The organism is Streptomyces sp. CB02366 (assembly GCF_001905905.1).
Classification (GTDB): Bacteria; Actinomycetota; Actinomycetes; order Streptomycetales; family Streptomycetaceae; genus Streptomyces.
Window position 1 is genome coordinate 114,054 of record NZ_LIVT01000001.1, and the last position, 226,904, is coordinate 340,957.

General features: G+C 72.8%; 197 protein-coding genes, 3 tRNA genes and 1 riboswitch (2 of these 201 cut by a window edge). Of the genes, 79 read left to right on the forward strand and 121 right to left on the reverse strand.

Features of this window, described 5'->3' with window-relative positions:
- The 26 genes from AMK24_RS00445 to AMK24_RS00570 form a co-directional block, all read right to left on the reverse strand.
- Positions 1–363 carry the 5' portion of a DUF2550 domain-containing protein gene (locus AMK24_RS00445; protein ID WP_073765551.1) on the reverse strand. The gene continues 84 nt to the left of window position 1, outside the view, so the window shows 363 of its 447 coding nt (coding positions 1–363); it begins with the start codon at positions 361–363; its stop codon lies off the left edge, out of view.
- Between the two features lie 131 nt (positions 364–494).
- Entirely contained in the window at positions 495–869 is a 375-nt protein-coding gene (locus tag AMK24_RS00450) for a F0F1 ATP synthase subunit epsilon (protein ID WP_073763772.1), read from the reverse strand.
- Between the two features lie 109 nt (positions 870–978).
- Positions 979–2,421, reverse strand: coding sequence for a F0F1 ATP synthase subunit beta (gene atpD / locus AMK24_RS00455; RefSeq protein WP_073763774.1), 1,443 nt, complete (start codon positions 2,419–2,421; stop codon positions 979–981).
- Complete coding sequence (locus AMK24_RS00460; protein WP_073763776.1) at positions 2,421–3,338, reverse strand: F0F1 ATP synthase subunit gamma; 918 nt, start codon at positions 3,336–3,338, stop codon at positions 2,421–2,423. The genes atpD and AMK24_RS00460 overlap by 1 nt, the downstream gene beginning before the upstream one ends.
- A gap of 3 nt (positions 3,339–3,341) precedes the next feature.
- Positions 3,342–4,913 (reverse strand): F0F1 ATP synthase subunit alpha, encoded by a 1,572-nt coding sequence (gene atpA, locus AMK24_RS00465; protein ID WP_073763778.1) that lies wholly within the window; start codon positions 4,911–4,913, stop codon positions 3,342–3,344.
- A 135-nt stretch (positions 4,914–5,048) separates the two neighbouring features.
- On the reverse strand, positions 5,049–5,864 hold the full coding sequence (locus AMK24_RS00470) for a F0F1 ATP synthase subunit delta (protein ID WP_073763780.1): 816 nt from the start codon (positions 5,862–5,864) through the stop codon (positions 5,049–5,051).
- Positions 5,861–6,397 (reverse strand): F0F1 ATP synthase subunit B, encoded by a 537-nt coding sequence (locus AMK24_RS00475; RefSeq protein WP_006127589.1) that lies wholly within the window; start codon positions 6,395–6,397, stop codon positions 5,861–5,863. Before AMK24_RS00475 ends, AMK24_RS00470 begins: the two co-directional genes overlap by 4 nt.
- A 41-nt stretch (positions 6,398–6,438) precedes the next feature.
- Positions 6,439–6,669, reverse strand: coding sequence for an ATP synthase F0 subunit C (gene atpE, locus AMK24_RS00480; RefSeq protein WP_006127588.1), 231 nt, complete (start codon positions 6,667–6,669; stop codon positions 6,439–6,441).
- A gap of 88 nt (positions 6,670–6,757) precedes the next feature.
- A complete protein-coding gene (gene atpB, locus AMK24_RS00485) occupies positions 6,758–7,591 on the reverse strand; it encodes a F0F1 ATP synthase subunit A (protein WP_073763782.1) in 834 nt (277 codons plus the stop codon).
- 200 nt (positions 7,592–7,791) lie between these two features.
- Complete coding sequence (locus AMK24_RS00490; RefSeq protein WP_073763784.1) at positions 7,792–8,232, reverse strand: hypothetical protein; 441 nt, start codon at positions 8,230–8,232, stop codon at positions 7,792–7,794.
- A gap of 267 nt (positions 8,233–8,499) precedes the next feature.
- Positions 8,500–9,888: an MraY family glycosyltransferase gene (locus AMK24_RS00495; RefSeq protein ID WP_199876340.1), complete on the reverse strand. Its 1,389-nt coding sequence runs from the start codon at positions 9,886–9,888 to the stop codon at positions 8,500–8,502.
- A gap of 130 nt (positions 9,889–10,018) precedes the next feature.
- On the reverse strand, positions 10,019–11,308 hold the full coding sequence (gene glyA, locus AMK24_RS00500; RefSeq protein WP_073763787.1) for a serine hydroxymethyltransferase: 1,290 nt from the start codon (positions 11,306–11,308) through the stop codon (positions 10,019–10,021).
- A 150-nt stretch (positions 11,309–11,458) separates the two neighbouring features.
- On the reverse strand, positions 11,459–12,100 hold the full coding sequence (locus AMK24_RS00505; protein ID WP_073763789.1) for an arsenate reductase/protein-tyrosine-phosphatase family protein: 642 nt from the start codon (positions 12,098–12,100) through the stop codon (positions 11,459–11,461).
- On the reverse strand, positions 12,097–12,744 hold the full coding sequence (locus tag AMK24_RS00510) for an L-threonylcarbamoyladenylate synthase (RefSeq protein WP_073763791.1): 648 nt from the start codon (positions 12,742–12,744) through the stop codon (positions 12,097–12,099). Before AMK24_RS00510 ends, AMK24_RS00505 begins: the two co-directional genes overlap by 4 nt.
- A gap of 52 nt (positions 12,745–12,796) precedes the next feature.
- Positions 12,797–13,642 carry a peptide chain release factor N(5)-glutamine methyltransferase gene (gene prmC / locus AMK24_RS00515; protein ID WP_073763793.1) on the reverse strand — a complete coding sequence of 282 codons (846 nt, stop codon included), beginning with the start codon at positions 13,640–13,642 and terminating at the stop codon, positions 12,797–12,799.
- Positions 13,643–13,688: 46 nt separating this feature from the next.
- Positions 13,689–14,765 carry a peptide chain release factor 1 gene (gene prfA / locus AMK24_RS00520; RefSeq protein ID WP_073763795.1) on the reverse strand — a complete coding sequence of 359 codons (1,077 nt, stop codon included), beginning with the start codon at positions 14,763–14,765 and terminating at the stop codon, positions 13,689–13,691.
- Positions 14,766–14,921: 156 nt separating this feature from the next.
- A complete protein-coding gene (gene rpmE, locus AMK24_RS00525) occupies positions 14,922–15,146 on the reverse strand; it encodes a 50S ribosomal protein L31 (protein ID WP_003966263.1) in 225 nt (74 codons plus the stop codon).
- A 223-nt stretch (positions 15,147–15,369) separates the two neighbouring features.
- A complete protein-coding gene (locus tag AMK24_RS00530; RefSeq protein WP_073763797.1) occupies positions 15,370–16,473 on the reverse strand; it encodes an LCP family protein in 1,104 nt (367 codons plus the stop codon).
- Between the two features lie 265 nt (positions 16,474–16,738).
- Positions 16,739–18,514, reverse strand: a complete 1,776-nt coding sequence (locus tag AMK24_RS00535; protein ID WP_073763799.1) for a trypsin-like serine protease — start codon at positions 18,512–18,514, stop codon at positions 16,739–16,741.
- 315 nt (positions 18,515–18,829) lie between these two features.
- Positions 18,830–20,905 (reverse strand): transcription termination factor Rho, encoded by a 2,076-nt coding sequence (rho, locus tag AMK24_RS00540; RefSeq protein ID WP_073763801.1) that lies wholly within the window; start codon positions 20,903–20,905, stop codon positions 18,830–18,832.
- Between the two features lie 389 nt (positions 20,906–21,294).
- Positions 21,295–22,212, reverse strand: a complete 918-nt coding sequence (thrB, locus tag AMK24_RS00545; RefSeq protein WP_073763803.1) for a homoserine kinase — start codon at positions 22,210–22,212, stop codon at positions 21,295–21,297.
- A gap of 357 nt (positions 22,213–22,569) precedes the next feature.
- Positions 22,570–23,640, reverse strand: a complete 1,071-nt coding sequence (thrC, locus tag AMK24_RS00550; protein ID WP_073763805.1) for a threonine synthase — start codon at positions 23,638–23,640, stop codon at positions 22,570–22,572.
- Between the two features lie 7 nt (positions 23,641–23,647).
- Positions 23,648–24,937: a homoserine dehydrogenase gene (locus AMK24_RS00555; protein WP_073765553.1), complete on the reverse strand. Its 1,290-nt coding sequence runs from the start codon at positions 24,935–24,937 to the stop codon at positions 23,648–23,650.
- A gap of 98 nt (positions 24,938–25,035) precedes the next feature.
- Entirely contained in the window at positions 25,036–26,427 is a 1,392-nt protein-coding gene (gene lysA, locus AMK24_RS00560) for a diaminopimelate decarboxylase (protein ID WP_073763807.1), read from the reverse strand.
- A gap of 32 nt (positions 26,428–26,459) precedes the next feature.
- Positions 26,460–27,671, reverse strand: coding sequence for an ArgS-related anticodon-binding protein NrtL (gene nrtL, locus AMK24_RS00565; protein ID WP_073763809.1), 1,212 nt, complete (start codon positions 27,669–27,671; stop codon positions 26,460–26,462).
- 161 nt (positions 27,672–27,832) lie between these two features.
- Complete coding sequence (locus tag AMK24_RS00570; RefSeq protein ID WP_079190381.1) at positions 27,833–28,246, reverse strand: response regulator; 414 nt, start codon at positions 28,244–28,246, stop codon at positions 27,833–27,835.
- A gap of 211 nt (positions 28,247–28,457) precedes the next feature.
- Between AMK24_RS00570 and AMK24_RS00575 the strand changes: the two genes are divergently transcribed.
- Positions 28,458–28,529 (forward strand) — tRNA-Arg (locus AMK24_RS00575).
- A 123-nt stretch (positions 28,530–28,652) separates the two neighbouring features.
- On the opposite strand, the gene AMK24_RS00580 is transcribed toward AMK24_RS00575, so the two are convergent.
- From AMK24_RS00580 to AMK24_RS00590, 3 genes are all read right to left on the reverse strand, one after another.
- Positions 28,653–29,720, reverse strand: coding sequence for a C40 family peptidase (locus AMK24_RS00580; protein ID WP_242434873.1), 1,068 nt, complete (start codon positions 29,718–29,720; stop codon positions 28,653–28,655).
- 149 nt (positions 29,721–29,869) lie between these two features.
- Positions 29,870–32,758: an AfsR/SARP family transcriptional regulator gene (locus tag AMK24_RS00585; RefSeq protein ID WP_073763813.1), complete on the reverse strand. Its 2,889-nt coding sequence runs from the start codon at positions 32,756–32,758 to the stop codon at positions 29,870–29,872.
- A 221-nt stretch (positions 32,759–32,979) separates the two neighbouring features.
- Positions 32,980–33,825 (reverse strand): hypothetical protein, encoded by an 846-nt coding sequence (locus AMK24_RS00590; protein WP_073763815.1) that lies wholly within the window; start codon positions 33,823–33,825, stop codon positions 32,980–32,982.
- A gap of 213 nt (positions 33,826–34,038) precedes the next feature.
- Between AMK24_RS00590 and AMK24_RS33880 the strand changes: the two genes are divergently transcribed.
- Both AMK24_RS33880 and AMK24_RS00595 read left to right on the forward strand, forming a co-directional pair.
- Positions 34,039–34,545, forward strand: a complete 507-nt coding sequence (locus AMK24_RS33880) for a hypothetical protein (protein ID WP_079190383.1) — start codon at positions 34,039–34,041, stop codon at positions 34,543–34,545.
- Positions 34,546–34,553: 8 nt separating this feature from the next.
- Positions 34,554–35,750, forward strand: a complete 1,197-nt coding sequence (locus AMK24_RS00595; protein ID WP_107427327.1) for a DUF418 domain-containing protein — start codon at positions 34,554–34,556, stop codon at positions 35,748–35,750.
- On the opposite strand, the gene AMK24_RS00600 is transcribed toward AMK24_RS00595, so the two are convergent.
- Positions 35,738–36,145 carry a DUF4913 domain-containing protein gene (locus AMK24_RS00600; RefSeq protein ID WP_073763817.1) on the reverse strand — a complete coding sequence of 136 codons (408 nt, stop codon included), beginning with the start codon at positions 36,143–36,145 and terminating at the stop codon, positions 35,738–35,740. The two genes, AMK24_RS00595 and AMK24_RS00600, sit on opposite strands and share 13 nt — an antisense overlap.
- Before the next feature lie 268 nt (positions 36,146–36,413).
- On the opposite strand from AMK24_RS00600, the gene AMK24_RS00605 reads away from it, so the two are divergent.
- Positions 36,414–37,445, forward strand: coding sequence for a hypothetical protein (locus AMK24_RS00605; protein WP_073763819.1), 1,032 nt, complete (start codon positions 36,414–36,416; stop codon positions 37,443–37,445).
- Positions 37,446–37,523: 78 nt separating this feature from the next.
- On the opposite strand, the gene AMK24_RS00610 is transcribed toward AMK24_RS00605, so the two are convergent.
- The 8 genes from AMK24_RS00610 to AMK24_RS00645 all read right to left on the reverse strand — a co-directional run bounded on the left by AMK24_RS00610 (position 37,524) and on the right by AMK24_RS00645 (position 46,157).
- A complete protein-coding gene (locus AMK24_RS00610; protein WP_073763821.1) occupies positions 37,524–39,320 on the reverse strand; it encodes a type IV secretory system conjugative DNA transfer family protein in 1,797 nt (598 codons plus the stop codon).
- Positions 39,317–40,894, reverse strand: a complete 1,578-nt coding sequence (locus tag AMK24_RS00615) for an ATP/GTP-binding protein (RefSeq protein ID WP_242434922.1) — start codon at positions 40,892–40,894, stop codon at positions 39,317–39,319. Before AMK24_RS00615 ends, AMK24_RS00610 begins: the two co-directional genes overlap by 4 nt.
- Positions 40,895–41,169: 275 nt before the next feature.
- Positions 41,170–42,663 carry an SCO6880 family protein gene (locus AMK24_RS00620; protein WP_073763823.1) on the reverse strand — a complete coding sequence of 498 codons (1,494 nt, stop codon included), beginning with the start codon at positions 42,661–42,663 and terminating at the stop codon, positions 41,170–41,172.
- Between the two features lie 129 nt (positions 42,664–42,792).
- Positions 42,793–44,091: a hypothetical protein gene (locus AMK24_RS00625; protein WP_073763825.1), complete on the reverse strand. Its 1,299-nt coding sequence runs from the start codon at positions 44,089–44,091 to the stop codon at positions 42,793–42,795.
- A gap of 1 nt (position 44,092) precedes the next feature.
- The gene (locus tag AMK24_RS00630) at positions 44,093–44,872 is read right to left on the reverse strand and encodes a hypothetical protein (RefSeq protein WP_073763827.1); all 780 of its coding nucleotides are present in this window, start codon (positions 44,870–44,872) and stop codon (positions 44,093–44,095) included.
- A 22-nt stretch (positions 44,873–44,894) separates the two neighbouring features.
- Positions 44,895–45,179 carry a hypothetical protein gene (locus AMK24_RS00635; protein ID WP_073763830.1) on the reverse strand — a complete coding sequence of 95 codons (285 nt, stop codon included), beginning with the start codon at positions 45,177–45,179 and terminating at the stop codon, positions 44,895–44,897.
- Positions 45,180–45,330: 151 nt separating this feature from the next.
- Positions 45,331–45,606 carry a hypothetical protein gene (locus AMK24_RS00640; RefSeq protein WP_073763833.1) on the reverse strand — a complete coding sequence of 92 codons (276 nt, stop codon included), beginning with the start codon at positions 45,604–45,606 and terminating at the stop codon, positions 45,331–45,333.
- Complete coding sequence (locus AMK24_RS00645) at positions 45,603–46,157, reverse strand: DUF6668 family protein (protein ID WP_199876341.1); 555 nt, start codon at positions 46,155–46,157, stop codon at positions 45,603–45,605. The genes AMK24_RS00640 and AMK24_RS00645 overlap by 4 nt, the downstream gene beginning before the upstream one ends.
- A gap of 295 nt (positions 46,158–46,452) precedes the next feature.
- Here AMK24_RS00645 and AMK24_RS00650 point away from each other — a divergent pair, with 295 nt between their 5' ends.
- The 3 genes from AMK24_RS00650 (at position 46,453) to AMK24_RS00660 (ending at position 48,715) form a co-directional block, all read left to right on the forward strand.
- A complete protein-coding gene (locus tag AMK24_RS00650; RefSeq protein ID WP_073763836.1) occupies positions 46,453–47,265 on the forward strand; it encodes a lytic transglycosylase domain-containing protein in 813 nt (270 codons plus the stop codon).
- A gap of 111 nt (positions 47,266–47,376) precedes the next feature.
- Positions 47,377–47,964: a sigma-70 family RNA polymerase sigma factor gene (locus AMK24_RS00655; RefSeq protein ID WP_073763838.1), complete on the forward strand. Its 588-nt coding sequence runs from the start codon at positions 47,377–47,379 to the stop codon at positions 47,962–47,964.
- A gap of 205 nt (positions 47,965–48,169) precedes the next feature.
- Complete coding sequence (locus AMK24_RS00660) at positions 48,170–48,715, forward strand: hypothetical protein (RefSeq protein ID WP_143203682.1); 546 nt, start codon at positions 48,170–48,172, stop codon at positions 48,713–48,715.
- Positions 48,716–49,055: 340 nt separating this feature from the next.
- On the opposite strand, the gene AMK24_RS00665 is transcribed toward AMK24_RS00660, so the two are convergent.
- Both AMK24_RS00665 and AMK24_RS00670 read right to left on the reverse strand, forming a co-directional pair.
- Positions 49,056–49,637: a hypothetical protein gene (locus tag AMK24_RS00665; protein WP_073763842.1), complete on the reverse strand. Its 582-nt coding sequence runs from the start codon at positions 49,635–49,637 to the stop codon at positions 49,056–49,058.
- 242 nt (positions 49,638–49,879) lie between these two features.
- A complete protein-coding gene (locus AMK24_RS00670) occupies positions 49,880–50,197 on the reverse strand; it encodes a hypothetical protein (protein ID WP_073763844.1) in 318 nt (105 codons plus the stop codon).
- Between the two features lie 347 nt (positions 50,198–50,544).
- On the opposite strand from AMK24_RS00670, the gene AMK24_RS00675 reads away from it, so the two are divergent.
- Entirely contained in the window at positions 50,545–52,185 is a 1,641-nt protein-coding gene (locus AMK24_RS00675) for a hypothetical protein (RefSeq protein ID WP_242434874.1), read from the forward strand.
- On the opposite strand, the gene AMK24_RS00680 is transcribed toward AMK24_RS00675, so the two are convergent.
- Positions 52,154–54,097: a serine/threonine-protein kinase gene (locus AMK24_RS00680; RefSeq protein WP_073763846.1), complete on the reverse strand. Its 1,944-nt coding sequence runs from the start codon at positions 54,095–54,097 to the stop codon at positions 52,154–52,156. The genes AMK24_RS00675 and AMK24_RS00680 overlap by 32 nt on opposite strands.
- 700 nt (positions 54,098–54,797) lie before the next feature.
- Between AMK24_RS00680 and AMK24_RS00685 the strand changes: the two genes are divergently transcribed.
- The 8 genes from AMK24_RS00685 (at position 54,798) to AMK24_RS00720 (ending at position 64,505) form a co-directional block, all read left to right on the forward strand.
- Entirely contained in the window at positions 54,798–57,104 is a 2,307-nt protein-coding gene (locus tag AMK24_RS00685; RefSeq protein WP_073763848.1) for a HEAT repeat domain-containing protein, read from the forward strand.
- A complete protein-coding gene (locus tag AMK24_RS00690; protein ID WP_073763850.1) occupies positions 57,101–57,418 on the forward strand; it encodes a zinc-ribbon domain-containing protein in 318 nt (105 codons plus the stop codon). The genes AMK24_RS00685 and AMK24_RS00690 overlap by 4 nt, the downstream gene beginning before the upstream one ends.
- A gap of 134 nt (positions 57,419–57,552) precedes the next feature.
- Positions 57,553–58,311 (forward strand): hypothetical protein, encoded by a 759-nt coding sequence (locus tag AMK24_RS00695; RefSeq protein WP_073763852.1) that lies wholly within the window; start codon positions 57,553–57,555, stop codon positions 58,309–58,311.
- Positions 58,308–59,678 (forward strand): sensor histidine kinase, encoded by a 1,371-nt coding sequence (locus tag AMK24_RS00700; protein WP_073763854.1) that lies wholly within the window; start codon positions 58,308–58,310, stop codon positions 59,676–59,678. The genes AMK24_RS00695 and AMK24_RS00700 overlap by 4 nt, the downstream gene beginning before the upstream one ends.
- Positions 59,679–59,772: 94 nt before the next feature.
- A complete protein-coding gene (locus tag AMK24_RS00705; RefSeq protein ID WP_073763857.1) occupies positions 59,773–60,273 on the forward strand; it encodes an SH3 domain-containing protein in 501 nt (166 codons plus the stop codon).
- Between the two features lie 159 nt (positions 60,274–60,432).
- Positions 60,433–61,812 carry an FtsW/RodA/SpoVE family cell cycle protein gene (locus AMK24_RS00710; protein WP_073763859.1) on the forward strand — a complete coding sequence of 460 codons (1,380 nt, stop codon included), beginning with the start codon at positions 60,433–60,435 and terminating at the stop codon, positions 61,810–61,812.
- Positions 61,809–63,311, forward strand: coding sequence for a penicillin-binding transpeptidase domain-containing protein (locus AMK24_RS00715; protein WP_073763861.1), 1,503 nt, complete (start codon positions 61,809–61,811; stop codon positions 63,309–63,311). The genes AMK24_RS00710 and AMK24_RS00715 overlap by 4 nt, the downstream gene beginning before the upstream one ends.
- 48 nt (positions 63,312–63,359) lie before the next feature.
- Positions 63,360–64,505, forward strand: a complete 1,146-nt coding sequence (locus AMK24_RS00720) for an amidase family protein (protein WP_073763863.1) — start codon at positions 63,360–63,362, stop codon at positions 64,503–64,505.
- A 34-nt stretch (positions 64,506–64,539) separates the two neighbouring features.
- Here AMK24_RS00720 and AMK24_RS00725 read toward each other — a convergent pair whose 3' ends face one another.
- Both AMK24_RS00725 and AMK24_RS00730 read right to left on the reverse strand, forming a co-directional pair.
- Complete coding sequence (locus tag AMK24_RS00725; protein ID WP_073763865.1) at positions 64,540–65,391, reverse strand: hypothetical protein; 852 nt, start codon at positions 65,389–65,391, stop codon at positions 64,540–64,542.
- 148 nt (positions 65,392–65,539) lie between these two features.
- A complete protein-coding gene (locus AMK24_RS00730) occupies positions 65,540–66,652 on the reverse strand; it encodes a ferritin-like domain-containing protein (protein ID WP_073763867.1) in 1,113 nt (370 codons plus the stop codon).
- A gap of 237 nt (positions 66,653–66,889) precedes the next feature.
- Here AMK24_RS00730 and AMK24_RS00735 point away from each other — a divergent pair, with 237 nt between their 5' ends.
- The 5 genes from AMK24_RS00735 (at position 66,890) to AMK24_RS00755 (ending at position 73,046) form a co-directional block, all read left to right on the forward strand.
- The gene (locus AMK24_RS00735) at positions 66,890–67,828 is read left to right on the forward strand and encodes an AurF N-oxygenase family protein (protein WP_073763869.1); all 939 of its coding nucleotides are present in this window, start codon (positions 66,890–66,892) and stop codon (positions 67,826–67,828) included.
- Between the two features lie 50 nt (positions 67,829–67,878).
- Positions 67,879–68,655 (forward strand): TetR/AcrR family transcriptional regulator, encoded by a 777-nt coding sequence (locus AMK24_RS00740; protein WP_073763871.1) that lies wholly within the window; start codon positions 67,879–67,881, stop codon positions 68,653–68,655.
- A 4-nt stretch (positions 68,656–68,659) separates the two neighbouring features.
- Positions 68,660–68,935 (forward strand): hypothetical protein, encoded by a 276-nt coding sequence (locus tag AMK24_RS00745; protein WP_073763873.1) that lies wholly within the window; start codon positions 68,660–68,662, stop codon positions 68,933–68,935.
- A gap of 105 nt (positions 68,936–69,040) precedes the next feature.
- On the forward strand, positions 69,041–71,584 hold the full coding sequence (locus tag AMK24_RS00750) for an outer membrane protein assembly factor BamB family protein (RefSeq protein ID WP_073763875.1): 2,544 nt from the start codon (positions 69,041–69,043) through the stop codon (positions 71,582–71,584).
- 160 nt (positions 71,585–71,744) lie between these two features.
- Positions 71,745–73,046, forward strand: coding sequence for a C40 family peptidase (locus tag AMK24_RS00755; protein WP_073763877.1), 1,302 nt, complete (start codon positions 71,745–71,747; stop codon positions 73,044–73,046).
- A 151-nt stretch (positions 73,047–73,197) separates the two neighbouring features.
- Here the strand turns inward: AMK24_RS00755 and AMK24_RS00760 are convergent, their stop codons facing one another.
- From AMK24_RS00760 to AMK24_RS00780, 5 genes are read right to left on the reverse strand one after another with little or no spacing between them, the layout of a single operon-like run.
- The gene (locus AMK24_RS00760; RefSeq protein WP_073763879.1) at positions 73,198–74,436 is read right to left on the reverse strand and encodes a styrene monooxygenase/indole monooxygenase family protein; all 1,239 of its coding nucleotides are present in this window, start codon (positions 74,434–74,436) and stop codon (positions 73,198–73,200) included.
- Positions 74,437–74,468: 32 nt separating this feature from the next.
- The gene (locus tag AMK24_RS00765; RefSeq protein WP_073763881.1) at positions 74,469–75,119 is read right to left on the reverse strand and encodes a GTP-binding protein; all 651 of its coding nucleotides are present in this window, start codon (positions 75,117–75,119) and stop codon (positions 74,469–74,471) included.
- Positions 75,100–75,516, reverse strand: a complete 417-nt coding sequence (locus tag AMK24_RS00770) for a DUF742 domain-containing protein (RefSeq protein ID WP_073763883.1) — start codon at positions 75,514–75,516, stop codon at positions 75,100–75,102. The genes AMK24_RS00765 and AMK24_RS00770 overlap by 20 nt, the downstream gene beginning before the upstream one ends.
- Positions 75,513–75,992: a roadblock/LC7 domain-containing protein gene (locus AMK24_RS00775; RefSeq protein ID WP_073763885.1), complete on the reverse strand. Its 480-nt coding sequence runs from the start codon at positions 75,990–75,992 to the stop codon at positions 75,513–75,515. Before AMK24_RS00775 ends, AMK24_RS00770 begins: the two co-directional genes overlap by 4 nt.
- On the reverse strand, positions 75,989–79,228 hold the full coding sequence (locus AMK24_RS00780; protein ID WP_073763887.1) for a sensor histidine kinase: 3,240 nt from the start codon (positions 79,226–79,228) through the stop codon (positions 75,989–75,991). Before AMK24_RS00780 ends, AMK24_RS00775 begins: the two co-directional genes overlap by 4 nt.
- Before the next feature lie 363 nt (positions 79,229–79,591).
- On the opposite strand from AMK24_RS00780, the gene AMK24_RS00785 reads away from it, so the two are divergent.
- Positions 79,592–80,386: a hypothetical protein gene (locus AMK24_RS00785; protein WP_073763889.1), complete on the forward strand. Its 795-nt coding sequence runs from the start codon at positions 79,592–79,594 to the stop codon at positions 80,384–80,386.
- Between the two features lie 140 nt (positions 80,387–80,526).
- Here the strand turns inward: AMK24_RS00785 and AMK24_RS00790 are convergent, their stop codons facing one another.
- The gene (locus AMK24_RS00790) at positions 80,527–81,009 is read right to left on the reverse strand and encodes a MarR family winged helix-turn-helix transcriptional regulator (RefSeq protein ID WP_073763891.1); all 483 of its coding nucleotides are present in this window, start codon (positions 81,007–81,009) and stop codon (positions 80,527–80,529) included.
- A 368-nt stretch (positions 81,010–81,377) separates the two neighbouring features.
- On the opposite strand from AMK24_RS00790, the gene AMK24_RS00795 reads away from it, so the two are divergent.
- Positions 81,378–82,130, forward strand: coding sequence for a polysaccharide deacetylase family protein (locus AMK24_RS00795; RefSeq protein WP_384578524.1), 753 nt, complete (start codon positions 81,378–81,380; stop codon positions 82,128–82,130).
- A gap of 89 nt (positions 82,131–82,219) precedes the next feature.
- On the opposite strand, the gene lon is transcribed toward AMK24_RS00795, so the two are convergent.
- Positions 82,220–84,640: an endopeptidase La gene (gene lon / locus AMK24_RS00800; protein WP_073763899.1), complete on the reverse strand. Its 2,421-nt coding sequence runs from the start codon at positions 84,638–84,640 to the stop codon at positions 82,220–82,222.
- 392 nt (positions 84,641–85,032) lie between these two features.
- Here lon and AMK24_RS00805 point away from each other — a divergent pair, with 392 nt between their 5' ends.
- From AMK24_RS00805 to AMK24_RS00830, 5 genes are all read left to right on the forward strand, one after another.
- Positions 85,033–85,731, forward strand: coding sequence for a spermidine synthase (locus tag AMK24_RS00805; RefSeq protein ID WP_073765563.1), 699 nt, complete (start codon positions 85,033–85,035; stop codon positions 85,729–85,731).
- Positions 85,732–85,962: 231 nt separating this feature from the next.
- A complete protein-coding gene (locus AMK24_RS00810; protein ID WP_073763901.1) occupies positions 85,963–86,700 on the forward strand; it encodes a response regulator transcription factor in 738 nt (245 codons plus the stop codon).
- Positions 86,697–87,773 carry a HAMP domain-containing sensor histidine kinase gene (locus AMK24_RS00815; RefSeq protein WP_073763903.1) on the forward strand — a complete coding sequence of 359 codons (1,077 nt, stop codon included), beginning with the start codon at positions 86,697–86,699 and terminating at the stop codon, positions 87,771–87,773. Before AMK24_RS00810 ends, AMK24_RS00815 begins: the two co-directional genes overlap by 4 nt.
- A gap of 283 nt (positions 87,774–88,056) precedes the next feature.
- On the forward strand, positions 88,057–91,854 hold the full coding sequence (locus AMK24_RS00825) for a multifunctional oxoglutarate decarboxylase/oxoglutarate dehydrogenase thiamine pyrophosphate-binding subunit/dihydrolipoyllysine-residue succinyltransferase subunit (RefSeq protein WP_073763907.1): 3,798 nt from the start codon (positions 88,057–88,059) through the stop codon (positions 91,852–91,854).
- Positions 91,855–91,991: 137 nt separating this feature from the next.
- Entirely contained in the window at positions 91,992–92,177 is a 186-nt protein-coding gene (locus AMK24_RS00830; protein ID WP_003966321.1) for a DUF6104 family protein, read from the forward strand.
- Positions 92,178–92,265: 88 nt separating this feature from the next.
- On the opposite strand, the gene AMK24_RS00835 is transcribed toward AMK24_RS00830, so the two are convergent.
- Positions 92,266–93,096, reverse strand: a complete 831-nt coding sequence (locus AMK24_RS00835) for a hypothetical protein (protein WP_073763909.1) — start codon at positions 93,094–93,096, stop codon at positions 92,266–92,268.
- 210 nt (positions 93,097–93,306) lie between these two features.
- Between AMK24_RS00835 and AMK24_RS00840 the strand changes: the two genes are divergently transcribed.
- Both AMK24_RS00840 and AMK24_RS00845 read left to right on the forward strand, forming a co-directional pair.
- Positions 93,307–94,164, forward strand: coding sequence for a DUF4097 family beta strand repeat-containing protein (locus tag AMK24_RS00840; RefSeq protein ID WP_073763911.1), 858 nt, complete (start codon positions 93,307–93,309; stop codon positions 94,162–94,164).
- A 1-nt stretch (position 94,165) separates the two neighbouring features.
- On the forward strand, positions 94,166–95,248 hold the full coding sequence (locus AMK24_RS00845; RefSeq protein ID WP_073763913.1) for a PadR family transcriptional regulator: 1,083 nt from the start codon (positions 94,166–94,168) through the stop codon (positions 95,246–95,248).
- Positions 95,249–95,453: 205 nt separating this feature from the next.
- Here AMK24_RS00845 and AMK24_RS00850 read toward each other — a convergent pair whose 3' ends face one another.
- From AMK24_RS00850 to AMK24_RS00875, 6 genes are all read right to left on the reverse strand, one after another.
- Positions 95,454–96,029 carry a Clp protease N-terminal domain-containing protein gene (locus tag AMK24_RS00850; protein WP_073763915.1) on the reverse strand — a complete coding sequence of 192 codons (576 nt, stop codon included), beginning with the start codon at positions 96,027–96,029 and terminating at the stop codon, positions 95,454–95,456.
- Positions 96,029–96,238, reverse strand: a complete 210-nt coding sequence (locus tag AMK24_RS00855) for a sigma factor-like helix-turn-helix DNA-binding protein (RefSeq protein ID WP_006127526.1) — start codon at positions 96,236–96,238, stop codon at positions 96,029–96,031. The genes AMK24_RS00850 and AMK24_RS00855 overlap by 1 nt, the downstream gene beginning before the upstream one ends.
- Before the next feature lie 31 nt (positions 96,239–96,269).
- Entirely contained in the window at positions 96,270–96,809 is a 540-nt protein-coding gene (locus AMK24_RS00860; RefSeq protein ID WP_073763916.1) for a GNAT family N-acetyltransferase, read from the reverse strand.
- Positions 96,787–98,229: a cellulase family glycosylhydrolase gene (locus AMK24_RS00865; protein ID WP_073763918.1), complete on the reverse strand. Its 1,443-nt coding sequence runs from the start codon at positions 98,227–98,229 to the stop codon at positions 96,787–96,789. Before AMK24_RS00865 ends, AMK24_RS00860 begins: the two co-directional genes overlap by 23 nt.
- 98 nt (positions 98,230–98,327) lie before the next feature.
- On the reverse strand, positions 98,328–99,296 hold the full coding sequence (locus tag AMK24_RS00870; protein ID WP_073763920.1) for a zinc-binding dehydrogenase: 969 nt from the start codon (positions 99,294–99,296) through the stop codon (positions 98,328–98,330).
- Between the two features lie 177 nt (positions 99,297–99,473).
- Positions 99,474–100,727 (reverse strand): NAD(P)-dependent malic enzyme, encoded by a 1,254-nt coding sequence (locus AMK24_RS00875; RefSeq protein ID WP_073763921.1) that lies wholly within the window; start codon positions 100,725–100,727, stop codon positions 99,474–99,476.
- Between the two features lie 525 nt (positions 100,728–101,252).
- Here AMK24_RS00875 and AMK24_RS00880 point away from each other — a divergent pair.
- Genes AMK24_RS00880 through AMK24_RS00890 form a run of 3 tightly spaced genes read left to right on the forward strand, consistent with a single transcriptional unit; the run spans position 101,253 to position 103,973 of the window.
- Positions 101,253–102,215 carry an ABC transporter substrate-binding protein gene (locus tag AMK24_RS00880; protein ID WP_073763923.1) on the forward strand — a complete coding sequence of 321 codons (963 nt, stop codon included), beginning with the start codon at positions 101,253–101,255 and terminating at the stop codon, positions 102,213–102,215.
- Between the two features lie 28 nt (positions 102,216–102,243).
- Positions 102,244–103,212, forward strand: a complete 969-nt coding sequence (locus AMK24_RS00885; protein ID WP_073763925.1) for an amino acid ABC transporter permease — start codon at positions 102,244–102,246, stop codon at positions 103,210–103,212.
- Entirely contained in the window at positions 103,209–103,973 is a 765-nt protein-coding gene (locus AMK24_RS00890; RefSeq protein ID WP_073763927.1) for an amino acid ABC transporter ATP-binding protein, read from the forward strand. Before AMK24_RS00885 ends, AMK24_RS00890 begins: the two co-directional genes overlap by 4 nt.
- A gap of 107 nt (positions 103,974–104,080) precedes the next feature.
- On the opposite strand, the gene AMK24_RS00895 is transcribed toward AMK24_RS00890, so the two are convergent.
- Complete coding sequence (locus AMK24_RS00895) at positions 104,081–104,842, reverse strand: class I SAM-dependent methyltransferase (protein ID WP_073763929.1); 762 nt, start codon at positions 104,840–104,842, stop codon at positions 104,081–104,083.
- Between the two features lie 88 nt (positions 104,843–104,930).
- Between AMK24_RS00895 and AMK24_RS00900 the strand changes: the two genes are divergently transcribed.
- A complete protein-coding gene (locus tag AMK24_RS00900; RefSeq protein WP_073763931.1) occupies positions 104,931–105,551 on the forward strand; it encodes a CGNR zinc finger domain-containing protein in 621 nt (206 codons plus the stop codon).
- Here the strand turns inward: AMK24_RS00900 and sodX are convergent.
- Positions 105,464–105,892, reverse strand: a complete 429-nt coding sequence (sodX, locus tag AMK24_RS00905; protein WP_073765565.1) for a nickel-type superoxide dismutase maturation protease — start codon at positions 105,890–105,892, stop codon at positions 105,464–105,466. The two genes, AMK24_RS00900 and sodX, sit on opposite strands and share 88 nt — an antisense overlap.
- A gap of 188 nt (positions 105,893–106,080) precedes the next feature.
- Between sodX and sodN the strand changes: the two genes are divergently transcribed.
- The 5 genes from sodN (at position 106,081) to AMK24_RS00930 (ending at position 111,942) form a co-directional block, all read left to right on the forward strand.
- Complete coding sequence (sodN, locus tag AMK24_RS00910; RefSeq protein ID WP_073763933.1) at positions 106,081–106,476, forward strand: superoxide dismutase, Ni; 396 nt, start codon at positions 106,081–106,083, stop codon at positions 106,474–106,476.
- 457 nt (positions 106,477–106,933) lie between these two features.
- Positions 106,934–107,779, forward strand: coding sequence for a hypothetical protein (locus AMK24_RS00915; protein ID WP_073763935.1), 846 nt, complete (start codon positions 106,934–106,936; stop codon positions 107,777–107,779).
- 5 nt (positions 107,780–107,784) lie between these two features.
- Positions 107,785–109,119, forward strand: a complete 1,335-nt coding sequence (locus AMK24_RS00920; protein ID WP_073763937.1) for a ParB N-terminal domain-containing protein — start codon at positions 107,785–107,787, stop codon at positions 109,117–109,119.
- Positions 109,116–110,996: a DEAD/DEAH box helicase gene (locus AMK24_RS00925; protein ID WP_073763939.1), complete on the forward strand. Its 1,881-nt coding sequence runs from the start codon at positions 109,116–109,118 to the stop codon at positions 110,994–110,996. The genes AMK24_RS00920 and AMK24_RS00925 overlap by 4 nt, the downstream gene beginning before the upstream one ends.
- A gap of 10 nt (positions 110,997–111,006) precedes the next feature.
- Positions 111,007–111,942 carry a protein NO VEIN domain-containing protein gene (locus AMK24_RS00930; RefSeq protein ID WP_073763941.1) on the forward strand — a complete coding sequence of 312 codons (936 nt, stop codon included), beginning with the start codon at positions 111,007–111,009 and terminating at the stop codon, positions 111,940–111,942.
- Between the two features lie 31 nt (positions 111,943–111,973).
- Here the strand turns inward: AMK24_RS00930 and AMK24_RS00935 are convergent, their stop codons facing one another.
- Entirely contained in the window at positions 111,974–113,164 is a 1,191-nt protein-coding gene (locus AMK24_RS00935; protein ID WP_242434875.1) for a DNA cytosine methyltransferase, read from the reverse strand.
- Between the two features lie 414 nt (positions 113,165–113,578).
- Here AMK24_RS00935 and AMK24_RS00940 point away from each other — a divergent pair, with 414 nt between their 5' ends.
- The gene (locus AMK24_RS00940) at positions 113,579–113,962 is read left to right on the forward strand and encodes a very short patch repair endonuclease (RefSeq protein WP_073763943.1); all 384 of its coding nucleotides are present in this window, start codon (positions 113,579–113,581) and stop codon (positions 113,960–113,962) included.
- Positions 113,963–113,975: 13 nt separating this feature from the next.
- On the opposite strand, the gene AMK24_RS00945 is transcribed toward AMK24_RS00940, so the two are convergent.
- Positions 113,976–114,752 carry a GIY-YIG nuclease family protein gene (locus AMK24_RS00945; RefSeq protein ID WP_107427328.1) on the reverse strand — a complete coding sequence of 259 codons (777 nt, stop codon included), beginning with the start codon at positions 114,750–114,752 and terminating at the stop codon, positions 113,976–113,978.
- Between the two features lie 304 nt (positions 114,753–115,056).
- On the opposite strand from AMK24_RS00945, the gene AMK24_RS00950 reads away from it, so the two are divergent.
- The 7 genes from AMK24_RS00950 (at position 115,057) to AMK24_RS00980 (ending at position 123,271) form a co-directional block, all read left to right on the forward strand.
- Entirely contained in the window at positions 115,057–115,929 is an 873-nt protein-coding gene (locus AMK24_RS00950; protein ID WP_073765571.1) for an alpha/beta fold hydrolase, read from the forward strand.
- Between the two features lie 376 nt (positions 115,930–116,305).
- Entirely contained in the window at positions 116,306–117,271 is a 966-nt protein-coding gene (locus AMK24_RS00955) for an alpha/beta hydrolase (RefSeq protein WP_073763945.1), read from the forward strand.
- Between the two features lie 197 nt (positions 117,272–117,468).
- Positions 117,469–118,641 (forward strand): acyltransferase family protein, encoded by a 1,173-nt coding sequence (locus AMK24_RS00960; protein WP_107427329.1) that lies wholly within the window; start codon positions 117,469–117,471, stop codon positions 118,639–118,641.
- Positions 118,634–120,097 (forward strand): sensor histidine kinase, encoded by a 1,464-nt coding sequence (locus AMK24_RS00965; protein ID WP_384578506.1) that lies wholly within the window; start codon positions 118,634–118,636, stop codon positions 120,095–120,097. Before AMK24_RS00960 ends, AMK24_RS00965 begins: the two co-directional genes overlap by 8 nt.
- The gene (locus AMK24_RS00970; RefSeq protein WP_073763951.1) at positions 120,094–120,768 is read left to right on the forward strand and encodes a response regulator; all 675 of its coding nucleotides are present in this window, start codon (positions 120,094–120,096) and stop codon (positions 120,766–120,768) included. Before AMK24_RS00965 ends, AMK24_RS00970 begins: the two co-directional genes overlap by 4 nt.
- A gap of 41 nt (positions 120,769–120,809) precedes the next feature.
- Complete coding sequence (locus tag AMK24_RS00975) at positions 120,810–122,072, forward strand: DUF1266 domain-containing protein (RefSeq protein WP_242434876.1); 1,263 nt, start codon at positions 120,810–120,812, stop codon at positions 122,070–122,072.
- Positions 122,069–123,271: a DUF1266 domain-containing protein gene (locus AMK24_RS00980; RefSeq protein ID WP_073763953.1), complete on the forward strand. Its 1,203-nt coding sequence runs from the start codon at positions 122,069–122,071 to the stop codon at positions 123,269–123,271. Before AMK24_RS00975 ends, AMK24_RS00980 begins: the two co-directional genes overlap by 4 nt.
- A 97-nt stretch (positions 123,272–123,368) precedes the next feature.
- On the opposite strand, the gene AMK24_RS00985 is transcribed toward AMK24_RS00980, so the two are convergent.
- From AMK24_RS00985 to AMK24_RS01005, 5 genes are all read right to left on the reverse strand, one after another.
- Positions 123,369–124,250 (reverse strand): SDR family oxidoreductase, encoded by an 882-nt coding sequence (locus tag AMK24_RS00985; protein WP_073763955.1) that lies wholly within the window; start codon positions 124,248–124,250, stop codon positions 123,369–123,371.
- Positions 124,247–124,618, reverse strand: a complete 372-nt coding sequence (locus AMK24_RS00990) for a DUF952 domain-containing protein (protein WP_073763957.1) — start codon at positions 124,616–124,618, stop codon at positions 124,247–124,249. Before AMK24_RS00990 ends, AMK24_RS00985 begins: the two co-directional genes overlap by 4 nt.
- A 91-nt stretch (positions 124,619–124,709) precedes the next feature.
- On the reverse strand, positions 124,710–126,170 hold the full coding sequence (locus AMK24_RS00995; RefSeq protein WP_199876342.1) for a choice-of-anchor A family protein: 1,461 nt from the start codon (positions 126,168–126,170) through the stop codon (positions 124,710–124,712).
- A 142-nt stretch (positions 126,171–126,312) separates the two neighbouring features.
- Positions 126,313–127,311 carry an NAD-dependent epimerase/dehydratase family protein gene (locus tag AMK24_RS01000; RefSeq protein WP_242434877.1) on the reverse strand — a complete coding sequence of 333 codons (999 nt, stop codon included), beginning with the start codon at positions 127,309–127,311 and terminating at the stop codon, positions 126,313–126,315.
- Between the two features lie 101 nt (positions 127,312–127,412).
- Positions 127,413–128,366 (reverse strand): LysR family transcriptional regulator, encoded by a 954-nt coding sequence (locus AMK24_RS01005; protein ID WP_073763961.1) that lies wholly within the window; start codon positions 128,364–128,366, stop codon positions 127,413–127,415.
- A gap of 397 nt (positions 128,367–128,763) precedes the next feature.
- On the opposite strand from AMK24_RS01005, the gene snpA reads away from it, so the two are divergent.
- Positions 128,764–129,420 carry a snapalysin gene (snpA, locus tag AMK24_RS01010; protein WP_073763963.1) on the forward strand — a complete coding sequence of 219 codons (657 nt, stop codon included), beginning with the start codon at positions 128,764–128,766 and terminating at the stop codon, positions 129,418–129,420.
- A 184-nt stretch (positions 129,421–129,604) separates the two neighbouring features.
- Here snpA and AMK24_RS01015 read toward each other — a convergent pair whose 3' ends face one another.
- From AMK24_RS01015 to AMK24_RS01040, 6 genes are all read right to left on the reverse strand, one after another.
- Positions 129,605–129,961, reverse strand: a complete 357-nt coding sequence (locus tag AMK24_RS01015; protein WP_073763965.1) for a GntR family transcriptional regulator — start codon at positions 129,959–129,961, stop codon at positions 129,605–129,607.
- A gap of 2 nt (positions 129,962–129,963) precedes the next feature.
- Positions 129,964–130,932 carry a DUF1648 domain-containing protein gene (locus AMK24_RS01020; protein WP_073763967.1) on the reverse strand — a complete coding sequence of 323 codons (969 nt, stop codon included), beginning with the start codon at positions 130,930–130,932 and terminating at the stop codon, positions 129,964–129,966.
- A gap of 158 nt (positions 130,933–131,090) precedes the next feature.
- Entirely contained in the window at positions 131,091–131,762 is a 672-nt protein-coding gene (locus tag AMK24_RS01025) for a DUF6304 family protein (protein WP_073763969.1), read from the reverse strand.
- Positions 131,763–131,862: 100 nt separating this feature from the next.
- On the reverse strand, positions 131,863–132,459 hold the full coding sequence (locus AMK24_RS01030) for a GNAT family N-acetyltransferase (RefSeq protein WP_073763971.1): 597 nt from the start codon (positions 132,457–132,459) through the stop codon (positions 131,863–131,865).
- 151 nt (positions 132,460–132,610) lie between these two features.
- The gene (locus AMK24_RS01035) at positions 132,611–133,654 is read right to left on the reverse strand and encodes a family 2 encapsulin nanocompartment cargo protein polyprenyl transferase (RefSeq protein ID WP_073763973.1); all 1,044 of its coding nucleotides are present in this window, start codon (positions 133,652–133,654) and stop codon (positions 132,611–132,613) included.
- An 89-nt stretch (positions 133,655–133,743) separates the two neighbouring features.
- On the reverse strand, positions 133,744–135,150 hold the full coding sequence (locus tag AMK24_RS01040; protein WP_073763975.1) for a family 2B encapsulin nanocompartment shell protein: 1,407 nt from the start codon (positions 135,148–135,150) through the stop codon (positions 133,744–133,746).
- 175 nt (positions 135,151–135,325) lie between these two features.
- On the opposite strand from AMK24_RS01040, the gene AMK24_RS01045 reads away from it, so the two are divergent.
- The 3 genes from AMK24_RS01045 (at position 135,326) to AMK24_RS01055 (ending at position 138,063) form a co-directional block, all read left to right on the forward strand.
- Complete coding sequence (locus AMK24_RS01045; RefSeq protein WP_073763976.1) at positions 135,326–135,781, forward strand: RrF2 family transcriptional regulator; 456 nt, start codon at positions 135,326–135,328, stop codon at positions 135,779–135,781.
- Positions 135,782–135,880: 99 nt separating this feature from the next.
- Positions 135,881–137,077, forward strand: coding sequence for a globin domain-containing protein (locus AMK24_RS01050; protein ID WP_073763978.1), 1,197 nt, complete (start codon positions 135,881–135,883; stop codon positions 137,075–137,077).
- Between the two features lie 59 nt (positions 137,078–137,136).
- On the forward strand, positions 137,137–138,063 hold the full coding sequence (locus tag AMK24_RS01055) for a 1-aminocyclopropane-1-carboxylate deaminase/D-cysteine desulfhydrase (RefSeq protein ID WP_073763980.1): 927 nt from the start codon (positions 137,137–137,139) through the stop codon (positions 138,061–138,063).
- Here AMK24_RS01055 and AMK24_RS01060 read toward each other — a convergent pair.
- Positions 138,039–139,640 (reverse strand): Na+/H+ antiporter, encoded by a 1,602-nt coding sequence (locus AMK24_RS01060; RefSeq protein WP_073763982.1) that lies wholly within the window; start codon positions 139,638–139,640, stop codon positions 138,039–138,041. The genes AMK24_RS01055 and AMK24_RS01060 overlap by 25 nt on opposite strands.
- Before the next feature lie 35 nt (positions 139,641–139,675).
- Here AMK24_RS01060 and AMK24_RS01065 point away from each other — a divergent pair, with 35 nt between their 5' ends.
- The 3 genes from AMK24_RS01065 to AMK24_RS01075 all read left to right on the forward strand — a co-directional run bounded on the left by AMK24_RS01065 (position 139,676) and on the right by AMK24_RS01075 (position 141,520).
- Complete coding sequence (locus AMK24_RS01065; protein ID WP_073763984.1) at positions 139,676–139,936, forward strand: UBP-type zinc finger domain-containing protein; 261 nt, start codon at positions 139,676–139,678, stop codon at positions 139,934–139,936.
- 229 nt (positions 139,937–140,165) lie between these two features.
- Positions 140,166–140,579: an anti-sigma regulatory factor gene (locus AMK24_RS01070; RefSeq protein ID WP_030113604.1), complete on the forward strand. Its 414-nt coding sequence runs from the start codon at positions 140,166–140,168 to the stop codon at positions 140,577–140,579.
- Positions 140,576–141,520 (forward strand): RNA polymerase sigma factor SigF, encoded by a 945-nt coding sequence (locus tag AMK24_RS01075; RefSeq protein ID WP_384580026.1) that lies wholly within the window; start codon positions 140,576–140,578, stop codon positions 141,518–141,520. The genes AMK24_RS01070 and AMK24_RS01075 overlap by 4 nt, the downstream gene beginning before the upstream one ends.
- Positions 141,521–141,543: 23 nt before the next feature.
- Here AMK24_RS01075 and AMK24_RS01080 read toward each other — a convergent pair whose 3' ends face one another.
- Entirely contained in the window at positions 141,544–141,993 is a 450-nt protein-coding gene (locus AMK24_RS01080) for a hypothetical protein (RefSeq protein WP_073763988.1), read from the reverse strand.
- Between the two features lie 161 nt (positions 141,994–142,154).
- On the opposite strand from AMK24_RS01080, the gene AMK24_RS01085 reads away from it, so the two are divergent.
- Positions 142,155–143,123 carry a diacylglycerol/lipid kinase family protein gene (locus tag AMK24_RS01085; protein ID WP_073763990.1) on the forward strand — a complete coding sequence of 323 codons (969 nt, stop codon included), beginning with the start codon at positions 142,155–142,157 and terminating at the stop codon, positions 143,121–143,123.
- A gap of 321 nt (positions 143,124–143,444) precedes the next feature.
- Positions 143,445–143,702, forward strand: coding sequence for a WhiB family transcriptional regulator (locus AMK24_RS01090; RefSeq protein ID WP_003953983.1), 258 nt, complete (start codon positions 143,445–143,447; stop codon positions 143,700–143,702).
- A 187-nt stretch (positions 143,703–143,889) separates the two neighbouring features.
- On the opposite strand, the gene AMK24_RS01095 is transcribed toward AMK24_RS01090, so the two are convergent.
- Together AMK24_RS01095 and AMK24_RS01100 are read right to left on the reverse strand one after the other, a co-directional pair.
- Positions 143,890–145,356 (reverse strand): sensor histidine kinase, encoded by a 1,467-nt coding sequence (locus AMK24_RS01095; protein ID WP_073763992.1) that lies wholly within the window; start codon positions 145,354–145,356, stop codon positions 143,890–143,892.
- A 416-nt stretch (positions 145,357–145,772) separates the two neighbouring features.
- Positions 145,773–146,846: an SIS domain-containing protein gene (locus AMK24_RS01100; protein WP_073763994.1), complete on the reverse strand. Its 1,074-nt coding sequence runs from the start codon at positions 146,844–146,846 to the stop codon at positions 145,773–145,775.
- 235 nt (positions 146,847–147,081) lie between these two features.
- Between AMK24_RS01100 and nagB the strand changes: the two genes are divergently transcribed.
- Positions 147,082–147,867: a glucosamine-6-phosphate deaminase gene (gene nagB, locus AMK24_RS01105; protein WP_073763997.1), complete on the forward strand. Its 786-nt coding sequence runs from the start codon at positions 147,082–147,084 to the stop codon at positions 147,865–147,867.
- A 161-nt stretch (positions 147,868–148,028) separates the two neighbouring features.
- Here nagB and AMK24_RS01110 read toward each other — a convergent pair whose 3' ends face one another.
- From AMK24_RS01110 to AMK24_RS01125, 4 genes are all read right to left on the reverse strand, one after another.
- Complete coding sequence (locus AMK24_RS01110) at positions 148,029–149,558, reverse strand: glycoside hydrolase family 3 protein (RefSeq protein WP_073764000.1); 1,530 nt, start codon at positions 149,556–149,558, stop codon at positions 148,029–148,031.
- 9 nt (positions 149,559–149,567) lie between these two features.
- Complete coding sequence (locus tag AMK24_RS01115; RefSeq protein WP_069737557.1) at positions 149,568–150,431, reverse strand: carbohydrate ABC transporter permease; 864 nt, start codon at positions 150,429–150,431, stop codon at positions 149,568–149,570.
- On the reverse strand, positions 150,428–151,435 hold the full coding sequence (locus AMK24_RS01120) for a carbohydrate ABC transporter permease (RefSeq protein ID WP_073764003.1): 1,008 nt from the start codon (positions 151,433–151,435) through the stop codon (positions 150,428–150,430). The genes AMK24_RS01115 and AMK24_RS01120 overlap by 4 nt, the downstream gene beginning before the upstream one ends.
- A gap of 116 nt (positions 151,436–151,551) precedes the next feature.
- The gene (locus tag AMK24_RS01125; protein ID WP_073764005.1) at positions 151,552–152,850 is read right to left on the reverse strand and encodes a sugar ABC transporter substrate-binding protein; all 1,299 of its coding nucleotides are present in this window, start codon (positions 152,848–152,850) and stop codon (positions 151,552–151,554) included.
- A gap of 279 nt (positions 152,851–153,129) precedes the next feature.
- Between AMK24_RS01125 and AMK24_RS01130 the strand changes: the two genes are divergently transcribed.
- Positions 153,130–153,894 carry a GntR family transcriptional regulator gene (locus tag AMK24_RS01130; protein ID WP_073764007.1) on the forward strand — a complete coding sequence of 255 codons (765 nt, stop codon included), beginning with the start codon at positions 153,130–153,132 and terminating at the stop codon, positions 153,892–153,894.
- An 80-nt stretch (positions 153,895–153,974) separates the two neighbouring features.
- Here the strand turns inward: AMK24_RS01130 and AMK24_RS01135 are convergent, their stop codons facing one another.
- The 11 genes from AMK24_RS01135 to AMK24_RS01185 are packed head-to-tail and all read right to left on the reverse strand — an operon-like array spanning position 153,975 to position 165,644.
- Positions 153,975–154,985: an aldo/keto reductase gene (locus AMK24_RS01135; protein ID WP_073764009.1), complete on the reverse strand. Its 1,011-nt coding sequence runs from the start codon at positions 154,983–154,985 to the stop codon at positions 153,975–153,977.
- The gene (locus tag AMK24_RS01140; protein WP_242434878.1) at positions 154,942–156,087 is read right to left on the reverse strand and encodes an endonuclease/exonuclease/phosphatase family protein; all 1,146 of its coding nucleotides are present in this window, start codon (positions 156,085–156,087) and stop codon (positions 154,942–154,944) included. Before AMK24_RS01140 ends, AMK24_RS01135 begins: the two co-directional genes overlap by 44 nt.
- Entirely contained in the window at positions 156,084–157,250 is a 1,167-nt protein-coding gene (locus AMK24_RS01145) for a glycosyltransferase family 4 protein (RefSeq protein ID WP_073764011.1), read from the reverse strand. Before AMK24_RS01145 ends, AMK24_RS01140 begins: the two co-directional genes overlap by 4 nt.
- Positions 157,247–158,416: an endonuclease/exonuclease/phosphatase family protein gene (locus tag AMK24_RS01150; protein WP_073764013.1), complete on the reverse strand. Its 1,170-nt coding sequence runs from the start codon at positions 158,414–158,416 to the stop codon at positions 157,247–157,249. The genes AMK24_RS01145 and AMK24_RS01150 overlap by 4 nt, the downstream gene beginning before the upstream one ends.
- A complete protein-coding gene (locus AMK24_RS01155; RefSeq protein ID WP_073764015.1) occupies positions 158,413–159,444 on the reverse strand; it encodes a glycosyltransferase family 2 protein in 1,032 nt (343 codons plus the stop codon). The genes AMK24_RS01150 and AMK24_RS01155 overlap by 4 nt, the downstream gene beginning before the upstream one ends.
- A 52-nt stretch (positions 159,445–159,496) precedes the next feature.
- Positions 159,497–160,606: a UbiA prenyltransferase family protein gene (locus AMK24_RS01160; RefSeq protein WP_073764017.1), complete on the reverse strand. Its 1,110-nt coding sequence runs from the start codon at positions 160,604–160,606 to the stop codon at positions 159,497–159,499.
- Between the two features lie 17 nt (positions 160,607–160,623).
- Positions 160,624–161,670 (reverse strand): NAD-dependent epimerase/dehydratase family protein, encoded by a 1,047-nt coding sequence (locus tag AMK24_RS01165; protein ID WP_073764019.1) that lies wholly within the window; start codon positions 161,668–161,670, stop codon positions 160,624–160,626.
- On the reverse strand, positions 161,658–163,106 hold the full coding sequence (locus AMK24_RS01170) for an aspartate aminotransferase family protein (protein WP_073764021.1): 1,449 nt from the start codon (positions 163,104–163,106) through the stop codon (positions 161,658–161,660). The genes AMK24_RS01165 and AMK24_RS01170 overlap by 13 nt, the downstream gene beginning before the upstream one ends.
- Positions 163,103–164,269, reverse strand: a complete 1,167-nt coding sequence (locus AMK24_RS01175; RefSeq protein WP_073764023.1) for a lysylphosphatidylglycerol synthase domain-containing protein — start codon at positions 164,267–164,269, stop codon at positions 163,103–163,105. Before AMK24_RS01175 ends, AMK24_RS01170 begins: the two co-directional genes overlap by 4 nt.
- Positions 164,266–165,267 carry a glycosyltransferase family 2 protein gene (locus AMK24_RS01180; protein ID WP_073764025.1) on the reverse strand — a complete coding sequence of 334 codons (1,002 nt, stop codon included), beginning with the start codon at positions 165,265–165,267 and terminating at the stop codon, positions 164,266–164,268. The genes AMK24_RS01175 and AMK24_RS01180 overlap by 4 nt, the downstream gene beginning before the upstream one ends.
- Positions 165,264–165,644 (reverse strand): hypothetical protein, encoded by a 381-nt coding sequence (locus AMK24_RS01185; RefSeq protein ID WP_073764027.1) that lies wholly within the window; start codon positions 165,642–165,644, stop codon positions 165,264–165,266. Before AMK24_RS01185 ends, AMK24_RS01180 begins: the two co-directional genes overlap by 4 nt.
- Positions 165,645–166,174: 530 nt before the next feature.
- On the opposite strand from AMK24_RS01185, the gene AMK24_RS01190 reads away from it, so the two are divergent.
- The 6 genes from AMK24_RS01190 to AMK24_RS01215 all read left to right on the forward strand — a co-directional run bounded on the left by AMK24_RS01190 (position 166,175) and on the right by AMK24_RS01215 (position 174,518).
- Positions 166,175–167,170, forward strand: coding sequence for a helix-turn-helix transcriptional regulator (locus tag AMK24_RS01190; protein WP_073764030.1), 996 nt, complete (start codon positions 166,175–166,177; stop codon positions 167,168–167,170).
- Between the two features lie 248 nt (positions 167,171–167,418).
- A complete protein-coding gene (locus tag AMK24_RS01195) occupies positions 167,419–169,644 on the forward strand; it encodes a carbon starvation CstA family protein (protein WP_079190389.1) in 2,226 nt (741 codons plus the stop codon).
- Positions 169,641–169,844: a YbdD/YjiX family protein gene (locus tag AMK24_RS01200; RefSeq protein WP_073764032.1), complete on the forward strand. Its 204-nt coding sequence runs from the start codon at positions 169,641–169,643 to the stop codon at positions 169,842–169,844. Before AMK24_RS01195 ends, AMK24_RS01200 begins: the two co-directional genes overlap by 4 nt.
- 161 nt (positions 169,845–170,005) lie before the next feature.
- Positions 170,006–170,692, forward strand: coding sequence for a hypothetical protein (locus tag AMK24_RS01205; RefSeq protein WP_073764034.1), 687 nt, complete (start codon positions 170,006–170,008; stop codon positions 170,690–170,692).
- A 133-nt stretch (positions 170,693–170,825) separates the two neighbouring features.
- Positions 170,826–170,949: riboswitch (cobalamin riboswitch) on the forward strand.
- Between the two features lie 135 nt (positions 170,950–171,084).
- Positions 171,085–173,499 carry a ribonucleoside-diphosphate reductase subunit alpha gene (locus AMK24_RS01210; RefSeq protein WP_073764036.1) on the forward strand — a complete coding sequence of 805 codons (2,415 nt, stop codon included), beginning with the start codon at positions 171,085–171,087 and terminating at the stop codon, positions 173,497–173,499.
- Positions 173,499–174,518, forward strand: a complete 1,020-nt coding sequence (locus AMK24_RS01215; RefSeq protein WP_073764038.1) for a ribonucleotide-diphosphate reductase subunit beta — start codon at positions 173,499–173,501, stop codon at positions 174,516–174,518. The genes AMK24_RS01210 and AMK24_RS01215 overlap by 1 nt, the downstream gene beginning before the upstream one ends.
- Before the next feature lie 13 nt (positions 174,519–174,531).
- On the opposite strand, the gene AMK24_RS01220 is transcribed toward AMK24_RS01215, so the two are convergent.
- Positions 174,532–174,747: a hypothetical protein gene (locus AMK24_RS01220; protein ID WP_073764040.1), complete on the reverse strand. Its 216-nt coding sequence runs from the start codon at positions 174,745–174,747 to the stop codon at positions 174,532–174,534.
- Between the two features lie 81 nt (positions 174,748–174,828).
- Between AMK24_RS01220 and AMK24_RS01225 the strand changes: the two genes are divergently transcribed.
- Complete coding sequence (locus AMK24_RS01225) at positions 174,829–175,809, forward strand: GlxA family transcriptional regulator (protein ID WP_073764042.1); 981 nt, start codon at positions 174,829–174,831, stop codon at positions 175,807–175,809.
- 65 nt (positions 175,810–175,874) lie between these two features.
- Here the strand turns inward: AMK24_RS01225 and def are convergent, their stop codons facing one another.
- The 6 genes from def to AMK24_RS01255 form a co-directional block, all read right to left on the reverse strand.
- A complete protein-coding gene (gene def / locus AMK24_RS01230; RefSeq protein WP_073764044.1) occupies positions 175,875–176,513 on the reverse strand; it encodes a peptide deformylase in 639 nt (212 codons plus the stop codon).
- Between the two features lie 120 nt (positions 176,514–176,633).
- Entirely contained in the window at positions 176,634–177,629 is a 996-nt protein-coding gene (locus AMK24_RS01235; protein WP_073764046.1) for a tetratricopeptide repeat protein, read from the reverse strand.
- A gap of 1,002 nt (positions 177,630–178,631) precedes the next feature.
- Complete coding sequence (gene rsrA, locus AMK24_RS01240; protein ID WP_073764048.1) at positions 178,632–178,952, reverse strand: mycothiol system anti-sigma-R factor; 321 nt, start codon at positions 178,950–178,952, stop codon at positions 178,632–178,634.
- Entirely contained in the window at positions 178,949–179,605 is a 657-nt protein-coding gene (locus tag AMK24_RS01245) for a sigma-70 family RNA polymerase sigma factor (protein ID WP_010061546.1), read from the reverse strand. The genes rsrA and AMK24_RS01245 overlap by 4 nt, the downstream gene beginning before the upstream one ends.
- A gap of 302 nt (positions 179,606–179,907) precedes the next feature.
- Positions 179,908–180,555, reverse strand: coding sequence for an alpha/beta hydrolase family protein (locus AMK24_RS01250; RefSeq protein ID WP_073764052.1), 648 nt, complete (start codon positions 180,553–180,555; stop codon positions 179,908–179,910).
- 64 nt (positions 180,556–180,619) lie between these two features.
- On the reverse strand, positions 180,620–181,435 hold the full coding sequence (locus tag AMK24_RS01255) for an SOS response-associated peptidase (protein WP_073764054.1): 816 nt from the start codon (positions 181,433–181,435) through the stop codon (positions 180,620–180,622).
- A gap of 53 nt (positions 181,436–181,488) precedes the next feature.
- Here AMK24_RS01255 and AMK24_RS01260 point away from each other — a divergent pair, with 53 nt between their 5' ends.
- The 4 genes from AMK24_RS01260 (at position 181,489) to AMK24_RS01275 (ending at position 185,176) form a co-directional block, all read left to right on the forward strand.
- Positions 181,489–182,202 (forward strand): M50 family metallopeptidase, encoded by a 714-nt coding sequence (locus tag AMK24_RS01260; protein ID WP_073764056.1) that lies wholly within the window; start codon positions 181,489–181,491, stop codon positions 182,200–182,202.
- 103 nt (positions 182,203–182,305) lie between these two features.
- Positions 182,306–183,658 (forward strand): 3-phosphoshikimate 1-carboxyvinyltransferase, encoded by a 1,353-nt coding sequence (aroA, locus tag AMK24_RS01265; protein WP_073764058.1) that lies wholly within the window; start codon positions 182,306–182,308, stop codon positions 183,656–183,658.
- Between the two features lie 4 nt (positions 183,659–183,662).
- On the forward strand, positions 183,663–184,679 hold the full coding sequence (gene rsgA, locus AMK24_RS01270) for a ribosome small subunit-dependent GTPase A (protein ID WP_073764060.1): 1,017 nt from the start codon (positions 183,663–183,665) through the stop codon (positions 184,677–184,679).
- A 173-nt stretch (positions 184,680–184,852) separates the two neighbouring features.
- Positions 184,853–185,176 (forward strand): DMT family transporter, encoded by a 324-nt coding sequence (locus tag AMK24_RS01275; RefSeq protein ID WP_073764062.1) that lies wholly within the window; start codon positions 184,853–184,855, stop codon positions 185,174–185,176.
- 76 nt (positions 185,177–185,252) lie between these two features.
- Here the strand turns inward: AMK24_RS01275 and AMK24_RS01280 are convergent, their stop codons facing one another.
- Positions 185,253–185,837 carry a TetR/AcrR family transcriptional regulator gene (locus AMK24_RS01280; RefSeq protein ID WP_073764064.1) on the reverse strand — a complete coding sequence of 195 codons (585 nt, stop codon included), beginning with the start codon at positions 185,835–185,837 and terminating at the stop codon, positions 185,253–185,255.
- 134 nt (positions 185,838–185,971) lie between these two features.
- Here AMK24_RS01280 and hisN point away from each other — a divergent pair, with 134 nt between their 5' ends.
- Positions 185,972–186,775: a histidinol-phosphatase gene (gene hisN / locus AMK24_RS01285; RefSeq protein WP_073764066.1), complete on the forward strand. Its 804-nt coding sequence runs from the start codon at positions 185,972–185,974 to the stop codon at positions 186,773–186,775.
- A gap of 296 nt (positions 186,776–187,071) precedes the next feature.
- Positions 187,072–187,476 carry a CBS domain-containing protein gene (locus tag AMK24_RS01290; RefSeq protein ID WP_073764068.1) on the forward strand — a complete coding sequence of 135 codons (405 nt, stop codon included), beginning with the start codon at positions 187,072–187,074 and terminating at the stop codon, positions 187,474–187,476.
- A gap of 284 nt (positions 187,477–187,760) precedes the next feature.
- On the opposite strand, the gene AMK24_RS01295 is transcribed toward AMK24_RS01290, so the two are convergent.
- Positions 187,761–189,230, reverse strand: a complete 1,470-nt coding sequence (locus AMK24_RS01295) for a catalase (protein WP_073765581.1) — start codon at positions 189,228–189,230, stop codon at positions 187,761–187,763.
- A 238-nt stretch (positions 189,231–189,468) separates the two neighbouring features.
- Between AMK24_RS01295 and AMK24_RS01300 the strand changes: the two genes are divergently transcribed.
- A complete protein-coding gene (locus tag AMK24_RS01300; RefSeq protein ID WP_073764070.1) occupies positions 189,469–189,888 on the forward strand; it encodes a Fur family transcriptional regulator in 420 nt (139 codons plus the stop codon).
- 148 nt (positions 189,889–190,036) lie between these two features.
- Here the strand turns inward: AMK24_RS01300 and AMK24_RS01305 are convergent.
- The 4 genes from AMK24_RS01305 to AMK24_RS01320 form a co-directional block, all read right to left on the reverse strand.
- Positions 190,037–190,110: transfer RNA gene (locus tag AMK24_RS01305), tRNA-Met, on the reverse strand.
- A 108-nt stretch (positions 190,111–190,218) separates the two neighbouring features.
- The gene (locus AMK24_RS01310; RefSeq protein ID WP_073764072.1) at positions 190,219–192,327 is read right to left on the reverse strand and encodes a tetratricopeptide repeat protein; all 2,109 of its coding nucleotides are present in this window, start codon (positions 192,325–192,327) and stop codon (positions 190,219–190,221) included.
- Positions 192,328–192,552: 225 nt separating this feature from the next.
- Positions 192,553–192,626, reverse strand: a tRNA-Met gene (locus tag AMK24_RS01315).
- Between the two features lie 42 nt (positions 192,627–192,668).
- Positions 192,669–195,677 (reverse strand): UPF0182 family protein, encoded by a 3,009-nt coding sequence (locus AMK24_RS01320; RefSeq protein ID WP_073764074.1) that lies wholly within the window; start codon positions 195,675–195,677, stop codon positions 192,669–192,671.
- 136 nt (positions 195,678–195,813) lie between these two features.
- Here AMK24_RS01320 and AMK24_RS01325 point away from each other — a divergent pair, with 136 nt between their 5' ends.
- On the forward strand, positions 195,814–196,374 hold the full coding sequence (locus AMK24_RS01325) for a PPA1309 family protein (RefSeq protein ID WP_242434879.1): 561 nt from the start codon (positions 195,814–195,816) through the stop codon (positions 196,372–196,374).
- A gap of 47 nt (positions 196,375–196,421) precedes the next feature.
- Here the strand turns inward: AMK24_RS01325 and AMK24_RS01330 are convergent, their stop codons facing one another.
- The 4 genes from AMK24_RS01330 to AMK24_RS01345 all read right to left on the reverse strand — a co-directional run bounded on the left by AMK24_RS01330 (position 196,422) and on the right by AMK24_RS01345 (position 199,657).
- Entirely contained in the window at positions 196,422–197,534 is a 1,113-nt protein-coding gene (locus AMK24_RS01330; RefSeq protein ID WP_073764078.1) for a YlbL family protein, read from the reverse strand.
- Between the two features lie 101 nt (positions 197,535–197,635).
- Positions 197,636–197,806: a hypothetical protein gene (locus AMK24_RS34125; protein ID WP_199876344.1), complete on the reverse strand. Its 171-nt coding sequence runs from the start codon at positions 197,804–197,806 to the stop codon at positions 197,636–197,638.
- A gap of 126 nt (positions 197,807–197,932) precedes the next feature.
- Positions 197,933–198,394: a molybdenum cofactor biosynthesis protein MoaE gene (locus AMK24_RS01340; RefSeq protein WP_073764082.1), complete on the reverse strand. Its 462-nt coding sequence runs from the start codon at positions 198,392–198,394 to the stop codon at positions 197,933–197,935.
- Between the two features lie 111 nt (positions 198,395–198,505).
- Positions 198,506–199,657: an SDR family oxidoreductase gene (locus AMK24_RS01345; protein WP_073764084.1), complete on the reverse strand. Its 1,152-nt coding sequence runs from the start codon at positions 199,655–199,657 to the stop codon at positions 198,506–198,508.
- A gap of 191 nt (positions 199,658–199,848) precedes the next feature.
- Between AMK24_RS01345 and AMK24_RS01350 the strand changes: the two genes are divergently transcribed.
- A complete protein-coding gene (locus AMK24_RS01350) occupies positions 199,849–201,297 on the forward strand; it encodes a zinc-dependent metalloprotease (protein WP_073764086.1) in 1,449 nt (482 codons plus the stop codon).
- The gene (locus AMK24_RS01355) at positions 201,294–201,833 is read left to right on the forward strand and encodes an NUDIX hydrolase (protein WP_073764088.1); all 540 of its coding nucleotides are present in this window, start codon (positions 201,294–201,296) and stop codon (positions 201,831–201,833) included. The genes AMK24_RS01350 and AMK24_RS01355 overlap by 4 nt, the downstream gene beginning before the upstream one ends.
- Positions 201,834–201,908: 75 nt before the next feature.
- On the opposite strand, the gene AMK24_RS01360 is transcribed toward AMK24_RS01355, so the two are convergent.
- The 4 genes from AMK24_RS01360 to AMK24_RS01375 all read right to left on the reverse strand — a co-directional run bounded on the left by AMK24_RS01360 (position 201,909) and on the right by AMK24_RS01375 (position 205,836).
- Positions 201,909–202,664, reverse strand: coding sequence for an AIM24 family protein (locus AMK24_RS01360; RefSeq protein WP_073764090.1), 756 nt, complete (start codon positions 202,662–202,664; stop codon positions 201,909–201,911).
- A gap of 19 nt (positions 202,665–202,683) precedes the next feature.
- Positions 202,684–203,364 (reverse strand): AIM24 family protein, encoded by a 681-nt coding sequence (locus tag AMK24_RS01365; RefSeq protein ID WP_073764092.1) that lies wholly within the window; start codon positions 203,362–203,364, stop codon positions 202,684–202,686.
- An 11-nt stretch (positions 203,365–203,375) separates the two neighbouring features.
- Complete coding sequence (locus AMK24_RS01370) at positions 203,376–205,022, reverse strand: TerD family protein (RefSeq protein ID WP_073764094.1); 1,647 nt, start codon at positions 205,020–205,022, stop codon at positions 203,376–203,378.
- Between the two features lie 196 nt (positions 205,023–205,218).
- Positions 205,219–205,836: a M48 metallopeptidase family protein gene (locus AMK24_RS01375; protein ID WP_073764096.1), complete on the reverse strand. Its 618-nt coding sequence runs from the start codon at positions 205,834–205,836 to the stop codon at positions 205,219–205,221.
- Positions 205,837–206,154: 318 nt separating this feature from the next.
- Between AMK24_RS01375 and AMK24_RS01380 the strand changes: the two genes are divergently transcribed.
- Both AMK24_RS01380 and AMK24_RS01385 read left to right on the forward strand, forming a co-directional pair.
- Positions 206,155–207,432 (forward strand): ThiF family adenylyltransferase, encoded by a 1,278-nt coding sequence (locus tag AMK24_RS01380; RefSeq protein ID WP_073764098.1) that lies wholly within the window; start codon positions 206,155–206,157, stop codon positions 207,430–207,432.
- A 64-nt stretch (positions 207,433–207,496) separates the two neighbouring features.
- Positions 207,497–208,915, forward strand: coding sequence for an ABC1 kinase family protein (locus AMK24_RS01385; protein ID WP_073764100.1), 1,419 nt, complete (start codon positions 207,497–207,499; stop codon positions 208,913–208,915).
- Between the two features lie 630 nt (positions 208,916–209,545).
- Here AMK24_RS01385 and AMK24_RS01395 read toward each other — a convergent pair.
- From AMK24_RS01395 to AMK24_RS01410, 4 genes are all read right to left on the reverse strand, one after another.
- Positions 209,546–209,905, reverse strand: a complete 360-nt coding sequence (locus AMK24_RS01395; protein ID WP_073764105.1) for a hypothetical protein — start codon at positions 209,903–209,905, stop codon at positions 209,546–209,548.
- Positions 209,902–210,270: a WhiB family transcriptional regulator gene (locus tag AMK24_RS01400; RefSeq protein WP_073764107.1), complete on the reverse strand. Its 369-nt coding sequence runs from the start codon at positions 210,268–210,270 to the stop codon at positions 209,902–209,904. Before AMK24_RS01400 ends, AMK24_RS01395 begins: the two co-directional genes overlap by 4 nt.
- A 176-nt stretch (positions 210,271–210,446) precedes the next feature.
- Complete coding sequence (locus tag AMK24_RS01405) at positions 210,447–210,776, reverse strand: hypothetical protein (protein WP_073764109.1); 330 nt, start codon at positions 210,774–210,776, stop codon at positions 210,447–210,449.
- A 176-nt stretch (positions 210,777–210,952) separates the two neighbouring features.
- Positions 210,953–213,229 carry an ATP-dependent DNA helicase UvrD2 gene (locus AMK24_RS01410; protein WP_079190390.1) on the reverse strand — a complete coding sequence of 759 codons (2,277 nt, stop codon included), beginning with the start codon at positions 213,227–213,229 and terminating at the stop codon, positions 210,953–210,955.
- A 420-nt stretch (positions 213,230–213,649) separates the two neighbouring features.
- On the opposite strand from AMK24_RS01410, the gene AMK24_RS01415 reads away from it, so the two are divergent.
- The gene (locus AMK24_RS01415) at positions 213,650–213,904 is read left to right on the forward strand and encodes a glutaredoxin domain-containing protein (RefSeq protein WP_030113660.1); all 255 of its coding nucleotides are present in this window, start codon (positions 213,650–213,652) and stop codon (positions 213,902–213,904) included.
- Positions 213,905–214,045: 141 nt separating this feature from the next.
- Here the strand turns inward: AMK24_RS01415 and nudC are convergent, their stop codons facing one another.
- The 5 genes from nudC to AMK24_RS01440 form a co-directional block, all read right to left on the reverse strand.
- The gene (nudC, locus tag AMK24_RS01420; protein WP_073764113.1) at positions 214,046–215,002 is read right to left on the reverse strand and encodes an NAD(+) diphosphatase; all 957 of its coding nucleotides are present in this window, start codon (positions 215,000–215,002) and stop codon (positions 214,046–214,048) included.
- Between the two features lie 65 nt (positions 215,003–215,067).
- Entirely contained in the window at positions 215,068–216,462 is a 1,395-nt protein-coding gene (locus AMK24_RS01425) for a dipeptidase (protein ID WP_073764115.1), read from the reverse strand.
- Between the two features lie 10 nt (positions 216,463–216,472).
- Positions 216,473–220,054, reverse strand: a complete 3,582-nt coding sequence (locus AMK24_RS01430) for an ATP-dependent DNA helicase (RefSeq protein ID WP_073764117.1) — start codon at positions 220,052–220,054, stop codon at positions 216,473–216,475.
- An 80-nt stretch (positions 220,055–220,134) separates the two neighbouring features.
- The gene (locus AMK24_RS01435) at positions 220,135–223,881 is read right to left on the reverse strand and encodes an ATP-dependent helicase (RefSeq protein ID WP_073764119.1); all 3,747 of its coding nucleotides are present in this window, start codon (positions 223,879–223,881) and stop codon (positions 220,135–220,137) included.
- A 258-nt stretch (positions 223,882–224,139) separates the two neighbouring features.
- Entirely contained in the window at positions 224,140–224,580 is a 441-nt protein-coding gene (locus AMK24_RS01440) for an MGMT family protein (RefSeq protein ID WP_338012679.1), read from the reverse strand.
- A 221-nt stretch (positions 224,581–224,801) separates the two neighbouring features.
- On the opposite strand from AMK24_RS01440, the gene AMK24_RS01445 reads away from it, so the two are divergent.
- Positions 224,802–226,904 carry the 5' portion of a lysylphosphatidylglycerol synthase domain-containing protein gene (locus AMK24_RS01445; protein WP_073764121.1) on the forward strand. It continues 801 nt past the right edge of the window, so 2,103 of the gene's 2,904 nt are visible here — the first part of the coding sequence; it begins with the start codon at positions 224,802–224,804; the stop codon falls past the right edge of the window.

Consider the following 226,904-nt stretch of genomic DNA (forward strand, 5'->3'; position numbering starts at 1 on the left):
CTCCAGGCGCGTGCCGCGGTGGAGGCAGACGAGCACGACGGAGTCGGACAGGAGCGCCAGCTCCTCCTCGCCCTCGGGAAGCCGGCGGCCGACCACCTCGACAGCAGAACGCTCCAGGCCCCGGCGGGGGCGAGGAGCGTAGGAGAAGACGCGGAACCAGTCGACGCGGTCACCGCTGTAGCGCGCGACCCCGTACACCCAGCCTTTGCCGAGGGCGTCCGGTTCCTCGGACACGTCCCAGCGCAGACTGCAGTCGAAGGTTCCTCCGGACCGCTGGATCAGCCGTCGGCGCAGGCCGAAGACGAACAGCCCCAGCAGGATCAGGACCACGACGGACAAGCCCACCCACAACGCGAGGACCATCTCCACCGACCTCCTCGCATCGTCGAGTAACGAACACCGCAACCGTATGGCACCTGCATCGCCTCAGCCGCGACTCGGCTGGATCGCTCCAGCTCGGGCCGCGGCTGAGTAAAGACATCTGTCGGGGGGTGCTAGCGCACCGCCACCGCACGCAGTCGCACGTCGGCGCGCCGCTGGGCGGCGGCGTCCGCGTCCGACTTCGCGAGTTCCAGCGCACGCTGGGCCCGCTCGACGTCGATCTCGTCGGCCAGCTCGGCGATCTCGGCCAGCAGCGACAGCTTGTCGTCCGCGAACGAGATGAATCCACCGTGCACGGCGGCGATGACGGTGCCGCCCTCGCTCGTACGGATCGTCACCGGGCCCGATTCCAGCACACCCAGAAGCGGCTGGTGACCGGGCATGACGCCGATGTCGCCGGACGTGGTGCGCGCGACGACCAGGGTGGCCTCGCCGGACCAGACACTTCGGTCCGCGGCGACCAGCTCGACATGCAGCTCAGCAGCCAAGGGTGGCTCCTCGGGTCACCACCCGGCCGACCGGCCGGGTGTTGGGTCAATTCTACGGGGCGTGGTGAGGGGGGCGGGACACACCCACCCCCCTCGGTGAGCCGGAGGCTCAGGAGACGCCGAGCTCCTTGGCCTTGGCCTTGAGGTCGTCCAGGCCACCGCACATGAAGAACGCCTGCTCGGGGAAGTGGTCGTAGTCCCCGTCGCAGATCGCGTTGAACGCGGCGATCGACTCGTCGAGCGGAACGTCCGACCCGTCCAGGCCGGTGAACTGCTTGGCGGCGTGGGTGTTCTGCGACAGGAAGCGCTCGACGCGGCGGGCACGGTGGACGACGAGCTTGTCCTCCTCGCCCAGTTCGTCGATACCGAGGATCGCGATGATGTCCTGGAGGTCCTTGTACTTCTGCAGGATCCCCTTGACGCGGCTGGCCGCGGCGTAGTGGTCCTGGGAGATGTAGCGCGGGTCCAGGATGCGGGACGTGGAGTCCAGCGGGTCCACGGCCGGGTAGATGCCCTTCTCCGAGATCGGACGGGAGAGCACCGTCGTCGCGTCGAGGTGGGCGAACGTGGTGGCCGGGGCCGGGTCGGTCAGGTCGTCCGCGGGGACGTAGATCGCCTGCATCGAGGTGATCGAGTGACCGCGCGTCGAGGTGATGCGCTCCTGGAGCACACCCATCTCGTCGGCCAGGGTCGGCTGGTAACCCACCGCGGACGGCATGCGGCCGAGCAGCGTGGAGACCTCGGAGCCGGCCTGCGTGAAGCGGAAGATGTTGTCGATGAAGAGCAGCACGTCCTGCTTCTGCACATCGCGGAAGTACTCCGCCATGGTCAGGGCGGACAGGGCCACGCGCAGACGCGTCCCCGGCGGCTCGTCCATCTGGCCGAAGACGAGCGCGGTCTTGTCCAGAACGCCCGACTCGGTCATCTCGTCGATGAGGTCGTTGCCCTCACGGGTGCGCTCGCCGACACCGGCGAACACCGACACACCGTCGTGCAGCTTCGCCACACGCATGATCATTTCCTGGATGAGGACCGTCTTGCCGACGCCCGCACCACCGAACAGACCGATCTTGCCGCCCTTGACGTACGGGGTCAGCAGGTCGACGACCTTCAGGCCGGTCTCGAACATCTCGGTCTTCGACTCGAGCTGGTCGAAGGCCGGGGCCTTGCGGTGGATCGGCCAGCGCTCGGTGATCTGCGCCTCGGCCGCCGGCTCGTTCAGGATCTGACCGAGGGTGTTGAACACCTTGCCCTTGGTGATGTCACCGACGGGGACGGTGATGCCCGCGCCCGTGTCGGTCACCGCGGCCTGGCGGACCAGGCCGTCGGTGGGCTGCATCGAGATCGCGCGGACCACGCCGTCGCCCAGGTGCTGGGCCACTTCCAGGGTCAGCGTCTTGCGGGCGCCGTCCTCGGCCGGGTCGGCGACCTCGACGTGGAGGGCGTTGTAGATCTCCGGCATCGCGTCGACGGGGAACTCCACGTCGACGACCGGGCCGATGACCCGGGCGACGCGGCCCGTGGCAGCGGCCGTCTCAACTGTCGTCGTCATTACTTGTCACTCCCCGCGGTCGCGTCGGCCAGAGCACTGGCACCGCCGACGATCTCGCTGATTTCCTGGGTGATTTCGGCCTGGCGGGCCGCGTTGGCAAGCCGGGACAGGCTCTTGATGAGGTCCCCGGCGTTGTCGGTGGCCGACTTCATCGCACGGCGGCGGGCGGCGTGCTCGGAAGCGGCGGCCTGCAGCAGTGCGTTGTAGATACGGCTCTCGACGTAGCGCGGCAGAAGGGCGTCGAGGACGTCCTCGGCCGACGGCTCGAAGTCGAACAGCGGAAGGATCTCACCCTTGCGGGTGCTCTCCTCGGCCACCTCGTCGAGCGAGAGCGGCAGCATCCGGGCGTCGACCGCGTTCTGCGTCATCATCGACACGAACTCCGTGAAGACGATGTGCAGCTCGTCGACGCCGCCTTCGGCCGCGTCCTTCTGGATGGCCTCGATCAACGGGGCGGCGATGCGCTTGGCATCGGAGTACGCCGGGTTGTCGGTGAAGCCGGTCCAGGACTCGGCGACCTTGCGCTCGCGGAAGCCGTAGTACGCGACACCCTTGCGGCCGACGATGTACGTGTCGACCTCCTTGCCCTCGGAGGCAAGGCGCTCCCGGAGTCGCTCCGCGGCCTTGATGGCGTTGGAGGAGTAGCCGCCGGCCAGACCGCGGTCGCTCGTGACGAGCAGGACCGCGGCCCGGGTCGGGTTCTCGACCTCGGTGGTGAGCGGGTGGTTGGCGTCGGATCCCGTCGCGACCGCGGTCACCGCGCGGGTGAGCTCGGTCGCGTACGGCTGGGACGCCGCCACCTTGCGCTGCGCCTTGACGATGCGCGAGGCGGCGATCATCTCCATCGCCTTGGTGATCTTCTTGGTCGCGGTGACGGCTTGGATGCGGCGCTTGTAAACGCGAAGCTGAGCGCCCATCGATCAGCCCTCGCCCAGGAGCTTGCCGTCCGAGGTCTCGAACTGCTGCTTGAAGGCGGCGATCGCGTCGGCGATCGACTGCAGCGTGTCGTCGGACATCTTGCCGCCCTCGGCGATGCTGGTCAGCAGGTCCTTGCGCTCGCGGCGCAGGAACTCCAGCAGCTCGCTCTCGAAGCGACGGATGTCCTCGACCGGGACGTCGTCCATCTTGCCCGTGGTGCCGGCCCAGACCGAGACGACCTGCTCCTCCATCGGGAACGGGGCGTACTGCGGCTGCTTCAGCAGCTCGACCATGCGCTTGCCGCGCTCCAGCGACGCCTTCGAGGCCGCGTCCAGGTCGGAACCGAAGGCGGCGAACGCCTCCAGCTCGCGGTACTGGGCGAGGTCCACGCGAAGCCGGCCGGAGACCTGCTTCATGGCCTTGTGCTGGGCGGAGCCACCGACGCGGGAGACCGAGATACCGACGTTGAGCGCCGGACGCTGACCCGCGTTGAACAGGTCGGACTCCAGGAAGCACTGGCCGTCGGTGATGGAGATGACGTTGGTCGGGATGAACGCCGACACGTCGTTCGCCTTGGTCTCGACGATCGGGAGGCCCGTCATCGAACCGGCGCCCATCTCGTCGGAGAGCTTGGCGCAGCGCTCCAGCAGACGCGAGTGCAGGTAGAAGACGTCGCCCGGGTAGGCCTCACGGCCCGGCGGACGGCGCAGCAGCAGGGACACGGCGCGGTAGGCGTCGGCCTGCTTCGAGAGGTCGTCGAAGATGATCAGGACGTGCTTGCCCTGGTACATCCAGTGCTGACCGATGGCCGAACCGGTGTACGGCGCCAGGTACTTGAAGCCGGCCGGGTCGGACGCCGGGGCGGCGACGATGGTCGTGTACTCCAGCGCACCGGCCTCTTCGAGCGCACCACGCACGGAGGCGATGGTGGAACCCTTCTGACCGATGGCGACGTAGATGCAGCGCACCTGCTTGTTCACGTCGCCCGAGCGCCAGTTGTCGCGCTGGTTGATGATCGTGTCGACGGCCAGCGCGGTCTTACCCGTCTGACGGTCGCCGATGATCAGCTGACGCTGGCCGCGGCCGATCGGCACCATGGCGTCGACGGCCTTGTAGCCGGTCTGCATCGGCTCGTGCACCGACTTGCGGACCATGACGCCAGGGGCCTGCAGCTCGAGGGCGCGGCGGCTGTCGGTCGCGATCTCGCCGAGACCGTCGATCGGGTTGCCGAGCGGGTCGACGACGCGGCCGAGGTAGCCCTCGCCGACGCCGACGGAGAGCACCTCACCGGTGCGCTGCACCGGCTGGCCCTCCTCGATACCGCTGAACTCGCCGAGGACGATCGCACCGATCTCGCGCTCCTCGAGGTTGAGGGCGAGACCGAGGGTGCCGTCCTCGAACTTCAGCAGCTCGTTCGCCATGGCGGAGGGCAGGCCCTCCACCTTCGCGATGCCGTCGCCGGCAACGCTGACCGTACCGACCTCCTCGCGCGAGGCCGCGTCCGGCTGGTACGACTGGACAAAGTTATCCAGTGCGTCCCGGATCTCCTCCGGCCGGATCGTGAGCTCCGCCATCTGGGTTCCCTGCTCTCCTTGTTGGGCCCGAAGTTTCTTAAGGGGGTCTGGGGGCCGACCCCCAGGAATCTTCTGCAGTTTCTGCACGGCCCAACCGGGCCGCTGGTCTTGCTTGTTCTTCTGCGCCGCGCTGGGTCAGCCGGCCATGCGCCGGGTCGCCTCTTCGAGACGCTCGGCGACGGTGCCGTTGATGACCTCGTCCCCGACGCGCACCGAGACCCCGCCGAGGACCGAGGGGTCCACGTCCAGGTTCAGGTGCATCTCCCGGCCGTACAGCTTCGCCAGGGCGGCGCCGAGGCGCTGCTTCTGCCGGTCGCTGAGCGGCACCGCCGAGGTGACGACGGCGACCGTGCGGCCCCGGCGCTCCGCGGCGAGCTTGGACAGCGAGTCCAGCCCTGCCTCCAGGCTACGTCCACGCGGCTGGGTCACGAGGCGGACGATGATCCGCTCGGTGACCGGCTGCGCCTTGCCGCCGAGCAGGCCGCGCAGCAGCCCGCTCTTGGCCGAGGCCGTGGCCGTACGGCTGGTCAGCGCGGAGCGCAGCTCCGTGTCGGAGCCGACGATCCGGGCGAACCGGAACAGCTCGTCCTCGACGTCGTCGAGGCGCCCGCCGCGCTGGGCCGCGGTGAGGTCGGCGGTGTCCGCCAGCTCCTCGATCGAGTCCACCAGGTCGCGCGAGCGCGACCAGCGGGACCGGACGAGTCCGGAGACCAGGTCGACGGTCTCGCCGCCGACCTGTCCGCCGAGCAGCCGCGCGGCCAGCTCGGCCTTGCTCTCGCCGCTCTGGGCCGGGTCGGTGAGAACCCGGCGCAGGGATACTTCGCGGTCGAGCAGCGCGGTGACCGACGCCAGCTCCTCGGCGAGCTTCGCCGCGTCGACCGACGTGTTGTCGGTCAGCGCGTCGAGACGCTCGCGTGCGGCGGCCAGCGCTTCGCGGCTCGCGCCGTTCATCGGGCCGCCTCGGCCTTCGCCTCGAGCTCGTCGAGGAACCGGTCGACGGTGCCGCTCTGCCGGGCGTGGTCCTGGAGGGACTCGCCGACGAGCTTGCCGGCCAGGTCGGTGGCGAGCTTGCCCACGTCCTGACGCAGCGCCGAGGCGGCGGCCTTGCGGTCGGCCTCGATCTGGGTGTGGCCCGCGGCGATGATCTCCTCGCGCTGCCGCTGACCCTCCGCCTTCATCTCCTGGATGATGACGGCACCCTGCTCCTGCGCCTCCTGACGCAGACGGGCGGCCTCGTGGCGGGCTTCCGCCAGCTGGGCCTTGTACTGCTCAAGAACGCTCTGCGCCTCGGTCTGAGCCGCTTCCGCCTTCTCGATACCGCCTTCGATCGCCTCGCGACGCTCGTCCAGGGCCTTGTTGATGGCCGGGAGGAGCTTCTTGTAGAAGACGAAGAAGACAATGCTGAAGCAGATCAGGCCGATGACAATCTCGGGCCAGACCGGCAGCAGCGGTGACTGCGGCTCCTCAGCTGCCAAGTGCAACATGGTGGACCTTTCGTCGAAAACGTATCGTCAGGTCGCCTGGACTACTTCGGGTAGATGAAGGGGGCGACGAAGCCGATCAGGGCCAGGGCCTCGATGACCGCGAAGCCGAGAAGCATGTTCTGACGGATCAGGCCGGCCGCCTCGGGCTGACGGGCGATGGCCTGCACACCGTTACCGAAGATGATGCCGATACCGACGCCGGGGCCGATCGCCGCGAGGCCGTAACCGATGGTGCCGACGTTGCCCACAACGGCTGCGAGAGTCTCAGACATGGATCTGTGATTCCTTCTCTTGATTGGCCGGTGGAGATTGCGTCCACCGGACGTTCTAGGGGGTGTCCGGGTGGTGGCCCGGGTGTCCTCAGTGCGCTTCTTCGAGCGCCTGGGACAAGTACGTGGCGGTCAGCACGGTGAACACGTAGGCCTGGAGCGCCTGGATGAACATCTCGAAGACGGTCAGGGCCAGCGTCACGGCGAACGACGCGGTGGCGTAGACGGTGCCGAGCACGGTGCCGAGCATGTACCAGGTCGCGATCGTGAAGACCAGGATCAGGATGTGACCGGCGAACATGTTCGCGAAGAGCCGGACCGCCAGCGTGAAGGGGCGCACGAAGATGTTCGAGACGAACTCGATCGGCGTCAGGATCACGTAGATCGGCTTGGGCAGGCCGCTCGGTACGCACAGGTTGCGGATGCCGCCGACGAAGCCGTTGCTGCGGAAGGTCACCGTCATGTAGACGGCCCAGACGAGCAGGGCCAGTCCGACCGGGTACGCGATGAGCGAGCTCACCGGGAACTGCGCGATCGGGATGATCGCCCAGAGGTTCAGCATCCAGACGAAGAAGAACAGCGACACCAGCAGCGGGACGAAGGGCTCGCCCTTCTTGCCGATGATCTCCTTGGCGATGCCCCGGTGGACGAAGTCGTAGAGCGTCTCGGCGATCATCTGCAGCTTGCCGGGAACGACCTTGGGCTTGGAGAAGCCGGCCCAGAACAGCGCCAGGATGGCGAACGTCCCGATGATCGCGAGCAGCATCGGCTTGTTGAACTCGACCGGACCGATCGAGAAGATCGGGTCGAAGATGAACGACCACGCGCTCGGGGCTGGGAATCCGCACGAGCCCTGGAACAGGTGGCAGTCAACCTCGAAGGCGAGCGTCTGGGCGTCAGCAGTCACCAGGAGCTCCTTCTGCATGGCGCATGGATACGGCTACCTCGTTGTATCGGAGCGGCTGGCAGCCGCAGGTCGGCACCGGACTGGTTCTTACGGTGAGGAGGCGGCGGCCGGGCCCGAAGCCTCGCGATGTATCAGGCGACAGCCGTGTTGTCCGCGCCCGCAGTACCGCAACCGAGACCGGACGATAGCAGCATGTCGAACAGGGCTTTATCCCGGCCCTACTGGTCATGCTTCCCCTCGGTTCCGCGCGGGGCGTCTGCGCCGTCCGCCTCGGGATCGACGTACAGGGTCTTGCTCCTGGCGTGCAGCACGGTCTGCGTGACGATCCATGCGATCACCGAGACGACCAGCGTGAGGGCGAAGACCTGGAGATCGAAGAGGGTGGTGTCCCTGATGGCCATGATGAGGCCGAGCAGGACCACCAGTTGGACCGAGTAGACCAGCAGCCCCATGCCCTGGAAGAGATGCGGCATCGACTTGGCGACCCACTGCAGCGCGAGCTGCCCGAGGGCCATGAAGAGGATGACCACCACGCAGCCCACGACGGCGCCGATCGCCCCCTTGCCGCCGACGACGAGCCCGCCGACGAGCGTGGCGAGGGCTCCCACCGCGGCGGGGGGTGTGGCGATGCGCAGTACTTCGCGCATGTCGGACTGCATGGCGGCAGCTCCACTGGTCTGAGGGGAGGAATGGGGCGTCGTCATGGACGAGCGTAGGCCCGGTCCGCGAGGCGGTTTACCAGGCCAATGGACCGTCTTACCAGGGTCCTTCGGCTCCGTCACCGGGTCTCGTGAACGGTATCACAAACTATTTGATGAGGTCTTTACCTCAAAGGTGTGCCAACTGTCACACATGAGAGTTAACCCGCGCGTGTGTGCACGACACCTCGGCGCAATGTCTGGTAAAGCACCTGTACTTCCGAAACATCAAGGGGAGGAGTCGAGGGAACGTCGATCGGAGAGGCGCGAACGGGGGCCGATCGCGGTAGCGCCGTTGACGCCGGACACGCCGACCGCCACCGGGGCCCGTTCGGCGCCCTCCTCGCCCGTCCGGGCGTCCTGGGAACGCGGTTGGACCCCGGAGCCCCCGGCCGGCTGCTCCTCCTCGTAGGCGGGATCAGGGGCCTCCTCCTGCGGCCGGCGGTAGCGCGGCGGCACGAAGCGGTTGGCCCAGTGCGGGGCCTGCGGGGTGAACCGCGGCATCAGCAGCAGGACCAGGCCCGCCGCGCTCGCCGCCACGATGGCGAACACGATCCACGAGGAGGCCGCGTGCACCGAGTAGCCGACGGTTCCGAAGGCGATCAGGGCCGACCAGAAGTACATGATCAGCACGGAACGGCTGTGCGAGTGGCCGATCTCCAGCAGCCGGTGGTGCAGGTGGCCCCGGTCCGCGGCGAACGGCGACTGGCCGTTCCAGGTGCGCCGGACGATGGCGAGCACCAGGTCGGCCGCCGGAATCGCGATGATCGTCAGCGGCAGCACCAGCGGGATGAAGACCGGGAACATCGCGTGGGTCGCCCCGCGCTCGCTGCCCTCGAAGAAGATCTTCAGGTTGTCCGGGTCGACCTGGCCGGTGATCGAGATCGCGCCCGCCGCCAGCACCAAGCCGATCAGCATCGAGCCCGAGTCGCCCATGAAGATCCGCGCGGGGTGCATGTTGTGCGGCAGGAAGCCCAGGCACATGCCCATCAGGATCGCCGCGAACAGCGTGGCCGGAGCGGCCGCCTCGATGCCGTAGCCGTACCAGAGGCGGTAGGCGTACAGGAAGAACGCGGCCGAGGCGATGCACACCATGCCCGCCGCGAGCCCGTCCAGGCCGTCGACGAAGTTGACCGCGTTGATGGTGATGACGACCAGCGCCACGGTGAGCAGCGTGCCCTGCCACTGGGTGAGGGCGACCGTGCCGACGCCCGGGATCGGCAGCCACAGGATCGTGAGCCCCTGGATCACCATGACGGCGGCGGCGATCATCTGGCCGCCGAGCTTGATCAGGGCGTCGATCTCGAACTTGTCGTCGAGGACCCCGATCAGCCAGATCAGGGCGGCGCCGGAGAGCAACGCCCGTGGCTCGTCGGAGAGTTCGAAGACGCTCTTCAGGTTGAAGAGGTGGTCCGCGACGATCAGCCCCGCGCACAGCCCGCCGAACATCGCGATGCCGCCGAGCCGGGGCGTCGGCTCCCGGTGGACGTCGCGCGCGCGGATCGCGGGCATCGCCCCGACCGCGATGGCGAACTTGCGCACCGGACCGGTCAGAAGATAGGTCACGGCCGCCGTGACACAGAGCGTCAGCAGGTAATCACGCACAGGCTGCCCCACAGAACTCGCCGGCCATCCACAACCCACACCCTAGTCTCTGAACAAGGACTCCCCGTCACGGGTGATGGTTGCACAGCCTTCGTCCGCCCCCGGCCACGGCGGATTCACCCGCTCCGGGGGCGCCGGGCCGCTACCCCGGGTAGGGCGGATGGCGGGCGGCCAGCTCCCGGACCTCCGCCGCGATCGTCTCCGCGTCGCCGGACCGCCGCACGGCCGCCCCGAAGAGGGCCGCGATCCGGGCCATGTCCCCCTCGTCCATCCCCTGCGTGGTGACGGCCGCCGTGCCCAGCCGGACCCCCCGGCCCTCCCCGTACGGCAGGGCGCAGGTGTCCAGGACCACACCGGCCGCCGCCAGCCGCTCCCGCGCGGTGCGGCCGTCGACGCCGAGCGGGGCCGGGTCCGCGACGACGATGTGGGTGTCCGTGCCGCCGGTGGCCACCGCGAACCCCTCCGCCTCCAGGCCGGCGGCCAGCACCCGGGCGTGCGCGACGACCCGGTGGGCGTAGCGCGTGTAGGCGGGGGTGGCCGCCTCCCCGAACGCGACCGCCTTCGCCGCCACCGTGTGCATCTGCGCGCCGCTCTGGGTGAAGGGGAACACCGCCCGGTCGATCCGCTCGGCCAGCTCCGCGCCGCACAGGATCATGCCGCCGCGCGGTCCGCGCAGCACCTTGTGCGTGGTGGCGCAGACCACGTCGGCGTACGGGACCGGGTTCGGCGCCGCTCCCCCGGCGATGAGTCCCATCGGGTGGGCCGCGTCCGCGATCAGATACGCCCCGACCTCGTCGGCGATCTCCCGGAACAGCGCGTAGTCGAGGTGGCGGGGGTAGGAGATGGAGCCGCAGACGATGGCCTTGGGGCGGCGGGCGCGGGCCAGCGCGCGCAGCCGGGTGTAGTCGACGAGCCCGGTGTCCGGATCGACCCCGTAGCCGGCGAAGTCGAACCAGCGGCCGGAGAAGTTGCCCGGCGCCCCGTGGGTGAGGTGTCCCCCGTACGGCAGTCCCATCGCGAGCACGGTGTCGCCGGGGCGCAGCAGCGCGGCGTAGGCGGCGAGGACGGCGGAGGAGCCGGAGTGCGGCTGGACGTTGGCGTGTTCGGCGCCGAAGAGGGCGGTGGCCCGGCGCACGGCGACGCGTTCGGCCGCGTCCGCGTGTTCGCAGCCGCCGTGGTGGCGGGTGCCCGGGTAGCCCTCTGCGTACTTGTTGACGAGCGGGGAGCCGAGGGCCGCGAGGACGGCGGGCGAGGCGAAGTTCTCGGCGGCGATCAGCTGGAGGGCGCCCGCCTGCCGGTCCCGCTCCGCGAGCAACACCCCGGCGATCTCCGGGTCCTCGCGGAGCAGGGCGGCGAAGTCCTGGGGCAGCGCGTCGGGGCGGCCGGGCGCGGGCGGCACGGCGGCGGGGGCGGCGGGAGAGGTGACCGGCATGGTGCGGCTCCGGGCCTGGAGACGGGTGCGCCGGGGAGGGGGCCGGCTCAGCTCCAATGTAGGCCGGGGCGGGGCGGCGTGCCCGCTGTGGCGGCGTTCCGTACGCCGGTCGGCGCACCGGCGCGCACGCGGGCCCGGCGCGTACGCCGGTCAGTGCGGGGCGTGCACACCGGTGAGCGCCGTGACGACCGGGTCGAGCGCCTGGTTGATCTCGTCGCCGATGGAGCGGAAGAAGGTGATGGGGGCGCCGTAGGGGTCGTAGACCTCGTCCGCCTCGGCGGTCGGGGCCAGCAGCCAGCCGCGCAGCGCGGCGGCGGCGCGCACCAGGGCGCGGGCGCGCTCGACGACGCCCTCGTCGCGGGGGTCGGGCAGGGTGGCCGGGTCTATCGCCCGTACCAGCCGGGTGAACTCCTTGAGCGTGAAGGTGCGCAGGCCCGCGGAGTGGCCCATGGAGATGACCTGGGCGCGGTGGTCGCGGGTGGCGGTGAGGACCAGGTCGGCGCGGATGACGTGCTCGTCCAGCAGCTCCCGGCCGACGAAGCCGGTGGCGTCCGCGCCGAAGTCGGCGAGGACGACCTCGGCGTTGGCCTCCATGGGGGCGCCCTCGTGGCCCCAGGTGCCCGCGCTCTCCACGATGAGGCCGCCGCTGAGGGGGTCGCCGAGGCGGTCCACCAGGGCGTGGCGGGTCAGCCGCTCGGTGATGGGCGAGCGGCAGACGTTGCCGGTGCTGACGTGGAGGATGCGGAAGGTGTCGGTCCGCCCCGCTATGCCACGCCCCTCGGGGGCGGTCAATTGGCCACCTCGAGGTCGGGGACCACCTTGCGCAGCTCCTCCGCGGAGAGGGCGCCCGCGCGCAGCAGGACCGGGACGGCGCCGGTGACGTCGACGATCGAGGACGGCACGATGCCGGGTGTAGGGCCGCCGTCGAGGTAGACGGAGACGGAGTCGCCGAGCATGCCCTGGGCGGCGTCGCAGTCCTCCGGCGCCGGGTGTCCGGTGAGGTTGGCGCTGGAGACGGCCATCGGGCCGACCTCGGTCAGCAGTTCGATGGCGACCGGGTGCAGCGGCATCCGGATCGCGACGGTGCCCCGGGTGTCGCCGAGGTCCCACTGGAGGGAGGGCTGGTGCCGGGCCACGAGGGTGAGGGCGCCGGGCCAGAAGGCGTCGACCAGCTCCCACGCCTCCTCGGAGAAGTCGGTGACCAGGCCGTGCAGGGTGTTCGGGGAGCCGATGAGGACGGGGGTGGGCATGTTGCGGCCCCGCCCCTTGGCGTCCAGCAGGTCCGCGACGGCCTCCGGGGTGAAGGCGTCCGCACCGATCCCGTAGACGGTGTCGGTGGGCAGCACGACCAGTTCGCCCCTGCGGACGGCCGACGCGGCTTCGCGCAGCCCCGTGGTCCGGTCGGTGGCGTCGTTGCAGTCGTATCGCCGAGCCATCAGCCGGCCTCCTGGAGCGGGTGCGGGTACGGGTGGTGGTGCCGGGGGCCGGTCACGGCATGGCCTTGCGGGCGGTGGCGAACCGGGGGCGGTTGTTCAGGTCGGGGTGGTCGGCGGCGTCCGCCCAGCCCCGTTCCTCGGTGAAGATCCACGGGACCTGGCCGCCCTGGGTGTCGGCGTGCTCGATGACGACGAGGCCGCCGGGCCGCAGCAGGCGGTGGGCGGTGCGTTCGATCCCGCGGATGGTGTCGAGGCCGTCCTCGCCGGAGAAGAGGGCCATCTCCGGGTCGTGGTCGCGGGCCTCGGGGGCGACGTACTCCCATTCGGTGAGCGGGATGTACGGCGGGTTGGAGATGACCAGGTCGACCTGGCCGTCGAGCTCGGGGAGGGCGCTCAGGGCGTCTCCCCTGTGGACGGTGACCCTGGACCCCTCGGCGTTCTTCCGCGTCCACCTGAGGGCGTCCTCGGACAGCTCCACCGCGTGCACCCGGGAGCGGGGGACCTCCTGCGCCATGGCGAGCGCGATGGCGCCCGATCCGGTGCACAGGTCGACGACGACGGGCTCGACCACGTCCATCGCGCGTACCGCGTCTATGGCCCAGCCGACGACCGACTCGGTCTCGGGGCGGGGCACGAAGACGCCGGGTCCGACCTGGAGCTCCAGGTAGCGGAAGAAGGCGCGGCCGGTGATGTGCTGGAGGGGCTCGCGGGCCTCGCGGCGGGCGATCGTCTCCCAGTACCGGGCGTCGAAGTCGGAGTCGGGCACCGTGTGCAGCGCGCCCCGCTTCACTCCGTGGACGAAGGCCGCGAGCTCCTCGGCGTCGAATCGCGGTGAGGGGACACCGGCGTCGGCCAGCCGCTGGGTGGCCTGGGCCACCTCGGCGAGCAGCAGGTTCATCGCGGTTCTCCGTACGGTTACCGGGTGTGCGGGGCGGGCGGGTCGCTTACGCGTTGGCGAGCTTGGCGGCGGAGTCGGCGTCGACGCACGCCTGGATGACGGCGTCGAGGTCTCCGTCGAGCACCTGGTCCAAGTTGTACGCCTTGAAGCCGGTGCGGTGGTCCGAGATGCGGTTCTCCGGGTAGTTGTACGTCCGGATCTTCTCGGAGCGGTCGACGGTACGGACCTGGCTGCGGCGGACGTCGGACGCCTCCTGCTCCGCGGCCTCCTGGGCGGCGGCCAGCAGCCGGGAGCGCAGGATGCGCATGGCCTGCTCCTTGTTCTGGAGCTGGCTCTTCTCGTTCTGGCAGGAGGCGACCACGCCGGTCGGCAGGTGCGTGATGCGGACGGCGGAGTCGGTCGTGTTCACGGACTGGCCGCCGGGCCCGGAGGAGCGGTAGACGTCGATGCGCAGGTCGTTGGCGTGGATCTCGACGTCGACCTCCTCGGCCTCGGGGGTGACGAGCACGCCCGCGGCGGAGGTGTGGATGCGGCCCTGGGACTCGGTGGAGGGCACGCGCTGCACGCGGTGCACGCCGCCCTCGTACTTCATCCGGGCCCAGACGCCCTGGCCGGGCTCGGTGGCGCCGTTGCCGCCCTTGGTCTTCACGGCGACCTGGACGTCCTTGTAGCCGCCGAGCTCGGACTCGGTGGAGTCGATGATCTCGGTCTTCCAGCCGACGCGCTCGGCGTAGCGCAGGTACATGCGCAGCAGGTCGCCCGCGAACAGGGCGGACTCGTCGCCGCCGGCGCCCGCCTTGATCTCCAGGAGCACGTCCTTGTCGTCGCTGGGATCGCGCGGGACGAGGAGGAGGCGGAGCTTCTCCGTGATCTCCTCGCGCTGCTTCTCCAGCACCTTGACCTCGGCGGCGAAGTCGGGGTCGTCCGCGGCGAACTCGCGCGCGGTCACGATGTCCTCGCCCGTCTGCTTCCAGGTCCGGTACGTGGAGACGATCGGGGTCAGCTCCGCGTAGCGCTTGTTCAGCTTGCGCGCGTTGGCCTGGTCGGCGTGGACCGACGGGTCGGCGAGCTTCTTCTCGAGATCGGCGTGCTCACCGATCAGTTCCTCGACCGCCTCGAACATGCGGGGACTCCTGGTTGGTTTCGCGGCTGCGGGCCTGCTGGAGGTCGTACGGCCCGGTGGGGCGTCCCGGCAGGGTTCCCCTGGGCTCCCGACCGGCAAAAACGCCGGTTCCGGCGCCCTCGGGAAGAGGGCGTCGGGAACCGGCGCAGTGGCTCGCTACTTGCTGGCGGAGCCGGCAGCCTTGCCGAAGCGGGCCTCGAAGCGGGCCACGCGGCCGCCGGTGTCGAGGATCTTCTGCTTGCCCGTGTAGAACGGGTGGCACTCGGAGCAGACGTCGGCACGGATGGTGCCGTTGTCGATGGTGCTCCGGGTGGTGAACGACGCACCGCAGGTGCAGCTGACCTGCGTCTCGACGTACTCGGGGTGGATGTCGCGCTTCAAGGTGTCTCCTAGTTTCGGGAGGGCGCCGGGTCGTCCGCGCGGATTGCGCGGCCGTGAACCGGGGCCGACGTACCAGTCTGCCAGGACCGGCCGTATCTCCCAAAACCGGGGACGGGCCGCGGCTATTCCCCGGACCCTTCCGGCTACGGTCCGTGCCCCCCGCGCTACGGGAGGACCGCCGCTCGCCCGGCGCCGGCCGGCGGTCGGCGCCGGGCGAGCGGCGCTACTGGACGATCTTCGAGGCGTCGCCCTTGTCGCCGGCGGACTCCTCGGTGGCGGACGCCGGGATCGGCCGGTCCCGCTTGAGCGCGGCCCAGACCTGCCGGCCCGCCTCCTCCTGCGGCAGCACCCGGTTCGGGTCGGCCGGGTCGTACTCGACGGGCAGCGTCACCATGTGGACGTTCTTCGCGTTCAGCCCCTTGAGGCCGTTCGCGAAGCCGGTGAGCTTCTTGACCGAGCCGAGTCCGGAGTCGGTGGTGAGGGCCTTGGTGGCGGCGTTCGCGAGGCCGTAGAGCTTCTTGGGGCTGGAGAGCACCCCGACGCTCTTCGTCCGGTCCATCAGCGCCTTGACGAACGCCTGTTGGAGCTGGATGCGCCCCAGGTCGCTGCCGTCCCCGACGCTCTTGCGGGTCCGCACGAGGCCGAGGGACTCCTCGCCGTTGAGGGTGTGAGTACCGGGCTCCAGGTCCAGGTGGCTCTTGGGGTCGTCGATCGAGGTCTTCGTGGTGATCTCGACGCCGCCGAGTCGGTCGACGAGCTCCTTGAAGCCGGTGAAGTCGACTTCCAGGTAGTGGTCCATGCGGATGCCGGACATCGACTCGACGGTCTTCACCGCGCAGGCGGGCCCGCCGACCTCGTACGCGGTGTTGAACATCGCCCGGTGCGCGGCGGGCGCCCGGCCGCCGGTGGTGTCGCTCGCGCAGGCGGGGCGCTCTATCAGGGTGTCGCGCGGTATCGAGACGACGCTCGCGGACGTGTGGCCCTTGGCGAGGTGCACGACCATCGCCGTGTCCGAGCGGGCCGCGCCCTCGTCCCGGCCGTACTCCCCGTTGTCGCCGGAGCGCGAGTCGGAGCCCAGCACCAGGATGTCCTGCGAGCCGTCGTCCACGTCGTCGGGGCGGTCGGCGCCCAGCTCGGCGTCGATGTCGATGCTGGAGAGGTTGCCGTCGAGCGCGAAGTACGCGTATCCGAGCCCGGCGCCGCCGGCCACCACGACCCCGGCCGCAGCCCAGGCCGCGACGACCTTGGCGCGGTGCCGTCGGGACGGCTTCCTGCGTCGGGTGCCGGTACCGCGTATGCGGCCCGTGCTCCTGTTCTGCTCGCTCACGCGTCTCCCTCGTCACTGCTGCTGTGCCCGTCCGCCCCCTGCCGTGGTGGTCCACGCGCGGTCGGCCCTTCCCCGGGGGGTGGCCGAAGCACCAAGAAGGGTTGCACACGCGCCTGTGGCCCCCGGCGGGTGCCGGAGGCCACGGGTCTTACGGGCGTACGAGCCGCGAGACGGCTTTCACCTGGGGTTTCGTGCCCGGTGCGGCGAAGGGGCGGGCGGGCCCGGGGCCGCGGCCGGTGTGGTCAAGGTCTCGGGCCGGCCGAGGTCAGCCGAAGAGGTTGTAGTTGTTGGCTCCGGTGCCCAGCTGCTTGCGGGCGCCGAAGACGCCGCTGCCCGACTTGCCGGTGCCCGGGTAGAGGTACAGCTCTCCGCTCTTCACCCGGACGATGATGTCGGCGTGGCCGTCGCCGGTGAAGTCACCGGTGGTGACCAGGGCCGTGGCCACGTCCCAGGTCCGGACGAGGACCTTGGGCGCGAACGGGGCGCTCGCCTTGCCGGTGCCCTTGAAGAGGTACATCTTGCCGCCGCTGCCGCGGGCGATGATGTCGGCCTTGCCGTCGTTGGTGAAGTCACCGCTGCCGCGCACCATGCTGTAGCCCAGGCCGCCGCCGCCGATCCTGACCCGGGCGGCGAAGGCGCCGTCGCCCTTGCCCGGGTACAGCCAGAAGCCGCCGGAGGAGTCGGTCGAGAGGATGTCGGGGTGGCCGTCGCTCGTCAGGTCGCCGGGGGCCAGGATCTGCTTGCGGCTGCCCCAGCCGGTGGCCAGCCGCGTGGTCTGCCACGCGTCGGCCGCGATGCTGTACCACTTCCAGTACAGGCTGCCGTCCGAGGCGCGCACCAGCAGGTCCTGGTTGTCGTCCCGGTTCAGGTCCGTCTGGAGCAGGAGGTCGATGTCGCCCCAGCCGCCGCTGTACGTGTCCTTCTTCATGCCGGCGCCGGTCGACTCGAACCGGTACAGCGCCTTGTTGGACGCGTTGCGGGCCATCAGGTCCGCGCGGTGGTCCCACGTCATGTTGGTGTCGTAGGCCCGCGCCTTGATGGCGGGCACATAGGTGGTCACCTTCGCGAAGACGCTGTACGCGCCCTCTCCGACGCAGTCCTCGATACCCCAGGAGACGATGCCGGCCAGCTTGCCGCCGATGACCAGCGGGCCGCCGGAGTCGCCGTTGCACGCCCCGACGGTCTCCGCGTCGCTCGCGCCGGTCTTGCCCGCGCAGACCATGTGGCCCGCGACGAAGTAACCGCCGTACGCGCCGCGGCACGCCGCGTCCGAGACGATCGGGAGGGTCGCCGAGCGCAGGGTGGTGGAGATGTCGTCGCTGGTGGAGCTGGTACGGCCCCATCCGTAGACCTTGGCCTGGGTGCCCGCGGCGTAGAGGCCGGTGTCCGTGTTGGCCGCCATCGGAAGGGGCTTGGCCGCGACCGGCTCGCCGAGGGTGAGGACCGCGACGTCGTTGTCGGCCGCTCCCTGCACGTCCTTGTAGACCGGGCTGTTCCACTGGCGGTAGGGCCAGGACACGGTGCCGCTGCTGTTCGGCTCGGTGGAGGTGCTGCCGGTGACGACCGCGCCGTTCCGTTTCCAGTCGTGGCCCTTGACGCAGTGGGCGGCCGTGGCGATCTTCGTGGGCGCGATGACGACGCCGCCGCAGAAGAAGCCGGTGTCGTCGCTCTCGTCGGCCGGGGTGCCCCGGTCGTCGTAGTACCAGAGCTGCGCCATCCACGGGGCGTTGGCGATCGAGGTCTGCGTCCCGCCGATGACCATCGGGGCGACGGCGCCCGGGCCGTCCCCGGCGAACTCGGCCGGCGGGAGCACCGCGCGGTCCGCCGCCGCCGCTCCGGCCACCCGCTCGCGCAGCTCCGACTCCCCCGGGGCGACAGGCCGTTCGGGCACCGCCATCGGCCACGAGGCCGCAGGCTCCTCGGCCTGGGACGGGGACATCGTCAGCGCGGTGCCGACGAGGGCGAGGACGGTGGCGGCCGCCGCGGGAACGGCGAGGCCGAGCCGGCGCGCGTGCCGGCCCCCCGTGGTGCGTATGTGCACGCGTGATCCTTCGATTAGGAACCGGCAGCACGAAAGGGCTCCGCCGGTCAGGAGACGGCGGGGGGGCGTGAACGGTCCGCAGCGCGGGGCGGATCGCCGCAGGGCTCATTCCTCTGCCGCTCCGCCTCGATGGCCCCCCACCTCGACTGGCCCAGATATTACGGGAGTAACGATGGAAGGAGAATGTGCGGAGAAAGAAAAGAAGAGGAAAAGGGAACGGCGGCGACGGAAAAGGGCTCCGCCCCCTCACCGAAGTGAGGGGGCGGAGCCCGTGAATACCGGCGGGCCCGGAGGACGGGCCGCCCCGACGACCGGTCAGTCGTTGCCGTTTCCGCTGCCGGGCGTCGTCTTCTGGATCTGGAGCAGGAACTCCGCGTTGGACTGGGTCTTCTTCATCCGGTCCAGGAGGAGCTCGATCGCCTGCTGCTGGTCGAGTGCGTGCAGCACCCGGCGCAGCTTCCACACGACCGCCAGCTCGTCGGCGCCCAGCAGGATCTCTTCCTTACGGGTGGAGGACGCGTCGACGTCCACCGCCGGGAAGATGCGCTTGTCCGAGAGCTTCCGGTCGAGCTTGAGCTCCATGTTGCCGGTGCCCTTGAACTCCTCGAAGATCACCTCGTCCATGCGCGAGCCGGTCTCGACGAGCGCGGTGGCCAGGATGGTCAGCGAGCCGCCGTCCTCGATGTTGCGCGCGGCGCCGAAGAAGCGCTTCGGGGGGTAGAGCGCGGTCGAGTCGACACCACCGGAGAGGATGCGGCCGGAGGCCGGCGCCGCGAGGTTGTACGCGCGGCCCAGGCGGGTGATCGAGTCGAGCAGGACGACCACGTCGTGACCCAGCTCGACGAGGCGCTTGGCGCGCTCGATGGCCAGCTCGGCGACGGTGGTGTGGTCCTCGGCGGGACGGTCGAAGGTCGAGGAGATGACCTCGCCCTTCACCGACCGCTGCATGTCGGTGACCTCTTCCGGACGCTCGTCGACCAGGACGACCATCAGGTGGCACTCGGGGCTGTTGACCGTGATCGCGTTGGCGATGGCCTGGAGGATCATGGTCTTGCCGGTCTTCGGCGGAGCCACGATGAGCCCGCGCTGGCCCTTGCCGATGGGGGCGACCAGGTCGATGATCCGCGTGGTCAGGATGTTGGAGTCGGTCTCCAGGCGGAGCCGGTCCTGCGGGTAGAGCGGGGTCAGCTTCTGGAACTCGGGGCGGCCCCGGCCCGACTCGGGGGCCATGCCGTTGACCGAGTCGAGGCGGACCAGCGCGTTGAACTTCTCGCGCCGCTCGCCGTCCTTGGGCTGGCGCACCGCGCCGGTGACGTGGTCGCCCTTGCGCAGGCCGTTCTTGCGGACCTGGGCGAGCGAGACGTACACGTCGTTCGGACCGGGCAGGTAGCCGGAGGTCCGGATGAACGCGTAGTTGTCGAGGATGTCCAGGATGCCCGCGACGGGGATCAGGACGTCGTCGTCGGCCACCTGCACGTCGCCGGCGAAGTCGTCGCGCCCGCGACGGCCGCGGCGGTCGCGGTAGCGGCCACGACGGCCGCGACGGCCGCCCGCCTCGTCGTCGAAGTCGTCCTGCGGACCGTGGTCACGGTTCTGCTGCCCCTGCCCCTGCCCCTGGCCCTGGTTCTGACCCTGACCCTGGCCCTGGCGCTGCGGGCGCTGCCCGCCGCCGCCCTGCTGGCCCTGGTCGTCGCCCTTGCCGCGGCGGTCGCGCTGACGCTCCCGGCGGCCCTCGCGCTCGCCCCGGTCCCGGCCCTCGCGGTCGCCGCGGTCCCGGCCCTGGCGGTCTCCGCGACGGCCCTCGGCCGTGTCCGCGGCGGCTTCGGCCCTGGCCTCGCCCTTCGGCTCGGCGCGCTCCTCGGACTTCTGCTCGGTCCGGGGCTCCGCCTCCGTCTTGACCTCGGTCTTCACGTCGGTCTTGGTGTCGGGGCTGCCCGCCTGGGCCGTCGCGCGGCGGCGACGGCGCTCGCCCGCGGGCTGGTCGTCGCTGGCCGGCTGACCGGGGATGTCGATCTGCTGCTGACCCGCGTCCTTCTCGGCGGGCGCCTCTTCCCCGGTGCGCGCCTTCGAGGTCGCACGGCGCTTGGGCTTGGACTCCGCCTCGGCGGGGGTCTCGGCGGCCTTGGAGGGGGCGGCCTTGGGGGCGGCGGATCCGCCACCCGCCTGCGCCTCCTTGATGACCTCGATCAGCTGGCTCTTGCGCATGCGCGCGGTGCCCCTGATGCCGAGGCCGGACGCGACCTGCTGCAGCTCGGCCAGGACCATGCCGTCGAGGCCGGTGCCGGAGCGGCGGCGCCGTGCGGTGGTGCCAGAGGCAGCACCTTCGGCGGGCGCGGCGCTGTCGACGTTCTTGTCGGCAGTGACGCCCATCAGATCGGTGGTGTCGCTCACGAAGGGTCCTTCCCTGGAGCGGACGTCGGCCTTCTGGCTCGGCGACCGGTTGTGCTGTCCGACTGCGGTCTGTCGATCTTGCTGGATCGCGGACCGTGCCGGGGCGGTGGTCCGCCGGGTACGGCGGAGAGATGAACGTGCGGGGTCCGGCGCGAGATCCCCCTGCTCGGCCCACTCCTGGACGAGCGAGGGGTGTCGTGCCGGTTCCGGAGCGTGCTCGAAACTGCTCAGGCAGGCTGCTCAGGCAGTTGGGGAGGCTCCCGGAAGAATGGTGGTCCCGGAGGGGGACACGAAGCAACGCGCCTTGAAGACGTCGGTTGCAGACTTGAGGTTAACACTACCGGCTCCAACAAACATTCCCCCTCTCGCTCACCGGTAATCACATGCGTTTACGCGGCCAGCGGCAGCACACTGGCGCCCGTCGCGTCGAGGGCCAGCCGGTTGGCCGCCCAGCCCTCCCCCGCCAGTCGGGCGACCTTGTCGGCCGCGCCGTCCTCCGTCAGCGCGAGGACCGTGGGCCCCGCGCCGGAGATGACGGCGGGCACGCCCTCGGCGCGCAGCCGGTGCACCAGCTCCACGCTCTCGGGCATCGCCGGGCCCCGGTACTCCTGGTGGATCCGGTCCTCGGTGGCCGCGAGCAGCAGCTCGGGGCGGCGGGTCAGGGCCTCGACGAGGAGGGCCGCGCGGCCGGCGTTGAGGGCCGCGTCGACGTGCGGGACGGTGCGCGGGAGCAGGCCGCGCGCCGTCTCGGTGAGCACCGGGCGCCCGGGGACGAAGACGACGGGGACGACGGACGCGGCGGGGTCCATCCGGATCGCCCGCGCCGCGCCGCCGTCCATCCAGGCGAGGGTGAATCCGCCGAGCAGGCAGGCCGCGACGTTGTCGGGGTGCCCCTCGATCTCGGTCGCCAGCTCCAGCAGGGCCTCGTCGTCGAGACGGGCGTCGCCGCCGGTCGTCACGGCGCGGGCGGCGACGATCCCGGCGCAGATGGCGGCCGAGGAGGAGCCGAGGCCCCGGCCGTGCGGGATGCGGTTGGCGCAGACGATCTCCAGGCCGCGGGGCTGGCCGCCGAGCAGGTCGAACGCGGTGCGCAGGGAGCGTACGAGCAGGTGGCTCTCGTCACGGGGCAGCGTCTCGCCGCCCTCGCCCGCGATGTCGATGTGCAGCCCGGAGTCGGCGACCCGGACGACGACGTCGTCGTACAGACCCAGCGAGAGGCCGAGGGCGTCGAAGCCCGGGCCCAGATTGGCGCTGGTGGCGGGGACGCGCACCCTGACGGCTGCGGCTCGGAACGCGGGACCGGCCATCGGTCGGACCACTCCTTGTAAGGCGGCGGGGATGCAGTGCGGTGGATCTGCGGCGGGGTCGGCTGGGGCGGGGGGCGGTGCACCGTGCGCACCGGGGCGGACGGGGATCCGGTGGCCCGCCCCGTGTTCGCCCACGACGGCTGCCGTACCGCAGCGGGCCGTCGGGCGGGTGTCGGGCGGATGGGGTACAGCTTATCGAAGGAAGGTTCTGTCGCGACATAGGGCGCACAGGAGGCGCACGATGCGTGTCGCCCGCCTCCTATGCGCTCTCCGCCCCGGAAAGAGGGCGGTTGAGCAGGGTTGTCGCGGTTGCCCCGGTAGGCCGCGGCGGGCGCCGCGGCCTACCGGGGGCCGGGATCAGACGAGCCCGAGCCGTTCGGCCGCGGTGGCCGCGTCGACGGGGACGGTGACCGGCTGCGGGGCGCCCGCGACGGCCCAGTCGGGGTCCTTGAGGCCGTTGCCGGTGACCGTGCAGACGATGCGCTGGCCGGGGTCGACCCTGCCCTCCTCGGCGGCCTTGAGCAGGCCGGCGACGGAGGCGGCCGACGCGGGCTCCACGAAGACGCCCTCCTGGGAGGCCAGCAGGCGGTACGCGGACAGGATCTGCCGGTCCGTCACCTCGTCGATGAAGCCGCCCGACTCGTCGCGCGCGGCGAGCGCGTAGCTCCAGGAGGCCGGGTTCCCGATGCGGATCGCGGTGGCGATGGTGGACGGGTCCTTGACGACCTCGCCGCGCACGATGGGCGCGGAACCGGACGCCTGGAAGCCCCACATGCGCGGGGAGCGGGTCGAGACGCCGTCGCGGGCGTACTCGGTGTACCCCTTCCAGTACGCGGTGATGTTGCCCGCGTTGCCCACCGGCAGGACGTGGATGTCGGGAGCATCGCCCAGCGCGTCGACGATCTCGAACGCGGCGGTCTTCTGGCCCTCGATACGGACCGGGTTGACCGAATTGACCAGCGCCACCGGGTAGTTGTCCGAGAGCGAGCGCGCCAGGGTGAGGCAGTCGTCGAAGTTGCCGTCGACCTGGAGGATCTTGGCGCCGTGCACGAGCGCCTGGCCCATCTTGCCGAGCGCGATCTTGCCCTGGGGGACGAGGACGGCGCAGACCATCCCCGCGCGCACGGCGTACGCGGCGGCGGAGGCCGAGGTGTTGCCGGTGGAGGCGCAGATGACGGCCTTCGCGCCCTCCTCCTTGGCCCGGGTGATGGCCATGGTCATGCCGCGGTCCTTGAACGAACCGGTGGGGTTGGCGCCCTCGACCTTGAGGTGCACCTCGCAGCCCGTGCGCTCGGAGAGGACCTGCGCCGGTACGAGCGGCGTGCCGCCCTCACGGAGCGTGACGACCGGCGTCGTCGCCGTGACCGGAAGGCGGTCCCGGTACTCCTCGATGATGCCGCGCCACTGGTGGGTGCCCTTGCTGGTCATGGGTCCTTTACTCCCCTTCAACACGCATGATGCTGGCGACACCGCGCACGGTGTCGAGCTTGCGCAGCGCTTCGACGGTCCCGGAGAGGGCGGCGTCGGGCGCGCGGTGGGTGACGACGACGAGCGATGCCTCGCCGTCCTTTCCCTGCTGGCGCACCGTATCGATGGATACGCCCTGCTCGGCGAAGACCGTCGCGACCTGGGCGAGTACGCCCGGCTTGTCGGCCACGTCGAGGCTGATGTGGTAGCGCGTGACGACCTCGCCCATGGGGCTGACCGGCAGGCGCGTGTAGGCGGACTCGCCGGGTCCGGTGGCCCCGCCCAGTTTGTTGCGGCAGACCGCGACGAGGTCGCCCAGGACGGCGGAGGCGGTCGGGGAGCCGCCGGCGCCGGGGCCGTAGAACATGAGCTGTCCGGCGGCCTCGGCCTCGACGAACACCGCGTTGTACGCCTCGCGGACCGAGGCCAGCGGGTGGCTGAGCGGGATCATCGCGGGGTGCACGCGGGCGGTGACGGAGGCCCCGTCGGCGGCGCGCTCGCAGATGGCGAGCAGCTTGACGGTGCAGCCCATCCGGCGGGCGGAGGCGATGTCGGCGGCGGTGACCTCCGTGATGCCCTCGCGGTGCACGTCGCCGATCCTCACGCGGGTGTGGAAGGCGATCCCGGCGAGGATCGCGGCCTTCGCGGCGGCGTCGAAGCCCTCGACGTCGGCGGTCGGGTCGGCCTCGGCGTACCCGAGGGCGGTGGCCTCGTCGAGCGCCTCGGAGTAGCCGGCGCCGCTGGTGTCCATCTTGTCGAGGATGAAGTTGGTGGTGCCGTTGACGATGCCGAGCACCCGGTTGACCTTGTCCCCGGCGAGCGACTCGCGCAGCGGCCTCACCAGCGGGATGGCCCCGGCGACGGCGGCCTCGTAGTAGAGGTCGCGGCCGTACTTCTCGGCGGCGGCGTGCAGGGCGGCGCCGTCCTCGGCGAGCAGCGCCTTGTTGGCGGAGACGACGCTCGCGCCGTTCTCGAAGGCGGTGGTGATGAGCGTCCGGGCGGGTTCGATGCCGCCGATGACCTCGACGACGACGTCGATGTCGCCGCGCCGCACCAGGGCGGTCGCGTCGGTGGTGATCAGGCCGGGGTCGATGCCCTCGCGCACCTTCGAGGGCCGGCGGACGGCCACGCCGGCGAGCTCGACGGGCGCGCCGATGCGCGCCGCGAGGTCGTCGGCGTGCGTCGTCATGATGCGCGCCACCTCTGAGCCGACCACACCACAGCCCAGCAGCGCCACTTTCAGCGGACGCGTACGCATCATCCGACCTCGTTTCTCATACATGCTCATCGGGGACCAGTCTCACTCACCGGACGGGGGTTTCTGACCCCCGTCCGGATCCTGAGACGACTATTTCATCAGCCGACATCGAGACGCAGGAGATCCTCCTCCGTCTCGCGTCGGACGATGACGCGCGCCTCTCCGTCGCGGACCGCGACGACGGGCGGACGCAGGGCGTGGTTGTAGTTGCTCGCCATGGAGCGGCAGTACGCGCCGGTGGCGGGGACGGCGATCAGGTCGCCGGGGGCCAGGTCGGCGGGGAGGAACGCGTCCTTGACCACGATGTCGCCGCTCTCGCAGTGCTTGCCGACGACCCGGACGAGCATCGGCTCGGCGTCCGAGGTGCGGGAGACGAGGGCGACGCTGTACTCGGCGTCGTACAGCGCGGTACGGATGTTGTCCGACATGCCGCCGTCGACGCTGACGTACGTCCGCAGCCCCTCCAGGGGCTTGATCGTGCCCACTTCGTACAGCGTGAAGGCGGTGGGTCCGACGATGGCGCGGCCGGGCTCGACGGAGATGCGCGGGGTGCGCAGCTTCGCGGCTTCGCACTCGCGGGTGACGATGTCGCTGAGCGCCTTGGCGATCTCGTGCGGCTCGCGGGGATCGTCGTCGGAGGTGTAGGCGATGCCGAGGCCGCCGCCGAGGTCGATCTCGGGCAGTTCGACGCCGTGCTCGTCGCGGATCTCGGCGAGGAGCTGCACGACGCGCCGGGCGGAGACCTCGAAGCCGGCCATGTCGAAGATCTGCGAGCCGATGTGCGAGTGGACGCCGATGAGGTCGAGCCCGTCGAGGGAGAGGGCCCGGCGCACGGCCTCGGCGGCCTGTCCGCCGGCGAGCGCGATGCCGAACTTCTGGTCCTCGTGCGCGGTGGCGATGAACTCGTGGGTGTGGGCCTCGACGCCGACGGTGACGCGGATCTGCACCCGCTGGCGGATGCCGTGGCGCTGGGCGATGTGGGCGACGCGCACGATCTCCTGGAAGGAGTCGAGCACGATCCGTCCGACCCCGGCCTCGACGGCCCGCTCGATCTCGGCGACGGTCTTGTTGTTGCCGTGGAAGGCGATGCGCTCGGCGGGCATGCCCGCGTCGAGGGCGGTGGCCAGTTCGCCTCCGGAGCAGACGTCGAGGTTCAGCCCCTCCTCCTCCAGCCAGCGCACGACGGCGCGGGAGAGGAACGCCTTCCCGGCGTAGAAGACGTCGGCGTCCGGTCCGAAGGCGTCGGCCCAGGCCCGGCAGCGGGCCCGGAAGTCGCTCTCGTCCAGGAAGTAGGCGGGGGTGCCGAACTCCTCCGCGAGCCGGGCGACGGTGATCCCGCCGACGGTGAGGGCGCCGTCCGCGTCGCGGACGACGGTACGGGACCAGACCTTCTCGTCGAGCGCGTTGAGGTCGGCGGCGGGCGCGGAGTAGTGGCCCTCGGGGAGGACGTCGGCGTGGCGGGGGCCTGCGGGGTGTGCGGAGCGGCTCATCGTGGTGTTCTCTCGGGTCTGTTCTGATCTCGTCAGAGATGTTCGGGCGCGCGGATGCCGAGCAGGGACAGGCCGCCTGCCAGCACCGTCCCGGCGGCTTCGGCGAGGGCCAGCCGGGCGCGGTGGGCGGCCGAGGGTTTCTCGTCACCGGCGGGCAGGGGCGGGCAGGAGTCGTGGAAGTCGAAGAAGGCGTGCGCGACGGCTTCCAGCTGCCGGGCGACCCGGTCGGGCGCGCGGTGACGGGCCCCGGCGAGCAGGACACCGGGGTGGTCGGCGATGAGGTCGAGGAGGGGCCGGGCGGCGGCGTCGTGCCCGAGGTGCGCGGCGTGCCCGGCGTGCGTGGCCCTCCGGTCGTGCGCCCCGGACCCCGCGGGCCCGGAGGCGAAGCCGAGGAGGACGGCCCCCCGGGTGAGGGCGCGGGTCCTGGCGTGGGCGTAACGGACCAGGAAGAGCGGGTTGGCCTCCCCCTGGACGAGGAGTTCGGGGCCGAGGGCGGCGCGATCGTGCCCGGCGGCCCGCAGCAGCCCCCAGCGGGCGGCGTCGGGCCCGAGCCGCTCCAGCAGCTCCCCCGCGGTGGCCCCGGCGGGGACGGGCCGGATCTCGGTGGCCGGTAGGGGGCGCGGGGCGTGCGGCCCGCGCACGCTGTGCGGCCGGTCGCCGAGGGGGCCGGCCGGGCCGGGGGCGGGCGGCGCGTCGGCGGTACGGGCCGGGCCCGGGGCGGGCGGCGCGTCGAGGGCGACGCCGAGGCGGGGCCAGTCCGGGTCGGGCGGCTCCGGGCTGCTGACCCGCACCCGGGCGCCCTGGGCGGTGAGGAGTCGGCGCACGGCGTCGGCGGTGACGGCGGCGCGCGTCCCCCCCGCGTGGCAGAGGTGCGGGGCCTCGCCCCGGAGCGCGTCCCCGTGCCCGTACGCAGGCCCCTGTTCCCGTACGGCGGCGAGCACGGCCCGGTCCCCCTCGGCGGGGGCGGCCACGGTGAAGCTCAGGAAGCCGGGGCCGGTGATCTCGACCCGTCCGACGCCGGGTTCGGCAGCGACGCGGTCCCGCAGGATGCGGGCGACCTCCAGGGCGGGCAGCGCGGCGGGCCCGGCGAGCTGGAGCGCGACGGCGCAGGCGTAGTCGCCGCTCCCCCCGGGCCGGGTCCGTTCCACCCGCACGTGCGCGGGCACGGGCGCGTGCAGCGCTTCCTCGTCGACCGCGCGGCGCACGGCGCGCAGCACGGTCCGGGAGAGGTCGGCGGGGGTCACGGGTCAAGCGTAGGGGAGAGAGGGGGGCGCTCCGCGACCCGGTTTCGCCATGCGGTCGGCCGGCCCGCGTCCGGCTCCCGTCGGCCCGGTCCCCCCGCGGCCGTCCACCGGCGGAGCCGCCCCCGCGCGCTCGACCGGAGCACCGGGTCCGCCGCCCCCGCTCAGCCGGTGGCGCTGCCCGCGCGCCCGGCCTCGCGCCGCCCGCCGGGCGAGGGACCTTCCTCGCCGGTCGCCAGCCGGCGCACGATCCGCACCAGCTCGCTGGGCTCGAACGGCTTCGCCAGGAACGCGTCGACCCCCGCCGCGACGCCCGCGTCGACCTCGTAGGGCGTGCAGCCGCTGACGACGGCGATGGGAAGACAGCTGGTGCGGGGGTCCGAACGCAGCCGGGTGGCGGTCTGCAGGCCGTCCAGCCGGGGCATCGCGACGTCGAGGGTGATCACGTCGGGGCGGACTCTTCCGACCAGGTCCAGGCATTCGACACCATCGGCCGCGGTCACGACCTCGAAGCCCTCCAGCTCGAGGTTGACCCTGATCAGCTGCCGGATGACCTTGTTGTCGTCGACAACAAGCACGCGGCCGTACGCCCCTGACACCCTTCGAGAGTAGGTCCGCCGAAGGGGCGGCGTCCGGGTTTCGTCCACTTCCGCCCCGGACGGGTCCTCCCCTCCGGCCGGGCCGCCCGGCGGGGAGGACCCGGCACGCGGGCCCGTGCGGAATACCTGTTCACGGACACCCTGTGGGAGCTGGTAGTGTTTCACCCGTCGCAGAGCAACACCGCGATACGCCCCCGTAGCTCAGGGGATAGAGCATCGGCCTCCGGAGCCGGGTGCGCAGGTTCGAATCCTGCCGGGGGCACTTCCGGATCAAGGCGCTGACCAGCAGAAATGCAGGTCAGCGCCTTTTTTGTTCATGCCGGTACGGAGCGCGCGGGGCGGACCGCCGGCGGCCGGGCGGGCGCGGTGGGCCGCCGGCCGCCGTTCAGGGGCGCTGGTCCGGGCGCACGACTCCGAGGACGAACATCGAGCCCGCGTCGGCGACGGTGATGTTCCGTCCCGGACGCGGGGCGTGGATGATCGATCCGTTCCCGATGTACATCCCGACGTGGCTGGCGTCCTCGTGGTAGATGATCAGGTCTCCGGGGCGCATGTCCTTCAGTCCGACGCGCGGCAGCTGACGCCACTGCTCCTGGGACGTACGGGGAATGATCCGCTTCGCCGCGGCCCACGCCTGGGAGGTGAGGCCGGAGCAGTCGTAGGTGTCGGGGCCCTCCGCCGCCCACTCGTAGGGTTTGCCGAGCTGCTCGGTCACGAAGGCGACGGCGATGGCGCCCTCTTCGCTCGCCCCTCCCCCGACCCCCTTGAGCTTGCCGGACTTCAGGAAGTCCGCGTGCGCCTCGTCGGCCGACTCCTTCTGCATCTCCAGCAGACGTCTGCGCTCCTTCTCCTCCAGCCGTGTTTCGAGTGTCCTGGCCGCGGCGATGCGCTTCTCGATGCGGCTGCGGGCGTCCGCTCCGGCCTTCCGGCTGCCCTGGAGCTTCTTCAACTGGGCGGCGGCCGCCTCGGACTTCGCGCGCAGCTCCTTCTGGACCCGGGTCTGCTCGCGCAGCAGTGCGTCGACGCCGTGCTGGGCCTGGCGCGCCCGGCCGACCTCGTCGAGGACGTCGTCGGGGTCCGTGCTCAACAGCAGCCGGACGTCGAGGGGCAGGCCGCCGCTGCGGTACTGGGCGCGGGCCGCCGCCCCCATGCGGAAGGTCAGCCGCTTCAGCGCGGCCTTGCCCGACGCCATCTCCTCGGCGAGCGCGGCCACCCGGGCGGACTGCCCGGCGGCCCGTTCCTCCGCGGCGTTGTAGGTGTCCGTGGCGACTTCGGCGTCGTGGTACAGCCGGTCCAGTTCCTCGCGCACCTCGGTCAGGCTCGTCGGCCGGGCGGGGTCGGGCGCCGGAGAGGGCGCGGCCGCCGCCGGCCCCTGTGCCGACGCGGTGACGGCACAGAGCGCGACGACCGCCACCGCCGCCCGACCGCCCCTGCCGATCGCATTCCGTATCACTTCGATGACGCTCCGTCAGGGCTCGTGGGTGGGGGCGTCGTGCCGCTGTGGGGCACGACGTACCGAACGGGGCGGGACGCCGCCCGCTCGCCCCTACAACGTCACCGTGAGCGGCAGCGGTTCACGAGGGCCGGCGGTGGGGCGCCGGGTCAGGGAGTGTCGGCCGGCTGCGACTCCAGCCGTCCACGGATGTACGTGGCCTCCTCGGCCATGCCGAGCCTCAGGCAGACGGCGAGCGACCGCTCCCAGCAGGCCCGGGCCCACGAGGCGTGCCCGGCCAGGTCGAGGGCGTCGCCGAGTGTCTGGGTGGCGTGGGCCTCGCCCCGCTCGAAGTCCATCTCCCGGGCGAGGACGATCGCCCGCTCGGCATAGCGGGCGGCCGACTGGGGCTCGCCGAGGCTCAGGTACGACTCGGCGCACCTGAGCAGGGCCGCGCAGCGCACGAAGGAGTGGCCATTCGGGCCGAGGCGCTCCAGACACTCCTCGAACCGGCTCAACGCCTCCTTCGGCCGCTCCAGCCCCCGCAGCACCTGGCCGATGCGGTAGTGCGCGTAGGCCCGGCCGTGGTGGTCGCCCAGGGCCTCGTACAGGTCCAGTTGCCGAAGGGCCGTCTCGAGGAGCAGTTCGTTGACCTGCCCGAGGCGTACGCACTCCAGGATGACGTTGCCGAGAGCGAGCGCCTCCACGGATCTGTCCTGCGCCGCGCGCGCCTCGGCGACGGCGCGCAGCCCGAGGTCCAGCCCGCCCCCCTCGACGTCCCGCTTCATGGCCAGGAGCCCCGCCACGTTCAGCACCATCGCGTGCACGGTGTGGTCGTCGATCCCCTCCGAGAGTTCCATCGCGCGGCTCGTCACCTCGTGGGCGCTCTGCAACTCCTCCACCTGCATCAGCGCGCCTCCGAGCATGTAGCAGATCCGCTGCTCCGCCCGCCGGTCGCCCGCGCGGCGCGCGGCGGCGACCACCGTGCGGGCGACGGGGATCAGCTCGCTCCAGCGGTGCTCGGCCATGAACAGGGGGTCGAGCGCCAGCACCAGATCGGCGGCGCCGGCGGGGGCCGTCGGGGCGATCTGGGCCACGAACTCCAGGGCCGGGGCGAGCCGTCCGGTCCCCCAGGCACAGGCCTCCTCCTCGTCGGCGAACCGCACCCCCGGGTGCTCGGTGGGGAGCAGGGACCGGAGAACCCCGTGTCCCGGCCTGAGCAGTCCGTAGGCGTTGCGCGCGGTGGCCAGCAGCAGATCCAGCAGACCGGCCAGAGCTCCCTGACGCGCGTCGGCCGACTCCTCCTCCTGGGCGCGCTGGCGGGCGAACAGCCGCAGCAGATCGTGGAAGCGGTAGCACCGGCGGCCCGTGGACTCCAGCATGCCGACGTCGACGAGCGATTCGAGCAGCGACTCGGCGGCCTCCTGGGGCCGCCCGAGCACGGCCGCCGCCTCCACCAGGGTGAGGGGGCTGGGCGCGGGCAGCGACAGCAGGCGGAAGGCGCGCGCCTGCTCCGTGCCGAGTTCCCCGTAGCCGAGCCGGAAGCACGCCTCGACGCCCAGTCCCTGGATGCGCAGTTCGCCGATGCGCCGGCGTTCGTCCTTGAGCTGGTCGACGGTGTCCGTCACCGTCCAGTCCGGGCGGACCGCGAGGCGGCTGGCGACGATGCGCACGGCCAGCGGATGCCCGCCGCAGAGGTCGGCCACCCGCAGGATCGCGAGGCGTTCGTGTCCGGCGCGGGGGTCGCCGAGGATGCGGGTGAAGAGTGCCGCCGCCACCTGGGGCCGGAGCACGTCGACCACGACGCGCGTCACGCCGGAAAGGGCGGCGAGCGCGGAACGGCTCGTCACGACGGCGGCGCACCCGCCGGAGCCGGGCAGGAGGGGCCGCACCTGGTCCGCGTCGCGGGCGTTGTCGAGCACGACCAGCACCCGGCGCCCGGCCAGGGCCGAGCGGTAGAGCGCCGCGCGTTCCTCCAGACTGTCGGGCATGCCCTGGTCCTTCTCGCCCAGGGCCCGGAGGAATCCGGCGAGTACGGCGGAGGGGTCGGCGGGCGAGCCGTCCGCTCCGCGCAGGTCCACGTAGAGCTGCCCGTCGGGAAACCGCCCGCTCACGGTATGGGCCGCGTGCACGGCCAGCACCGTCTTGCCCGCCCCGCCCATGCCGGTGAGGACGGCGACCGGTACGGCCGTCCCCGCCGCCCCCGAGAGCGCCGCGGTCACGCGTGCGGTCTCCGTCTCGCGCCCGGTGAAGTCGCTCAGGTCGCCGGGGAGTTGGGCCGGGCGCACGGTGGCGCCCCGGGACTCGTCGGCCTTGGGGGGAGCGGCGAGCGCGGGGTCGGCCGTCAGGAGCCGGCGGTGCAGGTCGCGGACGGCCGGGCCCGGTTCGATGCCGAGTTCCGCGATCAGGACGCGCCGGGTGTCGTGGTAGACGGCCAGCGCCTCGGCCTGCCGGTCGGACCGGTACAGCGACAGCATCAGCAGCAGCCGCAGCCGTTCGCGCAGCGGATGGGCCGCGGCCAGCGCGATGAGTTCGGGTACGGCGTCGCTGTGGCCGCCCAGCTCCACGTCCAGCTCGATGCGGATCTCGGTCGCGCCGAGCCGCAGTTCGGTGAGCCGGGTCCGCTCCGCTTCGGCGAAGGCGCCGGGGACTCCGGCCAGCGGCGTCCCGTTCCAGGCGTCGAGCGCGCAGCGCAGCAGGTCTCTGGCCCGCTGGTGGTCGCCCTGGGCGCGCAACCTCCTGGCCTCGTGCACCCGTGACTCGAAGAGGGTGAGGTCGAGGGCTCCCTCGGGGGCGTGGAGGGCGTAACCCCCGGCGACCGAGGCCAGGACAGCGGGTGGCTGGTTCTTCGGCCGCCCCGGTTCGAGGACGGCGCGCAGACGGGAGACATAGGTCCGCAGCACGGAGACGGCGCCCGGAGGCGGCTCCTGGTCCCACACGGCGTCGACGAGTTCATCGACGGAGGCCGGCCTGCCCTGTTTGAGCAGCAGCAGGGCCAGTACGGCCCTCTGCTGCGGCGAGCCGAGCGTTATCGGCTGCTCGCCACGCCACGCCTGCAACGGCCCCAGAACCGTGAACCGGAGGCCGGTAACGCCCGTTGTGCCCATTGGTGCTCGCGCCCCCCACAGAAGCGGTCTTCTGGGGGGACGTTAGCGCTCCGGCGAACCGCTGCGAGGGGGACGTCTTCAGCAGGTTCGCCGCCGCGTGGGCGCAGAATGCTCCTTCGCTCGCCTATGTAGCCATATTCCCTGCGCCGTGTCACACCTGGTTGAGGTGTTCATCACAGGGCGTACGTGTCCTGCGGCACCGCCGTTCCCCTTCCCTCGTGCACGCGCGTCCCGGCCGCGGGGGGCGTGAAGTGCTGTCTGACCAGGTGCATGGCCTCGGCGTGCGCGGGGCCGAGGCGACGCTTTTCGGCCACGTGCGTCCACAGGTGCAGCAGTTCGCGGCCGTGCGCCGAAGCCGCCCGCTCGTCGAGCAGCCGCTCCCAGGCGGCTGTCGCGCGCAGTACGTCGTCGGCGGCCCGCTCGTCCCCGAGCCCGCAGCGAATCCGGGCGACCCCGATGGCCAGCGAGGTGGCCAGGGGGTGGTCGCCCGCGAGGTGGGCGACGTAGGCCTCCATCGCCCGCGCCTCGAGTGCCTGGGGGTGCCCGGCGCCGTGGTCGCCGGCGAGCCGCTCGCGCAGCGCGGCGGCCAGGAGGCCCGCGTGCTCCGTGTCACCGCCGTCGACGGCTTCCCTGATGTGCTGTACGTGCTCGGCGACGGCGGCCGGCGCCGGCTCGCGGTGGTCCTCGCGCCCGTTCCCCTCCGCCGGCGGGGCCGCGCTCCGGCTTTCCTCCTCGTCGGGGCCGGGGATGCGGCTGGAGCCGTCCGGCGCCACTTCGATGCACACGGTGCGGCCGTCCAGGCGGTCGGAGACCGTGGCGCGCACGGGGCCCCGGCGGTCACGGGCGTGCTGCTGGAGGAGATCGAGGATCGCCTCGTGGACGGACTGCCCGTCAGCGACGTCGACGCGCTCCCCGTCGAGGAGGGCCTCGTGCTCGTCGGAGACGAGCACGTCGAAGTGCGGGGGCGGGAGTGCGGGCGCCGACGGGCCGGAGCGGTCGAGGGCGGTGAGCTCTGGCATGCGGGAATCCCTTCGGCGGATGGAGCGGGGGCTGGAGCGCGCCTTTCACGCTCATCGACGGATCTGCGGAGCCACCGGTTCAACGGGACCTCGACGAGTTCGCGGAGCCCCCGACGCGGACCGTACGCGGCGTTGAACCGGCTGCCGTGCGGGATGCGTGGTGGCTGTCCACAGCGGCCGTACGGCCCGGACACCGAGACGTGGAGGCAAGTCGTGGCCGATCCGGAACAGCACGAGAACCGTCCTTACGAGCGGGGCGCCCCGGGATTCGTCCCCCGGCCGGCGACCCTGGTGTTCCTGACCCCTCTGGCCCTGGCCGCCGTCTGGCTGGGCGGCAGCCTGGGCGTCGCGCTCGTCGGCGGCGGCTGGAACCCGCCGCCGATCGCCCTGGATTCCCTGTACGCCCTGGCGCAGGGCGGTACACACGCCCTGTGGCCGGGGACTCCGACGGGTGCGGTGGTGGCCGGGATCGCGGCCCTGGCGGGCGTCCTGTCCGGCGTGGCCGCTCTGGGCTTCTTCGCCGCGGACCCGGTGCTCGCGTCCGTCTCCAGCCGCAGGGCGGCACGGGCCGCCGCGCCCGTGGAGGGCGCCGAGGGCCCTCGTCGGCCGGTTCCCGGCGGCGGGCCGCACGAGGCGTTCCGGCCGGCCGAGCAGGCGGCACGGGTTCCCGGACCAGAGCGGGCGCCCGGCAGCCGGTCCCCGGTCGCGTCGGTCTCCTGAGCCCGCAGGTGTCCGCACCCCGCACGGCCCCCGCCGCCCCGCCGGTGGCCAGGATCGGCGACATCGACGTGCTGCGCGGGGCCGCCCTGCTCGGCATCCTGCTGGTCAACGCCCCGTTCATGGCCGGCCCCGCCGCCGCCCTCGGCGGCGGGGCCGGCGCCGGCCTCGCGGACCGGGGCGCGGCCTGGGCGACGACGGCCCTGGTCACCGGGAAGTTCTCCCTGCTCTTCTCGTTCCTCTCCGGCTACGGCTTCACCGTGCAGCGGCGTTCCGCCGAGCGGGCGGGGGTCGCGTTCGCCCCCCGCCATCTGCGCCGGACCGCCGCGCTGTTCCTGCTCGGTCTGGTCCACGCGGTCCTGCTGTTCCCGGGGGACATCCTGATGACGTACGCGGCCCTGGGACTGATCCTGTTCGCCCTGCGCGACGTGCGGCCACGGCGGCTGCTGCGGATCGCGGCCGTGCTCCTCGCCTCGCTCGCCGCGCTGTTCCTGGCCTACGGTCTGCTCGCCCTCGTGCTGGAGGGGACGCAGGGCCCCGGCGCCGTGGCGGCGGACCCGGGGGCGGCGTACCGCGAGGGCCCCGGCTCCGTCGTGCGCACGAACATCGAACTGCTGCCGGGCTTCCTCGGCGCGAACGTGCTCTACTCCGCCGAGCTGCTGGCCGCCTTCCTCGCCGGACTCGCCGCCGGAGGACTGCGGGTCCTGGCGGGCCCCGGGCCCCGGCCTGTCCTGCTACGGCGTGTCGTGGCCCTGGGGCTGCCCCTCGGTCTGGCGGGCGGGGCCTTCGTGGCGGTGTGCACCCACGGCCCGCTGGACGGCGGCTGGTTCTTCGTCGGCCAGGCGGTCGGAATCGTGACGGCTCCGGCCCTCACCGCGGCGTACGCCTGCGGGCTCCTGCTCCTCGTCCGCACCCCGGCCGGGCGCGGGATCGGGGCGGCGCTCGCCCCGGCCGGGCGGATGTCGCTCACCCACTACCTGGCGCAGTCGCTCGTCCTGGCCCTGGTCTTCACCGGATACGGTCTCGGCCTGTACGGCCGGGTGGGCGCCGCGACGGTGCTGGGGGGCTGCCTGTTCCTGTACGCCGCCCAACTCGCGCTCAGCGCGCTGCTGTCACGGCGCCGCCGGAGCGGCCCCGCGGAATTCCTGCTGCGGGCGGCGACCCGGGGCGGCTTCCCCCGAGGACTATCCCGGGCTCATCCCGCGTAGAGGTCCGTGACCGGCACGTCCTTGGGGCGGTGCGCACCGGGCTTGCAGCCGGCGAACGGCCCGGACGGGTCGCGCAGGGCGGCCATGACGTGCGTCAGGTAGTCCCGGTGCCAGATCGCGGGACCGGTCAGCCCGGCCGCCGGGCCGGTCAGTTCCTGCCAGGCCATCCAGAGCCCGTAGAGCTGCGCCACCGCCTCCTGGTGCTCCCACCACCTGGCGCACCAGGGGGCGGACGAGGTGGTCTCCCTGCCGTAGACCGGCATCAGGAGGTGCTTCACCCACAGGCTCAGCATCTCCAGCGCCTCGGCGTGCGCCGGGCCGTCCAGATACACGATGAACCGGGGGCCCTGCTGAGTGCTCCCGGCCGGTTCGGCACTTTCGACGGCACTGGTCATCCGGGGTCGCCTCCCACGGGTCGATAAGCGGATCGGGCTTCGATACCGGCACTACGGACGGAGTGCGCGGACGGTTCAGCCGGTCCCCCTGCCGGGCCGGTCGGGGCCGTTGAACCGGAACATCCCGGTGCCCGTCGTGTGAGGGCACACCCGGCGCACGGCCCCGGACGGAGGGACGCGTGCCGGTTGTCACACGGCTGTCGTCACCGCCCCGGCGACGGCGGACACGCCTTCGCCTCCAGCCGACCCGACAGAAAGGGACACGGTCATGCCGCCCGAGAAGCAGGGGGCCGAAGCGCCCGACCCCGCGAAGACAGCGATAGCCGCACTCCTCCAGGACCTGCTGGACCTCCAGGAGGTCCTGGAGCGCCAGAAGCGCCGGAGCCGTCAGGAGTCACGCGAACCGGTCAGGCCCGGGCCACTCGGCCAGGGGCAGGAGCAGGGACGGGGGCAGGGGCAGGAAGCCACCGCCCCCGGTAGGCGGGACGCCTCGACGTCCACCGATACCGAGAAGCTGATCGCCTACCTCATCCAGAAACTCCTGGAGAGACTCACGCCTCCGGGGCAGCAGCCCGCGCAGCAGCCGGCACCGGTTCAGCAGCAGCCGGGGCTCCAGCAGTCCCCCGCCCCTGCCCAGGATCGCTTCGACCAGCCTTCCAGGGACGGGCGCCAGGACACCGCGCGGAGCGTGGCGGAGGCCGTCGAGAAGATCCTGGGCGACCACCCCGAGCTGGTCGAGATGTTCCATGACGGCCGACTGCCCAGGACCAAGCAGCTCTTCGACGAAGCGCAACGGGTCACGAGCGCGCAGGGGGCGATCGCACAGGCGGCCGCGCTGGGTCTGCCGGCTCAGGGCCAGGGGGCGAGTTCCGTCGCCGGGGTCGAGGCAGAGGACGAGACCGAGCTCCAGTTCCTGGTGTTGCACCACGCGCAGGACACACCGCGTCAGGAAACCTCGATCGAGGAATCCGTCGAGGACGAGGTCTACCACGATGCGCGCGACGACCTCGACAACCTCGAACCCACCATCGAGAACGAGGTCTACCACGACGCACACGACGACCTCGAAACCACCGTCGAGAACGAGATCTACCACGACGCACACGACGACCTCGACAACCTCGAACCCACCGTCGAGAGCAATGCGGGCCGGGGCCGTCCATCGAGCAGTACCGTGGCCGCCCTCCCCCTCCCCGGGCTCAAGCCGGAAAGCCTCCTTAATACGCCGACCCATACCGCGGCCGCGGGCTCGCCCTCCGTAACGGCGCCGAGCGTCCAGGCCACGCACCGTGGCCGGTGAGCATGCGGACGGGCGGGCACACCCTCCGGGGCCTCCCGCCCATCCGCACGTGCGCGTGCCCGTCCGGCCACGCCCCTCTCAGGCCGTCTCCAGCCCGCTTTCCGCCTTCGTCAGGTCCGGCTTCGACCAGGAGCGGGCGGCCCGGTCCGTGATGGCCGCCACCTCCGCCTTCGCCGCTGCCGAGATGTGACCGGCGTCCGGCTCCTTGTACCAGGGGCGGAGCCGGATCAGGGCCGGTCTCACGCCGGTCGCGAGCAGGAGTGCCGTGCCCTTCGGCAGCGCCCGGATGCGGTCGGGGGGCAGCACCTGCTCCTGGCGGTAGGAGGTGGAACGGGACGAGCCGTCCCTGCTCCTGGAGACGCTGACCGTGCTCACGTCGTGCTGGCCCACCAGCTTGGAGATCTTCTCCACGAAATCCGCGTCGTCCAGCCCCGCACCGAGCAGTTTCACCGTGGCCGCGCTCCACAGCGCGTCCATGCCGGCGTCACCCCACACGCGGGCGCCCTGGCGGTAACTCTGCAACAGGGTCACGACGTTGATCCCCCGCGAACCGAAGTGGCTGTACAGGTCGGGGAGGTCGGCGATGCGGCAGACGTTCGCCGCCTCGTCGAGCACCGCCGTCATCGGCGGGTCCAGCCGGCCTCCCATCCGCTCGGCGGCGACGACCCCCGCCCGCATGGTGGCGTCGGCGAGACCGGCGATCACTCCCGCCGCCGAACCGCCCCCGTCCTTGGACAGCAGATAGAGCGTGTCGCGCCCCAGCACGTGCTCTTCCGGCCGGAACTGCCGCACGTCGGGGTCGCGCGTCACCCACGCCAGGATGCCCGGGTCCAGAAGGCAGGAGACGCACTGCCGGGCCGTCTCGTAGATTCCGTCCCGGGTCTCCACCGCGCCGCGCACCGTGCCCTGCAACTGCTCGGCCATGGCGGCGAGCCCGGCCTCCCGCAACAGGTCGACCGGTGTGCGGTCGGCGGGGTCGGCGAGCCAGCCGAGCAGATCGGTCACCGGCGCCCGGCCGCGTGCCGCCGCCAGGAACAGGGCGGTCAGCGTGTTCTGGGCCGCCGAGATCCAGAAGTCCTTCTGCGAGGCGTCGTCGTTGACCGAGGCCACGAAGTGACCCGCCAGCCGGCGTGATCCCTCGATGGTGACGCATTCGGCGAGCATGTCCCACCACATCTCGCGCGGAGTGTGGGCGATGCCCTGCGGGTCGAACGTCCAGACGGTGCCGGTCTTCTCGCGCTCGGCCCGGGTGACGGCGTACACGTCCGACTTGTTCGAGGTGAGGAGCACGGCCCCACGGGCGCGCAGCACCCGGGGGATGGCGATCCCGGTGGATTTCCCGGCGCGCGGGGCCATCAGGTCCAGCTCCACGTCCTCGTAGGAGGAGCGCAGTTCGGGTCCGGAGGGTTCCAGGTCGCCGAGGAGGTTGCCGGTCTCGTCGGGGTGGAGCTCCTTCATCCCCTTGAGGGTCGGGCGCAGTTCGCGGGCGCGCGCCGCGATGCCCTTGGGGCACATCGAGGCGAGTTCCTTCCGGCCGGCGAGGCCGGCGGAGTGCGCACCCGCGCCGCGTCCCCGCAGGACGAGCCGGACGACCGGCACGGTCAGCGCGGCGAGCACCAGGAGAAGGGCGACGACGCCCGCGTAGACCGCGTACGGCGAAGCGCCCGGCCAGAGCCGGCCCGGGCCCTCGGTGACGAGTGCGCCGAACGTCGACAGGACGAAGGGCGGCGGATGCCAGCCCGCTCCCGTCACCGCGGCGCCCAGGGTGCCGCCCAGCCAGGCCACCCCGAAGAGGACCAGGGCCATACCCGCGACGCCCACGATCGCCCAGGGGGCGAACTCGCTTCCCGGCCGGCCGCCGGGGCGCCCGCTCATGCGGGCCGGCCCGGGGCCGGAGCGGACAGATCGGGCACCGGACGCGACAGGTCGACGGCGGGGCCGAGTTCCGCGAGGGCGCGGCCGGGGCCTTCGGCGAGGACCGCGGCTTGCGCCGCGGCCCGCTCGGCGGCCCGTGCCTCGGCGTAACCGTTCGAGGCCCAGCGGGTGTTGGTGTCGTGCAGTCCCCGCTCGGTGTCGGTGATCGCCACCTTGATGGGGATGCCGGGGCGTCCGCCCACCTTGATCAGGAACCGGCCTCGGCCCGGTGGTTCCTCATCGGCTCCGGTGCTCGCCCAGCCGGGCGGCGAGGACCAGGAGGAGACCAGCTCGATCTCCCGCCGGGAGAGGCCGACCACCCTGCCGAGGTCCTCCATCTCCGCTCGCGGCAGTCCGGCCACGACGACCATGCCCGCGCGTTCGACGAAACCACGGGCCTTGGCCCGGTCGGAGTCGGTACCCAGCGCCTCGGCGTCCTTGAGGGTGTGGGTGATCTTGGCGTCGCCCAGGCCGAGTGAGCGGTTGAGCCGGGTCAGCGCGTCGATACGGTCGACGATCCCGGACGCCGCGCGCAGCGGACGCCACAGCTCGTCCAGGACGGTGAAGAACCAGCGCCGCGGGGCGAGCCCCGCGTCGGCGAGGGCGTGGGAAGCGGCGACCGTGCCGAGCCCGTCCGACCAGGCGGCGAGCATCGCCGCCGCCGTCAGCTGGGTGTCGGCCTCGCCGATGCGGGAGATGTCGATGCACACCGCGGTGGCGTCCGGGTTGATGTGGGTGGAGGTCTCCGAGGCGAAGGTGTCGCCCAGCGGCCCGTCCAGAATGCCGAGCAGCGAGCGGTGCAGGGGATCGACCGCGTCGCGGTACCGGGAGTCGTCCCCCCGGTCCAGCGTGACCGCGCGCACCCGGGCGGGCCCCTCGTCGAGCACCTTGAGCAGCTCCGGCAGGAGCAGGGTGTGGCCCCGCGGCGTGCGTTCCCGCAGGTGGTGCAGGCATACGGAGAGCACCGACTGCTCGTGGTCGTCCATGGGCCGGCCGCGCACGATCGTGATCAGCGCGGCCACCATGTTGAGGACCCGGCCATGGGTCTCGGCGGCGAGGGCCTGCCCCGCCTCCCCGCCGATGCGGTCGGCGGCGGCGCCCATCGCGCCCGGGTCCAGGACGTTGATGCCGCCGACGCCCCGCCCGATGGAGATCACCTGGCCGCCGAGGGCCCGCACCGTGTCGGCGTAGTCCGGCTTGAGGTCGCCCAGCACCAGCGGAACGACGCCTGTCGCGGCCAGCCCGATGAGCATCCGGTTGATCAGCGTCGACTTCCCCAGGCCCGGCATCCCGAGCATGAACAGCGAGGGGTTGGAGATGTACCGGGCGCGGGTGAACCAGGACAGCGGGTCCCCGCACACGGTCGCCCCGGTGAACATGTGCTGCCCGAGGGGCACCCCGCTCATGGGCGCCCCGGAACCGGCGGCGAACGGCCAGAGGCCGCACGCCTGCACGCTGGTGGCGCGCCACATGGTGGGCGGGTCCAGGTAACCGACCCTTCCGCCGCCGGGGCCGGGCCACCCCCGGGAGGGTATGTACGGCTCGCGGGCGGGACGGGCGGAGCCGCCCCGGCCCCCGGCCTTCCCCTTCCCGGAGCCCTTCCCCGGGTTCTTCCCGGACTTCGCGGCCCTCGCGGAGGGTGCGGCGGCCGTTCCGTCGCCGCTGCCGCCGCCCCGGGGCACGGTCTCGTCCGGCCCGGCGGCGTCCGCGTCCGCGAACGAGATCCGGCTGAGCGCGGTGTCGTCGCCCGACGACCCGGCCGGCCAGTCGGCCCCCAGGTCGAGGACGCGTACCGAGGTGGGGATGCCGCTCACAGTGCCTCCTGCAGCTCGTGCGGGATCAACGTCTGCTCCCACGGGAGGATGCCGACGGGCAGGGTGCAGCTGAACGCGGCTGCCTGCATCCGGTCGGCGGGGCGCATGGAGATGCGGGACGACGCCAGGAGGTTGCGTACGGTGACGTCGGCTTCCTCCAGCTGGTCGGGTGAGTCGACGGTGGCGGTGAACATCAGCGAGAACTCCACCAGGCCCGCGCCGGACGCCTCCTCCGCGGCCGTCTGCTCGGCCGCCCGCACCTCGGACGCGGCTCGCGCCTGCACCATCCCGCGTCCGGACGTGGCCATGAACTGGGCGCTGCGGCGGTCCGCCTCGACGATCCGCGCGGAGGTCGCCGGATCGATGGGGCGGTACAGCAGCGCGACCCGCTTGCGCCGGGTTCCCGGCGCCGCCTCCAGCATGTTGCGCAGCACGCCCGAGCGCACCGTGCCGCGCGGGGCGAGGGTGAGGAGCCAGCTGCGCGAGTAACCGGAGTCGTGCTGATAGGACTTGACCGACTCGACGCAGGCGGACGGACCGGCGTCGTCCCACTCCAGTCCCGTACCGCCGTGCTCAGCGCGGGCGCTGAGCACGTCGGCCGCGACGGCGGGGTCGTAGGCGACCCGTACGACCTCGGCGATCCGCTCGGCGGAGAGCGCGTACGCCGCGCCTCCGCCCGCCCCGACGAGTCCGCTGAGCAGGCCGGGGAGGCGGATGGCGAGGTCGTTGACGACGTCCTCGTGCTTGCGCTTCTGTCCCGGGGGGACGCCGTAGGTGAGGGTGATGTAGGTGTGCATCTCGGACGAGGCGGACGGGTAGCGCCGCACGACCTCCTCCATCACCGCACGCGCGGCCGGCGGCGCGTCCTCGGCGATGCGGGGCAGCACCTCGGCGGCCAGCCGGGTACCCGGGTCGGGGGCGGTCTCCACGATGACCGAGGCGCCTCGCAGCCCCGGCTCGTGCGAGAGCCTGGCCAGCCACTCGCCCCACATGGCCACCCACACGTCGATCTGGTCCGGGTCGACCAGGGAGCCCCCGTCCGGCTCGCAGCCGAGCACGATGGAGTAGAGATTGCGCGAGCGGTGGTGCAGCACCCCGAAGGGGCGGTCGTAGGCGTCCCGGCCCTCACTGGCGCTTACCCGGTTCAGCAGCCCGGGCGGCCTGAACCGGCCGCCCGGGCGCTGCGACAGCGGTCCGGACACGTAGATGTGCGCGCCCTTGGACTTGCGGCGGAGCCAGCCGATGCGCAGGGTGAGCAACTGGTAGAGGTTGCGGCCGTCCTGGGTGCGCAGAGCCAGCGGTGTGAGGACGAGGACCAGCGGGACGAGCACCACCACGGCGGCGAACAGCGAGATCAGCGACGAGAGCAGCACCACGACGAGTCCGCCGAAGACGCCGACCGTACCGACCAGGCCGAGTGGGCCGAGGCCCGGCCGCCGGGGGCGGCGCCAATTCCCGTAGGTGGGATGCGTAACGGCTTCCGTAGCCATGGTTCTGCTTCCTTTCTCAGTAGCCCGGCCGGGTCGATGCCCGAGGCCGCGTCAGGTGTCAGGGGTCAGGGGCGGCGTTCGCCGGCGGGGTGCCGGACCGGGCCCGCCCGCCCGGTCCGACGACCGGCCCTAGCGGTTGTGGCCCGCGTCCCCGTCGGCGCCGTCCAGGGCGCCGCTGGCGATCCGCCCCACGCCTTGCGCCGCGGACATCGCGGCGCTCAGAGCGAGTCCCGCCGGACCCGCGGCGGCGGCCGCACCCGTGCCACCCGCCGTCCCGGCACCGGTCGCACCCGCCCCGGCACCGGTCGAACCCGCCCCGGCACCGGTCGAACCCGTCCCTGCGCCGGCCGCGCCCGTACCGCCGGGCGGGCCCCCCGCGGGCGGCCGGCCCGCCGAGCCGGAGTCGCCTGCGGCGCTCTGCCCGCCGGGGGCCCCCGCCCCGCCCTCGCTCCCGGCCGCACCGGCTCCGCCGGAGGCGGCCGGTGCTCCCGAAGGCCCGGCCTTCCCCGCCGATCCGCCCCCGCTGCCGCCGCTCCCCGAGGCGACGGACTTCGCTCCGGAGGCGACCGCGCCGCCCGCGGCCGTCACGCCGTCCCCGACGCCGTTGCCGCCGCCGAGCCCCGCGGTCGCGGGCACGATGAGCTTCAGCAGGGCGGGCAGCGCGACCGCGGAGAGGAGCATCACGCCGATACCGGCGATGCGTTCCTGGACGCCGTTCTGCTGGTCGTTCGAGATCATGGCGGCGCCCGCGTACATGACCAGTGCCGCCGCGGGTTTGTACAGCAGCCAGGCGATCATCCAGCCGATGTGCTTGCGCCACCAGCCGTTGCCCCAGTCCGTCATGGAGGCCGCGGCGGCCAGCGGGAGCGTGCCCAGCAGCACGAGCATCACGCCGAGGCGGATGTAGAGCAGGATCGTGTGCAGGATGGCGGCGATCAGCAGCAGGAAGGCGAGGATGAGCAGCAGGAACGCCTCGATGCCGTCGGAGTTCTGGCAGCCGATGTTGTCCTGGAGCGTCTCGCTCGCCGCCTGCGTGAAGAGGTGGTCGGCGTACCGGTCGGAGAGTTTCGCCATCGCCGTCACCACGGTGGTCGCCGCTCCGGCCACGAGTATCACCCGCAGCAGGCCCTTGAGCGCGGTCGTCCCGGCCTCCCCCCGGCGTTCGAAGGCCATCCGGATCGCGGCGAAGAGCAGCGATCCGACCGCGAGGTAGACCACCACCCATTGCGTCTGGCCGTTGACCTGCTGAGGGGTGGTGGAGGTCGTGGACAGCGTGGGGATGGACATGGTCAGCTCACCGAAGGCCGAGACGGCGGCGGCGAGAATGGCATGGGCGATGCCCGACACGATGGTGCCGATCGGGTCGTCCAGGAAGTCGAAGAAGCCGCTGATCGCGTCGATCAGCGGGTCGCCCGTGGGGCAGGCCACGTCACACCCCCCACATGGTGAATCCGTTGTTGCCCGCCACGGTCGTCAACGAGGAGTACAGCGTCCCGTTGGAGTTGGCCCGCACCTTCCAGTCACCGCCGTCCCAGGTCACGGTGACGAAGGTCGTCCCGTAACCGCCCGAACCGTTCTTGATGAGGAGTTGCACGACGGCGCTCTCCTCGGAGTACGAACTCAGGGCGAACCCGGCGTACGAGCCGGCCGCGCGTCCGTTGGCGGCCGACGGGGGGACGGTGCTCCGCTGCGCGACGAACAGGTCCCGCCCCCGTCCGGCGACCACCTGCTGATCGGTGACCGTCTGCCAGTCCTCGCCGCTCATCCGGGCGGGAATCACGTGGGCGGCCAGCACCGCGCCCAGGGGGGTGCGGGCGAAGCACCACATCACCGCGCCGCTGGTGCGCACCGGGCCCGCCGAGGGCGACACGGGAACCTTGGTCAGGCCCAGCGCCCGCCACCGCAGGTCCCGGGGCGACACGGACGGAGGAGACTGGTCGCTGTCGTCCGTCAGGCAGTCGCCGGGCCGTGCGGCGGCGGCTCCGTCCTCCCCCGCGTCGGGCCGCCCCTCCTTCGGCGCGGCCGAGGACAACGGTCCCCTGCTCACGGGGTTCCCCTGCCGGGCGGCTGCGGCGTCGTCGTCCGTCGACAGCCAGGCGATCCCGGAAGCGACGAGAGCGATGACGAGGAAGGCCGCGGAGAAGAGCCACCCCCGCTGGTTCCAGAACGGCTGGTCCGTCCCGGCCTCTCGCTGGTTGCGTCCGAACATGATGTCCGCCCCCCTTCCCGTTCTAGGCGAAGACGAAGGTGACGATCGGGCCCGCGGTGGCCACCAGCACACAGCCGCCCAGCACCATGCCGAGACGGCTCATGTGCTCGGAACTCTCGCCCCGCTTCATGGAGATGGCCATCATCGTGCCGGTGATCAGAACACCCGCCACCCCTGCCGCGGTGCCCGCCCAGGCGGCGATGCCGAGCACCACGTCGACCTTGCTGGTGAGCGCCGCCGGAGCGCTGCGGGACGGAGTGGGCACCTTCGCGGCGGCGTGGAAGAGGGAGGGGATCTGCGATTTCATGACTGTCTCCTGTGAAGTCGTGCGCCACCGTGCGGTGGCGGTGAAAGGGGGTGGCCGAGCGGGCGTCCGGTGCGTCGGCTGAAAGGAATGGCCAGGGGGGCGCCCGGTGCGTCGGGCGGATGCGCGGGGGCCTCGGCGGACGGCCGTCCGGTCAGAGCGCGAGCGACCCGAGGGCGGCCACGAGGGGACCGGCCGTGGAGGCGAGGACGCTGGCGAGCATGACGAAGAAGAGGCCGCGGAAGTGCTCGCCGCCCCTTCCGGCCTCGCCGCTGCGCAACTGGAGCGCCATCAGCGTGCCCACCGTGATGACGCCGCCCACTCCGGCGGCCGAGGCGCACCAGGCGAGCAGGCCGAGGAGCTGGCCGGCCTCCGGACCGGGCGAGAAGGTGGCGGCGGCCAGGACGGCCGCCGGGTGGAGAGCGGTCATCGGGGCTCCCCCGCCCCGTCGGGACGGGTACCGGCCAGCTCGCCCAGCCGGAACAGCTGTTTGGGAAGCCTTCTCGTCTCCTTGCCCATCCGCCAGGCGGCGATCCACGGGAGCCGCCGCACCGGGACGGCGGACCTCAGGATCCGGACCCGGTTGGCGAGTACGAGAGGGAGGCGGCCGGGTGCGTCGGCGACGAGCACCAGCGCCACCAGTTCCATTCCGGCGGGGTGCCGGCCTTCGCGAAGGGCGTTGAGGGCCCGGGACGCCGCCCGCATGCCGTCCGCGTGGGTGCGGGCGACCAGCATGACCCGGGCGGGTTCTCCCCGGGCCGGGTCGGGCCACGCACACCCGAGGTCGGTGCCGCCGAGCACCCGGGCCAGGGTGCTCGCACCGGCCCCGCCGTGTGCGCCGACCCAGCCGAGCCCTTCGGCGGACAGCGCCCCCCGCTGCTCCCTGCGCGGCCGTTGGGGCCGCCCGCTCCCACCGGCGGTGCTCGTGGCCCCCCGCGCGGCGGCCGGCCGCGGGGCCGTGGCCACGGCCTGCGAAGCCACCGGCTCCCCGGCGGGCTGTTGCCGCGTAGGCCCCCGCACCCACATCTGCGGACCGGCGGGCTCCGCTGAAGGGACAGTCATGCGTGCCCCACCCTCTCTTCCGGCTCTTCCGGCGATTGATTCCTGCGCATTTGAACTGGTTCCGCCCAGAACCCGTTCTGATCCTTCGAGACCGTCGAGCTCCGTCAGACAGCCACAACGCGAGCCCCGCGGCACCGGTTCAAGGCTCCGACGACTCATTTCGAACAGACGGCCGCAGCGGTCGCGAGCGACAGGGAGACAGCGTGATCAGCTCATGAGTTCCGAGGGCCCCGGCAACTCCGCGAAGATCGCCATGGGCGCGGTGGGCGGCCTCGGCTGCCTGGCCTCGCCGGCCGTACTCCTCGGCACGGTGGTCGTCGTGATCATCCTCGGCGGGCTCGGCGTGCTCCTGTATCCGCTCATCGTCCTCATCCAGCTGTTCGGAGGCGGCGGCACGGAACCGGCCATCGAGGCCAAGAAGGTCGTGGAGGTGCTCCAGGGGGACGGGAAGGGCGAACTCGACCCCGCTCAGGTGCCCGCCGACCTGCTGGAGTCCATCAAGGCGGCGGGCGCGCTCTGCGAGGCGATCGGCCCGGTGGTGGTCGCCGCCCAGCTGGATCGCGAGTCCGGCTTCGATCCGAACAAGGTCGGTCCCGAGGGGGAGGAGGGGATCTCGCAGCTCGCCCCGGCGGTGTTCACGCAGTTCGGCGAGGACGACGACGACAACGGCAAGGTCTCCGCGTTCGACGCGGCCGACTCGATCATGGCGCAGGGCCGCCACCTCTGCGCGCTGGCCGGGGAAGTCCAGGGCCTCGTCGACAGCGGTCAGGCCATCGGCACCGTGCTGGACCTGACGCTCGCGGCCTACAACACGAACGTGGAAGCCGTACGCCAGGCCGGCGGCATCCCCGCCGTCAACCGGACCACGGGCTACGTCGTGTCCATCCGGGCGATGTTCGCGAAGTACGAGGGAATCGGCGCCCCGCCCCCGTCCTTCCCCCCCACCACCCCTCCAGCGACCCCGACGCCGACGCCGACGGCACCGTCCTCGCCGGATCCGACGCCCTCGCCGAACGCTTCCCCGTGACCACCGCCGTGGCCGATGTACGAGCCGTCAATCGACCGTCAACGCCCCGTGGACACCGCCCCGTGAGGCTCCCGGCACGGAGAACAGCGGTGCCGACTCGGGGAGTACACGATGCAATGGTCTTTGATGGGGTCGAGCGAGTCACGGGACGCCGGGGGGCGTACTCTGCGCGTCCTGTACGAGCAGCAGGCCGGACCGCTCTACACCTACGTGCTGCGCCTGGTGGGCGGCGACCGCCACCGGGCCGAGGACGTCATCCAGGAGACGCTGCTGCGCTGCTGGAGCAAGCAGGACCTGAGCCTGGACGCGGCGACGCTGCGGCCGTGGCTCTTCAGGGTGGCCCGCAACCTGGTCATCGACGGCCACCGCCGCCGCCTCGCCCGCCCGTGCGAGATCGACGGCAGCAACTGGCTGCGGGAGATGTCGGCGGACGCGGACGAGATCGAGAACGTCCTCCAATCGGTCGTGGTCGGCGAGGCGTTCAAGGCCCTGTCCCAGCCACACCGCGACGTGCTCTACGAGACGTACTTCGTCGGCAGGACCACCCAGGAGGCGGCCGAGGCCCTGGGCATCCCCCACGGCACGGTCAAGTCCCGCGCCTACTACGCCCTGCGCTGCCTGCGCCTGGCCCTGGAGGAGCGCGGCGTCGTCACGGCGGCCGTGTCACAGCCGGCCGCCTCGTCCGCGGCGAGCGTCTGACCCGAACGTGCGACGGCCCTTCCTGACCGGACGGGTGCGGCCATCGCCCCCGGACGCCTGGCGCCTGCCGGCGCCCCGGGCAGGGCCGGATTCCCTGGGCCGGTGATCCCGCTGCTCCGCCGGCCCCCCGGTTGAACCTCTGTGCCGACTCCGTGCGTTGTACCGGACACAGACATCCAGCCGGACCTTCGGAAAGAGGCCCCTAGTGCAAGCTATCCAGGCTCTCATCAACTTGAGAAAAGCACCGGAACAGCCGGGCGTGAACGACCGCGCGGGTCTCATCGAGGACATGAACACCCGTTACGGCGACGAGCAAACGCTCGGCAAAGTCGTCGCGAAATCCGCCGAGGCCCTCCAGCTCGCGTTCGGAGAAAGAGGCTCCGAGGGGATCAGGGAGTTCTTCCGGAAGGAGGAAATCATAGAGCTCTGCAATGTCCCTCTGGACAGTCCGGGTTACGACAAGGCGTGCACGGATCTCGCCGAGAAAGAGTACCAACACTGGGCGGCCCTGAAAGAAGCGAACCCGGACGCCCCGGGGCCGGAAGCTGGTGCAGCATTCGGCCCGAACAGCCGCTACTACATACAAAAAACACTCTCTTTCGTAGTGCAGGCGCAAGGGGCAGGTCAAAGCGTCACCAGCGCCGTCGCCAACCTGAATGCGTTCTCCGGACCGAAGCCCCCCGCGGCTGCCGGCCAGGGTTCCACTCCCCCGCCCCCGCCCTCGAAGCCGGAGGCGGGCCGCACCCTGTGACACCACACCACCGCCCCGTCCCGCATCCGGGGGGCGGGGCGGTGGTCCCTTGTCCGTGGTGGCGTACAGGCCCACCCCGGGCCGGGCCGGGGGCACCCCCTCGCCCTTCGCGTTGAACGCCCGCAGCCCCGGTGCCCCTTTACCAAGGAGCGTCACCGGGTGGCAGCGGAAGCCGGGGGCGAATGATCTCGGGGGCACGCACGGGGATCTCACCGAGCGGGGCGGCGAACAGGAAAGGACCGGACCGGCAGAAGCCGGTCCGGTCCTTTCCTGTTCGCCGCCCCTGCCGACCCGTGCGGGCGAGGGGAGCACGGTCCGGCCCGCCCCCGGGGGCGGTCGCTCAGAACTTCCCGTCGACCGGAAGCCAGCCCGACCACGCCTCGGGCTGGTAGAACTTGCCGGTGTCGCCGTCGTAGCGCAGGACGCGCAGGCGTACGTTGCCGCTCTCGCGGTAGTCCTTGTTGCAGGTCGCCCAGGTGTTCATGCCGAGCCTGTTGACGCAGACCTCTGCCGCGCGCCCGTAGTCGGTGTAGACCCCGACCGCCGCGGACATGCCGTCCTTCTCGGTGTCGCCGGCCCAGACGATGTCGCCGTTGTGCTGGAAGCACCCCTTCGCACCGTAGGCGGCGACACCCCCGAGGCAGGTGTTCGACGGCGGAGCGGCCCGGGCGGACACCACCGCGTCCGCCTTGTGGGCCGTTCCCGTCTCGTCCTCGTCCGCCGGGGAGGGCGCGTCCGCGCCCGGTTCGGCGCCGGGCGCCGTGGCGACGCCTTCGACGATGCCGATGCCCGCGGGCATCGACACCTCCACGGGGGCCTGGGCGGCGTCACGGGCGAGCGCCGGGGTCGCGGTCGCCGCCGAGAGGGCGAGTGCCGACGCTCCGGCGAGAACGCTCAACTTCGAGCGCCGGTTTCCACGCATGCTCCACTACCCCCGCGCCTGACCCCGAGGTCGAGGCCATTCTTCATCACATGTGAACAGAGTGTGAGACTAAGAGATCGCTGTGACGGATGGAAGGGGCTTCTGTGACGTGTGTGCTTCACGATGCGCCTGGTACGCCGCCGGTTTCCCCTGGTGACGGGGGCCGTACGCACGGAGAGGGGGCGGGCACACGACCGTGTGCCCGCCCCCTCTCCGTGCTGCTCGTGACGTCCCCGGACCGGTCAGGGCAGGGACGGCGGCCCGTCCGCCCGCTCCCCCTCGGTGACGTCGGCGAAGGTGAGGGCGAGGGCGCAGTCCGCCGGGATCTCGGCGGCGGACGTGGCGCACTTCGCGGGTCCGGACACCCTCTGTTCGTTCAACTCGGGCGCACTCGTCGCCCGTTCGCCCGCCTCGATCTTCCCCTCCAGCCCCTTCGGGGGAGCTTCCGCGGCAGGCGCGGCCGGTCGGTCGGGGGCGGCCTGCGGGGACGAACAGGCCGACGCGCCGGTCGCGGCCCCCAGCACGAGTGCGACCGAGGCCGCGGCGGTACGAAGTCGCATCAAGGTCCCCCTCAGCGGATGCCCGGGCGCCCGGGCCACCAGTCGATCCACGGTGCCACAAAGGGCGGTCGGGAAGGCGGAGAACATGTGAAAGGGCCGGGGTCGTGCGGAAGGCGCGGGGGCCCTTCCCCTCTGCGACGGCGCCGGACCGCCGGGCCTCCGTCCTCCCGGGCGGGTAAGCGGAGACGTACGCCGGTCCGGCTCCCCGGGAAGGGCCGGCGCCGTGGCCGGCCGCCGCTTCGTCCACCGCGGTCCGCCGGGGGAAGACGCATACCCCGTCGCGCGTGAGGCGCCGCGCCGCCGGGCAGATTCCCGGTGACTTTTCGGCTTGACGGCGGGGGGACCGTATGGAGTCCGGTGATCGTTACGGGGTTTCGGGGTACGGGGGCGACGCGGCCGTGCCGCCGCCTCCGCCCTCCCACGCACCGTCCGTCGGGCCGCCACCGCCCGGGGCGGCCCTGCGCTCGGCCGGGGCGGCGCTGCTCAACCTGACCGGGCTCGGGCTCGGGTACGCCCTGCTGGGGCGCTGGGGGCGGGCAGCGGTGTGCTGGGCGGCGTCGGGGCTGTTGGCGTGGGCGGCTCTGCCCGCCGATCCGGACGGGGTGCCCGGCGGTGTTCTCGTCGGGTATCTGCTGGTGCTGGTGGCCGCCGCCGCCGACGGGGCCCGGATCGCCCGGCGTTCGGCGCTGGGCGGGGCATGGCGGCCGGTGCTGGCGGTCGGCCTCGGGGTGGTGCTGCTGGCCGTGCCGGCGGGCGGGGCGGCGGTGTACGGCTCCGCCCGCGACGAGGCGCGGGAGCAGATGCTGCTGGAGAGACTGGCGGGCGGGGACGAGCGGGTCGCCGCGGCCGCCCGGCAGCCGTACGGTTCGGTGGAGGGCGAGTACGCACGGGCGCTCGGCGTCTACCGCGCGCTCGCCCGGGACCACCCCGGTTCCCGCGCCGCGAAGCTCGTGCCGGACCGGCTGAAGGCGTACTACGACGCGGTCTCCACCCCGTACACGGAGAAGCAGCACTGCGCGGCCGTCGCACCGTTGACCCATCTGCGGACGCTGCCGGACTCGGTGGGCCGGAAGCTGCTGGGCGACCTGGCCGCCTGGCCCGACGAGCCGCTCGCCGAGTCGCTGTACGGGTGCGGGGTGTCGCGCCTGGGCGGAGTGGGCGGCGGTGGCGCGGAGTTGGGCGAGCTGTTGCGCACGTTCCCCGATTCCGCCTCCGCGCGGCAGGTCGGGCCCGCGATCGAGGAGCGGATCAGGGCCCAGGCGGCGGCGGTGAAGGGGGCCGAGCCGTGTGCGGCCACCGAGGTCCTGCGCGGCCTCGGCGCCACCGTGTCCCAGCTTCCCGACGACGGTGTGAAGAAGCTGCGCGCCGCTGCCGACAAGGGCGTCGTGGACGGGGTGTACGCGTGCGGGGTCGACCAGTTCGAGGACGGGAAGTTCGACGCCGCCCGCACCACGCTGACCGGTTTCGCGCGGACGTACAAGGGCGACGGCCGGGCGCGGCAGGCGCGGAACATCGCGATAGCCGCCGAGATAGCCGAGGACCGGCCGGCCGCGGGCAAGCGGCTGCCGCCGTCGAAGCGGCCCGGCGGGCCCCGGATGGAGCTGGTCATCAGCAACGACGCGCCCAACACGGTCGAGGTGCTCTACACCGGCCCGGTCACCGGCACCGTCAGCCTCACGACGTGCGCCGGCTGCGAGCGGTACAGCGCCTCCGAGGGCTCGCGGCGGGCCTGCCGGGCGAGCGGCCGGAACTACCCGAAGGCCCGCCTCCGGCTCCCCGCCGGGGACTACCACTTCCTCTACAAGCACGGCACGGGCGCGACCGCCCGCGTGGACAGCTACTCCTCCGGGACGAAGGTCCAGCCGGGCTACACGTACACCAGTTGCACGTACGTCATCGAGCGGAACCCGTTCGATCTGGACCTGCCGCAGCTCCCGGACCCGATCCGGCCGGCGTTCAGCCCTGGGGGCGCGGGCTCTTCTCGATGACCCGGCCGTCCAGTCCGGCGGTGAGGAAGGCGCCGCCGTGCGAGTCGGAGACGTGCACGCGCAGCACCGGGCGGTCGCCGTGGAAGGGCGAGGAGGGGTCCACGATCACGTAACGGCTCTCCGGTTCGTCGACGTTGAGCGTCTTCTCCGCCGTCCTCAGCAGGGCCGGCAGCGCGTCCCAGTCGACGGAGTCCAGGTCGATCGTCGTGGACCCGGACATCAGGGTGCCGCCCATGTCGTCGTTCTTCGCCCGGCCGTCGCGGTAGCTGAAGCGGTCGTACAGCGCGGCGTTGGACTTCAGCGGCGCCTGGGCGGAGGCGTGGTGTTCGTAGAGGGTGAAGTCGGTGACCTTCGTCCCGCCCATGAGCGGCTCCAACGCCTTGATCGCGGCCCGCGCCCCGCGGGGGGTCAGCAGGTCCGCGGTCTCCGGCACGTCCTCACCCCCGGGGTCTCCGGCGACACCGGTGTCTTCGGGGACACCGGTGTCTTCGGCGTTCCCGGTGTCCCCGGCGCTTCCGGCCGCCGGGGCCGGCGCGGGAGCGGAGGTCCGCGGGGCGCTCGCCCGGTCGCGGGGGCGGTCGTCGCCGTCGGAGCCGCGGGAGGAGAACGGGTCGGCCGTCCAGAGGATCGCACCGGCGATCACCACGGCTGAGACGACGGACGAGGCCGCGCTGATCCTCCACGCCCGGCGCTCGGCGCGGCGGCCGGGAGCGTGCGGGGCCGCGGAGGGGTGGGCGGAAGGCTGCTGCGGAGGGTGCGGGGAGAAGGGGGCCGAAGTGGCGGCGGGCGGGGAGCCGTGGCCCGTCGCGACGCGGTCCTGCGGGCCGTCCGACCCGGCGGGCCCGCCGGCCCGGGTGGGCCCCGGGAGCTCCCGGCCGGGCCCGGAGGGCTCCGGCGCGGAGGGACCGGCCGCGGATGACGCGGAGGGACCGAACACGGGCGACACGGGAGAGTGCGACGGGGGCGGCGGGGTGGGCGCGCTGGGCACGGAACCGCCGTGCGCGGACCCGGCGGGCGCGGACGCGGGCCGCTCCCCCGCGGGCTCCGTGGGCGTCGGAGCGGTGCCGAGGCCGCCCCGGGCGGCCTCGGCCAGCAGCCGGTCGAGGGCTTCGGCGTCCGGACGGGCCGGGACGTCCCGGGTGAGCAGGGCGGTCAGCACCGGGGCGAGGGCCCCGGCCCGTACCGGCGGCGGGATCTCCTCGTCGAGCACGGCGGCCAGCGTGGCCAGGGTGGAGGCCCGGCGCAGCGGGTGGCGCCCCTCGACGGCGACGTACAGCAGCATGCCGAGCGACCAGAGGTCGGAGGCCGGGTCGCCCTCGGAGCCCCGGATGCGTTCGGGGGCTATGTAGTCGGGTGAACCGATGAGGGCGCCCGTCAGGGTGAGGCTGGTCGCCTCGCGGATGGCGGCGATGCCGAAGTCGGTGAGGACGGGGCGGCCGTCGGGGCGGAGCAGGACGTTGGCGGGCTTGACGTCGCGGTGCTGGATGCCGCAGGCGTGGGCGGCGCGGAGGGCGGAGAGGACGCCGCGCCCCAGTTCGGCGACCTCGGCGGGCTCCATGGGCCCGCCGGCGAGCCGGTCGTGCAGGGAGGAGCCGGCCACCAGCTCCATCACGATCCACGGGTAGCCGTCCTCGCCGGGGTCGACGATGTGATGGACGGTCACCACGTTGGGGTGGTCGACCCGGGCCAGGGCGCGGGCCTCGCGCAGCACCCGGGCGCGCAGGGTGCGGGCGCCCTCGGGGTCGTACTCCGCGAGAGCCGGGTCGGGGGGCCGCACCTCCTTGAGCGCGACGTCGCGGTGGAGCACCTCGTCACGGGCCCGCCAGACCATGCCCATGCCACCACTGCCGAGCCGCTCCCCCAGGGTGAAGCGGCCGTCGATCACCCGTCCCGCGGGGGCCTCTTCGCTCATGGGCCGTAGCGTACGGGGGCGTACGGCAACGGGTCACCGGGCCGGGGCCGGGAACCGGACGACGCCGGGGCGGGGCGTGGATGGGCCGGGGCCGGGAACCGGACGAGGCCGGGGCCGGGGGCCCGGCGGGGCCGGAGCAGGGGCCCGGAGACCTCTTCCTCGTCCGGTGCGCCGGTCCCTCGGCACCGGATCCGGCCACCGTCGGCGCGGTGGCCCGCCGGAAGCGGACCGCGTGGTTCTCCGCGGCGTCGACCGGCCCCCGCGGTGTCCGGCGGCCCGCTCGCCCCGCCAGACGCCCCGGAACCGGCGCGTCCGGCGCCCCCGGGGCGCTCCCCGCCGCCCGGACGACGTGCCCGGGCCCGGGCGGACGACACCTCGGGGCCTGCCCGGACGGCATCCCGGGGCCTGCCCGGGCCCCGTGCCGGGCCTCTCGCGCGGCCCAGTGGCGTACTCCGTTCCTCCCGGTCCCGCCGGGGGGCCGCCCGTACCGCACGGGGGTACCGCGGCCGAATCGTCTTGACACGGTCATGACCTCGTTACGGCGCGAGGAAAGGCCACAAGTGGCGGGTGGATTGTCGGACCGGTGGTGCACACTCTGCGCAGGCGCTTTCTCCAGGGCGCCGGGAGGGGTGCGACGGACAGGACGCCGCCACGGGGCGTGCCGGTCCGGGCGCTGCCGTGATCGCGGGGAGGGGATGGCGTGTTCTCGGGGATCGACGAGGTCGACTGGGCGTCGATGGAGCATGCCTACGGGCCTGCTGACGACGTGCCCCACCTGCTGCGCGGGCTGGCGTCCGACGACCCGGCGGAACGGGAGGCGGCGCTCGACGGCATGTACGGCGCGGTCCACCACCAGGGCGACGTGTACGCGTGCACGCTCGCGTGCATCCCGTACCTGTTCGAGCTGGTCGTGGACCCGGGGGTGCAGGACCGGGGCAGCGTGGTGGAACTGCTCACCAGCATCGGCGGCTTCGACCTCGACGAGGACGACGAGGCGGAGATCGACGAGGACGAGATCGAGGGCGCCGCGAACTACGCGATGGCCGCGGCGGCGGTCACCGCGGGCGCGGACGTGTTCTTCGAGCTGGTCGCCGACGAGGACCCCGGGGTGCGGCTCGCGGCCCCGCTGGCGCTCGCCACGCTGCACCGGCATCCCGTACGGGTGCTCGCGCTGCTGCGGGAACGGCTGCAGGTGGAGCCCGCCGAGGAGGTACGGCTCGCCCTCGTGGAGGCGGCCGGGCGGGTCGCCCTGCGGCACCGGCCGCTGGCGGAGCGGGTCGGGCAGTGGCTGGGCCGTCTGGCGGAGCGGGCTGATTCGCCGGGGCTGCGGCTCGCGGCCCTGGCGCAGCTGGCGCGCTGTTCGCCCGACGGGCTGCCCGGTGACGTGGTGCCGGTGGTCTCGGGGCTGCTGCGCGAGATGCGCGCCGCGCCGCACGGGGAAGCCGTCCCCGGGCAGGACGCCGAGCGGGCCGGGGCCGCCGGGACGGCCTCCGGCGGGGGCCGGGGCGCGCGAGCGGAGGAGGCCGAGGCGCCGGACGACGGGGCTCCGGGCGCGGAGTCGGTCGACGCGGAGCCGCCGCAGGGGGCGGACGCCGAGCCGGCGGACGCCGACGCGGTCGCCGCCGAACCGGCCGACGCCGCCGCGGCGGACCCGGAACCGGTGGCGTGCCGGGGCGAGCAGGTCGCCGCTCCGACGCTCGTGGGGCAGGTGCGGGCCCTGTCCGCGCAGGAGAACGCCGGGAGCGGCGCCCCCTGGGCCGCGGACCTGCTGCGCACCCTGCACGTGGGCCTGGACGACCGGGTGGCCGACCGCACCGCGCTCCTCGCCGATCAGTTGCGCAGCCCCGACCGCCGCCAGCGGATCGACGCCGTCCGGATGAGCGGCGGGCTGATACGGGCCTGGCGCGGCTCCTACGAGGAGCTGGTGGCGCTCGTCGGGGAGCAGTTGGCCGACCCCGATCCCCGGCTGGCCGAGGCGGCGTCGCATGTCCTGGAGGAGCTGTTCTCCCTCGCCGCCCCCGCCGCCGACGCCCTGGCCGCCCGGCTGGCCGCCGGCCCCGAGGGGTGGGTGAGGACGTGGGCCAGCGGCCCGCCGGGCCTCGGCTCCACCGTCAAGGCGCTGGCCCGGCTCGGCGACGCCCGTGCGCTGCCCGCGCTCACGGCGGCGCTGGAGCTGCCGCGCGTGCCGCACGACGTGGGGGCCGCGGTGGTCCACCTCGGGGCGGCGGCCCGGCCGCTCGCCGGGGTGCTGCGGCGGCGGCTCGCGGAGGTGGAGCTGGACGAGGGCGCCTACGACCGGGCGAGCCCGCTGCTGGCCGGGCTGACCGGGCTGCGGGCGGGCGAGGCGGCCCCCGAGGTGCTACGGGTGCTGCGCGGGGCCCCGGAGTACCGGGGCGAGTGGCTGCGGACGGCGGCGCTGCGGGCGCTGGGTTCGTTCGGGCCCGCCGCCCGGGAGGCCGTTCCGGAGCTGCGGGTGCTGCTGCGCCGCCCGGGGACGGCGTCCGCGACGGAGGCCGCCGAGGCTCTGTGGGCGATCGCCGGGGACGCCGAGGCGGTGCTGCCGGTCCTGATCGAGGGCCTCCAGTCGGACCAGGTGCACGACCGGCGGGCGGCGGCGGTGGCCCTGGGGACGCTCGGCCCGCGCGCCGCGGTGGTCGCGCCCCGGCTGCGCGCTCTGCTGGCGCACGAGGAGCTGTGGCTGCGGGTGGACGCGGCGATCGCCTTGTGGCAGGTGACGGGCCGGGCCGGGGAGGCCGTCGAGGCGCTGCTGGCCGACTGGGAGCGCAGCCGCCATGTCCGGGTCCGGGTGGCAGAATGCCTGGTAGGGATGGGACCGGTCCCGGAAGGGGCCGCGGCGGCGCCCGTCCTGCGGAGCGAACTCGCCTCCGTGCGCCGTCACAACGCGATGGACGGCGGGTACGGCAGTCATGACATCCATGAGGACGAGAAGCTCCTGGCGCTGTGCCGACGGGCACTTCGGGGGGCGGGGAAAGGGACCACGACATGATCATCTTCGGTACCAAGGGCTATCTCCACCAACTGGCCGTCCTGACGATGGTGTGCGGCTGGTGCGGCAATCCGGCGGCGCACACCCTGCGCAAGCGGGTCACGAAGTTCACGCTGTTCTTCGTGCCGCTGTTCCCGTTCTCGACGAAGTACGCCACCCAGTGCACGTTCTGCGGCGGGGAGCGGCGGATACCGAAGGAGGAGGCCGACCGGCTGCTCGCCCAGGCCGCGGCCGGGCAGGACGGAACCGCCTACGGGCAGGCCCCGCAGCAGCCCGGCTTCACGCCGCCCGGCCAGAACCCGTACCAGCGCTGATCCGGCGGCCCTTCCGCCGGTGACGGCCGCCCCGGCCGCCGACGCCCCCCGGAGCGTGGAGTCCGCATGGTTCGCGATCGTCCCCTTTAGGGTGTGAGACCGCTGTCGTCGTAGAGGAGACGAGGAGACGAGCCGTGCGCCCCCACCGCGTCCCGGCGGCGAGCCGTACCGCCGTGTGCGCCGTCGCCGCGCTCGCCCTGCTGACCGGCTGCGGCGCGGCCGGGGAGCTGAGGAGCGCGGGGCAGGCTCCGTCGGCCGTCGAGCCCCAGGCCCTGTGGCCCGGCCTCCCGCCCGCCTCCGCCGCCCCGTACGACTACGGCGAGGGCGAGACGGCCCGCATCCCCGGGGTCCGGGTGACCGGCGGCGATGTGCGGCGGCTGGACCCGGTGACCGTGGCGCAGAAGGAGCTCGGGGCGACGACGGACCGGGACAGCGGCCTGGGCGAGCTGCCGGACGCCACGGTCCGCGGGATCCAGGCGTGCCGGACGGCGCCGGACGCGTGCCCGGTCCTCCCTCCGTACTACCGCGATCTGACCGGCGACGGCCGGGACGAACTGGTGCTCGGCATCCGGATGCCCGGGCGGCAGCTCGCCGTCCGCGTCTACATGCCGGACGGCGGCCGGCTGATCCGGATCATGTCCACCCACGACGCCGTGATCAGCGTGCAGCTGGCGGGCCGGGACGTGATCATGCGGGCTCCCTCGGTGATCCCGGGGTACGAGTACCGCACCGCGTGGTCCTGGGACGACCGGCAGCGCGCGATGCTGCCCTCCCGGGACGAGATCCTGCGGACGCCCGAGCACCGCAGGGCCCCGGAGCCGAGGCGCACGCCGTCCTCGGAGTCGCCGTCCGCGCCCACCGCGACCGCCTCTCCCTCCCGGGGGCCCCGGTGAGGCGGCGCCGGTTCCGTGCGCCCTCCTGGACCGCGAGCCTCACCTGGAAGTCGGCGGTCTTCCTGACCGCCATGTGCTGCACCCTGGCCGCCCTGCTCGGCTTCCTGGTGCACACGGCGGTCACCCGGCAGGTGGTCGAACAGGCCCGCGAGAAGACGCTGGACAAGCTGGAGGCGGTCACCGAGGCGTACGAGGCCGGGGAGCCGCTGCCCCCGGGGTCCGGCATCGATCCGCCGGGCCTGCCCGGCTCGCTGCGCGAGGTGGCGGCGGGCGGCGAGCGGGGCACCGTCGTCGCGGACGGGCCGCGTCCGCGGGACGGGCGGCGGGGGCCCGCGATGTGGGCGGCGGGTCCGGCGGACGGGCGGGCGCTGGCGGCCTGGACGGACTACAGCCACAGCGCCCGCACCATCGGCGGCCTCGACCGGGCCATCATCGGCTCCTCGCTGCTGGCCATCGCCGCCACCCTGCTCGTCGGGTTGTTCGCGGTGGGCCGGGTGACCCGCAGACTCCACCAGAGCGCCCGGGTGGCCCGCCGGATCGGCGCGGGCGACCTCGACGCCCGGGTGGCCGACCCCCGGACGGCGCGTCCGGTCCGGGCCCAGGACGAGGTGGCGATCGTGGCGGGCGCGCTCGACGCCATGGCCTCGACCCTCCAGCGCAAGCTCCAGACCGAGCAGCGGTTCACCGCCGACGTGGCCCACGAGTTGCGCACCCCGCTGACCGGCCTGACGGCCGCCGCCGAACTGCTGCCGCCGAGCCGCCCGGCGGAGCTGGTGCGCGACCGGGTCCAGGCCCTGCGGGCGCTGACGGAGGACCTGTTGGAGATCTCCCGTCTCGACGCGCGTACCGAGCGGGTCGACCTCGCCGTGCACGATCTCGCGCCGGTGGCGGAGCGGGTGGTCCGGGCGTCGGGCACACGGACCGAGGTGCGGGTGCGCGGCGCGGCCCGGGTCGAGACCGACCGGCGGCGGCTGGAGCGGGTGATCGGCAACCTGGTCGCCAACGCCCACCGGCACGGGGCGCCTCCCGTGGTGGTGGAGGTGGACGGTCCGGTGGTCTCCGTACGGGACCACGGCCCCGGTTTCCCGGCGTATCTGCTGCGGGACGGGCCGCAGCGGTTCCGTACGGACGGGGCGGGGAAGGGGCACGGCCTCGGCCTGACCATCGCCCTCGGCCAGGCCGAGGTCATCGGCGCCCGGCTGGAGTTCGCCGTCGCCCCGGACGGCGGGGCGCTCGCCCGGTTGACCCTGCCGGAGTACGGGGGGTCCGACGACGGCGGATCCGGCGGGAATCCCGGCGTCCGGAGGGGCCCGGCGGACGAGAACGACCCGGACGGCCCAACGCGGGGTACTCCTGACGCACCGTGACGCGTTGCGGACCGTGGGTGCCGAACCTAGCGTGACGATCACGAGCCCCGCTCGTCACCCCCCACGGTCCCTCTCCTCATCGCATGGAGGCAGCATGTCCCCCCTGTCCCGCCCCTCGCGGCTCCGCCGGCTCGGTCTCTGCGTCGCCACCGGCGCCCTGGCGGCGCTGACCGCCGCCGCACCCGCCGCGATGGCGGCCGACCCCGGCCCCGTCGGCCAGCGCGCGGAGGCGTCCGCTCCGGACCCGACCTCCGACGAGCTGTCCGCCTCGGCGATGCAGCGTGAGCACGAGGCGCAGCAGAAGGAGGCCCGCGAGGAGGCGAGGCAGCAGGGCAAGGCCCAGCCCAAGGCCTCCAACCAGGCCTACAAGGGACGGGTCATCGCCAAGCCGTACCTGCTGCTCCGCGACAAGCCGACCCGCAGCAGCCGCATCGTCGGCTCGGTCGACTACGGCACGGTCGTCAGCATCTTCTGCAAGACCACGGGCGACAACGTCGACGGCAACAACCGCTGGTACCTGCTGAGCGACGGCACGTGGGCCTGGGGTTCGGCGCGCTACATCGAGAACATCGGCGCCGCCCCGCAGTGGTGCTGACCCCGCGTCGCCCGCACCTCCCGCACACCGCCCGCCCGTGGAGCCCGGCCCCCCGCCGAGCGCTCCGCGGGCGGGCGCGTGTGCGCGGGGGAAGGCATCTGACATGAGCAAGAGGCGACATAAGGGAAATACCGTGCACCTCTTGCTACGTTGCGGGGCATGACCGCAACGACGGCGGACGCTCCCCCGCCCGAGCTACGCCTGCCCCGGCGGCGCGGGGTGGAGCTGGCCCTCCTCGTCGGGGCCGTGCTGATCTCCGTCTTCGGCTACGCGGCGGTCGGTCTGGCCCACGACGGGGCGGTCCCGCCGGACGTCGCCGGATACGGGGGCGGGCTCGGCGCGCTGGCGCTGCTCGCCCACGTCGCGGTCCGCTTCCGGGCCCCGTACGCCGATCCGCTGCTGCTGCCGATCGCCGTGCTGCTCAACGGGGTCGGGCTGGTGCTGATCTACCGGCTCGACCTGGAGACGCCGGGGGACCAGGCGGCGGCCCCCCAGCTCGTCTGGTCCACGCTCGGCGTCGCGCTGTTCACGGCGGTGGTGGTGCTGCTGCGCGACCACCGGGTGCTCCAGCGGTACGCGTACCTCTCGGTGGCCGCCGCGCTCGTGCTCATGACCGTGCCGATCTTCTTCCCGGCGGTGAACGGGGCGAAGATCTGGATCCGGGTCGGCGGGCTCTCCTTCCAGCCCGGCGAGTTCGCCAAGATCCTGCTCGCGGTGTTCTTCGCCGCCTACCTGGCCGCCAACCGCAACGCGCTCGCGTACACCGGCCGCCGGGCGTGGAAGCTGCAACTGCCGTCGGGCCGGGTGCTCGGGCCGATCGTGGCGATCTGGCTCCTGAGCGTCGGGGTGCTCGTGCTGGAGCGCGACCTCGGCACCTCGCTGCTGTTCTTCGGGCTGTTCGTCATCATGCTGTACGTGGCGACGGACCGGACCGGCTGGATCGCGGTCGGTCTCCTCCTGGCCGCCGTCGGGGCGTTCGTCGTCGGCTCCTTCGAACCGCATGTGCACGGCCGGGTGCAGGACTGGCTAAACCCGTTCGCCTCGATCGACGCGGGGCGGGGGCCGGGCCAGCTCGCCCAGTCGCTGTTCGCCTTCGCGGCGGGCGGGATGCTGGGGACCGGGCTCGGGGCGGGCCGGTCCATCCTCATCGGCTTCGCCGCCAAGTCCGACTTCATCCTGGCGACGGCGGGCGAGGAGCTGGGGCTGGCGGGGCTGACCGCACTCCTCCTGCTGTACGCCCTGCTCGTGGCACGCGGCTACCGGGCCGGGCTCGCGCTGCGCGACCCGTTCGGGCAGCTGCTGGCCATCGGCCTGGCGTCGATCCTGGCGCTCCAGGTGTTCGTGATCACGGGCGGGGTGATGGGGCTGATCCCGCTGACCGGGATGGCGATGCCGTTCCTGGCGCAGGGCGGCTCGTCCGTGGTCACCAACTGGATCATCGTCGCGCTGCTGATCCGGGTCAGCGACTTCGCGCGCCGCCCCCGTCCGGAGCAGGCGGAGACCGGGGCCGTCGCGGCGGCCGGGGAGGGGGACCGGTGATCCGCCACATCCGGCGGGCCGCCGCCTTCTGCCTGCTGCTGCTCGTGGCGCTGCTCGTCAACGCGGCCCGCGTCCAGCTCTTCGAGGCGGACGAGCTGGACGACAACCCGGCCAACCGCCGCGGCACGATCGCCCGTTACGACCAGCCGCGCGGCGACATCCTGGTCGGCGGCCGGCCGGTGACCGGCAGCGAGGAGACCGGCGAGCAGCTCAGCTTCGAGCGCACCTACCTCCACGGCCCGCTGTACGCGCCGGTGACCGGATACGCCTCGCAGACGTACGGCACCACGCTGCTGGAGAACGCCGAGGACGGGGTGCTCTCGGGGACGGACTCCCTGCTGGCGCCGCTGCCCTTCTGGAACGAGTTCACCCGCAGCCGGCAGCCCGGCGGCGACGTCGCCACCACGGTCGAGGCGTCGATGCAGCAGGCCGCGTACGAGGGGCTGGGCGGGCGGCGGGGCGCGGTCGCCGCCCTGGACCCGTCGACGGGCGCGGTCCTGGCGCTGGTCTCGACCCCGTCGTACGACCCCGAGCGGCTGTCCGGGACCGGGTCGGCGGTGACCGACGCCTGGGCCCGGCTGAACGCGTCCACGACCATGCCGATGCTCAACCGGGCGATCCGGCAGACCTACCCGCCGGGCTCCACCTTCAAGATCGTGACGGCGGCGGCCGCCCTGGACACGCGGACGGTGACGGACGCCGACGCCCCCACGGACACCCCGTCGCCGTACGTCCTGCCGGGGACGCGGACGACGCTGCCCAACGAGGCGAAGGGCTGCGAGGAGGCGTCCCTGGCGGACGCCGTCCGGGTCTCCTGCAACACCGTCATGGCGCACCTGGGCGTGGAGGTCGGGCTGGAGGGGATGGTGGAGGCGGCGGAGAAGTTCGGCTTCAACGACGCCGGGCTGCGCATCCCGTCCGGGGTGGCGAGGAGCAATTTCGACACGGACATGAGCGACGACCAGCTCGCGCTGTCCTCGATCGGGCAGTTCAACACGACGGCGACGCCGCTCCAGATGGCGATGGTCGCCTCGGCGGTGGCCAACGGCGGGGATCTGCGCCGTCCGCACCTGGTGGACCGGGTGACCACCGACGACGGGGACACGGTCCGGCAGGAGGGGGCCGGGGCGTCATCATGGGCGATGAGCCCGTCGACGGCCGTGCAGCTCCAGCGGATGATGGTCGAGGTGGTGGAGAACGGCACCGGGTCGAACGCGGCGATCGACGGGGTGACGGTCGGCGGCAAGACCGGCACCGCCCAGCACGGCGTCGACAACTCCGGCCTGCCCTACGCCTGGTTCATCTCCTGGGCCCGCTCCCCCGGCTCCGGCCGCCCGGCCGTGGCGGTGGCGGTGGTCGTGGAGGACGCCTCCGCCGACCGGGCCGACATCAGCGGCGGCGGCAGCGCGGCCCCGATCGCGCGGGCCGTGATGGAGGCGGCGCTGGAGAAGGACGCCGACCGCCGGAACGGGGACGGCGGCGGGGCCGCGGGCCGCTGAGGAGCGCCCCCGGGCGGCCCGGCGGGCGGGGCGGGGCAGACTGGCGCCATGACACGGACGACCTCCGCGGTGGCGCGGGCCCTGGAGCGGATCGAGCGGCTGGACCCGGCGCTGCACGCGTTCATCGAGGTGTGGCCGCAGGAGGCGCTCGCCCGGGAGCGGAAGGCCGTGGAGCTCCGACTCCCCCTGGGCGGGCTGCCGTTCGCGGTGAAGGGCGCCTCCGGCATCCGGTCGTACGCGGCCCGCCGGCTGATCGCGGCGGGCGGTGTCCCGGTCGGCGCGACCTCGGTGCCCGGCCCGGGCACGTACTGGCAGACCTGGGGGCAGGGCGCGCACGGCCGTACGGCCAACCCGTGGCGGGCGGACCGTACGCCGGGCGGCTCGTCGGCCGGGGCGGCGGTCGCGGTGGCGACGGGCATGGCGGAGCTGGCGACGGGCAGCGACGGGGCCGGCTCGGTCCGCATCCCGGCCGCCTGGTGCGGGGTGTTCGGGCTGAAGACGACGAACGGGCTGCTGCCCTCACCCGACCGGACCGGGCTGGCCTCGGCGGGGGTGCTGGCCGGGTCGGCGGCACGGGCGGAACGGTGGCTGCGCCATGTGCTGGAGGACGGCGGGCCGCCCGCGGCCCCTGCTCCGGCGCCCTTCCCGCCGGCCCCGGCTCCCGGGCCCGTGCCGCGTCCGCTGCCCGTCGTGTACAGCGACGACCTCGGGTTCGCGGAGGTGGACCCGGAGGTGGCGGCGGTCGTCCGGGCGGCGGTGGACCGGCTCGTCGCGGCGGGGGCCGTACGCCTGCTGGAGCGGGACGCCGGGCTGCTGGATCCGGTGGGCGCCTGGACGGCGGTGCGGGGCGGGGCGCCGGACGACCCGGCGGCGGTACGGGTGCGGCGGGTGAACGACGAACGGCTGGCGGCGCTGCTGGACGGCGGGGCCCTGCTGCTGACCCCGGCCACCCCGAACCGGCCGCACGGCCACGAGGGTCCGGGGGACCTCTACTCCACGGCGCTCACCTGGGCGTTCAACCTGAGCGGGCACCCGGCGGCGAGCCTGCCCGCCGGCTTCACCGGGGACGGCTGCCCGGTGGGGCTCCAGGTGGTCGCTCCGCACGGCGCGGACGTCCGGCTGCTCGCCGCCGCCCGCGCGCTGGAGGACGCCCTGCCGGCCGCCCCGAGACCGCCGGCCGCCGGGGGCGGGTGACCGCACAGGGGCGGCGCGCGGGAGGCCGCCGGGCTCAGCCGAGCGGCTCGCGGGCCTCCTTGCGGACCTGGGCCGTCTCCTCGGCCGCCGCCGCCAGGTCGATGGACTTCGCGTCCTTGCCCACGTCCCGCGTGCGGACCAGTGCGACCAGCGCGGCGGTGTTCCCGTCGGCCCAGGCGCACATGGGGACGTTGGTGAGGGTGCCGAGCTGGTCCGACTGCACGACCTGGCACTCGACCACGATGCCGTACCCCCGCGGCCTGAACTCCTCGGGGGGCACGACGACCTTGCCGCCCTCGGCGCCCGCCGCGCCTTCCATGATCGTGCCGCGCATCAGGTCGGGGCTCGCCAGCCGCCCGTACATCCCCGAGAGGATCAGCGCCCCGCCGTCGGCCGAGGTGTAGTGGGCGACGACCGCCTCGGCGTCCCGGACGCTGAGGTCGGGGGTCTCCTCGATCTCCTTGCCCTCGGTCTCCGACAGGTCGTCGCCGAGGGTGAACTCGCCGTCCAGGAGCTGTTTCTGCACGACGAGCCGGTACTCGGCCTTCGGGTACACGATTTCGCTGCCCCGGTCGGCGAACCGGGCGACGCCGAAGACGATGCCGCCCGCCACCACCATCGCGCCGAGCGCGATCCCGACGATCAAACCGACCCGCTTCCCGCGCGGCGGGCGCGTGCCCCGGGACGGCCGGCCGCCCGCGTCCCGCGGGTCCGGCTCGCCCCACGCACCCTGCAGGGGCGGGGCCGGGGGCGGCTGCGGGTAGCCGTAGGGCTGCTGGTGCGGGACGGGCCCCGGCGCGGCCGCGGGCGGGCCGTAGGGGTGCTGCGGGTCCTGCGGCCCGTACGGGCCCTGCGGCGGGTGGGGCGGGTGCGGCGGGGTGGTCATGGGCTCACGGTACGACACGGGGGCGAACGGAATTTCGACGCGATCCGATCGGTATCGGGCCGAAAGCGACACGGGCCGGATCGGTATCGGGTCGGAGCGCCGCCTCCAGGTCGTCCGGGTGATGGCCGCGGGCCGCCCCGCCGGCCTCTCAGGCGGCGTCGGCCGCTCCCTCCTCGACGGCTGCCGCGACCTCCGCCACCCTGGCCCGCTCCTCGGCGGCGAAGCGTTCGCGGTCCAGCGCCTCGGCTATCTCCTCGTCCTGGGACATCAGCAGGTCGAGGTTGGAGTCGCCGAGTTCGAGGACGCCCATGTCGACGTACGCCTGCTGGAGGCGCGGGCCCCACAGGCCGATGTCCTTGACGCAGGGGACGATCCGGCTGAACAGCAGCTTGCGGAAGAGCTGGAGGTACTCGGAGTGCTCCGAGAGGTCCTGTGCCTCCTGTTTGCCGATGCCGAAGTTCTCCAGGACCTCGACGCCGCTGAGCCGGTCGCGCATCAGGTAGCAGCCCTCGATGACGAACTCCTCGCGCTCCCGGAGTTCGGCGTCGCTCAGCTGCTGGTAGTAGTCGCGCAGCGCCATGCGCCCGAAGGCGACGTGCCGGGCCTCGTCCTGCATGACGTACGCGAGGATCTGCTTGGGCAGCGGCTCGGTCGTGGTGTCGCGGATCATCCCGAACGCGGCCAGCGCCAGGCCCTCGATGAGGACCTGCATCCCGAGGTAGGGCATGTCCCAGCGGGAGTCGCGCAGGGTGTCGCCCAGCAGCCCCTGGAGGTTGTCGTTGACCGGGTAGAGCATGCCGATCTTCTCGTGCAGGAAGCGCCCGTAGATCTCGGCGTGCCGGGCCTCGTCCATGGCCTGGGTGGCGGAGTAGAACTTGGCGTCCAGGTCGGGGACGGACTCCACGATGCGCGCCGCGCACACCATCGCGCCCTGCTCGCCGTGGAGGAACTGGCTGAACTGCCAGGAGGTGTAGTGCTTGCGCAGCTCGGCCTTGTCCTTCTCCGTCATCTTCGCCCAGTGCGGGGTGCCGTACAGCGTGAGCGCCTCGTCGGGGGTGCCGAGCGGGTCGGCGGGGTCGACCTCCAACGACCAGTCGATCCGCTTGTCGCCGTCCCACTGCTTGTCCTTGCCCTTCCGGTAGAGGGCGAGCAGGCGTTCGCGTCCGTCGTCGTAGTCCCAGCTGAAGCGGGCGGCCCCGGTGGCGGGGACCTGCCAGATCGGCTCGGCGGGCGGGCTGGTGTACAGGTCATGGGTGGACACGGACGGCTCCTTCGCCTCGAACAGCTCGACGTGATCGACAACTTCCGTGACGCAGCAGGTAGTTGAATAGGCGTCAGCCTCTGCTCCCGGCAGGTTCACACGTTGGTAGACGCCGGGTCAACAAGTCGCACAGAGTCGCGTCCAAGGGATTGACGGCCTTGCTGACAGGCAGTCTCATAAAGGGTGACCGCCGGTAACACCCGTCTCCGGCCATCCCCCGTGTGAGGTGCTCCCACCATGACGCCGCCCGTCACCGCTCGCGACGTGACCCTGCTCCGCGACGCGCTCGGCCCGCTCCGCGACCGCGAACAGGTCGCCCTGCGGCTGCTCGAGTCCTCGGCCAAGCACTCCTTCGACCCCGACACCGAGATCGACTGGGACTCGGCGGTCGAGGAGGGCAAGTGGTTCTGGCCGCCGGAGCTGCTGTCGCTGTACGGGACGCCGATGTGGGACCGCATGTCCGAGGAGCAGCGCCTCGACCTCTCCCGCCACGAGGCGGCGGCGCTGACCTCGCTGGGCGTCTGGTTCGAGATCATCCTCATGCAGCTGCTCGTCCGGCACGTCTACGACAAGCCCATCACCAGCAACCACGTCCGCTACGCGCTCACCGAGATAGCCGACGAATGCCGGCACTCGATGATGTTCGGCCGCGTGGTCGACTGGAGCGGAGCCCCGGCCTACCAGGTGCCGCGCGTCTACCACAACCTGGCGCGGGTGCTGAAGACCGTCTCCACCACCCCCGGCTCGTTCGCCGCGACCCTGCTCGGCGAGGAGATCCTCGACTGGATGCAGCGCCTGATCTTCCCGGACGAGCGGGTGCAGACGGTGGTGCGCGGGGTGACCCGTATCCACGTGATCGAGGAGGCCCGGCACGTCCGGTACGCGCGGGAGGAGCTGCGCCGCCAGATGGTGACCGCCCCCCGGTGGGAGCGGGAACTCACCAAGCTCAGCTGCGCCGAGGCGGCCCGCGTCTTCTCGATCTGCTTCGTGAACCCGCAGGTGTACGAGAACGTCGGCCTGGACCGCCGCGAGGCCGTCGCCCAGGTGAGGGCCAGTGGCCACCGCACCGAGATCATGCAGACCGGCGCGAAGCGGCTCACCGACTTCTTCGAGGACATCGGCATGCTGAACGGGCCCAGCCGCCGGCTGTGGCGGGCCTCCGGCCTGCTGGCCTGAACCCCGTGCTGCCGACAGGCGCGGGCTCCGGGGGCCTTAGGGTCGAAGGCATGACCTCCACCGCCGCAGTCCCGCCGCCCCGGGCGACGTACCGCAGGCTCAGCGTCGAGGAGCGCCGCGCCCAACTGCTCCTCGCCGCGCTCGGCCTCTTCGCCCACCGGGCGCCCGACGAGGTCTCGCTCGACGAGGTGGCCGTGGCGGCCGGGGTCTCCCGGCCGCTCGTCTACCGCTACTTCCCCGGCGGGCGCCAGCAGTTGTACGAGGCCGCGCTGGGCTCGGCGGCCGACGAGCTGACGCAGTGCTTCACCGAACCGCCGGCCGGGCCGCCGACCGAGCGGGTCGCCCGGGTCCTCGACCGCTATCTGTGCTTCGTCGACGAGCACGACACCGGGTTCAGCGCCCTGCTGCGCGGCGGCAGCGTCGTGGAGACCTCCCGGACGACGACGATCGTGGACGGGGTGAGGCGGGCGGCGGCGGACGAGATCCTGCGCCACCTCGGGCGGATGGGCGGGACCGGGGAGGAGCCCGCCGGGCCGAGGCTGCGGATGACGGTGCGCAGTTGGATCGCGGCCGTCGAGGCGGCGTCGCTGATCTGGCTCGACGACGGGAAGCGGCCGGCCGCGGCCGAGCTGCGCGGCTGGCTGGTCGACCATCTGATCGCCCTGCTCGCCGCGACCGCGGCCACCGACCCGGAGACCGCGACGGTGGTACGCGACCTGCTGGCCCTGGAACGGCCAGGCGGCCCGGCCGGACAGCTCGCGGATCGGGTGATTCCGATCGTCGTGGAGGCGGCTCACCTGCTGCCCGCCGCCCCTGCGTCAGACTGACCGGGTGAAGAGCGAGAACACCCCTTTCCGCGGCGGTCCCCTGGACGGCCGGGTCCTGCCGATCCTGCTGGGCCCGACCGGCCACCCGCCCAAGTGGTACGAGGTCCCGGTGCCCTCCCCCGACGGCGGGCCGGCCACCGTGTACGCCTACCGGCGGGCCCCGGCCGGCTACACCAGGCGGCTCGGCCTCCAGCGCGGCTGGGTGTACGAGTACGCCCCGGAGGGCCGCGAACGCCGCACCCTCAACTGGCCCTGGACCAGGCCTTCGGGCCGCGACTGAGCGGCGGGCGCGGACCGCGCCGGGGACGCAGGCCCTAAGATCGGCGGTCGGGCGCCGGGGGACGGGCCATCCGGACGCCGAAGAACGGTCACAAGGGGGTGCGCCATGGAGGCGCTGCGTCAGGACGATCCACGCCGCTTCGGCCGCTTCACCGCGCTGGCCCGTTTCGACGAACGCGCGAGCGCCGTACGTTACGTGGCCCGGGACACCACGACCGGCGAGACCGCCCTCGTCACCGCCGCCCGCCCCGAACTGGCCGCCGTACCGGTCTTCAGCCGCCGCTTCCAGGCGGAGGCGCGCACCGCCGAACGCCTCGCCGGGGGCTGGGTGAGCCCGCCCCTGGACACCGGCGGCGCGTCCGGCGACGGTGGGGAACCCCTGTGGACGGCGGCGGGTTACGTCCCCGCGCTGCCGCTGGCCGAGGCGGTCGGGATCGCCGGACCGCTGCCCGAGAAGGCCGTGCGGGTCCTGGGCGCGGGCATCGCCGAAATCCTCTCCCGGGTGCACGCCACCGGGACCGCGCTCCAGGGGCTGGCCCCCGGCACGGTGCTGCTGGCCGCCGACGGGCCCCGGCTCACCGCGTTCGGCCCGTTGGGCGCGGCCGCCTCGGCGGAGGCCGGGCCGGGCGGCCAGCTGTCGGTGCGACTGGGCTATCTGACGCCCGAGCAGATCGAGGGCAAGGAGGTCTCCACCGCCTCCGACCTGTTCGTCCTGGGGCTGCTGCTGGCGTACGCGGCGACCGGGGCGACCCCGTTCACGGAGGGCCCGGCCGAGGAGGCGGCCCGCCGGATCGCGGAGGACGCGCCCGGACTCGACGCCGTACCGGAGGCGTTGCGCGAACTGATCGGGGGCTGCCTGGCGAAGGACCCGGCCGAGCGTCCGACCGCCGGCACGGTCGCCGCCGGCCTGGCCCTGGAGGGCGCGGCCGGTCTGGCACGGGGCGGTTGGCTCCCCGACCGTCTCGCGGCGGCGGTCGCCGACCAGGAGGCGGGGGTGCTGGCCCTGGAGGCCCCGGAGGCGGGCCCCGCGAAGGACGCCCCGCCCCGGCACGACCGGCCCACGACCCAGCTCGCCCTCCCCCGGGAGCTCACCGCTCCCCCGGCGCCCGCCCCGGACGCCGCACCGCGGCCGGACCGCCCGCATCCCCCTCGGCAGCCCGAGCACCCCTACGCCGCACCCGCCGCCCCGCAGCGGCCCGGCCGGCCGCACGGCGGGCCCGCTCCGTACCCGGCCGCCGCGCTTCCGGCCGGGCCGGGCGGGCCTGCGGCGTCCGGCGGGGGCCCGATGGTCTCCCTGCCGCTGCCGCCCGCCCCGGCCCCCGTGCCCGATCCCGGCGCGCGCCGGCGGACCCTGCTGACGATCGCGGCGGCCGCGGTCGGCGGGCTGGTCGTGGGCGGCGGCGCGGTCGCCGCGCTGGGGTCCGGGAACACCGCCGCGGCCACCGACGACAAGCCCGCGCCGAAGCCCCGCCGTACGCTCCCCGGCCAGGCGCCCGAGCCGCGCTGGATCTACGCGCACCCGGTCTCCGAGGCGGCCCCGCTCGCCACCGCCGTATGGCGGGACAGGCTCCTCGTGGTGATCAGCGAGAGCCGGGCCAGCGCCGTCGACCTGCGGACCGGTAAGCGGCTGTGGCAGCGCGCGGACGCCGCGAAGGGGCAGATCGCCCCGGCGGACGGGGCCGACCTGGTCTTCGTGGCGAGCCCGACCGAGTTCCTGTGGCTGGCGCCGGAGGACGGCAAGGTCGTGCACCGCGTGCGGTACACCGAAGCCTTCGCCGACCTGCCGGGCCTCGCCGTCGGCCCCCTGGCCGGCGGCTCGGGGCCGGTCGTCTGGTTCACCGCGTCGCACACGGTCACCGTGAAGGCCCCGAAGCCGAAGAAGGGCAAGAAGAAGGGGAAGGACAAGCAGGTCGTCGAGGCGTTCCTCCTCGCGTACGACATCGTGCGGCGCGAGGAGCTGTGGCGGACCCCCGTCCCGGCGGGCCGGGCGCCGGGCACACCCGCCTACCGGGTGGTCGTGGAGCGCTCGGCCGACCTCCTCGTACGGCAGAGCGCGGCGACTCTGACACCGGCCGAGGTCAAGGCGGGCAAGGGCAAGGGCTCGATCCGCTCGTTCGACCGGAAGACCGGCAAGCTTCTGTGGGTCAAGCAGTACGGGGCGGCCACCCCCGAAGCGGCGACCGCGGGCGACGAGGAGGGGACGCTGTACGCGGCGGTCGGCACGGACCTGGAGGCGTTCGAGGCGGACACCTCGAAGCCCCTGTGGCGCGTCGAGGGCAGCTCGGGCTCGGTCTTCGGCACCCCGCTGACCACCGGCCCCCTGATCCACACCACCGAACGCAGCCAACTGGTCGGCGCGGTGGAACGCGAGAGCGGCCGCCTGGTGTGGCGCCGCTCCACGGAGGTCCCGGGCATCGGGAACGCCCCGGCGCTCACGCTGAGCGCCGGCGGGAAGACCCTGATCGCCGCGGACGCCGTCCAGGTCACGGCGTTCTCGGCGGCCGACGGCGAACGCCTGTGGAAGTTCCAGGACATCGGGTCCGCCGACCCGAAGGGGGCGACGGTGAGCGCGCCGTACCGGGTGCTCGCCGCGGGGAAGACCGTCGTCGTCCAGCGCGACCGGAGCTTCTACGCCTTCCCGGTGGCCTGACACCGGGGCCCGCCTCCCTCTGCCGCCGCCGTCCGGGGGTTCCCCGGGCGGCACGCCGCGCGGTGCTTGCGTCGCCTGCCGCCGGATGACCGGATGATCGGATTCGCCGATCATTGGACGGGCCCGTGGTCGGGCCCGTCTCCGTCATGGAGGTGATGTCGTGTCAGGCAGACTCCTGCGCGCGGTCTGCACGGCCGCGCTGGCCGCGGCGCTCACGGTCTCCCCCGCCACCGCCGCCCCCACCGAACCGGCCCCCGTACCGTCCGGGGGGTCCGCATCACCGGCCGAGGCCGGGGCCACCGGCACGGAGCCCGAAACCGACGGGTCCGACGCCGTGGCGCCCGGCGCCGACGAGCCGGGCGCGGAGGAGTCCGACGCGGCGGAGGTCGACGCCGAAACCGCCCTCGCCGCGCCCGAGGCCCCCGAGAGCGTCGTCGCCCTCCTGCGCGAGCTGCAGACCCGCTACCGGGAGGCGGAGGAGGCGACCGAGGCCTACAACGCCACCGCCGAGAAGCTGAAGCAGCGGACCGCCCGGCTCAAGAAGGTGAACGCCGACCTGGCGAAGGCCCGGGCGGCGCTGGAGTCGAGCCGCCGGGACGCGGGGCGGCTGGCCCGCGAGCAGTACCAGGGGCACACCGAGTTCTCCGCGTACCTCCGGCTGCTGCTGGCCCGCGACCCCCAGCAGGCCCTGGACCGGAGCCACGTCGTGGGGCGGCTCGCCGCGAACCGCGCCGCGACGGTGGAGCGGCTGACCGGCGCCGCCCGGCGGGCCGACCGGCTGGCCGCCGCCTCCCGCAAGGCCCTGGACCAGCAGAAGAAGCTGGCCGCGCGGCAGAAGAAGGAGCGCGACGCCGTGAGCGGCAGGCTGAGGGAGGTCGAGGGGCTGCTCGCCACGCTCTCCGAGGATCAGCTCACCCGGCTCGCCGCCCTCGAACAGAAGGGCGTGGACAGGGCCCAGCGCGAGCTGGTGGCCTCCGGAGCGCTCTCCTCCACCCGGCGGACCCCGACCCGGCAGGGCGGTGACGCCGTGGCGTACGCGGTCCGGCAGATCGGCAAGCCGTACGTGTGGGGGGCCGAGGGCCCCGACTCCTTCGACTGCTCCGGGCTGACCTCCGCGGCCTGGTCGGCGGCGGGGCGGACGATTCCGCGCACCTCGCAGGAGCAGTGGAAGCGCCTCCCGAGGGTGCCCCTCTCCGCGCTGCGCCCGGGGGACCTGGTGGTCTACTTCCCCAAGGCGACCCATGTGGCGCTGTACATCGGCGACGGCCTGGTGGTGCAGGCGCCCCGCCCCGGCGCCGAGGTGAAGGTCTCCCCCCTGGCGTCGAACCCGGTGCTGGGGGCCGTCCGCCCCGACCCGGGCGGTGCGCCGCTGTCCGCGTACACCCGCCCGGAGCTCCCCGAGGGCGCCCGCGACGGCGCGGACACCGGCTACTCCGCGGACACCGCGCCGGACGCCCCGTAGGACCGGCCGGACCGCCCGCGGGGCGGCGGAGGACGGCCCGCGGACACCGGTGCTCCCTCGCGACGGCCGCTGCTCCGCGGGACGGTCCTCAGGGCGTGTCGTCGCACCGCCGCCCGCCGGGCGACGACGGCGGTGCGACGGCAGACCTTGCTCAGGAGGCCCCGGAGACCGACGCCAGGTACGCGTTGGTCTTCTCCGGGTCGTAGAAGAAGTTCTCGAAGTCCGCCGGGTTGTTGAAGCCGTTGGCGAAGCGGTCGGCGACGGGCTGGAGCCGGCCGGCCGCGCCGATCAGGTTCAGCACGTGCTCCGGCGGGGCGCCGAGCATCGCGTTGGTCCACTTCGTGACGTGCTGCGCGGTCTCCCAGTAGCGGTCGAACGTGGACTGCATCCACGCCGCGTCGAACTCCTTCTCACCGTGCTCGACGATCGAGTCCAGGTAGGAGTTGGCGCACTTGGACGCCGAGTTGGAGCCCTGGCCGGTGACCGGGTCGTTGGCCACGACGACGTCGGCGACGCCGAGGACCAGGCCGCCGCCGGGCAGCCGCCCGATCGGCTTGCGGACCGTGGGGGCGTAGCGGCCGGCGAGGGTGCCGTTGGCGTCGGTCAGTTCGACCTTGGTGGCGCGGGCGTACTCCCACGGCGTGAACCGCTCCATGAGTTCCAGCGTCTTCGCCAGGTGCTCGGCGGGGTCCTTGATGCCCTGGAACGCGTCCAGCGGGCCGCCGGGGATGCCCTCCCAGAACAGGATGTCGGCGCGGCCGGAGGTGGTGAGCGTCGGCATGACGAACAGCTCGCCGACGCCCGGCACCAGGTTGCAGCGGACCGCGTCGAACTCCGGGTGCTCCGGGCGGGGGCCCATGCCGTGGACGTAGGCGACGGCCAGCGCGCGCTGCGGGGCGTCGAACGGCGAACGGGCGGCGTCCCGGCCGAACATGGAGACCAGCTCGCCCTTGCCGGCCGAGACCATCACCAGGTCGTAGGTGCGGGAGAAGTAGTCCAGGTCGGAGACGGCCGCCCCGTGGATGACCAGCTGTCCGCCGCGCTGGGCGAAGGTCTCCATCCAGCCGGCCATCTTCACGCGCTGGTCGACGGACTGGGCGTAACCGTCCAGCTTGCCGACCCAGTCGATGACGCGCGAGGAGTCCGGGCCGGCGACGGAGACGCCGAGCCCCTCGATCTTCGGGGCCTGGGACTCCCAGAAGTTCAGCCGGTAGTCCCGCTCGTGCTGGAGGGCGGTGTGGAACATGCACTGCGTGGACATGACCCGGCCGGTACGGATCTCGTCGGCGGTGCGGTTGGACATGAGCGTGACTTCGTAGCCCTTGGACTGCAGCCCCAGGGCGAGCTGGAGACCGGACTGGCCGGCTCCGACTATGAGTATCTTCCGCATCGCGGCTCTCCGTTGTGTGTGATCAGGGCGGTTCAGTCGGGGGTGACGTCGAGAGCATGGCCCACCAGGGCCAGCAGCGACTCCACGACCGTGATCCTGTTGCGCGCATCCATGATCACTATGGGCACCCGCGGGGGCACGGTCAGGGCCTCCCTGACGTCCTCGGCCTCGTAACCGGGCGTGCCCTCGAAGTGGTTGACGGCCACGATGTACGGCAGCCCGCAGCTCTCGAAGTAGTCGAGCGCGGGGAAGCAGTCCTCCAGCCGCCGGGTGTCGGCGAGGACCACCGCGCCGATCGCCCCGCGCACCAGGTCGTCCCACATGAACCAGAAGCGCTGCTGGCCCGGCGTGCCGAAGACGTACAGGACGAGGTCGTCCTCCAGCGTGAGCCGGCCGAAGTCCATGGCCACCGTCGTGGTGGTCTTCTCGGGCGTCGCGGAGAGGTCGTCGGTCTCCTCGCTGGCCTGGGTCATCAGCGCTTCGGTCTGGAGCGGAGTGATCTCGGAGACCGAGCCGACGAACGTCGTCTTGCCGACGCCGAACCCGCCCGCCACCACGATCTTGGTGGCGATGGGTGCGCGGGTGTGGTCGAGCTGCCAGGGCTGCGGGGCCTCCTCGGTCTGCACCCGGGGCCCCGGCTGACGCGGGGCGAAGAGCGGCGCCTCAGAGACGGCGGAGTCCATTGAGCACCCTTTCGAGCAGTGCGCGGTCGGGCTGACCGGTGCCGTGACCGGTCCCGTACACGCGGATCTTTCCTTGGTCGGCCAGGTCGCTGAGCAGCACCCGGACGACTCCGAGCGGCATCTTCAGCAGGGCCGAGATCTCCGCGACCGTACGCATCCGGCGGCAGAGTTCGACGATGGCGCGCAGCTCCGGCATGACCCGGGAGGCGAGGTTGCCGTTGGTGAGCTCGCGGCGCTCGTCGGGTGCTTCGAGAGCGGCGACGAACGTCTCGACCAGCAGGACGTGCCCGAACCGGGTGCGCCCGCCGGTGAGAGAGTACGGGCGGACGCGGGCGGGGCGTTTGCCGGCCCCCCGCACGGGGAGCCGGGGGGCGGGTTCTGCGGCGGCGGACGTCACTGGGCGCTCTCCATCGATGTGCGCAGCTCGCTGCGGAGTTCGGGGGTGAGGACGTGTCCGGCCCGCCCGACGAAGAGGGCCATGTGGTACGCGACGACGCTCATGTCGCAGTCCGGGGCGGCGTGGACGCCGAGGAGCGAGCCATCGCTGATCGACATGACGAAGAGGCTGCCCTCGTCCATGGCGACCATCGTCTGTTTGACGCCGCCGCCGTCCATCAGTTTGGCCGCGCCGACCGTCAGCGAACCGACGCCGGAGACGATGGTGGCCAGGTCGGCGCTGGAGCCCTTGGGACCGTTCGGCGTGCCTGCCGCCTTCGGGCTGTGGTGGCCGGGGTCGGAGGAGAGCAGCATCAGGCCGTCGGACGAGACGACGGTGACCGAGTGGACCCCTGGCACCTCCTCCACGAGATTGCTCAGCAACCAGTGAAGGTTCCGGGCCTCGGTACTCAGCCCGAATGTGCTGGGCGCAGTCAACTGCGTGCCTCCTCGACTGTGTCCCCCGTCTCTTCGTTCCGGCCGTCCGCCCGGCCGCCGGTCGTGGCGTTCCGTGCGGTGCTTGCGTCCTGCGTGGTGTTCCGTGCGCCCGGTCCGGCGCCCGTGGTGGGTGCGGTGTTCTCGTGCCCCGTACGCCCGGCGGGTACGCGTCCGGGTTCGGCGACGGTGATGCCGCCGGTCTCGGCGAGCTCCGCCTCGACGTCGCGCCGCCCCTCCTTCGCCGCCTGGTGGAAGCTGCCGAGCCGGCGGCGCAGGGCGTCCCGGTCGAGGCTGCCGGTGCGCCCGGGGGCGGGCGTCGAGTCGGGCCGGACCACCTTGGGCGTGCGCTTCGGCAGCCCCTTGTCGGTGACCGGGCGGCGGGGGGCGGGCACGGTGTCGGCGGGGGCGGCCCCGGAGGCCGGGGCGAGGTCCGCGGCGGCCTGCGCGTGGGGCGCGGGACGGGAGTCGGGGCCGTCGTCCGGGCCCTGGCCGCCCGGCGCGGTCTCCGCGGGCCGCTCGTGGCGGTCGGGGCCGATCGCGTACGGGTCGGGGGCGTCCGCCGCCGGGGCGGCGGGGCGTGCCCCCGCGGACGGGGCCGCGTCGTCGGCCGGTGCCGCGGGGGGCTTCGGCAGGCGGACCTGCATCGTGATCTCGGATTCCGCTTCGGGGGCGGCGCCGGGCCCCGTCTCCATCTCCGCGACCGGCTGTCGCGTCTGCGGCTCCTGCTCCTGTTCCTGTTCCCGCTCGGGTACGGCGGTGGCTTCCGGGGCCGCCTCGGCCTCGGCCGCGTCCGCTTCGGCCGCCTTCTCGGTGGCGGCGTTCTCACGGAGTGTCCGCTCGGCCGCGGCGATCATGGGGTCGGCGGCGGGCAGGGGTTCGGGGGCGGCTTCCGCGGCGGGCTCCTGGACCTCCTCGGCGTCCGGCTCGGCCGCTCCCGCCTCCGGCGCCGGTACTGCGTCGGCTTCCGCACCCGCGTCCGTGTCCGCGTCCGGCTCGGGCTCCGCGGAGGCGGGCGTCGACGAACGGCTGGGCAGGGCGTTGGAGTTGGCCTCCGCGACCGAGCCCGGCAGGTTGAGCGCCGGGGCGTCGCCGGACATCTGCACGGCGGGGGGCGGGCCGGCGGGGAGGGAGTGCGGCAGCAGGGCCTGGGGCAGGACGACGACGGCCGTCACACCACTCCCCTTCTGCTCGCGCAGTTGGACCCGTACTCCGTGCCGGGCGGCCAGCAGCGAGGTGACCTGGAGACCGAGTCCGGCCCCGGCGACGTCGGCGTGCCGCTCCCCGGGCTCGAACGAGGCGGGGTCCGCCAGCCTGGCATTGAGCTCGCCCATCCGGGCCGCCGACATGCCGATGCCCTCGTCCGACACGGAGAGCATCACCTCGCCGTTCTCCAGGAGCCAGCCGGACAGCTCGACGGGGGAGTCGGGCGGTGAGAAGGAGGTGGCGTTCTCCAGGAGTTCGGCCAGCAGGTGGCTGAGGTCGTCGGCGGCGAACCCGGCGATCTGGGCGTGCGGCGGCAGGGACTGGATGGTGACCCGCTCGTACCGCTCGATCTCGCTGACGGCGGCGCGCGCCACGTCGACCAGCGGGATCGGCCCGGCGTGGCCGTTGCTGTGCTCGGCGCCGGCGAGGACGAGCATGTTCTCGCTGTGCCGGCGCATGACCGTGGCCATGTGGTCCAGCTTGAACAGGGTGGCCAGGCGCTCCGGGTCCTGTTCGCGCTCCTCCAGGCTCTCGATGACGCCGAGCTGGCGCTCGACCAGCCCGAGGGTGCGCAGGGAGAGGTTGACGAAGGTGTGGTCGACCGTGCCGCGCAGCTGCTCCAGCTCGGTGGCCAGTTCGGTGACGTGCGCCTGGAGTTCGGCCCGCTGGGCGACCAGGGCCTGCCGGCCCTCGATCAGCTTGGTCCGTTCGCCGGAGAGGTCCTCGACCCGGCCGGTGACCTCCTGGTGCAGCGCGGTGAACCTGCCGTGCAGGGTGTTCAGCGACCGGACGACCTGGGCGAACTCGTCGTTGCGGCCGGTGTAGCGGACCGGTTCGGCGCTCGAAGGGTCCTCGGCGAGGCGGGCGGCCCCGATGCGCAGGACGGCGAGCGGCTGGGTGAGGGTGCGGGCGACGGCGGTGGAGACGCCGACCGCGAGCAGGAAACAGCCGCCGAGCAGGGCGATGCCCAGTTCGAGGGCGGTGACGTCGTCGTCGCGCAGCCCCTCCAGGTCGCGGACCTGGCCGGTGGTCAGGGCGGACTCGACGCCGCGCATCCGGTCGACCCGGGCGGAGAGCGCGGCCTCCAGCTTCTTCGGGTCGGTCCGGCGCTCCGCCTCCGACAGCTCGGGGCGGTCGGTGAGGCGGGTGAGGTACTTCTCCGCGTCGTTGACCTCGGAGCCGGTGACGGTGGCGGAGAGCTTGTCGCGGGCGTCCGGGTCCGCCGCCTGGTCGAAGTCGGCGAGCGCGGCCAGCTCCCGTACGCGGGCCTGCTGGGCGGCGGCGCTCAGCTCGTCGCGTTCGCGGGCGGCCCGGCTGTCGCCCTCGTCCCGGGTCTGGACGGGCAGCCCGGTGAAGGGGTCGGTCTGCGGCGCCGTCGGCTCGGCGCCCGGCACGGCGAGCGCGGCCAGGAGGAGCCCGCGGGTGGCGGCCGCCTGCTCGGAGGCGCTGCCGAGGGTGAGCGGGGCGCGGGTGGCCTCGGCGCGCGGCGGGGTCCTCTGGGCCAGCTCGGCGGCGATGCCGTGCAGCTTGGCGATGACGTCGGAGTACGCCTGGTGCGCTTCCAGGGCCGAGCCCTTGCCGGTCAGGGCGTCGCGGCGCAGGGAGGCCACCGTCGAGAGATCGCGGCGCAGGGAGGCGGAGGCCGCTTCGTGGATCTCGTCGATCTGCTGGTCGACGCGGGTGGCGCGGGCCGCGCGGTTCTTGGCGCCGTCGCCGTCGTCGGCCTTCTCGTCGCGGCCCGCGGCGATGTACGCGGTGACGGCGTCACGCTCGTCGGCGAGGGAGTGCCCGAGGGCGACCGCCTGCTGGTTCAGCTCGGCGAGGGTGACCAGCCGCTGGGATTCGGTCAGATCGGCGGAGGCGCCGAGCACGGCGGGGGCGCCCGCCGCCACGACGATGACGCCGACGAACGCCACACCGGCGACCAGTCGGCTGCGCACCCGCACGGTCCGCTTCTCCGCGCCGGGCTCCGGAGGCGTCGCCCCGGAACCGTCGCGCGTCGTGCCCTTGCTCCGCGGCCGCTTCTTCTGCACCGGTGCTCGCAATCTTGACTCGTCCACCCTTGAAGCAGAGGTGACGCACGGTCACATGGAAGGGCGCCCCGCTCCTGGTACGGCTTCCGACCATTCCAGCGCTTTTGAGAGGGGGGCGCGCATCAACCGCTCCGCCACTCGAAGGAGTGAACATCACTCCGGAGTTGGCGAACAAGTCTCCCCCGGCGCGTCCCTGACCATGCGTGGGGCGCCGGGTGGAACTTCCGCTCCGCCTTTGGCAGGATGCGCGCCCGCACCCTCCACGGAGCCTCCCCTTCCGCTCGGCGCGCCGCTTTGACCTGCTGGTACAGGCCATATCCGGCCGCGTGCGGAGATGGTGAAGGGGTCGTGCAGACTGGCGGCATGCGCCTAGAACTCGCCTCCGCGCCCGGCAGCCCCGAACGCCCCAACGAGGACTGGGTCTGCGGGGCCCTTCCCGCCTCCGGCCAGGGTGGCGTCCTGGTCCTGCTCGACGGCGTCACCCCGCCGCCGGGGGACGACGGTTGTGTGCACTCGGTCCCGTGGTTCACCGCCCGGCTGGGCGGTGCGCTGATGGAACTGTCCGGTTCCCGCCCTGATCTGCCCCTCACGGAGGTCCTGGCCGAAGCCGTCTCCCGTACAGCCGACGCCCATCGGGTCACCTGTGACCTTTCTCACGTGCGCACCCCTCAGGCGACCGTGGTCCTGGCGCGTTGGGGCGGCGACGCCGTGGAGCATCTGGTGCTCTCCGACTCGGCCCTGCTGCTGGAGGCGGGCGACGGCACGGTCCGGGCCGTCCTCGACGACCGGCTGGACCGGTTGCCGCCGGGTTCGCTCGCCTCGAACGAGATCGCCGACGCCACGGTGCGCAACCGGGAGGGCGGTTTCTTCACGGCCGCCGCCGACCCGTCGGTGGCCTCACGCGCGGTGACGGGCAGCACCCCGGCGGCCGGCGTGCGGGCCATCGCCGCGCTCACGGACGGGGCGGCCCGCTGGACGGAGATGTTCGGCGAGGGCGGTTGGGCGGACGCGCTGGGGCTGCTGCGGAAGGCGGGACCGCAGGGGTTGATCGACCGGGTACGGGAGCTGGAGGCGGCCGACGCGGCGGCGGGGCGCATACGGCTGGGGCGCGGCAAGACGCACGACGACGCCACGGCGCTCCTGGTGGAGCTGGGCTGACGGCGGACCGCGCCGCGGCCGGATCGCGCGGCGGACGGACCGGGCCGACCGGGTCCGCGGCGGGGCGGCGGTTCCGGGGGGCCCGGGGGTTCCGGGGGGCCGGGGGTCCGGGGGAAGCGTTCGCGGACCAGCCGTCCGGTTCAGCTCTCCGCGCCGCTGTTCAGCTGGTGCAGGAGCCGGGCCAGCTCGGCGACCTCGGCCGGGTTCCAGCCGGCCAGCTTGCGCCGGTAGCTCTCCCGGCGGGCGTCCCGGACGCCGCGGAAGCGGTCCAGGCCCTCCGGGGTGAGGCCGACGAGCCAGGCACGCCCGTCGGCCGGGTCGGGTTCGCGGGCCACCAGCCCGAGGTTCTCCAGGGAGTGGAGCTGGCGGCTCATCGTGGCTTTGCCGACGCCGAAGTAGGCGGCCAGTCCGGTGGCCCGCTGCCGCCCCGCCTCCTCCAGCCGGACGAGCAGGCCGTAGGCGGCGGGCTCCAGTTCGGGGTGGACCTCCCGGGCCATCTCGCCCGAGGTGGCCCGGGCCCGGCGCAGGAACACCGCCAGCTCCCGCTCCAGCGCCAGGAATTCCTGGTCCACGCCGTCCCCGTCCGCCGGGCCCGGCTCCGGCCCGCTGTCGCTCCCGCGCACGTCAGTACCCCTCGTACGGTTTCCTGCCGATGAAAGTTTCCTCCGCGAACGGTCAACGCCGCAGTTCGGCCAGTATTTCGCAGGAGTAGGCCCACGGCGGCCCCGCCGGCGGCCACGACCGCTTCCCCGGCGCCCTCGACCGCGCACCGGCGCCGGCCCCCGGCCCCCCGCCCCGCCCGCCGCCCGCCCCCGCGATCGGCGCCCCTCCCGCTCCGTCCGCCCGGCGACCGCCCCCGGGCCACCGGGTTCCGGCCCGTTCGGAACCCCACTATGCACCCCGCGTATACACGCTGGGTATAGTCCTCGGCGTACCGCACATCTGTGCGGGTTTCCCCCACGCAGAGGAGCGATACGCCGTGCCGAGAAAGATGCCGCCGTCCGGGATCGGGTTGACCGCCGCGCTGGTGACGGCGCTCACACTCGCGCTGAGCGGCTGCTCGATGGAGACGACGGCCCCGGCTTCGGCGCGCGGGGAGGCCGCGTCGGACGCCAAGGGGACGTTCGGGCCGGTGGACTGCCGCAAGGCCAAGTGCATCGCGCTGACCTTCGACGCGGGGCCGGGCAAGGACACCCCCCGGCTGCTGGACATCCTCGAGGAGAAGAAGGTGCACGCCACCTTCTTCCTGCTCGGCAAGGACCACGTCCTCACGTACCCCGACGTGGTGCGGCGCATCGAGGACGAGGGCCACGAGGTCGCCAACCACACCTGGACGCACAAGGTCCTCACCGATCAGGAGCCGGACGCGATACGGGCCGAGCTGGAGAAGACCCAGACCGCCATCGAGAAGATCACCGGCAAGAAGCCCCGGCTGATGCGTCCGCCGCAGGGCCGCACCGACGACACGGTCTCCGGGATCAGCAAGGACCTCGGCCTCTCCCAGGTGCTGTGGAGCGCCACCGCCAAGGACTACTCGACGAACGACTCCGCGTTGATCGAGAAGCGCATCCTGGAGCAGGCGAGCAAGGACGGCGTCATCCTGCTGCACGACATCTACAAGGGCACCGTCCCCGCCGTGCCCGGAATCATCGACGCGCTCCAAAAGGACGGCTACACCTTCGTGACCGTCCCCGAGCTGATGGCGCCCGCCGAGCCGCAGCCGGGCACGGTCTACCGCCCCTGACGGCTCCCCGCGCACAGAACGGCCCGCCCCCGCCGAAGCGGGAAGCGGGCCGTTCCGGCCTACGAGCCGGGGAGCCGGTGTACGGCCGGTCAGGCCGCTGCCGGAATCCTCTCCTCCGCCCCGGCCGAGGCCGGGGTGAGAGCGATCTCCAGCACCTGGCGGACGTCGGTGACCGGGCGGACGTCCAGCTTCTCCAGCACCTCGGCCGGGACGTCGTCCAGATCGGCCTCGTTGCGCTGCGGGATCACCACCGTGGTGATGCCCGCCCGGTGCGCGGCCAGCAGCTTCTGCTTGAGGCCGCCGATCGGCAGCACCCGTCCGGTCAGCGACACCTCGCCGGTCATCGCCACGTCCGTGCGGACGAGGCGGCCGGAGAGCAGCGAGGCCAGCGCGGTCGTCAGGGTGATACCGGCGCTGGGACCGTCCTTGGGGACCGCGCCCGCCGGGAAGTGGATGTGCACGCCCCGGTCCTTGAGGTCCCCGACCGGCAGCTCCAGCTCCGCGCCGTGCGACCGCAGGAAGCTCAGCGCGATCTGCGCCGACTCCTTCATGACGTCCCCGAGCTGACCGGTCAGAGTCAGTCCGGAGGCCCCGGTCTCGGGATCGGCGAGCGACGCCTCGACGAAGAGGACGTCGCCGCCCGCCCCGGTCACCGCGAGCCCGGTGGCCACGCCCGGCACCGCGGTGCGGCGCTCGGCCGGGTCCTGGGCGGACTCGGGCACGTGGTGCGGCCGGCCGATCAGCCCGCGCAGCTCCGCGTCGCTCACGGTGAAGGGCAGCTCGCGGTCGCCCAGTTCGTGCTGGGCCGCGACCTTGCGGAGCAGCCGGGCGACGGACCGCTCCAGGTTCCGTACGCCCGCCTCGCGGGTGTACTCGCCGGCCAGCTTGCGCAGCGCCGACTCCTCCAGGACGACCTCGCCCTTCTCCAGACCGGCCCGCTCCAGCTGGCGCGGGACCAGGTGGTCGCGGGCGATGACCACCTTCTCGTCCTCGGTGTAGCCGTCGAGGCGGACCAGCTCCATACGGTCGAGCAGGGCCTCCGGGATGGCTTCGAGGACGTTGGCCGTGGCCAGGAAGACGACGTCGCTGAGGTCGAGCTCGACCTCCAGGTAGTGGTCGCGGAAGGTGTGGTTCTGCGCCGGGTCGAGGACTTCGAGGAGGGCGGCGGCCGGGTCGCCCCGGAAGTCGGAGCCAACCTTGTCGATCTCGTCCAGCAGGACGACCGGGTTCATCGAACCGGCCTCCTTGATGGCCCGCACGATCCGTCCGGGCAGGGCGCCGACGTACGTACGCCGGTGGCCGCGGATCTCCGCCTCGTCCCGGACGCCGCCGAGCGCGACGCGGACGAACTCACGGCCCATGGCGTGCGCGACGGACTCGCCGAGCGAGGTCTTGCCGACGCCGGGCGGGCCGACGAGGGCGAGGACCGCGCCGCCGCGCCGTCCGCCGACGACGCCGAGGCCCCGGTCGGCCCGGCGCTTGCGCACCGCGAGGTACTCGGTGATGCGCTCCTTCACGTCCTTGAGCCCGGCGTGCTCGGCGTCCAGGACCTCCTGGGCGCCGCGGATGTCGTAGGCGTCCTCGGTCCGCACGGTCCAGGGCAGTTCGAGGACGGTGTCCAGCCAGGTCCGGATCCAGGAGCCCTCGGGCGACTGGTCGCTGGAGCGCTCCAGCTTCTCGACCTCCTTGAGCGCGGCCTCCCGGACGTGCTCGGGGAGGTCGGCGGCCTCGACGCGGGCCCGGTAGTCGTCGGACTCGCCCTCGGGGTCGCCGTTGAGCTCGGACAGCTCCTTGCGCACGGCCTCCAGCTGGCGGCGCAGCAGGAACTCCCGCTGCTGCTTGTCCACGCCGTCCTGGACGTCCTTGGCGATGGCCTCGGCCACGTCCTGCTCGGCGAGGTGCTCGCTCAGCCACTGGATGGCGAGCTTCAGCCGGGCGACCGGGTCCACGGTCTCCAGGAGCTGGACCTTCTGGGCGGTGGTGAGGAACGGCGAGTACCCGGAGTTGTCGGCGAGCGCGGAGACGTCGTCGATCTGCTGGACGCGGTCCACGACCTGCCAGGCGCCGCGCTTCTTCAGCCAGGAGGTGGCGAGCGCCTTGTACTCCTTGACCAGCTCGGCGGCGGAGCCGGGCAGCGGGTCGGGCGCGGCGGTGCGGAGCACGGTCCCCTCGACCCAGAGCGCACGGCCCGGACCGCTGGTCCCCGCGCCGATGCGGACGCGGTCGCGGGCCCGGATGAGGGCGCCCGGGTCGCCGTCCGAGAGGCGTCCGACCTGCTCGACGGTGCCGAGGACGCCGGTCCCCGTGTACGTCCCGTCGATCCGCGGGACCAGCAGCACCTCGGGCTTGCCGCCGCCGGGGCGGGCGGCGGCCTGCGCCGCCTCGACGGCGGCGCGCACCTCGGCGTCGGACAGGTCGAGCGGCACCACCATGCCGGGCAGGACGACCTCGTCGTCGAGCGGCAGCACGGGCAGGTCGATCGGAGTGAACGCCTCGGACTCGTGAGTCATGATCTCCCCTTCGGCAGGCAAGTTGAGCTATGTGGACTCAATGCTTGTGAGTCGCCGTATGTTCCCGAGCCGGTGTTCGCTCTGAGCGATCAGACCCCGCCCCGTCGCGCCCGGGGCCGCCGGAGCTTCCGCGCCCCGGCCCCGGGAGCTTTCACCGCGGGACGCCCCGCGGCCTTCGCCACAGGCCCGCCGACCGCGGTGGAGGCACCCTCCGGTTGCCTGAGCGCCCCGCGCTTCCCGGTTGTTCCCGCCCGCGTCCCTCACCCCTCGGAGGGAAAGGGGCTGGCCCCCCTCTCCGGCGGCGGCCAGGATGGGCGGACCCCGACCGCCATGACCGGAGACCGGAGAGCCCCAGCATGTCCGCGACGACCGCCCCCGATCCCAGGGCAGCGATGCCCGCCGTGCCGCTGCCGACGCGTCTCCCCGACGCCCCCGTCGTCCTCGACCGCCGCGAGGGTCCCTTCGGCGAGGTCGTCCTGCGGGAGCGCGGGGAGCACTTCGAGATCATCGCCAACGGGTGCTTCCTGATGGACACCGCCGACGGGCGGTCCGAGCGGCTGCTGATCGACGCCGCGCTGGCCGCGCTGCCCGCCGGGCGGAGGGCCCCCTCGGTGCTGATCGGCGGCCTGGGCGTCGGGTTCTCCCTGGTGCGGGCCGCCGAGGAGGAGCGCTGGGGCCGGATCACGGTGGTGGAGCGGGAGCAGGCCATCGTGGACTGGCACCGGGAAGGTCCGCTGGACCGGATCTCCGGACCGGCGCTGGCCGACCCCCGGACCGCGATCCTGCGTACGGATCTGGTCGCCCACCTCCGTACGGGCACGGAGCGTTACGACGCGCTCTGCCTGGACATCGACAACGGGCCCGACTGGACCGTCACCGAGGACAACGGAAGCCTCTACTCCCCCGCCGGACTGGCGCACTGCCACGACCGGCTGACCCCGGGCGGGGTGCTCGCCGTCTGGTCCGCGCAGCCGTCGCCGGCCTTCGAGCAGGCCCTGCGGAATGCCGGGTTCAGCGGCGTTCGGACCGAAGAAGTGGCTGTTGCCCGAGGTGTGCCCGACGTGGTCCATCTCGCACTCCGGGCCGCCTGAACCCCTCCCCGGGCGCCCGGCCCGAGGACGCCCGGGGCCAACCGGCACAAGGGCGACGATCCGGTTGCCCGGACGCGTCGGACGCGGCCCCCGGGACGCCACCCTGCGTAGCCGGAAGCCCTCCTCTGCCTTTACGCTGCTGAGCGGCACACGGGATCACCCACGAAATCCACGAGCGAGAACCGTGCCTTGCGGGGATTGGCCCCCGCGAGAACGGGCAGGGGCGGGGCGATGGAACAGACACACACCACCCACAACGGCGTCGCGGCCACCCCAGGGGCTCAGCGCCGGGTGCTGGTGGTCGAGGACGACGCGACGATCGTCGACGCCATTTCCGCCCGGCTGCGGGCGGAGGGCTTCCTCGTGCAGACCGCGCTGGACGGCCCCGCGGCCGTGGACGCGGCCGAGGCGTGGCAGCCCGACCTGATGGTGCTCGACATCATGCTTCCCGGCTTCGACGGCCTGGAGGTCTGCCGCCGGGTGCAGGCGTCGCGCCCCGTGCCGGTGCTGATGCTCACCGCACGCGACGACGAGACCGACATGCTGGTCGGGCTCGGGGTCGGCGCCGACGACTACATGACCAAGCCGTTCTCCATGCGCGAGCTGGCCGCCCGGGTGCACGTGCTGCTGCGCCGCGTCGAGCGGGCCGCCCTGGCGGCGGTCACCCCGCGCAGCGGGATACTGCGCCTGGGCGAGCTGGAGATCGACCACGCCCAGCGCCGCGTGCGGGTCCGCACCGAGGACGTCCACCTCACACCGACCGAGTTCGACCTGCTGGTCTGCCTCGCCAACACCCCGCGCGCGGTGCTCTCCCGCGAGCAGCTGCTGGCCGAGGTCTGGGACTGGGCGGACGCCTCCGGCACCCGCACGGTCGACAGCCACATCAAGGCGCTGCGCCGCAAGATCGGCGCGGAGCGCATCCGTACCGTGCACGGCGTGGGCTACGCCCTGGAGACCCCCGCGCCATGACCCGGCCAGGGTCCGGACTGCGGCCCTTCTCGATCAAGGCCAAGCTCGGCACACTCGTCGTGGTCTCGGTCTTCATCACCACCGGGCTGCTGATCGTCGCCCTGCGGACCCGTACGGAGTTCCGCTTCATCACGGTGTTCTCGGTGATCGCCACACTGCTGATCACCCAGTTCGTGGCGCACGGCCTGACCGCGCCGCTGGACGAGATGAGAGCGGTGGCCCGGTCCATCTCGCACGGCGACTACACCCGCCGGGTGAGCGGCGCCGGGCGGCGGGACGAGCTGGGCGACCTGGCGCAGACGATCAACCGCATGGCGGACGACCTGGAGGCGGAGGACCGGCATCGAAAAGAGCTGGTCGCCAACGTCAGCCATGAACTGCGCACCCCCATCGCGGCGCTGAGAGCCGTGCTGGAGAACGTGGTGGACGGGGTGTCCGCCGCCGATCCGGAGACGATGCGCACGGCCCTGAAGCAGACGGAGCGGCTGGGCCGGCTGGTCGAGACTCTGCTGGACCTCTCCCGGCTGGACAACGGGGTGGTGGAGCTGAGGGCCCGCCGTTTCGAGGTGTGGCCGTATCTGTCGGGCGTACTGAAGGAGGCCAACCTCGCCGCCTCGCAGCGACGCCTGTCGTCGGGTTCGGGCAACCACTCCCGTACCGACGTCCACCTGCACCTGGACGTCTCGCCGTCGGACCTCACCGCGCACGCGGACGCGGAGCGGCTGCACCAGGTGGTCGCCAACCTCATCGACAACGCGGTCAAGCACAGCCCGCCGCACGGCCGGGTGACGGTGCGGGCGCGGCGCGGGCCCTACCCGGAATCGCTGGAGCTGGAGGTCGTCGACGAGGGCCCGGGCATTCCGGAGGCGGAGCGCCACCGGGTGTTCGAGCGCTTCAACCGGGGCCAGGCGCCGTCCCCGCAGAGCCCGGGCAGCGACGGCGGCACCGGACTGGGGCTGGCCATCGCCCGCTGGGCGGTCGATCTGCACGGCGGCCGGATCGGGGTGGCCGAATCCGCTCGGGGCTGCCGCATCCAGGTCACTCTCCCGGGAATCCCCGAGCCGCGCGGTTGACGACCTCGTTGACATAGGGTCGAACCGGAAGGGCACGTTCATACGTGTCCAGCCAGCAGCGGATCTCCAGGGGGTACGGTCGCAGGACCGTCACCCACGGTCCTGCGTACCCGAAGTGCAGTGGAACCTCGCTTGTTTCCCGCCATTTCCTGCGCCGAAACCCGCCCTTCGATGTGATGTGCACGACGAAGCACCGGCCCGGCCTGCAAGGAACGGTTCGGGGGGCGTAGCCTTGATTTCCGCTGTCCATCACCTTGTGAAGCGGAAGAGGGCGGTTGCCGCCGTGTCGTCTCAGTCCCCCAGTAACTCGAGCATCTCGACCGACCAAGCCGGTCCGGGTACCAACCCGGCCGCCGCGTTCGGCGCCAATGAATGGCTCGTCGACGAGATCTACCAGCAGTACCTCCAGGACCCCAGTTCGGTCGATCGCGCCTGGTGGGACTTCTTCGCCGACTACAAGCCGGGCGCGTCCGGCACGGCGGACAAGCCCGCTCCCGGCGCCGGGGCCTCGGGGGCCCCGGTGACCGAGGCCGCCGCGACTCCGGCGAAGGCCGCACCCGCCGCCGCCCCGGCCGCTCCCGCGCAGCCGGCCCCCGCCAAGGCCGCCCCGGCCCCGGCGAAGGCCGCCCCCGCCCCGGCGAAGCCCGCGCCGGAGAAGAAGCCCGCCGCCGCGCCCGCCAAGGCGAAGGCCGAGGAGTCCACCGAGGCCGCCGGCGGCCCGGAGTACGTGACGCTGCGCGGCCCCTCGGCCGCCGTCGCGAAGAACATGAACGCCTCGCTGGAGCTGCCGACGGCCACGTCCGTCCGCGCGGTCCCGGTGAAGCTGCTCTTCGACAACCGCATCGTCATCAACAACCACCTCAAGCGCGCCCGCGGCGGGAAGATCTCCTTCACGCACCTCATCGGGTACGCGATGGTGCAGGCCCTCAAGGCCATGCCGTCGATGAACTACTCCTTCGCGGAGAAGGACGGCAAGCCGACGCTGGTCAAGCCGGAGCACGTCAACCTGGGTCTGGCCATCGACCTGGTGAAGCCGAACGGCGACCGCCAGCTGGTCGTCGCGGCCATCAAGAAGGCCGAGACGCTCAACTTCTTCGAGTTCTGGCAGGCGTACGAGGACATCGTCCGGCGCGCCCGCATCGGCAAGCTCGGCATGGACGACTTCACCGGCGTCACCGCCTCGCTGACCAACCCCGGCGGCATCGGCACCGTCCACTCCGTGCCCCGCCTGATGCCCGGTCAGGGCCTCATCATGGGCGTCGGCGCGATGGACTACCCGGCGGAGTTCCAGGGCACCTCGCAGGACACCCTCAACAAGCTCGGCATCTCGAAGGTCATGACGCTCACGTCGACCTACGACCACCGGGTCATCCAGGGCGCCGCCTCCGGCGAGTTCCTGCGCGTCCTGTCCCAGCTGCTGCTCGGCGAGAACGACTTCTACGACGAGATCTTCAAGGCGCTGCGCATTCCCTACGAGCCGGTCCGCTGGCTCAAGGACATCGACGCCTCGCACGACGACGACGTCACCAAGGCCGCGCGGGTCTTCGAGCTGATCCACTCCTACCGGGTCCGCGGCCACGTCATGGCCGACACCGACCCGCTGGAGTACCACCAGCGCAAGCACCCCGACCTGGACATCACCGAGCACGGCCTCACCCTGTGGGACCTGGAGCGGGAGTTCGCGGTCGGCGGGTTCGCCGGCAAGACGATGATGAAGCTCCGCGACATCCTCGGCGTGCTCCGCGAGTCGTACTGCCGCACCACCGGCATCGAGTTCATGCACATCCAGGACCCGAAGCAGCGCAAGTGGCTCCAGGACCGGGTCGAGCGCCCGCGTCCGAAGCCCGAGCGCGAGGAGCAGCTGCGCATCCTGCGCCGGCTGAACGCGGCCGAGGCGTTCGAGACCTTCCTGCAGACGAAGTACGTCGGCCAGAAGCGGTTCTCCCTGGAGGGCGGCGAGTCCGTCATCCCGCTGCTGGACGCCGTCCTCGACTCCGCCGCCGAGGCCCGCCTCGACGAGGTCGTCATCGGCATGGCCCACCGCGGCCGCCTGAACGTGCTGGCGAACATCGTCGGCAAGTCGTACGCGCAGATCTTCCGCGAGTTCGAGGGCAATCTCGACCCGCGTTCGATGCACGGCTCCGGCGACGTCAAGTACCACCTGGGCGCCGAGGGCACCTTCACCGGTCTGGACGGCGAGCAGATCAAGGTCTCGCTGGCCGCCAACCCCTCGCACCTGGAGGCGGTCGACCCGGTCCTGGAGGGCATCGCCCGCGCCAAGCAGGACATCATCAACAAGGGCGGCACGGACTTCACGGTCCTGCCGGTCGCGCTCCACGGCGACGCGGCCTTCGCGGGCCAGGGCGTCGTCGCCGAGACGCTCAACATGTCGCAGCTGCGCGGCTACCGCACCGGCGGCACCGTGCACGTGGTGATCAACAACCAGGTCGGCTTCACCGCCGCCCCGGAGTCCTCGCGCTCCTCGATGTACGCCACCGACGTGGCGCGCATGATCGAGGCGCCGATCATCCACGTCAACGGCGACGACCCGGAGGCCGTGGTCCGCGTCGCGCGGCTCGCCTTCGAGTTCCGGCAGGCGTTCAACAAGGACGTCGTGATCGACCTCATCTGCTACCGCCGCCGCGGTCACAACGAGGGCGACAACCCGGAGTTCACCAACCCGCAGATGTACACCCTGATCGACAAGAAGCGCTCGGTGCGCAAGCTCTACACCGAGTCCCTCATCGGTCGCGGCGACATCACGCTGGAAGAGGCGGAGCAGGCGCTCCAGGACTTCCAGGGCCAGCTGGAGAAGGTGTTCGCCGAGGTCCGCGAGGCCACCTCGCAGCCGGCCGCCCCGCACGTGCCGGAGCCGCAGGCCGCGTTCCCGGTGCCCGTGGAGACGGCCGTCTCGGCCGAGGTCGTCAAGCGGATCGCCGAGTCGCAGGTCAACATCCCCGAGTCGATCACCGTCCACCCCCGTCTGATGCCGCAGATGCAGCGTCGCGCGGCCTCGGTGGAGAACGGCACGATCGACTGGGGCATGGGCGAGACCCTGGCCATCGGTTCGCTGCTGATGGAGGGCACCCCGGTCCGGCTCGCCGGCCAGGACAGCCGCCGCGGCACGTTCGGCCAGCGCCACGCGGTCCTGGTCGACCAGGTCACCGGCGAGGACTACACCCCGCTGCTGTACCTGACGGAGGACCAGGCCCGGTACAACGTCTACGACTCGCTGCTCTCGGAGTACGCGGCGATGGGCTTCGAGTACGGCTACTCGCTGGCCCGCCCGGAGTCGCTGGTCATCTGGGAGGCCCAGTTCGGCGACTTCGTCAACGGCGCGCAGACCGTCGTGGACGAGTTCATCTCCTCGGCCGAGCAGAAGTGGGGCCAGACCTCCGGCGTCACGCTGCTGCTGCCGCACGGCTACGAGGGCCAGGGGCCGGACCACAGCTCCGCGCGTCCCGAGCGCTTCCTCCAGATGTGCGCGCAGGACAACATGACGGTCGCGATGCCGACCCTGCCGTCGAACTACTTCCACCTGCTGCGCTGGCAGGTGCACAACCCGCACCACAAGCCGCTCATCGTCTTCACCCCGAAGTCGATGCTGCGTCTGAAGGCGGCGGCGTCCTCGATCGAGGAGTTCACCTCCGGCGGCTTCCGCCCGGTGATCGGCGACTCGACGGTCAAGCCGGAGAACGTCCGCAAGGTCGTCTTCGTCTCGGGCAAGCTGTTCTACGACCTGGACGCCGAGCGGGAGAAGCGCGGCGACACGGAGACCGCGATCATCCGGCTGGAGCGGCTGTACCCGCTGCCGGGTGCGGAGATCCAGGCCGAGATCGCGAAGTACCCGAACGCCGAGAAGTACCTGTGGGCCCAGGAGGAGCCGGCGAACCAGGGTGCGTGGCCGTTCATCGCGCTCAACCTGATCGACCACCTGGACCTCGCGGTCGGCGCCGACGTGCCGCACGGCGAGCGCCTGCGCCGCATCTCCCGGCCGCGCGGCTCGTCCCCGGCGGTCGGTTCGGCCAAGCGCCACCAGGCCGAGCAGACGCAGCTGGTCGAGGAGGTCTTCGAGGCCTAGTCCTCCAGGACCGCACGGCCGCACGAGCGGCCCGTACGTCGCAGGGCCCGGTTCCGCGCTGGTCGCGGGGCCGGGCCCTCGGCGTACCCGTGCGTCTGGCGTTCTCGCAGGTGTACGGGCCCCGATATCCTGGCCGCATGTACTTCACGGACCGTGGCATCGAGGAACTGGAGAAGCGGCGCGGCGAGGAGGAGGTCACCTTCGAGTGGCTCGCCGAGCAGTTGCGGACGTTCGTCGACCTCAACCCCGACTTCGAGGTGCCCGTGGAGCGCCTCGCGACCTGGCTCGCCCGTCTGGACGACGAGGACGACGAGGACGCGTAGGCTCCCGGCCCCCGGGCAGCTCCCGCGGGGCCCCGGCCTCAAGGGGCCCTCGGCCTTCCGGCCCAGGGCCCCGCTCCGCCTTCCGGTCTCAGGGCGCTTCCGCGCCGGCCCTGGCCCGCTCGTAGAGGAGCCCGAGCGCGCCCTGTGCCAGCAGCACCGCGCCGGCCGCCGCCCAGCCGCCGCTGCGCCGCCGGGCGCCCCACAGCAGCAGCGGAAGCCCGGCGGCGAGCTGGACGGCGGCGACGGCCCGCGCGCGGGGGCCGCGCACCCACGGGCCCATCCGGCCGTTCTCGACCGCGTCCAGCTCCACGCGTACGGCGTCGCGCCAGCCGCCCCACTCGACGCGTTCCACCCCCCGCTGCACCGCCGCCACGGCGCGCAGCCGGTCGGCGCTCTCGCCCGGTGAGAGCCCGGCGGGCAGGGTCAGGCCGGTCCGGGTGAGGACGGCGAGCAGTCCGCGCAGCCGGGCCTCGGCGTCCGCTTCCGGGTCCGGGCGGGTCAGCTCCTCCAGCGTCTGCACGTCGAGTACGGGGTCGAGGCCGAGCCGCGCCGCGAAGGTGCGCATCGCCTCGTCCTCGCCCGCCGGGGTGCCGTCGGCCAGCCAGACGTAGCCCACGGGCCTCCGGAAACCGGCGGCGAGGGTGTATCCGGCCCGGTCGGCGTCCCACCACAGGGCGAGCACCGGCCAGGGGGACCCCACGGCGAGCGCGGCGGCCCAGCCGCCGAGGACGCGGTCCACCGGCTCGGCCTCCTGCCCCGGACCCGCGCTCCGCCAGGGCTTCCCCTCCGGGACGAGCACGCTCCACTCCTCGCCCGCGCGGGCGAGGAACATCTGCTCGCGCAGCAGGTGGGCGAGCGGCCGTACGGTCTCGGGGTCGGCCCGGCACAGCAGGAGCGCCCCGGTCGGTGTCGCGTTCATGGCTCACACGCTAAGGCAATTTGTCCGCATACGAGGCAGTTGGAGCCGTTCGGCCCCCACCGGAGCCCCGACGCTCCCCCTTCCCTGCCTTCCCGGCCTCCCCGGCCTTCCCCGCCCCGCGATGCCTTGACTTCCCCCATCCGCGATATATCGTGTTCTCATCAAGACGCGATATGTTGCGTCGTCACGCGTTTCCGGGAGGTCACATCCATGCCTGTGTCGACATGGACCATCGCCGAGCCGCGCGAGCTCGTCCTCGACGATCCGGTGGAGGCGCTCCACGTGCGCGTCGTCGACGGCACGGTGAACGTGGTCGGGTCCGACGAGCCGCACGCCCGGCTGGAGATCTCCGCGATCGAGGGGCCGCCGCTGGTCGTGACCCACGAGGACGGCCGGCTCACCGTGGCCTACGAGGATCTGCCCTGGCAGGACTTTCTGCGCGCGTTCGCCTCGCGCAGCCGCCACCGCAGCGCGGTGGTCTCCCTGGTGGTGCCCACCGCCTCGTCCGTGGAGGTCGGCGTGGTCGGCGCCGAGGCCGTCGTCTCCAACATCGGCGGACGTACGGAGATCCGGAGCGTCGGCGGCGACGCCACGCTCGTCGGGCTGACCGGCCCGGTGCGCGGGCACAGCGTCTCTGGCGCCCTGGAGGCCCAGGGCGTCACCGGAGACCTGCGCTTCCACTCCGTCTCGGGCGGTCTGACGGTGATCGACGGGGCGGGGCCCTCGGTGCGGGCGGATTCGGTCAGCGGCGACATGGCGCTGGACCTGGCTCCCCTCGACACGCCCGCGAACGTCTGGCTGACCACGGTCACCGGAGAGATCGCGGTCCGGCTGCCGCACCCGGTGGACGCCAGGGTCGAGGCGAACACCGCGACGGGGTCCGTCTCCAACGCCTTCGAGGAGCTGCGGGTCGGGGGGCAGCTGAGCGCGAAGAAGATCACCGGCGCGCTGGGCGCCGGAAAGGGGGACCTGCGGGTGACGACCGTCTCCGGTTCGATCGCCCTGCTGCGCAGGCCGCCCGCCGAGGACGACATGTACGCCGCCGAACCGACCGGAAAGGTTCTCTGACATGCCCCCCGTTTTCGCCCACGGCCGTCTGCGGCTGTACCTCCTCAAGCTCCTGGACGAGGCGCCCCGCCACGGCTACGAGATCATCCGCCTGCTGGAGGAGCGCTTCCAGGGCCTGTACGCCCCGTCCGCCGGCACGGTCTACCCGCGCCTGGCCAAGCTGGAGGCCGAGGGCCTGGTCACCCACGCCACCGAGGGGGGCCGCAAGGTCTACTCGATCACCGACGCCGGCCGCGAGGAGCTGGCGGGCCGCGGCGGCGAACTGGCCGATCTGGAGCTGGAGATCCGCGACTCGCTCTCCGAGCTGGCCACGGAGATCCGCGACGACGTGCGAGGCGCGGCGGGCCGGCTCCGCAGCGACATGCGGGCGGCGGCGTCGGAGTCCCGGCAGGGTGCGAAGGCCGGGCCCGGGTCCGGGTCCGGGAGGGCGAAGAGCGGAGGGAAGGGCGCCCCGTCCTCCCCCTTCGGCGACTTCGCCGACTTCGGCGACTTCGGCAAGCTGGGCGACCTCGGCGAGAGCGAGACGTGGCGCACGGCGAAGGAGGAGCTGCGCCGGGCCCGCCACGAGTGGAAGGAGCAGGCCCGCCGGGCGAAGGACGAGTCCCGGCGCGCCCGCGAGGACGCCGAGCAGGCCCGCCGTCAGGCCAAGGAGGCTCAGGAGAAGGCGCAGGAGAAGGCGCGCGAGCAGATGCAGGCCGCCGTCCGCCAGGTGCAGGAGCGCTTCGCGCGGGGCGACTGGCCCTCCGGCGTACGGGAGGGGCTCGCGGAGATCACCGGCCAGCTCGGCGGCTTCGCCCGCACCGGCGTCTGGCCCCCGTTCGGCAAGCCCGAGCCGGACGCCTCCGAGCCCGCCCAGGAGGCGGCCCCCGGGGCTGACTGGGCACGGGACGTGCCGTCGGCCGGGGATCCGGTGCGCGACCTGGACCGCCTGCTGGATCGTTTCCGCGATGGCGTCCGGGACGCGGCCCGCGACCACGGGGTGACGGAGGACCAGCTCGGGGAGGCCCGCCGCCACCTGGGTGCGGCGGCGGCCCGGATCGAGGCGCTGCTGACGCCGGGCACGGGGGACGAGCGGAAGCCCTGAACCGGCGGCCGGGACAGGGGCCTCCGCGCACGACGGGCAGCGCGCGGCGGGCGGGGGCTCCCCGAGCCGGAGGCGGGAGCCCCGCGACGGACGGGCCCCGGGGCCACGCGGACGCCGTAGGGGGGCCGCTCGCGTCGCGCACCCCTCCCCCGTACGGCGGGCGCGTACGCGACCGGCACGCGCGACTCGTCCGCCCGTCAGGCGCTCACCCCGCTCGGGCCCGGCCCTCGTCCGGGTCGGGGCCGTACATGGCGCGCCGCACGGTCGCGTAGGTCGCGCCGTGTTCGGCGAGGACGTCGGCGACGACTCCGGGTTTCGCGGTGAGGGCGAGCAGCAGGTGCTCCTCGCCGATGAACCGGTCACCGCGCCCCAGGGCGACCCGGAGCGCGTTCTCCAGCACGCCCTTCGCCCCCGGGGTGAAAGGGCGGTGCCCCGACCACCACCGGCGGCCACCGCGGGCGGCGGACAGCGCCCCTTCCCCGTGGGTCCCCTCGACCCGGGAGACGATCGCGCCGACGTCGATCCCGAGGCCGGCGAGGGCGTCGGTGTCGGCCCTGGTCAGGCCGCCCCGGCGGCGGGCCTCGGTGAAGGAGGCGGCCAGGGAGGCGCGGCGGTCGCGGAGGCCGAGGGCGGTGAAGGCGAATGAGGCCCGGCCGCCCTCCTGGTCCAGCAGGGCGAGCAGCAGGTGCTCCTCGGTGACCGTGTCGGCCCCGGCGCGCTCGGCCTGGACGACGGCGCCCTTCACGGCGGCGCGGGCGCCCCGGGTGAATCGCTCGAACATCAACGCCTCCCGTACTTCTTGTGCACGGCCTGCCGGCTGACGCCCAGCTCGGCGGCGATCTCCTGCCACGACCAGCCCTGCACGCGCGCACTGCGCACCTGTACGGCTTCGAGCTGTTCCAGCAGTCGCCGCAGCGCGGCCACCGCCCGCAGCCCGACGCGCGGGTCGCGGTCACCGGCACGGGCGGCCAGATCCGTTGCTTCGGTCATGATGTCAATCTACGTTGACAAACCTTCCGTGTCAATCGAAGTTGACATCGTCGTCGGCCAGGCGCGCGTGGCGCTCCACGTCGTAGCGGACGTCGCCGTACCGCAGCTTGCCCCGCTCGATGCCCTCGGGCGCGAAGCCGGACCGCCGGGCGACCCGGCAGGAGGCGGTGTTGTCGGTGCGGTGCCCCAGCTCCAGCCGGTACAGACCGAGTTCGCCGAACGCCCAGCGTGCCAGCGTCCGCACCCCGGCCGGGGCGACGCCCCGGCCGCGGGCCGACTCGATGGTCCAGTAGGAGACCCAGCCGAGCTGATGGACCGGGTTGACGACGGTGAGCGCCACACAGCCGAGCACCTCGCCCTCCTCCCCCACGACGGCCCAGGAGTAGCCGGTGCGCGCCCCCCGTTCGCGCACGCGTTCCGCGATCCAGGCCAGCGCCCCGAGCCGGTCGTCCACGGGCCGGTCCGTCTGGCGGTCCATCTCCTCCGGGGCGAAGGCCCGGAGCACCGCCGAGGCGTCGTCGGGATGCCAGGGCCGCAGCAGAAATCCTTCAGGGGCGGTCAGTTCGTCCATGCGGGCCAGCTTCCCGCACGGTGACGACCACCGGGGCCCCGGGACGCGCCAGCACGAGGGGCCGTGCGCCCGGGGTGGTCCTGCCGAGCACCCGGGCCGGGCCGGTGACGGAGACCCGCCAGCCCCGGGCGGACGGCGGAAGGGACAGCTCCGTCACGCCGGGACGCGCCGAGGCCCGGTAGGCGAGGCGCCAGGAGCGGGTGTCCGCGTCGTACGTCTCGGAGCGGACGGTTCCCGCGACGGCCGGGGCGTACGGGGTGGCCGTCCGCTCCTTGTTCGTACGGAAGCGGCCCCGCTCGTCGACCGCGCAGTAGCCGCCGCCGTAGCACCACACGTACCCGGCCCAGCCGGAGCTGTAGCGGTTCATGGAGTCGACGGCCTCGCGGTAGAAACGGCCCATGCTCGGGAGCGAGTTGTTCAGCGGCCCCCACTCGCCGACGACGACGGGCATCCGGTGGCGGGCCGGGTAGGCGGTGACGGCTGCCTCGTACGCCTCGATCCAGCCGGCTCCGGGGTCGTAGTCCGCGCCCGCCTCCATGGCGGTGTTGTAGAAGTGCGGGGCGTACACGGTCCGCCGGTCCTCGATGCGGCCGAGGCCCGTGGGCACGCCCTCGCCGACGATGGGGGTGGGCTCGACGAAGAGCCAGGTGTCGCGGTCCTTCGCCCGTACGGCCCGGGCGAGCCGGTTGTACATCGGCGTGAGGTGCCGGGCCTCGATGCGGCGGGCGGCGGTCGGCAGGTCCTCGCCCTCGCGCAGCTCCCCCATCGGCTCGTTGATCAGGTCGTAGCCGATGACGGCGGGGTGGCCGCCGAACCGCTGGGCGAGGAGCTGCCACATGGCGGCCTGGGCGCGCTGGAGGTCGGGGTCCTCGTAGAGGTGGGTGAAGGCCCGCTGGACGGCCGGTTCGAAGTACTCGGAGAACCAGTCGTCGGGGTTGGGGGTGAACGGCAGCCCGTCCGTCCTGGTGGCCCATGCCGGGATGCCCCGGTGGCCGAACGCGGGCCCGAAGACGTCCTGGTGGGCGTCGATGAGGACGTGGACGCGATGCTCGCGGGCCCAGTCCAGGATGCGCTCGATCCGCCGCAGGTACCGCTCGCTGTACCGGCTGCGCGTGGGCTCCAGGTCGTCCCAGAAGACCAGCAGCCGGGCGAAGTTGAAGCCGTGGGCCCGCAGGTCGCGGAAGTGCCGCTCGGTGATGGCGCCGAGGGCGTCCTCGCCCCGGTTCGCCTTGTCCTCGACGTTCCAGCCGCGCAGGGTGAGGGTGCGCCCCCGGTCGTCGGTGAGCGGCGGGATGGATCCTTGGTACGAGGCCGGGACCGGGGACGCCGCCGGGGCGGGGCCGGTGTGGGGGGCGGGGCGCGCCGAGGCGGCGGGGGCGAGGGCCCCCGCCGCGAGCACGGACGCGACGACGACTGCCATGAGTGCTCTGCCCATTCGCATGGGGCAGATCTCACAGCAAAGGTGAACATCCCTCAAGTCTTTGCGCACGACTGTTTTCCCGAGGGGCTGGTGGAGCCTCAGGCGGCCGGCGTGAACACGATCTTCCCGAAGAGATCGCCGGACTCCAGCCTGCGGAACCCCTCCCTCGCCCGGTCCAGCGGCATCACCTCGTCGATGACCGGGCGCACCCCGGTGGTCGCGCAGAACGCGAGCAGGTCCTCCAGCTCGTCCTTGGAGCCCATCGTGGAGCCGACGACCTTCAGCTCCAGGAAGAAGATCCGGGTCAGTTCGGCGTGCGAGGGACGGTCGCCGCTGGTGGCGCCGGATATGACGAGGGCGCCGCCGGGGCGCAGCGACTTCACGGAGTGGGACCAGGTGGCGGCCCCCACGGTCTCGATGACGGCGTCCATCCGCTGCGGCAGCCGGGCGCCGGGCTCGTACGCCTCCAGCGCGCCGAGCTCGACCGCCCGCTCGCGCTTGGCCCGGTCCCGGCTGGTGGCGAAGATCCGCAGCCCGGCGGCCTTGCCGAGGACGATGGCCGCGGTGGCGACCCCGCCGCCCGCGCCCTGGACGAGCACCGAGTCACCGGGCCGCACCCCGGCGTTGGTGAACAGCATCCGGTACGCGGTGAGCCAGGCCGTCGGCAGGCAGGCGGCCTCCGCGAAGGAGAGCTCCTTCGGCTTGGGCAGCACGTTCCAGGTGGGGACGGCGACCTGCTCGGCGAAGGCGCCCTGGTAGCGCTCGGTGAGGATGGAGCGCGGCTCCTTCGGCCCGACGCCGTGCCCGGACTGGCCGATGACGGAGTGCAGGACGACCTCGTTGCCGTCCTGGTCGACACCGGCCGCGTCACAGCCGAGGATCATCGGCAGCCGGTCCTGCGGGAGGCCCACCCCCCGCAGGGACCAGAGGTCGTGGTGGTTGAGGGAGGCGGCCCGGACGGTGACGGTGGTCCACCCGGGGCGCGCCTCGGGGGCCGGGCGGTCGCCCAGCTCCAGGCCGTCGAGGGGCTGGTCGGGATCGGTGCGGGCTGCGTAGGCGGCGAACATGGCTCGACGATAGGCGCGGCGCGGCGGGGACGTAACCGCCTGCGCGTGTGACGCACGCCAACCCGCCCGCCCCCGCGAGCGGCGCCCGCCGGACGAGAAGCGGGCGGGGCCCGACCCACGGACCCCGCCCTTGGAACACACGGCTCGACCCGGCCTCGGCGCCGGCTCGACGCGGCGTCAGCGCCGGGCCACGCCCTCCGCCCGCGCCGCCGCCGCGACCGCGGCCGTGACGGCCGGGGCGACCCGCTCGTCGAACGGGGACGGGATCACGTAGTCGGCGGCCAGCTCGTCGCCGACCACGTCGGCCAGCGCGTTCGCCGCGGCGATCTTCATGCCCTCGGTGATCCGGGAGGCCCGGACCTGGAGCGCACCGGCGAAGATGCCCGGGAACGCCAGCACGTTGTTGATCTGGTTCGGGAAGTCCGACCGCCCGGTCGCCACGACGGCCGCGTACTTGTGCGCGACCTCCGGGTGGACCTCGGGGTTCGGGTTGGCCATGGCGAAGACGTACGCGCCGGGGGCCATCGAGGCCACCGCCGCCTCCGGGACCGTACCGCCGGAGACGCCGATGAAGACGTCCGCGCCGGCGAGCGCCTGCTCCAGCGAGCCGGACAGGCCCGCCCGGTTGGTCAGCTCGGCCAGTTCGCGCTTGACCTCGGTGAGGTCGTCGCGGTCGCGGCTGACGATGCCCTTGCGGTCGGCCACCGCGACGTCGCCGATCCCCGCCTCCAGCAGGAACTTGGCGATGGCCACGCCCGCCGCGCCGGCTCCGGAGATGACGCCGCGCAGGTCGCCCAGGGTCCGCCCGGAGAGCTTCGCGGCGTTGCGCAGGGCGGCGAGGGTGACGACCGCGGTGCCGTGCTGGTCGTCGTGGAAGACCGGGATGTCCAGCCGCTCCTGGAGCTTGCGCTCGATCTCGAAGCAGCGGGGCGCCGAGATGTCCTCCAGGTTGACCCCGCCGAAGGAGGGGGCGAGCCGGACGACGGTGTCGACGATCTCGTCGGCGTCGGTGGTCGCGAGCGCGATCGGCACCGCGTCGACGCCGCCGAACTGCTTGAAGAGGATGGCCTTGCCCTCCATCACGGGGAGGGACGCCTCGGGCCCGATGTCGCCCAGGCCGAGCACGGCGGTGCCGTCCGTCACGACGGCCACCACCTGGGACTTCCAGGTGTAGTCGTGGACGAGTTCGGGATGGTCCGCGATGGCGCTGCACACCTTCGCCACTCCCGGCGTGTACGCCAGGGAGAGGTCGTCCTTGTCCCGGATCGGGACGGTGGCCTGCACGGCCATCTTCCCGCCCCGGTGGAGGGCGAAGGCCGGGTCGAAGGGCTCCTCGGCCCCCGTGTCCCCGACGCCGGTGGGCCGGACGCCACGGTCGGTGGCGCTGTCGATGGTGCTGTCGCTGCGAGGATTGACGATCTCCGCTGCCATGGTGTTGACCCCTTAAGTCTTCATCGTTTGAGGGTGGCCACTCCTGGTTGAGGAGGGGTGGGCGGGCACCGCGTACGCGCCCCGCACCGGACGGTTGGCCCGTCCCGGCGGGGAGGAGGTACATACGCGCGGGCGCGCCGCACACGCGCCCTGAGCCCCGGATGAGGGGTGTAAACGTCTTTCTTACCGGACGAACGGGGTTACGGACGAGTCCATATCGACGCGGTGACGTGACTCATAGTCGAATATCTGGACAAGTCGGCAAACCGTCATAAATGCCGCCCACCGGTCGAGACATGCCGAAGATTCTCCGGCGAGGGGAATCGATCCCCACAGATGGTCCGGTCGTCGCGTACCGGCCGTTGATGTTCGGGGGTCTCCCGTTATCCGATTTTGACATGGCCGGACCCCTGAATGGGCCAGTCCCAATGGCAGGATGCCGTCATCACACAAGGTGGCGACACTCGAAGGTGCGTGCCAAGCCGCCCGCCAGCACCTCTCCCTCACCTGCCGGAGGATCCCGACATGACCGCAAGCCCCACGCGTCGTACGACCGCCAAGTCCCGGATCGCGGCGATCGGCGCCATCGCGGTCGCCGGCTCCCTGCTGCTCACCGCCTGTGGGGACCAGACGGAGAGCGCTTCCCAGGAGGGCGGCAGCGGCAAGGAGACCAAGAGCGGTGCGCCGCTGTTCTCCAAGCTGCCGGAGAAGTACCAGAAGTCCGGTGTGATCAAGGTCGGCACGAATGCCGAATACGCGCCGATGGAGTCCGTGGAGAACGGGAAGATCGTGGGCGTCGACCCCGACCTCGCGGAGGCCCTCGGCAAGCAGCTGGGCGTGAAGTTCGAGTTCACCTCGGGCTCCTTCGACGGTCTGATCACCGCCCTGAACTCCGGGCGCCACGACATCGCGATGTCGTCCATCACGGACAACAAGCAGCGCCAGGAGGGCCTGGACGACTCCGGCAAGAAGCTGGGCGAGGGCGTCGACTTCGTCGACTACTTCCTCGCCGGCACGGCCGTGTACACGAAGAAGGGCAACCCGCAGAACATCAAGTCCATCGAGGACCTGTGCGGGAAGCCCGCGGCGGTGCAGCGCGGCACCACGTACGAGGAGGCCCTCAAGAAGCAGTCGAAGGCCTGTACGGACGGCGGCGAGAAGGCCATCAAGATCGAGTCGTTCGAGAACGACACCGAGGCCCAGACCCGCGTGAAGTCGGGCGGTTCGGTGGCCGGCGTCAACGACTACCCGGTCGCGGTCGACCTGGCCCGCAAGGCGGACGGCGGCAAGGCGTTCGAGGTCGTGGGCGAGCAGGTCGACGCCGGCCCGTTCGGTATCGCGGTCAAGAAGTCCAATACCGGCCTGCGCGACGCCCTGAAGGAGGCTGTCGACGCGATCATCGCGGACGGTTCGTACCAGAAGGTGCTCGACAAGTGGGGCGCCGGAACGGGAGCGATCGACAAGGCCGCCATCAACGGCGGCAAGTGACCGGACGCTCCACTGAAGGGCAGTCACCATGACTGACAAGTTCGACAAGGCGCCGGCCGGTTCACCGGCGGCCCCGGCGCCGGTCTCCAAGGGCGCCACCCCGGCCCCGGAGAACATCAAGGCCATCCCGGTCCGCCACGTCGGCCGCTGGATCAGCGGCGTCGTGGTCATCGGCCTCCTCGCCGCCCTCGGGTACGCCTTCTCGCAGGGCAACATCCAGTGGCACGCCGTGGGCGACAAACTGTTCGACAGCACCGTCGTCGCCGGCGCCGGCCGCACGCTGCTGATCAGCGTCCTGGCGATGGTGCTCGGCGTGATCCTCGGCGTCGTGCTCGCCGTGATGCGGCTGTCGAAGAACCCGGTCACCAGCTGGGTGGCCTGGCTGTACATCTGGTTCTTCCGGGGCACCCCGGTCTACGTGCAGCTGCTGCTCTGGTTCAACCTGGCGCTGATCTTCCCGGTCCTGAACATCCCGTTCGTCTACAAGGACGAGATGACGGACGTCATGACCCCGTTCATGTGCGCCCTGCTGGGGCTCGCGCTGAACGAGGCGGCCTACATGGCGGAGATCTGCCGGGCCGGCATCCAGTCCGTCGACGAGGGCCAGACCGAGGCCTCGCACGCGCTGGGCATGACCCAGGGCAGGACCATGCGCCGCGTGGTCCTCCCCCAGGCGCTGCGGGTCATCATCCCGCCGACCGGCAACGAGTTCATCAACATGCTGAAGACCTCCTCGCTGGTGTACGCGGTCACGTACAACGAACTGCTCCGCTCCACCTCGCAGATCGGCTCCACGTCGTACGCGGTGATGGAGATGCTGTTCGTCGCGTCCATCTGGTACATCGTGATGACCAGCGTGTTCAGCGTCGGCCAGTACTACCTGGAGCGCCGCTTCGCCCGCGGCTCCCTGCGCTCGCTGCCGCTCACGCCGCTGCAGCGCATCAAGGTCAACCTCGCCGCGTTCAGCAACCGGCCCTCCGGAGGTGTCTCCGCATGACCACCCCCATGGTGAAGGCCGAGGGCGTCCACAAGTCCTTCGGCGCGGCCCACATCCTCAAGGGCATCGACCTGGAGGTCGCGCCGCGTGAGGTGTTCTGCCTGATCGGCCCGTCCGGCTCCGGCAAGTCGACCTTCCTGCGGTGCATCAACCACCTGGAGAAGATCAACGCCGGCCGGCTCTCGGTCGACGGCGAGCTGGTGGGCTACCGGCAGAAGGGCGACAAGCTCTACGAGCTGAAGGACAGCGAGGTCGCCCGCCAGCGCCGCGACATCGGCATGGTCTTCCAGCGCTTCAACCTGTTCCCGCACATGACGGCTCTGGAGAACGTCATGGAGGCCCCGGTCCAGGTCAAGGGCGAGGCCAAGGCGGTGGCGCGGGCCCGCGCCGAGAAGCTGCTGGACCGGGTCGGCCTCTCCGACAAGGCGGGGAACTACCCCTCGCAGCTCTCCGGCGGCCAGCAGCAGCGCGTGGCCATCGCCCGCGCGCTGGCGATGGAGCCGAAGCTGATGCTCTTCGACGAGCCGACGTCCGCGCTCGACCCGGAACTGGTCGGTGACGTCCTGGACGTCATGCGCGGCCTGGCCGAGGACGGTATGACGATGATCGTCGTCACCCACGAGATGGGCTTCGCCCGCGAGGTGGGCGACGCGCTGGTCTTCATGGACGACGGCGTGGTGGTCGAGTCGGGCCACCCGCGCGAGGTCCTCACCAACCCGAGGCACGACCGGACGAAGTCGTTCCTGTCCAAGGTGCTGTAGGGCCTGCCGCAGGGCCCGCTCACGCGAGGCGCCCCGGACCGAACCGGTTCGGGGCGCCTCCGCGTACCCGTGCGAACTCCGTACCCGTGCCTACTCCGTACCCGTGCCTACTTCACGGCGAGGACGAGGGTGTCCGAGGGCGAGGCCCACACCGCGCGGGCCTCGCCGAAGCCGGAGGCGAGAAGGGTGCGGGCGTGCCAGTCGGCGGAGGGCATGTCCCCGTCCGCGTGCTCCCCGTAGATCGCGAAGCGCTCGGCGGTGGGCCCGGCGAGGACCGGGTCCTTCGCGGCGAGCGCCCACCACTGGGCCCAGTCCAGCGCCCCGGCGGCCTTGGCCCGGTCCATCGCGGCGTGCCGGTGGGCGCGTTCGGCGGCGTTGATGCGGGGGGTGGCCGGGTCGATCGTGCGGTCGGCGTTCATGAAGACCCCGCCGTCCCGGACGAGCCCGCCGAGCTGCCCGTACAGGGCGGCCAGGGGCTCGCTGTGCAGCCAGTGCAGGGCGGTGGCGGTGAGGACGGCGTCGTACGACGTGTGGGGCAGCCGGGCCGTCCAGTCGGGGTCCTTCAGGTCGGCGGTGACGAAGGCGACGCGGTCGTCGCCGTCGAAGGTGCCGCGGGCGATGGCCAGGAGCGCGGGGTCGAGGTCGACGCCGGTGCTCGTGGCGTTCGGGAACCGCTTGAGGAGCCGGTCCGTGATACTTCCCGTACCGCACGCGAGGTCGAGCACGCGGGGTTCCGGTCCCACGACCGCTTCGACCATGTCCAGCATCACCCGGAACCGCTCCTCGCGGTCGGGCATGTACCACTCCTGCTGCCGGTCCCAGCTCTCCTGCCAGGACTGCCAGTCGGTGCCCGTAGCCGTCTCCGTCATCCCAACCTCCACGTAAGGCCCATATCCGCAAACCGACCATTACACTGACCGGTGCCCCGACTTTAGACCGACACCGTAAGGACTACAAGTGGAACTGGCCTATTACTCGGACTACGCCGTGCGCCTGGTCAACACCGAGGAGCCGGCCCGTGGCAAGGACGCCCTCACCTCCGTCGAGGCGGTACGGGAGCTGTTCGGCGCGAACCGGCAGGCGGCGCGCCGGACGACGGACGCGGACGTGACCCGGTTCCGTTCCGTACGGGCACGGCTGCGCGCGGTCTTCGAGGCGGCGGACGGCGGCGAGGAGACGCTCGCGGTCGACCTGCTGAACTCGCTGCTGCTGGAGTTCCCGGTGAGCCCGCAGATCTCGGGGCACGACGTGCGCGACGAGGACGGCAGGCCGGACTGGCACATGCACCTGGCGGACCATCCGTCGAACGCGACCGCCGGCTACGCGGCCATCGCGGCCATGGGCCTGGCCTTCCACCTCACCGAGCACGGCGTGGACCGGCTCGGGCTGTGCGAGGCCTCGCCCTGCCGCAACGCCTACCTGGACACCTCCACCAACCGCTCCCGGCGCTACTGCTCGGACCGCTGCGCCACCCGCGCGAACGTGGCCGCCTACCGGGCCCGCAAGCGCGAGGAGGCCGAGCGCACCGGCCGCAGCGCGGAGACCGCCCACCCCAGCACCGCCGACACCGAGCGCTGACCCTTCGCCAGGGGCCGGTAGCGGGCCAGCACCCGGGCGAGCACGAGCTCCTCGGGCACGACCCCGTAGTCCGTGCTGTCCCCACCCGCGAAGGTGTTGTCCCCGCGCACCCACCAGCCGCCGGGCCGCCGCTCGACGGCCCGCTTGACCACCAGCAGGTCCTGCTGGAAGGGGTGCCGCAGGATCACCACGTCCCCGGGGCGCACGGCTGCCCCGTACTGCACGAGCAGCAGGTCGCCGTGGTAGAGCGTGGGCACCATCGAGGGCCCGGTCACCTCCACCACCTGCAACGGACGGCGCGTCACCCGCCCGCCCCCGGACACCTGTCGCCGCTCCGGCATCTTGGGCACCTCCCGCTCCTCCTCCAGCACATCGCCAGTACATCGCGCCGCGTACGGATCCGTACATTCGGCCGACGGCCCGACACCCACCCCGGACTTTTGGCCTAAGCCCCTGGGGCAGCCGCGGAAAGCGGCGCTCCACGGAGTAATGTCCCACCTGAGAAGACGATCACGAGGAGGACAGCTCCATGCTTTCCCGCCTGTTTGCCCCCAAGCTGAAGGTCAGCGCCCACTGCGACCTGCCCTGCGGCGTCTACGACCCGGCCCAGGCCCGCATCGAGGCCGAGTCGGTCAAGGCCGTCCAGGAGAAGTACCAGGCCAACGAGGACGCGGACTTCCGCACCCGCGCGATCCTGATCAAGGAGCAGCGCGCCGAGCTCGCGAAGCACCACATCTCGGTGCTCTGGAGCGACTACTTCAAGCCCCCGCACTTCGAGAAGTACCCGGAGCTGCACCAGCTGGTCAACGACACCCTGAAGGCGCTCTCCGCGGCCAAGGGCTCGAACGACCCGAAGACGGGCCAGAAGGCCCTGGACCTCATCGCCGAGGTCGACCGGATCTTCTGGGAGACCAAGAAGGCTTGATCCGGACGGGCAGGCCGACTCGGCCGCCAGCGGCCGGTGACGCCGCTCGTTCGACCGCGCCCGGTTCGCGGGTCGCCGATCTCGGCGGCCGGCGGACCGGGTTTTTCTTGCGTCCAAACGTTGAGGAACACGGGCTTACCAGACGTGCACGGCACGTGACCCCGCATACTCGGCTTCAGCATGACGGGGGGGGGGCCGACGGCAGGGCCCCGGAAAGGGAAGCGGGCGCTCTTCGCCCTCTTCCACCGGATCCGTACCAGGCGAAACCGCCCGGACCGGCTTCGTCGGGGCCGGTCGAGGATCGGAGCACCGATGTCAGCGCCCCGCCCCGTTGCTACGATTCTCGTTCTGCTCCCTGAGAGACCGATGCGACGCCCGACCGCTCGTGCGGGTCGCAACGCGCCTGCGGAGCAGCAGGTTTCGGCGAGGCAGTTCACGTGAACCAGGGGGCAGTCGTATGGGCGCAGAGGACGCCGCACCGTGTCGTCACGCGGGAGCGCCGCCCCCGGAGGTCGTCGAGAGGGTTTCGGGCCTGATCCGCCGTCTGGGGGCGGAGACAGAACTGCTGGAGCGTAGCGGCGTCACCGCGGAGGAATTCCGGGACGCGCTGCCGATGGCGATCCAGAAGATGCGCGGCAGTATGAGCGCCAGCAACGCCGAGCGCCGGGAGTTCGTCCGAGACGTGCTCGGCCTACTGGTCGCCGAGGGCTTGGCGGACCGCCTCGACGAGCCGACGTACGGCGACGATACCGTGTACCGCCTTTCCGTCCCCGGCATGGATCGCGACGTCGCCGTCATCCAGAAGGGATGCCCTGACGGGGCTCACAGCAGCACTCGATGGTCGGCGCCGGAGTGGGCGGGCGAGGTCTACCTGTGGTGGGTATGCGACAACATGGGTTTCCAGCCGGGGGAGCACGTCTCCAAAGGAGTCAACCGGCTTTTCAAGCGTTTGACCGACGGGGGACGTGATCGACTCGCCGGCGTGATCTTCCACAGCAGTCCCTGCGGTGGGGCCGCCCGCGTCTGTCCGAAGGCTGACCGGTCCGTCACGATCGGTGGCCGCGAGGTGCCGCCGCCGTGCGTCTACGTGTTCCCTGACCCAGATCCGTCGGCGAGCGAGTGGAACTGGCGCGGAGGCCAAGAACGTCGTTTCCCCGCCGTCCTGCTCAAGGCTTTCCGCATCCCCGAGGAGCAGGCGCCGCATTTCGTCGGAGACATCGGTTACCGGTTGGTCGGCGGTCGGCGAAAGACCCACATCGTTTCGCGTGCCGGCCTCGGCCGCACGACTTCGCACAGGAGCTGACGCCCATGCACGTTCCGGTCCCCGCCCTCGACCCGAACCGGTCCGTCTACCTGGCGGCCCGCCTGGGCGACTCGCCTCGAACCATGCCGGTACCCGCGTGGCCGCGCCCCGACAAGGAGCTGCCCGTCGTCAATCTCGAAGTCGCCTGGGTGTGTTTCTCCACCATCAACCATCGCACCAAGGCGGAGCAGATCCGCGAGCGTCGCAAGAGCGGCCGCGACGATCTGTTCGAACGCAGCCCGCTCGGGAAAGAGGCGCAGGACGCCCAGTACAACATCTTGCGTGGGCAGGAGGGCTTCGCCGAGCTCAAGGAAGACTTGAAGACGCGGGGGCAGCAGGAGCCGGCCATCGTCACCGCCGACGGTGTGCTCATCAACGGCAACCGCCGTTCCGCAGCCATGCGGTCCCTGTTCGTCGACGATGACGTGCGCGGCGCGCGTTATGTGCGGTGCCTGGTCCTTCCCGCAGACGCCACGGCCGCGGAGCTGGTGGATCTCGAGACGGAACTCCAAGTCGCCAAGGACTTCAAGCAGGACTACTCGTGGATCAATGAGGCCTTGTTGATCGAAGAGCTGTATGAGCGCGAGAACAAGAACTTCAAGCGGGTGGCAGAGCGGGTACACCGCACCGTGGCCGATGTCCGCGCGTACTACGACAAGATCCAGCAGGTCCACCAGCTCGTGGCCATATCGAAGGGCACCCGAGAGTATGTGGACTTCATCCCCAACGAGTCCGCGTTCGACGAGCTCGCGAAACACATCAAGAACAAGAGCGAATCCGAGGCGCAGAGCGTCAAGGATGTGTATTTCATCGGCACGCTGACCGGCGTGGAGTACCGGAACCTGCGTCATCTACGCCGTCCCGACGCCGCCGCGCTGGTGCTCGACGAGATCAGGAGCGACTCCAGGCTGGAGGCGGTGCTCGATGAGGCGGCCAAGAGCCCGGACGCCGAGGAGAAGGACGACGACCTTCTGGACGCCTTCCTCGACGACGGTCCCAGCGCCTCCGAGCCGCTCAGTGGTCTCCTGCGGCTCGTTGCAGCCACGGACAAGGAGGGGACCGTCAAGCTCGGCGACGGTCCGCCGATGGAGGCGAGCCAGTTGCTCAGCGGACTTCGGCGGTCGATCACCAACGCCGCGACCGAGGCGAAGGAGGACACACGGGACCGCAAGGAGGTCACGGCGCCGTTCGAGCGGGCGGACGCGGCCATCGGCGAACTCAACCGCATGATCCATGCGCTGCCGCGAGCCCGCCGGTACGACGACTGGAACGAGGCGGCGTTCACGGCCAAGGTGGAGCAGCTTGAGGAACTCCTGCTGAAGGTCAAGGGGCGGCCTTGATCTACGCCGAGTTGTACGGGGCTCCTCGGCCCGTCGTCGTTCTGGAGAAGCGCGCCGACACGGGACTGGGTGCGTGGGCGAGCATCCAGGAGACGCTCGCGCGGGGCATCGTCGGTGGTGCGAGCGACCGAACCGAAGTGCGGGTAGAGGTGTTCCTCGCCGAGCTCCACGTCATCGGAGCCGTCCGCAACCGCTACCGCGAGAAGTTGGACTTTGGCCCGGCTCTGAAACAGCAGGTTCAGGCCCTGCTGTCGGACCAGCGGCAGCGGCAGGCGGCCCTGGACGATCCCGGCGCCGTCGACACTCCGGCGGATCTCGAGGAATTGCTCGCGCAAGCCGGATTCATCCGCCGCCTGAAATCCTTCCAGTTGGAGAACCTCGCGCGGATCGTACGGCTGCCGCATGCAGCGGACTTCTCGGTGCCCGGCGCCGGCAAGACGACGGTGGCCCTGGCCAATCACGCCATCGCGTGCGCTCGGGGCCAGGTCGAGCAGATGCTGGTTATCGCCCCGCTCGCGGCCTTCGCTGCCTGGAAGGAAGAGGTCAAGGCGTGTCTCGAGCCCGCTCCGCGGCTCACGGTCTACCAGGGCGCCGGTTCGCTGATCCCGCAGAGCACACAGATCCTGCTGACGAACTACAACCGGGCCGCCACCGATTACGACCGTATCCGCGACTTCGTGGCGCGTCGTCCCACCCAGGTCGTTCTGGACGAGGCACACCGCATCAAGCGGGGTTCCGGCGGGGTTCACGGGCGTGCTGTCCTCGACCTCGCCTACGCGGCACGCCGACGCGACGTACTGACCGGTACGCCTGCCCCGCAGGGCGCGCACGACCTGGTGGCTCCGATCCGGTTCCTGTACCCGGGGCAGGACCGGAAGATCCTGCCGCAGAGCGCGTACAACGAGCGCAACGGCCGTGACGAGGATGTGGTCCGGGACACGGGCGAGGCGATCGCGAAGTATTTCGTCCGGACGCCCAAGGCCCGGCTCCAGTTGCCGCGGACGGAGATCGTCGTGGAACCGACGGAGACCAGGCCCATCCAGAAGGCGATCTACGAGGCGCTCCTGGGCCGTTACCGTGGAGAGTTCGCGCTGGCGACGAAAGACCGCCGGGACTTCGACCGGCTCGGGCGGATCGTCATGTATCTGCTGGAGGCGGCGACCAACCCGGGCCTGTTGGTGGCGGGTTCGGACAAGGACGACGAGACGGGATTCGCCCATCCCCCCTTGCAGGTGGCGAGTGACGAGCCCCTGATGCGGCTGCTGAACTCGTATCAGGCGCACGAGGTTCCCTGGAAGTACGACCGCGTGCGGGAGATCGTCGCGAAGGAGGCCGCGCGCGGACAGAAAGTGCTCGTGTGGTCGACGTTCGTGCGCAATCTCAAAATTCTGCGCGGATTCCTCGAGGAATACCGGCCCGCGGTGGTGCACGGCGGCGTGCCCGCCGCGGACGGAGCGTCTGCGGGCGCGGTAACCAGGGAGAGCGAGTTCGACCGTTTCCGCACCGACCCGGATTGCAAGGTGCTGCTCGCGAATCCGGCCGCGTGCGGCGAGGGCATCAGTCTGCAGCACTGGTGCCACCACGCGGTCTATCTGGACCGGACCTTCAATGCCGGCCACTACCTGCAGAGCCAGGACCGCATCCACCGCATCGGTCTCGCAGAAGGCACCCTCACGAAATTCACGCTCCTGTTGAGCCGGGGCACGATCGACGAGACGGTGGACGGCCGGCTTCGTGACAAGATCGAGGCGATGGCGAAGCTGATGAACGATCCCGGGCTCGTCCGGGTGTCGCTTCCGGAGCCCGATGAGCAGGTCGGAGGGTCCGCCGCTGCGGACGACGACATGCAGGTCGTGGCGGCCATGCTGCGCGGGTGAATGAGGGTTCGTGAATCTGCTGCCTCGTCACGGCGTCGTATATGCGACGGTGCTGCTCGCCCATGTGGCGCGAATTTCGCCGCGCAAGGGGGTCGACGCGTGGGTGGCGGCCGCGCGACAGCACGGCTCCTACCTCGCCACCGCGACTGACCTGAGCACGCCTGCCCGAGCGCTTGTCGCGGCGGGGCTCGCCTGCGTGGGTGAAGAAGGAAGCATAGGGCTGGCGCGTCCGCTGGAAGCGCTGGCCGCGTCGCGCGATTATCAGCGCGCCATGCACCATGCGGCGGTCACACTGCTGGCTGCTCAGCCGCCTGCATGGTTGTGGGTCGCCGTGGGGAGCGAGGGCGTCGAGCACGCGTACATCCCTCAGCCCGACCTCGATGCACTGAGCTGGCTGGGCGAGGACCTGGACGAAGTATTGGCCGAGGCCCGTCGGTTCCTCGGCGCCCGTCGGAGGGCGAACCTGGCCAAGGAGATCGGCGACACGGCAGAGGAGATCGTCGTAGCGGCGCTGAGGGCAGCAGGCCAAGAGCCGGTTCACGTCGCCCGGATCTCCGACGCCTACGGCTACGACGTGGAGCTGCCCGAGGAGCCGATCCGGTTTCTGGAGGTGAAGGCGGCAGGACCGCAGACGGCCGATCGCTTCCATCTCTCCCGCAACGAATTCGACACGTGTGTACGCCGCGGGGACGCGTGGCGGATCGTTCAGGTGGTGTTCAAGGCGAGCGCGTTCGTCGCGGACCCGATCACGGCGGCGGACGTCTGCGAGATACGGGAGCTGTCCGCCGCTGCGGTACACGACCTCGTACCCGGGGACACCTCCGGGTTCAGATGGGAGACGTCGGCGGTCCTCACTCCGTCCGCGTCACTGTGGCGACCGAGCGGTCTGGTACCTGATCCCGGCTTTCTACGGCCGGGCTTCGACCCGCACGCCGCCGACGGCTGAGCCCGGCCCCGCGGTCTCGGGTTCTCGGCGATCAGCGACTCTTCTGCTCCGCGATGAGCGGCTTCAAGTAGTGTTCGGCGAGCCAGGCGACCGCATCGACGCAAACGGCGTCGCCGAAGCCCATCAGCGCCTGATTCGTCCGGGCCGGAAGCGTGTAGTCGTCCGCCCCCATCAGGCAGGCGTACTCGTGCGCCGTCATCCACCGGGTCCGCAGGCCTTTCGGGCCGATCTCCACGACGGCCTGCTTCGAGGAGCCGCCGCCGGTGGTACGCAAACAGCCCGCGATATCGTCCGCTCGGATCTCCCAGGCCGGCTTTCCGCCACGTGTGCGGCGATAGGCGGTCCGGTAGACGGTCGAGCCTTTCTCCTTCAGCTGCGCGATGCGCTGGAGCTGGATCTCGGAAAGCTGCTCCTCGAACTTCCTCTGCCGCTGCTCGTCCCACCAGACGTCGTCGGGGACGGGATCATTCTTCTCGATAAGCGTCGTCCAGCCTTCTACGCGGTGAGAGGGGGGACTGGGCAAGGCTGCGCGGTGGGTGCGCAGGTCTTCGTCATCGAATACGGGATCCAGCCAGGACGGACGCAAGAAGGCGTTCCGGCTCTCAGGGTCCTCTTCCACCGGAGCGTGGCGTGCTCCGACGAGGAAAAGGCGCGGGCGTGACTGCGGAACCCAACTGCGAGCGTCCAACGTCAGAACGTCCAGCGAGTACCCGAGACGGTTGAGCTCCTGGACTGCCGCCCGGAGGTCTGCCCCGCCGTGACTGGTGGCGAACCCGTTGACGTTCTCGAGTGCGACCACCGCGGGACGGTCGCTCTCACCGAGGTTCTCCAGAATCTTGGTGAAATCCCAGAACGTCCCGGAGTGCTTGCCCGCAAGACCTTTTCGTCCGCCGGCGAGCGAAAGGTCCGTGCAGGGGAAGGAAGCCCAGGCGAGATCGAGATCACGCGGCAGACCTGGCGCACTCTCGTCCTCAGCGATCTTCTTGATGTCGCCGAGCTGGTAGTGGTCGTGCTCGTCCGCGAAGTGCCCGTTGTACATGTCTCGCTTGTCGGAGGACATGTCGTTCGCCCACACGACCTTCAGGTTCGCCCTCTCCAGCCCCAGCCGCGCCAGTCCGATGCCGGCGAAGAACTCCGCCACGGCGGGGGCGGCCGGGGCGCCGTCCTGCTCGGAGGACGCTGCAGGAGGGGGCACAGGGGCTACGACGGGCGCGAGAGTCACGTCCCGGATCCTAGAACACGCCTCCGCCTCGAATGCGTCCGCCCGCCTGGGACCGGACTCCGGGCGGAGGAGGCCCGTGCTGTTCGCGGCGGTACCGCGCCGTACGGCTCCTTCGCCGCCGTTGCTCGCTTCGGCGGGCGATTCGTGCCCGTCGCACGCTCGCCCGACCAACGGCGCGTCGACGGCCGGCACAGCCGTTCGGTCGTTCATGATCTCGCTCCAGACGCCCAGGCCCCGAGGACCTATCCGGCCTGGCTCTCCCAGGCGGCACTTCGGTCACAGCATCGCCAAGGTAACCGGGGCCACTGACATCACCGTCGGCCCGTCAACGATCGTAAGGCGGGAAGCGCCATAATCGTCTATGTGACTCATTCGGGCGAATCGTGGGCCTCGACACCCGGCACTCGGGCCAGCATGCAGGCGAACCGTAGCCGAGACACCAAGCCGGAGCTGGCACTGCGCAGGGCCGTGCACGCCCGGGGCCTCCGCTACCGGGTCGCGACCCGCCCCTTGCCGGCGCTGCGTCGCACCGCCGACCTCGTGTTCCCGCGGCAGAAAGTCGCGGTCTTCCTCGACGGCTGCTTCTGGCACGGCTGCCCCGAGCACCACACGAAGGCGGCACGGAACTCTGAGTACTGGAAGGCGAAGGTTCGGCGCAATCGCGAGCGCGACGTGGACACCACCGAACGCCTGACCGGCGAGGGGTGGGTCGTGATTCGGTTCTGGGAACACGAGGACCCCCTCGCCGCGGCGCTGATCGTCGAGAGGGCCGTTAAGGACCGCAACGCCTCTCGCTAGCAGCGGGGATCCGTCAGTCCAGGTCCACGCCTTCGTCATCGATTTCCGGTTGCCCGGAGTGCTCCTGGAAAAGAGTTCCCACCAAGCCTTCGATGTCGATCGCGTCGGCCGACGGTTCAGGCCGCCCCTCGGCGTGCGCGAGTCGTGCAGCGGCCAGGTGAGCGAGACGTGCCGCCTGGATGACGACCACTCGACGCAGGCCCGGAGACACGGCGCCCCGTTCATGGGCGACTGCGGTCAGCCGGGAGAGCGTCTCGGCCCGGCGAGCGATGCGGGTGTCGTCATGCCCGCGCTCTCGACGAGTCTCAGCGCTCACCAGCTCGAAGCGCCGAGACGGAGGAAGCTGCACGAGAGAGGAACGGGGAGGAATCTTCTCATTGAGTATCGCGTGGAATCGGCTTCCCTTGATCGCCTGGACATAAGCCGAGTACTCGACTGCGTTGAGCAGGCTTCGGGCGTCATCGTCCTTGGCACTCGCGTTCTCAAGATCCCAAAGCGGCCACAGTTCCATCTCTGCGACTTCGAAGACGTCCAGGATGCGCATCGCCACGGCATCGGTCCGCTGATTGGTGAGATGTCTGCGAACTCGCGTCCGCAACTTCTCATTGGTCTGGCCAACGTAGATCGGCTCGCCGTCATAGTCATAGAAGGCGTAGCAACCCCATTTGGCGTAGGACCATTTACGCCCTGCGGAGTCTGTCGCCTCCAATGCCTTATCAAGGAGGTTCCGGAAATCCTGGACCAGAGGGGCGGGCAGGTCTGAGCGCTTCGGCGCGGGGGGCGGGGTCATAAGGGATCGAGGTCCTCAGGGGGTCAGATGAATATCAGCAAGATCTTGCTTCCTGGGATTCCTATCACGCCCCGCATCGGCCCTCCGCCCGAGGCCTCGGGAGACAGCACGGGGAAGGCGTGGCCGACACCACACCGATCACCCTCGGAGCAGGGGGAGGCCGAGCCATGCGCCTCGCGCGCTGCACGCGGGACGGAGGCTTTCTTTCTTGCCCCCCTGGCGGCTTGCCCGGTCGTGCGCTACGGTCGCCACATAACGAGACGCAACGTTTCGTCTCGCGTCTATCGGAACAGTGGGGTCCACCATGGAACGCTTCGTCGACGTCGCCCCCGGCGTGCGCCTCTGGGCGGAGGAGCACGGCGCGCCCGGCGCTCCCGCCCTCCTCCTGGTCATGGGGGCCCAGGCGTCCGGGCTCGGGTGGCCCGACGAGCTGGTGGAGGTGTTGGCCGTACGGCACCGGGTGATCCGGTACGACCACCGGGACACCGGCCGCTCCACCGCCTCCTTCGACGAACAGCCCTACCCGCTCACCGCGTTGGCGGAGGACGCCGTCGCCGTCCTGGACGCGTTCGGGGTGGAGCGGGCGCACGTCGTGGGGATGTCGTTGGGCGGCATGCTGACGCAGTTGCTCGTCGCTGACCACCCCGACCGGCTCCTCAGCGCCACCGTCATCGGGACCACCGCGCTCAGCTCCACCCCGTACACGGCGCCGGACGGCCGCCGGGTACCGCCGGAGGAGCTGCCCGGCGTCTCCGCGGAGCTGATGGAGCTGTGGTCGCGGCCCGTGGAGGAGCTGGGGCCGGAGGCCGAGCTGGAACGGCGGGTCGAGCACTGGCGGGTGCTGGGCGGCGGTCTGATCCCGTTCGACGCCGAGTACGCCCGCGAGTCGGAGCGCCGCATCATCGCCCACACCGGGCACCACCGCGCCGGGACCGCGCACGCCCGCGCCGACCACTCCGGCATGGAGCGCACCGGGCAGCTCGCCGCCACCGAGGTGCCCACGCTGATCATCTCGGCCCCCGCCGAACCGGTCGCGCCCGCCCCGCACGCCGAGCACCTGGCCCAGGTGATCCGCGGCGCCCGGGTCGTCGAGATCCCCGGGATGGGGCACGCCCTCCCCCGCGAGGTCCACGCCCCGCTGGCCGCCGCGATCCTGGACCACACCGGGCGGAGCTGACCCCGGCCCGCGTCCCGGCGGGTCGGGCCGGGCGTTCCCCCACCGCCCTCCGCGGGTGGGGTCGGGCGCTCCCGCGCCGCCGTCCGCCCTGATCCTGGACCAGGCGGCCCGAAACGGCCCCGCCCCGTCCTCCCGGCTGACGGAACTCCTCGCTCCCGCCCTCCGTCTTCCGGCAGGCGGGCCTTCCCGTCCCGTCTCCCGGCAGACGGGACTTCCCGCCTCTCTTCCCTCCTGCCGGTCCCCGCCGCGTACCCCGTGTCATACCTGAGAGCCACCCCTCAGGTGCGCTCCGCGGAGGGACGCCAACTACCGGCCCCCGTCCATAGCTTCTGTACCGCAAGCACGCAGTGCCCCCGGTACGGAAGGAACTCGCCCCATGGCGGACCGCCCCCGCAGACGTCGCATCCGTCGCACCCTGCTCGCCGCCCTCGTCACCTTCGCGGTGGCCGTGCCGGTGTCCGGTGCGGCCCGGCCCGCGGCCGTGCCCGCCCCCGCGCCGACCGCCCTCGGGCCGCTGCGGGAGGCGAGCCCGGCGGCCCTCGCCCCGCGGTACGCGGTGAGCCGGCAGGACATCCGGGCGGCCGAGCGGGCGGCGGAGGACCACGGCCACCTGCGACGGGCGGCCTCGCTGCGGGAGTTCGCCGCGCCGGGGCGGCAGTTCCTGTCCTTCGACGGGCGGGACGGCGGCCGGAGCGTGGAGGTCGTCGGCGACCTGGCCGCCGCCCGGCGGATCGCGGTGCTGGTGCCCGGAGCGGGCGTCGGCCTGGACGCGTACGGGCGGCTGAGGCGCGATGCGTCCGCGCTGCGCGGGGAGTTGGGCGCGGGCGGGGCCGTGGCGATCTGGCTCGGCTACCGTTCGCCCGCCACCGTCAGCACCGCCGTACTCACCACCGAGCGGGCCGACGAGGCCGCGCCGCTGCTGCGCGCGCTGGTGGACGGGTTGCGCGCGGTGCGGCCCGCCGCCCGGATCAGCCTGCTCTGCCATTCCTACGGGTCGGTGGTCTGCGCCCGGTCCGCCTCGGGGACCGCCGCCGACGCCCTCGTGTTCTACGGCAGCCCCGGGGTCGGCGTGGAGGACGCCGAGGCGCTGCGCACCCGGGCGCGGGTGTGGGCGGGGCGGGGTCGTGGGGACTGGATCGCCCGGGTGCCCCATGTCCGGGTGCGGTTGCCGCTCCTCGCGGCCGTGGGGTTCGGGACCGATCCGGTGGCCGCCCGTTTCGGGGCCGAGGTGTTCGACGCGGGCAACGGCGGCCACAGCGACTACCTGCTGCGCGGCTCGCGTTCGCTGGCGAACCTCGCCCGGATCGTGGCCGGCGCCGAGCCGGTGGGGGCGTCCCGATGAGGGGGCGTCTCGCCCGGATCGCGGCGGGTGCCGAACCCCTGCGGCCTCCCGCGCACAGGGCCGTGGGCGGGGCCGCCGAACCGCTGCTGCGACCCGCGCCCGGGGCTGTACGCGAGGGAGCCGAACCCTTGCTACGCCCCGTACGCAGGGCCGTGCGCGGGGGAGCCGAACCCTTGCCGCGGCCCGTACGCAGGGCCGTGCACGAGGGTGTCGCCCGTATCGAGGCCGCCACCCCGCCCGGCCGGGACCGGGCCCTCGACGGCCTGCGGGCCCTGGCGATCCTGGGCGTGGTGGGCGGGCACTGGCTGGTCACCGCACTGGTCGCCGACAGCGGCACGGTGCGCGGGGCGAGCCCGCTGAGCGCCATGCCCCGACTGGCCCCCGTCTCCTGGGCGTTCCAGACCCTCGCCGTGTTCTTCCTGGTGGGCGGGCAGGTGGCGGCCGGGAGTTGGGCCTCGGCGTGCCGGCGGGGCGTGCCGTACGGAGTGTGGGTGGGCGGCCGGCTGGCCCGCCTGTTCCGGCCGGTGGCGGTGGTGGTCGCGGTGTGGACGCTCGCGGCGGCCGTCATGCTGGCGGCCGGGGTGGGCGCGGCGACGGTCCGGACGCTGGCCAAGCTGGTCTGGTCCCCGCTGTGGTTCCTGCTGGTCTTCGCCGTCCTGACCGCGCTGACGCCGCTGGTGGCACGCCTGCATCCGCTGTGGCCGCTCGTGGTGGTGCTTCACGTCGACCTCGTACGCCTCGGGCTCGGCGGCCCCGATGAGCTGGGGTGGATCAACGTGGTGGCGGGCTGGCTGACGCCCTACTGCCTGGGCTCGCTGGTGGCCCGGGGCGGGCTGCGCGGCCGGACGGTCCGCTGGGGTCTGCTGCTCGGCGGGGCCTCGGCGGCGGCCGGGCTCGTGCTGTGGGCCGGGTACCCGGCCTCCATGGTCGGCGTTCCGGGCGGCCGGATGTCCAATCTGGACCCGCCGTCCCTGGCCGCCGTGGTGTTCGGGCTGGCCCAGTGCGGGGCGGCGCTGCTGCTGCTCGGGCCGCTGCGGCGGGCCCTGCGCCGGCCCGCGCTGTGGGCGGCGGTGGCGGTGGTGAACCTGGCGGCGATGACCGTCTTCCTCTGGCACCAGACCGCGATGATCATCGTCACGGCGAGCGCGCTGCTGCTCGCGGGCGTTCCGCTGCCCGGGTTGCACACCGTGCCCGACGGCCCCGGCTGGGTGGTCGCCCGGCTGTTCTGGCTGCCGGTGTTCGCGCTGGCGCTGGCGGGGTGCTGGGCGGCGTTCCGAGGTCATGAACAGGGCGGACGGCGGACGGGTGGGGCCTCCCTCCTCGTACGGGAGTCCGCCCCCGGGCGGAAGGGGTGGGCGCGTCGTGCCTAGTCTGGGGAAGAGCGGAGCCGAGGGGGCGGTGGGGGCGGTGGCGTCATCGGGGGCGGTACGCCTGCGGGCGGCGGTGCGCCGTGTGCCGCGTGCCCTGTACGAGGAGTTGTGGGCCGCTCCGGCGGACCGGGTGCCGCGCATGGAGGAGCCGAACGTGCCGGTGTGGCGGCCGGTGTTCCTGGTGCTGCTGGTGATCGCCTCGGTCGGTATCGCGGTGGTCCGTACCGGGGAACTCACCCCGTACGGAGCTCCGGTCAGCGGCCTCGCGGTGCTGGTGGCCGTCGCCCAGTCCGCGGTGTTGGTGGCGGGGATGTTCCGGCCGGTGGGAGCCTGGTGGTCGATGACCGCGCTGGCCGTCGTGGCGCTGCTGTTCACGGTGGCCGCCGCGCCCCGCGGCCACGCGGCCCAGTGGCTCCACGGCCTCCCCATGAGCCCCGACCTCCTGTATCCCGTGCCCTTCGCCGGGATCGCTTCGCAGGCCGGCACCCTGTTCCTGCTGGCGCTGCGGGTGGCGCCCCGCCGTGCGGCGCTCGCGCTGGCGCTCTCGCTGGCGCCGACGCTGTTCGCCGCCCTGCGCACACCGCCGCTGCCGCAGGTGAGCCCGCCCGTCGCCCTGCTCGTGCTCGCCACCGCCGTGGTCGTCGGCGCCGCTCTGCGCAGCCTGCGCCTGGCCCGTAAGGACCTCGTCCTCCAGGCAGGGCTGACCGCGGAGGAGCGGGCCCGGCGCACCCTGCTGGAGGAGCGCAACCGGATCGCCCGGGAGCTGCACGACGTGGTCGCCCACCACATGTCGGTGATCTCCATCCAGGCCCAGGTGGCCCCGCACCTGGTGGAGCACCCCACCGACGAGTTGCGGGAGAACCTGGCCGGCATCCGCGAGAACGCCCTCGAAGCCCTCGCCGAGCTGCGCCGGGTGCTGGGCGTCCTGCGCTCGGAGGACGCCCCCGGCCGGGGCGAGGAGACCCGGCACGCCCCGCAGCCGGGGCTCGACGGGCTCGACGGGCTCCTCGCCACCGTGCGCTCCGCCGGTCTCGGCGTCACCGCCTCCACCAGCGGCGAACCCCGTCCCCTGCCGCCGGGCGTCGAGCTGTCCGCGTACCGCATCGTGCAGGAGGCGCTGAGCAACGTGATGCGGCACGCGCCCGGAGCGAGCGCCGAGGTGGTGCTCGACCATCGGCCCGCCGGGCTGGCCGTCCGGATCGTCAACAGCGCGCCGGAGCACCCGGTCGCCCCCTCCCCCGGCGTACGCCACGGTCTGCTCGGGATGCGCGAGCGCGCGGCGATGCTCGGCGGCGAGCTGGCCACCGGGCCGACGCCCGGGGGAGGCTGGGAGGTCACCGCCCTCCTGCCCGCCGCCGCCCCCCTCCCCGGCGCCGCGGCCCCCACCGCGACGACAACCACGACAACGACGCCAACAACCACGACGACGACCACGACCACCGAGGACGCCCGATGACCCCGCCCATCCGCGCCGTGATCGCCGACGACCAGATGATGGTCCGGCAGGGCTTCTCGGTCCTGTTGAACGCCGAACCGGACATCGAGGTGGTCGGCCAGGCCGTCAACGGGCTCGACGCGATCGACAAGGTCGCCGAACTCGCCCCGGACGTCGTCCTGATGGACATCCGCATGCCGGAGCTGGGAGGCATCGAGGCGACCCGGCGGATCACCTCCCCCGAGGGCTCCGCGGTGAAGGTGCTCGTGCTGACCACCTTCGACCTCGACGAGTACGTGTACGAGGCGTTGCGCGCCGGCGCGTCGGGCTTCCTGCTGAAGGACGCCTCGGCCGATGAACTCGCCCATGCGGTACGGGTGGTGGCGGCGGGCGACGCGCTGCTCTCGCCGAACATCACCAAGCGGTTGATCGTGGAGTTCTCCCGGACGGCCGGAGCCCCGCGTCCGCCGCTCAAGGCGCGGATCGGGGAGCTGACCGAGCGCGAGACGGAGGTGCTGACGCTGATCGCGGGCGGTCTGTCGAACGCGGAGATCGCCCGGGAGATCATCGTGGCGGAGCAGACGGTGAAGACCCATGTGGGCCGCATCCTGGTCAAGTTGGGCGTGCGCGACCGGACCCAGGCGGCGGTGTTCGCGTACGAGTCGGGTCTGGTGCGCCCGGCCGGACGCTGACCGCCCGGTGCGGTGCGGGGCCCGTTCCGTAGGATCGGCCCGTGACGACGGGGACGACGGCGGGGATGCCGCCAGGACGTGGCGGGGGCGGGGCGGGCGCGCCGGGACGGGAAAGCGGGGCCGCGGCGCCGGGCGCGGCGGAACAGGCGGGCGGCGGCCGGGGGGCCGAGGCGCCCACCGAGGTCGAGCGCGAGCTGGCGGCGGCGCTGGCGGACGGTGGTCAGGACGCGGTCCTCGACGTCCTGGCCCGCACCCGGCTCTACGTGCTCGTCCCGCGCCTGCACGCGGACGTCCCGGGCGGGACGGCCCCACTGCCCACCTTCCGGGACGGGGCGAGCCGGCGGATCTGCGTACCGGTGCTGACCCCCGGCCTGCTGCCGCCCTGGCACCCGGAGTGGGTGTTCCGGGCGGTGGACCTCGGCGAACTCGCCCGGATCTGGCCGTACGACGCCCGCCGCCTCGCCGTGAACCACGGCACCCCCCTCGCCGCCCTGATCGGCGCCGGGCCCCGGCGGCTGCGGTCCTGGCAGAGCGCCGGCGCCCGGTCCGGCGCGGCCCGCCGGGGCCGGCTGCTCACCGACGCCGCCGGACCCCTGCACGGGCCGCTCGCCCACGGCCTGGCGCTCGGCGCGCACCTCGCGGTCCACAACGGTCTCGTCTGGAACCGGCTGGGCGCGGTCTACCAGGACTACGCGACGGACCGGGCCCGGCTGCGCAGCCCCTGGGGCGTCCGGCACCGGGCCGACTTCCGCAGGCGACTGGACTCCCTGATGAAGTACCGGCTGGTGGGACGGGTCCAGGAAACGGTGTTGCGGGCCCGCCACACCCTGGCCGACCGGCTGGGGCGCACGCCGACGCGCGCCGAGTGGACCGAGGCGGTGGAACGCGCGTTCGCGGCGCGCGACGCCGAGGACCGTGCGGAGGCGCACCGGGCGCTGCACCGTTCCGTCCGGTACGAGGAGCGCTTCCGGGCCGACGGGGTGCTCGCCCCCGACCGGCGGATCGACACGCTCGCCGCGTTCGACCTGGGGCGGGCGGTCAACCTCGTACGGCTCGCGCTGGGCGCCCGCCTCACCGAACCCCGGGAAGCCGAGCAGGACGTGCTGCGCCTGGTCGAACCGGCCCGCCGGGCGTATCCCTCCTGGGCCGACTTCTCCCTCGGCTACGCCCTGGCCCGCCTGGTCCACGGCGACGACGCGGACGGCACGCCCGGCGAGGAGCTGTTGTACCGGCAGTCGCTGGCGCAGCACCGCATCCTCACCCAGGACCCCACCAGCCCCTACCGGAACATCCCCTGGTCATGAACCCGAATCCGCCCGCCGCCACTCCCCCGGCCCCCGGCGCCCCGGCCCCGTGGACCCCCACCCCCTGGGCGCCGCCGTCCGAGACCGAGCAACTCCTCCACGAGGCCGCGCTGCGCGGTGACGTACGGGGTCAACTGGCCGCGCTGGCCGGGGCCGAGCTGTACATCCCGGCTCCCCGTGCCGAGGTGGACGCGGACCCGGAGACCGTGATCTGGCGTCGGCACGTCGATCCCGCGGGCTTCGTCTGCCGTCCGCTCCTGACCAGGGGGATGCTGCCCGCCTGGCATCCGGACTGGGTCTTCCGCGGGGTGACGCTGCGGTGGGTCGCCGAGTTCGGCTGGTCCGATCCGCAGGTGTGGCTGGGTGTGAACGTGGGAACGCCCGGTCAACTGCTGCTGCCCGCCGCCCCGCCCGACCTGGCGCTGTGGCAGCGGGCCTACGCGGAGAACGACCGGGCGCCGAACAACCGCCTCGTCGCGCTGCGGCACGGCGCGCTGCACGGGCCGCTGGCGTACGGCCTGGCCTGCGGGGTGCATCTGGCGATCCGGAACGCGGTGCCGTGGAACGAGATCGGCACCGTCTACCGCGAGTACGTCGAGGAACGCGAGCAGCTCCGCGACTCCTGGGGCATCACCGACCACGCGGGATGGCGCGTCCAGCTGGACGCCCTGCTGGACGCGCGGAACAGCCCGCCGGAGCCGGACTTCGTGCTGCGCGCCCGCGAGCAGTTGGCGGCGGCCACGGGCGAACTGCCCTCGGCCGATCTGTGGCGGGAGACGGCCGCCGGTCACGCCCAGGACCTCGGGGCCGACGCCGCGACGGTCAGGGGCATCGAGGAGCTGGTGCGCCGGGTCGTGCGGTACGAGGCCCGGTTCCGCGCGGACGGGCTGCTGCCGCCGGACGGCCGGGTGCGCACGACGGTCGCGTACGACTACGGGCGGGCGGTGAACCTGGCGCGCTGGGGGCTGTCGGCACGGTTCTGCGGACCGGCGGACGCGGAGGCGGCGATCGTGTACGCCGGGGCGCTGAGCAAGTCGGCCCACCGTTCCTGGGAGGAGTTCTCCGCGGGGTACGCGCTGGGGCGGGTGCTGCGGTTCGACGAGGAGGAGTACGGGCCGTTCTACGAGCAGAACGTCGTCGCCCACCGGCTGCTGACCCGGAGCGAGGGCAGCCCCTGGAAGCACATCCCGTGGCGGTGAGGCGGCGGGCCCCGGCCGGTTTCGCCGGGGAGCCCGCCGCGGGGAGGGGGGCGGCCGCCGGGGTGCGGGAGGCGGCGGGCCGGGGCGGGCCCGCCCGTCAGCCGCCGGGGAGCAGGTGGCGGTAGCTGTCCGGGTTCGCCGCCAGGAACGCGGCGAAGCCCGTCGCCGGGCGGCCGGTGAGCGTGGGCACCGCGTCGGAGACGGCGGCCAGCTCCCCGTTGGCGATGGCCTCGTACGAGGTGACCCAGCCGGCCACCTCCCAGTCCGGGGCGCCGTAGCCGGCCCGGGAGGCGTAGGCCTCCTCGCGGGTCTCGGGAACGTAGACGACGGGACGCCCGGTGGCCCGGCTCAGCTCCTCGGCCGCCTCCGCGAGGGTGAACGCCTCGGGCCCGGTGAGGTCGTAGGCCAGCCCGTCGTGGTCCGTGCCCGACTCCAGCAGGACGGCTGCCGCCGCGTCGGCGATGTCCTCGTGGGTGACGGCCGCGACCCGTCCGTCGCCCGCCGGTCCGCGCAGGACGCCGTCGGTCCCGGTCATGGCGGGCAGCCCGGCCTGGTACCAGTTGTCCCGCAGGAAGGTGTGTCGGACACCGGCCGTACGGAGGTGGGCCTCGGTGTCCCAGTGGTCGCGGGCGAAGGTGAACGTGGCGTCCGGGGCGGCCCCCTGGAAGGACACGTACACGATCCGCTCCACGCCCACCGCCACGGCCGCGTCGATCGCCGTGGTGTGCTCGCGGACCCGGTCGGGGCTCTCGTGAGCGGAGACGAGGAACAGGGTGTGGGCCCCGTCGAGGGCGCGGCGCATGGCCTCCCCGTCGCCGTAAGGGGCGGCGGGGGCGCGGTCGGCGCCGGGTACGTCGGGCAGGCGAGCGGGGTCGCGGCCGAGGAGCCGCACGGGCACGCCGGTCCGGGCGAGTCGCCGGGCGACCCGGCCGCCGACCGCTCCGCTCGCTCCGGTCACCGCGGTGAGGGGGGCGTTCATGGGGTTTCGTCTTCCTCTCGTCGTGCGGGGCGCCAGTCCTCCAGGGGCCGCACCTCGACGACCGCGTCCACCGGGAGCGGTCCGTACAGGTGCGGGAACTCCTCGCCGCCGGGCTCCAACGCCTCGAACCGGACGGGGTCGGCGAGGCGGGCGGGGTCGACGACGAGGACCACCAGGGCGTGTTGCGAAAGTCCCGCGGCCTCCCCGTACAGCATCCGGGCCACGCCGGGGAGTTGGCGGGGCAGCGAGAGGTGGATGAAGCCCTCCTCCCGGAGGGTGCGGCCGCGGGTGGACATCTCGTACGTCCCGGTCCCGCGGGCCGCCTCCCACAGCGGTGCTTCGGTGAGGTGCAGCAGGGGTTCGGTCATGGGCCCACGCTAAGGGCTGTCGTCAGCCTGCCGTCGTCGCCCGGCGGGCGGCAGTTCGACGACAGGCCCTGAGGGCTCTCCCGGAGCGCGGTCAGTGGTCGCGGCGGCGAGCCCGGCGCGTGGCGACGAGGACCGTGCCGCCGGCGGCCACCAGCGCCGCCGCGATGGACCCGAGGACCCATTCGCCGCCCCGGGCCCCGGTGCCGGGCAGTTCGCCGGGCCGGCTCGGCGAGGGCGTGGGGTGCGGGGTGTGGCCGGTGGGGGCCGGGGTGGGTTCGGTGGGGCCGGGCGTGGGGTCCGTGGGGGTGGGCGTGGGGTCCGTGGGACCGGGCGTGGGCTCGGTGGGGCCGGGCGTCGGGTCCGTGGGGGTCGGCGTCGGGTCGGTCGGCGTCGGCGTGGGGTCCGTGGGGGTCGGCGTCGGATCGGTCGGCGTCGGCGTCGGATCCGTGGGCGTCGGCGTGGGATCGGTCGGCGTCGGCGTGGGTTCGGGGGTGCACGACGGCAGGTCGCCGTTGAAGGGGTACGCGTGGATCTCCTGGCCGCCCGACTGGCCCGCCGAGGTGTGGGTGAGGGAACCCGCCGTGTAGAAACGGCCGTTGGTGCCGCTCATGTCGAGCGTGGTGGTGCTCGACGGCCGGCCCACCAGCACGCTGCCCTGGAACTGCGCCGGTCCCGTCAGGGCGAGGTCGGTGGCGTCCGGGAAGTTCCACAGCAGGTTCTCGCGCAGGCGGGGGTCGGAGAAGGCCCCCATGTACGTGGCGATGCGGCGCGAGGCCCCGTAGACGTTGACCAGGACGGTCGCCCCGTCGGGGATGCCGGCGAAGACGATGCCCGTGTTGCCGCCGTTCGCCGCCGCCAGGTCGGCGTCCACGTCGAAGATCTGGATCGCGGACGTGCCGTCCCCGATGAAGGTGGTGACGTCGCCGACCACCCGCCAGGTGCCCGTGGCCGCCCGGTGCTCGTCGCCGTCGTACGCGTAACAGCGGCTGGCCTCGGTGAGCTGCGGGCGCAGTCCGGTGTACGGGTCGGCCGCGTCCTCGTCGAAGCGGGGGGCCGTGGCGGGGTTCACCGTGCCGGTGAGCTCTCCCGCGTACGCGACGCGGCCGGAGTGCGTGCCCTCCTCCGCCAGGAGGCGCTGGCCCGCGGCGATGGTCACGTCCCCGCCCACCGTCAGGTAGTCGGAGCCATCCGGCGGCGGCACTCGCGAACCGACGCCCGCGACGCCGACGTTGTAGACCTGCGAGGCGCCCGCCCGCTTCTCCATGTCGAACCGGCCGAGGGTGACGATCTTCCCCTCCGCCTCGGCCGCCGCCTGCCGGACCAGGAAGTCCCCGCCGACGTACACGTTGATGTTGCTGTCGTAGCCGACGACCGGGCCGTTGTCGGGTTCGTTCCAGCTGGGCGGGCAGGAGCCGCCGAGGCAGGGCCCCAGCCCGCCCGGGAGGGGGTCGGCGCCCGCGGCCGGGGCCAGCACGCCCACCATCGCCGCGGCCGTCGCCACTGTCACTGCCGCCCGGATTGCGTTGCCGCGTCTGCGCGCCTTCTGTTCCATGCCGCGCAATATGCATGGTCATCACTTTGTCGTTTTGTATGACACGCCGCACTTATGCGGTTCTGTAGACCTATGGGAGGTTTTTCCGCCGCGACACGCACGGGAAGGCCTCTCCGGGCCCCTATCTGTGCGCGGCGGCACCTCAGAGCCCCAGCAGTTTCGCCTCCCGTTCGGGGTCGAGGCCCACGGGCGGGCGGTCGGGCCGCCGGGGCGCTGTGCCGCCCAGGGAGCGCAGCCAGCTCCAGGTGTCCGCGACGGTCTCCTCGACCGGGCGGCAGCGCAGCCCCGCGGCGTACGCCTTGGTGTGGCCGCCCCGGTGCAGGGTGTCGTAGAGCTCTCCCGGGGGCAGCCAGATCGGCAGGTCGCTCCAGGGCTCGATCCCCGCGGCGAGCAGGGTATCCGCGTCGGTCCAGCGCAGCTCGGCGTCGGACCCGGTGGCCGCCACGCAGGCGGCCAGCAGCTCCCCCATGGTCGCGTGACCGGGTCGGCTGACCGTGTTGTACGCACCGTGCAACCCGCGCGCCCCCGCGTCCAGCAACCACCGGGCCAGGTCGCGGACGTCGATGTACTGGAGCTCCGCCCCGGGGCTGCCGGGGGCGACCACCGGACCGCCCCGGGCGATCCGGGACAGCCACCAGGGCAGCCGCCCGATGTTCTCCCCGGGGCCGAGGATCAGCCCGGCCCGCGCCAGCAGGGCCCGGTCCCCGAAGGCGTCGAGGGCGGCCAGTTCGCCGCCGCGCTTGGCCCGGTCGTACGGCACGTCCCCGCCGTCGTCGGGGGAAGCGCCACCCACCAGCGGGCCGTCCTCGTCCAGCCCGGCGGCGGCCGGGTAGGCGTACACCGAGCGGCTGGAGACGTAACCGAAGTGCCCGGCCCGGCCGGAGAGCAGCCGGGCCGCGTCCCGGACGGCGGCGGGCGCCCCGCTCCAGGTGTCGACGACCAGGTCCCACTCCCGCGGGTCCTCCGCGAGCGCGGCGAGCCCCCGCGTGCCGTGGGTCCGGTCCCCGGTCAGCGCGGTCGCCCCGGGCGGGGGCGCGTGCAGACCCCGGTGGAACACCGTGACCTCCCAACCCCTCTCCAGCGCGGCCTCGGTGACGGCCCGTCCGACGAATTCCGTACCGCCCAGCATCAGCAGTCTCATGGCACGACCCTGCCCCGCGGAGGACGGCGGGACAACCCGGCCACGCTGACGGCGGAACCGGGAACTCCCGGCCCCGGGCGCGGAGTTCGAAGGCCCGGGAGTCAGGGTGTGCGGGCCAGCGGGGAGCGGTGGCGCACCAGCCACTCGTGGTAGCCGCTCGCCCGTCGCGCGGCGTCCCGGTAGGCGTCCTCCAACTGCGCGTACACCACGTCGATGTCGGTTCCGGGCCGGAAGGCCAGGAGGAGGCGCACCGCGAGCGGGTCGCCCGCCAAAGGGCGGATGACCATGTCGTCGCGCGGGCCCGAGGTCGGCTGGCAGGGGGCCACGGCCTCGCCGAGCACGACCAGGGAGGCGGCGGTGAGGTAGTCGCCGTGCAGGACCGGCGGGTTCAGCCCGGCCGCGCCCAGCACCCGGCGCACCCCGTCCCACTCGCCGTCCACCGTCGGATCGACCATCCACGGGTCGCCGGCCAGGTCCCCCAGCTCCACCACGCGGCGGCGGGCGGCCGGATGGTCCCGGGAGAGCGAGATGAACTGCGGTTCCCGGTCCACGAGTACGCGCCGCTCCAGCCCGTCGGGCACGGCGAGCGGGAAGCCCTCCACCTCGTGCACGAAGGCGACGTCCAGCCGGCCCGCCTCCACCGAGCGCAGCAGGGCGTGGGCGGAGACGTCGACCCGCAGGGAGATGGCGGTGCCGGGCAGGGCGACGCGCAGTCGGCGCAGCCAGCCGCCGACGACCCGGCTCGCGGTGGAGCCGATGCGCAGCCGGGAGCCGCCGGGGCGGGCGGCCTCAGCCTCCGCGAGCGCGTCGGCGACCAGGTCGTTCATGCCCTGGACGAGGGGGCGGGCCCGGTCGAGGACGGCCCGCCCCAGGGAGGTCGGCCGGCAGCCGGTCCGTTCGCGGCGGAAGAGTTCGGCGCCCAGCACGTTCTCGATCCGCCGCAGTTGGGTGGTCAGCGAGGGCTGACTCACGCCGAGCCGGCGAGCCGCCTGGTGCAGGCTGCCCGCCTCCGCGATGGCGCACAGCGCCCTGAGGTGTCTCACCTCCAGCTCCATGCAGCGGAGACTAGGGCCGCCACCCACCGCGCACCAGATGCCGCAACCCCACCAAAGCGCGTCATTTCAGAGGGTGTTGGGCCTGGAGAGATGTGGCGATGCGATGTACATGACGTGAGCATGACGTGAAGGGGGACGGTCGACGCCCCCGGGGCGGGAGGGCGGCCCGGGGTGGGGGCGGCCCAAGGTGAGGGGCGGCCCGGCGCGGGAGGCGGACCGGGGCGACGGCCGCCCGGCGCGGGAGGCGGACCGGGGATAGGGCGGCGCTATCGCCGTTCGGCATCATCCCGGCGGCCGTGCGCTGCCCCACACTCTTCCCCGTACCACCCCGCGCCCCGTCCGTTCAACGGACACCCCCACGGCGCGGGTTCGATCGGACAGGTAGGAGAAATCCCCCATGAGACACCTCAGGACCGCCGTCGCCACCGCCGCCGCCGGCCTCGGACTCCTCGCCGCACTGGGTACCGCTCCCGTCGTCGCCGCCTCCCCGGCCCCCGCCGCGGGCTCCGCCTCCGCGACCATCGCCGCGTACAACGGTTCGGGCGAGAACGCCGCCGCGAACCGCGCCTTCCTCGACGCGGTCATGAAGTCGGTCGCCGAGAAGCGCGCCGCCAACCCTGGCGCCCAGGCGGTCACCGTCACCTACAACGCGTCGAGGGCCCCGAGCTTCCGCAGCCAGATAGCCCGCAGCACCCAGATCTGGAACAGCTCGGTCACCAACGTCCGCCTGCAGGAAGGAACCACCGCGGACTTCACCTACCGCGAGGGCAACGACTCGCGTGGTTCGTACGCGAGCACCGACGGGCACGGCCGCGGCTACATCTTCCTGGACTACCGGCAGAACCAGCAGTACGACTCGGTCCGCGTCACCACCCACGAGACCGGACACGTGCTGGGCCTCCCCGACACCTACTCCGGCCCGTGCAGCCAGTTGATGTCCGGCGGCGGCCCCGGCCCGTCCTGCACCAACGCCATCCCGGACGCCAACGAGCGGTCCCGGGTGAACCAGTTGTGGCGCTACGGCCTGGCAGCGGCGGCCCGCTCCGCTTCCTGACCTGCCGGGGGACGCCGGGACCGCCGACGGCGCCGCGGGCGGCGGCGCCGGTTCCGGCGGCCCGCACGTACGGAAGAGGCCCGGCCGCCCCTCCTCCCCAGGGCCGGCCGGCCCCTTCACCCGCACGGCGAAGGGCCCTTCCGTGCGGAAGGGCCCTTCGCGCGGTCCCCGGCGCCTCCCGCCGTCAGGCGCCGAGTTCGGCGCGGACGAGGGCGATCAGTTCGTCCTCGGTCATACCCAGGCCGCGGGCGTCCGCGACCGCTTCGCGGACCCGTTCCAGCAGCCTGGCCCGCCGTGGGGAGGCGTTCGCGGTGATCGCCGCGCCCCGTCCGCGCCGGAGCTCGATGAGCCCCTCCTCGCGCAGCCGCTGGTAGCCGCGCAGCACGGTGTGGACGTTCACGCCGAGGGATTCGGCGAGCACCCGGGCGGCCGGCAGCCGCTCACCCGGGGACACCGCGCCCTCGGCCACCGCGCGCCGCACGGCGGCGGCGATCTGGTCCCCGAGCGGCACGGTGGAGGTCGGATCGACCCTGAAGAGCATGGTCAGCGCCCCGTCCGCTGCCGGTCGAGCAGGGTGTTGAGCAGGGCGGAGCCGGTGGCCGAGTCGTCGACGGTGACGGCGAACTCGCGCCCGCCCGCCAGGCTGACCACGATGGCCTCTCCCGATCGGGTGATGACGCCGCTGCGGCCGGGTCGGATGCGGTAGCCCCAACCGCCGTACTCCGCTACGGCGTTGACGCTCCGGCTCTCCGCCCCCTCCATCCGCTCCAGCGGCACCCGCACCCGGGGCCTCGGCAGCAGACCGGAGACGGTGAGGCCGCGCCGGTCCACGGTGACGTGGGGACGGCAGAAGGTGCCGACCACCAGGGCGAGGACGGCCGGCGGCCCGCCGATGAACCAGCTCAGCTCCCGGCCGACCACGGCGGCGGACGCCAGCAGGACCAGCGCGGCGAGCGGGGCCCACCACGCGCCGATCCCGCGTGCCCAGCCGGCCACCTCGCCGTCCGCGAGGGCGATGCGCTCCCGGCTCGCCGGGCCCTCGCCGCCGGGTTCGCCGGAGACGGGGACCAGCCGGGACAGCAGGACGCCCAGCGCCCAGGCGACGGCCCCGGCGCCGGACGCCACCGCGAGGTGCCGGAGCGGGAAGTCGTCCACCGGTCCCCCCTCGGGCGTGTCCGCGTTGACGAGGGGGATGGCGATCAGCAGGTAGCCGAGGAAGGCGGCGAGGGCGAACCCGCCCCCGGTCGACCGGGCCCGAGCACGGCCGTGGAGCTCACCGGCGACCGCGACGAAGGTCCACAGCCCCCCGATGGCGAGCAGCAGGGAAAGCGCGCAGAGGAGGTAGGCGGTGGAGCCCAGGTACCGGTCGGCGGACCCGTCGGCGGCGAAATGGACGGCCAGCCGGCCGGGCAGTCGGTCCCGGACGGCCAGATAGAGGACGAGGTCGACGAGGAGTGCGACCACAAAGGGCGAGGCCGCGAGCGTGGCACGGCCAAGGTTCTTGCTTGTCATGGAAAACCTCCGTTGTTCGCATGTTAGTAGAACAATGCGAAGAGGGCAACGGACCGCGCGACGACACACGTCCGCCCCGCACCGGGCTGCGGTGCGGGGCGGTGAGGGGGGTGGGGCGGGGGCCAGGAGGGGCGGAGCCCACGGCCGCTCCGGGCCGGTCAGGCGTGCTCCAGCGGGACGGCGTCCCCGCGGTCGGCGCCGAGCACCTCGGCCGGGCCCGCCTCGAACTCGCGGCAGCTCCATATCTCCTGCACCGTTCCGGACCGCCGGTCCCACAGGTCCAGGACGCCGCCCTCGCCGGCCGCCCGGCCCCGGTAGGCGTCCTTGGCCTCCCGGAAGCAGGCGAGCGTGCCGGAGAGGCCGCGTCCGGGGGCCGGGAAAGGGCCGGAGAAGGCGCAGGCGCTACAGGTCTGGAGCCGGACGTCCTCCGGCAGGCCCCGCCGCAGGGCGGCCAGGGCCGTGGCGAAGTCGCGTTCGGCGCGGGCCGATTCATACACCGCGCCGTCGAGATGGAGGGCGAGGTGGAGGGCCGGGTCGTCCCGGCGCAGCGAGAGCAGGCAGCCGAGCGTGGCGTGGCGGAGCGCGCCCGCCACGAGGACGGGCAGCGGCAGGTCCCACTCCAGTACGCAGTCGGTGAGCGTGCCGCCTGCCGGGCCGGGCCCGCCGCCCTCCGGCAGGCCACCGGCGACCGGGCGGAGGCCGTCGAAGCTCTCGCCCTCGAAGTCGGCCCCGCGGACGCGGACCCGCAGCCGCTGCCCGTCCGTGGTGAGGACGACGGCCTCGGAACCCCTGGCGTCCCGGTACCAGCCGGACCACGACTCATCTGTCATGGGCAGGGACTGTAGCCCCTGCCTCGCAGGAGGTTCCCGGAGGGGTCCGCGCCCCCTCCCCGGGCGGCTCCGGCGCTCCTCCGCCGCCCGGTCGGGCGGCTCAACCCGGTTGCGGGTCCCGCCACATGGGGTACATCGGCGGCCCGTCCGGGAGGTCGACCGTACGACCGAGGAAGCGGAAACCGAGCCGTTCGTACAGCCTCCGGCTCCGGGCGCTGCTCGCCTCCAGGTAGGCCGGCAGCCCCTCCCGGTCGCAGCGCTCCAGCTCCGCCCGGATCATCTCCGCCCCGATGCCCTCGCCCTGGCGGTCCGGTGCGACGCCGATCATCAGCAGGTAGACGTGGGCCCGCTCATGCGGGTGGACGGCCCCGGTGAGCCTGCCCACCAGTTCGCAGCGCTCGTTGTCCGGGTCGGCGGTCCGCCGCATCAGGGCGGGTGTGGGGTCCTCCTCGTCGGGGGCCCCGGCGGGCACCGGCAGCCACAGGGCCACCGCGGCCCCGTCCTCGGCGATGTCGATACGGCCTTCGGCGAGGGCGACGTCGACGAAGACGCCGAGGAACCTGCCGTGCACCGCGCGGCGGTGGTCCTCGTCGGGGAACACCCACCTGCTGACCGGGTCGTGGTGGAACGCCTCCTCCATGACCGCGACGACCCGCTCCCGGTCGTGCCGCTCCGCCCGCTCGATCCGTACGCCCACGACCGTCCCGCCGCCTCTCCGTTTCCCCTCAACCAGCCTCCTGGATAATAGAGTTGAGCTTCACAGGCCGGTCGCGCACGGGGGCTCGGCCGACCGTGCGACGCGGTCCGGCCGGTCGCGGAGGGCAGCCCGACCGACCGCGCGGGGCGGCTCAGCTGGTACGTCGGGTGACGAATTCGGCCAGGGCCAGCAGGTCGCCCGCCGCGCCCGGGTCGGGGACCGCCCGGGAGAGGTGGTGGACCGCGCGGGCCATCCGGTCGGCGGCGCCGTCCTGGGCCCAGTCCCGGCCGCCGGCCCGGTCCACCGCGTCGGCCGCCCGGCTCACCTCGGCGGCGGTGTTCATGGGGCCCCGGTAGAGCGCGGCCAGTTCGGCGGCGGCCGGGGTGCCGGAGGTGAGGGCGGCGACCACGGGCAGGGACTTCTTGTGGGCGGACAGGTCGGCGCCGACGGGTTTGCCGGTGCGCTGCGGGTCGCCCCAGATGCCGATCAGGTCGTCGATGAGCTGGAACGAGAGCCCGGCCTCCCGTCCGAAGCCGTCCATGGCCCGGACCGCACGGTCCTCCGCGCCCGCGTAGAGCGCTCCGAGCGCGCAGGCGCAGCCGAGCAGGGCGCCGGTCTTGGCGGCCGCCATGGACAGGCACTCGTCGAGCGTGACCTCGTCGGGCCCGCGCTCCTCGAAGGCGCAGTCCGCCTGTTGGCCCGCGCACAGCTCGATGACGCAGGCGGAGAGACGGGCCATGGCGCGTGCGGCGGCCGGATGCGCGTCCTCGGCCAGCAGCCGCTGGGCGAGGGCGAGCAGGGCGTCGCCGGTGATGATGGCGTCCGGGACGCCGAAGACCGCCCAGGCGGTGGGCCGGTGCCGGCGGGTGGTGTCCTCGTCGATGACGTCGTCGTGGAGCAGGGTGAAGTTGTGGGCGAGTTCGACGGCGACGGCGGCCCGGAGGGCCTGGCCCGGATCGCCGCCCAGCGCCCGGGCGGCGGCCAGCACGAGGGCGGGCCTGATGGCCTTCCCCGCCTGGCCGGCGGCCGGGGTTCCGTCGGCGTTCTGCCAGCCGAAGTGGTACATCGCGATCCGGCGTATTCCGCCCGGCAGCGTCTCGACGGCCGCCCGCAGATGCGGGTCGACGACGGCGCGGGTGCGCTCCAGGAGCGCCGCGGCCTCGTGCCCTTCCGTCGCTGCGTCCGTACTGGTCATGGTCACGGTCACTCCCTGGGGCGAGGCGGTGGGTGCGGACCCGGGGGTCGGGACGGCCGCCGCCGCCCCGGCCCCCGGGATGGCTCGGATCAGTGCCAGCGGCTGACCTCGACGTTCTCCAGCACTCCGAGGGCGTCCGGTACCAGGATGGCGGCGGAGTAGTACGCCGTCACCAGGTAGGAGATGATCGCCTGTTCGTCGATGCCCATGAAGCGGACCGAGAGGCTCGGCTCGATCTCGTCGGGGATGCCGGTCTGCTGGAGGCCGATGACGCCCTGTTCGGCCTCCCCGGTCCTCATGCAGATGATGGAGGTGGTGCGGGCGTCGGAGATGGGGATCTTGTTGGAGGGGAAGATCGGCACCCCGCGCCAGGCGGGCACGTGGTGGCCGCCGATGTCGACGCTCTCGGGGACGAGTCCGCGCCGGTTGCACTCGCGGCCGAAGGCGGCGATGGCCTTGGGGTGGGCGAGGAACAGCTTCGAGCCGCGGCGGCGCGAGAGCAGTTCGTCCAGGTCGTCGGGGCTGGGGGCGCCGTCGTGCGGCTGGATCCGCTGCCCGTAGTCGCAGTTGTTGAGCAGTCCGAACTCCTTGTTGTTGATGAGTTCGTGCTCCTGGCGCTCGCGCAGCGCCTCGACCGTGAGCCGCAACTGCTGCTCGGTCTGGTTCATCGGCTGGTTGTAGAGGTCGGCGACCCTGCTGTGCACCTTCAGCACCGTCTGGGCGACGCTCAGTTCGTACTCGCGGGGCGCGGCGTCGTAATCGACGAAGGTGTGCGGGACGACCGCCTCGCCGACGTGTCCGGCGGAGAGGTCGATCGCCGCCTCGCCGTAGCGGTTGGTGCGCTGCTGCGGAATGGAGAGCAGACCGGTGAGGTGGCCCTGCAGGGACGCGGCGCGCTCCGCGAGGTTGTACACGTCGGCACGGCTCAGGGTGAGGAGCGTGCACGGGGTGACCGTCCGGGCGGTGTACTCCCAGACGGCGTCGCCGTCGACCAGGCTCTGGTCGCCGAAGTACGCGCCGTCCGCGAGGACTCCGAGGTCGGTCTCGTCCCCGTAGGGGCCGGCGCCGATCTTGGCGACCTTGCCGTGCGCCAGCAGGAAGACGCGATCCGCCGCGTCCCCCGAGGCGGCGAGCACCTCCCCCGCGGCCACGTCCCGCTGCTCGCACCGGCGGGCGAGCTCGGCGAGGACCTCCTCGTCGCCGAAGTCCCGCAGGGCGGGCAGTTCGCCCAGCTCCGCGGGGATCACGGACACCCGGTCCCCGGTCTGGACGAAGGTCACCCGCCCGTCGCCGACCGCATAGCTGAGCCGGCGGTTCACCCGGTACGTGCCGCCCTGCACCTGCACCCAGGGCAGCATCTTCAACAGCCACCGGGAGGAGATCTCCTGCATCTGCGGCGCGGATTTGGTGGTCGTCGCGAGGTTCCGCGCGGCCGCCGTCCCCAGACTCTGCTGCGGCGGGGCCTGCGTGTCGCGAACCTCTTCACCAACGGACATCTGACGTCCTCTCGATCTTGGGCTGACCTGCTGCACGAGCCTTTCAGCGCACAGCCCGGGCCGCCATTACACAAAAGAGTGCGACTAATCCCCCTTCGCGCGGGGCAGGTTGGGCCTCATCGCCGAACAGCCCCTTTAATTTGCATCATCTATGCAACTTATCTACGCTGAGCCCATGCGGTTGACGAGATTCACCGACGTGGCCCTCCGCGTCCTCATGCGGCTGGCGGTCGCGAAGGCCGGGGAGGCGCCGACCACCCGCGAGGTGGCGGCCTCCATGCGGGTTCCGTACACGCACGCCGCGAAGGTCGTCGCCCGGCTCCAGCACCTCGGCCTCCTCGACGCCCGGCGCGGCCGGGGCGGCGGGCTCGCCCTGACCTCCGCCGGCCACTCCGCGTCGATCGGCTCGCTGGTGCGGGAGCTGGAGGGGCCGGAGGAGGTCGTCGAGTGCGAGGGCGACACCCCCTGCCCCCTCCGCTCGGACTGTCGGCTGCGCGGCGCCCTGCGCCGGGCCCAGGACGCGTTCTACGCGACCCTGGAGCCGCTCACCGTCGCGGACCTCGTCGCCTCTCCCACCGGGCCGCTGCTCCTGGGCATCGGCAGCGGACCGCCGCCCGGCCCGCCCTCCTGAACGCGCCCGCCGCACCGGCGGGCCGCCTCGCGCCCAAAAATACGCATCATTCGTACCAATTAAATGTCCGGCACCACCCCTCCCCCGAGGAGCCCCTTCATGCTCTCCGACCGTTCCGCCGCCACCGTCCGCGCCACCCTCCCCGCCGTCGGCGCGGCCATCGGGGACATCGCGGACCTCTTCTACGAGAAGCTGTTCGCCGCCCACCCCGAGCTGCTGCGGGACCTGTTCAACCGGGGCAACCAGGCCTCCGGCGACCAGCGGAAGGCGCTGGCCAGCTCGATCGCCGCGTTCGCCACGGCGCTGGTCGAGCACCCGGGCGCCCGGCCGGACGTGATGCTGGAGCGCATCGCCCACAAGCACGCCTCGCTCGGGGTCGCCCCGGAGCAGTACGAGGTGGTGCACACCCACCTGTTCGCGGCCATCGCCGACGTCCTGGGCGACGCCGTCACGCCGGAGGTGGCCGAAGCCTGGGACGAGGTCTACTGGCTGATGGCCAATGCCCTCATCGCCGTCGAGGCGCGGCTCTACGCCCAGCGGGGGGTGGCGGCGGGCGACGTGTGGCACAGCTGGGAGGTGACCGCCCGGACCGAGGAGACCGAGGACGTCGCCACCTTCGTGCTGAGCCCCGCCGACGACACGCCCGCACCCGCCTTCCGCCCCGGCCAGTACGTCTCCGTACAGGTGGAACTCCCGGACGGGGCCCGCCAGATACGCCAGTACAGCATCGTGGGCGCCCCCTCCCCCCGGCTGCGGTCGATCGCCGTGAAGCGCGTGCGCGGGCAGGGGACGCCCGACGGCGAGGTCTCCCGCCACCTGCACGAGCGCACCCGCGCGGGCGACCTGCTGCGCGTCTCCGCCCCCTACGGGGACCTGGTGCTCGACGACCTGGACGCGCCCCTGCTGCTGGCCTCCGCGGGCATCGGCTGCACCCCCGTGGTGGCGATGCTGGACCACCTCGCGCGGGAGGGCCACCGAGGCCCGGTCACCGTCGTGCACGGGGACCGCTCACCGGCCGACCACGCCCTGCGCACCGACCACGTCCGGCTGGCGGAGAAGCTCCCGGACGCCGAGGCGCACTTCTGGTACGAGAACCCCGAGGACGGCCACCCGGCGAACCGCACCGGCCTCGTCGACCTGGAGGGCGTCGCCGTACGGCCGGGGACCCACGCCTACCTGTGCGGACCGCTCCCCTTCATGCGGGCGGTCCGGGGGCGGCTGCTGGAGGCGGGGGTGCGGCCGGCCGACGTCCACTACGAGGTGTTCGGCCCGGATCTCTGGCTGGCCTCCTCCTGAGCCGGCGCCGGCCCGGCCCCGCGCCCGCTTTGGCACGGCGGGCGGGCGACAATGGGCGGATGACCGGCCCGGCCCGCCTCGACGCCCTGCTGCGCCCGCGAGTGCCCTCCCCCCTGCGGGAGGTCCACGACGAGCGCTTCGCGCGCCACGGGGTGCGGCTGTTCCTCAAGCGGGACGACCTGATCCACCCCGAGCTGCCGGGCAACAAGTGGCGCAAGCTCGCGCCCAACCTGGAGGCCGCCGCCGGACGGACCGTGCTCACGTTCGGCGGCGCGTACTCCAACCACCTGAGGGCCACCGCGGCGGCCGGCCGGCTGCTGGGCTTCCCCACCATCGGCGTGGTCCGCGGCGACGAGCTGGCCCGCCGTCCGCTCAACCCCTCCCTGGCCCGGTGCACTGCCGACGGCATGCGGCTGCACTTCGTGGACCGTACGACGTACCGGGCGAAGGCCGCCCCCGAGGTCCTGGAGGGGTTGCGGGACCTGTTCGGGGAGGTGGCGGTGGTCCCGGAGGGCGGCAGCAACGCCCTGGCCGCACAGGGCTGTACGGCGCTGGGGCGCGAGTTGGCCGGTGAGGTGGACGTGGCGGCGGTGGCCTGCGGGACGGGCGGCACGCTGGCCGGGCTCGCCGCCGGTCTGGCCCCCGGCCAGGGGGCGCTGGGCGTGGCGGTGGTCGGCGGCGGCTTCCTGGCCGGGGAGGTGGCGCGGCTCCAGCGCGAGGCGTTCGGCTCTCCCGCCGGGGACTGGAGGCTGGAGGAGCGCTTCACCTTCGGCGGCTACGCCCGCACGGCCCCGGAGCTGGACGCCTTCGCCGCGGACTTCGAGGAGCGGCACGGGCTGGCCGTGGAGCGCGTCTACGTCGCCAAGCTGCTGTTCGCGTTGACCGCGCTGGCCGGGGAGGGGGCTTTCGCGCCGGGCGCCCGGGTGGCCGCCGTGGTGACCGGCACCCCGGACGGCCCGCTTCAGGGGCCGTCCGCCTCCCGGTAGGCGGCGGCCTCCTCCAGGTCCAGCCGGCGCAGCAGCGTACGCAGCATCTCGTCGTCGATCCGCCGCTCGTCGCGGAGGCCGACGAAGACCTCGCGCTCGGCCTCGATCATCTCCCGCGACAGCCGCCGGTAGGTGTCGTCCGCCGATTCGCCGGTGACCGGGTCGGCGGCGCCGAGCCGCTCCCACACGGAGTTGCGACGGCGCTCCAGCACGCTGCGCAACCGGTCCGCCAGGGGCGGCGGGAGGCTGTTGCGCGGGTCGTCGAGCAGTTCCCGCAGCCGGATCTCGGCCGCCTCGGACGCCTCGTTCTGGGCCTGCGCCTCGATGAGCGTGACCGTCTGCGGGTCGGGGCCCGGCAGCTTCAGGGCGCGGACGAGGACGGGCAGGGTCAGGCCCTGGATCACCAGGGTGCCGATGACGGTGGTGAAGGTGAGGAAGAGCACCAGGCTGCGGGCCGGGAACGGTGTGCCCTCGTGCGTGAGCACCGGGATGGAGAAGGCGACGGCGAGCGAGACGACCCCGCGCATCCCGGCCCAGCCCACGATGAGCGGCGCGGTCCAGTCCGTGCCCGGTTCGCGCTCCCGTACGCGGCGCGAGAGCCACCGGGGCAGGTAGGTGGCGGGGTAGACCCAGACGAAGCGGACCACGACGACGGCCAGGAAGACGAGGGCCGCGTACCCGAGCGCCTCCCCCACTCCGAAGGGACCGAGCTCCTTGAGGACGAAGGGCAGTTGCAGCCCGATCAGGGCGAAGACGGCGGACTCCAGGATGAAGGCCGTCATCTTCCACACGGCCGCTTCCTGGAGCCGGGTGGCGAAGTCCACCTGCCAGGAGCGGTGGCCCAGGTAGAGGGCGACGACGACCACGGCGAGGACGCCGGAGGCGTGCACCCGTTCGGCCGCCGCGTACGCCACGAAGGGGATCAGCAGGGAGAGCGTGTTCTGCAGGAGCGCTTCCTTGAGGTGGGTGCGCAGCCAGTGCAACGGCACCATCAGCAGCAGCCCGACGCCGACCCCGCCGAGCGCGGCGAGCAGGAACTCGCCGATGCCCTCGCCCCAGCTCACCCCCTCCCCCACGGCGGCGGCCAGCGCCACCTTGAAGGCGGTGATCGCGGTGGCGTCGTTCACCAGCGACTCGCCCTGGAGGATCGTGGTCACCCGGGCGGGCAGTCCGACCCGGCGGGCGATGGCGGCGGCCGTCACGGCGTCGGGGGGAGCGACGACCGCGCCCAGGACGAGCGCGGCGGTCAGCGGCAGCTGGGGGATCGCCCGGTGCGCCAGCCAGCCGACGGCCACGGTGGCGAAGAGGGTGTAGCCCACCGAGAGCAGGGCGACCGGCCGGACGTTGGCCCGCAGATCCAGGTAGGAGCTGTCGAGGGCCGCCGTGTGGAGGAGCGGCGGGAGCAGCAGCGGGAGCACGACGTGGGCGTCCAGATGGTACGTCGGAACGCCCGGCAGGTAGCCGGCCGCCAATCCCGCGGCGACCAGCACGAGCGGGGCGGGCACGGGCGTGCGGCGGGCGGCCCCGGCCACCGCCGCGCTGACCGCGACCAGGGCGATCAGCGGCAGCGCGTCCATCACACCATCCTCGGTTCCGTCGTAACCTGCCCATCATGAGCGAGTGTGCGCACACAGCGGAACTGCCACGCCCCGAGCCCGTGCCGCTCGGCGAGACATGCCCCGAGTGCCTGGAGGCCGGAACCCACCCCGTGCAGCTGCGACTCTGTCTGACCTGCGGGCACGTCGGCTGTTGCGATTCGTCGCCGCTGCGGCACGCCACCGGGCACTTCCGGGCGACCGGCCACCCCGTGATGCGGAGCTTCGAGCCGGGCGAGAGCTGGCGCTGGTGCTTCGAGGACGGTTCGATCGTCTGACGCCTGGGTACGTCAATGCGGCGCTGGTTCTTCGCAATTGACCGCCGCAGACCCCTGGCCACTGTCCGTGCGCATGGACTTACCATGAGTGACGGGCGGAGGGCGGGGTCCGTACGACACGGCATCATGGATCCGATAACGTCGCCGGGCCGAGAACCGTCGACGGCCGTATGGCTCCGGGCACCCTTCCCGGAACCTCGAAAGAGTTTGTGCCACCTTGGAGGTGAGGGTGTCCCAGATCGCAGGCGAGCCCGGGAGTCAGGACTTCGTGGAAGTCCGGCTGCCCGCTGCGGGTGCCTACCTGTCGGTGCTGCGGACGGCCACGGCCGGTCTCGCAGCGCGTTTGGACTTCACTCTCGACGAGATCGAGGATCTCCGTATCGCGGTCGACGAGGCCTGCGCGATCCTGCTCCAGCAGGCCGTGCCGGGCTCCGTCCTCAGTTGCGTCTTCCGCCTGGTCGACGACTCGCTCGAAGTGACGGTGTCGGCGCCCACCACGGACGGCCGGGCGCCCGAGCGCGACACCTTCGCCTGGACGGTGCTCTCCGCACTGGCGGGCAAGGTCGACTCCACGGTCGCGGACGACCGTACGGTCAGCATCAGCCTCTACAAACAGCGCGGCGCGGGCCCCGGGCCGGCGTGAGCGACGGAAACGGGGACGGTCCTGTGCGGGACGAGACTTTCCGGTCCGGGGCAGTGCACCCAGCGGGCATCCCGGAGCAGCAGGCCCGGCCGCATCCGGAGGGGCCCGAGGGCCCCGACGTCGCGGTGGAGGAGCAGTCGCAGGCAGAGCGGGCGGGCCAGATGAGCGAGCACGGGCACCACGATCCACACGACCGCAGCGGGGCGCGGGCCCTGTTCTACGAGCTGCGGGCGCTGCCCGACGGTTCGGCGGAGAAGGCCGAGCTGCGGAACCGGCTGGTGCGTATGCATCTGCCGCTGGTGGAGCACCTGGCCCGCCGCTTCCGCAACCGGGGCGAGCCGCTGGACGACCTGACCCAGGTCGCCACGATCGGGCTGATCAAGTCCGTGGACCGGTTCGACCCGGACCGGGGGGTGGAGTTCTCCACGTACGCCACCCCCACGGTGGTCGGCGAGATCAAGCGCCACTTCCGGGACAAGGGCTGGGCGGTGCGGGTGCCGCGCCGCCTCCAGGAGCTGCGGCTGTCGCTGACCACGGCCACCGCGGAGCTCTCCCAGCAGCACGGGCGCTCGCCGACGGTGCACGAGCTGGCCGAGCGGCTGGGCATCTCCGAGGAGGAGGTGCTGGAGGGCCTGGAGTCGGCCAACGCCTACAGCACGCTCTCGCTGGACGTGCCGGACACGGACGACGAGTCGCCGGCGGTCGCGGACACGCTGGGCTCGGAGGACGAGGCGCTGGAGGGCGTGGAGTACCGGGAGTCGCTCAAGCCGCTCCTGGAGGGCCTGCCGCCGCGCGAGAAGCGCATCCTGCTGCTGCGGTTCTTCGGGAACATGACGCAGTCGCAGATCGCGCAGGAGGTCGGCATCTCCCAGATGCACGTCTCGCGGCTGCTGGCCCGCACCCTGGCGCAGCTGCGCGAGCGGCTCCTCGTCGAGGAGTAGTCGAGGAGCAGGGGCCGTACGGGTCAGGCGTCGGGGGTCGTGCCCGGCCCCCGGCGGATGCCCAGGTCCCGGGTGGTCGCCGGGTTCAGCACGAGGACGAGGCCGGTGACGGCGACCACCGCCACGACGATCCCGAGGGGGATCAGCGCGCCCTGTGAGCGCAGCAGCGTCCACGCCACCGGCAGGGCCATGATCTGGGTGATCAGCGCGGGCCCCCGGCTCCAGCCGCGCAGCAGCAGGAGCCCGCGGGCGGCGATCGAGGGGATCGCGCCGAGGGCGACCAGGGTGATCCCGACCGTCTCCGCCTGCTGCGTGCTCTCCAGCTTCCCGAGCAGCCCCATGACCAGCAGGTAGAGGCCGCCGACGACGAGCGCCGCGCCTTCGAGGGCGTTGACGCCCGCGAGGGCGGTGATCCGGGTCGGCCGCTCCGCTGCGGAGGGCGCCGGGCTGGACGGGGTCGCTTCAGTGCTCACGCCTTTCAGGTTGGCATCCCCGGGGCCCGGAAGTGAAGCCGGGGTGGGCGGCGTCCCACCCGTTCGGCGGGCACGGGGCAGACCATCACGCTGTGTGACGGGGCGGGGCCGCTGCGAACCGCCGCTTCGGCACGAACCGCCCGGTAGGTAGGCTGGCGGTCATGCGCGCACTCCTCGTGGTCAACCCAGCCGCCACCACCACCAGTGCCCGCACCCGTGACGTGCTCATCCACGCGCTGGCCAGCGAGATGAAGCTGGAGGCGGTGACCACGGAGTACCGGGGGCACGCGCGGGACCTGGGCCGGCGGGCCGCGGACAGCGACGACGTCGACCTGGTGGTCGCCCTGGGCGGCGACGGCACGGTGAACGAGGTCGTGAACGGGCTGCTGCACCGGGGCCCGGACCCGGAAGGGCTGCCGAGGCTCGCCGTGGTGCCGGGCGGATCCACCAACGTCTTCGCGCGCGCCCTGGGGCTGCCGAACGACGCGGTGGAGGCGACCGGCGCGATTCTGGACGCCCTGGAGAAACGGACCGAACGCACGGTCGGGCTCGGCCTGGCGGCCGGCACCCCCGGCACCGAGGACGAGGCCGTTCCCGAACGCTGGTTCACTTTCTGCGCCGGTCTCGGATTCGACGCCGGAGTGGTCGGCCGGGTCGAACAGAAACGCGAGATCGGAAAGCGGTCGACGCACGCCCTGTATGTGCGCCAGGTGGTGCGGCAGTTCCTGAACGAAGCCCACCGCAGACACGGGACGATCACGTTGGAGGAGCCCGGCCGGGAGCCGGTGACCGACCTCGCGCTCTCCATAGTCTGCAACACCGCCCCCTGGACCTACCTGGGCAATCGTCCGGTCTACGCCTCGCCGAAGGCGTCCTTCGACACCGCGCTGGACGTGCTCGGACTGAAGCGGCTGTCCACCCCGGCGGTGGCCCGCTACGGCACCCAGCTGCTCACGTCGAGCCCCGAGCGGGGGCCTCGCGGAAAGCACGCTGTTTCACGTCATGACCTCACGGACTTCACCTTGCATTCAAAGGTCCCCCTGCCCTTCCAGATGGACGGTGACCACCTGGGACTGCGTACGAGCGTGACGTTCACAGGCGTACGCCGTGCACTGCGTGTGATTGTGTGAGTGGAAGGGTCGAAAGTCCTTTAACTCGAACGTTTGGCCAGGGTTCCACCCCTAAGAAGTGCGCCTGTGACCTAGTCGACACCGAGGAATCAAAAAAAACTTTCCAGAAGGGGTTGTATCCGCCGCCGAGGTTTGCGAATCTCTACATGGCGATCGGGACGGCCCGCAGCATCGGCCTCCACTGAGAGTCAGAACCCCTCCTCACCATCACGTGACCACACCCAGTACTTCTGGGGGGCGGCCCGTCATCTACGGGGGGATTCGTGAAAGCGTTCACATTCACAAGCAACAAGCGTGTAATACCAAGGAGAGGTAGCAGCCATGGACTGGCGTCACAACGCCGTTTGTCGTGAGGAAGACCCCGAGCTGTTCTTCCCCATCGGCAACACCGGTCCTGCGCTGCTGCAGATCGAGGAAGCCAAGGCTGTCTGCCGCCGCTGCCCCGTCATGGAGCAGTGCCTGCAGTGGGCGCTCGAGTCCGGCCAGGACTCCGGCGTCTGGGGTGGCCTCAGCGAGGACGAGCGCCGCGCAATGAAGCGCCGCGCCGCTCGCAACCGGGCGCGCAACGCAAGCGCCTGAGCGAGAACCGCACCAAGCCTCAGCCCGGCGGCGCGTACAGAGCGTACGCACAGCCCCGCCTTCGAGTCGCAGCGCGCAGTACCCCGGAGCGCATCGCAACGTGAGCATCACGGAGCGGGCCCGGACCGTCACCACGGTCCGGGCCCGCTTCGCTGTGCGCGCTCGCCTCCACCGCCGGGCGACGGTCCTACTTGTCCGCGCGGACCGGGAGGTCCAGCACCACCTGGGTGCCGCGCCCGGGGGCCGGGACCATGCCGAACGTGCCGCCCAACTCCCCCTCCACCAGCGTCCGTACGATCTGGAGGCCGAGGTTTCCGGCCTGCTGCGGGTCGAACCCCTCGGGCAGCCCCCGCCCGTCGTCGGTGACGGTGATCAGCAGCCGGCCCTCGGTGGGCGATCCGCCGCGCACCGCGGAGACCTCCACCGTGCCGCGCTCGGCCACGGCGAAAGCGTGCTCCAGCGCGTTCTGCAGCACTTCGGTCAGCACCATGGAGAGCGGGGTGGCGACTTCGGCGTCGAGGATGCCGAAACGTCCGGTGCGACGGCAGATCACCTTGCCCGGGGAGATCTCCGAGACCATCGCGATGACCCGGTCGGCGATCTCGTCGAACTCGACCCGCTCGTCCAGGTTCTGGGACAGCGTCTCATGGACGATGGCGATCGAACCGACGCGCCGGACCGCCTCGTTGAGCGCCTCGCGGCCCTGCTCGGAGTCCATCCGCCGGGCCTGGAGCCGCAACAGGGCGGCCACCGTCTGGAGGTTGTTCTTCACCCGGTGGTGGATCTCCCGGATGGTGGCGTCCTTGGTGATCAACTCGCGTTCGCGGCGGCGCAGTTCGGTGACGTCCCGGAGCAGGACCAGGGAGCCGATGCGGACGCCCTTGGGTTTGAGCGGGATGGCCCGGAGCTGGATCACCCCGCCCGCGCACTCCACCTCGAACTCGCGCGGCGCGTAACCGCTGGCCACCTTGACCAGGGCCTCGTCCACCGGCCCGCGGGACGGGGCCAGTTCGGCGGTGGTGGTGCCGAGGTGGTGGCCGACCAGGTCGGAGGCGAGGCCGAGACGGTGGTAGGCGGAGAGGCCGTTGGGGCTGGCGTACTGGACGACCCCGTCGGCGTCGAGCCGGATCAGGCCGTCGCCCACGCGCGGGGAGGCGTCCATGTCGACCTGCTGGCCCGGGAAGGGAAAGGCCCCCGCGGCGATCATCTGGGCCAGGTCGGAGGCGGACTGGAGGTAGGTGAGCTCCAGCCGGGAGGGGGTGCGCACGGTGAGCAGGTTGGTGTTGCGGGCGATGACGCCGAGCACCCGGCCGTCGCGGCGCACGGGGATGGACTCGACCCTCACGGGCACCTCCTCGCGCCACTCCGGGTCGCCCTCGCGCACGATCCGGCCCTCGTCCAGGGCCGCGTCCAGCAGCGGGCGGCGCCCGCGCGGCACCAGGTGGCCGACCATGTCGTCCTGGTAGGAGGTGGGGCCCGTGTTGGGGCGCATCTGGGCGACGGAGACGTACCGCGTGCCGTCGCGGGTGGGCACCCAGAGCACGAGGTCGGCGAAGGAGAGGTCGGAGAGCAGCTGCCACTCCGAGACCAGCAGGTGGAGCCATTCGAGGTCGGTGTCGCTCAGGGCGGTGTGCTGGCGGACGAGGTCGTTCATGGAGGGCACGTGTGGAGCGTACCCGGGGTGACCGAAAGCGTTCGAACCGATCGGCCCGGCGGGCCGTGCCCCGGGGCGACGGCACGGCAACGGCATGGACAGGCCCGGAACCGGGCCGGAGAATGTCGTGCACACGGATGGACACGGCCAATTGGTCTAGTCCACAATGGGCAGCACGACCTCCGCTCTCCCCGCACAGGAGAGTGGACCGAGGCACCCGGCGCTCTCTGCCCTGACCGCGCCGGCGCCTCTTGTGGCCGGTGGCACCGCACACCGCCGGCCAGGTAGCTCCGGGCTGCGGTGCCGGACGGGCTGAGGGTCCTGTCCCGGCGCCGCGGCCCGTGGGTGTTTCCGGGGCCGTGCCGCCCGCCTCCCGCACCGGTCCGCTTCGGAGGGGGCGTACGGAGGGCGGGCCCTCAGCGGGTCTCGGTGACCTTGGCCAGGGCGCGGGGCGCGTCCGGGTCCTGCCCCCGGGCGATCGTCACCTCGTAGGCGAGCATCTGCAGCGGCAGGATCTCCAGGATCGGCTGCACCTCCTCCGCAACCCCCGCCGTGGGCAGCGAGAAGCCGGCCGACGCGGCTTCCACCTGGGCCTTGGGGCCGACCACGAAGAGGTCCGCGCCGCGTCCGCGCAGCCGGTCCAGCACCGGCTGGAGGGCCTCGCCGCCCCGGCCGTCGGTGACCACGGCGATCACCGGGGAGATGTTGTCGACCATCGCCAGCGGACCGTGCAGCAGGTCCGCCCCGGAGTAGGAGAGGGCCGGGATGTAGCTGGTCTCCATCAGCTTGAGGGCCGCTTCCTTGGCCGTGGGATAGCCGTAGCCCCGCGAGGTGATCACCATGCGCTGGGCGAAGCGGTAGCGGGAGGCCAGCGCCTTGACCTCGGCCCGGCGGCCCAGGACCGCGCCCGCGAGGTCGGGCAGGCTCGCGGCGGCCTCGGCGCCGTCACGGCCGCCCAGCCCCTCCACGAAGAGGTACAGGGAGAGCAGGGAGGCGGTGTACGTCTTGGTGGCCGGGAGCGCCCTCTCCGGGCCCGCCAGGATGTCGATGTGGTACTCGGAGACGGCGGCGAGCGCGGAGTCCGGGTTGTTGGTGACCGCCAGCGTGACGGCCCCGGCCTCGCGGGCGGCGCGGGTGGAGGCCACCAGGTCCGGCGAGCCGCCCGACTGGCTGACGGTGACCACCAGGACGTCCCGCAGGTCCGGGCGGGCGCCGTAGGCCGTCGTGGTGGACATGGAGGCCAGTCCGCAGGGCAGCCCGCAGCGGATCTCCAGCAGGTACTTCGCGTACAGCGCCGCGTTGTCGGACGTGCCCCGGGCGGTGAGCAGGACGAACCGGGGCTTGCGGGCGGCGATCTCGGCGGCCGTCTCGCGGATGCGGGGCGCGCCCTTCTCCAGGATGCGGCGCAGCACGGCGGGCTGCTCGGCCATCTCGCCGGACATGATGCGGCCGGGCTCGTCGCCCGGGCCGGCCGGAGGGGTGGCGGACATGGGGGACCTCCTGGGCTGTCGGCGTCGGTGTCGGCGTACGGGACGACGCGGGCGCGGGTGCGCGATCGGCGTCGTACCGGACAAGTCGACCAGGCAATGCCCCCGCCCGCCAGTGGGCCGGGGCGGCGCGGCGCCGATGCGCGGACGGTTCACCGTACGGCTGCCCGATTCTGCTAAATTGGGAGATTGATTGGTCTATACCACCTCCTTCCCTAGTCAGATCGGCAGGCACAGCGTGGAAGTTGTCATCGTCCCGGACGCCACGGCAGGCGGCGAACTGATCGCGGAAGCCATCGCCGCACTGCTCGACCGCAAGCCCGACGCCCTGCTCGGTGTCGCCACCGGCTCGACCCCGCTGCCCATCTACCGCGCGCTCGCCTCGAAGGTCGCCTCCGGCGCGGTGGACGCCTCGCGCGCCCGGATCTGCCAGCTCGACGAGTACGTCGGGCTGCCGGCGGGCCACCCGGAGTCGTACCGCTCCGTGGTGCTGCGCGAGGTGATCGAACCGCTCGGGCTCTCCGAGGCGTCCTTCCTGGGCCCCGACGGCTCGGCCGAGGACGTCCAGGCCGCCTGCGAGGCGTACGACCGGGCGCTGGCGGAGGCGGGCGGCGTGGACCTCCAGCTGCTGGGCATCGGCACCGACGGGCACATCGGCTTCAACGAGCCGTGTTCCTCGCTCGCCTCGCGCACCCGGATCAAGACGCTGACCGAGCAGACCAGGATCGACAACGCGCGCTTCTTCGACGACGACATCGAGCAGGTGCCCCACCACGTGATCACGCAGGGCATCGGGACGATCCTGGACGCCCGCCACCCGATCCTGCTGGCCACCGGCGAGGGCAAGGCGGAGGCCGTCGCCCAGACGGTGGAGGGGCCGGTCGCCTCGATCGTGCCGGCCTCGGCGCTCCAGCTGCACCCGCACGCGACCGTCGTGGTGGACGAGGCGGCGGCGTCGAAGCTGAAGCTCGCGGACTACTTCCGCGCCACGTACGCGGCCAAGCCCGCGTGGCAGGGGCTGTAGGGGCCGCCCCTCCCCCGACACGGCTCAGGGCCGGGACGCCGTCGCGGCGTCCCGGCCCTGAGCCGTGCGGTGCTGCGGGTGCATGGTCCGGTGCGGCTCCGGTGCGGCCCGACCGGCAGGAGGTTCCCCGATCGCCGGACGGGCTCGTTCCCGGCCCGGCGTCAGCCCGTGGCGCCCGTCAGCGCTTCCGCCGCCGCCAGGCCGCAGACGCGGGCCGCGCCGTGGGTGGCCAGGTGCAGCGCGCCCCGGGGGGCCGACTGGGGCAGGCCCATCTCGACCACGACCGTGTCCGGGCGGGCCGCCAGCAGGGCGTCGAGCGCCGCGCCCATCCAGGCGTGCCGGTGCTCGTCGCGGACGACGGCGACGATGCGCCGCTCCCCCGCCGCCGCGAGGACGGACTCCACCGGAGCGGTGCTCCCCTCGGTGTAGGCGCCCGCACCGGTGCCGGGCAGGAGCCTCTCCAGCTCGGCGGCGACGCCCCACGGGGTCTCCGCGCCGACCGCGATGTTCGCCTCGGCGCCGAACGAGGCCACGTACGCCGCCCCGGTGAGCCGGTCGCCGGAGCCGGTCACCCGGAGCGCGCGGCGGGCGGCGACCAGGCCGATGCCGGAGCTGACTCCGGTGCCGGGCGCGGTCCCCTCCTGCACTGCCGCGCCCGGCTCCGGGACATCCCCCCGGGCCCTCCGCGTCCAGGACGCGAGGGCTCGTACACGGGCGGCCGCGTCGGCGAGCCGCTCCTCGGTCAGCTCCCCGTCGCGCACGGCGGCGACGAGGGCGTCGCGCAGCCGCAGCACCGTCTCCTCGTCGGCCAGGCCGCCGCCCACACAGATGGCGTCGGCGCCCGCCGCGAGGGCGAGGACGGACCCGCGCTCGATGCCGTACGTACCGGCGATGGCGTCCATCTCCACCGCGTCGGTGACGATCAGGCCGTCGTACCCCAGCTCCTGGCGCAGCAGGCCGGTGAGGATCTGCGGGCTCAGGGTCGCCGGGCGGTCCGGGTCGAGCGCAGGGAGAAGGATATGCGCGCTCATCACCGATTTGGAACCCGCGGCGATGGCCGCCCGGAAGGGCACCAGCTCACGGGCGTGCAGGGTGTCCAGGTCCACGTCGATGCGGGGCAGTGCGAGGTGCGAGTCGACCGCGGTGTCGCCGTGCCCGGGGAAGTGCTTGGTGCAGGCGGCGACGCCGGCGGCCTGGAGCCCCTCGATGTACGCGGCGGTGTGCCGGGCGGCCAGCCGGGTGTCGGCGCCGAAGGAGCGCACGCCGATGACCGGGTTGTCCGGGTTGGAGTTGACGTCGGCGGACGGCGCCCAGTTGAGGTTGACGCCGCACTCGGCGAGCCGGCGGCCCAGCTCCTGGGCGACGGCCCGGGTGAGGTGGACGTCGTCCACCGCGCCGAGCGCGAGGTTGCCGGGGAACGAGGAGCCGTGCGCGACCTCCAGCCGGGTCACGTCACCGCCCTCCTCGTCGATGGCGACGAGGACGTCCTCCCGCTCGGAGCGCAGCCGCGCGGTGAGGGCGGTGAGCTGCTCGGGCGAGGCGATGTTGCGGCCGAACAGCCCGACGGAGGCCAGCCCTTCACCGACCCGGCGCAGCAGCCAGTCCGGTGCGGTGGTGCCGGTGAACCCCGGCTGGAGCACCGCGAGCGCGTCGCGCGTCAGGGTGTCCGTGGTGGAGACGAGGGTGGTCATGGGCCCGCACTATCCCTTCACGGCGCCGGAAGTGAGGCCAGCGGCCATCTTCTTCTGGATGATCATGAAGAACACGACGACGGGGAGGGCGATCATGGTCGAGGCCGCCATGAGGGCTCCGTAGTCCGTTCCGCGCTCGGTCGTGAACGTCATCAGCCAGACGTTCAGCGTGTACTTGGAGTTGTCGTTGATCAGGATGTACGCGAAGAGGTACTCGTTCCACGCGTTGACCAGGGCGAAGATCGACGCGGCGGCGAGCCCGGGGGCCAGCAGCGGGAAGATCACCCGGCGGAACGCCTGGAAGCGGGTGCAGCCGTCCACCATCGCGGACTCCTCCAGCTCCACCGGGATGTTCACGACGAAGCCGCGGATCATGATGGTGGCGAAGGGCAGCGTGGAGACGAGGTAGACGACGATCAGGCCCCAGTACTCGTCGATCCCGCCCATCGCGTTGAGCTGGGCGTAGATCGGGATGAGCATCGCGGTCGGGGGCAGCATCTGGACCAGGATCATGATCAGGACCAGAGCCTTGCGGCCGAAGAACCGGAACCGGCCGATGGCCAGGGCCGCCAGGGTCGCGATGATCATGCCGCCGACGACCGCGGTGACGGCGACGATCAGGCTGGACTGGATGGCGGTGGCGAAGTTCGGCTGCTCGGTGGCCCGGACGAAGTTGTCGAAGGTGATCGACGTGGGCCACAGGGTCTGGTCGTAGCTGCGGATCTCGCGGTTGGGCCGCAGGGCGCTGATGACCAGCCAGTAGACCGGGAAGACCATGACCAGGGCGATGCCGAGGCCGAGGAGGTCGAGGTGGAGCCGGCTCTTCTTGCGGTCGGGCCGCAGCGCCTGTGTCGTCTGGGTCGAGCTGCTCATTCGACCTCTCCCGTCTTCATGAGCTGGCGCAGGTAGTACACGGCCACGCCGGACAGCAGCAGCACCGTGATCAGGGCGATCGCGGTGCCCTGGCTGAAGGAGGTGGACTCGAACGCCTTGGAGTAGGAGTAGAGGCCGAGGGTCTCGTACTCCGGCTCGGGCTTGTTGCCGCGCAGCAGCCAGATCTGGCCGAAGACGTTGAAGTCCCAGATCACCGAGAGGGTGGTGACCATGGTGAACACCGGCTTGATGACCGGCCAGGTGACGAACTTGTAGATGCCGTAGGCGCTGGCGCCGTCGAGGGCGGCGGCCTCCTCCAGTTCCTTGGGGACCTGGGTGAGGGCGGCGTACAGGGTGACGACGACGAACGGGATGGCGCCCCAGACGACCAGCAGGGTGATGATGCCGAAGCCCTGGACGGGGTTGAGGTACCAGTTGTGTCCGAGCCAGTCCTCGCCGACGACCTTGGCGATCAGGGTGTTGATCAGGCCGTAGTCGGAGTCGGCCATGAAGCGGAAGATGGAGGCGGCCACCATCAGCGGCATGGACCAGGCGGCGATGAGGCAGGCGGTGAGCACCAGCCGGACCCACGTGGAGAGCCTGCGCATCAGCAGGGCGACCAGCAGTCCGAGCCCCATGGTCAGCGTCACGCAGATGATCATGAAGACGACCGTGCGGAAGGTGACCCACCAGAACTCGGAGTCTCCGAGGATGTTGGTGAACTGTTCCAGGCCGACCCAGGGAGCCGGATCGCCGGTCCACAGCTCGCGACGGCCCATGTCCTGGAAGGACATGATGACCGTCTTGCCGAGGGGGTAGAGGTAGACGGCGGCGATCGCCACGATCGCCGGAAGGATCAGGAAGTAGGGGAGGAGTTCGCCCTTCTTCCGCTTCCTCTTCTGCACCCGGGGCGCATCGTCGTCGGGGGACGACTTGCCGATCGCCTGCGGGTCGGGTGGTACGGGGACCGGCGGCCCGGCGGCCTTGGTATCAGCGGCAGACACGTGGCTGACCTTCCATCGCGGGTCCGGGGCGGGCCCCGGAATTCACGGCGTTCACTTGCGGGGAAAGGAGCGGGGGCCCGGCGCTGCCGCCGGGCCCCCGCCTGGCGATCGGAAGGTCAGGATTCCTTGTTGATCAGCGCGTTGATCTTGTCGTCGGCCTTCTTCGAGGCGTCGGCGACGGAGGCGCCCTTGACGATCTCCAGGAGCATGTTCTGGAGGATCTCCTCCTTCTCCACGGAGGCCCAGCCCGGCGCGATCGGCGTGAACCAGGCGTCCGGCACCGCGTTGGCGATGGCGGCGGTCTCCGGCTTCTGCTTCAGCGGCTCGAGCTGCTTCTCGTTGTTGGGGAGGATGTTCTTCGACGCGAGGACCTCCATGGACTTCGCGTTGGTGAAGAGGGAGATCCACTCCTCGCCGAGGTCCTGGACCTTGGACTTGGAGATCGTCGCGAGGTCCGAACCGCCGATGAAGGACGGGAGGGCCTTGCCTTCGGGGCCGGGCATACCGGCCGTGGCGATCTTGCCGTCGAGCTTCGGGTTGCCGTTCTCGCCCGTGGTGACGCTGCCGGCCTCCCACGCCTGGCCGTAGATGACCGCGGCCTTCTCGTTGGCCATGACGTTGGCGTGGTCCTGCTCGTCCTTCGTCACGTCGGCCTTGTTGTACTTCTTGACCAGGTCGACGAAGTGCTGGATGCCCTTCTGGGCCTCCGGGGTGGAGAGCGCGGCCTTCCACTCCTTGCCGCCCTCGTCGTACGTGGCTATCTGACCGCCGTAGGCGGCGACGTAGGACATCGCGGCGTACCAGTAGCGGCCCGGGAAGTAGAGGGAGGAGGCGCGCTTGTCCTTCTTGCCCAGCTCGGCGGCGACCTTGTCCATCGCGGCGAGGAACTCGTCCTCGGTCTGCGGGAGGGCGTCGCTGCCGGTGCCGGCCTTCAGCATGTCCTTGTTGTAGACCGCCAGGCGGGCACTCGCGTAGTAAGGAACGCAGTAGGTCTTGCCCTCGAAGGAGCACGTGTCCTTCAGACCCTTGATCCAGGTGTCCGAGTTCTCGTACTTCTTGGGGTCGATTTCTCCGAGCGCACCATTGAGGATGTACTGCATCGTCTCGGTGTTGCCGAGTTCGACGACGTCCGGGAATTTGTCGCCGCCGAGGGAGGTGTCCAGCTTCTTGACCTTGTCGGCCCACTGCTGGTACTGAACCTTGACCTTGACGCCCGGGTACTTCTTGTTGAACTCGGTGTTGACGTCCTTGACCAGCTCAGGCCAGGTGGACTGGGCCTCGCCCATGAGCCAGACGGTCAGGGTCTCCTTGCGGTCCTTCGGGTCGGCGGACGAATTCTTGTCGTCGGAACCACACGCCGCGACCGAGACCAACATGCCCGCGACACCGATTGCCGCGATGAGCTTGCGCTTCACGTCAAACCCTCCTCAGGGATGCTGCAACCCCACCCACCGCGAAGACATTCGACGAGTTCTGCTGGGGCTGGACCTGGTCTTTAATGGTTTAGACCAGTACCCGGAGCTTGGCCTAGACCTTTAGGGGTGTCAAGGGTGTATAAGAAGTGCACTCGCGTCCGTTATAGGACCGACACCTAAGGGAGGGCGACGACCCGTGACCGGACCGTGCCACCATGTGAGCCGCGACAGACGGAGGAGCCGGTGACGGCAGTAAAGCAAGCGTCGGGAAGGCGGGCCATGAGTGCCGACGGGGGCAGTACGGGGAGCGAGACCGGAGCCGGTACGCGCACGGCGCGCGTACCGAAGTACTACCGGCTCAAGCGGCATCTCCTCGACATGACGGACACCATGCCGCCCGGCACCCCGGTGCCGCCCGAGCGCACCCTGGCCGCCGAGTTCGACACCTCGCGCACCACCGTGCGCCAGGCCCTCCAGGAGCTGGTCGTCGAAGGCCGCCTCGAACGCATCCAGGGCAAGGGCACCTTCGTCGCCAAGCCGAAGGTCTCCCAGGCCCTCCAGCTCACCTCGTACACCGAGGACATGCGCGCCCAGGGCCTGGAACCGACGTCCCAGCTCCTGGACATCGGCTACGTCACGGCGGACGACACCCTCGCCGGGCTGCTGGACATCTCGACGGGCGGCCGGGTCCTGCGCATCGAGCGGCTGCGGCTCGCCAGCGGGGAGCCGATGGCGATCGAGACCACGCACCTTTCGGCCAAACGCTTTCCGGCGCTGCGCCGTTCGCTGGTGAAGTACACCTCGCTCTACACCGCGCTCGCCGAGGTGTACGACGTCCGCCTGGCCGAGGCGGAGGAGACCATCGAGACCTCGCTCGCCACGCCGCGCGAAGCGGGGCTGCTGGGCACCGACGTCGGGCTGCCGATGCTCATGCTGTCCCGGCACTCGGTGGACGGCCGGGGCGAGCCGGTGGAGTGGGTGCGCTCGGTCTACCGGGGCGACCGCTACAAGTTCGTGGCCCGCCTGAAGCGGCCGACGGACTGAGGGACGGCACCGCGCGAGCGGGCGGCGGCCCGGGGCTCCGAGCCCCGGGCCGCCGCCCGTTTTCGGTCACGCGAGGAGCGTCAGCGCAATTCGGGGTCCGTCTCGATCACGCTGTACGGGTACGGGAGCGCCTGGTCGCTCGCGGCGGTGAGCAGGGCCGCGTCGGCCGGGTCGAGGTCCAGGTCCGCGGCGCCCAGGTTGGTCTCCAGCTGCTCCGGGGTGCGCGCGCCCACGATGGGGGCGGTGACGCCGGGGCGGCCGAGCAGCCAGGCGAGGGCCACCACCGGCACCGCGAGGCCCGTGCGTTCCGCGACGTCGTGCAGGGTGTCCAGCACCCGCCAGGTGCGCTCGTCCCCCTCGTACGCGCTCCACGACTCGCCCCACCCGAGCCGCTCGGCGGTCTCCACGCGGGTGCCCGCGGGCGGCCGTTCCGTGCCGCGCCGGATCGCGCCGCTCAGCCAGCCGCCGCGCAGCGGGCTCCACGGGATGACGCCGAGCCCCTCGTTGCGGCTCACCTCCAGCAGCTCCCACTCGGCGGAGCGGTCCAGCAGGTTGTAGAGCGGCTGGAGGGCGGTGAAGGGCTCCCAGCCGTGTTCCCGGCTGAGGTCGACGGCCTTCTGGAGCTGCCAGCCGGAGAAGTTGCTGGCCCCGATGTAGCGCACCTTGCCGGAGGTGACCAGGGCGTCCAGGGTGGCGAGGGTCTCCTCCAGCGGGGTGCCGGGATCCCAGGCGTGCACCTGGTAGAGGTCGATGTGGTCGGTGCCCAGCCGGCGCAGGCTCGACTCCACCCCGGAGATCAGGTGGTTGCGGCCCAGGCCGCGGTCGTTGGGGCCCTCCCCCATGCCGTACCGCACCTTGGTGGCGATCACCACGTCGTCGCGGCGCCGCCTCTTCAGCCAGCGGCCGAGGATCTCCTCGGAGGCTCCGGCGGAGTAGATGTCGGCGGTGTCCACGAAGGTGCCGCCCGCCTCGGTGAAGCGGTCCAGCAGGGCGTGGCTGGTGGTCTCGTCGGCCTCGCGGCCGAACGTCATGGCGCCCAGGCAGAGTTCACTGACCCGCAGGCCGGTCTTGCCGAGGTAGCGGTAACGCATGGTGGGTTCCTTCGTCGTGGTGGTGGGCACGGAGGCCGGCCGGTGGCCGGTGGTCCGGTTCGGCGAGCGACACGGACACCTCCTGGACGCAGTGGTCGGACAGGCCGCGCGGATCGCGGAAGCGGTAGCTGTGGACCCGGACGCCGGGCGTGCCGAGCACCCAGTCCAGCCGCCACCAGCGCAGGCCGGGGCGGGGCTGCCAGGAGACGGGCCACAGTTTCCCGGCCAGGGCGACGGCATCGGCGCCCAGGCGGGCGATGCGGCGGGAGTCCCCGATGGCGGCGGTGGTGTTGAAGTCCCCCGCGATCAGGGCCGGGTGGGGGCACTCGGCGACGTCCGCGAGGAGTCCCCGGTACTCCCGCTCCCGGTCGGCGGCCCGCGAGCGGACCGCGCGGTAGAAGTCTGCACGCAACGGACTGATCAACCGCAGCTGTACCGGGATGTGGACATTGAACGTGGCGAGAATCCGGCCGTCGCCCGGCATCTCCAGGTCGACCCGCAGGGTCCGGCGGGCCGCCGTCCCGACGGTCGCGGCGACCGGCAGCCGGGACAGGGTGATCAGCCCGCGGTCGATGACGGCCTCGTGGCCGGGGAAGTTCGCGCGCAGCCGCCGGTCGTCGTCGATCAGCCGGTAGGTGCCGTCGAACCGGTCGTGGTGGTACTCCTGGAGGAGGTAGACGTCGGCGTCGAGCCCGCGCAGGAAGGCGTAGAACGGTTCGGGGTCGGTGCTCTGGCACCAGTGCCGGGTGTTCCAGGAGACGACGCGCACCGCCCCCTCGGGCGGCGGCCGGCGCGCTCCGCGTACCAGCGCGCCGAACACCGCGCCGGACTGCCGGACCCCGAGCAGCAGGGACGCCCCCGCCACCGCACCGGCCGCGAGGTCCCCCGTCGCTCCGGCGGCCGCCAGGAGCAGGGCGGGCACCGCGACGAACAGGGGCGGCGGCAGCAGCGACGGCAGCAGCCAGAACCACCAGCGGCCGTTGAGGGCGAGGTGGGCGGCGAGGAACACGGCCCAGGCCACCGCCGCCCACAGCGGCGGGCCTCCCGCGTTCACGGCCGCTTCGGCCCACACCGCCCCGGCCGGGCTCTCCGGGTTCGTCACGCGAGGGCCCCCCGGACCCGCCGCGCCGCCCCGACGTCCCGGAACAGGGCGTCGTAGGCGTCCAGGCAGTGGTCCGCCCCGTACCGGGCACGGGCGTCGCGGCCGCCCTCGGCGCGGCGCTCCGGCGGGTAGGCGGCCACCTCGCGCAGGGCCGCGGCCAGGGCGCGGGCGTCGCCCGGCGGGAAGAGACGGCCGAAACCCGTCTCCACCACCGGGACGCGCATTCCCGGCGCGTCGCTCGCGACCGAGGGAACGCCGAGCATCATCGCCTCGGCCTGGGAGATGCCGAAGGACTCCTCGGCGACGGACGGCAGGGCGAATGCGTCCAACGAGGCGTAGAACCCGGCCACTTGGTCGTCCTGGAGGAATCCGGTGAACCGGATGCGGGGATCGTCCCCGGCGCGGGTGCGCAGCGCCCCGACGACGCTGCCCCCGGCGACCTTGGAGTAGTCGCCCGCGATCAGCAGCCGGGCGTCGGGGTCCGGGATGGTCCGGAAGGCGTCGACCAGGTGGTGCAGCCCCTTCTCGGGGGCGATCCGGCCGAGGAAGCCGATGTGCGGGCCCGCCGTCTCGCGGAAGGCGGCGGGCGCGGGCTCGCGCTCCCGGCAAGGCGGCGCGATGGAGAGCAGACGACGCTCGCGCATCAGGGGCCAGTGGCGTGAATGCTCCGCGTGGTCCGCGTTGTTGACGACGACGGCGGCCGAGCGGCGCAGCGCCCCGGCCACCGAGGCGTCGACGGCCTTCACCTGGAGCGGGGCGAGCGCGCCGCCGGCCAGCCAGACGTCGTCGTGGTGGGTGGCGACGACCGGGGTGTCCCCGGCGAGCCGGGCGACGAGTCCGGCCTCCAGCATCGGCAGATGGACGTTGACGACCCGCGAGGCGCGGGCGATCCGTCCGGCGAGCGGGGCGAATCCGGGGCTGATGACGCCGCGCCCGAGACGGGCGGCGACCGGGGCGCGGAAGACCTCGACGCCGTTCACGGTCTCGCGCGCGGGGCGGTGGGGGTCGTGGCGGCAGGCGACGACGGCGACCCGGCGGCCCCGCGCGGCCAGCCCTTCGGCGACCGTGCGGGCCACTTCGGTGAGGCCGCTGGTGTACGGGAGGTAGTAGGTGAGCACGATCGTCGCGTCGAAGCGGGGCGAGCGCGCGGAGCGCCGGGTCATGACCGGTCCTTCTCGGTGGGCGGGGCGGCGGCCCCGGAGGCGGGCAGGGAGAGGCGCAGCTCGATCAGCCGGTGGGTGGAGAGCGCGGCGGGCGGGTCCTGGACGGACTGCCGGTGCAGGTCGAGGCGGGGCGAGACGAACGCCCAGTCGAGTCGCCAGAGCGCCGGGCCGCTCACCGGGAACGTCGCCGGGTGGACCGAGTCCCCGGCGTCGGCGGCGTCCCGCAGCCCGTCGAACCAGCGCAGGTCCCCGGTGCCCGGCAGCACGTTGAGGTCCCCGGCGAGCACCACCGGGTGGTCGTTGGCGTCGAGGTCGTCGCGCAGGGCCCGGAAGTGGCGGTCGCGGCGGTCGGAGAGCTGCCGTACGGAGCGGTGGTAGGCGGCGGTCAGGGGGTTGCGGTCGACGTTCAGCAGGTCGGGCAGGTGCGTGTTGTAGAGGGAGAGGGTCTCGCCGTCCACGTCGACGTCGGTGCGCAGGACGCGGATGTCCCAGTAGTCGGCCCAGGAGGTGTCGGGCGGGGCCAGGCCGGCGGGGCGCAGTGCCCGCACGGAGGTGACCGGGAAGCGGGACAGGGTGAGGAACTCCCCCTCGGTGGCGATGTGGAAGCCGGGGAACTCCCTGCGGAGCCGGGCCAGGTCGTCGATCGGGGCGGGTTCGTCGCCCCGGGCGTGCTGGTACTCCTGGAGCAGGTAGACGTCGGCGGAGTGGGACTTCAGGTAGGCGTAGAAGGCGTCGGTGTCGCTGTCCTGGTCCCAGAAGAAGGTGTTCCAGCTGACCACCTTCAGGGCCTCCGGCGGCACGGCGGGCTGTCCGCGCAGCAGTGCGCCGGGGTGCAGCCCGGTCTGCCAGGATCCCAGCAGCAGCGAGGCCAGGACGGCGCCCACGGCCGCCCGCCGCCCGTGCCGGATCAGCGCGGCCGGGACCAGCAGGGCGAGCGGGAAAAGGAGATGGAGGACGGGCGGGGCGAGTCCGAGGCCGTTCCACACCCACCACCGGCCGCTGAGGAGGGCCCGGGCGGCGACGAAGAGGGCCCACAGGACGGCGACGGCGAGCAGCAGCCGGCCGGGCCACCGACGGGCCTTCCCTTCGCGCGCGGGCGGTGGGCAGGCGTCGGGCGCCTCAGGGTCCGCGGGGGCGGCGGCGTCCGTCGCCGGGGTTCCCGTCATGGCGTGGCCCGTACCGGGGCGGGGCGCGCGCCGGGCTCGTACAGCCGGCGGAAGCGGCGGGAGGCCAGCCACTGGAGGGCGCCGACGCCCGCGCCCGCCGCGATGACCGCGTTGACCACGGTGTGCGCGAAGGCGAAGTAGGCGGCGAACAGGGGGCCCCGGCGGCGCAGGACGAAGCGGTACAGGGCGGAGTCCGCGAGCAGGGTGAGGGCGAGCAGGGCGGCCGGGACGAGCAGCCAGGACGCGGCGACCAGGCCGAGCGGCAGGGTGGCCAGGGCGAGCAGGGCGGCGATGCTGGCCCCGGCGCGGGGGCCGGTGGCGATGCCGCCGGGGAGGTCGCCGCGTCGGACGTACAGCGGGATGTGCAGCCGGGTGCGGTGGAAGACCTTGCGCAGCACGACCCGCCAGGTGTCGTCGTGGTCGTGCCGGCCCCGGACGGCGGTGGAGCTGTGGACCTCGTAGCTCCGGCAGATGCGGGCGGCGTAGTCGCCGTCCTCGGTGTGGCGCAGCCGGGGGTTGAAGGGGCCGATCTCGGCGAAGACGCGGGCGGGCATGGCGCAGATCGCGGTGTGCAGGGTGCCGATGCGGCCTTCGGTCTCGGCCAGCCAGTAGAACTGGTGCAGGCAGCGGTACTCCTCGATCAGGCTGTCCCGGATGAGGGGTTCGGCGTCGTAGGTGCCGCAGACCGCGCCGATGCGGGGGTCGGAGTCGAGCAGGGCGACGGCGTTGGCGACGGCGTCCGGTTCCATCGCCACGTCGGAGTCGACGAACACGACGATCTCGCCGCGTGCGTGGGCGGCCCCGGTGTTGCGGCTGGTGGCGACCCCGCTGTTGACGCCGGTGCTGATCACCCGGACGCCGCAGGCCTCGGCGACGGCGACGGAGTCGTCGGTGGAGCAGTCGTCGACGAGCAGCACCTCCAGGGGCTGGTAGGTCTGGGCGAGGGCGGCGCGCAGGCAGAGTTCCAGGGCGCGGCCGTAGTTGTAGTTGGGGATGACGACGGAGACGAGGGGGTGCTTCCGGTTCATGGGGCGCCTTCGGGCGGTCGGAGGGGCGGACGGGCGGGCCGGACGGAGACCGTCAGCCGGAGGGGTGCGTGAGGAGGGCGAGGGCGACGAGCACCGCCCACAGGCCGGCGTTGACGAGGGTCGCGCGGTCCCGGAGGAGGACGTGGACGGGGTTGCCGCCGCCCTCCTCGACCAGGAGGAGCTGGAGGTAGCGGGCGAGACCGAAGACGGCGCAGGGGGCGGAGAGCAGGATGACGAAGGAGGCCCCGGCGGCGAGCGCCGCGTCGTCGCGGAGGTAGAGGACGTAACTGACGGCGGTCAGCACGGCGACCAGGACGACCAGGTGGTCGAGGAAGGCGAGCGTGTAGCCGCGCAGGGCGGGGCGGTGGGCGCGGCCCGCCGCCGTCATCTCGTGCCGCCGTTTGCCGAGGGACAGCATCAGGCAGAGCGAGAAGACGCAGAGCGCCAGCCATTCGGAGAGCCGGCCTCCGATGAGCAGCGCCCCCTGGAGGAGCCGGAGGACGAAGCCGGTCGCCACGATGAAGGCGTCCACCAGCGGCACGTGCTTGAGCCCCTGGGAGTACGCGAGGCTCAGCGCCAGGTAGAGGGCGGTGGGCCACCACTGCCAGGCGGGACCGGCCACCGCCCAGCCGGTCAGCGACAGGGCGAGCAGCCCGGTCAGGACGGTGGCGGCGGCCGGGGAGACGCGGCCGGAGGCGATCGGGCGGTGGCGTTTGACCGGGTGCAGGCGGTCCCGCTCCCGGTCGGCGAGGTCGTTGACGACGTAGACGACGGCGGAGGCGAGGGTGAAACCGAGGATCGCCCAGCCGGTGCGCAGGAGTTCGGCGGCCCCCCAGGGGTGGCTGTCGAGGAGTGCGAGCGGGACGACGGCCAGGTTTTTCACCCACTGGCCGGGGCGCACCAGCGCGAGCAGGTCACGAGGACGGCTGCGACGGTGTTCCTCAGGTACGGCGGTGGGGGCGGCGGCCGTCTCCGGTCGGTCGTGGGCGGGCCGGGACAGAGCGGTGAGGTCGGCGGGCTCGGGCAGGGATGTCAGGTGGGCGGGCCCGGACAGAGCCGTCAGATCGGCGGGCTCGGTCAGAGCCGTGAGGTCGGCGGGTTCGGGTCCGGGCGGGACTGCCACCACGCGCACGGGCGCGGGGGACGGCCTGGTGATGTCCACGGCGGGGCTCCAGGGGATCAGAAGAAGACCTTGGCCAGGCCGAGCGCCCCTTGGCGCCACGGGTCCCGGCTGGTCCGGCCGGCTCCGGGAGCGGGGGCGCCGCCCCGCCGCCGGGTGCGCCACCACGCGTAGGTGCCGAGGATGGCGTCCTGGTTGGAGAGCGCGGGGCGGAAGCCGAGCCGTTCGGTGGCCCGGGTGATGTCCACGTAGCTGTCGTCGAGGAGCTTGAACAGCAGCCGCCCGTAGACCGGGGAGAGCTTGGTGCGCTCCAGCGTGCGCAGGACCGCGAGAGCCGGCGCCGCCGGCAGCGGGACGACGCGTCTGCCGTGTCCGGCCGCGTCCAGCACGGCCTGGAAGTCCTCACGCAGGGTGCCGAACTCGGCGGCGCCCAGGTTGTAGACGTCGTCGGCGATCTCGGGCGGCGCGTGGAGGGCGAGCACCACGGCGTCGACCAGGTCGGCCATGCCGAACATCTGGATGCGGACGTCGCCCCGGCCCAGGACGGGGAAGTTGCGGCGCTCCTCGGCCCATTCGAAGAGCATCGAGAACAGGCCCATCCGGCCGGGGCCGAGGAAGGTCTTGGGCCGCAGGACCGGCAGGCACATCCCGCGCCCCCGGAACTCCTCGCAGACCTCCTCGGCCTCGGCCTTGGCCCTGCTGTACGGGTCGACGGGCTCCCGGGGGTGCTCCTCCGGGGTGGGAACCCGCTTCGGCAGCCCGTAGACGGCGGTGGAGGAGATGTGCACGACCCGTTCGACGCGGGCCCGGTGGGCGGCGGTGAGGACGGCACGGGTGCCGTCGACGGTGATGGAGCGGATCTGGTCGACGGGGTAGCTGGGCAGGGCGGCGGCGCAGTGCACCAGCGCGTGCGCCCCGTCGAAGGCGCGGGCGAGCGCGGCCCCGTCCCGGATGTCCGCGACGATGTGCCGGGCCCCGGCGGGCGGCCGGGGGTCGTCGCGCAGGTCGATCCCGACGACGTCGTGGCCGTCCGCGGCGAGCCGGGCGACCAGGTGGGAGCCGAGCATGCCGGCGGCGCCGGTCACGGCGATGGTCAGGCCGCCCATCGGGACACCGCCTTGCCCTTGAAGAAGGCGGTGAGCAGGCGGTTCATGCCCTTGGCCAGGGTCCTGTCGAAGGCGTCGAGGAAGATCTCCACCTCGTCCGGTCCGGCGACCAGGCAGGGCGCGGCCACCAGGGGGCTGCGGCCGTTGAGCGTGTAGTACAGGTACACGTCGTGGTCGTGGTACATCGCGTTGACGACCGCGCAGGTGATGACCTTGGTCCGCAGCAGCGGGTCGCGGGCGAGGCCGCCGGGGGCGATCTTCGCGGCGAGGTCCAGGAGGCGGGGCCCGCCGTCGAGGAAGATCCCGTACAGCGCGCCGGCTCCCCGGACGTCGGCGATGAGGTCGGGGTACTGCTTGCGCAGCCTCTCCAGGCCCGGCTTCAGGACGCGTTCGATGGCGCGGGCGCGGGCCGGGTAGTCGTCCTCGACCGCGATGTTGACGGCTTCCAGCGCGGTGGCGGTCTCCTCGCCGAAGCCGTAGTACGTGGTGCTGGTGGACTGGAGCATGGCGTCGCCGAGGCTGTCGTACGCGGCGCGGAAGACGGGCTCGCGGGCGACGAAGGCGGAGACGGACGACTTGCCGCCGCCGAAGGACTTCGAGGTGGTCACCACGTCCGGGACCAGCCCCGGATAGCGCATGAAGTGGAAGAGGCTGCCGGTCTTGCCCCAGCCGGTGTAGATCTCGTCGAAGATCAGCACGATCTTCTCCGCGGTGCACAACTCCCGCAGCCCGCGCAGGAATTCCTCGGAGCACTCCGTCATCGTGGAGGCGGAGAACGGTTCGATGAGGATCGCGTAGACATCGCAGCGCCCCTTGGCGTCCCGCGCTCCGGCGACGGCCCGCCGCACGGAGTCGAGGTCGCCGTAGCGGAAGGCGGAGACTCCGGGGATGCCGGGGAAGGCGAAGGCGTTCTGGGCGCTGCCGGTGAGGCTGCCGGAGCCGAGCAGCTTGCCGTGGAAGCTGATGTCGGCGTGCAGGATCTGCTTCCGGCGGCCGCCGTGGTACTTGTACGCGAGCTTCACCGCGCCCTCGACGGCCTCCGCCCCGGAGTTGGGGAAGAAGGAGAGGTTCAGGTCGCCCGGCAGCAGCCGGGCGAGGTTGTGGCCGAGGGCGGCGATGTAGGGCGAGAAGTAGGTCTTGTGGACCTCCATCCGGCGCTGCTCCTGGAAGCGGCGGCGGGCGGCGAGGATACGCGGGTGGTTGTGACCGTGGTTGAGGACGCCGACGCCGCCGGTGAAGTCGAGGACGCGGCGTCCGTCGCGGGTGTGGATCCAGGATCCCTCGGCGTGGTCGACGAGTTCACGGCCGAAGCCGAAGGAGGTCATCAGCGAGACCTGGCTCTTGTTGACGTGGGACCGGTACAGCTCGTGCACCTGGCTCGTCGACAGTCGTTCGCAGTCGTCCACCGTGAGCAGGGGGGGTGCGTCGGGGGTCATGCGGTTCCTTCCCGGAGCGCGGGTCGAGGGGCGGGCAGGGGTCCGGCGGCGCGGGCCCAGGCGAGGGCCGCGCCGGTGGCGGCGACCTCGCTGAGCACGCAGACGAGCCGGCTGGCGATGACGGCGGCGGTGGCGGCGGAGAGCGGCATCACCGCGCCGAGCGGGGCGAGGAGGACGAGCTCGCGCGCACCCCAGCCGTCGGGCAGGACGAAGGCGAGGCTTCCGGCGACGGTGGCCAGGGCGAAGCCGCCGACGCAGACGGGCAGGGAGAGCAGCGGCGGGGCGCCGAGCAGTACGGCCAGGGCCCACAGGTGGAGTCCGGAGACCGCCCAGGAGGCGCAGGCCCAGCCGATGGAGAGCCGGAGGGCGCGGGGAGAGCTGTCGGCGGCTCCGGCCGGGCGGCGGGCCAGCCGCATCGTCCACGCGACGAGCCGGCCCACCCAGCCGGGCCGGGCCACGCCGGCCGCCGCGAGCAGCACGAGCGGGGCGAAGACCCAGGCGCCCGCGCCGAAGACGGCCGGGGCGACGAGGAGCCCGGCGGCGGCCCCGGTGGCCGTCCCGATGACGAGGCCGAGCCCGAAGGCGGCGATCATCCGCTCGGGGGCGATGCCGACGGCCTTGCCGAGCTGGATGTGGGCGAGGACGCCCCAGATCCGGCCGGGGACGAACTTGCTGATGACGCCGATGAAGAAGATGCGCGCGGTGTCGCTGGTACGGGCCGGGGAGCCGCCGTCCACGACGAGGACGCGCCAGGAGAGCATCGACAGGGCGAGCCCGGCCGCGTTGGCGGTCAGGGCCGCGCCGAGCAGGAGCACCCCTCCGGGCCGGCCGGCGGCGTCGGCCAGCTCCGTACCGGCCGCGCGCAGCGAACCGCCCACGGCGAAGCAGGTCGCCGCGATGAGGACGAGTACGGCTGCGGGACGCAGCGCGCGGGCCCACCGGGAGGGGCGTCGCTCGGCCCCGGCCCGTACGGTCTCCGTGTCCGTGTCCGTGTCCGGGTCCGTGTCCGTGTGCGGTTCCGTGTCCGTGTCCGGTTCCGCTTCCGGCGACGGGGCCGCGGACCTGACGGCCTCCTGACGGGCGGTCCCGGCCGGTACGGCTTCCGGTTCCGCCGGCGCCGCGGCTCGTACGGCCTCCGGCTCCCCGTCCGTTCCGGTGCTCACGGCGCCGCCGCCGGGGCGGGGCGGCCTCGGCGGCCCCGGACCGAGGGGCCGAAGCCCGGGTCCACCAGCCAGCGGACGCCCCCGGCCACCGCGCCGAGGACGAGGGCCAGGTGGACCGCGAAGTGCAGGGCGGTGAAGCGGAGCAGGAAGAGCCGCCCCTTGCGGCGGGCCACGAAGCGGGACAGGCCCACGTCCGCCAGCGCGAAGGCCACGGCGCAGGCCAGCGGTGCCGCGAGCAGCCAGGGGGAGAGCAGGGCGAGCGGGAGCGTGAGCGGGACCAGTCCGGCGGCGAGGACGCCGCCCGTGCGGTTGGCGCGCAGCCCACCGCCGCGCCGGCGCTCCACGGCGGCGACGGGGAGGAGCAGCCGGGAGCGGCGGTACTGCTCGGCGAGCATCGGCAGCAGCCGGTCCACGTCGTCGTGGCGGCCGGTCACCCGTTCGCTGAGCCGAATGCGGTGGGTGGCGGCGAGGCGGTCGCTGTACTCGACGTCCTCGGAGTCGCGAAGGTTCTCGTCGAAGGGGCCGGTCGCCTCGAAGACGGAGCGCTCGATCGCGGCCAGCGCGAAGAAGGCGGTGCCGACGACTCCGGCGCTGCGGCGTCGCCAGAAGTGCGCGTGCAGGCAGTGGTAGACCTCCACCGGGCCGTCGTCGAAGAGCGGTTCGGGGTCCAGGACGCCGTGGACGCAGCCGGTCCCCGGATCGTCCATGAGCAGGTCGACGGCGTTCTCGATCGCGTCGGGCGCCAGGGCGATGTCGGAGTCGAGGAAGAACAGCACCTGCCCGGCGGACGCCGCGACGCCGAGGTTGCGGGCGGCGGAGACCCCGCCGTTCCGGGGACGGGTCACCAGGACGCAGGGGAACGCGCGGGCGATGTCGCGGGAGCCGTCGGTGCTGGCGTCGTCCACGACGACCACGTCCAGCGGGCGCAGGGTCTGGGCGTAGACGGATTCGAGGCAGGCCCGCAGGGTCTTCTCGTAGTTGTGGTTGGGGATGATCACTGACACGGAGGGGCGCTCCCGTGGCATGGCGGATCGGGTCCTTTCGGTTCGGGGAGTCGGTGGGGGCGCGGGCAGCCCGTGACGCCGCCGAGGGCGGCGGGCCGCCAGCCCAGCGAGGCGGGCCGGGTGGCGCTCAGGGCGGCCAGGAGGTGGTCCAAGGCGGCCAGTTCGGCGTGTACGGGGTCGGGGCTCTCCATGTAGAGCGCGGCGCGGACCGTGCCGCCCGGCCCCTCGACGGCGTACACATGGGCGGGTCCGGGGGCGGGCGGGCCGGCCCTGACGTGGCGGGAGCCCAGCCGGCGGGCCAGCTCGCGGGCCGTCCACCGGTCGGGGCGCGGGGGTTCGGCGCGCACGAGGAGCGCGATCACCAGGAACACGGGGGCGTCCCGTTCTCCCGGGTCACCCCCAGGAGAAGCCCCGCCGCGCCGAGACCGCGCACAGGGCCGCGGGGAGTGCGGAAGAGGCGGCGGCCGACGAGTGGCGAGGGCCGGGGGAAGGGAACGCCCACATGCGGAACTCCTGAGAAGTAGCGGTGTGTGAATGCCTTGTGACGGCCAGATCCTGTCGCCATCGCCGCCCGCGGGGCCACGGTCGGCGGGTGGCCGAAAGCTGCGGGGCAGCGGAGTGCCAGCCGCCTCGGGGGGCGTACGGCGGCGGCTGCCTGGGGCGATGCGGTGGTGGCAGGGGGCTGCCAGACCTCTTGCGGCCACCCGCCTCCGCCTCCGGGGGCTCCGCCGGCCCCCTGCGGGCCTCGGCTTTTCCGGCCACGCGCGGCCTTTCGGAGCCCATCCGGCCCGTGGACCTGGTCTATACCTTCACAACGCGCCGCCCTACACTCACGCCCGGTGCTGAAGGGGCGTCCCGCACCGGTGTGCGGGACGGCGTGACATCTGCGGGGGAGCCAGGGATGTTAGAGGTGCTGGGGCTGGACGCCCGGACGGAGCTGGTCTACCGGCTCGTCCTGGACGAGCCGGAGCTGCGGTTCGACGAGATCGTGGCGCGTGTGGGGCGGAGCGAGGAGGATGTGCGCCGGGCCCTGGACCAGTTGGCCGAGCTGTGCCTGCTGGACGACGGCGGCACTCCCGGTACGGAGCAGGGCCCGCCGGTCTTCCGGGCCCTGGACCCGGCGGCCAGCCTGCCGTTCCTCCTCTCCCGCCGGGAGGCCGAACTGGCCCGGCAGCAGCGGGGGCTCGAAGTGGCGCGGGACGCGATGTCGGCCCTCACCACGGACCGGGGGCGGCGGGCGGGCGGCGGATTCGACGTCGTCAAACGGCTGGAAGGGCTCGACGCGGTGCGCGAGCGGCTGACCGAACTGGCCGAGCTGGCCAGGACGGAGTGCCTCTCGCTGCTGCCCGGCGGCGCGCAGTCCCCGGACACGCTGGAGGCCAGCCGGCCGCTGGACCAGCGGGCGTTGGAGCGCGGGGTGCGGCTCCGCAGCATCTACCAGGACAGCTTCCGCAACGACCCGCCGACGCTGCGCTATGTGAACCGGCTGGGGTCGCTCGGCGCGGAGAGCCGTACGCTGCCGACGCTGCCGATGATCATGGTGGTGGTCGACGGTGAGGTCGCGCTGGTGCCGCTGGACCCCGACGACGGGCGCGCGGGCGCCCTGGAGTTGCGCAGCAAGGGGGCCGTCGCGGTGGCCCGGATGCTGTTCGAGCAGCTGTGGGCGACCGCCAGCCCGCTCAGCTCCCCTCCCGCCCGCGACGGCAACGGACTGACCCCCCAGGAGGACGAGTTGCTGTCCGTGCTGGCGAAGGGGCACACGGACGCGACCGCCGCCCGCCGCCTGGGGGTGTCCCTGCGCACCGTGCGCCGGATGAACGCGGAGCTGACGGCCCGGATGCAGGCCCGCAGCAGGTTCCAGGCGGGCGCCGAGGCGGCCCGCCGGGGCTGGGTCTGACCGGCGGCGGGAGAAGGCCTTCCCGGCCGAAGGCGGTGCCGCCGCCCGCCGGCCGGTCCGTCCGGGCAGGCGGCCGTTCCACCCCGTTCGCGCCCGAAGTGAACCGGCCCCTCGCCCCGCCCGTGCCCCGTCGTGAGACATCACCGTGGCCGGACCGCAATGCGGACAGGGGGTGACGCTGGCCGGACGCGTCCCATAGATTTCCTGCCCACGCAACCGGTGATCAGCGAGGGGACGGAGTCACCCACATGGCGGAAGCGCCCACATCAGCACCATCTTCCCCGCACGCTCCGGGGAAGCGGGGCATCTCCCCGAAGTCCGTAGTCGTCTGGAGCCTGGTCGCCCTGGCCGGCGCCGTCGGCTGGGCCGCCCTCGCGCTCTCGCGGGGCGAGGAGGTGTCCGCCGCCTGGATGCTGGCGGCGGCCCTCGGCTCGTACGCCATCGCGTACCGCTTCTACTCACGGTTCATCGCCAACCGGGTCCTGAAAGCCGACAAGAACCGCGCGACCCCCGCCGAACTGCTGGACAACGGCGTCGACTTCCACCCCACCGACCGGCGGGTCCTGTTCGGCCACCACTTCGCCGCCATCGCCGGGGCGGGGCCCCTGGTCGGCCCGGTGCTCGCGGCGCAGATGGGTTATCTGCCCGGCACGATCTGGCTCGTCGTCGGCGTCATCTTCGCCGGGGCCGTCCAGGACATGGTGACGCTCTTCTTCTCCACCCGCCGCAACGGCCGTTCGCTCGGCCAGATGGCGCGCGACGAGATAGGGCCCATCGGCGGGATCGCCGCCCTGGTCGCGGTCTTCATCATCATGATCATCCTGCTCGCGGTCCTCGCGCTGGTCATCGTGAACGCGCTCGCCCACTCGCCGTGGGGCGTCTTCTCCATCGGCATGACGATCCCGATCGCCCTCTTCATGGGCGTCTACCTGCGCGTCCTGCGGCCCGGCAAGGTCAGCGAGGTCTCCCTCATCGGCGTCGCGCTGCTGCTCCTCGCCATTGTCTCGGGCGGCTGGGTCGCCGAGTCGTCATGGGCGGACTTCTTCACGCTGGAGCCGGGCACCCTGGTCATCTGGATGATCGTCTACGGGTTCCTCGCCTCCGTGCTCCCCGTGTGGCTGCTGCTGGCCCCGCGCGACTACCTCTCCACCTTCATGAAGGTCGGCACGATCGGACTGCTGGCCCTGGGCGTGGTCGTGGCCCTGCCGACCCTGAAGATGCCCGCGGTCACCGACTTCGCCTCCAGCGGCTCGGGCCCGGTCTTCGCCGGCTCGATGTTCCCGTTCGTCTTCATCACCATCGCCTGCGGCGCGCTCTCCGGCTTCCACTCCCTGGTCTCCTCCGGCACCACGCCGAAGATGGTCCAGAAGGAGACGCAGATCCGGATGATCGGCTACGGGGCCATGCTGGTCGAGTCGTTCGTGGCGATCATGGCGATGATCGCCGCCTGCATCATCGACCCCGGCCTCTACTTCGCCATCAACGCGCCCGTCGGCGCGATCGGCGACAGCGTGCAGTCCGCCTCCCAGGCGGTGGCGAACTTCGGGTTCACCATCACCCCGGACGCCCTGGCCCAGGCGGCCAAGGACGTCGAGGAGACGAGCCTGCTCTCCCGGACCGGTGGCGCGCCGACGTTCGCGCTCGGCATGTCGGAGATCTTCTCCGCGGTGGTCGGCGGGACGGCGATGAAGGCGTTCTGGTACCACTTCGCCATCATGTTCGAGGCGCTGTTCATCCTCACCACCGTGGACGCCGGCACCCGGGTCGGGCGCTTCATGCTCCAGGACATGCTGGGCAACGCCTACAAGCCGTTCCGCGAGGTCAGCTGGAAGCCGGGCGTCTGGTTCGCCAGCGCCGTCGTGGTCGGCGGCTGGGGCTACTTCCTCTGGGTCGGCGTGCACGACCCGCTGGGCGGCATCAACCAGCTCTTCCCGCTCTTCGGCATCGCCAACCAGCTGCTGGCCGCCGTCGCGCTCGCCGTCTGCACCACCCTGCTCGTCAAGTCCGGCCGCCTGAAGTGGGCATGGGTCACCGCGGTCCCGCTCGCCTGGGACGTGGCGGTCACGCTCACCGCAAGCTGGCAGAAGATCTTCTCCGACGACGTGAAGATCGGCTTCTTCGCCCAGCGCGACAAGTACCAGGCGGGCATCGAGGCGGGCGAGGTGCTGCCCCCGGCGAAGACCATGGACGACATGCGGACCGTCGTCACCAACTCCACCGTCGACGGGGTGCTGAGCGCGCTCTTCGCGCTCCTGATCATCGTGGTGCTCGTGGACGCCGGACGGGTCTGCTACAAGGCCATCCGCGACCCGGAGAGCGTCAGGCTCCACGAGACGCCGTTCGTCGAGTCCCGGTTCGTCGCCCCGGCCTCGCTCTTCGCGACCGGGGAGGAGAAGGCCGAACTGGCCGCCGCCGGGGTCGGTCCCGAGGGCGGTCTCCGCAAGGAGGCGGCGGAGACGGGGAGCCGGACATGACGGGCGCGGACGTACGGCGGGTGGCCGGACGCATCCGCTGGTACGTCCGTGAGCTGACCGGCGAATCGGTCTACGACCGGTACGTGGCGCACGCCCGGGCGCACGATCCGGACGCGCCCGTCCTGTCCCGCCGCGCCTTCGAGCGCGCCCGCACGGACGCCCGCGAGGCGGACCCCCGCGAGGGCTTCCGCTGCTGCTGAGCGCTCCGCGCCGGTCCTGCTGGGCACCTTGGGCCGGTCGAGAGGCCCTGGGCCCCGGGCCGTCGCCCCTTCCTCGGTGGAGGGGGCGGCGGCCCGGTCCGCTTGCCCGGACCGGCGGCTTTCCGCCGCACCGCCCGTTCACCGTACGAAAGGATGCGCCCATGGCATCGCGTCACCGGTCGCCCCGGTTCCGGCCCGTCCTCCCGATCACCACGTCGACGCTGGTCCTGGCCCTGGGAGCCGCGGCGGGCTGCGGCACCGAGCCGGCGCCCGGCGTGCGGGCGGCGGCCCCGACCGGCTCGGCCGTACCGGCCCCCGACGGGGCGGAGCTGGAAGCGCGGGCGGCGGCCCTGCAGACCGAGGTGGAGCACGTGTGGGTGACCGAGGCCGCCGGCTTCGCCCTGGCCCGCCAGTCGGTCGGGGTGCTCGGCGACGACGGGTTCGCCAGCGCCTACACCTCGCCGGACGGCAGGCGCATCCGGCTGTCGGTGGAGCGCCGCCCGCACGCCGTGGCCGACTGCTCGGACGCCTCCGCGTACCCGGCCGGCCAGAAGCCCCCCGCCACGTGCGAGCGGGACGGCGAACACTGGTACAGCGCCACGGGGCCGGGCCACGCCTACGTCCGGGAACAGGGCGGCCTGGTGGTGACGTTGAGCGGAACACGCCAGGAGGTGGACCGGGCGACGCTGCGCGCGGCGGCGCTGGCCGCCCACCGCGCCGACGACCGCGAACTGGACGAGGTCCTGCCGCCCGCCGGCCGGGCGTCCGGACAGCGGCCGGTGGAGCGCGGCGACCTGCCGCCGGAGGGCGACGGGGCCCCGGACAACGGGGTGGGAGCGAGTGGCTGACCGGGACGGGAGCCGGTGCCGGTACTGCGGCCCCTGACGTTCCGACGGGGTCCGGAGGCTCTTCCCTGAGGCACGCCGGAACACACCACGACACAACATGTGGGGGCCGCCTCATCTGACGGCCCCCACATGTATGCTCGACCTCGCTGTCGCCGCAGGGGAATCCGGTGCGAATCCGGAACTGTCCCGCAACGGTGTGATCAGTGCGCTTCTGCGCACCCGCAAGTCCGAAGACCTGTCGACAGCGCGTCCGGCTCGACCGAACCGGACGCCAGACGTCCGGGCCTCGCGGATGGGCCGGTGGACGCCGTCAGCCGTGCCGCCCTGCCCGGGTTTCGCGCTGCCCGGCTTCTCCGCCCTCCGCCGGCCCCTGCCGAGCGAGGGAAAGCCCTGTGACCATCGCGCCCGCCGATCCGGTTTCAGCCACCGGATCCGCTGCCTCCACCCCGTCCGGAACAGGCCCGACCGACGGACCCGGGACCGCCCTGCTGCGGACCCTGACCGACCTCACCGTCGATCTTCCCGACACCGACCCCGGACGGGTCGCCGCCGCCGCACTGCGGGGGCGCAACGCCCGCTCCGACGAGGCCGAACTGCGCACGCTGGCCACCGAGGCCGCCGCGGGGCTGATCTCCGAGGACCCGGCGTACTCCCGGCTGGCCGCCCGGCTGCTGACCCTCTCGATCGCGGAGGAGGCCGCGGGCCAGGGCGCGACGTCCTTCTCCGCCTCTGTCGCCGTGGGGCACCGCGAGGGCCTGATCGCGGACCGCACCGCCGCGTTCGTCGCGCTGCACGCGCAGGCGCTGGACGAGCTGGTCGAGCGGGCGCTGGACGAGGGCGCGGACGACCGCTTCGGCTACTTCGGCCTCCGGACGCTGCACAGCCGCTACCTGCTGCGCCACCCGATCACCCGGCAGGTCGTCGAGACCCCGCAGCACTTCATGCTGCGGGTGGCGGCGGGCCTGGCCGAGGACGAGTCGGTGCGGGCGCTGGAGGAGGTCACCGCCCTCTACGGGCTGATGAGCAGGCTGGACTACCTCCCCTCCTCCCCCACGCTCTTCAACTCCGGCACCCGGCACCCGCAGATGTCCTCCTGCTACCTGCTGGACTCCCCCAAGGACGAGCTGGACTCGATCTACGACCGCTACCACCAGGTGGCCCGGCTCTCCAAGCACGCGGGCGGCATCGGTCTGTCGTACTCCCGCATCCGCGCCCGGGGTTCGCTGATCCGGGGCACCAACGGGCACTCCAACGGCATCGTGCCGTTCCTCAAGACGCTGGACGCCTCGGTGGCGGCGGTGAACCAGGGCGGCCGGCGCAAGGGCGCGGCGGCGGTCTACCTGGAGACCTGGCACGCGGACATCGAGGAGTTCCTGGAGCTGCGCGACAACACCGGTGAGGACCAGCGGCGTACGCACAACCTGAACCTGGCGCACTGGATCCCGGACGAGTTCATGCGCCGGGTCGAGGCGGACACCGAGTGGTCGCTGTTCTCCCCGGCGGACGTGCCCGAGCTGGTGGACCTGTGGGGCGACGCGTTCGACGCGGCCTACCGGGCGGCCGAGGCCAAGGGACTGGCCCGCAAGTCGATGCCGGCGCGTGAGCTGTACGGCCGGATGATGCGGACCCTCGCCCAGACCGGTCAGGGCTGGATGACGTTCAAGGACGCCTCCAACCGGACCGCCAACCAGACCGCCGAGCCGGGCCGGGTCGTGCACTCCTCGAATCTGTGCACGGAGATCCTGGAGGTCACGAACGACGGCGAGACGGCCGTCTGCAACCTGGGCTCGGTCAACCTGGGCGCGTTCGTCGCGAACGGCTCGATCGACTGGGAGCGCCTGGACGCCACCGTGCGCACGGCCGTGACCTTCCTGGACCGGGTCGTCGACATCAACTTCTACCCGACCGAGCAGGCCGGGCGCTCCAACTCCCGGTGGCGGCCGGTGGGCCTGGGCGCGATGGGCCTCCAGGACGTCTTCTTCCAGCTGCGCCTGCCCTTCGACTCCCCCGAGGCCCGCGCGCTCTCCACGAAGATCTCCGAGCGGATCATGCTGGCCGCGTACGAGGCGTCCTGCGACCTCGCGGAGCGGTCGGGTCCGCTGCCCGCCTGGTCCGAGACCCGGGCGGCGCGCGGGGTGCTGCACCCCGACCACTACGCCACCGAGCTGAACTGGCCGGAGCGCTGGGACGCCCTGCGCGCCCGGGTCGCGAAGACCGGCATGCGCAACTCGCTGCTGCTGGCCATCGCGCCGACCGCGACGATCGCCTCGATCGCCGGTGTGTACGAGTGCATCGAGCCGCAGGTCTCCAACCTGTTCAAGCGCGAGACGCTCAGCGGTGAGTTCCTTCAGGTCAACGCCTACCTGGTGGACGAGTTGAAGCGGCTCGGCGTGTGGGACGCCCGCACCCGTGAGGCGCTGCGCGAGGCGAGCGGCTCGGTGCAGGGCTTCGCCTGGATCCCCGAGGACGTGCGGGCGCTGTACCGCACGGCGTGGGAGATCCCGCAGCGCGGCCTGATCGACATGGCGGCGGCCCGTACGCCGTTCCTCGACCAGAGCCAGTCGCTCAACCTGTTCCTGGAGACGCCGACGATCGGCAAGCTCTCCTCGATGTACGCGTACGCCTGGAAGCAGGGGCTGAAGACGACGTACTACCTGCGTTCGCGCCCGGCGACCCGGATCGCCCGTGCCGCGTCCGGCCAGGCGTCGGCCGCCGCCCCCATTCCCGTACAGCAGGCGCAGGCGCCCGACGCGGACGCCGTCGCCTGCTCCCTGGAAAACCCCGAGTCCTGCGAGGCCTGCCAGTGATGAGCACGACCGACGAAGAGAAGAACCTGCTCGACCCGGGATTCGAGCTGACCCTGCGCCCCATGCGCTACCCGGACTTCTACGAGCGCTACCGGGACGCGATCAAGAACACCTGGACCGTGGAGGAGGTCGACCTCCACTCGGACGTCGCCGACCTCGCGAAGCTGTCGCCGGGCGAGCAGCACATGATCGGCCGGCTGGTGGCGTTCTTCGCGACCGGCGACTCGATCGTCTCGAACAACCTCGTGCTGACGCTGTACAAGCACATCAACTCCCCCGAGGCGCGGCTGTACCTGTCGCGGCAGCTCTTCGAGGAGGCCGTGCACGTCCAGTTCTATCTGACGCTGCTGGACACCTATCTGCCCGACCCGGACGACCGGGCGGCGGCGTTCGACGCGGTCGAGGAGATCCCGTCGATCCGCGAGAAGGCGCAGTTCTGCTTCAGGTGGATGGACTCGGTCGAGAAGATCGAGCGGCTGGAGACGAAGGCGGACCGCCGCCGCTTCCTGCTGAATCTGATCTGCTTCGCGGCCTGCATCGAGGGGCTGTTCTTCTACGGCGCGTTCGCCTACGTGTACTGGTTCCGCTCGCGCGGTCTGCTGCACGGTCTCGCCACGGGCACCAACTGGGTGTTCCGTGACGAGACGATGCACATGAACTTCGCGTTCGAGGTCGTGGACACCGTCCGCAAGGAGGAGCCGGACCTCTTCGACGACGCGCTCCGGCAGCAGGTCACCGACATGCTGAAGGAGGCCGTGGAGGCGGAGCTGCAGTTCGGCCGCGACCTGTGCGGCGAGGGCCTGCCGGGCATGAACACCGAGTCGATGCGCCAGTACCTGGAGTGCGTCGCCGACCAGCGGCTCACCCGCCTGGGCTTCCCGCCGGTGTACGGCTCGGAGAACCCGTTCTCCTTCATGGAGCTGCAGGGCGTCCAGGAGCTGACGAACTTCTTCGAGCGCCGCCCGTCCGCCTACCAGGTGGCCGTGGAGGGCTCGGTCGGGTTCGACGACGACTTCTAGACCCCGGGGTTCCTCAGATCCTGGCCCAGCTTCCGGGCCGGGAGCGCCGTGCGGCCGTGACGGGCCGCGCGGCGCTCCGCGTTTGCGGGGGTGCGGGCTCCCGCCGTCCCCGTTCCGCCTCCCTCAGCTGGCGGTCGATGCGGCGTTCCCGGGCGGCGCCGAGCGCCACGGGAGCGAGGACGAAGGCGAAAAGCGCGCTGACGACCAGGTAGTTCAGGAAGATGTCCATGCCTCCACTCTGGCCTGGCGGGGCGAAAATCATCAGTGGCAGGACTGCCATGGGACATCAAATAACTGCCACACTCACTCCATGCTGACCAACGTCGCCGTCCTGCTGCTGGACGAGGTCCATCCTTTCGAACTCGGCGTGCTGTGCGAGGTGTTCGGCCTCGACCGCGGCGATGACGGCCTGCCGGTGCACGATTTCGCGGTGGTGTCCGCCGAGGGTTCCGAACTGCGCACCCACGCGGGCTTCACCATCAGTACGCCCTACGGCCTGGACCGGCTGGAGGAGGCCGACCTCATCGCCGTCCCCGCCAGCGGGCACGTCATGGACCGGGAGCACCCCGAGGCGGCCCTGGACGCGCTGCGACGGGCCGTGGAGCGGGGTGCGCGGGTGCTGAGCGTCTGCTCGGGGGCGTACGTCCTCGGGGCGGCCGGGCTGCTGGACGGCCGCCGCTGCACCACGCACTGGCGGCACGCGGCGGAGCTGGCACGCCGCTACCCGAAGGCGGTCGTGGAGCCGGACGTGCTGTACGTGGACGCCGGACCGGTGATCACCTCGGCCGGGACCGCCGCCGGGATCGACGCCTGCCTGCACCTGATCCGGCAGGAGTACGGCCAGGAGACGGCCAACGCCCTCGCGCGGCGGATGGTGGTGCCGCCGCACCGGGACGGCGGCCAGGCACAGTACATCGACCGCCCGCTGCCCCGGAACGCCTGCGACACGGTCGGCTCGACCCTGGCCTGGATGGAGCAGCACCTCGACCGGGAGATGACCGTGGAGCAGCTGGCCGCACAGGCGCACATGTCGCCGCGCACCTTCGCGCGGCGGTTCCAGCAGGAGACCGGGACGACGCCCTACCGCTGGCTGCTGCGGCAGCGGGTGCTGCTCGCCCAGCACCTGCTGGAGACCTCCGACCGGACGATCGACACGATCGCGGGCCAGACGGGGTTCGGCACGGCGGCGACGCTGCGGCACCAGTTCGTACGGACGCTGGGGACCACGCCGAACGCCTACCGGCGCACCTTCCGGGGCCCGTCGGCCACGGCCGTGCCCGACGTCGCCTGAGCGGGGCCGCACACGACGGCGGGGCCCGGCGCCGATGACCGGCTCCGGGCCCCGCGAAGTCGTGCTCAGGCGTTCGGGACGACCTCGTAGCGCGGCGTGCCTTCTTCCATCTGCCGCAGCGCGTCCTTGCGCTCCCGCTTGGAGAGCCGGTCGATGTACAGGTAGCCGTACAGGTGGTCCGTCTCGTGCTGGAGGCAGCGCGCGAAGTAACCGGTGCCCCTGACCCGGATCGGGTTGCCCTTCGCGTCCTGTCCGCGCACCACCGCGTAGTCCGGGCGGGCGAGCGAGGCGTACGCGGTCGGGACCGAGAGGCAGCCCTCGTTGGAGTCGTCCAGCACCCGCTTCTCGGGGGGCAGCTCCTCCAGGACCGGGTTGCAGACGACCCCGGTGTGGCGCACCCCGTCGTCGTCCGGGCAGTCGTAGACGAAGACCTTCAGGTCCACGCCGATCTGGTTGGCCGCGAGGCCGACGCCCTCGGCCGTCTTCTGGCTGGCGAACATGTCGTCGATGAGCCGCGCCAGCTCGTCGTCGAACGCGGTGACGTCCTTGCACTCCTTGTGCAGGACCGGATTGCCCACGACCGTGATCGGACGGGAGGTGCCGCGCGCGCGGTAGGCCGCCTCGCGCTCCTCGCAGTCCTCGGTGTCGACGACGAACCCCTCGTCGTCCACGTCGATCCGCCCGTCCGTCTCCTGCTGCGACATGTCCGCCGTACGCCTTCCTGCAAACCCTGAACTCGGTGACCCCGCCGCATCCCGTCCGGAACCGGGAAGCGCGGGAGGAGCAGCACCGCGACCGGTGCGCGTACAGCCTACGGGCAGCGGTCAGCAGACTTCTTCGAGATCCCGCCACTCGCGGCTGTCCGGGCTGTCGGCGACCCAGCCGTCCAGCAGGCCGCGCACCAGCCCGGCGGGGGCCGCGAGGCCGCACTCCCGCTCCGGCACCCACAGGCCCCCCGCCCCGGCCGTGCGGTGGCCCAGCGGCCCGGGGTGGCCCGGCTCACTGTGGTCGTGCGGATCCAGGTGCTCCCCGTCGCCCTCGTCGCTCTCCATCCGGCTCTCCGAGCACGCCCGGCACAGCAGCCGCACGGAGGAGGACCAGTCCTCGGCGGCGAACCCCGCGTCCGAGGCCAGCTTCTCCAGCGCGTCCCGGTCCTCCTCGGTGGCCGCCTCCAGCAGCACCACCCAGGTCGGCACCGGGGAGGGGGCCCACAGCTCGATCTCGTCGAACACCGGATACGCGGGACCGGCCGCGGTGACCCGCTCGCCGTTGGGCACCCCGTCGTGCAGGACGACCTCGCCCCAGCGCCGCCCGGAGGACGGCAGCGGGATCGAGAGCACCTCGATCCGGGCCGGGTCGAGCCGGCGGCCCCAGACCACCTCGGCCTCGCCCTCGGGCGACAGCCGCACGGCGGCGCTGCCCAGCTCCATGCCGGACGGCTCGGTGGTGGCCGCGCTGTACTGGCCGCCGCCGGGGACCTTGAGCCCGTACGCCTGCCAGGCCCGCCGCGCCAGCGGCCAGTCCTGGAGCGCGGTGGCGGCGATGCCCACGTTCCACCAGTCCGGAGCGCCCGACTCGCGGTCGAGGAGCGCGACGGCCCGCAGGCCAGCCGCCCTCGCCTGCTCCCAGTCGTGCCGGAACTTGTGCAGCAGCGCCAGATTGAACCAGGACTCCGAGAGCCACGGCTCCAGATCCGCCGCGCGCGTCAGCAGCGCCCCCGCGTCCTCGTACCGGCCGTCGCCGATCAGCGTGAACGCGCGGTCCGTGGCCTGCCGCCAAGAGGCGGACGGCCGATGCCGTACCTTCCCGAAGATCCTCACGATTCCCGCCTGTCCCGACTGGACACCTTCGACATCCGCTCTGCTTTCGCATCCAACCATGCCCGGCCGGACGCCCGCTCATTACCCATGGGTTACCCAGCTCCGGCCCGGGTCAGACCGCCTCGCGCGAGGACGCGTCCCAGCGCCTCCGCCCCCGGTGGCCGGGGGTCGCGGCCGGTGCCGGGCCCGAGCTGCCGGCGCGCCCCGCGCGGCCCGTCCGCGCCTGCCCCGCACAGCTCGTCGTACGCGTCGGCCGTCCTGACGTTTCCGGCGCCGGGCGGTCGTTCCCGGCCCGGATCGGCCTGCCGCTCCGCCATCGCCGCGACCGGGCGCGCGCGGCGGCGGGCAGGAGGGGGCCGAGGCCGTCGCGTCGAAGGCGTCGGCGACGACCTCCGCCCGGGCTCCGCCCGGGCCCGGGGTCGCGGGAGCCGCTGTGCCCGTACGGACGGCCGCCGCCGTCGATCCGTTCGCGGTGGTGCGGGACGGCGTCGCGGGCCCCGCTCGGGAAGCCGGCGCCCCGGGCGGTCCCGCGGCCGTACTCCGGGCGCGGTCCCCTGATCCGCCGCTTCTGGGGGGGGTGAGCGGCCCGTCCTCGCGCGGTCGCCGGGCGGGGGCGCCGGGTACGCCGGCGCCGCGCGGGAGGCCGGCGAACCCCGGACCCTCCAACCGGCTTTCGTCCACGCCGGGTTCACGGCCGGTCAGGCCGGAGGCAGGGCCGACCCGTTCGCGGCGGCCCCGGGTGCGGGCGTCCTCGGCGCCGACGGCGTGGACCCGGGCACGGGGGGTGGCGGGGTGGTTAGTCGGCCGGGCCCTGCGGACCGCGGACGGCGGCCGTCCCACCCCGGCCGGAGTGCCGGGGGCGACGGGCGGGACCACGAAGCGCGCCGCCGCCGGTATGCCCCTCACGCCCGCACTCGCCCCCGCATGGTCGATGGAGGCGCCACGCTAGCGACTCGGGGGGCTCACCGAGCCGTTACGGATCCGATTAGCACATTCGGGTGACTATTCGGCGGCCGTGGCGGTCCGGTCCGCGTCCTGCGCGGTCACGTCCTGCTCGGGCACGGCCTCGCCGGCGCGGATCAGCTCGATCCTGCCCATCACCTTGGAGCGCAGGTCGGTCGGGACGTCGTCCTGCCCGCAGCAGCGCTTGACCAGCTTCTTCACGGCCTGTTCGAGACCGTACTTCTCCAGGCACGGGGAGCATTCCTCGAAGTGCACCTCGAACTTGGTGCAGTCGCCCTCGGGCATCTCCCGGTCGAGAAACTCGTAGAGATGGTCGAGGACCTCCGAGCAGTCCGTCTCGTGCGGCTCTCCGCAGCTCATGAGGCCGAGCCCTTCCGATCGTCCGAGTCACCGGCGCCGGCCGCGACGAGCCCGCGCTCGCGCGCGTAGTCCTCCAGCATGCCGCGCAGCTGGCGACGGCCGCGGTGCAGCCGGGACATCACCGTACCGATGGGAGTCCCCATGATGTCCGCGATCTCCTTGTAGGCAAAGCCCTCCACATCGGCGAGGTACACGGCGATGCGGAACTCCTCGGGGATCGCCTGGAGCGCCGACTTCACGTCGGAGTCCGGGAGATGGTCCAGGGCCTGGGACTCCGCCGAACGCAGACCGGTCGACATGTGCGACTCGGCCCGGGCGAGCTGCCAGTCCTCGATCTCCTCGGCGGCGCTGCGCTGGGGCTCCCGCTGCTTCTTGCGGTACGAGTTGATGAAGGTGTTGGTGAGGATGCGGTACATCCACGCCTTGAGGTTGGTGCCCTCACGGAACTGGTGGAAGGAGCCGTACGCCTTGGCGTAGGTCTCCTGGACCAGGTCCTCGGCATCGGCCGGGTTGCGCGTCATGCGCAGCGCCGCCGAGTACATCTGGTCGAGAAAGCCCAGGGCGTCCCGCTCGAAGCGCGCGTTGCGCTCGGCCGGCGTCTCCGGGGCACGGCCGTCGTCGGTCCCTGTGTCGGTCCCAGTGACCGGACCCACCTCCTCCAACGATGTGGCGGAACCGAGACCGGACCCGCTCGCATCGGAGAATAGTCGACCTTGCTTGCGGGCGGCCTGTCGATCACCACCGCCCAGCATCCGCTCGGGGGCGGTCCTCGCCGCGGGCAGCACGGTCCACTCCAGGTCAGCGGCGTTCGAGCGACTGGGGCAGATGGTCGAACCCATGCGACGGACTCCCTCTCCACGTACGACGTTGTTGTACCGACGTCCCGAACAACAGCGCCCCCGGGCGGGGCATTCCCGGGGTCCGGCGGCGCCTCCCGCGGGCGGGGCCCGGGCGGTCACCCGAGGGGCGCGAGCCACCCGGCGACCGCGTCGGTGAGGACGCCCATCGCCTGTTCCTCCGTCAGCCCAGACCTCTTCGGCACGGCGAACCCGTGGTCGCCGTGGGGCACCTCGGCCAACGCGTACCCGCCGGGGGGGAACTCGCCGGGCCGGCCGAAGGGGTCGCCGCCGCCCTGCACCACCAGCGTGGGCACGCCCGTGCCGAGCAGTTCGGCGGCGCGGGACTTCTCGGGCCTGCCCGGGGGGTGGAGCGGGAAGCCGAGCGCGAGCACGGCCGCGGCGCCCAGTTCGGCCGCGGTCCGGCAGGCGACCCGGGCCCCGGCGCTGCGGCCCCCGGCGACGACGGGCGGCCCGGCGGCGGCCAGGGCGGGCCACACCCCGCGCCAGCCGGTGTCCAGGGCCTTCGGGGCGGGGGCCATCTTCTTGCCGGCCACCCGCCAGGGCTGCTCCACCAGGGCGACGGTGACGCCGTGGCCGGGCAGGACCCGGGCGAGGGCCTGGAGGTCCCGGGCCTCGATGCCGCCGCCGGCCCCGTGGCCCAGGGCGAGGACGAGGCGGGGCCCGGCGGTGGTGGCGGGGGCCCAGGTGATCCGGGCCTCACCGGCGTCGGTGATGACGTTCTGCGTACGTGGTAGACGGCTCACCGCGCCATCCTCCCCCGTGCGCGAAGCGGAACGGCACGAGGGCCCGCGTGCCGCTCGGAACCCCTCAGAACAGAGTGGACTCCTCCGGCGCGGCCAGTTCCTCCAGCAGCTCCGGTCCGTTGTTGCGGACGTTGCTGACGGCGGTGGCGACCGGGTAGGCGCGCATCAGCCCGCCCGGCGGCGGCTCCAGCAGGGCGCGCAATTCGTCGACGCCGGTGGGCGCGGGGTCCAGCCAGGCGTCCCAGCGGTCGGGGGTGAGCATCAGCGGCATCCGGGGGTGGATGTCGGCGAGCGCGCCGGGCCCCTCGGCGGGGGCGACGGCCAGCGGGGTGGTCTCCGCCTCGGTGGTGATCACCGAGCACGTCGCCCACCAGGCGTTCTCGTGGTCGTCGGGGAGGGTCGCGTCGCGCCAGAACTCGTACAGCCCGGCCATCGCGAAGACCGATCCGTCGGCGGGGGTGACGAAGTAGGGCTGCTTGCGGGCCCGCTTCTTGCCCTTCTCCTCCTCCAACTGCCGCTCCTGCGCACCGGTGACCCACTCGTAGTAGCCGTCGGCGGGCAGGATGCAGCGGTGCCGGGCGAAGGCGCGGCGGAAGGAGGGCTTCTCGTGGACGGTCTCCGCTCGGGCGTTGATCAGCCGGGCCGCACCCTCGGGGGTCTTCGCCCAGGAGGGCACGAGTCCCCATCTCAAGGAGCGCAGCTGGCGAACCGGACGCGGGTCGTCGGCGTCCTTAACGGGACCCTCCAGAACCGCGTAGACCTTCTTGGTCGGCGCCACGTTCCAGTCCGGCTCCAGGGTCTCGGTGGGTTCCCACTTCTCGACGCCGAAGAGTCCGGTCAGGTCCTCGGGCTTCCGACTGGCTGCAAACCGTCCGCACATAGGTGCCAGACTGCCACGACCCCCCACCCCGACCGCAAGGAGTCGCCCGGCCGATGAACAGCACCGAATTGGGCGATCTGTGGGATCGCGTCACCGGCGCCCAGGCCGCCCCCGAGCAGTGGCTGGTGGTGGTGACGGCCGTCCTGGCGCTGACCGCCGTCGTGCCCGACCCGCTGTGGCGGCTCGCCCGCAACACGATCACCATCGCGCACGAGGGCGGCCACGGCCTGGTGGCCCTGCTCACCGGACGGCAGCTCTCCGGCATCCGGCTGCACTCGGACACCAGCGGGCTGACCGTGAGCCGCGGCAAGCCGACGGGGATCGGCATGATCCTCACGGCGGCGGCGGGCTACACGGCCCCCTCCCTGCTGGGTCTGGGCGGCGCCTGGCTGCTCACGAACGGCAGGATCACCCTCCTGCTGTGGGTGGCGACGGCGCTGCTCGCGGTGATGCTGGTGATGATCCGCAACGTGTACGGGGCGCTCACCGTCATCCTGACCGGCGCCACGTTCCTGCTGGTGTCCTGGCTGGCCTCCTCCGACGTCCAGGCGGCGTTCGCGTACGCGGTGGTGTGGTTCCTGCTGCTGGGCGGGGTGCGGCCGCCGTTCGAGCTCCAGTCCAAGCGCCGGCACGGCGGGGCTCCGGACTCCGACGCGGACCAGTTGGCCCGGCTGACCAACGCCCCGGCGGTGCTGTGGCTGTTCCTCTTCCACGCGGTGTCGTTGTGCTCGCTGATCGGCGGCGGCCGGTGGCTGCTGGGCTGGTGAGGGCCGGCCGGCCCTCACCGGCCCGCACCCCGGACGGGTTACGGGCGGTTTGCGCGCTTTTCGCCAGGATCCAGGCGGGTGCGGAACCACTAAAGTAAAGGCCATGACCGAGAGTTCCGTGCACCCTGCCCTGTGGCCCGCTCCCCACGCGAGCGGCGCCGTCGACGCGACCGTCACCGTGCCCGGATCGAAATCGGTCACCAACCGCGCCCTCGTACTGGCCTCGCTGGCCTCCGAGCCGGGCTGGCTGCGCCGCCCGTTGCGCTCCCGCGACACCCTGCTGATGGCCGACGCGCTGCGCGCGATGGGCGTCGGCATCGAGGAGACCGTCTCCTCCTCGTCCGCGAGCAGTCCGTCCGCCGCGGCCTCCCCGGACGCCACGGGCGAGGCCTGGCGGGTCATCCCGGCGGGGCTGCACGGCCCGGCGGCGGTGGACGTCGGCAACGCCGGCACGGTGATGCGCTTCCTGCCGCCGGTCGCCACCCTCGCCGACGGCCCGGTCCGCTTCGACGGCGATCCCCGCTCCTACGAGCGCCCGCTGACCGGCGTGATCGAGGGGTTGCGGGCGCTCGGCGCGCGGATCGACGACGACGGGCGCGGGGCGCTGCCGCTGACCGTGCACGGCGGCGGGGCGCTGGTGGGCGGCCCGGTGTCGATCGACGCATCGTCCTCCTCGCAGTTCGTCTCGGCGCTGCTGCTGTCGGCCCCGCGCTTCAACCACGGCGTCGAGGTCCGGCACACCGGGACCACCCTCCCCTCGATGCCGCACATCCGGATGACCGTCGACATGCTGCGCGCGGTCGGCGCCCAGGTGGACGAGCCGGAGACGGGCGGTGAACCGAACGTCTGGCGGGTGTCGCCCTCCGCCCTGCTCGGCCGGGACCTGACGATCGAGCCGGACCTCTCCAACGCCCAGCCGTTCCTGGCGGCGGCCCTGGTGACCGGCGGCCGGGTCACCATCCCCGACTGGCCCGAGCGCACCACCCAGCCGGGTGACGCGCTGCGCGAGATCTTCACCGCGATGGGCGGCTCCTGCGAGCTGACCGAACGCGGACTGACCTTCACCGGTACGGGCCGGATCCACGGCATCGACGTGGACCTCGGCGAGGTCGGCGAGCTGACCCCGGGCATCGCGGCGGTCGCGGCGCTGGCGGACTCCCCCTCGACGCTGAGCGGAGTGGCCCACCTGCGGCTGCACGAGACGGACCGGCTGGCCGCGCTGACCAAGGAGATCAACGAGCTGGGCGGCGACGTCACCGAGACGGCGGACGGGCTGCACATCCGCCCGCGCCCGCTGCGCGGCGGCGTCTTCCACACGTACGACGACCACCGGATGGCCACCGCCGGGGCGATCATCGGCCTGGCGGTGAAGGGCGTGGAGATCGAGAACGTGGGCACCACCGCCAAGACCCTGCCGGACTTCCCGGCCCTGTGGACCGGAATGCTCGGGGCCTAGACCCATGCGCCGCTACGGGAAGAACCCCGACGAGGACGACATCCGCGTCCGCCCCAACCGCAAGGGCAACCGCCCGCGCACCCACATCCGGCCCAAGCACGAGGACGCCGAGGACGGCATGGTCCTCACCGTCGACCGGGGCCGGCTCACCTGCCTCGTCGAGGGCCGGACCGTGGTGGCGATGAAGGCCCGCGAGCTGGGGCGCAAGGCCGCCGTGGTGGGCGACACCGTCTCCATCGTCGGCGACCTCTCCGGCGAGAAGGACACCCTGGCCCGGATCGTGCGCATCGCCCCGCGCCGTACGGTGCTGCGCCGCACGGCGGACGACGACGATCCGTACGAGCGCGTCGTCGTCGCCAACGCCGACCAGCTGGCGATCGTCACCGCGCTGGCCGACCCGGAGCCCCGGCCGCGCATGATCGACCGCTGCCTGGTCGCGGCGTACGACGGCGGGCTCTCCCCGCTCCTGGTGCTGACCAAGTCCGACCTGGCCCCGCCGGACGCGCTGCTGGAGGCGTACACCCCGCTCGGCGTCCCGTACATCGTGACCAGCCGTGAGGAGCTGGAGACGGGGGACGCGGCGGAGCGGGTCCGCGAGCAGTTGGCGGGCAGGATCACCGCCTTCGTCGGGCACTCCGGGGTCGGCAAGACGACCCTGGTCAACGCCCTGGTGCCGGCGGACCGGCGGCGGACCACCGGCGACGTCAACGCGGTCACCGGCCGGGGGCGGCACACCACCACCTCGGCCCTCGTGCTGCCGCTGCCCGGCGACCGGGGCTGGGTGGTCGACACCCCCGGCGTGCGCTCCTTCGGGCTGCACCACGTCGACCCCTCGCGCGTCATCCACGCCTTCCCGGATCTGGAGCCGGGTACGGCGGAGTGTCCGCGCGGCTGCACCCACGACGAGAACCAGCCCGAATGCGCTCTGGACGCCTGGGTGGCCGAGGGGCACGCCGACCCGGCCCGGCTGGACTCCCTGCGCAGGCTGCTCTCGACCCGGGAGCGGCGCGAGGGCGACTGACCGCGTGAGAACGGCTGCCGGACCAGACGGCCGACGGCACGAGGACGGCTGACGGGGCCTCCGGCCGGAGTCGGCCGCGCCCCCTCGGGCATGTCCGCGCGCTTCGACGACCGGTGAAGGCATAATCGCACCGAGCGGGACGAAGCCGTCACCTACTCGGGAGGCAACGGACGATGGCGTGGCTGCTGGTCGTGGTCGCAGGACTGCTGGAGACCGGCTTCGCCGTGTGTCTGAAGCTCTCCCACGGATTCACCCGGCTCTGGCCGACGATCGCGTTCGCCACGTTCGCGCTGGGCAGCTTCGGTCTGCTGACCCTGGCGCTGAAGAAGCTGGACATCGGCCCGGCGTACGCGGTGTGGACCGGCATCGGGGCGGCCGGTACCGCGATCTACGGCATGGTCTTCCTCGGTGACGTGGTCTCCACCCTGAAGCTGGTCTCGATCTCGCTGGTGATCATCGGTGTGATCGGCCTCCAGCTCTCCGGCTCGGCGCACTGAGCCCCGGCCAGCTCGTCGCCGTCGCCCGCTCCTAGGGCGTGTTTCGGGAGTCCCGCCTGCTCGGCGGCGTCCGGCGCTACTTTCGCAACACGCCCTGGGCCGGGGGCCGGGCCGCCTCCCGGACCAGGCGCAGCGCGCCGCTGTCCGCCGCGTCGTCGCCCGGCACCGGGACGACCACGCAGGACAGCGCGAGCCGTAGCGCGATCTCGCAGCGCCCCTCCGCGCCTCCGGGCGAGGCGTCCGCGGTCCGCGCCCGCACCAGCGCGAGCAGCTCCTCGGGGGTCGGCGGCGGCTTCCCGCCCGTCCGCCCCCGGGAACCCGGCCGACGGTCCGGGCGGGGCAGCCCGTCCGCCCAGTGTCCGGTCAGCAACGCCTTGACCAGCGCGTCCTGCCGGGCGGCCCGCAGGGTCCAGAGCGCGACGGCGGCCGGGCGGTCGGGCCCCGGGGCGCCCAGCGCGCGGTCCACCCCGGCGAGGTAGTCGTCGACGGCCCGCCGCAGCAGGGCCCCGGCCAGCCCTTCCTTGGTGCCGAACGCGTTGTGGAGGGTCTGCCGGGAGACCCCGGCCAGGGCGGCGACGTCGGCCATGCGCACGGAACGCCAGGGCCGGTCCTCCAACGCCCGGTGGGCGGCCTCCAGCAGGGCCTGTCGCGCTCTCCGCATCGCCGCCGCCCCCTGCCCCCGGGATTCCTGCGGTTCAGGGTCGACGCGCTCGCGGGGGCTGTCAAGGGCGTGCGGGAAGGCGGCGACCGGGGGCGCGGTGGCCCTCGCACGAGGGCCCTGGATACTGTGACAGCATGCCCGACTACCACGATGATCTGCGGCTCGCCCACGTACTGGCGGATGCCGCCGACGCCGCGACGATGGACCGGTTCAAGGCTCTCGACCTGAAGGTGGAGACCAAGCCGGACATGACCCCGGTGAGCGAGGCCGACAAGGCCGCCGAGGAGCTGATCCGGGGCCACCTGCGTCGGGCCCGCCCCCGGGACGCGATCCTGGGCGAGGAGTACGGGGTCGAGGGAAGCGGTCCGCGCCGCTGGGTGATCGACCCGATCGACGGCACCAAGAACTACGTGCGCGGCGTGCCGGTGTGGGCGACGCTGATCTCGCTGATGGAGGCGGGTCCGGAGGGCGACTTCCAGCCGGTGGTGGGCCTGGTCTCCGCGCCGGCGCTGAACCGGCGCTGGTGGGCGGCGAAGGGCGCGGGCGCGTTCACCGGCCGCAGCCTCACCTCCGCGAGCCGGATGCACGTGTCGAAGGTGCGCCGGGTCTCCGACGCCTCGTTCGCGTTCTCCTCGCTGTCCGGCTGGGAGGAGCAGGGCCGCCTCGACGGCTTCCTGGACCTCACCCGGGCCTGCTGGCGGACGCGGGGGTACGGGGACTTCTGGCCGTACATGATGGTGGCGGAGGGTTCCGTGGACCTCTGCGCCGAGCCGGAACTGTCGCTGTGGGACATGGCGGCGAACGCGATCATCGTGCAGGAGGCGGGCGGTCGTTTCACCTCGCTGGACGGGGTGGACGGCGTGGACGGCGGAAACGCGGCGGCGTCCAACGGCACGCTCCACGACGACCTGCTGAGCTACCTCGACCGCCGGTCCTGACCCCGCTCCGCCGGGCTGCCGCGACCCGGGGGCCCTGCCCCCGCTCCACTGGGCTGTCGCCACCGGGGCTCACGGGCGTTCCCGACGCGGCTCCGCCGAACCCCCGGTGCGCGCCTGTCCGAAACCGTCCGGTTCACGCGGTGCGCGGGGGCGCGGTGTGCGACGGCCGCACGCCCTCCCCGCGCTTCGCCCACCCCTTGTCGGCCCTCCCCCGGCGTGCGACTCTGGGCCTCCCCCCACTTGTGAACTTGTGAATCGACTCACAGAGTGGGCTCACCGAGGAGGTGGCTCGTTTCATGCTCGTCCGTGACGCCATGAGCACGGTGGTCCTCACCATCGGCCCCACCCATACGCTCCGCCAGGCGGCCCGGCTGATGTCGGCCCGCCGCATCGGAGCGGCTGTCGTCCATGATCCGGACACCTTCGGGCTCGGCATCATCACCGAGCGCGACATTCTCGACGCGGTCGGGGCAGGGCTGGACCCCGACCGGGAGACCGCGTCCGCCCACACCACCACCGACGTCGTGTTCGCCGCGCCGGCCTGGACCCTGGAGGAGGCGGCGGAAGCCATGACGCACGGCGGGTTCCGGCACCTGGTCGTGCTGGACGGCGAGGGGGCGGTGGGCATCGTCTCGGTGCGCGACATCATCCGCTGCTGGTCGCCCGCCCGCCGCCGGCGCCCGGTCGCGGCCGCCGGCTGAGGGCCGCTAGGGCGTGTTTCGAAAGGAGCGTCGTCCGCCCGGAGGGCGGGCTCGGCGGCGTCCGGTGCGTGCGATCGCAAGGCGGAGGGCCGCCCCGATACCGGATGTATCGGGGCGGCCCCGACAACGCGGCGAGCGTGCGTGCCGGGCGTCGCCGAGCAGGCGGGACTTTCGAAACCCGCCCTAGCCCAGGTCGCGCCGCCACCCGCCTCCCCCGCCCCTGACGACCGGTGGGCCGGACCCCCGTGAGGGAGTCCGGCCCACCGTCGACGGCAAACGCCCGGTCAGCCGCGCAGGGCCTGGACCGCGGCTTCCAGCCGCTTGCCGAAGTCGCCGTCCGCCTGGCGGAAGTTGTTGATCGCGCGCTCGGCGATGTCGTCGCGCGAGACCTTGGCGATGAACCCGGCGAGGTTGTCGATCAGCCGGGCCTTCTCGTCCTCGGAGTAGAGCCGGTAGAGGTTGCCCGCCTGCACGAAGTCGTTGTCCTCGGCGTGCACGGGGGCCTCGGTGTTGCCGGTGACACCGGTGACCGGGACCGGCTGCCACAGCGGCCGGTCGGTCTGGGCGGGGCCGCCGAAGCTGTTCGGCTCGTAGTTCTTGGCGCCCTGGTGACGGCCGTCGTAGAGGAAGCCGTCCCGGCTGTTGGTCCGCGCCTCGGTGGCGCGCGGGCGGTTCACCGGCAGGTGGTCGGCGTTGATGCCGACGCGGTAGCGGTGGGCGTCGCCGTAGGCGAAGAGGCGGCCCTGGAGCATCTTGTCCGGGGAGGGGCCGATGCCCGGCACGAAGTGCGCGGGGCTGAAGACGGACTGCTCGACCTCGGCGAAGACGTTCTGCGGGTTGCGGTTGAGCTCCAGCTTCCCGATCTCGATCGGCGGGTAGTCCGCGTGCGGCCACACCTTGGTGAGGTCGAACGGGTTGAAGCGGTACGTCGCCGCGTCCGCCGCGGGCATGATCTGCACCTGCACCGTCCAGGACGGGAAGTCGCCCCGCTCGATCGCCTCGCGCAGGTCGCGCTGGTGGCTGTCGGGGTCTTCCCCGGCGAGCCTGTCGGCCTCCTCCTGGGTGAGGTTCTCGATGCCCTGGTCGGTCTTGAAGTGGTACTTGACCCAGAAGACCTCGCCGGCCTCGTTGTTCCACTGGTAGGTGTGCGAGCCGTACCCGTTCATGTGGCGCAGCGTGGCCGGGATGCCGCGGTCGCCGAAGAGCCAGGTCACCTGGTGCGTCGACTCGGGTGACAGCCCCCAGAAGTCCCAGACGTTGTCCGCCTCCTGCGAGCCGGTGTACGGGTCGCGCTTCTGGGTGTGGATGAAGTCGGGGAACTTGATGGCGTCCTTGATGAAGAACACCGGGGTGTTGTTGCCGACGAGGTCGTAGTTGCCCTCCTCGGTGTAGAACTTCAGCGCGAAACCGCGGGGGTCGCGCACGGCGTCGGCGGAGCCGAGGTTGCCGGCGACGGTGGAGAAGCGCAGGAAGGTCTCGGTCTGCTTGCCGACCTCGGAGAGGAACTTCGCCCGGGTCCACCGCGAGACGTCACGGGTCAGCGTGAAGGTGCCGTACGCGCCGGCGCCGCGGGCGTGCACCACGCGCTCCGGGATGCGCTCGCGGTTGAAGTGGGCGAGCTTCTCCAGGAGCGCCTGGTCCTGGACGAGAACCGGACCGCCGGGGCCCGCGGTCTCACTGTTCTGGTTGTCGGCGACCGGCGCGCCGGCCTCCGTGGTGAGCGGTCCCTGCGTCACGTGCGCCTCCTGCGTCATGTCCTGCACTTCGGTGATCGACCCGCCTCCGTCGCCGGGGCGATGTTCCGCGCAGCCTGTCCCTTGGCCTATGCCGGTCTCGATCCTACAATGGACAATGTCTAAGTCAAGCAAACATCCAAAACCGTTGATTATCCAAGATCATTGATCATCCAGGGTCATGAAAGATCCAGAAACACCGCACGTCCAAAGTCACACCCGATCGGGATTCCGTCCCTCCACTGTTAGGCTGGGCCCCATGAGCGACCTGCTGGAACGACTTCGCGGACGCGGCTGGCGCATGACGGCGCAGCGGCGTGTCGTGGCTGAGGTCCTCGACGGGGACCATGTGCACCTGACGGCGGACGAGGTCCACGCGAGGGCCGTCTCCCGGCTGCCGGAGATCTCCCGCGCCACCGTCTACAACACGCTCGGCGAGATGGTGTCCCTCGGCGAGGTGCTGGAGGTGTCCACCGACCGCCGGGCCAAGCGCTACGACCCGAACGCCCACCGCCCCCACCACCACCTGGTGTGCGGCCGGTGCGGCGCGATCCGGGACGTGCACCCGGCGGGCAACCCGCTGGCGGACCTCCCGGTGGACGAGCGCTACGGCTTCGCGGTCTCCGACGTCGAGGTCACCTACCGCGGCCTCTGCCCGGACTGCGCTCCGGCCGCCTGAAAGCGACCCCGGCCGGGCCCGCCCGTGAGAACGGGCGGGCCCGGCTTCGCGCGTTCACCGCCTTCTCCCCCGTCGACCGCGGACCCTCCCGGTCCCGGACATGACGAAGGCCCGGATCTCGGGGAGATCCGGGCCTTCGTCTTTTCAGTAGCGGGGACAGGATTTGAACCTGCGACCTCTGGGTTATGAGCCCAGCGAGCTACCGAGCTGCTCCACCCCGCGTCGGTGAATGCAACGTTACGTCAGCGGGTCGGGCGATGCAAATCCCTTCACGGCGCCCCGGCCGGGAGGCCGTACGCGGTCGTCCACGGCGCCGCGCGCGGCCCCGCGTCACGCGGTCAGCTCCTGGTGGAGCGCCTCGCGCAGCCGCGCCGCCCGCTCGGCCACCTCGGCCGGCCCCAGCTCCACGGCCCGCGCGCACCAGCGCTGCCCCTCGGTCAGCTCGCCCCGGCGGGCGGCGAGGAGCGCCAGGCGCAGCGCGGCGCGGCCGTGCCCGGCTCCGGCGGCCCGGGTCCACCACAGGGCGGCCTCGCGTTCGCTGCCCTCGCGGGCCAGCAGCAGCCCGAGGTTGAAGGCACCGTTGCGGCTGCCCGCCTCGGCGGCCTCCCGGTACCAGTGGGCGGCGCTCTCCACGTCCCCCCGGGCCGCGGCGAGCATGCCGACCCGGACCTGGGCGCGGCGGTGGCCCTGCTGCGCGGCCCGCTCGTACCACTCCTCGCACTCGGTCTTCTCCGGCATCGGCTCGCCGAGCGCCGGAGGCCCCGGGGGCGGCTGGCGCGCGTCCAGCACCCCGGCCAGCCGGAAAGCCGCCTCCGCGCTACCACCGCCCGCCGCGCAGCGCAGGTGCCGCTCGGCCTCCTGGTCCTCCCCCTCGCGCAGGAGGGCGATGCCGACCTGGAGCGCGGCGTCGGTGTGCCCGGCCGCCGCGGCCCGCTCGTACCAGCCGAGCGCCGTACGGTCCTCGTCGCGCCCCGCGTGCAGGATGCCCAGGTTGAAGGCGGCGTCGACGCTGCCCGCCTCGGCCGCCTTGGAGAACCAGGGCTCGGCCCCGGTGTGGTCGCCGGCCTGGAGGAGCAGGACCGCGAGCGCGTTGGCGGCCTCGCGGTGCCCGGCGTACGCGGCGCGGCGGTACCACTGCTCAGCCTGCGGGATGCGGTCCTGGGCGGCGCAGAGCAGCCCGAGGTTGTACGCCCCGTTGACGTCCCCGGCGTCCATGGCGGCCCGGTACCAGCGCTCGGCGGTCTGCTGCTCACCGCGCGCGGCGTGCAGTGCGCCGAGCGCGTTGGCGGCGTTGCCGTCGCCGTCCTGGGCGGCGCGCAGCCACCACACGGCGGCGCTCTCCTCGTCGCCGGCGTCGCGCAGCAGGAAGCCCAGCGCGCAGGCGGCGCGCGCTTCGCCCGCCTTGGCGGAGGTGAGGTACCAGCGCCCGGCCTCCTTCAGCTCGCCGCGCTGCTCCAGGATCGCGCCGAGGTGCAGGGCGGCGCGCCGGTGTCCGCGGGCGGCGGCCTGGCGGTACCACTGCTCGGCCTCGCCGACCCGCCCGGCGGCGGGCCCCGCCACCGGACCGTCGCCGTGGGCCGCGCCCTTGCCGACCGCGGCGTCCGCGGGGGGAGCGGGCGCGACGGCCGGGAGGATCGGGCCCGTCCCGGTCCGTCCCGGGCCGCGGCCGAGGCCGAAGGCGTCGTGGGGGTCCTCGACGGCCTTGCGTTCCAGGGCGCGGGCCAGCCGGTAGGCGGCTTCGCGGTGCCCCTGTTCGGCGGCGGCGCGCAGCCAGCGCTCGGCGCCGACGTCGCTGCGGTGCTCCAGGAGGTCGGCGAGCGCGTACGCGCCGAGCGCGTGGCCCTGCTCGGCGGACTGCCGCAGCCAGTACTCCGCACCGGGCTCGTCGCCGCGCTCGCGGAGGTGCCGTCCGAGCGCGTGCGCGGCGGCGGCGGAGCCGGCCACGGCGGCGATCCGCCACCAGCCGGCGGCCTCGTCCGGGTAGCCGCGCTGGTGCAGCAGGACGCCCAGGTTGTTCGCGGCGGCCCGGTCGCCGTCCGCGGTGGCGGCGCGCAGGTAGCGCTCGGCGCCGTCCAGGTCTCCCCGACGCAGCAGCAGGGCGCCCAGGACGCTCATGGAGGCGGTGTCCCCCGCGTCGGCGGCGCGTCGGTGGCGCGCCTCGCTCTCGGCGTGGTCCGCGGCGTCGACCGCGTCGGTGGTGGCGTCCTCGGGAACGGTGTCCTCGGGCGTGGGGCCGCCCTCGGGCGCGGCGCCGTCATCGGACGGGACCGCCTCGTCGGACGAGGCCGCGCCGAGGTCGCCGGTCCGCTGGACCGGTGCACCCGCCCCGGCGATGGCAGCGGCGAAAGCCGCGTCTACCGCGCTCTCCGCGTCGTGGCCGCGCTGCCGCACAAACCGCCCTGTCTCCAACAGAGTTGCCCTGTCCCCCATAAATACCATCGTCGCACCACCTGTAACCCGCGTACACCTGGTATATCGCGGACAGTGAGGTCACTACAGCGTTTTGTCGACATGCCCACAGAGAGACAAGTGAAACACGTCCGGACCCAACTGCTGCCCAGTGAACCGCGCTTCACGCCCACCGCTTGAAATCGTCACGGCACGGTCACCACAGGCATGACGAAGGCCCGGATCTCGGGGAGATCCGGGCCTTCGTCTTTTCAGTAGCGGGGACAGGATTTGAACCTGCGACCTCTGGGTTATGAGCCCAGCGAGCTACCGAGCTGCTCCACCCCGCGTCGTTGTGTTCAAACAGTACCACGACGCGGGGTGGACTCTTCTCAGCTGCCCTGGTCGGAGCCCTTCTCGGCCCCTTCGGACTTCCTCGCCGGGTCCGCGGACTTCTCGGCGCTCGCGGGCGAAGCCGAACCGTCCGGCTCGGCGTCGGCCGCCGGCTTGTCGCCGTCGGCCTTGTCCCCCTCGCCGCCCGCCTCGGGCTGCGCGGCGGCGGCCCGCTCCAGAGCCTCCTGGAGAGCGTCCTGCGCCTTGCCGTAGGCCGGCCAGTCCTGCTCCTTGAGCGCCTTCTCGCCGTCCTCGTACGCCTTCTGGGCGTCCGCGATGGCCTTCTTGAGCGCCGCGTCACCGGTGGCCGGGGGCTCGTCGGTCTCGCCCGGCGGCTCGCTCGGGTCGGGCGGCGTCGTGTCCGCGTCGCCGTCGACCCCGAAGACCGCGTTGAGAGCGTCACCCAGGTTGTTCTCGAAGACGATCTTCGATCCGTACGAGGCGGCGACCTTCCGCAGCAGCGGGTAGTTCTGGTTGCCACCGCGCGTGTAGACCGGCTCGATGTAGAGGAAGCCGCCCTCCAGCGGAACCGTCAGCAGGTTGCCGTACTCGATGTCCGAGTCGGTGCCCTTCAGGTTCCGCACGAACTCGGCGACGTCGTCGTTGCCGTTGAGCTCACTCTGCACCTGGCCGGGGCCCTTCACCGTGGAGGTGACCCGCAGCAGCCGCATGGTGCCGTAGTCCTTGCTGGCCGCGTCCGCGTTCACCGCCATGAAGGCCCCCAGGTTGGGGCGGCCCCGGGGGGTGAACGTGGTGGTCAGCGAGAACTCCTGCGCCTCCTGGCCCGGCATCTTCATGCTCAGGTAGTACGGCGGAACGGAGCCCGGCTCCTTGTTGGTCGGGTCGTCCGGCACCTGCCACGCGTCGGAGCCGCTGTAGAACTGCGCGGGGTCCTCGACGTGGTAGCGGGTCAGCAGCTCGCGCTGGACCTTGAAGAGGTCCTGCGGGTACCGCAGGTGGTCCATCAGCGCCTTCGGGATGTCGCTCCGGGCCTCGACCGTCCCCGGGAACGCCTTGCGCCAGGTCTTGAGGACCGGGTCCTCGGTGTCCCACTCGTACAGCTTGACCTTGCCGTCGTACGCGTCGACGGTGGCCTTCACCGAGTTGCGGATGTAGTTGACCTGGTTCTGCTGGGCGACGACCGCGCGCTGGTTGGTCGTCAGCGAGTCGGCCGTGGTGTCGCCGAGCGTCGTCCGGGACGCGTACGGGTAGCCGTTGCTCGTGGTGTACGCGTCGACGACCCACTGGATCCGGCCGTCCACGACCGCCGGGTAGGCGTCCCCGTCGATGGTCAGCCACGGGGCGACCGCCTCGACGCGCTCCTTGGGCGTGCGGTTGTACAGGATGCGCGAGCCCTCGCCGATGGCTCCCGAGTACATGATCTGCGGCTCGCTGAACGAGACCGCGTACGCGGCGCGGTTGAAGGTGTTGGAGAGACTGACCCCGCTGTCGCCCTTGTAGCTGGTGGTCTTCTCGCCGTCCTCCTCGTAGTCGAGCTCCTTCTGGGGCCCGCCGACGATGGAGTACTGCTCGGTCTTCTCGCCGTAGTAGATCCGCTGCTCGTACGTGCCGAACTCACCGGTGGAGGGCAGGCCCGACTCGGTGAAGTCCGGGGATCCCGTCGGGTTGGTGCCGGTGGTGGTGCCGCGGGCCGCGATGGCGCCGTAGCCGTGGGTGTACGTGAAGTGGTCGTTGATCCAGTTCCGCTTGGGGATGCCCTGGATGTTCAGCTCCCGCAGACCGATGACGGTGTCCTGCTCCTTGCCGTCCTCGTCCTTGTAGCGGTCGACGTCGAGCGTCTTGGGGAACTGGTAGTAGTTCCTCCGCTGCTGGAGCTGCTGGAAGGCCGGCGAGACGACGTTGGGGTCCATCACGCGGTAGCTGGCGGCGGTGTTGGCCGCGGCCCGCAGCTTGGTGTCGTCCTCCGTGGCCGCCTGTCCGTCGTAGTCGTCCACCTTGGCGTCATCGATGTCGTACGCGTCGCGTGTGGCGTCGATGTTCTTCTGGATGAACGGCGCTTCCTTGGCCTGCTCGTTCGGCTGGACCTGGAACTTCTGCACGATCGCCGGGTAGAGCCCGCCGATCAGGATCGCCGAGAGCACCATCAGGCCGAAGCCGATGACCGGGAGCTGCCAGGTGCGGCGCCACAGCGTCGCGAAGAACAGCACCGCGCAGATCACGGCGATGCAGAACAGGATGGTCTTCGCCGGAAGGTAGGCGTTGGCGTCGACGTACCGCAGACCCGTCCAGTTGTCGGTGGCCTTGAAGTCGCTGGACTTCACGGCCAGGCCGTACCGGTCGAGCCAGTACGCCACGGCCTTCAGGGAGACGAAGACGCCGAGCAGCACCGAGAGGTGGCCGGTGGCCGCCCCGGTGGCGCGGGCGCCGGGGCTGGTGATGCGCAGTCCGCCGTACAGGTAGTGGGTCAGCGCGGCGGCGATCAGCGAGAGCACGGTCGCCGCGAAGCCGAAGCCCAGCAGGAAGCGGTACCACGGCAGGTCGAACGCGAAGAAGGCGACGTCCAGCTTGAACTGGGGGTCCTTCTGGTTGAACGGCACGCCGTTGATGTACAGCAGCCAGGTGCGCCACTGACCGGAGGAGGAGGCTCCGGCGATCAGCCCGACGAGCGCCGTGACGGCGAGCAGCACCCACTTCTTGTAGGGGGCGATGCTCATGCGGTAGCGGTCCAGGCTCTGCTGCTCCAGCGACATCGCGCTCAGCGGCGGCCGGAGCCGGTGCGCGAGCCAGATGTTCACGCCGACGGCGAGCGCCATCAGCAGTCCGAAGACGAGGAACAGCCCGATCTTGGTCCACAGGGTGGTGGTGAAGACGGATGAATACGCGACCGACCTGTACCAGAGCCAGTCCGTCCAGAACCCCGCGAACATGACGAAAGCCATGGCGAGGACCGCCAGGACACCCAAAGTCATGAGCAGGGTTCGGGCACGCCGGGACGGGCGGCCGACTCTGATCCGTGGCCCGGTCGGGCCTCCGCCGCGGTCCGGCATCTGGAAAGCCAACGTGCGCACCTCGAAGTTCGCGGTCGTGTGGAACAGGCCCAGGGATCGTAGAGCCCACCTATGCAACTTACTGAGGCTTTACCTAGTTCCCGTTCCCGGGGCGGAAGGAGGCAGGATATTGCCCATGCCCAACGTTTCCCCCGCAGGACCCCCGATGGCCGCGAGTCCGCTCACCGTCGCCGTCCTCGAAATCGACGCCTATGCCTCCAACCTCGGCTGGGACCAGCCGGCCCGGCTGTTCGCCCTGGTCGACACCGCGCAGCTGCGCGTCCAGGAGCCCGGTCTGGCCGCTCAGCTGGGTCTGGAGGACCCCGGCTCCTCCGTCGCCGCCCTCACCCCGATCGAGCAGGACGAGCTGCCGCCGGGCACCGCGCTCGACGACTTCCTCGCCACCATCGCCTGGCCCGACGCGGTGGTCGGCTGCGCCATGACCGTGGAACGGCTGATGCTGCCGCCGTCCGCCGAGGCCTCCGTGCCGGAGGGTCTCAGCGACCGGCAGTTGACGAAATGGGTGGCCGACCACCCCGACCGGCAGGAGGTGCGGATGACGGTGGCCGTCCTGCGGGACGGGGCCCGCGAGTCCGCCGTACGGCTGCGCGAGAAGGACTCGCCCACCGAGGTGCTGACCGGCTCCGGCCTGGTGCCCGGCCTCGCCGACGCGCTCGCGGCGACGTTCGAGTCCTGATCCGGCCGCTGCCCGGGAGCCCTCGCGGGCCCCGGGCGGCGCGGCCGTCAGCCGGTCGAGCAGCTGGGCAGGCCAGCGGTCTTCCCCATGCGGATCAGCTCCATCGACTTCGTGGCGTCCTCGACGGTCTTGACCCGCACCAGGGTGAGTCCGTCGGGCGTGTCGGCCGCGGCCGAGGCACAGTTGTCGTCGGGCGTGAGGAAGTAGCGGGCCCCGGCCTCGCGGGCGGCGACCAGCTTCATGGTGATGCCGCCGATCGGGCCGACCTCGCCCGCGTCGTCGATGGTGCCGGTGCCCGCGACGAACGTGCCGCCGGTCAGATCGCCCGGGGTGAGCTTGTCGATGATGCCCAGGGAGAACATCAGCCCGGCGCTGGGGCCGCCGACGTCGGCGAGTTTGATGTCGATCTCGAACGGGAACGTGTGGTCGGTCCCGGCCCTGATGCCGACGATCGCCCGGCCCTCGCCGCCCGCCTCGCCCTCGCCCTGGTCGGGGGCCTTCACCGTCTTGACGGTGATCTTCTCGCCGCCCTCGGGGGCGCGGCCGGCCTTCTCGGCGGCGGCGGCCTCCTTCGCCGGCACGATGGTGAAGACGACGTTCTCGCCGGGGCGGTGCTGGGTGACGAGCTTCGCCACGTCGTCGGGCTCCTTGACCGCCGTGCCGTCGACGGCCTTGATCACGTCGCCCGCGTGCAGCCTGCCCTCGGAGGGACTGCCCTTGACCACGGTGGAGACCACGACCTGGGTGGCGACCGGGATGTCCAGTTGCTTCAGGGCCGCCACCTTGGCGCTCTCCTGGGACTGGCTGAACTCCTCGGCGTTCTCCTGGGTGGACTGTTCCTCGGTCTTCCCGTTCGGGTAGAGCGTGTCGTGCGGGACCACGACGCTGTCGTGGGCCAGCCAGCCGTAGACGGCCTCGACGATGTTCATCCGGTACTCCGCCCCGGTGACGCGGACCGTCGTCATGTTGAGATGGCCGGAAGCCGGGTACGTCTTGCGACCGGAGATCTGCAGGACGGGCTCGCCGCGCGCGTCGCCCAGGGTGTTCACCGTCGGTCCGGGGGACATCTCCGCATACGGCACTTTGATCAGCACGCCTGCGCAGAGCAGCGCGATGAGGACGAGGGTGGAGGCGAGCATCGTCGCGGTGCGGCGTGGCATGGAACGACAGTACGGGAAGGGCCTGTCAGTGCACCGCAGGGGCCGGTCCGTCCGGGGGCGACCGGAACGCGGCGGAAGACGTCACGCGGCGTGCGTCGGTCTCAGGCGGCCTCGGAACCGGAATGCGATTTGGCCATCGCGTCGCGGAAACGGGCGTAGCCGGCGAGTTCGGTGACATCGCCGGTCGTTCGATTGCGGGCGGCCCAACCCGCCCATATCGCACCGCCGACAGCAGCTATGACAGGAATCAACAGCCAAGCGAGTGCCGCCATCACGACCTCCCTACCCATGAGCGACCGGGTACCCCGATCAGCAGATTAACGATCCGGAAGACCAACGCTCATGGCGGGGGTGCGGTTACGCAAATCGGGGCCGATGCGTCTCCGTACGGTTTGCGATCAGCAGGCTCCGACCCATTCCTCCGTACCGTCCGAGAACCGCTGGTGTTTCCAGATCGGCACCTCGTGCTTGAGGTCGTCGATGAGCTTGCGGCAGGCGTCGAACGCCTCGGCGCGGTGCGGGCAGGCGACGGCGACGACGACGGCCAGGTCGCCCACCGCCAGTTCACCCACTCGGTGGACGGCCGCCAGTGCGCGGACCGGGAAGTCGGCGACGACCTTCTCCGCCACACGGCGCAGCTCGTCCTCGGCGGAAGGGTGGCAGGAGTAGCCGAGCGCGCCGACGTCCTGCCCGCCGTCGTGGTTGCGCACGGTGCCGACGAAGAGCGCGATGCCGCCCGCCGCGTCGTCGCCGACGGCGCGGAACACCTCGTCGACGGAGAGCGGAGTGTCCCGGATCGCCAGCAGCCGGACGGGATCGGCCGCCGCGTGCTCGCCGGGGTGGTCGTGGATGGGTGCCATGCCCCCATCGTGCCGTACGGCTCCGACAACCTGGAATTGCCTCATCCACCGGCGGCGGTGCGGTCCGTTTGGAGTCTCCTACAGGCGTCGCCGGACGTGCCGGCGGGTGGGTCAGATGCGGCGGCGGGCCTTGCGGGCACGGCGGACCACCGCGGCGGCGCCGAGGAGCGCGACCGTGGCTCCGGCGGCCCCGGCGGCGGTGGCGTCCTTGCGGCCCAGGCGTCGTCCGGCGACGGTGTGGCGGCCCTCGACCTCTTCGAGGAGGGCGCCGAGCACCTCCTCGTTCGTCCACTTCGGGCGCCATCCCGCGTCGTGCAGCCGGCTGACGCTGACGACCCAGGGGTGCATGGTGTACGCCAGGTCGCCCGCCGGGGACGGGGTGAGGCCGATCCGGTGGAGCCGGGCGGCGGCCCCGAGCGCGACGGCGGAGGGCAGCTCCATCCGGCGTACGCCGCTCAGCTCCTCGACCTCGTCCTGTTCCAGCCAGCCGTCGCAGCCCACCGCGAACTCGCCGTCGATCTTCTCCAGCGCGGCGTACTCCAACGCCGTCACCAGGTCCTCGACGTGACAGAACTGCCAGGTGGGGCGCGATCCGGCGACGACCAGGAGGCGCGGGGACTCGAAGTAGCGGGTCAGGGCGGTGTCGGTGCCGCCGACCAGGACGGCGGGGCGTACGACGGTCACGTTGAGGCCGGGGTGGGCGCGCGGGGCACGGCGGCCGAGCCGCTCGATCTCCAGGAGGTCGCCGACGCCGGTGGCCTCGGCGGTGGCCCGCAGCTCGGCATCCTCCGAGAGCGGCACGTCGTTGTCGGCGAGCGCTCCGTAGACCATCGCCGAGGTGCACAGCACGACCCGGTGGACCCCGGCGGCGGCCGCCGCGGTGAGCACGGTCTGCGTTCCACGTACGTTGTACGCGGTGCGGGCGGCGGGGTCGGTCTCCAGGTCGAGGTCGAGGGCCAGGTGCACGACGACGTCCGCTCCGCGCAGCTTCTCGGCGATGGCCGGGTCGCGGACGTCCAGGATGTGCCAGGTCGCCTCGGAGACCTCACCGCGACGCTCGTCGATGGCGATGACCTGCTTGATCTCGTCGGATGCGGCGAGGTGGGCGGTCAGCAGGTCGCCGATGCCGGTGGCGGCGCCGGTGACCGCGACGACGGGGCCCCGGTTCCGGCGGCTCCTGGGACGTTTTTCTTCGGGTGTGCTCGCGGGCGGGGGGTCGGTCGGGTTTCGCGCTGCGCGAACCTGCGGATCTGGGGAACTCACCGGGCGTCTCCAGCGGTTGTCTTCAGTACGTACCCGACGTGACGCGTACGTACCAGGTGGCGTCCATCCTGCCGCAGGCCGGGAGCCGAGGGAGCACTGAGGCCCGAAGCGGGCGTGGTGTCTACGCTGGATGGTGATGTCGGGCAGTCGCCGTCGGTTCGAGCCGGCGGCCCTACGAGCCGAGGAAACCCGTGAGTGACACCCCATTCGGATTCGGCCTTCCGCCGGAGGAGCCGGAGAACGGCGACGAGGGCAAGAAGAAGGACCCCACCGAAGGTGGGCAGAGCGCGGGCGGGCCCGGAAACCCGTTCGGATTCGGGCCGGGGGCGGGCGGGGACAACCCGTTCGCCGCGATGTTCGGCTCGATGAACCCGAACGATCTCGGCGCCGCCTTCCAGCAGCTCGGCCAGATGCTGAGCTATGAGGGCGGTCCCGTGAACTGGGACATGGCCAAGCAGATCGCCCGCCAGACGGTCTCGCAGGGCACGCCGGACGGTTCCAAGGACGCCAGTGTCGGTCCCTCGGAGCGCACGGCGGTCGACGAGGCGCTGCGGCTGGCGGACCTCTGGCTGGACGGCGTCACGTCGATGCCCTCCGGTTCGGTCTCCACCGTGGCCTGGAGCCGGGCGGAGTGGGTCGAGGCGTCGCTGCCCGCCTGGCGGCAGCTGGTCGACCCGGTGGCCGAGCGGGTGGGCCTGGCGATGGGCGATGTGCTGCCCGAGGAGATGCAGGCCATGGCGGGCCCGCTGATCGGCATGATGCGCTCCATGGGCGGCGCCATGTTCGGCCAGCAGATCGGGCAGGCCGTGGGCACGCTCGCCGGTGAGGTGGTCGGTTCCACCGACATCGGGCTGCCCCTGGGTCCGGCGGGCAAGGCCGCGCTCCTCCCGTTGAACGTGGAGAAGTTCGGCAAGGACCTCAGCGTCCCGCAGGACGAGGTCCGGCTGTATCTGGCCCTGCGCGAAGCCGCCCACCAGCGGCTCTTCGCCCATGTGCCGTGGCTGCGGTCGCACCTGTTCGGCGCGGTCGAGGCGTACGCCCGTGGGATCAAGGTCGACACCAGCAAGCTGGAGGACGTGGTCGGCCAGTTCGATCCCTCGCAGCCGGAGCAGCTGCAGGACGCCCTCCAGCAGGGCATGTTCCAGCCCGAGGACACGCCCGAGCAGAAGGCGTCCCTGGCGCGTCTGGAGACGGCTCTCGCGCTGGTGGAGGGCTGGGTGGACGCGGTGGTCCACGAGGCCGCGAAGTCCCGGCTGACCTCGTCGGACGCGTTGCGCGAGACGATGCGCAGGCGCCGTGCCTCCGGCGGTCCGGCCGAGCAGACGTTCGCCACGCTCATCGGCCTCCAGCTGCGCCCGCGCCGGCTGCGGGACGCCTCGCGCCTGTGGGCCTCGCTCACGGACGCCCGGGGGCTGGAGGGGCGGGACGCGCTCTGGGCCCACCCGGACATGCTGCCGACCGCCGGCGACCTGGACGACCCGGACGGCTTCGTCCACCACGAGCAGGCCGACTTCTCCGAGCTGGACAGGATGCTCGGCGAGGCCGCGCAGGGCTCGGCCCCGGAGCGGCCGAAGCCCGTCGAGGGCAAGGACGACGACGGCGGGGCGGAGGCCCCGGACGAGGACGGCCGCGACCGGTGACGCTGCACGACGACGCCGTCCTCGTGCTGAAGGGGTACGCCCCCGAGGACGCGGCCGGGGGCCAGGCGGAGCTGCGCCGGGTCTACCTCGGCCATCTGGCCGAGCACGACGACGGCATGTGGAAGGCGTGCGGGGCCGGGCATGTGACGGCCAGCGCCCTGGTGATCGACCCGTCGCGGGGGAAGGTGCTGCTGACCCTGCACCGGAAGCTGCGGATGTGGCTCCAGATGGGCGGCCACTGCGAGCCGCAGGACGCCACCCTGGAGGCGGCGGCGCTCCGTGAGGCCGCGGAGGAGTCCGGTGTGACGGGGCTGGCCCTGCTGCCCGGCGGGCCCGTCCGGCTGGACCGGCATCCGATCCCGGCTCCGTGCAACTGGCACCTGGACGTGCAGTACGCGGCGCTGGCCCCCGCCGGGGCGGCGGAGCGGATCAGCGAGGAGTCCCTGGAGCTGCGCTGGTTCGCGTACGAGGACGTGCCCGGCGTGGCCGACGCGTCCGTGGTGCGCCTGCTGGAGGCGACGCGGGCCCGGCTGTAGCAGCCGCTCGGAGGGCAGGGGCGAGGGGCGGTCTCCGTGGAGACCGCCCCTCGCCGTCGTGTGCCGCCGCGCCGGTCAGTTCCAGGCGTTGTTCTGGTTCTGGCCGTGGGAGCCCTGCTGGCCCATGCCGAACTGGGCGCGGGCCCCCTGGCCGATCTGGGCGTTCTGCGGGGGCATGACCTCACTCGGCTGGACCAGCGCGAAGCCCTGGCCGAGGAAGCTCAGCTCCCAGCCCTCCCCCGTGTCGCCGCGACGCCGGAAGACGCCCGAGGAGTGCGTCTGGGCCTGCATCTGCACGCGCAGGGAGCTGGACCAGGCGACGATCGCGTCCGCGTCCACGTTGACGTACTTGTCGGGTGTGACCTGCATCATCAGCGGCTGGCCCGAGGTCATCAGGGCGACCTTGCCCGTACCGGAGATGTTGAGCTGGTACTTGCCGCTGCCGGAGATCCCGTACTGGCTGTCCACGGCGATGACCTCGGTGTGGAGCGAGGAGTCGAGCGCGAGGACGTAGGAGCTGTCCACCGTCATCCCCTCGCGGTCGACGTCCACGACGTGGATGTACTGCGCGAGGTTGGCGAGGTAGACGGTGCCCTGGCCGGACACGCGCATCAGGTCGAGGCCCTCGCCGGTGCGCGCCCGGGCCCGGCGCTGTCCCTGGGACTGGTATTCGCCGTCGAAGTCCATCAGGCCCTGGTAGGCGACCATGGCGCCCTTGCGGGCGAGGACGTCGTCGTGACCGGTCAGCGCCACCCGCAGGAGCTGCGGGTTCTGGATCGCGTACCGGTCCTGGCTCTGCTGCTCGGTGTGGCTGAAAAGCGGACTCTGCATGGTGTGGACTCCCTCCCCGTCAGTTCCGGATCCGCAGGCGGTCCGTGCTGTCCTCGCTCGGCTGGACGACGACGATGCCCTGGCCGGAGAAGGCCATCTGGTACGCCTCGCCACTGCCCCGGCCGATCAGCGAGCCGGCCTTGAAGCTGCGCTTGCCCTTCACCTTGAGGTTCGGGGACCAGGCGACGAGCGCGTCCGGGTCGACGTACGTCTCGTCCTCGCCGCGTCCGCAGTCGACGACGATCGGGGTGCCCCGCGAGGTGATGGCGACCCATCCGGTGCCCTGGACGACCACGTTCCACAGGCCCTGTCCGGCGAACTTGGCCATCCCCTTCACCTTCTCGACGCCCCAGGTGAGGTGGGCGTCGAAGGCGAGGAGGTTGGTGCCGTTGACCGAGATGGAGTCGTTGTCGAGGTTGATGACGACCACGTCGGCGCCGTAGTCGGCGAGGTAGAGCAACCCGTCGCCGGAGCACTTCATAACGGGGGCGCCCTCGCCGGTGATCCACTGGGAGGCGATCTGCCGGACCGCGGGCGGGTTGGGCTCGTACTGGATGAAGCCCTCGTACGCCACCATCGATCCGGTGCGCGCGAAGAGGTCCTGCCCGGAGGCCATGGCGACCTTGAGCATGGTCTTGCCGTGGTTCTCCATCCGGGCCGTGACGGGGGTCGGGGCGTAGCCCGCGAGTTGCTGGTTCATGACGGGCTCCCTCAGACCTCGTAGGGCTGGACGACGATGAAGTTGCCGGGGGCTCCCCGGAACTGGAGGTTCACGGTCTCCCCGCTGTGTCCGGGGTACGCGTTGCGGCGCAGCCGGACCTGGCTGGAGACGATCACCTGGGAGGCGGCAGACCAGGCGACGACGGCGTTGCAGTCGGCGAACGTGGTGGGCGTGACCGGCAGGACGACCGGCGTGCCGTGCGTCTTCACGACCACCGTGCCGGTGCCGTGGAACTGCATGGTGAACAGTGCGCCACCGGGGATGCCGTGTCCCTCGACCCGGCGGACCTCGTACTGGAGGGATTCGTCGAAGGCGAGGACGTTCTCGGCGGAGACGCAGATGGCGTCGCCCTGCAGTTCGATCGGGTGCAGTTGCGAACCCTCCTCGGCGAGGAAGACCTGGCCGCGGCCGGTACAGCGCATCAGCTGCATCTCCTGGCCGGTGGCGTTCCCCACGGCCCGGCCGACGAAACCGGCGCCCTTGTAACCGAAGTCCACCTTGCCCTGGTACATCACCATGCTGCCCTGGCGGGCCAGGACCCCGGCTCCGCCCATGGTCAGATCGACCCGCATGAGCTGCTGGTTCTGCGGGGTCCAGCGCTGCCCGGTCGCGGTCTCCTTGTACGGCTGCAGCGCCGCCTGGAGCCCGGCGCCCCCGGTCGGCACACCCTGGGGAACGCCGTGCGGCGCGCCCGGGGGCTGCTGGCCGTACGGGGACGGGGCGGGCCGGCCGAAGGGCGCGGGCGCCTGCTGGCCGAAGGGCGGGGCGGGCGGGGTGCCCTGCCCCGGGGCCTGGCCGAATTGCGGTGGCTGGGGCTGGCCGTACGGGGACGGAGCCTGCGGAGCCATGGGCGACTGCGGAGGCTGAGGGGCCAGGGGGGCCGCCATCGTGGGGGCCGCGTGTACGGGGTGCTGCGGGGCGGGCGGCGGGATGGGAGCGCCCGGGGCACCGAAGGACGGGGCGGGCTGCGGGGCCTGGGGAACCGGCGGGGCCCCGAAGGCGGGAGGGGGCTGAGGGGCGGCCGGGGCGCCGAAGGCGGGGGGCGCGGCAGCCTGGGCCGGCGGGGCGAAACCCGGGGCGGCGGGGGCCGCCGCGGGCGGGGCCTCCTCCTCGGCGACCTCGCCGCCGAAGTTCTTCAGGAGCGCTTCGAGACCGCCGTCGAAACCCTGGCCGACGGCGGCGAAACGCCAGACGTCCTTCAGGTAGAAGTCGCCGAGCATCACCGCGCGCTCGGTGGTGAACTCCGATCCGGTGAAGGAGTACCGCACCACCTCCTCACCGCCCGCCACGATCCGGATGTACCCCGGGCCGATCTGGGACATCTGCCCCGCGCCGTCGAGCGTCGCGGTGAAGGAGAGCTTGTGGATGGCCGCCGGAATGCGGTCGAGCGTGACGCGGAAGGACTCGGTGTCGCCCGACTGCGCGCCGAGCAGCTGGATGGATTCCTCGGGCGATTTCGGCTGGTTGAAGAAGATGAAATACCGGTCGTCGGAAAGCTGCTCGTCGGCGTCGAGGCCGAAGCAGCTGATGTCGAAGGTCAGCCCCGGGGCCGCGATCTGCACGCCCACGTACAGATCCGTCCCTGGCGTGAGGTCACTGATCTTGGCCTTGTGGCCGCGTTGGAATTCCCTGGCCATGCGTAACGACCGTCCCCCATCCCGAAGGTAAATGCGTCGCGTCAGGCTAACCGCAAACGACGACAACGAGCCAAGCCGGTACACACCCGGTACAGAATCGGCGCACGGAACGGAACCGGTCGCTCCTGGGGCCCGGCCACCGCCGCGATCGGGCGTGACAGGCGTCGCCCGGCAGGCGGCGGTGGGACGACGGGCCCTAACGGGCGGCGGGCAGCTGGGGCAGCTGACCGGCCGCCGCCACGCCTTCCAGATACCCCCGGGCGCGCTCGGTGCGGGGATACGCCTCCAGCAGCCGCCAGAAATCGGGGCCGTGCCCGGGAACGAGCAGATGCGCCAGCTCGTGGAGGAGCACGTAGTCGACGACGTACTCCGGCATCCCCTGCAACCGGTGCGAGAGCCTGATGCTGCCCTCGGCGGGGGTGCACGAGCCCCAGCGGGAGTTCTGGTTGGTCACCCAGCGCACCGACAGAGGCCTGGCACGGCCGTCGAAATACTGGGCGGACAGCCGCGCGGCACGCTCCGAGAGCTCGGTGTCGCCCGGGACGCGCCGGCTCTCCTGAGCGGCCAGCTTGTCCAGCATCACGCCCACCCAGCGCCGCTCCTCCGCCTGCGACATCCGGGCGGGGATCAGCACGATCGTGCGGTCGCCCTCCCGGTAGGCGGAGACCGATTTCCTGCGCCGGGTGCTCCTGCGGACCTCGACAGCGCTCGCCGCGGCGGCGCGGGCCGGGCGGCTCTCCGCGCGGCGCGGAGAGCTTCCGGCGCCGCGCGCGGGGCTCTCCCCGGCGAGGCCGGGCAAGGGGTCGGCAGGCACGTCACGACGTTACCCGCTGTGCACGGAAGAAGTCCTGTCCCGGGAACGGTTCTGCGGCGATCCACGGCAGAGCCCTTCCGAGGCGGCCTGCGGCGGGACCGGGCCGGGGTCGTGCGCTGCGCGGCCGGGCCGGGGCCGTACGCTGCGCGGCCGGAACGCGGCGATCCGCTGATTGCACGATGAGCAGACCGCCCCTGTGGACAACTCCGGGCACGGTTCGGCGCGGGCCCGCATGCTGGCGGTGGTCCTGCGGAAATCCGTCCGGACCACCAGGTCGGCGGGCGCGCCCGTGCCCATGACACCACCGGGGGAGAAGTCATGTATCCGATGCTGAAGCCCGCACTCCGGCGCGCCTGGCGTGGACGGAACACCGTTCAGTTCGGTGTGACACCCGCGCATGCCGTGGCGCTGGGCCCGGTGGACCTCGCCACGGGAAGCTTCCTGGAACTGCTCGACGGCACACGCGGTCTGCCGTTGCTGCGCGAGGAGGCACGCGCCCTGGACTTGTCGGAACGTCATGTCGAGGTATTGCTCAGCAGGTTGGCGGAGGCCGGGCTCCTCGACGATCCGAGAGCCGCGGGACCGGAAGCCGATGTGCTGCGCCGACGGGCCGAAGTGATGGACCGACAGCGCCCCGACGTGGCGTCGCTGTCGGTCGTACGACCCGAGCCGGGCGGTGGGCTGCGCCGGATGGCGGCCCGGCGGGAGACGCGGGTCCAGGTGCGGGGAGCCGGCCGGGTCGGGGCGTCCATCGCCTCCGTGCTGTCCGGTGCGGGGGTGGGGCGGGTCGAAGTACTCGACGGGGGCCGGACCGAGCTGTGGGACGTGGCGCCCGGGGGCCTCCCCCCGGCGGCCGTGGGGGAGCGGCGCGATGTGGCGGCCCGCCGGCTCGTCCGCCGTTCGGCGCCCGGGCCCGGGCCTCGGCGGAGGGCGGGCGAGGCCGAAGGGCCCGGGAAAGCGGGGGCCGGCACGTCGGGGACGGGGGCCTCAGGAGCGGGCGCGTCGGGAATGTGGGCGCCGGGCGCGCCGGGGGCGGGCGTGCCGGGGGCACGGACCGAGGTGGGGGCCGGCCCCGCCACCGGTGCCGGGGAGCCCGCCCTCTCCCTGATCGTCGTCGCGCCCCGCGACGGTCTGGCGGTGTACGCGCCCGCCGCGGACACGGCCGGACCCTGGATCGCGTCGGGCACTCCTCATCTGTACGCGGGAGTGATCGAGGCCACCGGGGTGGTCGGCCCGCTCGTGCTGCCCGGGGGCACCGGTTGCGCGGGGTGCCTGGAGCTGCACCGCGCGGACCGGGATCCGCAGTGGCCCCGCATGCTGGCGCAGTGGCGGTCCGGGCGGCGGGGGGCGGTGCCCGCGTGCGATCTGGCGCTCGCTACGGCGGTCGCCGGGCTGGCAGCGGCGCATGCCCTGGCGTTTCTGGACGGGGACCTCCCCGCTACCACCGGGGCCCGCTGGGAAGCCGCTCTGCCGCTCCTGGACTGGCGGTCCGAGCCGATCGGCCCGCACGCGGACTGCTCCTGCGGGGCGGCCGGAGAGGTTGGGCGGGATCGGGCCGCCACCGGTGCAGGGGCGCAGGACACAATGGCGGGGTGACCGCCGTCGACGGAGTGACACCGGAGGCCGGAGCGGCACGGCAGTCTGGGAACTGGAGGGGCACATGTCTGATCTTCCCCGGAAGGCGGTAACGCGCACGGCCAAGCTGGCCGCGCTTCCGCTCGGCTTCGCCGGCCGTGCTACCTGGGGCCTGGGAAAGCGCATCGGCGGGAAGTCGGCCGAGCTGGTCGCCCGGGAGGTGCAGCAGCGCACGGCGGACCAGCTGTTCAAGACGCTGGGCGAGCTGAAGGGCGGGGCCATGAAGCTGGGCCAGGCCCTGTCGGTCTTCGAATCGGCCCTGCCCGAGGAGGTCGCCGGTCCCTATCGGGCCGCCTTGACCAAGCTCCAGGAGGCAGCGCCACCGCTGCCCGCCCGGACGGTCCACGGGGTGCTCGCCGAACGGATCGGTGAGGACTGGCGGGACTGCTTCCTGGAGTTCGAGGACGCGCCGGCAGCGGCCGCCTCGATCGGGCAGGTGCACCGGGCGGTGTGGCACGACGGCCGCCAGGTCGCTGTGAAGGTGCAGTACCCGGGAGCGGGCGAGGCTCTGCTCTCCGACCTCGCCCAGCTCAGCCGTTTCGCCCGGCTGCTCGGACCGCTGGTCCCGGGAATGGACATCAAGCCACTGATCAAGGAGCTCCGCGAGCGGGTCTCGGAGGAGCTGGACTACGCACTGGAGGCGCAGGCCCAGCGGGAGCACGCGGCGGAGTTCGCGGACGACCCGGATGTGCTGATCCCCCAGGTGGTGCACCAGTCCGACCAGGTGCTGGTGACGGAGTGGATCGACGGGATCCCCCTCTCCGAGGTCGTCGCGGAGGGGACGGAGGAGCAGCGGGACCGTGCCGGTCAGTTGCTCGCCCGCTTCCTGTTCTCCGGCCCGGCGCGCACCGGTCTGCTCCACGCCGATCCGCACCCGGGCAACTTCCGGCTGCTACCGGCGAAGGAGGGCGATCCGGTCGGTGCGTGGCGGCTGGGGGTGCTGGACTTCGGCACGGTCGACCGGCTTCCGGGCGGACTGCCGCGGAATATCGGCGACTCCTTGCGGCTGACCCTGGAGGGCGACGCGGCAGGGGTGTACCGGCTGCTGCGCGAAGAGGGCTTCGTGAAGGAGTCGATCGACCTGGATCCGGACGCGGTGCTCGACTACCTGCTCCCGATCATCGAGCCCACGCAGGTGGAGGAGTTCACCTTCAGCCGGGGCTGGCTCCGTGAGCAGGCGGCCCGGATAGCCGATCCGCGCTCCCCCGCCCACCAGCTCGGCAGGCAGCTGAACCTTCCTCCGTCCTACGTCCTGATACACCGGGTGACGCTGAGCACGATCGGGGTGCTGTGCCAGCTCGGCGCGACGGTTCGGATGCGCGACGAGCTCGAAGCATGGCTGCCGGGGTTCCTCCTGGAGGAGGCGGATCTGGAAGCGGAGTACGCGGAGTGCGCAGAGAAGGAGGGCGCCCCCGAGCCGCAGGGAGATGTCGTCGAGACGTAGGCGACTGCGGGAGGGGAGCCGCGGGAGGAGGCTGCGGAAGGAGAGGAGTTCCGGGGCGCGGGCGGTCCCGGAGCGTAGGGGAGCCCGGGGCGTGAGGCCCCCGAACATCAGGGCCCCGGGGCGGGGATCCTCGAGGCGTGAGTGACCTTCGGCAGCCGACCGGGCGATCTCGGCACAGTGGCCCGTGCCGGGCGGTTCAGGTCGCGGGCCGGGGCGGCGGTCACCACCAGAGGGAGTCGAGGCGGCTTTCGATCGCGCGGATGTGAAGCCGCGCGCACTCCCCGCAGAAGTGGAGGCGGCACCCGTCCTCCACCGAGCAGAGCCAGGTGGGCGGGGCCGTTTCGCCTTCGGCGGTGGTGCCGCAGCGGGCGCACCTCACGCTTCCCCCGGCCAGCGGTTCGAGGGGGCCGGGCTGAACGGACCTGCCGAGCCGCTCAGAGGTGCCGGGGCGGCCGGGGGTATCGGCTCGTTCGGAGGGGGCGGGTCGTTCGGGGGGATCGGCTCGTTCGGGAGTATCGGGCTCCTCGTCCACCCTTGGACGATAGCCCCGCGGTGGGGCGGCCGGGGCCCCCACGCACGGCGGGGCCGCCCGTGTCCGGGCGGCCCCGCCGTGGGGTGTCGGTTGGACGGTCAGTGCATGACCGCCATGGCCAGCGCGCGGCGGGCGCGCAACGAGGCGCGCTCCGCACGGCGCTGCATCCGGCGGGCGGCGACCAGGCGGGCCGACTGGCGGTCGTCCTGGGCCTCCCGCAGGCGCTCGTGCATATGAGCACGGGCCAGGGCTTCGGGGATGAGTTGCATTTCGCGGGTCCTGTTCTGACGCGAGTCGTTCGCGCCGATGATGGTGACGTCGGGGGTGGCGGAGCCGACGGGCTCCTTCGTGGGGGTGCTCATTGGTGCCTGATTCCGAGGGTCATGGGTGTGGGGGTGGTCGATCGTTCCGATCCGCAACCGGCGTGTGGGGGCGGGGGCCCCACAGGTCGCGGTCACGCTGCGACCGGGTTCTTGCGCGGACGGCCGCGGGGCCGCTTGCGGGCGACGACGACGCCCTGGACGAAGAGCTCTCCGCCCCAGACGCCCCACGGCTCGCGGCGGTCCTTCGCTCCGGCGAGGCAGGCCTCGACGAGCGGGCAGGTGCGGCAGAGGGACTTGGCGTACTCGACGTCGGCGGGCGACTCGGCGAAGAAGACCTCCGGGTCGTAGGAGCGGCAGGGGACGGGCACGCCGAGGTTCTCGATGGCGTCGTCGAGCGCGGTGAGCGTGGTGAGCGGGGTCAAGGTGGAGTCCTCCGTGGAGCCGGGCGGCGAGATCGGGGTGGTGAGCGGTACTGACGGGGCGTGCGTCTCGATGGGCACGGTGGGTGGTGTCCTCGTCTGGTCGTGCCGGCCTGTTGGCCGGTTGGCGGCTGCTGGTACCAGGTCCTGCTTGTCCCGAGGCTCCTTCGTTCCGTCCCGTCCGTTCGGACAAAACAAAAGGGCCGCGGATCCCGAGTGGGGTTCCGCGGCCCTGAAGGCGCCGGCCTGATGCTGGATCAGGCTGGATCGCTCCAGGGTTCAGGCCCACGGAAGGCCCACATGGTGTGGTGCTGCTGCGTCTGCTTCGTGAATCCGGCACCGGCTGCCGCAAAGGCATAGGCCTGAGCCTGCGCTGCCTTCGCTTCTGCTGCCGCCGGTGCCTGGATCGGTCGCTCATTACGCTCCCGCGTCACGGGGAGGCTCGCGGGGGCCAGCGGACGAACGGCGGAGGCGCCGGACAGACCGGTGACGTGGAGCGAGGCAACCGAGGAGCGGGTGAGGCCGAGCGGGCAGGCGGAGACGACCGAGAGATCGGTCATTTTCTGGGTTCCGATGATGCTGATCACTTCAATCGCCTCCTCTCGGCGTCTAGGGGGACCGGCCGGGGCCGATCCTGCGTATTCGGATGAGTACAGCTGAGTACAGCACGGAGCCAGCGCTTCAGAGAAGCCGCTGTTTCCGTGGTTAAGAACCTATGGTGACGACTGGTGCGGGCGCAAACTATTTTCTGGACGAGTTTTGCTCAGGTCTCCTCGGTGGCCCCATCGGACTCGTCGCGAACCGTCTCACCTGCGCAGATAGCCAGAACGTCGGTGCCGAAACGGCGCAGTTTCCGGTTGCCGACGCCGGCGATGACGACGAGTTCGCCCTCGGTGGAGGGAACGGTCTCGGCGATCGCCATGAGCGTCTTCTCCGTGAACACGCAGTAGTCGGGCTGGCCGAGCAGGGCCGCCTGGGCGGCGCGCCAGTCGTGCAGCCGCTCGTACAGCGCCTCGTCCATGTCCGAGGGGCAGTCCTCGCAGCGCATCAGCTTCATCTCGCCCGCGTCGGTGAGCGTCCGGCCGCAGACCCGGCAGCGCACCGGGCTCCTGGGCTTGCGCTCGACGGCCGGGGCCCGGTTCGCCGCGGCCCGGCCGGCGCCCCGGTCGATGCCTCCGCCGCCGCCGGTCCCGCCCCGTACGCCCGAGGCCGCCGAGCCCGGCCGCAGCCCGTTCAGGAAGCGGGTGGGGCGACGGCTCGCCCGGCCGCCCGGCGACCGGGACAGTGCCCAGGAGAGCGAGAGGTGGACGCGGGCGCGCGTGATCCCCACGTACAACAGGCGGCGCTCCTCCTCGACCTGTTCGTCGGTCTTGGCATAGGCGATCGGCATCATGCCTTCGGTGAGGCCGACGAGGAAGACGGCGTCCCACTCCAGACCCTTGGCCGCGTGCAGGGAGGCCAGCGTGACGCCCTGCACGGTGGGCGCGTGCTGGGCGGCCGCCCGTTCGTCCAGCTCCCGGACCAGATCGGTCAGCGTCGCCCCCGGCCTGGCCGCCTCGAAGTCCTCCGCCAGGCGGACCAGCGCGGCCAGCGACTCCCAGCGGTCGCGCACTGCCCCCGACCCGGCGGGCGGCCGGGTGGTCCAGCCCTTGGTGGAAAGCACCGCCCGCACCTGGGAGGCCAGGTCCTCCGCCCCGTCGAGCAGGGAGTCGTTGCGCCCGGCGCGGGCCGCGCCGCGCAGGGCGGTGCCCGCCTCGCGGACCTCGGCCCGCTCGAAGAACCGCTCGGCGCCCCGCAACTGGTAGGGCACTCCCGCGTCGGCGAGGGCCTGCTCGTAGACCTCGGACTGCGAGTTGACGCGGTAGAGCACGGCGATCTCTCCGGCCGGGACGCCCGCGGCGATGAGGTCGCGGATGCGCCGGGCGGTGGACTCGGCCTCGGTGGGCTCGTCCCCGTACTCCGTGTAGACCGGCTCGGGGCCCTTGTCGCGCTGGGAGACCAGCTCCAGGCGGTGGTCGGCGGCCCGGCCGCTGGCCTGGCTCAGCAGGCCGTTGGCCAGGTGGACGACCTGGGGGGTGGAGCGGTAGTCGCGGACCAGCTTGACGACGGTCGCCCCGGGGTGGCGGGTGCGGAAGTTCAGCAGGTGGTCGGGGGTGGCCCCGGTGAAGGAGTAGATCGTCTGGCTGGCGTCGCCGACGACGCAGAGGTCGTCCCGGTCGCCGACCCAGAGGTCGAGCAGCCGCTGCTGGAGCGGGCTCACGTCCTGGTACTCGTCGACGACGAAGTGCTGGTACTGGCCCCGCACGTGCTCCGCGATGTCGGCCCGGTCCTGGAGGATGCCGACCAGGAGCAGCAGCACGTCCTCGAAGTCGATCACCGAACGGTCGCGCTTGAGCTGCTCGTACATGGAGTAGATCTGGGCGAGCTCCGCCGGGTCGCGGGGCGCGTCCCGCTGGGCCTTGGCGACGGCCGCCGGATAGTCCGCCGGGACGGTCTGGGTGACCTTGGCCCACTCGATCTCGCTGGTGGCGTCCCGCAGCTCGTTGCGGTCGAGCCGGATCTGGCAGCGGGCGGCCGACTCGGAGACCAGCTGCACCTTCCGCTCCAGCAGCCGGGGCAGCTCGCCACCGACTGCTTTCGGCCAGAAATACTGGAGCTGCCGGAGGGCGGCGGAGTGGAAGGTCCGCGCCTGGACGCCGGTCGCGCCGAGTTGGCGGAGCCGGCCCCGCATCTCTCCGGCGGCCCGGTTGGTGAAGGTGACGGCGAGCACGGTGGCCGGCTGGAGGATGCCGGCGCGCACCCCGTAGGCGATGCGGTGGGTGATCGCGCGGGTCTTGCCCGTGCCGGCTCCGGCCAGCACGCACACCGGTCCGTGCAGGGCCAGGGCCACCTCGCGCTGCTCGGGGTCGAGCCCGTCGAGCACGGCGTCCGGAGTCTCGGGAACCTGCGGGAAGAGGGTGGAGTGCGTTGCTGCTGTCACCCCGCCATGCTGCCAGGTCCCCGGGGGTGGACGCGGCGGTTGTCCACAGGGGTGAGGCATTCGTCGTACCGGGACGGACCGTACGGGAGGGACGAGACGCAGGGGAGGGACGGGCCCGTACGGGAGAAGGGGGGCGGCCGTACGGAGGGGCCTGTGCCGTCTGCGCGAGGCCGATACGGGGCCCGGCGCGGGAGAGGCCGGGAGGGGGCCCGCCGCGGGCCCGCCGCAGGCCCGGCGCGGGAGGGCCCGGGGCGGGGAGCCCGGTGCTGGGGGCCCGGGGCGGGAGGGGGTGCGGCTTCCGCGCGTGGAGGTCGGCGGGCGGCCGGAATCCGTGCGCGGGGGCCGCTGCTCCCGTTGGGGGAATGGGAGCCTCGTCCCGTACGTTCCTAACCGTGCGGGACGGCCGCGGACGGCCGCCGCACCGCAAGTGACGCTGCCGGCCGCGCAGCGGTACGGACGAGACGAAGGAGCGCCAGCGACATGGCGGGCACTGTGACGATGTACAGCACCACTTGGTGCGGCTACTGCCGTCGGCTGAAGAGCCAGATGGACCGCGAGGGCATCGCGTACAACGAGGTCAACATCGAGCACGACCCCGAGTCGGCCGCTTTCGTCGAGAAGGCGAATGGCGGAAACCAGACGGTTCCGACGCTGCTGATCGTGTCCCCCTCGGGCACCGAGTCGGTCATGACGAACCCGTCGCTGGCCCAGGTGAAGCAGGCGCTCGCCGCCTGATCCACCCGCCCCGCGACCTTCTGCCCCCGGCACCGCCGGGGGCAGTCGTGCGTCCGGGGCCGGGGCCCGCCGCCGGCGCCCACTCGGCGGCGGGGGCGTGCTCACGCCCAGGGGACCGCCTCCACGCCGGGAGCGCCGCGGTCAGCCGGTGCGCTTCACACTGCCGGGCCTCGGGAGCGGCTTGCCGTACCAGAGCTCGATCAGGCGCGCCGCGATCGAGATGCCGAACGGGGGCATGACCTCGCCGGACTCGAAGGCGGCGGTCAGGTCCTCGCGGGAGAACCAGCGGGCCTCCTCGATCTCCTCGCCGTCGACCTGGATGTCGAAGGAGGTCGCCCGCGCCATGAAGCCGAGCATCAGACTGGAGGGGAACGGCCACGGCTGGCTGGCGATGTACTCCACCTCGCCGACCGTGATCCCCGCCTCCTCGTAGACCTCCCGGGCCACGGACTGCTCGATCGACTCCCCCGGCTCGACGAACCCGGCGAGCGTGGAGAAGCGTCCCTCCGGCCAGTGCACCTGGCGGCCCAGCAGGGCCCGGTCCCGGTCGTCGGTGACCAGCATGATGACCGCCGGGTCGGTACGGGGGTAGTGCTCGGCCCCGCACGCCGGGCAGCGGCGGATGTGACCGGCCGCCGCGATGACCGTGCGCTCGCCGCAGCGGGAGCAGAAGCGGTGCAGGCGCTGCCAGTTCTCCAGGGCGACGGCGTGCACCATGAGCCCCGCGTCGCGGGGGCCGAGCAGGAGGCCCGCCTCGCGCAGTCCGGCCGGCCGGGCCGACTGGTCCATGCGGCCGGGCAGCGCGTCCTTCTGGAGGGCGAAGTAGCTGACGCCCGTCTCGTCGGTGCCGAGGAAGTACCGGTGGGTCTCGGTGACCGGGGCCTCGAAGGCCGGGGTCATGACGATCTCGGTGCCCCCGTCGGGGGTGTCGTCGATCAGCACCTGGCCGCCGGAGACGACGAAGACGCGGGTCGTCGGGTGGCTCCACGCCACGGACAGCCACGCCTCGTCGAGGCGGTGGTGGGCCGCGCGGTCGATGCCGCTCGGCGCGGTGAGGCCGATCGGGCGGTCTGCGGTGGCGTTGTCGAAGGTGCTCACAGGTGCTTCCTACTCCCCCTGGGTGGATCGGGTGTGCACAGATACGTGGAGGGTGTGCGGAGGACTCAGCTCAGTGCGGCGGCCAGCTCGCCCCAGAGGTACGCGGTCGTCTCCACGCCCTTGAGCAGGAGGTCCAGCTCGACCTTCTCGTCGGGGGCGTGCCAGCCGTCGGAGGGCACGGAGATGCCGAGGAAGAGGACGGGGGCGCCGAGCACGTCCCGGAGGTCGGCGGCGGGGCCCGAGCCTCCTTCGCGGGTGAAGAGGACCTTCCGGCCGAAGGCGCGGCCCATCGCGCGGGCCACGGCCTGGAGGGCGGGGTGGTCCAGCGGGGTCAGGCAGGGGCGGGTGGCGGGCTGGAAGGCGATGGTGTGCCGGACGCCCGCCGGGACGCGGGAGGCGACCCAGGCGGTGACCGCCTCCTGGACGCGGTCGGGGTCCTGGCCGTCGACCAGCCGGAAGCTGATCTTCACCAGGGCGGAGGAGGGGATGATCGTCTTGCTCCCGGCGCCCTGGTAGCCGCCGCCGATGCCGTTGACCTCGGCGGTGGGACGGGCCCAGACGCGCTCCAGCGTGGAGTATCCGGCCTCGCCGGACGCGGCGCCCGACTTGGCGGTGCGCAGCCAGGTCGCCTCGTCGAAGGGCAGCTCGGCGAAGAGGGCCCGTTCGGTGGCGGTGAGGTCGGTGACCCCGTCGTAGAAGCCCGGGATCGCGACGCGGCCGTCCTCGTGGTGGAGGGCGGCGACCAGCCGGGCGATCTCGGTGGCGGGGTTGGGGACGGCTCCGCCGAACGATCCGGAGTGGATGTCCTGGGCCGGTCCGAACAGCTGGATCTCGCACTCCGCGAGACCGCGCATGCCGGTGCAGACGGTCGGGGTGTCCTCGTCCCACATGCCGGTGTCGGAGACGATCACCGCGTCGGCGGCGAGCCGGTCCGCGTGCTGCTCGGCCAGGGCGCGGAAGTGCGGGGAGCCCGACTCCTCCTCGCCCTCGATCAGCAGTTTGAGGGTGACGGCGGGGGCGGTGCGGCCGGTCGCCGCGAGGTGGGCGCGGACCCCGAGCGTGTGGAAGAAGACCTGGCCCTTGTCGTCGGCCGCGCCGCGTCCGTACATCCGGCCGTCGCGGACCACCGGCTCGAACGGTTCGGTCGCCCAGCCGTCCTCGCGGGCGGCGGGCTGCACGTCGTGGTGGCCGTAGACCAGGACGGTCGGGGCGCCGGGGTCCTCACTGGGCCACTCGGCGAAGACCGCCGGGGCGCCGGGCGTCTCCCAGATCTCGGTGACCGGGAAGCCGGTCTCCTGGAGCTTGGCGCTCAGCCACTCGGCGCTGCGCCGTACGTCCTCGGCGTGCTCCGGCTGCGCGGAGACCGACGGGATGCGCAGCCACTCCGCGAGGTCGCCGAGGAAGGCCGCGCGGTGCTGTTCGGTGTACGTGCGGACGGCGCTGTCCGGGGTCTCGCTCATGCTCCTGAGCCTAACCGTCCTCGGGGGCCGGCTCGTCCAGCAGGATGCGCTCCAGCTCGGCCCGGCCGGGCAGCCCGCGCGGCTGCACGGTCTCCCCGGTGCGTACGTAGAGGAAGGTGGCGGTGACCGCGTCCAGCGGCAGGTCGTGCAGTTCGGCCCAGGCCAGCCGGTAGACGGCGAGCTGGAGCGGGTCGGCGGTGCGGTGCCGGGTGGTCTTCCAGTCGACGATCTCGTAGCGGTCGCCCGTGCGGTAGACGGCGTCGATCCGGCCCCGGATCACGCGGCCCGCCAGGGTGATCTGGAACGGGGTCTCCACCCGGTACGGCGTGCGGCGGGCGTACGCCGTGCGCTCGAACGCCTCCTTCAGCTCGGCGAGGTCGCGTTCGTCGGCGATCTCCGCGTCGCTCCCGTCGCCTCCGGGCAGCTCGTCGGGGCCGAGCATGGGCAGGGGCAGCTCCTCGTACCGGGACTCCACCCAGGCGTGGAACCGGGTGCCCCGGCGGGCGGCGGGCTGCGGCGGGCGGGGCATCGGCCGGGCCAGTTCCCGGGCGAAGGCGTCGGGGTCCTCGGCCAGCCGCAGCAGCTGGGTGGCGGAGAGGGAGGCGGGGACGACGACCTCGCGCACGGTGGCGCGGCCCCGGCGCAGCTCTCCGGCCAGGGACTCCAGGTCCCGGTCCCAGGAGGCGAGGGTGCGCGCCTCCTCGGGGGTGAGCCGGTCGGCGGGCTCCTCCTGCGGGTGCCGGGCGGCGGGGATGCGGAGGGCGGGGGGCGGCTCCGGTGGGGCCGGGCGGCGTTCGCGGCCCAAGGCCGTTTCGGGGCCCGAGGCCGTTTCCGGGCGGCCGGGAGGGGCCGGGGCGGCCTCCGGCACGCCCGGGGGCCGCTCGGTGGGGAGCGCCTCCCAGTCCCAGCCCGCTTCGTCCCCCTCGTACGCCTCGTACTCCTCGGGCGGTACGCCGCCGAACGCCTCCTCGTCGGGCGGCGGGCCGGCCTCGTCCATCGGCTCGTCGCCGGACCCGGGTCCGTACGGCGGCCCGCCGGGGCCGTCCCCCGGCGGCGGCTCCTCCCCCTGGACGGCCATCCGCTCCAGGTGGGCCAGGACCGTGTCGCGGGCTGCGCGGCGGCGGGCGAGGGCGTCGGCGTCGAGCGGGAGCGGCCAGGCGAGGTCGGCGTCGCGCTCCGCCAGGGCCGGGTTCTCCTCGTCCTCGGCGGGCTGGTCCGCCCATGCCTCGATCTCGCCGTACCCCGCCGCGCAGTGCTCGTACAGCGCCTCCAGGAAGGCGGACGGGCCGCGCGTCCGCTTCTGGGAGGGGCCCCACCAGTGGCCGGAGCCGAGGAGCAGCGAGCGGGGGCGGGTGAAGGCGACGTAGCCGAGGCGCAACTCCTCCGTGTGCTGGTGCTCCTTCATCTCCGCCTTGAACGCCTTGATCCCCCCGGCGTCGTAGGCGTCCAGGGCCGGGAGCGTCGCCGCGTCGCCGCGCAGGGCGTGCGGGAGCACCTTGGCCTGGGCGGTCCAGGCGTCCCGGGACTGGCCGCTGGGGAACTGGCCGGCGACCAGCCCGGGCACGGCGACGACGTCCCACTCCAGCCCCTTGGACTTGTGGGCGGTGAGCACCTTGACGGTGTTCTCGCCGCCGGGCAGCGCGTTGTCGAGGCCCTTCTCGTACTGCGCGGCGGTCCGCAGGAAGCCGAGGAAGGCGAGCAGCGACGCCTCCCCGTCCAGGGCGGCGAACCGGGCGGCGATGTCCAGGAAGTTGGCGAGGGTCTCGCGGCGGCGGGCGGCCAGCGCCTGCGGGGAGGCGGACAGTTCGACCTCCAGGCCGGTGGTGGCCAGGACCCGGTGCAGGACGTCCATCAGGGGGTCGGCGAGCGAGCGGCGCAGGTCGCGCAACTCCCGGGCGAGGCGGGCGAAGCGGACCCGGGCCTCGGCGGAGAACGGCAGTCCGTCGTCGGCGGCCTCCCCCGCGGTCAGGAACGTGTCCAGGGCGTCCGCGAGCGATATCACCTCGGCCGGGTCCGTCCCCTCGACCGCGTCCGCGAGCCGCTGGTCCGCGTCGGCGTCGTCCGTCCGGCCGGACCGGTGCACCAGGAGGCGGGCGCGGCGGCCGAGGAGGGCGAGGTCGCGGGGGCCGATGCGCCAGCGGGGCCCGGTGAGGAGGCGGACCAGGGAGGCGTTGGCCCCGGGGTCCTGGAGGACCTCGCAGACGGCGACCAGGTCCGCGACCTCGGGCAGGTGCAGCAGCCCGGCGAGGCCGACGACCTCGACCGGGACGTCCCGGGCGACCAGAGCCGCCTGGATCTCGGGGAAGTCCCCGGCGGTGCGGCACAGCACGGCGATCTCACCGGGCGGGGTGCCGGTGCGCACCAGGTGGGCGAGGGAGTCCGCGAGCCAGTCGATCTCCTCGGTGTGGGTGGTCAGCAGGGCGCAGCGGACGAGGCCGTCGCGCTCGGCGCCGGGCGCGGGGCGCAGCGCCTCGACGCCCTCGTGCATCGCGCGCAGCGGTTCGGCGAGGCCGTTGGCGAGCTGGAGGAGGCGTCCGCCGCTGCGCCGGTTCTCGCTGAGGCTGTAGCGGGTGGCGGGGGCGCCGTCGGCGTGCGGGAAGTGCTCGGGGAAGTCGTCGAGGTTGGCGACGGACGCGCCGCGCCAGCCGTAGATCGCCTGGCAGGGGTCGCCCACGGCGGTCACCGCGTGGCCGGCGGGCCCGGCCGCCCCCGGCTCCGTACCGCTGCCGAACAGCGCCGAGAGCAGCAGCCGCTGGGCGACCGAGGTGTCCTGGTACTCGTCGAGGAGGACCACGCGGAACTCGTCCCGCAGAATCGCCCCGACCTCGGGCCGGGTCAGCGCCAGCTCGGCGGAGAGGGCGATCTGGTCGCCGAAGTCCAGGAGGTCGCGGGCGCGTTTGGCGGCCCGGTAGCGCTCGGTGAGGGCGAGGAGGGAGCGGCGGGCCTCGGCGGTCTCGGGGATCTTGCGCAGGTCGGCGTTGCTGAGCTTCGCGTTCTCCAGGGCGCGCAGCAGCTCGGTGTCGTACGTGTGCAGGGCCCCGGGGCGTACGAGGTGTTCGGACAGCTCCGCGTCGAGCGCCAGGAGGTCGCTGACCAGGGTGGGGAAGGACCGGGTGAGCGCCGGGTACGGGCCGGGGGCCGTGCGCAGCACCTTGGCCGCCAGCTGGTAGCGGGTGGCGTCGGCCAGCAGGCGGGTGGACGGCTCCAGGCCGATGCGCAGGCCGTACTCGGTGAGGAGGCGGCCGGCGAAGGCGTGGTACGTGGAGATGGTGGGTTCGCCCGGGGGGTTGTCCGGGTCGATGACGTCGGGATCGGTGACGCCGGCCGCGATCAGCGCCCTGCGGACGCGTTCGGCCAGCTCGCCCGCGGCCTTGTTGGTGAAGGTGAGGCCGAGGACCTGCTCGGGGGCGACCTGCCCGGTGCCCACCAGCCAGACCACGCGGGCGGCCATCACCGTGGTCTTGCCTGACCCGGCTCCGGCCACGATCACCTGCGGGGCGGGCGGCGCGGTGATGCAGGCCGTCTGCTCAGGGGTGAAGGGGATCCCGAGGAGCTCCTTGAGCTGCTCGGGATCGGTGAGGCGCGGGGACACCCGGACAACGGTAGCCGGGCCCGCCGACATCCCGGACCGGCGTCCGCGCTCCGGGGGCGGGGCGGGCGCGGCAGCCGGCGCTACTCCACCACCTGCCGGCCCTCCGGCTGCGCGCTGCACGAGGCGCGGAAGGCGCAGTGGGCGCAGTGGGCGCCGGCGGTGGGCGTGAACCGTTCGTCCAGGACCTTCCCGGCGGCGGTGGCGAGCAGGCCGGAGACCCATTCCCCGGACAGCGGTTCCTGGGCCTGGACCTTGGGGAAGGCCTCGCCGCCCTCCTTCTTGGGGGCCGGCTGGCGGAGCTGGACCAGTTCGGCGCCGCCGGGTTCGGGGCGCCGGCCGTCGAAGACCTCGTCGACGGCGCCCTCGCGGACGGCGAGCTGGTAGACGGCGAGCTGGGGGTGGGCGGCGACCTCGTCCTTGGTGGGAGCGCCCTTGCCGGTCTTGAAGTCGACGACGTACGCCCGGCCTTCGGCGTCCTGCTCGACCCGGTCCATCGAGCCCCGGATGCGGACGGCGTACTCGCCCGCCTCCAGGGTCACGTCGAAGTCGTGCTCGCTCGCGGCGGGCGTCCGGCCGCCCCGGTCCAGGACGTGCCAGTGCAGGAAGCGCTCCAGGGCGGCGCGGGCCTGGTCCTTCTCCTGTTCGGACTTCCAGGGGGCGTCGAAGACGAGGCCGTTCCAGACGGACTCCAGGCGCTCCATGAGGACGTCCAGGTCGGCGGGGGTCCGGCCGGACGCGACCTCGTCGGCGAGGACGTGGACGACGTTGCCGAACCCCTGAGCGGCGGTGGCCGGGGCGTCGGCCTTCACCTCGCGGCCCAGGAACCACTGGAGGGCGCAGGTGTTGGCGAGCTGGTCCAGGGCGCTGCCGGAGAGGGTGACGGGCTGGTCGCGGTCGCGCAGCGGGACGGCGGACCGGGTCGGTTCCTCCAGGCCCCACCAGCGGTACGGGTGGGCGGCGGGGACCAGGGGCTGCCCCTCGTCGTCGGTGAGCGCGGCGAGCCGGGCCAGGCGCCGGGCGGCGGCCTCGCGCAGCGCGTCGGAGGCGCCCGGGTCGACGGTGGTGGCGCGCAGCTCCGCGACGAGCGCGGCGACCGCGAGGGGGCGGCGCGGGCGGCCGGTGACGTCGCGGGGTTCGACGCCCAGCTCGGTGAGGAAGCGGGAGGGCTGGTCGCCGTCGTCGGCGGGGGCCTTCACGGCGGTGACGACCAGGCGGTCGCGGGCGCGGGTGGCGGCGACGTAGAAGAGGCGGCGCTCCTCGGCGAGGAGGGCGCCGGGGGTGAGGGGTTCGGCGAGGCCGTCGCGGCCGATCCGGTCCGCCTCCAGGAGGGAGCCCCGGCGGCGCAGGTCGGGCCAGACGCCTTCCTGCACCCCGGCGACGACGACGAGCCGCCACTCCAGGCCCTTGGAGCGGTGGGCGGTCATCAGGCGTACGGCGTCGGGGCGGGCGGTCCGCCGGGAGAGGGTGTCGGCGGCGATGTCCTGGGCGTCGACCTCCTCCAGGAAGTTGAGGGCCCCGCGCCCCCCGGTGCGCTCCTCGGCGCGGGCGGCCGTGTCGAACAGGGCGCACACCGCGTCGAGGTCGCGGTCGGCGTTGCGCCCGCCCGCGCCGCCGCGCAGCGCGGCCCGCTCCAGCCGGCCGGGCCAGGGGGTGCCGTTCCACAGGGTCCACAGCGCCTCCTCGGCGGTGCCGCCGCCTTCGAGGAGTTCGCGGGCCTTGCGCAGGAGCGTGCCGAGGCGTTGCGCTCCGCGGGCGTACGCCGGGTCGTGGGTGACGAGGCGTTCGGGCTCGGCCAGGGCGCGGGCCAGCAGGACGTCGGAGGGGGCGGGAACCCGGACTCCGGCGGCGCGCTCCTCGTCGCGCAGCGCCCGGCCGAGGCGGCGCAGGTCGGCGGCGTCCATGGAGCCGAGCGGGGAGGTGAGGAGGGTGAGGGCGGTCTCGGTGTCGAGCCAGGAAAGGGCGGCGGACCGGCCTCGATCGTCGTCCTGCCCCGCCCCATCGGCCCCGGGAGCCGCCTCCGCGGTTCCCGGTCCCGTTCCCTCGGTCTCCGGCGCCGTCCGGTCTTCCCGTTCGGCCTCCGGCTCCGTCCCGCCTTCCGGTCCGGCCTCCACCGCCGTCCCGTCTTCCCGTTCTGCTTCCCGTTCCGCTTCGCGGGCCGGTTCGGCGGCTTCCGCCTCCGGGGCCGGTCCTGCGGGGTCGGCCGGTCCCGGCCCGGCGGCCTCACCCTGTTCCGGACCGTACGGCTTCCCCGGGCCCGGCGTCTCGGCGCGGGCGGTGTGCAGGGCCGCCTCGGCCACCGCCCGCAGCGCCGTCAACAGCGGGGCGACGGCCGGTTCGTGGCGCAGCGCCACGTCGTCGCCGTCGACCTCCAGCGGGACCCCGGCGGAGACGAGGGCGCGGCGGACGGCGGGCAGCGAGCGGCCTCCGGCCCTTACCAGTACGGCCATCTCCTGCCAGGGCACCCCCTCCTCCAGGTGGGCGCGGCGCAACAGGTCCGCGATGTTCTCCAGCTCCGTGGAGGCGGTCGGATAGGTGTACGTCTCGACCCGGCCGCCCTCCCGGACCGCGACCGGTTCACGGTGGGCGCGGACCGTGTCGGCGGGCAGCCGGGTCAACGGCATCCGGCGGGTGAGCAGCCGGGTCGCGGCGAGCAGCCCGGCCCCGGAGCGGCGCGCGGTGGTGAGGACGCCCACGGGGGCGGGGGCCCCGTCCGCCCGCCGGAAAGCGTCCGGGAAGTCGAGGATGCCGTTCACGTCGGCCCCCCGGAAGGTGTAGATCGACTGGTCGGGGTCGCCGAAGGCGATCAGCGTCCGCCCACCGCACACGCCCCCGCCGCGCCCCCGGCCTCCGGCCGGCGTACCCCCTTCGCTCCCCCGGTCTCCGTCCGCCGTGTCCTCCGCGCTCCCCCGGCCTGCGGCCGGCACGCCCTCGCGCCCCCGGTCCACGGCGGGCGCGCCCCTTCCACGCCCCCGGTTGCCCGCCAGCGCGTGCAGCAGGCGCACCTGGGCGGGGTCGGTGTCCTGGTACTCGTCCACGTACACCGCGTCGTAGCGGTCGGCCAGCTCCGCCGCCACCTCGGGGCGCTCGGCGAGCAGGACCGCGCGGTGCACCAGCTCGGCGTAGTCCAGGACCCCCTGGGCGTCCAGGACGTCGAGGTACTCGGCGAGGAACTGGGCCGCCGCCGTCCAGTCCGGGCGGCCGGTGCGGCGGGCGAAGGCGGCCAGCGCGTCCGGGCCGAGCCCCAGTTCACGGCTGCGCGCCAACACGGCGCGCACCTCGTCCGCGAAGCCGCGGGTGGTCAGGCAGGCGCGCAGCTCGTCCGGCCAGCGGACGTGGGCCAGCCCCTCCTTCTCCAGGTCGAGCTGGCCCGCGAGCAGTTCGCGGACGGTGACGTCCTGCTCGGGCCCGGAGAGCAGCCGCAGCGGATTCGCGAAGAGGTCGGCCTCCTGGTGGGCCCGGACCAGGGCGTAGCAGTACGAGTGGAACGTGGTGGCCTGCGGACCGCGGGCCGCCCCCAGCCGGGCGGCCATCCGGTCGCGCAGTTCGACGGCGGCCTTGCGGCTGAAGGTGAGGACGAGGATGCGGGCGGGGTCGCCGCCCCGGTCCACCCGGGCCGCGACGGATTCGACGAGGGTGGTGGTCTTGCCGGTGCCGGGACCGGCGAGGACCAGCAGCGGGCCGTCGGCGTGATCAACCACCGCGCGTTGGGCTGCGTCCAGGAGGGGGGGTTCCACGGAACCCGGCGGTGTGCGCACCAGACGGTACGCGCCCGTGGTCCGCGGCCGTGACGTACGGGGCGGACTCTGCCGGGTGGGGGAGGAACTCACGTGGATCGCCGGTCCTGGTGGGTGTGACGCGGGTGTACTGGTGATGAGCAGAAGGTTCGGGTCGGCCGAGGACGAGGAAGGGGGCGGAGCATGCCACGCCATGACGACGCTACGCCAGCGGAGGCGCGGGAAGCGGCAGCCGTCCTGCGTCTCTCGTCACGTCCTCCCTCCCCCCGGCCCCCGGGCCCGTCGCCCGGTCCCCTGCCGGATTCCGCGCCGATGCGGGCCGCGACCGCCGGGGCCCGCCCGCCGAAGCCGTCAGGTGTGAGCTTCCTCGCCCCCGCCGCCGGGCCCTCGACCCGGTCCCGCGCCGCTTCCGTCCCAGCGGGCGCGCCGCATGTCGAGCCGCGGGACGTGCCCCTCGGCGTGGCGCGACGCCTCGCGGAGCGGGGTGCCCTCGGCACGGTAGTGCTCCAGCGCCCGCAGCTCGTGGGCGGGGAGCAGCGTCCCGTCGGCGCGGACGACGCGCCACCACGGCACGGCCGAACCGTACAGCGCCATGGCCCGGCCCACCTGGCGCGGGCCGCCCTCGCCCAGCCACTCCGCCACGTCGCCGTACGTCATCACCCGGCCGGGCGGGATGAGATCGGCCACGTCGAGGACGCGCTCCGCGTAGGCGGGCAGCTCCGCGTAGGCGGGCGTCGCGGCGTCGCCCGGGGCGGCGCCGGGGCCGCTCCCGTCCGTCTGGTCCTGGCTCATCCGCCCCATCCTGCCGTACGCCACCGACAGTCCGGCCGACACCGTGCGCGTCCCGGCGCACAGGGTGCGCGCGCGGGCAAAGCAGCGTATGTTGCGCATCCCGCGCGCGTGCGACGCACCCTGATGCCCCCCTCCGGCGACGGGGCGTGCCACCATCGTGCGGGCGGTGACCGGTGATACCAGAACACGAAGACGAACCAGAGGCGACGAAGGAGCAGGGCGTGCAGCCACCGAAGGCGGCGGACGCCTCCGATGCCGGGGAGCGCCCGCAGGGCGCTTCCGAGCCCCCCGGGCCGCCCGTGGCCTCCGGGTCTCCCGTGGCCGACGACCCCCTGCCCTCCGGGTCTTCCCGCTCCGCCGGTCCCCCGCCCCCCTGGTCCCCCCGTGCGGACGGCCCCACCGCGTCCACCACCGGGCGGCTGGTGGGCTCGACGCTCGCCTCGGCCGACGCCGCGCTGTCCGACCGCGTCTCCGGGGACGAGCCCCTGCTCCCCGCCCGGGTGCACCGCCCCTCCGACCTGATGCGGCTGCTCATCGGGGTGCTCGCGATCGCGGTGCTGTTCACGATCGCCGCGTTCGCCCAGGGCACCACCACCGGTCTCGAGGACGACATCTCCAAGGGCACCGAGCAGGCGCCCGACGTGCTGATCAAGATCGCCGGTCTGGTGTCGAGCATCGCCGTGCTGCTGGTGCCGGTCGCCTTCGCCATCGAACGGCTCGTCAAACGCGACGGACTGCGCATCGCGGACGGTGTGCTCGCCGCCGTGCTCGCCCACGGCGTGACGCTCGCCACCGACCTCTGGGTCTCCCGGTCGGCGGCCGACTCCATCCAGGACGCGCTGACCCAGAAGGCGTTGGCCGGCGGAATGACCGACCCGGTGCACGGCTATCTCGCACCGGTCATCGCGTACATGACGGCGGTCGGGATGGCCCGCCGGCCGCGCTGGCGCGTGGTGCTGTGGGTGGTCCTGCTGCTCGACGCGTTCGCGATGCTGGTCGGCGGGTACACCACCCCGTTCTCGATCATCCTCACCGTGCTGATCGGCTGGACGGTGGCGTACGGCACGCTGTACGCGGTCGGCTCGCCGAACGTCCGGCCCACCGGCCAGCACCTGATGGCGGGGCTGCGGCACGTGGGCTTCCGCCCGGTCGCGGCGATGCGCGCCGAGGACGTGCCGGACAAGGACAACGTCGACCAGGGCGACCGCGGGCGGCGCTACCTGGTCACGCTGGAGGACGGGCCGCCGCTGGACGTCACCGTCGTCGACCGGGAACAGCAGGCGCAGGGGTTCTTCTACCGGGCCTGGCGGCGGATCACGCTGCGCACGCTCACCCAGCGGCGCTCCATCCAGTCGCTGCGCCAGGCGCTGGAGCAGGAGGCCCTGCTCGCGTACGCGGCGATCGCCGCCGGGGCGAACGCCCCCAAGCTGATCGCCACCTCCGAGCTGGGCCCGGACGCGGTGATGCTGGTGTACGAGCACATCGGCGGCCGGTCGCTGGACCAGATGGAGGACGAGGAGATCACCGACGATCTGGTGCGCAGCGCCTGGCGTCAGGTGAAGGCCCTCCAGTCGCGCCGGATCGCGCACCGCAGGCTGACCGGCGACGCCATCCTGGTGGACCGTTCCGGCAGGGCGTTCGTGACGGATCTGCGCGGCGGCGAGATCGCCGCCGGGGATCTGGTGCTGCGGATGGACGTGGCCCAGCTGCTGACGACGCTGGGACTGCGGGTGGGCGCCGAGCGCTCGGTCGCCGGGGCGCTCGCCGTGCTCGGGCCCGACGCGGTGGCGGACTGCCTCCCGCTCCTCCAGCCGATCGCGCTGAGCCGCTCCACCCGGGCGACGCTGCGCCGGATCGCCCGCGAGCGTTCGGAGCGCGAGCGGGAAGCGGTGCTGGAGGCGTCCCGGGCCGCGAAGCAGGCCAAGGCGCGGGACGCGGCGGAAGCCACCGCCGAGGCGCACGCGGAACGGGGCTCCGGGCAGGACGCGGGCGCCGGCACCGGGCCCAGGGCGGTGTCCAAGGCCGACGTGAAAGCCGAGCGCAAGACGCTGCGGAACGAGAAGCAGGCCGAGAAGCGCGCCATCGACGAGGCGCTGGACGAGGCCCGCGAGGAGGACCTGCTCGCCCAGATCCGCCGTCAGGTGCTGCTGATCCGCCCGCAGGCCCCGGTCGAGCCGGTCCGCCTGGAGCGGATCAAGCCGCGCACCCTGTTCAGCTTCATCGCGGGGGCCATCGCCGCGTACTTCCTGATCTCGCAGGTCACCCAGGCCGACTTCGGGACGGTGGTGGAGCAGGCCGAGTGGGGCTGGGTGGCGGCCGCCCTC

What these genes read in the sequence shown, in the direction of transcription:
- AMK24_RS00760 (WP_073763879.1), bottom strand. Translation starts at nt 74,436, where the DNA reads ATGCGGAAGATACTCATAGTCGGAGCCGGCCAGTCCGGTCTCCAGCTC.
- AMK24_RS00720 (WP_073763863.1), top strand. Translation starts at nt 63,360, where the DNA reads ATGACACGGACGACCTCCGCGGTGGCGCGGGCCCTGGAGCGGATCGAG.
- AMK24_RS01205 (WP_073764034.1), top strand. Translation starts at nt 170,006, where the DNA reads ATGGCATCGCGTCACCGGTCGCCCCGGTTCCGGCCCGTCCTCCCGATC.
- AMK24_RS00725 (WP_073763865.1), bottom strand. Translation starts at nt 65,391, where the DNA reads ATGACCACCCCGCCGCACCCGCCCCACCCGCCGCAGGGCCCGTACGGG.
- rsgA (WP_073764060.1), top strand. Translation starts at nt 183,663, where the DNA reads ATGCGCCGCTACGGGAAGAACCCCGACGAGGACGACATCCGCGTCCGC.
- AMK24_RS00675 (WP_242434874.1), top strand. Translation starts at nt 50,545, where the DNA reads ATGGAGTCCGGTGATCGTTACGGGGTTTCGGGGTACGGGGGCGACGCG.
- AMK24_RS00885 (WP_073763925.1), top strand. Translation starts at nt 102,244, where the DNA reads ATGACTGACAAGTTCGACAAGGCGCCGGCCGGTTCACCGGCGGCCCCG.
- AMK24_RS00815 (WP_073763903.1), top strand. Translation starts at nt 86,697, where the DNA reads ATGACCCGGCCAGGGTCCGGACTGCGGCCCTTCTCGATCAAGGCCAAG.
- AMK24_RS01155 (WP_073764015.1), bottom strand. Translation starts at nt 159,444, where the DNA reads ATGAACCGGAAGCACCCCCTCGTCTCCGTCGTCATCCCCAACTACAAC.
- lon (WP_073763899.1), bottom strand. Translation starts at nt 84,640, where the DNA reads ATGACTCACGAGTCCGAGGCGTTCACTCCGATCGACCTGCCCGTGCTG.
- AMK24_RS01320 (WP_073764074.1), bottom strand. Translation starts at nt 195,677, where the DNA reads ATGCCGGACCGCGGCGGAGGCCCGACCGGGCCACGGATCAGAGTCGGC.
- AMK24_RS00970 (WP_073763951.1), top strand. Translation starts at nt 120,094, where the DNA reads ATGACCCCGCCCATCCGCGCCGTGATCGCCGACGACCAGATGATGGTC.
- AMK24_RS01255 (WP_073764054.1), bottom strand. Translation starts at nt 181,435, where the DNA reads ATGTGCGGACGGTTTGCAGCCAGTCGGAAGCCCGAGGACCTGACCGGA.
- AMK24_RS00735 (WP_073763869.1), top strand. Translation starts at nt 66,890, where the DNA reads ATGACGCCGCCCGTCACCGCTCGCGACGTGACCCTGCTCCGCGACGCG.
- AMK24_RS01130 (WP_073764007.1), top strand. Translation starts at nt 153,130, where the DNA reads ATGAGTGCCGACGGGGGCAGTACGGGGAGCGAGACCGGAGCCGGTACG.
- glyA (WP_073763787.1), bottom strand. Translation starts at nt 11,308, where the DNA reads ATGCCGGTCACCTCTCCCGCCGCCCCCGCCGCCGTGCCGCCCGCGCCC.
- AMK24_RS00880 (WP_073763923.1), top strand. Translation starts at nt 101,253, where the DNA reads ATGACCGCAAGCCCCACGCGTCGTACGACCGCCAAGTCCCGGATCGCG.
- AMK24_RS00985 (WP_073763955.1), bottom strand. Translation starts at nt 124,250, where the DNA reads ATGAACGCCCCCCTCACCGCGGTGACCGGAGCGAGCGGAGCGGTCGGC.
- AMK24_RS00630 (WP_073763827.1), bottom strand. Translation starts at nt 44,872, where the DNA reads ATGTTCGGACGCAACCAGCGAGAGGCCGGGACGGACCAGCCGTTCTGG.
- AMK24_RS00840 (WP_073763911.1), top strand. Translation starts at nt 93,307, where the DNA reads ATGCCTGTGTCGACATGGACCATCGCCGAGCCGCGCGAGCTCGTCCTC.
- AMK24_RS00835 (WP_073763909.1), bottom strand. Translation starts at nt 93,096, where the DNA reads ATGAACGCGACACCGACCGGGGCGCTCCTGCTGTGCCGGGCCGACCCC.
- AMK24_RS00855 (WP_006127526.1), bottom strand. Translation starts at nt 96,238, where the DNA reads ATGACCGAAGCAACGGATCTGGCCGCCCGTGCCGGTGACCGCGACCCG.
- AMK24_RS01015 (WP_073763965.1), bottom strand. Translation starts at nt 129,961, where the DNA reads ATGCTCTTCAGGGTCGATCCGACCTCCACCGTGCCGCTCGGGGACCAG.
- AMK24_RS00590 (WP_073763815.1), bottom strand. Translation starts at nt 33,825, where the DNA reads ATGCCAGAGCTCACCGCCCTCGACCGCTCCGGCCCGTCGGCGCCCGCA.
- AMK24_RS00740 (WP_073763871.1), top strand. Translation starts at nt 67,879, where the DNA reads ATGACCTCCACCGCCGCAGTCCCGCCGCCCCGGGCGACGTACCGCAGG.
- prmC (WP_073763793.1), bottom strand. Translation starts at nt 13,642, where the DNA reads ATGAACCTGCTGCTCGCCGAGGTGGCCCAGGCCACCCAGCGGCTGGCC.
- AMK24_RS00605 (WP_073763819.1), top strand. Translation starts at nt 36,414, where the DNA reads ATGCCGCCCGAGAAGCAGGGGGCCGAAGCGCCCGACCCCGCGAAGACA.
- AMK24_RS01425 (WP_073764115.1), bottom strand. Translation starts at nt 216,462, where the DNA reads ATGAGCGAGACCCCGGACAGCGCCGTCCGCACGTACACCGAACAGCAC.
- AMK24_RS01095 (WP_073763992.1), bottom strand. Translation starts at nt 145,356, where the DNA reads ATGAACGACCTCGTCCGCCAGCACACCGCCCTGAGCGACACCGACCTC.
- atpA (WP_073763778.1), bottom strand. Translation starts at nt 4,913, where the DNA reads ATGGCGGAGCTCACGATCCGGCCGGAGGAGATCCGGGACGCACTGGAT.
- AMK24_RS00955 (WP_073763945.1), top strand. Translation starts at nt 116,306, where the DNA reads ATGGCGGACCGCCCCCGCAGACGTCGCATCCGTCGCACCCTGCTCGCC.
- AMK24_RS01260 (WP_073764056.1), top strand. Translation starts at nt 181,489, where the DNA reads ATGAACAGCACCGAATTGGGCGATCTGTGGGATCGCGTCACCGGCGCC.
- AMK24_RS00920 (WP_073763937.1), top strand. Translation starts at nt 107,785, where the DNA reads ATGCACGTTCCGGTCCCCGCCCTCGACCCGAACCGGTCCGTCTACCTG.
- atpD (WP_073763774.1), bottom strand. Translation starts at nt 2,421, where the DNA reads ATGACGACGACAGTTGAGACGGCCGCTGCCACGGGCCGCGTCGCCCGG.
- rsrA (WP_073764048.1), bottom strand. Translation starts at nt 178,952, where the DNA reads ATGAGCTGCGGAGAGCCGCACGAGACGGACTGCTCGGAGGTCCTCGAC.
- AMK24_RS01115 (WP_069737557.1), bottom strand. Translation starts at nt 150,431, where the DNA reads ATGAGCAGCTCGACCCAGACGACACAGGCGCTGCGGCCCGACCGCAAG.
- AMK24_RS00470 (WP_073763780.1), bottom strand. Translation starts at nt 5,864, where the DNA reads ATGAACGGCGCGAGCCGCGAAGCGCTGGCCGCCGCACGCGAGCGTCTC.
- AMK24_RS00850 (WP_073763915.1), bottom strand. Translation starts at nt 96,029, where the DNA reads ATGTTCGAGCGATTCACCCGGGGCGCCCGCGCCGCCGTGAAGGGCGCC.
- AMK24_RS00680 (WP_073763846.1), bottom strand. Translation starts at nt 54,097, where the DNA reads ATGAGCGAAGAGGCCCCCGCGGGACGGGTGATCGACGGCCGCTTCACC.
- AMK24_RS01085 (WP_073763990.1), top strand. Translation starts at nt 142,155, where the DNA reads ATGCGCGCACTCCTCGTGGTCAACCCAGCCGCCACCACCACCAGTGCC.
- AMK24_RS01360 (WP_073764090.1), bottom strand. Translation starts at nt 202,664, where the DNA reads ATGCAGAGTCCGCTTTTCAGCCACACCGAGCAGCAGAGCCAGGACCGG.
- AMK24_RS00895 (WP_073763929.1), bottom strand. Translation starts at nt 104,842, where the DNA reads ATGACGGAGACGGCTACGGGCACCGACTGGCAGTCCTGGCAGGAGAGC.
- AMK24_RS01005 (WP_073763961.1), bottom strand. Translation starts at nt 128,366, where the DNA reads ATGGAGCTGGAGGTGAGACACCTCAGGGCGCTGTGCGCCATCGCGGAG.
- AMK24_RS00990 (WP_073763957.1), bottom strand. Translation starts at nt 124,618, where the DNA reads ATGACCGAACCCCTGCTGCACCTCACCGAAGCACCGCTGTGGGAGGCG.
- AMK24_RS01145 (WP_073764011.1), bottom strand. Translation starts at nt 157,250, where the DNA reads ATGACCCGGCGCTCCGCGCGCTCGCCCCGCTTCGACGCGACGATCGTG.
- thrC (WP_073763805.1), bottom strand. Translation starts at nt 23,640, where the DNA reads ATGACCAGCAAGGGCACCCACCAGTGGCGCGGCATCATCGAGGAGTAC.
- sodX (WP_073765565.1), bottom strand. Translation starts at nt 105,892, where the DNA reads ATGCCGGAGCGGCGACAGGTGTCCGGGGGCGGGCGGGTGACGCGCCGT.
- AMK24_RS00875 (WP_073763921.1), bottom strand. Translation starts at nt 100,727, where the DNA reads ATGGCAGCGGAGATCGTCAATCCTCGCAGCGACAGCACCATCGACAGC.
- AMK24_RS00460 (WP_073763776.1), bottom strand. Translation starts at nt 3,338, where the DNA reads ATGGGCGCTCAGCTTCGCGTTTACAAGCGCCGCATCCAAGCCGTCACC.
- thrB (WP_073763803.1), bottom strand. Translation starts at nt 22,212, where the DNA reads ATGGCCGGTCCCGCGTTCCGAGCCGCAGCCGTCAGGGTGCGCGTCCCC.
- lysA (WP_073763807.1), bottom strand. Translation starts at nt 26,427, where the DNA reads ATGAGCCGCTCCGCACACCCCGCAGGCCCCCGCCACGCCGACGTCCTC.
- AMK24_RS01330 (WP_073764078.1), bottom strand. Translation starts at nt 197,534, where the DNA reads ATGCCACGCCGCACCGCGACGATGCTCGCCTCCACCCTCGTCCTCATC.
- AMK24_RS01385 (WP_073764100.1), top strand. Translation starts at nt 207,497, where the DNA reads ATGTCTGATCTTCCCCGGAAGGCGGTAACGCGCACGGCCAAGCTGGCC.
- AMK24_RS01110 (WP_073764000.1), bottom strand. Translation starts at nt 149,558, where the DNA reads ATGACCACCCTCGTCTCCACCACGGACACCCTGACGCGCGACGCGCTC.
- prfA (WP_073763795.1), bottom strand. Translation starts at nt 14,765, where the DNA reads ATGTTCGAGGCGGTCGAGGAACTGATCGGTGAGCACGCCGATCTCGAG.
- AMK24_RS00640 (WP_073763833.1), bottom strand. Translation starts at nt 45,606, where the DNA reads ATGACCGCTCTCCACCCGGCGGCCGTCCTGGCCGCCGCCACCTTCTCG.
- AMK24_RS00860 (WP_073763916.1), bottom strand. Translation starts at nt 96,809, where the DNA reads ATGGACGAACTGACCGCCCCTGAAGGATTTCTGCTGCGGCCCTGGCAT.
- AMK24_RS00940 (WP_073763943.1), top strand. Translation starts at nt 113,579, where the DNA reads ATGCAGGCGAACCGTAGCCGAGACACCAAGCCGGAGCTGGCACTGCGC.
- AMK24_RS00980 (WP_073763953.1), top strand. Translation starts at nt 122,069, where the DNA reads ATGAACCCGAATCCGCCCGCCGCCACTCCCCCGGCCCCCGGCGCCCCG.
- AMK24_RS00810 (WP_073763901.1), top strand. Translation starts at nt 85,963, where the DNA reads ATGGAACAGACACACACCACCCACAACGGCGTCGCGGCCACCCCAGGG.
- AMK24_RS01000 (WP_242434877.1), bottom strand. Translation starts at nt 127,311, where the DNA reads ATGAGACTGCTGATGCTGGGCGGTACGGAATTCGTCGGACGGGCCGTC.
- AMK24_RS01410 (WP_079190390.1), bottom strand. Translation starts at nt 213,229, where the DNA reads ATGCCTCACCCCTGTGGACAACCGCCGCGTCCACCCCCGGGGACCTGG.
- AMK24_RS01035 (WP_073763973.1), bottom strand. Translation starts at nt 133,654, where the DNA reads ATGACCAGTACGGACGCAGCGACGGAAGGGCACGAGGCCGCGGCGCTC.
- AMK24_RS01275 (WP_073764062.1), top strand. Translation starts at nt 184,853, where the DNA reads ATGGCGTGGCTGCTGGTCGTGGTCGCAGGACTGCTGGAGACCGGCTTC.
- AMK24_RS00765 (WP_073763881.1), bottom strand. Translation starts at nt 75,119, where the DNA reads ATGGACTCCGCCGTCTCTGAGGCGCCGCTCTTCGCCCCGCGTCAGCCG.
- AMK24_RS01225 (WP_073764042.1), top strand. Translation starts at nt 174,829, where the DNA reads ATGCTGACCAACGTCGCCGTCCTGCTGCTGGACGAGGTCCATCCTTTC.
- AMK24_RS00635 (WP_073763830.1), bottom strand. Translation starts at nt 45,179, where the DNA reads ATGAAATCGCAGATCCCCTCCCTCTTCCACGCCGCCGCGAAGGTGCCC.
- AMK24_RS00620 (WP_073763823.1), bottom strand. Translation starts at nt 42,663, where the DNA reads ATGGCTACGGAAGCCGTTACGCATCCCACCTACGGGAATTGGCGCCGC.
- AMK24_RS01380 (WP_073764098.1), top strand. Translation starts at nt 206,155, where the DNA reads ATGTATCCGATGCTGAAGCCCGCACTCCGGCGCGCCTGGCGTGGACGG.
- AMK24_RS01195 (WP_079190389.1), top strand. Translation starts at nt 167,419, where the DNA reads ATGGCGGAAGCGCCCACATCAGCACCATCTTCCCCGCACGCTCCGGGG.
- AMK24_RS00795 (WP_384578524.1), top strand. Translation starts at nt 81,378, where the DNA reads ATGCCGCCGTCCGGGATCGGGTTGACCGCCGCGCTGGTGACGGCGCTC.
- AMK24_RS01340 (WP_073764082.1), bottom strand. Translation starts at nt 198,394, where the DNA reads ATGGCACCCATCCACGACCACCCCGGCGAGCACGCGGCGGCCGATCCC.
- AMK24_RS01215 (WP_073764038.1), top strand. Translation starts at nt 173,499, where the DNA reads ATGAGCACGACCGACGAAGAGAAGAACCTGCTCGACCCGGGATTCGAG.
- AMK24_RS00475 (WP_006127589.1), bottom strand. Translation starts at nt 6,397, where the DNA reads ATGTTGCACTTGGCAGCTGAGGAGCCGCAGTCACCGCTGCTGCCGGTC.
- AMK24_RS01045 (WP_073763976.1), top strand. Translation starts at nt 135,326, where the DNA reads ATGCGGTTGACGAGATTCACCGACGTGGCCCTCCGCGTCCTCATGCGG.
- AMK24_RS01280 (WP_073764064.1), bottom strand. Translation starts at nt 185,837, where the DNA reads ATGCGGAGAGCGCGACAGGCCCTGCTGGAGGCCGCCCACCGGGCGTTG.
- AMK24_RS01170 (WP_073764021.1), bottom strand. Translation starts at nt 163,106, where the DNA reads ATGACCCCCGACGCACCCCCCCTGCTCACGGTGGACGACTGCGAACGA.
- AMK24_RS00865 (WP_073763918.1), bottom strand. Translation starts at nt 98,229, where the DNA reads ATGGCAGTCGTCGTCGCGTCCGTGCTCGCGGCGGGGGCCCTCGCCCCC.
- AMK24_RS00995 (WP_199876342.1), bottom strand. Translation starts at nt 126,170, where the DNA reads ATGGAACAGAAGGCGCGCAGACGCGGCAACGCAATCCGGGCGGCAGTG.
- AMK24_RS00750 (WP_073763875.1), top strand. Translation starts at nt 69,041, where the DNA reads ATGGAGGCGCTGCGTCAGGACGATCCACGCCGCTTCGGCCGCTTCACC.
- AMK24_RS00655 (WP_073763838.1), top strand. Translation starts at nt 47,377, where the DNA reads ATGCAATGGTCTTTGATGGGGTCGAGCGAGTCACGGGACGCCGGGGGG.
- AMK24_RS00845 (WP_073763913.1), top strand. Translation starts at nt 94,166, where the DNA reads ATGCCCCCCGTTTTCGCCCACGGCCGTCTGCGGCTGTACCTCCTCAAG.
- AMK24_RS00785 (WP_073763889.1), top strand. Translation starts at nt 79,592, where the DNA reads ATGCGCCTAGAACTCGCCTCCGCGCCCGGCAGCCCCGAACGCCCCAAC.
- AMK24_RS01040 (WP_073763975.1), bottom strand. Translation starts at nt 135,150, where the DNA reads ATGTCCGTTGGTGAAGAGGTTCGCGACACGCAGGCCCCGCCGCAGCAG.
- AMK24_RS00510 (WP_073763791.1), bottom strand. Translation starts at nt 12,744, where the DNA reads ATGGCTCGGCGATACGACTGCAACGACGCCACCGACCGGACCACGGGG.
- AMK24_RS00610 (WP_073763821.1), bottom strand. Translation starts at nt 39,320, where the DNA reads ATGAGCGGGCGCCCCGGCGGCCGGCCGGGAAGCGAGTTCGCCCCCTGG.
- AMK24_RS01165 (WP_073764019.1), bottom strand. Translation starts at nt 161,670, where the DNA reads ATGGGCGGCCTGACCATCGCCGTGACCGGCGCCGCCGGCATGCTCGGC.
- AMK24_RS01055 (WP_073763980.1), top strand. Translation starts at nt 137,137, where the DNA reads ATGACCGGCCCGGCCCGCCTCGACGCCCTGCTGCGCCCGCGAGTGCCC.
- AMK24_RS00805 (WP_073765563.1), top strand. Translation starts at nt 85,033, where the DNA reads ATGCCCGCCGTGCCGCTGCCGACGCGTCTCCCCGACGCCCCCGTCGTC.
- AMK24_RS00650 (WP_073763836.1), top strand. Translation starts at nt 46,453, where the DNA reads ATGAGTTCCGAGGGCCCCGGCAACTCCGCGAAGATCGCCATGGGCGCG.
- AMK24_RS01020 (WP_073763967.1), bottom strand. Translation starts at nt 130,932, where the DNA reads ATGACAAGCAAGAACCTTGGCCGTGCCACGCTCGCGGCCTCGCCCTTT.
- AMK24_RS01220 (WP_073764040.1), bottom strand. Translation starts at nt 174,747, where the DNA reads ATGGACATCTTCCTGAACTACCTGGTCGTCAGCGCGCTTTTCGCCTTC.
- atpB (WP_073763782.1), bottom strand. Translation starts at nt 7,591, where the DNA reads ATGCAGAAGGAGCTCCTGGTGACTGCTGACGCCCAGACGCTCGCCTTC.
- AMK24_RS00600 (WP_073763817.1), bottom strand. Translation starts at nt 36,145, where the DNA reads ATGACCAGTGCCGTCGAAAGTGCCGAACCGGCCGGGAGCACTCAGCAG.
- AMK24_RS01100 (WP_073763994.1), bottom strand. Translation starts at nt 146,846, where the DNA reads ATGTCCGCCACCCCTCCGGCCGGCCCGGGCGACGAGCCCGGCCGCATC.
- snpA (WP_073763963.1), top strand. Translation starts at nt 128,764, where the DNA reads ATGAGACACCTCAGGACCGCCGTCGCCACCGCCGCCGCCGGCCTCGGA.
- AMK24_RS01065 (WP_073763984.1), top strand. Translation starts at nt 139,676, where the DNA reads ATGAGCGAGTGTGCGCACACAGCGGAACTGCCACGCCCCGAGCCCGTG.
- sodN (WP_073763933.1), top strand. Translation starts at nt 106,081, where the DNA reads ATGCTTTCCCGCCTGTTTGCCCCCAAGCTGAAGGTCAGCGCCCACTGC.
- AMK24_RS01290 (WP_073764068.1), top strand. Translation starts at nt 187,072, where the DNA reads ATGCTCGTCCGTGACGCCATGAGCACGGTGGTCCTCACCATCGGCCCC.
- AMK24_RS01060 (WP_073763982.1), bottom strand. Translation starts at nt 139,640, where the DNA reads ATGGACGCGCTGCCGCTGATCGCCCTGGTCGCGGTCAGCGCGGCGGTG.
- AMK24_RS01150 (WP_073764013.1), bottom strand. Translation starts at nt 158,416, where the DNA reads ATGACGGGAACCCCGGCGACGGACGCCGCCGCCCCCGCGGACCCTGAG.
- AMK24_RS01190 (WP_073764030.1), top strand. Translation starts at nt 166,175, where the DNA reads ATGTTAGAGGTGCTGGGGCTGGACGCCCGGACGGAGCTGGTCTACCGG.
- AMK24_RS01415 (WP_030113660.1), top strand. Translation starts at nt 213,650, where the DNA reads ATGGCGGGCACTGTGACGATGTACAGCACCACTTGGTGCGGCTACTGC.
- AMK24_RS01135 (WP_073764009.1), bottom strand. Translation starts at nt 154,985, where the DNA reads ATGCGTTACCGCTACCTCGGCAAGACCGGCCTGCGGGTCAGTGAACTC.
- atpE (WP_006127588.1), bottom strand. Translation starts at nt 6,669, where the DNA reads ATGTCTGAGACTCTCGCAGCCGTTGTGGGCAACGTCGGCACCATCGGT.
- AMK24_RS00670 (WP_073763844.1), bottom strand. Translation starts at nt 50,197, where the DNA reads ATGCGACTTCGTACCGCCGCGGCCTCGGTCGCACTCGTGCTGGGGGCC.
- AMK24_RS00490 (WP_073763784.1), bottom strand. Translation starts at nt 8,232, where the DNA reads ATGCAGTCCGACATGCGCGAAGTACTGCGCATCGCCACACCCCCCGCC.
- AMK24_RS00945 (WP_107427328.1), bottom strand. Translation starts at nt 114,752, where the DNA reads ATGACCCCGCCCCCCGCGCCGAAGCGCTCAGACCTGCCCGCCCCTCTG.
- AMK24_RS01050 (WP_073763978.1), top strand. Translation starts at nt 135,881, where the DNA reads ATGCTCTCCGACCGTTCCGCCGCCACCGTCCGCGCCACCCTCCCCGCC.
- AMK24_RS00665 (WP_073763842.1), bottom strand. Translation starts at nt 49,637, where the DNA reads ATGCGTGGAAACCGGCGCTCGAAGTTGAGCGTTCTCGCCGGAGCGTCG.
- AMK24_RS01300 (WP_073764070.1), top strand. Translation starts at nt 189,469, where the DNA reads ATGAGCGACCTGCTGGAACGACTTCGCGGACGCGGCTGGCGCATGACG.
- AMK24_RS01090 (WP_003953983.1), top strand. Translation starts at nt 143,445, where the DNA reads ATGGACTGGCGTCACAACGCCGTTTGTCGTGAGGAAGACCCCGAGCTG.
- AMK24_RS01365 (WP_073764092.1), bottom strand. Translation starts at nt 203,364, where the DNA reads ATGAACCAGCAACTCGCGGGCTACGCCCCGACCCCCGTCACGGCCCGG.
- AMK24_RS00710 (WP_073763859.1), top strand. Translation starts at nt 60,433, where the DNA reads ATGACCGCAACGACGGCGGACGCTCCCCCGCCCGAGCTACGCCTGCCC.
- AMK24_RS00830 (WP_003966321.1), top strand. Translation starts at nt 91,992, where the DNA reads ATGTACTTCACGGACCGTGGCATCGAGGAACTGGAGAAGCGGCGCGGC.
- AMK24_RS34125 (WP_199876344.1), bottom strand. Translation starts at nt 197,806, where the DNA reads ATGGCGGCACTCGCTTGGCTGTTGATTCCTGTCATAGCTGCTGTCGGC.
- AMK24_RS01200 (WP_073764032.1), top strand. Translation starts at nt 169,641, where the DNA reads ATGACGGGCGCGGACGTACGGCGGGTGGCCGGACGCATCCGCTGGTAC.
- AMK24_RS00705 (WP_073763857.1), top strand. Translation starts at nt 59,773, where the DNA reads ATGTCCCCCCTGTCCCGCCCCTCGCGGCTCCGCCGGCTCGGTCTCTGC.
- def (WP_073764044.1), bottom strand. Translation starts at nt 176,513, where the DNA reads ATGTCGCAGCAGGAGACGGACGGGCGGATCGACGTGGACGACGAGGGG.
- AMK24_RS00890 (WP_073763927.1), top strand. Translation starts at nt 103,209, where the DNA reads ATGACCACCCCCATGGTGAAGGCCGAGGGCGTCCACAAGTCCTTCGGC.
- AMK24_RS01370 (WP_073764094.1), bottom strand. Translation starts at nt 205,022, where the DNA reads ATGGCCAGGGAATTCCAACGCGGCCACAAGGCCAAGATCAGTGACCTC.
- AMK24_RS00950 (WP_073765571.1), top strand. Translation starts at nt 115,057, where the DNA reads ATGGAACGCTTCGTCGACGTCGCCCCCGGCGTGCGCCTCTGGGCGGAG.
- AMK24_RS01295 (WP_073765581.1), bottom strand. Translation starts at nt 189,230, where the DNA reads ATGACGCAGGAGGCGCACGTGACGCAGGGACCGCTCACCACGGAGGCC.
- AMK24_RS01440 (WP_338012679.1), bottom strand. Translation starts at nt 224,580, where the DNA reads ATGAGCCAGGACCAGACGGACGGGAGCGGCCCCGGCGCCGCCCCGGGC.
- aroA (WP_073764058.1), top strand. Translation starts at nt 182,306, where the DNA reads ATGACCGAGAGTTCCGTGCACCCTGCCCTGTGGCCCGCTCCCCACGCG.
- AMK24_RS01325 (WP_242434879.1), top strand. Translation starts at nt 195,814, where the DNA reads ATGCCCAACGTTTCCCCCGCAGGACCCCCGATGGCCGCGAGTCCGCTC.
- AMK24_RS01310 (WP_073764072.1), bottom strand. Translation starts at nt 192,327, where the DNA reads ATGGTATTTATGGGGGACAGGGCAACTCTGTTGGAGACAGGGCGGTTT.
- AMK24_RS01025 (WP_073763969.1), bottom strand. Translation starts at nt 131,762, where the DNA reads ATGACAGATGAGTCGTGGTCCGGCTGGTACCGGGACGCCAGGGGTTCC.
- AMK24_RS00555 (WP_073765553.1), bottom strand. Translation starts at nt 24,937, where the DNA reads ATGCGTACGCGTCCGCTGAAAGTGGCGCTGCTGGGCTGTGGTGTGGTC.
- hisN (WP_073764066.1), top strand. Translation starts at nt 185,972, where the DNA reads ATGCCCGACTACCACGATGATCTGCGGCTCGCCCACGTACTGGCGGAT.
- AMK24_RS00870 (WP_073763920.1), bottom strand. Translation starts at nt 99,296, where the DNA reads ATGTTCGCCGCCTACGCAGCCCGCACCGATCCCGACCAGCCCCTCGAC.
- AMK24_RS00690 (WP_073763850.1), top strand. Translation starts at nt 57,101, where the DNA reads ATGATCATCTTCGGTACCAAGGGCTATCTCCACCAACTGGCCGTCCTG.
- AMK24_RS00915 (WP_073763935.1), top strand. Translation starts at nt 106,934, where the DNA reads ATGGGCGCAGAGGACGCCGCACCGTGTCGTCACGCGGGAGCGCCGCCC.